At 40.7% G+C, this 230686-nt stretch carries 232 protein-coding genes and 2 pseudogenes (1 of these 234 cut by a window edge); 134 read left to right on the top strand and 100 right to left on the bottom strand.

The window, feature by feature from the left end; all coding sequences use genetic code 11:
* A protein-coding gene (gene ppsA / locus FTU09_RS01170) for a phosphoenolpyruvate synthase (RefSeq protein ID WP_004973175.1) crosses the window boundary here: on the bottom strand, positions 1-1253 show its 5' portion. The gene continues 1126 nt to the left of window position 1, outside the view; only the first 1253 of its 2379 coding nucleotides appear in the window; it begins with the start codon at positions 1251-1253; its stop codon lies off the left edge, out of view.
* A gap of 155 nt (positions 1254-1408) precedes the next feature.
* On the opposite strand from ppsA, the gene FTU09_RS01165 reads away from it, so the two are divergent.
* Positions 1409-2245, top strand: a complete 837-nt coding sequence (locus FTU09_RS01165) for a pyruvate, water dikinase regulatory protein (RefSeq protein ID WP_004973178.1) — start codon at positions 1409-1411, stop codon at positions 2243-2245.
* Between the two features lie 114 nt (positions 2246-2359).
* Here FTU09_RS01165 and FTU09_RS01160 read toward each other — a convergent pair whose 3' ends face one another.
* The 5 genes from FTU09_RS01160 to FTU09_RS01140 all read right to left on the bottom strand — a co-directional run bounded on the left by FTU09_RS01160 (position 2360) and on the right by FTU09_RS01140 (position 6010).
* Positions 2360-2914, bottom strand: coding sequence for a hypothetical protein (locus FTU09_RS01160; protein WP_004973179.1), 555 nt, complete (start codon positions 2912-2914; stop codon positions 2360-2362).
* Between the two features lie 191 nt (positions 2915-3105).
* Positions 3106-3543 carry a hypothetical protein gene (locus FTU09_RS01155; RefSeq protein WP_218945593.1) on the bottom strand — a complete coding sequence of 146 codons (438 nt, stop codon included), beginning with the start codon at positions 3541-3543 and terminating at the stop codon, positions 3106-3108.
* A gap of 72 nt (positions 3544-3615) precedes the next feature.
* The gene (locus tag FTU09_RS01150) at positions 3616-4620 is read right to left on the bottom strand and encodes an LLM class flavin-dependent oxidoreductase (RefSeq protein WP_180038039.1); all 1005 of its coding nucleotides are present in this window, start codon (positions 4618-4620) and stop codon (positions 3616-3618) included.
* Between the two features lie 221 nt (positions 4621-4841).
* Positions 4842-5339 (bottom strand): hypothetical protein, encoded by a 498-nt coding sequence (locus FTU09_RS01145; protein ID WP_004973185.1) that lies wholly within the window; start codon positions 5337-5339, stop codon positions 4842-4844.
* A 245-nt stretch (positions 5340-5584) separates the two neighbouring features.
* Positions 5585-6010 (bottom strand): glycine zipper 2TM domain-containing protein, encoded by a 426-nt coding sequence (locus FTU09_RS01140; protein WP_180060227.1) that lies wholly within the window; start codon positions 6008-6010, stop codon positions 5585-5587.
* 386 nt (positions 6011-6396) lie between these two features.
* Here FTU09_RS01140 and prfA point away from each other — a divergent pair, with 386 nt between their 5' ends.
* Complete coding sequence (gene prfA / locus FTU09_RS01135; RefSeq protein ID WP_004973192.1) at positions 6397-7485, top strand: peptide chain release factor 1; 1089 nt, start codon at positions 6397-6399, stop codon at positions 7483-7485.
* Positions 7485-8315, top strand: a complete 831-nt coding sequence (gene prmC, locus FTU09_RS01130; RefSeq protein ID WP_167846066.1) for a peptide chain release factor N(5)-glutamine methyltransferase — start codon at positions 7485-7487, stop codon at positions 8313-8315. Before prfA ends, prmC begins: the two co-directional genes overlap by 1 nt.
* Positions 8316-8429: 114 nt before the next feature.
* Here the strand turns inward: prmC and FTU09_RS01125 are convergent, their stop codons facing one another.
* The 3 genes from FTU09_RS01125 to FTU09_RS01115 all read right to left on the bottom strand — a co-directional run bounded on the left by FTU09_RS01125 (position 8430) and on the right by FTU09_RS01115 (position 11181).
* The gene (locus FTU09_RS01125) at positions 8430-9341 is read right to left on the bottom strand and encodes a bestrophin family protein (RefSeq protein ID WP_004973196.1); all 912 of its coding nucleotides are present in this window, start codon (positions 9339-9341) and stop codon (positions 8430-8432) included.
* 203 nt (positions 9342-9544) lie between these two features.
* A complete protein-coding gene (locus tag FTU09_RS01120; RefSeq protein ID WP_180079417.1) occupies positions 9545-9895 on the bottom strand; it encodes a hypothetical protein in 351 nt (116 codons plus the stop codon).
* A 260-nt stretch (positions 9896-10155) separates the two neighbouring features.
* Positions 10156-11181: an AraC family transcriptional regulator gene (locus FTU09_RS01115; RefSeq protein ID WP_178865887.1), complete on the bottom strand. Its 1026-nt coding sequence runs from the start codon at positions 11179-11181 to the stop codon at positions 10156-10158.
* A gap of 142 nt (positions 11182-11323) precedes the next feature.
* On the opposite strand from FTU09_RS01115, the gene FTU09_RS01110 reads away from it, so the two are divergent.
* The 8 genes from FTU09_RS01110 (at position 11324) to FTU09_RS01075 (ending at position 19444) form a co-directional block, all read left to right on the top strand.
* Positions 11324-12094 (top strand): 3-hydroxyacyl-CoA dehydrogenase, encoded by a 771-nt coding sequence (locus FTU09_RS01110; protein ID WP_180079416.1) that lies wholly within the window; start codon positions 11324-11326, stop codon positions 12092-12094.
* Between the two features lie 148 nt (positions 12095-12242).
* Positions 12243-13379 carry an acyl-CoA dehydrogenase family protein gene (locus FTU09_RS01105; protein ID WP_180079415.1) on the top strand — a complete coding sequence of 379 codons (1137 nt, stop codon included), beginning with the start codon at positions 12243-12245 and terminating at the stop codon, positions 13377-13379.
* Between the two features lie 276 nt (positions 13380-13655).
* On the top strand, positions 13656-15302 hold the full coding sequence (locus FTU09_RS01100; protein ID WP_131260808.1) for an AMP-binding protein: 1647 nt from the start codon (positions 13656-13658) through the stop codon (positions 15300-15302).
* A gap of 255 nt (positions 15303-15557) precedes the next feature.
* The gene (locus FTU09_RS01095; protein WP_004973205.1) at positions 15558-16268 is read left to right on the top strand and encodes a hypothetical protein; all 711 of its coding nucleotides are present in this window, start codon (positions 15558-15560) and stop codon (positions 16266-16268) included.
* Positions 16269-16431: 163 nt separating this feature from the next.
* Positions 16432-17160: a HesA/MoeB/ThiF family protein gene (locus FTU09_RS01090; protein WP_096900943.1), complete on the top strand. Its 729-nt coding sequence runs from the start codon at positions 16432-16434 to the stop codon at positions 17158-17160.
* A 58-nt stretch (positions 17161-17218) separates the two neighbouring features.
* The gene (locus FTU09_RS01085; protein ID WP_026438367.1) at positions 17219-18517 is read left to right on the top strand and encodes an AarF/ABC1/UbiB kinase family protein; all 1299 of its coding nucleotides are present in this window, start codon (positions 17219-17221) and stop codon (positions 18515-18517) included.
* Positions 18518-18669: 152 nt separating this feature from the next.
* Positions 18670-19050 (top strand): dihydroneopterin aldolase, encoded by a 381-nt coding sequence (folB, locus tag FTU09_RS01080; protein WP_004973210.1) that lies wholly within the window; start codon positions 18670-18672, stop codon positions 19048-19050.
* The gene (locus FTU09_RS01075; protein ID WP_179995121.1) at positions 19007-19444 is read left to right on the top strand and encodes a 2-amino-4-hydroxy-6-hydroxymethyldihydropteridine diphosphokinase; all 438 of its coding nucleotides are present in this window, start codon (positions 19007-19009) and stop codon (positions 19442-19444) included. The genes folB and FTU09_RS01075 overlap by 44 nt, the downstream gene beginning before the upstream one ends.
* A gap of 315 nt (positions 19445-19759) precedes the next feature.
* On the opposite strand, the gene coq7 is transcribed toward FTU09_RS01075, so the two are convergent.
* Entirely contained in the window at positions 19760-20395 is a 636-nt protein-coding gene (gene coq7, locus FTU09_RS01070; RefSeq protein WP_004973212.1) for a 2-polyprenyl-3-methyl-6-methoxy-1,4-benzoquinone monooxygenase, read from the bottom strand.
* A 4-nt stretch (positions 20396-20399) separates the two neighbouring features.
* A complete protein-coding gene (locus FTU09_RS01065; RefSeq protein WP_180079414.1) occupies positions 20400-21719 on the bottom strand; it encodes an MFS transporter in 1320 nt (439 codons plus the stop codon).
* A 175-nt stretch (positions 21720-21894) separates the two neighbouring features.
* Between FTU09_RS01065 and FTU09_RS01060 the strand changes: the two genes are divergently transcribed.
* The 6 genes from FTU09_RS01060 (at position 21895) to FTU09_RS01035 (ending at position 34353) form a co-directional block, all read left to right on the top strand.
* Entirely contained in the window at positions 21895-24699 is a 2805-nt protein-coding gene (locus tag FTU09_RS01060; protein ID WP_180079413.1) for an autotransporter assembly complex family protein, read from the top strand.
* Positions 24700-24720: 21 nt separating this feature from the next.
* Positions 24721-29232 carry a translocation/assembly module TamB domain-containing protein gene (locus FTU09_RS01055; protein ID WP_180079412.1) on the top strand — a complete coding sequence of 1504 codons (4512 nt, stop codon included), beginning with the start codon at positions 24721-24723 and terminating at the stop codon, positions 29230-29232.
* Positions 29233-29346: 114 nt separating this feature from the next.
* Positions 29347-29706, top strand: a complete 360-nt coding sequence (locus tag FTU09_RS01050) for a hypothetical protein (protein ID WP_004973219.1) — start codon at positions 29347-29349, stop codon at positions 29704-29706.
* 202 nt (positions 29707-29908) lie between these two features.
* The gene (locus tag FTU09_RS01045; RefSeq protein WP_004973220.1) at positions 29909-30178 is read left to right on the top strand and encodes a hypothetical protein; all 270 of its coding nucleotides are present in this window, start codon (positions 29909-29911) and stop codon (positions 30176-30178) included.
* Between the two features lie 296 nt (positions 30179-30474).
* Positions 30475-33114 carry a bifunctional aconitate hydratase 2/2-methylisocitrate dehydratase gene (locus tag FTU09_RS01040; protein ID WP_096900892.1) on the top strand — a complete coding sequence of 880 codons (2640 nt, stop codon included), beginning with the start codon at positions 30475-30477 and terminating at the stop codon, positions 33112-33114.
* 507 nt (positions 33115-33621) lie between these two features.
* Entirely contained in the window at positions 33622-34353 is a 732-nt protein-coding gene (locus tag FTU09_RS01035; protein ID WP_179988640.1) for a hypothetical protein, read from the top strand.
* Positions 34354-34467: 114 nt separating this feature from the next.
* Here FTU09_RS01035 and FTU09_RS01030 read toward each other — a convergent pair whose 3' ends face one another.
* Positions 34468-35625 carry a hypothetical protein gene (locus FTU09_RS01030; RefSeq protein ID WP_180079411.1) on the bottom strand — a complete coding sequence of 386 codons (1158 nt, stop codon included), beginning with the start codon at positions 35623-35625 and terminating at the stop codon, positions 34468-34470.
* A 371-nt stretch (positions 35626-35996) separates the two neighbouring features.
* Here FTU09_RS01030 and pepN point away from each other — a divergent pair, with 371 nt between their 5' ends.
* The 3 genes from pepN (at position 35997) to FTU09_RS01015 (ending at position 41329) form a co-directional block, all read left to right on the top strand.
* Complete coding sequence (gene pepN, locus FTU09_RS01025; RefSeq protein ID WP_179988639.1) at positions 35997-38606, top strand: aminopeptidase N; 2610 nt, start codon at positions 35997-35999, stop codon at positions 38604-38606.
* 661 nt (positions 38607-39267) lie between these two features.
* Complete coding sequence (gorA, locus tag FTU09_RS01020) at positions 39268-40620, top strand: glutathione-disulfide reductase (protein WP_096900890.1); 1353 nt, start codon at positions 39268-39270, stop codon at positions 40618-40620.
* Between the two features lie 490 nt (positions 40621-41110).
* Entirely contained in the window at positions 41111-41329 is a 219-nt protein-coding gene (locus FTU09_RS01015) for a hypothetical protein (protein WP_004973244.1), read from the top strand.
* Positions 41330-41488: 159 nt separating this feature from the next.
* Here the strand turns inward: FTU09_RS01015 and FTU09_RS01010 are convergent, their stop codons facing one another.
* Both FTU09_RS01010 and FTU09_RS01005 read right to left on the bottom strand, forming a co-directional pair.
* Positions 41489-41935 (bottom strand): universal stress protein, encoded by a 447-nt coding sequence (locus tag FTU09_RS01010; protein ID WP_131262018.1) that lies wholly within the window; start codon positions 41933-41935, stop codon positions 41489-41491.
* A 50-nt stretch (positions 41936-41985) separates the two neighbouring features.
* Positions 41986-42435, bottom strand: a complete 450-nt coding sequence (locus tag FTU09_RS01005) for a universal stress protein (protein WP_004973248.1) — start codon at positions 42433-42435, stop codon at positions 41986-41988.
* Between the two features lie 315 nt (positions 42436-42750).
* Here FTU09_RS01005 and FTU09_RS01000 point away from each other — a divergent pair, with 315 nt between their 5' ends.
* The gene (locus tag FTU09_RS01000) at positions 42751-43722 is read left to right on the top strand and encodes an alpha/beta hydrolase (RefSeq protein WP_179996419.1); all 972 of its coding nucleotides are present in this window, start codon (positions 42751-42753) and stop codon (positions 43720-43722) included.
* 44 nt (positions 43723-43766) lie between these two features.
* On the opposite strand, the gene FTU09_RS00995 is transcribed toward FTU09_RS01000, so the two are convergent.
* The 4 genes from FTU09_RS00995 to FTU09_RS00980 form a co-directional block, all read right to left on the bottom strand.
* Positions 43767-44942, bottom strand: a complete 1176-nt coding sequence (locus FTU09_RS00995) for a benzoate/H(+) symporter BenE family transporter (RefSeq protein WP_180060908.1) — start codon at positions 44940-44942, stop codon at positions 43767-43769.
* 83 nt (positions 44943-45025) lie between these two features.
* Complete coding sequence (gene leuE / locus FTU09_RS00990; RefSeq protein WP_004973255.1) at positions 45026-45688, bottom strand: leucine efflux protein LeuE; 663 nt, start codon at positions 45686-45688, stop codon at positions 45026-45028.
* A 96-nt stretch (positions 45689-45784) separates the two neighbouring features.
* The gene (tal, locus tag FTU09_RS00985) at positions 45785-46771 is read right to left on the bottom strand and encodes a transaldolase (protein WP_136144603.1); all 987 of its coding nucleotides are present in this window, start codon (positions 46769-46771) and stop codon (positions 45785-45787) included.
* 89 nt (positions 46772-46860) lie between these two features.
* Entirely contained in the window at positions 46861-47751 is an 891-nt protein-coding gene (locus FTU09_RS00980) for a LysR family transcriptional regulator (protein ID WP_004973259.1), read from the bottom strand.
* A gap of 107 nt (positions 47752-47858) precedes the next feature.
* Between FTU09_RS00980 and aceI the strand changes: the two genes are divergently transcribed.
* A complete protein-coding gene (gene aceI, locus FTU09_RS00975) occupies positions 47859-48287 on the top strand; it encodes a chlorhexidine efflux PACE transporter AceI (protein ID WP_179997367.1) in 429 nt (142 codons plus the stop codon).
* Positions 48288-48388: 101 nt separating this feature from the next.
* Here the strand turns inward: aceI and FTU09_RS00970 are convergent, their stop codons facing one another.
* On the bottom strand, positions 48389-49903 hold the full coding sequence (locus tag FTU09_RS00970; RefSeq protein ID WP_180079410.1) for an acetyl-CoA C-acetyltransferase: 1515 nt from the start codon (positions 49901-49903) through the stop codon (positions 48389-48391).
* A gap of 239 nt (positions 49904-50142) precedes the next feature.
* Between FTU09_RS00970 and FTU09_RS00965 the strand changes: the two genes are divergently transcribed.
* The 4 genes from FTU09_RS00965 (at position 50143) to dnaX (ending at position 56228) form a co-directional block, all read left to right on the top strand.
* Positions 50143-51534 (top strand): 3-oxoacyl-ACP reductase, encoded by a 1392-nt coding sequence (locus FTU09_RS00965; protein WP_180079409.1) that lies wholly within the window; start codon positions 50143-50145, stop codon positions 51532-51534.
* A 142-nt stretch (positions 51535-51676) separates the two neighbouring features.
* Complete coding sequence (locus FTU09_RS00960) at positions 51677-52531, top strand: MaoC/PaaZ C-terminal domain-containing protein (RefSeq protein ID WP_131260931.1); 855 nt, start codon at positions 51677-51679, stop codon at positions 52529-52531.
* 89 nt (positions 52532-52620) lie between these two features.
* Complete coding sequence (locus tag FTU09_RS00955; RefSeq protein WP_179996403.1) at positions 52621-53907, top strand: serine hydrolase; 1287 nt, start codon at positions 52621-52623, stop codon at positions 53905-53907.
* Between the two features lie 65 nt (positions 53908-53972).
* Entirely contained in the window at positions 53973-56228 is a 2256-nt protein-coding gene (dnaX, locus tag FTU09_RS00950) for a DNA polymerase III subunit gamma/tau (RefSeq protein ID WP_180079408.1), read from the top strand.
* Between the two features lie 60 nt (positions 56229-56288).
* Here dnaX and FTU09_RS00945 read toward each other — a convergent pair whose 3' ends face one another.
* Together FTU09_RS00945 and FTU09_RS00940 are read right to left on the bottom strand one after the other, a co-directional pair.
* The gene (locus FTU09_RS00945; protein WP_004973275.1) at positions 56289-56738 is read right to left on the bottom strand and encodes a thioesterase family protein; all 450 of its coding nucleotides are present in this window, start codon (positions 56736-56738) and stop codon (positions 56289-56291) included.
* Between the two features lie 101 nt (positions 56739-56839).
* Positions 56840-58000 (bottom strand): iron-containing alcohol dehydrogenase, encoded by a 1161-nt coding sequence (locus FTU09_RS00940; RefSeq protein WP_004973276.1) that lies wholly within the window; start codon positions 57998-58000, stop codon positions 56840-56842.
* Between the two features lie 119 nt (positions 58001-58119).
* Between FTU09_RS00940 and FTU09_RS00935 the strand changes: the two genes are divergently transcribed.
* The 6 genes from FTU09_RS00935 (at position 58120) to FTU09_RS00910 (ending at position 64738) form a co-directional block, all read left to right on the top strand.
* A complete protein-coding gene (locus FTU09_RS00935; RefSeq protein ID WP_004973278.1) occupies positions 58120-58629 on the top strand; it encodes a low molecular weight protein-tyrosine-phosphatase in 510 nt (169 codons plus the stop codon).
* 3 nt (positions 58630-58632) lie between these two features.
* Positions 58633-59673 carry a UDP-N-acetylmuramate dehydrogenase gene (murB, locus tag FTU09_RS00930; protein ID WP_004973280.1) on the top strand — a complete coding sequence of 347 codons (1041 nt, stop codon included), beginning with the start codon at positions 58633-58635 and terminating at the stop codon, positions 59671-59673.
* 6 nt (positions 59674-59679) lie between these two features.
* The gene (locus FTU09_RS00925; RefSeq protein WP_180079407.1) at positions 59680-60807 is read left to right on the top strand and encodes a YdcF family protein; all 1128 of its coding nucleotides are present in this window, start codon (positions 59680-59682) and stop codon (positions 60805-60807) included.
* On the top strand, positions 60807-61850 hold the full coding sequence (locus FTU09_RS00920; RefSeq protein WP_096900878.1) for an alpha/beta hydrolase: 1044 nt from the start codon (positions 60807-60809) through the stop codon (positions 61848-61850). Before FTU09_RS00925 ends, FTU09_RS00920 begins: the two co-directional genes overlap by 1 nt.
* A gap of 276 nt (positions 61851-62126) precedes the next feature.
* On the top strand, positions 62127-62831 hold the full coding sequence (locus tag FTU09_RS00915) for a response regulator transcription factor (protein WP_004973283.1): 705 nt from the start codon (positions 62127-62129) through the stop codon (positions 62829-62831).
* Positions 62828-64738, top strand: coding sequence for an ATP-binding protein (locus FTU09_RS00910; protein ID WP_180079406.1), 1911 nt, complete (start codon positions 62828-62830; stop codon positions 64736-64738). Before FTU09_RS00915 ends, FTU09_RS00910 begins: the two co-directional genes overlap by 4 nt.
* Positions 64739-64771: 33 nt before the next feature.
* Here the strand turns inward: FTU09_RS00910 and FTU09_RS00905 are convergent, their stop codons facing one another.
* The 3 genes from FTU09_RS00905 to FTU09_RS00895 form a co-directional block, all read right to left on the bottom strand.
* A complete protein-coding gene (locus FTU09_RS00905; RefSeq protein WP_178865734.1) occupies positions 64772-65938 on the bottom strand; it encodes a cupin domain-containing protein in 1167 nt (388 codons plus the stop codon).
* A gap of 120 nt (positions 65939-66058) precedes the next feature.
* Positions 66059-66652 carry a nucleoside triphosphate pyrophosphatase gene (locus FTU09_RS00900; RefSeq protein WP_180079434.1) on the bottom strand — a complete coding sequence of 198 codons (594 nt, stop codon included), beginning with the start codon at positions 66650-66652 and terminating at the stop codon, positions 66059-66061.
* A 7-nt stretch (positions 66653-66659) separates the two neighbouring features.
* Positions 66660-67043 carry a DUF2237 family protein gene (locus FTU09_RS00895; RefSeq protein WP_136144481.1) on the bottom strand — a complete coding sequence of 128 codons (384 nt, stop codon included), beginning with the start codon at positions 67041-67043 and terminating at the stop codon, positions 66660-66662.
* A gap of 139 nt (positions 67044-67182) precedes the next feature.
* Here FTU09_RS00895 and FTU09_RS00890 point away from each other — a divergent pair, with 139 nt between their 5' ends.
* From FTU09_RS00890 to FTU09_RS00875, 4 genes are all read left to right on the top strand, one after another.
* Entirely contained in the window at positions 67183-68370 is a 1188-nt protein-coding gene (locus tag FTU09_RS00890; RefSeq protein ID WP_004973295.1) for a phosphoglycerate kinase, read from the top strand.
* 140 nt (positions 68371-68510) lie between these two features.
* The gene (locus FTU09_RS00885) at positions 68511-68783 is read left to right on the top strand and encodes a hypothetical protein (RefSeq protein ID WP_131260911.1); all 273 of its coding nucleotides are present in this window, start codon (positions 68511-68513) and stop codon (positions 68781-68783) included.
* 138 nt (positions 68784-68921) lie between these two features.
* Entirely contained in the window at positions 68922-69959 is a 1038-nt protein-coding gene (gene fba, locus FTU09_RS00880; protein ID WP_004973298.1) for a class II fructose-bisphosphate aldolase, read from the top strand.
* A 103-nt stretch (positions 69960-70062) separates the two neighbouring features.
* Positions 70063-70923 (top strand): DMT family transporter, encoded by an 861-nt coding sequence (locus tag FTU09_RS00875; RefSeq protein ID WP_004973300.1) that lies wholly within the window; start codon positions 70063-70065, stop codon positions 70921-70923.
* On the opposite strand, the gene FTU09_RS00870 is transcribed toward FTU09_RS00875, so the two are convergent.
* Entirely contained in the window at positions 70886-71107 is a 222-nt protein-coding gene (locus tag FTU09_RS00870; RefSeq protein WP_081402487.1) for a hypothetical protein, read from the bottom strand. The genes FTU09_RS00875 and FTU09_RS00870 overlap by 38 nt on opposite strands.
* A 115-nt stretch (positions 71108-71222) precedes the next feature.
* Positions 71223-71876 carry an oxygen-insensitive NAD(P)H nitroreductase gene (gene nfsB / locus FTU09_RS00865; protein ID WP_004973304.1) on the bottom strand — a complete coding sequence of 218 codons (654 nt, stop codon included), beginning with the start codon at positions 71874-71876 and terminating at the stop codon, positions 71223-71225.
* A 241-nt stretch (positions 71877-72117) separates the two neighbouring features.
* Between nfsB and hpaI the strand changes: the two genes are divergently transcribed.
* A complete protein-coding gene (gene hpaI, locus FTU09_RS00860) occupies positions 72118-72912 on the top strand; it encodes a 4-hydroxy-2-oxoheptanedioate aldolase (RefSeq protein ID WP_096900940.1) in 795 nt (264 codons plus the stop codon).
* Between the two features lie 87 nt (positions 72913-72999).
* On the opposite strand, the gene FTU09_RS00855 is transcribed toward hpaI, so the two are convergent.
* Positions 73000-73719 carry a UDP-2,3-diacylglucosamine diphosphatase gene (locus FTU09_RS00855; RefSeq protein WP_180079405.1) on the bottom strand — a complete coding sequence of 240 codons (720 nt, stop codon included), beginning with the start codon at positions 73717-73719 and terminating at the stop codon, positions 73000-73002.
* A gap of 117 nt (positions 73720-73836) precedes the next feature.
* Entirely contained in the window at positions 73837-74346 is a 510-nt protein-coding gene (locus FTU09_RS00850) for a peptidylprolyl isomerase (RefSeq protein WP_004973310.1), read from the bottom strand.
* A gap of 206 nt (positions 74347-74552) precedes the next feature.
* Between FTU09_RS00850 and FTU09_RS00845 the strand changes: the two genes are divergently transcribed.
* Positions 74553-76277: a glutamine--tRNA ligase/YqeY domain fusion protein gene (locus tag FTU09_RS00845; protein WP_180079404.1), complete on the top strand. Its 1725-nt coding sequence runs from the start codon at positions 74553-74555 to the stop codon at positions 76275-76277.
* Positions 76278-76407: 130 nt separating this feature from the next.
* On the opposite strand, the gene FTU09_RS00840 is transcribed toward FTU09_RS00845, so the two are convergent.
* A complete protein-coding gene (locus FTU09_RS00840; RefSeq protein WP_096900868.1) occupies positions 76408-76941 on the bottom strand; it encodes a lecithin retinol acyltransferase family protein in 534 nt (177 codons plus the stop codon).
* A 135-nt stretch (positions 76942-77076) separates the two neighbouring features.
* On the opposite strand from FTU09_RS00840, the gene FTU09_RS00835 reads away from it, so the two are divergent.
* Positions 77077-77829, top strand: coding sequence for a phosphodiester glycosidase family protein (locus tag FTU09_RS00835; RefSeq protein ID WP_257226842.1), 753 nt, complete (start codon positions 77077-77079; stop codon positions 77827-77829).
* Positions 77830-77859: 30 nt separating this feature from the next.
* Here the strand turns inward: FTU09_RS00835 and FTU09_RS00830 are convergent, their stop codons facing one another.
* The 4 genes from FTU09_RS00830 to FTU09_RS00815 form a co-directional block, all read right to left on the bottom strand.
* Complete coding sequence (locus FTU09_RS00830) at positions 77860-78108, bottom strand: hypothetical protein (protein WP_004973320.1); 249 nt, start codon at positions 78106-78108, stop codon at positions 77860-77862.
* Between the two features lie 224 nt (positions 78109-78332).
* On the bottom strand, positions 78333-78557 hold the full coding sequence (locus FTU09_RS00825; protein ID WP_004973321.1) for a hypothetical protein: 225 nt from the start codon (positions 78555-78557) through the stop codon (positions 78333-78335).
* A 241-nt stretch (positions 78558-78798) separates the two neighbouring features.
* Complete coding sequence (trmA, locus tag FTU09_RS00820) at positions 78799-79881, bottom strand: tRNA (uridine(54)-C5)-methyltransferase TrmA (RefSeq protein ID WP_179995382.1); 1083 nt, start codon at positions 79879-79881, stop codon at positions 78799-78801.
* 162 nt (positions 79882-80043) lie between these two features.
* Positions 80044-80745, bottom strand: a complete 702-nt coding sequence (locus FTU09_RS00815; RefSeq protein ID WP_180079403.1) for an NAD-dependent deacylase — start codon at positions 80743-80745, stop codon at positions 80044-80046.
* 264 nt (positions 80746-81009) lie between these two features.
* Between FTU09_RS00815 and FTU09_RS00810 the strand changes: the two genes are divergently transcribed.
* Positions 81010-82251 carry an acyl-CoA dehydrogenase gene (locus FTU09_RS00810; protein WP_136143882.1) on the top strand — a complete coding sequence of 414 codons (1242 nt, stop codon included), beginning with the start codon at positions 81010-81012 and terminating at the stop codon, positions 82249-82251.
* Between the two features lie 78 nt (positions 82252-82329).
* On the opposite strand, the gene FTU09_RS00805 is transcribed toward FTU09_RS00810, so the two are convergent.
* Together FTU09_RS00805 and FTU09_RS00800 are read right to left on the bottom strand one after the other, a co-directional pair.
* Positions 82330-83238, bottom strand: a complete 909-nt coding sequence (locus tag FTU09_RS00805) for an alpha/beta fold hydrolase (protein WP_180079402.1) — start codon at positions 83236-83238, stop codon at positions 82330-82332.
* Positions 83239-83363: 125 nt separating this feature from the next.
* The gene (locus FTU09_RS00800; protein WP_004973333.1) at positions 83364-83915 is read right to left on the bottom strand and encodes a PadR family transcriptional regulator; all 552 of its coding nucleotides are present in this window, start codon (positions 83913-83915) and stop codon (positions 83364-83366) included.
* A gap of 134 nt (positions 83916-84049) precedes the next feature.
* Here FTU09_RS00800 and FTU09_RS00795 point away from each other — a divergent pair, with 134 nt between their 5' ends.
* From FTU09_RS00795 to FTU09_RS00785, 3 genes are all read left to right on the top strand, one after another.
* Complete coding sequence (locus tag FTU09_RS00795) at positions 84050-86074, top strand: NADPH-dependent 2,4-dienoyl-CoA reductase (protein ID WP_180079401.1); 2025 nt, start codon at positions 84050-84052, stop codon at positions 86072-86074.
* Between the two features lie 140 nt (positions 86075-86214).
* Positions 86215-86628 carry a nuclear transport factor 2 family protein gene (locus tag FTU09_RS00790; protein ID WP_004973337.1) on the top strand — a complete coding sequence of 138 codons (414 nt, stop codon included), beginning with the start codon at positions 86215-86217 and terminating at the stop codon, positions 86626-86628.
* A gap of 90 nt (positions 86629-86718) precedes the next feature.
* Positions 86719-87825 carry a YheT family hydrolase gene (locus FTU09_RS00785; protein ID WP_026438425.1) on the top strand — a complete coding sequence of 369 codons (1107 nt, stop codon included), beginning with the start codon at positions 86719-86721 and terminating at the stop codon, positions 87823-87825.
* Positions 87826-88022: 197 nt separating this feature from the next.
* On the opposite strand, the gene FTU09_RS00780 is transcribed toward FTU09_RS00785, so the two are convergent.
* A complete protein-coding gene (locus tag FTU09_RS00780) occupies positions 88023-88442 on the bottom strand; it encodes a hypothetical protein (RefSeq protein ID WP_004973341.1) in 420 nt (139 codons plus the stop codon).
* A gap of 226 nt (positions 88443-88668) precedes the next feature.
* Between FTU09_RS00780 and FTU09_RS00775 the strand changes: the two genes are divergently transcribed.
* The 7 genes from FTU09_RS00775 to FTU09_RS00745 all read left to right on the top strand — a co-directional run bounded on the left by FTU09_RS00775 (position 88669) and on the right by FTU09_RS00745 (position 96030).
* Positions 88669-90309 (top strand): CTP synthase, encoded by a 1641-nt coding sequence (locus FTU09_RS00775; RefSeq protein WP_004973343.1) that lies wholly within the window; start codon positions 88669-88671, stop codon positions 90307-90309.
* A gap of 31 nt (positions 90310-90340) precedes the next feature.
* Positions 90341-91198, top strand: a complete 858-nt coding sequence (kdsA, locus tag FTU09_RS00770; RefSeq protein ID WP_004973345.1) for a 3-deoxy-8-phosphooctulonate synthase — start codon at positions 90341-90343, stop codon at positions 91196-91198.
* 73 nt (positions 91199-91271) lie between these two features.
* Positions 91272-92561, top strand: a complete 1290-nt coding sequence (eno, locus tag FTU09_RS00765; RefSeq protein WP_004973347.1) for a phosphopyruvate hydratase — start codon at positions 91272-91274, stop codon at positions 92559-92561.
* Between the two features lie 13 nt (positions 92562-92574).
* Entirely contained in the window at positions 92575-92979 is a 405-nt protein-coding gene (locus FTU09_RS00760; RefSeq protein WP_167846043.1) for a septum formation initiator family protein, read from the top strand.
* Positions 92936-93667, top strand: coding sequence for a 2-C-methyl-D-erythritol 4-phosphate cytidylyltransferase (gene ispD / locus FTU09_RS00755; RefSeq protein ID WP_004973351.1), 732 nt, complete (start codon positions 92936-92938; stop codon positions 93665-93667). Before FTU09_RS00760 ends, ispD begins: the two co-directional genes overlap by 44 nt.
* A gap of 127 nt (positions 93668-93794) precedes the next feature.
* Positions 93795-94931, top strand: a complete 1137-nt coding sequence (rodA, locus tag FTU09_RS00750; protein WP_154320713.1) for a rod shape-determining protein RodA — start codon at positions 93795-93797, stop codon at positions 94929-94931.
* 190 nt (positions 94932-95121) lie between these two features.
* Positions 95122-96030: an AEC family transporter gene (locus tag FTU09_RS00745; RefSeq protein ID WP_180079400.1), complete on the top strand. Its 909-nt coding sequence runs from the start codon at positions 95122-95124 to the stop codon at positions 96028-96030.
* A 28-nt stretch (positions 96031-96058) separates the two neighbouring features.
* Here the strand turns inward: FTU09_RS00745 and FTU09_RS00740 are convergent, their stop codons facing one another.
* Positions 96059-96709, bottom strand: a complete 651-nt coding sequence (locus tag FTU09_RS00740) for a hypothetical protein (protein ID WP_004973366.1) — start codon at positions 96707-96709, stop codon at positions 96059-96061.
* 98 nt (positions 96710-96807) lie between these two features.
* Between FTU09_RS00740 and ispF the strand changes: the two genes are divergently transcribed.
* On the top strand, positions 96808-97296 hold the full coding sequence (gene ispF, locus FTU09_RS00735; protein WP_180079399.1) for a 2-C-methyl-D-erythritol 2,4-cyclodiphosphate synthase: 489 nt from the start codon (positions 96808-96810) through the stop codon (positions 97294-97296).
* A gap of 34 nt (positions 97297-97330) precedes the next feature.
* On the opposite strand, the gene FTU09_RS00730 is transcribed toward ispF, so the two are convergent.
* The 3 genes from FTU09_RS00730 to FTU09_RS00720 form a co-directional block, all read right to left on the bottom strand.
* Positions 97331-97852, bottom strand: coding sequence for a protein tyrosine phosphatase family protein (locus FTU09_RS00730; protein WP_004973370.1), 522 nt, complete (start codon positions 97850-97852; stop codon positions 97331-97333).
* Between the two features lie 61 nt (positions 97853-97913).
* Positions 97914-99005 carry a 3-deoxy-7-phosphoheptulonate synthase gene (locus FTU09_RS00725; protein WP_180079398.1) on the bottom strand — a complete coding sequence of 364 codons (1092 nt, stop codon included), beginning with the start codon at positions 99003-99005 and terminating at the stop codon, positions 97914-97916.
* Positions 99006-99173: 168 nt separating this feature from the next.
* Positions 99174-100061: a sulfite exporter TauE/SafE family protein gene (locus FTU09_RS00720; protein ID WP_180079397.1), complete on the bottom strand. Its 888-nt coding sequence runs from the start codon at positions 100059-100061 to the stop codon at positions 99174-99176.
* Positions 100062-100287: 226 nt separating this feature from the next.
* On the opposite strand from FTU09_RS00720, the gene lpxB reads away from it, so the two are divergent.
* On the top strand, positions 100288-101463 hold the full coding sequence (gene lpxB / locus FTU09_RS00715; RefSeq protein ID WP_096900856.1) for a lipid-A-disaccharide synthase: 1176 nt from the start codon (positions 100288-100290) through the stop codon (positions 101461-101463).
* A gap of 5 nt (positions 101464-101468) precedes the next feature.
* On the opposite strand, the gene FTU09_RS00710 is transcribed toward lpxB, so the two are convergent.
* Positions 101469-102422 carry an AraC family transcriptional regulator gene (locus FTU09_RS00710; protein ID WP_096900855.1) on the bottom strand — a complete coding sequence of 318 codons (954 nt, stop codon included), beginning with the start codon at positions 102420-102422 and terminating at the stop codon, positions 101469-101471.
* Between the two features lie 166 nt (positions 102423-102588).
* Here FTU09_RS00710 and FTU09_RS00705 point away from each other — a divergent pair, with 166 nt between their 5' ends.
* The 3 genes from FTU09_RS00705 (at position 102589) to FTU09_RS00695 (ending at position 104554) form a co-directional block, all read left to right on the top strand.
* Positions 102589-103794 (top strand): alkane 1-monooxygenase, encoded by a 1206-nt coding sequence (locus tag FTU09_RS00705; RefSeq protein WP_004973378.1) that lies wholly within the window; start codon positions 102589-102591, stop codon positions 103792-103794.
* A gap of 176 nt (positions 103795-103970) precedes the next feature.
* Positions 103971-104219 carry an AbrB/MazE/SpoVT family DNA-binding domain-containing protein gene (locus FTU09_RS00700; RefSeq protein ID WP_178867413.1) on the top strand — a complete coding sequence of 83 codons (249 nt, stop codon included), beginning with the start codon at positions 103971-103973 and terminating at the stop codon, positions 104217-104219.
* Complete coding sequence (locus FTU09_RS00695) at positions 104219-104554, top strand: type II toxin-antitoxin system PemK/MazF family toxin (RefSeq protein ID WP_096900853.1); 336 nt, start codon at positions 104219-104221, stop codon at positions 104552-104554. Before FTU09_RS00700 ends, FTU09_RS00695 begins: the two co-directional genes overlap by 1 nt.
* Positions 104555-104643: 89 nt before the next feature.
* Here FTU09_RS00695 and FTU09_RS00690 read toward each other — a convergent pair whose 3' ends face one another.
* From FTU09_RS00690 to FTU09_RS00675, 4 genes are all read right to left on the bottom strand, one after another.
* Positions 104644-105843 (bottom strand): acyl-CoA dehydrogenase family protein, encoded by a 1200-nt coding sequence (locus FTU09_RS00690; protein ID WP_154320715.1) that lies wholly within the window; start codon positions 105841-105843, stop codon positions 104644-104646.
* Between the two features lie 51 nt (positions 105844-105894).
* Positions 105895-107205, bottom strand: coding sequence for an acyl-CoA dehydrogenase family protein (locus tag FTU09_RS00685; RefSeq protein ID WP_180079396.1), 1311 nt, complete (start codon positions 107203-107205; stop codon positions 105895-105897).
* 269 nt (positions 107206-107474) lie between these two features.
* Positions 107475-108848, bottom strand: coding sequence for an AarF/ABC1/UbiB kinase family protein (locus FTU09_RS00680; RefSeq protein WP_004973390.1), 1374 nt, complete (start codon positions 108846-108848; stop codon positions 107475-107477).
* 143 nt (positions 108849-108991) lie between these two features.
* Positions 108992-109297, bottom strand: a complete 306-nt coding sequence (locus FTU09_RS00675; RefSeq protein WP_154320717.1) for a hypothetical protein — start codon at positions 109295-109297, stop codon at positions 108992-108994.
* A 230-nt stretch (positions 109298-109527) separates the two neighbouring features.
* On the opposite strand from FTU09_RS00675, the gene FTU09_RS00670 reads away from it, so the two are divergent.
* From FTU09_RS00670 to aroC, 3 genes are all read left to right on the top strand, one after another.
* Complete coding sequence (locus tag FTU09_RS00670; protein WP_004973395.1) at positions 109528-109908, top strand: DUF1311 domain-containing protein; 381 nt, start codon at positions 109528-109530, stop codon at positions 109906-109908.
* Between the two features lie 106 nt (positions 109909-110014).
* On the top strand, positions 110015-111025 hold the full coding sequence (gene prmB, locus FTU09_RS00665) for a 50S ribosomal protein L3 N(5)-glutamine methyltransferase (RefSeq protein ID WP_180079395.1): 1011 nt from the start codon (positions 110015-110017) through the stop codon (positions 111023-111025).
* Between the two features lie 13 nt (positions 111026-111038).
* Positions 111039-112133, top strand: a complete 1095-nt coding sequence (aroC, locus tag FTU09_RS00660) for a chorismate synthase (protein WP_004973401.1) — start codon at positions 111039-111041, stop codon at positions 112131-112133.
* Positions 112134-112385: 252 nt separating this feature from the next.
* Here aroC and FTU09_RS00655 read toward each other — a convergent pair whose 3' ends face one another.
* From FTU09_RS00655 to FTU09_RS00620, 8 genes are all read right to left on the bottom strand, one after another.
* Positions 112386-112685 carry a cyd operon YbgE family protein gene (locus tag FTU09_RS00655; protein WP_004973403.1) on the bottom strand — a complete coding sequence of 100 codons (300 nt, stop codon included), beginning with the start codon at positions 112683-112685 and terminating at the stop codon, positions 112386-112388.
* Positions 112686-112689: 4 nt separating this feature from the next.
* Entirely contained in the window at positions 112690-112791 is a 102-nt protein-coding gene (gene cydX / locus FTU09_RS00650; protein WP_004860610.1) for a cytochrome bd-I oxidase subunit CydX, read from the bottom strand.
* Positions 112792-112815: 24 nt separating this feature from the next.
* Positions 112816-113961: a cytochrome d ubiquinol oxidase subunit II gene (gene cydB, locus FTU09_RS00645; RefSeq protein WP_004973405.1), complete on the bottom strand. Its 1146-nt coding sequence runs from the start codon at positions 113959-113961 to the stop codon at positions 112816-112818.
* A 2-nt stretch (positions 113962-113963) separates the two neighbouring features.
* Entirely contained in the window at positions 113964-115544 is a 1581-nt protein-coding gene (locus tag FTU09_RS00640) for a cytochrome ubiquinol oxidase subunit I (protein ID WP_096900849.1), read from the bottom strand.
* Entirely contained in the window at positions 115544-115735 is a 192-nt protein-coding gene (cydP, locus tag FTU09_RS00635; protein ID WP_004973408.1) for a cytochrome oxidase putative small subunit CydP, read from the bottom strand. The genes FTU09_RS00640 and cydP overlap by 1 nt, the downstream gene beginning before the upstream one ends.
* A 553-nt stretch (positions 115736-116288) precedes the next feature.
* Positions 116289-116897, bottom strand: a complete 609-nt coding sequence (locus FTU09_RS00630) for an OB-fold-containig protein (RefSeq protein WP_096900848.1) — start codon at positions 116895-116897, stop codon at positions 116289-116291.
* A gap of 153 nt (positions 116898-117050) precedes the next feature.
* Entirely contained in the window at positions 117051-117362 is a 312-nt protein-coding gene (locus FTU09_RS00625) for a Rieske 2Fe-2S domain-containing protein (protein ID WP_179988655.1), read from the bottom strand.
* 14 nt (positions 117363-117376) lie between these two features.
* Positions 117377-118381 carry an adenosine kinase gene (locus tag FTU09_RS00620; RefSeq protein ID WP_004973415.1) on the bottom strand — a complete coding sequence of 335 codons (1005 nt, stop codon included), beginning with the start codon at positions 118379-118381 and terminating at the stop codon, positions 117377-117379.
* A 139-nt stretch (positions 118382-118520) separates the two neighbouring features.
* Here FTU09_RS00620 and FTU09_RS00615 point away from each other — a divergent pair, with 139 nt between their 5' ends.
* The 3 genes from FTU09_RS00615 (at position 118521) to FTU09_RS00605 (ending at position 123242) form a co-directional block, all read left to right on the top strand.
* Positions 118521-118970 (top strand): GNAT family N-acetyltransferase, encoded by a 450-nt coding sequence (locus tag FTU09_RS00615; RefSeq protein WP_004973417.1) that lies wholly within the window; start codon positions 118521-118523, stop codon positions 118968-118970.
* A gap of 149 nt (positions 118971-119119) precedes the next feature.
* Complete coding sequence (locus FTU09_RS00610; RefSeq protein WP_179988620.1) at positions 119120-122059, top strand: insulinase family protein; 2940 nt, start codon at positions 119120-119122, stop codon at positions 122057-122059.
* A gap of 34 nt (positions 122060-122093) precedes the next feature.
* Positions 122094-123242: a phospholipase A gene (locus tag FTU09_RS00605; protein WP_180079394.1), complete on the top strand. Its 1149-nt coding sequence runs from the start codon at positions 122094-122096 to the stop codon at positions 123240-123242.
* A gap of 96 nt (positions 123243-123338) precedes the next feature.
* Here the strand turns inward: FTU09_RS00605 and FTU09_RS00600 are convergent, their stop codons facing one another.
* The 3 genes from FTU09_RS00600 to ilvA all read right to left on the bottom strand — a co-directional run bounded on the left by FTU09_RS00600 (position 123339) and on the right by ilvA (position 127001).
* The gene (locus FTU09_RS00600) at positions 123339-124679 is read right to left on the bottom strand and encodes a TrkH family potassium uptake protein (RefSeq protein WP_004973423.1); all 1341 of its coding nucleotides are present in this window, start codon (positions 124677-124679) and stop codon (positions 123339-123341) included.
* Complete coding sequence (locus FTU09_RS00595) at positions 124676-125332, bottom strand: TrkA family potassium uptake protein (protein WP_096901585.1); 657 nt, start codon at positions 125330-125332, stop codon at positions 124676-124678. Before FTU09_RS00595 ends, FTU09_RS00600 begins: the two co-directional genes overlap by 4 nt.
* A 130-nt stretch (positions 125333-125462) precedes the next feature.
* The gene (gene ilvA / locus FTU09_RS00590; RefSeq protein ID WP_019837302.1) at positions 125463-127001 is read right to left on the bottom strand and encodes a threonine ammonia-lyase, biosynthetic; all 1539 of its coding nucleotides are present in this window, start codon (positions 126999-127001) and stop codon (positions 125463-125465) included.
* A gap of 106 nt (positions 127002-127107) precedes the next feature.
* Here ilvA and rpiA point away from each other — a divergent pair, with 106 nt between their 5' ends.
* From rpiA to FTU09_RS00555, 7 genes are all read left to right on the top strand, one after another.
* Entirely contained in the window at positions 127108-127779 is a 672-nt protein-coding gene (gene rpiA, locus FTU09_RS00585; RefSeq protein ID WP_004973429.1) for a ribose-5-phosphate isomerase RpiA, read from the top strand.
* A gap of 91 nt (positions 127780-127870) precedes the next feature.
* Entirely contained in the window at positions 127871-128551 is a 681-nt protein-coding gene (locus FTU09_RS00580; RefSeq protein ID WP_180079393.1) for a M48 family metallopeptidase, read from the top strand.
* Positions 128552-128738: 187 nt separating this feature from the next.
* The gene (gene argC / locus FTU09_RS00575) at positions 128739-129794 is read left to right on the top strand and encodes an N-acetyl-gamma-glutamyl-phosphate reductase (RefSeq protein ID WP_171062573.1); all 1056 of its coding nucleotides are present in this window, start codon (positions 128739-128741) and stop codon (positions 129792-129794) included.
* 79 nt (positions 129795-129873) lie between these two features.
* Positions 129874-130647 carry a DUF6776 family protein gene (locus FTU09_RS00570; protein ID WP_180079392.1) on the top strand — a complete coding sequence of 258 codons (774 nt, stop codon included), beginning with the start codon at positions 129874-129876 and terminating at the stop codon, positions 130645-130647.
* A gap of 19 nt (positions 130648-130666) precedes the next feature.
* Positions 130667-131083: an ATP-dependent Clp protease adapter ClpS gene (clpS, locus tag FTU09_RS00565; RefSeq protein WP_004973438.1), complete on the top strand. Its 417-nt coding sequence runs from the start codon at positions 130667-130669 to the stop codon at positions 131081-131083.
* A 9-nt stretch (positions 131084-131092) separates the two neighbouring features.
* The gene (gene clpA, locus FTU09_RS00560; RefSeq protein WP_004973441.1) at positions 131093-133369 is read left to right on the top strand and encodes an ATP-dependent Clp protease ATP-binding subunit ClpA; all 2277 of its coding nucleotides are present in this window, start codon (positions 131093-131095) and stop codon (positions 133367-133369) included.
* Positions 133370-133484: 115 nt separating this feature from the next.
* A complete protein-coding gene (locus tag FTU09_RS00555) occupies positions 133485-133838 on the top strand; it encodes a YnfA family protein (protein WP_004973443.1) in 354 nt (117 codons plus the stop codon).
* A gap of 75 nt (positions 133839-133913) precedes the next feature.
* Here the strand turns inward: FTU09_RS00555 and FTU09_RS00550 are convergent, their stop codons facing one another.
* From FTU09_RS00550 to FTU09_RS00540, 3 genes are all read right to left on the bottom strand, one after another.
* On the bottom strand, positions 133914-134411 hold the full coding sequence (locus FTU09_RS00550) for a hypothetical protein (protein ID WP_167846032.1): 498 nt from the start codon (positions 134409-134411) through the stop codon (positions 133914-133916).
* Between the two features lie 139 nt (positions 134412-134550).
* Positions 134551-135471, bottom strand: a complete 921-nt coding sequence (argF, locus tag FTU09_RS00545; RefSeq protein WP_004973455.1) for an ornithine carbamoyltransferase — start codon at positions 135469-135471, stop codon at positions 134551-134553.
* Positions 135472-135582: 111 nt separating this feature from the next.
* A complete protein-coding gene (locus tag FTU09_RS00540) occupies positions 135583-136233 on the bottom strand; it encodes a TetR/AcrR family transcriptional regulator (protein WP_096901590.1) in 651 nt (216 codons plus the stop codon).
* Positions 136234-136570: 337 nt separating this feature from the next.
* Between FTU09_RS00540 and prpB the strand changes: the two genes are divergently transcribed.
* The 4 genes from prpB (at position 136571) to FTU09_RS00520 (ending at position 139397) form a co-directional block, all read left to right on the top strand.
* Positions 136571-137455, top strand: a complete 885-nt coding sequence (gene prpB / locus FTU09_RS00535) for a methylisocitrate lyase (RefSeq protein ID WP_004973459.1) — start codon at positions 136571-136573, stop codon at positions 137453-137455.
* Positions 137456-137459: 4 nt separating this feature from the next.
* On the top strand, positions 137460-138596 hold the full coding sequence (gene prpC, locus FTU09_RS00530) for a 2-methylcitrate synthase (RefSeq protein WP_004973461.1): 1137 nt from the start codon (positions 137460-137462) through the stop codon (positions 138594-138596).
* Positions 138597-138894: 298 nt separating this feature from the next.
* Complete coding sequence (locus FTU09_RS00525; protein WP_004973462.1) at positions 138895-139116, top strand: hypothetical protein; 222 nt, start codon at positions 138895-138897, stop codon at positions 139114-139116.
* A 5-nt stretch (positions 139117-139121) separates the two neighbouring features.
* Positions 139122-139397 (top strand): type II toxin-antitoxin system RelE/ParE family toxin, encoded by a 276-nt coding sequence (locus tag FTU09_RS00520; protein ID WP_180079391.1) that lies wholly within the window; start codon positions 139122-139124, stop codon positions 139395-139397.
* 7 nt (positions 139398-139404) lie between these two features.
* Here FTU09_RS00520 and FTU09_RS00515 read toward each other — a convergent pair whose 3' ends face one another.
* The gene (locus FTU09_RS00515) at positions 139405-139899 is read right to left on the bottom strand and encodes a CinA family protein (protein WP_096901591.1); all 495 of its coding nucleotides are present in this window, start codon (positions 139897-139899) and stop codon (positions 139405-139407) included.
* A 212-nt stretch (positions 139900-140111) separates the two neighbouring features.
* Between FTU09_RS00515 and FTU09_RS00510 the strand changes: the two genes are divergently transcribed.
* The 4 genes and pseudogenes from FTU09_RS00510 to FTU09_RS00495 all read left to right on the top strand — a co-directional run bounded on the left by FTU09_RS00510 (position 140112) and on the right by FTU09_RS00495 (position 144310).
* Positions 140112-140342: a hypothetical protein gene (locus tag FTU09_RS00510; RefSeq protein WP_026438431.1), complete on the top strand. Its 231-nt coding sequence runs from the start codon at positions 140112-140114 to the stop codon at positions 140340-140342.
* Between the two features lie 529 nt (positions 140343-140871).
* Complete coding sequence (locus FTU09_RS00505; protein ID WP_004973471.1) at positions 140872-141033, top strand: hypothetical protein; 162 nt, start codon at positions 140872-140874, stop codon at positions 141031-141033.
* A 409-nt stretch (positions 141034-141442) separates the two neighbouring features.
* Positions 141443-143811 (top strand): annotated as a pseudogene (locus FTU09_RS13930) (TonB-dependent receptor domain-containing protein).
* Positions 143812-143836: 25 nt separating this feature from the next.
* Entirely contained in the window at positions 143837-144310 is a 474-nt protein-coding gene (locus FTU09_RS00495) for a hypothetical protein (RefSeq protein ID WP_180079390.1), read from the top strand.
* 197 nt (positions 144311-144507) lie between these two features.
* Here FTU09_RS00495 and FTU09_RS00490 read toward each other — a convergent pair whose 3' ends face one another.
* Entirely contained in the window at positions 144508-144861 is a 354-nt protein-coding gene (locus FTU09_RS00490; protein ID WP_180043664.1) for a hypothetical protein, read from the bottom strand.
* Between the two features lie 265 nt (positions 144862-145126).
* Between FTU09_RS00490 and FTU09_RS00485 the strand changes: the two genes are divergently transcribed.
* From FTU09_RS00485 to FTU09_RS00475, 3 genes and pseudogenes are all read left to right on the top strand, one after another.
* A complete protein-coding gene (locus tag FTU09_RS00485) occupies positions 145127-145432 on the top strand; it encodes a DUF4298 domain-containing protein (RefSeq protein WP_154320729.1) in 306 nt (101 codons plus the stop codon).
* 237 nt (positions 145433-145669) lie between these two features.
* A pseudogene (locus FTU09_RS00480) lies at positions 145670-145870 on the top strand (I78 family peptidase inhibitor); the annotation flags it as partial.
* Between the two features lie 400 nt (positions 145871-146270).
* Positions 146271-147533: an integrase family protein gene (locus FTU09_RS00475; RefSeq protein ID WP_180079389.1), complete on the top strand. Its 1263-nt coding sequence runs from the start codon at positions 146271-146273 to the stop codon at positions 147531-147533.
* Positions 147534-147540: 7 nt separating this feature from the next.
* On the opposite strand, the gene FTU09_RS00470 is transcribed toward FTU09_RS00475, so the two are convergent.
* The 7 genes from FTU09_RS00470 to FTU09_RS00440 form a co-directional block, all read right to left on the bottom strand.
* Positions 147541-147807 carry a helix-turn-helix domain-containing protein gene (locus FTU09_RS00470; protein ID WP_104852053.1) on the bottom strand — a complete coding sequence of 89 codons (267 nt, stop codon included), beginning with the start codon at positions 147805-147807 and terminating at the stop codon, positions 147541-147543.
* Complete coding sequence (locus tag FTU09_RS00465; protein WP_180079388.1) at positions 147807-148124, bottom strand: hypothetical protein; 318 nt, start codon at positions 148122-148124, stop codon at positions 147807-147809. Before FTU09_RS00465 ends, FTU09_RS00470 begins: the two co-directional genes overlap by 1 nt.
* On the bottom strand, positions 148117-148425 hold the full coding sequence (locus FTU09_RS00460) for a hypothetical protein (protein WP_180079387.1): 309 nt from the start codon (positions 148423-148425) through the stop codon (positions 148117-148119). Before FTU09_RS00460 ends, FTU09_RS00465 begins: the two co-directional genes overlap by 8 nt.
* On the bottom strand, positions 148425-149210 hold the full coding sequence (locus FTU09_RS00455) for a hypothetical protein (RefSeq protein WP_180079386.1): 786 nt from the start codon (positions 149208-149210) through the stop codon (positions 148425-148427). The genes FTU09_RS00460 and FTU09_RS00455 overlap by 1 nt, the downstream gene beginning before the upstream one ends.
* A 139-nt stretch (positions 149211-149349) precedes the next feature.
* The gene (locus FTU09_RS00450; RefSeq protein WP_180079385.1) at positions 149350-150342 is read right to left on the bottom strand and encodes a recombinase RecT; all 993 of its coding nucleotides are present in this window, start codon (positions 150340-150342) and stop codon (positions 149350-149352) included.
* 29 nt (positions 150343-150371) lie between these two features.
* Positions 150372-151349 carry a YqaJ viral recombinase family protein gene (locus tag FTU09_RS00445; protein ID WP_180079384.1) on the bottom strand — a complete coding sequence of 326 codons (978 nt, stop codon included), beginning with the start codon at positions 151347-151349 and terminating at the stop codon, positions 150372-150374.
* Positions 151349-151573: a hypothetical protein gene (locus FTU09_RS00440; protein ID WP_180079383.1), complete on the bottom strand. Its 225-nt coding sequence runs from the start codon at positions 151571-151573 to the stop codon at positions 151349-151351. The genes FTU09_RS00445 and FTU09_RS00440 overlap by 1 nt, the downstream gene beginning before the upstream one ends.
* Before the next feature lie 273 nt (positions 151574-151846).
* On the opposite strand from FTU09_RS00440, the gene FTU09_RS00435 reads away from it, so the two are divergent.
* Positions 151847-152398, top strand: a complete 552-nt coding sequence (locus tag FTU09_RS00435; RefSeq protein ID WP_257226839.1) for a hypothetical protein — start codon at positions 151847-151849, stop codon at positions 152396-152398.
* A 193-nt stretch (positions 152399-152591) separates the two neighbouring features.
* Here FTU09_RS00435 and FTU09_RS00430 read toward each other — a convergent pair whose 3' ends face one another.
* The 3 genes from FTU09_RS00430 to FTU09_RS00420 form a co-directional block, all read right to left on the bottom strand.
* Positions 152592-152945, bottom strand: a complete 354-nt coding sequence (locus FTU09_RS00430; protein ID WP_180079382.1) for a hypothetical protein — start codon at positions 152943-152945, stop codon at positions 152592-152594.
* Between the two features lie 137 nt (positions 152946-153082).
* Positions 153083-154024, bottom strand: coding sequence for a hypothetical protein (locus FTU09_RS00425; protein ID WP_180079381.1), 942 nt, complete (start codon positions 154022-154024; stop codon positions 153083-153085).
* 158 nt (positions 154025-154182) lie between these two features.
* Complete coding sequence (locus FTU09_RS00420) at positions 154183-154962, bottom strand: LexA family transcriptional regulator (protein WP_180079380.1); 780 nt, start codon at positions 154960-154962, stop codon at positions 154183-154185.
* Between the two features lies 1 nt (position 154963).
* Here FTU09_RS00420 and FTU09_RS00415 point away from each other — a divergent pair, with 1 nt between their 5' ends.
* The 44 genes from FTU09_RS00415 (at position 154964) to FTU09_RS00200 (ending at position 187970) form a co-directional block, all read left to right on the top strand.
* A complete protein-coding gene (locus FTU09_RS00415) occupies positions 154964-155209 on the top strand; it encodes a helix-turn-helix domain-containing protein (protein ID WP_180079379.1) in 246 nt (81 codons plus the stop codon).
* A gap of 23 nt (positions 155210-155232) precedes the next feature.
* Entirely contained in the window at positions 155233-155691 is a 459-nt protein-coding gene (locus tag FTU09_RS00410) for a phage regulatory CII family protein (RefSeq protein WP_180079378.1), read from the top strand.
* A 44-nt stretch (positions 155692-155735) separates the two neighbouring features.
* Positions 155736-156638, top strand: a complete 903-nt coding sequence (locus tag FTU09_RS00405) for a replication protein (RefSeq protein ID WP_180079377.1) — start codon at positions 155736-155738, stop codon at positions 156636-156638.
* On the top strand, positions 156635-157384 hold the full coding sequence (locus FTU09_RS00400; protein WP_180079376.1) for an ATP-binding protein: 750 nt from the start codon (positions 156635-156637) through the stop codon (positions 157382-157384). The genes FTU09_RS00405 and FTU09_RS00400 overlap by 4 nt, the downstream gene beginning before the upstream one ends.
* Positions 157381-157665, top strand: a complete 285-nt coding sequence (locus FTU09_RS00395; protein ID WP_257226838.1) for a hypothetical protein — start codon at positions 157381-157383, stop codon at positions 157663-157665. Before FTU09_RS00400 ends, FTU09_RS00395 begins: the two co-directional genes overlap by 4 nt.
* Positions 157662-158108, top strand: a complete 447-nt coding sequence (locus FTU09_RS00390; RefSeq protein ID WP_180079375.1) for a hypothetical protein — start codon at positions 157662-157664, stop codon at positions 158106-158108. Before FTU09_RS00395 ends, FTU09_RS00390 begins: the two co-directional genes overlap by 4 nt.
* A 2-nt stretch (positions 158109-158110) precedes the next feature.
* Positions 158111-158503: a hypothetical protein gene (locus FTU09_RS13810; protein ID WP_257226837.1), complete on the top strand. Its 393-nt coding sequence runs from the start codon at positions 158111-158113 to the stop codon at positions 158501-158503.
* 86 nt (positions 158504-158589) lie between these two features.
* Positions 158590-158994, top strand: a complete 405-nt coding sequence (locus tag FTU09_RS00380) for a DUF559 domain-containing protein (protein ID WP_180079429.1) — start codon at positions 158590-158592, stop codon at positions 158992-158994.
* Positions 158991-159536 (top strand): hypothetical protein, encoded by a 546-nt coding sequence (locus FTU09_RS00375; RefSeq protein ID WP_180079374.1) that lies wholly within the window; start codon positions 158991-158993, stop codon positions 159534-159536. The genes FTU09_RS00380 and FTU09_RS00375 overlap by 4 nt, the downstream gene beginning before the upstream one ends.
* A 163-nt stretch (positions 159537-159699) precedes the next feature.
* Entirely contained in the window at positions 159700-160167 is a 468-nt protein-coding gene (locus FTU09_RS00370) for a hypothetical protein (RefSeq protein WP_180079373.1), read from the top strand.
* A 186-nt stretch (positions 160168-160353) separates the two neighbouring features.
* On the top strand, positions 160354-160782 hold the full coding sequence (locus tag FTU09_RS00365) for a hypothetical protein (protein ID WP_180079372.1): 429 nt from the start codon (positions 160354-160356) through the stop codon (positions 160780-160782).
* Positions 160782-161237 carry a hypothetical protein gene (locus FTU09_RS00360; protein ID WP_180018033.1) on the top strand — a complete coding sequence of 152 codons (456 nt, stop codon included), beginning with the start codon at positions 160782-160784 and terminating at the stop codon, positions 161235-161237. The genes FTU09_RS00365 and FTU09_RS00360 overlap by 1 nt, the downstream gene beginning before the upstream one ends.
* A gap of 259 nt (positions 161238-161496) precedes the next feature.
* Entirely contained in the window at positions 161497-162114 is a 618-nt protein-coding gene (locus tag FTU09_RS00355) for a putative metallopeptidase (protein WP_180079371.1), read from the top strand.
* Positions 162115-162160: 46 nt separating this feature from the next.
* Complete coding sequence (locus FTU09_RS00350; RefSeq protein WP_104852024.1) at positions 162161-162637, top strand: DUF2280 domain-containing protein; 477 nt, start codon at positions 162161-162163, stop codon at positions 162635-162637.
* A complete protein-coding gene (gene terL, locus FTU09_RS00345) occupies positions 162615-164177 on the top strand; it encodes a phage terminase large subunit (RefSeq protein ID WP_180079370.1) in 1563 nt (520 codons plus the stop codon). The genes FTU09_RS00350 and terL overlap by 23 nt, the downstream gene beginning before the upstream one ends.
* A gap of 10 nt (positions 164178-164187) precedes the next feature.
* A complete protein-coding gene (locus FTU09_RS00340; RefSeq protein ID WP_180079369.1) occupies positions 164188-165675 on the top strand; it encodes a DUF935 family protein in 1488 nt (495 codons plus the stop codon).
* Position 165676: 1 nt separating this feature from the next.
* Entirely contained in the window at positions 165677-166882 is a 1206-nt protein-coding gene (locus tag FTU09_RS00335) for a phage minor head protein (RefSeq protein ID WP_180079368.1), read from the top strand.
* 55 nt (positions 166883-166937) lie between these two features.
* A complete protein-coding gene (locus FTU09_RS00330; protein ID WP_180079367.1) occupies positions 166938-167894 on the top strand; it encodes a hypothetical protein in 957 nt (318 codons plus the stop codon).
* 3 nt (positions 167895-167897) lie between these two features.
* On the top strand, positions 167898-168263 hold the full coding sequence (locus FTU09_RS00325; protein ID WP_180079366.1) for a hypothetical protein: 366 nt from the start codon (positions 167898-167900) through the stop codon (positions 168261-168263).
* A 3-nt stretch (positions 168264-168266) separates the two neighbouring features.
* Entirely contained in the window at positions 168267-169346 is a 1080-nt protein-coding gene (locus FTU09_RS00320; RefSeq protein WP_180062102.1) for a major capsid protein, read from the top strand.
* A gap of 10 nt (positions 169347-169356) precedes the next feature.
* Positions 169357-169536 (top strand): hypothetical protein, encoded by a 180-nt coding sequence (locus tag FTU09_RS00315; protein ID WP_180079365.1) that lies wholly within the window; start codon positions 169357-169359, stop codon positions 169534-169536.
* Between the two features lie 5 nt (positions 169537-169541).
* On the top strand, positions 169542-169985 hold the full coding sequence (locus FTU09_RS00310; protein WP_180079364.1) for a gp436 family protein: 444 nt from the start codon (positions 169542-169544) through the stop codon (positions 169983-169985).
* Positions 169986-169992: 7 nt separating this feature from the next.
* Positions 169993-170541 carry a phage virion morphogenesis protein gene (locus tag FTU09_RS00305; protein ID WP_180079363.1) on the top strand — a complete coding sequence of 183 codons (549 nt, stop codon included), beginning with the start codon at positions 169993-169995 and terminating at the stop codon, positions 170539-170541.
* Positions 170534-170956: a hypothetical protein gene (locus FTU09_RS00300; RefSeq protein ID WP_180079362.1), complete on the top strand. Its 423-nt coding sequence runs from the start codon at positions 170534-170536 to the stop codon at positions 170954-170956. The genes FTU09_RS00305 and FTU09_RS00300 overlap by 8 nt, the downstream gene beginning before the upstream one ends.
* A 9-nt stretch (positions 170957-170965) precedes the next feature.
* On the top strand, positions 170966-171130 hold the full coding sequence (locus tag FTU09_RS00295) for a hypothetical protein (RefSeq protein WP_180079361.1): 165 nt from the start codon (positions 170966-170968) through the stop codon (positions 171128-171130).
* Positions 171130-171891 carry a hypothetical protein gene (locus tag FTU09_RS00290; RefSeq protein ID WP_180079360.1) on the top strand — a complete coding sequence of 254 codons (762 nt, stop codon included), beginning with the start codon at positions 171130-171132 and terminating at the stop codon, positions 171889-171891. The genes FTU09_RS00295 and FTU09_RS00290 overlap by 1 nt, the downstream gene beginning before the upstream one ends.
* Before the next feature lie 260 nt (positions 171892-172151).
* Entirely contained in the window at positions 172152-172685 is a 534-nt protein-coding gene (locus FTU09_RS00285; RefSeq protein ID WP_180079359.1) for a Rha family transcriptional regulator, read from the top strand.
* Positions 172682-172945 (top strand): hypothetical protein, encoded by a 264-nt coding sequence (locus tag FTU09_RS00280; RefSeq protein WP_131260856.1) that lies wholly within the window; start codon positions 172682-172684, stop codon positions 172943-172945. Before FTU09_RS00285 ends, FTU09_RS00280 begins: the two co-directional genes overlap by 4 nt.
* 41 nt (positions 172946-172986) lie before the next feature.
* Complete coding sequence (locus FTU09_RS00275; RefSeq protein ID WP_180079358.1) at positions 172987-173556, top strand: hypothetical protein; 570 nt, start codon at positions 172987-172989, stop codon at positions 173554-173556.
* 52 nt (positions 173557-173608) lie between these two features.
* Positions 173609-173896, top strand: a complete 288-nt coding sequence (locus FTU09_RS00270) for a hypothetical protein (protein WP_180052055.1) — start codon at positions 173609-173611, stop codon at positions 173894-173896.
* Positions 173896-174543: a zinc ribbon domain-containing protein gene (locus tag FTU09_RS00265; protein ID WP_180079357.1), complete on the top strand. Its 648-nt coding sequence runs from the start codon at positions 173896-173898 to the stop codon at positions 174541-174543. Before FTU09_RS00270 ends, FTU09_RS00265 begins: the two co-directional genes overlap by 1 nt.
* Complete coding sequence (locus tag FTU09_RS00260) at positions 174540-174929, top strand: DUF4124 domain-containing protein (RefSeq protein WP_180052057.1); 390 nt, start codon at positions 174540-174542, stop codon at positions 174927-174929. Before FTU09_RS00265 ends, FTU09_RS00260 begins: the two co-directional genes overlap by 4 nt.
* A gap of 60 nt (positions 174930-174989) precedes the next feature.
* Positions 174990-178349, top strand: a complete 3360-nt coding sequence (locus FTU09_RS00255; RefSeq protein WP_180079356.1) for a tape measure protein — start codon at positions 174990-174992, stop codon at positions 178347-178349.
* Positions 178349-178750: a hypothetical protein gene (locus tag FTU09_RS00250; protein WP_180061112.1), complete on the top strand. Its 402-nt coding sequence runs from the start codon at positions 178349-178351 to the stop codon at positions 178748-178750. Before FTU09_RS00255 ends, FTU09_RS00250 begins: the two co-directional genes overlap by 1 nt.
* Complete coding sequence (locus FTU09_RS00245; protein ID WP_180079355.1) at positions 178750-180720, top strand: hypothetical protein; 1971 nt, start codon at positions 178750-178752, stop codon at positions 180718-180720. The genes FTU09_RS00250 and FTU09_RS00245 overlap by 1 nt, the downstream gene beginning before the upstream one ends.
* A gap of 11 nt (positions 180721-180731) precedes the next feature.
* Positions 180732-182348, top strand: a complete 1617-nt coding sequence (locus FTU09_RS00240) for a hypothetical protein (protein ID WP_180079354.1) — start codon at positions 180732-180734, stop codon at positions 182346-182348.
* A gap of 54 nt (positions 182349-182402) precedes the next feature.
* The gene (locus FTU09_RS00235; protein ID WP_180079353.1) at positions 182403-183695 is read left to right on the top strand and encodes a hypothetical protein; all 1293 of its coding nucleotides are present in this window, start codon (positions 182403-182405) and stop codon (positions 183693-183695) included.
* Positions 183692-183988, top strand: coding sequence for a hypothetical protein (locus FTU09_RS00230; protein WP_180079352.1), 297 nt, complete (start codon positions 183692-183694; stop codon positions 183986-183988). The genes FTU09_RS00235 and FTU09_RS00230 overlap by 4 nt, the downstream gene beginning before the upstream one ends.
* Positions 183985-184371, top strand: coding sequence for a hypothetical protein (locus FTU09_RS00225; RefSeq protein ID WP_180079351.1), 387 nt, complete (start codon positions 183985-183987; stop codon positions 184369-184371). The genes FTU09_RS00230 and FTU09_RS00225 overlap by 4 nt, the downstream gene beginning before the upstream one ends.
* A gap of 17 nt (positions 184372-184388) precedes the next feature.
* A complete protein-coding gene (locus tag FTU09_RS00220; protein WP_180079350.1) occupies positions 184389-186467 on the top strand; it encodes a hypothetical protein in 2079 nt (692 codons plus the stop codon).
* Positions 186460-186690, top strand: coding sequence for a hypothetical protein (locus FTU09_RS00215; RefSeq protein WP_180079349.1), 231 nt, complete (start codon positions 186460-186462; stop codon positions 186688-186690). Before FTU09_RS00220 ends, FTU09_RS00215 begins: the two co-directional genes overlap by 8 nt.
* A gap of 59 nt (positions 186691-186749) precedes the next feature.
* On the top strand, positions 186750-187121 hold the full coding sequence (locus FTU09_RS00210; RefSeq protein WP_180079428.1) for a hypothetical protein: 372 nt from the start codon (positions 186750-186752) through the stop codon (positions 187119-187121).
* On the top strand, positions 187118-187405 hold the full coding sequence (locus FTU09_RS00205; RefSeq protein WP_180079348.1) for a hypothetical protein: 288 nt from the start codon (positions 187118-187120) through the stop codon (positions 187403-187405). Before FTU09_RS00210 ends, FTU09_RS00205 begins: the two co-directional genes overlap by 4 nt.
* Positions 187386-187970 carry an N-acetylmuramidase family protein gene (locus tag FTU09_RS00200; protein ID WP_180079347.1) on the top strand — a complete coding sequence of 195 codons (585 nt, stop codon included), beginning with the start codon at positions 187386-187388 and terminating at the stop codon, positions 187968-187970. Before FTU09_RS00205 ends, FTU09_RS00200 begins: the two co-directional genes overlap by 20 nt.
* A 28-nt stretch (positions 187971-187998) precedes the next feature.
* Here the strand turns inward: FTU09_RS00200 and FTU09_RS00195 are convergent, their stop codons facing one another.
* Positions 187999-188583, bottom strand: coding sequence for a hypothetical protein (locus FTU09_RS00195; protein WP_180079346.1), 585 nt, complete (start codon positions 188581-188583; stop codon positions 187999-188001).
* Positions 188584-188736: 153 nt separating this feature from the next.
* Here FTU09_RS00195 and FTU09_RS00190 point away from each other — a divergent pair, with 153 nt between their 5' ends.
* A complete protein-coding gene (locus FTU09_RS00190) occupies positions 188737-189102 on the top strand; it encodes a hypothetical protein (protein WP_180079345.1) in 366 nt (121 codons plus the stop codon).
* A 59-nt stretch (positions 189103-189161) separates the two neighbouring features.
* On the opposite strand, the gene FTU09_RS00185 is transcribed toward FTU09_RS00190, so the two are convergent.
* The 4 genes from FTU09_RS00185 to FTU09_RS00170 form a co-directional block, all read right to left on the bottom strand.
* Positions 189162-189689 carry a hypothetical protein gene (locus FTU09_RS00185; RefSeq protein ID WP_179996640.1) on the bottom strand — a complete coding sequence of 176 codons (528 nt, stop codon included), beginning with the start codon at positions 189687-189689 and terminating at the stop codon, positions 189162-189164.
* 2 nt (positions 189690-189691) lie between these two features.
* Positions 189692-190951: an AAA family ATPase gene (locus FTU09_RS00180; RefSeq protein ID WP_179996641.1), complete on the bottom strand. Its 1260-nt coding sequence runs from the start codon at positions 190949-190951 to the stop codon at positions 189692-189694.
* Between the two features lie 174 nt (positions 190952-191125).
* Complete coding sequence (locus FTU09_RS00175) at positions 191126-192424, bottom strand: Y-family DNA polymerase (RefSeq protein ID WP_180079344.1); 1299 nt, start codon at positions 192422-192424, stop codon at positions 191126-191128.
* A gap of 20 nt (positions 192425-192444) precedes the next feature.
* Positions 192445-193059, bottom strand: coding sequence for a LexA family transcriptional regulator (locus tag FTU09_RS00170; RefSeq protein WP_104851998.1), 615 nt, complete (start codon positions 193057-193059; stop codon positions 192445-192447).
* 718 nt (positions 193060-193777) lie between these two features.
* Here FTU09_RS00170 and FTU09_RS00165 point away from each other — a divergent pair.
* Positions 193778-194959 (top strand): MFS transporter, encoded by a 1182-nt coding sequence (locus FTU09_RS00165; protein WP_179995703.1) that lies wholly within the window; start codon positions 193778-193780, stop codon positions 194957-194959.
* Positions 194960-195058: 99 nt separating this feature from the next.
* Here FTU09_RS00165 and FTU09_RS00160 read toward each other — a convergent pair whose 3' ends face one another.
* Positions 195059-196549 carry an amidase gene (locus FTU09_RS00160; protein ID WP_131261947.1) on the bottom strand — a complete coding sequence of 497 codons (1491 nt, stop codon included), beginning with the start codon at positions 196547-196549 and terminating at the stop codon, positions 195059-195061.
* 51 nt (positions 196550-196600) lie between these two features.
* Positions 196601-198034, bottom strand: a complete 1434-nt coding sequence (locus FTU09_RS00155) for a GGDEF domain-containing protein (RefSeq protein ID WP_207973578.1) — start codon at positions 198032-198034, stop codon at positions 196601-196603.
* A 230-nt stretch (positions 198035-198264) separates the two neighbouring features.
* Here FTU09_RS00155 and FTU09_RS00150 point away from each other — a divergent pair, with 230 nt between their 5' ends.
* Positions 198265-198747, top strand: a complete 483-nt coding sequence (locus FTU09_RS00150) for a hypothetical protein (RefSeq protein ID WP_004973490.1) — start codon at positions 198265-198267, stop codon at positions 198745-198747.
* Between the two features lie 487 nt (positions 198748-199234).
* On the opposite strand, the gene FTU09_RS00145 is transcribed toward FTU09_RS00150, so the two are convergent.
* The 7 genes from FTU09_RS00145 to plsB form a co-directional block, all read right to left on the bottom strand.
* On the bottom strand, positions 199235-200521 hold the full coding sequence (locus FTU09_RS00145; RefSeq protein ID WP_096901601.1) for a mechanosensitive ion channel family protein: 1287 nt from the start codon (positions 200519-200521) through the stop codon (positions 199235-199237).
* Positions 200522-200794: 273 nt separating this feature from the next.
* The gene (locus FTU09_RS00140) at positions 200795-201328 is read right to left on the bottom strand and encodes a DUF2058 domain-containing protein (protein WP_004973493.1); all 534 of its coding nucleotides are present in this window, start codon (positions 201326-201328) and stop codon (positions 200795-200797) included.
* Between the two features lie 15 nt (positions 201329-201343).
* The gene (locus FTU09_RS00135; RefSeq protein ID WP_131261946.1) at positions 201344-202018 is read right to left on the bottom strand and encodes a YoaK family protein; all 675 of its coding nucleotides are present in this window, start codon (positions 202016-202018) and stop codon (positions 201344-201346) included.
* 37 nt (positions 202019-202055) lie between these two features.
* On the bottom strand, positions 202056-203252 hold the full coding sequence (gene sstT / locus FTU09_RS00130) for a serine/threonine transporter SstT (RefSeq protein ID WP_180079343.1): 1197 nt from the start codon (positions 203250-203252) through the stop codon (positions 202056-202058).
* A 212-nt stretch (positions 203253-203464) separates the two neighbouring features.
* Complete coding sequence (locus tag FTU09_RS00125; RefSeq protein ID WP_179995730.1) at positions 203465-205189, bottom strand: SulP family inorganic anion transporter; 1725 nt, start codon at positions 205187-205189, stop codon at positions 203465-203467.
* 118 nt (positions 205190-205307) lie between these two features.
* On the bottom strand, positions 205308-205619 hold the full coding sequence (locus tag FTU09_RS00120; RefSeq protein WP_154320733.1) for a metalloregulator ArsR/SmtB family transcription factor: 312 nt from the start codon (positions 205617-205619) through the stop codon (positions 205308-205310).
* Positions 205620-205810: 191 nt separating this feature from the next.
* Positions 205811-208315, bottom strand: a complete 2505-nt coding sequence (gene plsB, locus FTU09_RS00115) for a glycerol-3-phosphate 1-O-acyltransferase PlsB (protein WP_096901604.1) — start codon at positions 208313-208315, stop codon at positions 205811-205813.
* Between the two features lie 242 nt (positions 208316-208557).
* Here plsB and cysK point away from each other — a divergent pair, with 242 nt between their 5' ends.
* Positions 208558-209556 carry a cysteine synthase A gene (gene cysK / locus FTU09_RS00110; protein WP_004973505.1) on the top strand — a complete coding sequence of 333 codons (999 nt, stop codon included), beginning with the start codon at positions 208558-208560 and terminating at the stop codon, positions 209554-209556.
* Positions 209557-209736: 180 nt separating this feature from the next.
* On the opposite strand, the gene FTU09_RS00105 is transcribed toward cysK, so the two are convergent.
* On the bottom strand, positions 209737-210345 hold the full coding sequence (locus tag FTU09_RS00105; protein ID WP_004973506.1) for a TetR/AcrR family transcriptional regulator: 609 nt from the start codon (positions 210343-210345) through the stop codon (positions 209737-209739).
* Between the two features lie 438 nt (positions 210346-210783).
* On the opposite strand from FTU09_RS00105, the gene FTU09_RS00100 reads away from it, so the two are divergent.
* The gene (locus FTU09_RS00100; protein WP_096901606.1) at positions 210784-211953 is read left to right on the top strand and encodes a thiolase family protein; all 1170 of its coding nucleotides are present in this window, start codon (positions 210784-210786) and stop codon (positions 211951-211953) included.
* 99 nt (positions 211954-212052) lie between these two features.
* On the opposite strand, the gene pcaD is transcribed toward FTU09_RS00100, so the two are convergent.
* From pcaD to FTU09_RS00040, 12 genes are all read right to left on the bottom strand, one after another.
* A complete protein-coding gene (pcaD, locus tag FTU09_RS00095; RefSeq protein ID WP_096901607.1) occupies positions 212053-212832 on the bottom strand; it encodes a 3-oxoadipate enol-lactonase in 780 nt (259 codons plus the stop codon).
* Between the two features lie 71 nt (positions 212833-212903).
* Positions 212904-214109: a 3-oxoadipyl-CoA thiolase gene (gene pcaF / locus FTU09_RS00090; protein WP_178866759.1), complete on the bottom strand. Its 1206-nt coding sequence runs from the start codon at positions 214107-214109 to the stop codon at positions 212904-212906.
* Between the two features lie 138 nt (positions 214110-214247).
* On the bottom strand, positions 214248-214901 hold the full coding sequence (locus FTU09_RS00085; protein WP_104851987.1) for a 3-oxoacid CoA-transferase subunit B: 654 nt from the start codon (positions 214899-214901) through the stop codon (positions 214248-214250).
* 22 nt (positions 214902-214923) lie between these two features.
* The gene (locus FTU09_RS00080) at positions 214924-215610 is read right to left on the bottom strand and encodes a 3-oxoacid CoA-transferase subunit A (RefSeq protein ID WP_104851986.1); all 687 of its coding nucleotides are present in this window, start codon (positions 215608-215610) and stop codon (positions 214924-214926) included.
* Between the two features lie 27 nt (positions 215611-215637).
* Positions 215638-216858 (bottom strand): benzoate/H(+) symporter BenE, encoded by a 1221-nt coding sequence (gene benE, locus FTU09_RS00075; RefSeq protein ID WP_004973520.1) that lies wholly within the window; start codon positions 216856-216858, stop codon positions 215638-215640.
* 59 nt (positions 216859-216917) lie between these two features.
* Positions 216918-217703: a benzoate diol dehydrogenase BenD gene (gene benD, locus FTU09_RS00070; protein ID WP_004973522.1), complete on the bottom strand. Its 786-nt coding sequence runs from the start codon at positions 217701-217703 to the stop codon at positions 216918-216920.
* A gap of 38 nt (positions 217704-217741) precedes the next feature.
* The gene (gene benC, locus FTU09_RS00065) at positions 217742-218758 is read right to left on the bottom strand and encodes a benzoate 1,2-dioxygenase electron transfer component BenC (protein ID WP_019837573.1); all 1017 of its coding nucleotides are present in this window, start codon (positions 218756-218758) and stop codon (positions 217742-217744) included.
* A gap of 95 nt (positions 218759-218853) precedes the next feature.
* The gene (gene benB / locus FTU09_RS00060; RefSeq protein ID WP_096901612.1) at positions 218854-219345 is read right to left on the bottom strand and encodes a benzoate 1,2-dioxygenase small subunit; all 492 of its coding nucleotides are present in this window, start codon (positions 219343-219345) and stop codon (positions 218854-218856) included.
* The gene (benA, locus tag FTU09_RS00055; protein ID WP_096901613.1) at positions 219342-220730 is read right to left on the bottom strand and encodes a benzoate 1,2-dioxygenase large subunit; all 1389 of its coding nucleotides are present in this window, start codon (positions 220728-220730) and stop codon (positions 219342-219344) included. The genes benB and benA overlap by 4 nt, the downstream gene beginning before the upstream one ends.
* A gap of 73 nt (positions 220731-220803) precedes the next feature.
* Positions 220804-221724, bottom strand: coding sequence for a catechol 1,2-dioxygenase (gene catA / locus FTU09_RS00050; RefSeq protein ID WP_004973528.1), 921 nt, complete (start codon positions 221722-221724; stop codon positions 220804-220806).
* A 147-nt stretch (positions 221725-221871) separates the two neighbouring features.
* On the bottom strand, positions 221872-222162 hold the full coding sequence (gene catC / locus FTU09_RS00045; protein ID WP_096901615.1) for a muconolactone Delta-isomerase: 291 nt from the start codon (positions 222160-222162) through the stop codon (positions 221872-221874).
* 13 nt (positions 222163-222175) lie between these two features.
* Positions 222176-223285, bottom strand: a complete 1110-nt coding sequence (locus FTU09_RS00040) for a muconate/chloromuconate family cycloisomerase (RefSeq protein WP_004973532.1) — start codon at positions 223283-223285, stop codon at positions 222176-222178.
* 116 nt (positions 223286-223401) lie between these two features.
* On the opposite strand from FTU09_RS00040, the gene FTU09_RS00035 reads away from it, so the two are divergent.
* From FTU09_RS00035 to FTU09_RS00025, 3 genes are all read left to right on the top strand, one after another.
* Complete coding sequence (locus tag FTU09_RS00035) at positions 223402-224316, top strand: LysR family transcriptional regulator (RefSeq protein WP_096901617.1); 915 nt, start codon at positions 223402-223404, stop codon at positions 224314-224316.
* Positions 224317-224605: 289 nt separating this feature from the next.
* A complete protein-coding gene (locus FTU09_RS00030; RefSeq protein WP_096901618.1) occupies positions 224606-225979 on the top strand; it encodes an MFS transporter in 1374 nt (457 codons plus the stop codon).
* Positions 225980-226087: 108 nt separating this feature from the next.
* Positions 226088-227446, top strand: coding sequence for a DcaP family trimeric outer membrane transporter (locus tag FTU09_RS00025; RefSeq protein ID WP_257226836.1), 1359 nt, complete (start codon positions 226088-226090; stop codon positions 227444-227446).
* A 76-nt stretch (positions 227447-227522) separates the two neighbouring features.
* Here FTU09_RS00025 and FTU09_RS00020 read toward each other — a convergent pair whose 3' ends face one another.
* Positions 227523-228947, bottom strand: a complete 1425-nt coding sequence (locus FTU09_RS00020) for a PLP-dependent aminotransferase family protein (protein WP_096901620.1) — start codon at positions 228945-228947, stop codon at positions 227523-227525.
* A 207-nt stretch (positions 228948-229154) separates the two neighbouring features.
* On the opposite strand from FTU09_RS00020, the gene FTU09_RS00015 reads away from it, so the two are divergent.
* Both FTU09_RS00015 and FTU09_RS00010 read left to right on the top strand, forming a co-directional pair.
* On the top strand, positions 229155-229304 hold the full coding sequence (locus FTU09_RS00015) for a hypothetical protein (RefSeq protein ID WP_004973540.1): 150 nt from the start codon (positions 229155-229157) through the stop codon (positions 229302-229304).
* Between the two features lie 187 nt (positions 229305-229491).
* Positions 229492-230379, top strand: a complete 888-nt coding sequence (locus FTU09_RS00010) for a DMT family transporter (RefSeq protein WP_180079342.1) — start codon at positions 229492-229494, stop codon at positions 230377-230379.
* An 89-nt stretch (positions 230380-230468) separates the two neighbouring features.
* Here FTU09_RS00010 and FTU09_RS00005 read toward each other — a convergent pair.
* A partial coding sequence (locus tag FTU09_RS00005; RefSeq protein WP_179991410.1) for a zinc ribbon domain-containing protein occupies positions 230469-230686 on the bottom strand: 218 nt, incomplete at its 5' end.

Here is a 230686-nt window from a genome sequence, read left to right as displayed (position 1 = left end):
TGACAAGTACGACCACCGCGGTTAGTGACAATTGCAGCAGCACGTTTCATCACTGGTTCCCAGTCTGGATCAGTCATGTCTGAAACAAGAACGTCACCTTCCTGAACTTTGTCCATTTCTTTAATAGACGTTACAACGCGGACTCTACCAGAACCGATACGCTGACCAATTGAACGACCTTCACAAATGACCGTACCTTTTTGTTTCAATAGGTAGCGTTCCATAGTACCGACGTTTTCACGGCTTTTTACAGTTTCAGGACGTGCTTGAACGATGTAGATTTGACCGTCATCACCATCTTTTGCCCATTCAATATCCATAGGCGCTTGATAATGTTCTTCAATAATTAACGCTTGTTTCGCTAATTCTTGTAGTTCGTGATCATTTAAAGAGAACTGTTGGCGATCTTGTTTTTCAACATCGACCACAACTACAGATTTACCAGCCGCGCCTTCTTCACCATAAATCATTTTTTGGTGTTTAGAGCCAAGGTTACGACGTAAAACTGAGTGTTTGCCTGCTTTTAATAAAGGCTTAGAAATATAGAATTCATCTGGGTTAACTGCACCCTGAACCACCATTTCACCCAAACCATAAGAAGCAGTAATGAATACAGCATCACGGAAACCAGATTCTGTATCTAGGGTAAACATTACACCAGCAGCGCCAGTTTCTGAACGTACCATACGTTGTACGCCTGCAGACAAAGCAACGACATCGTGGTCAAAGTTTTGGTGTACACGGTAAGAAATCGCGCGGTCGTTGTACAAAGATGCAAAAACTTCTTTAATGGCAATTAATACGTTGTCAATGCCACGGATGTTTAGGAATGTTTCTTGCTGACCTGCGAAAGATGCGTCTGGTAGATCTTCTGCAGTTGCAGATGAACGAACGGCAACCGCGATGTTTGGGTTGCCGTTAGAGAGTGCTTCAAAAGCAACTCGGATTTCTTGTTCTAGTGATGCAGTAAGCGGAGTGTCGACAATCCATTGACGAATTTTTGCACCAGTTTCAGCAAGCGCATTCACGTCATCTACATTGAGTGTTTTTAGCTCTGCTTGAATTTTAGCGTTTAGGCCACTTTGCTCGAGAAATTCACGATAAGCAGCAGCTGTTGTTGCAAAGCCACCTGGTACCGATACACCAGCATTAGATAAGTGGCTGATCATTTCGCCCAAAGATGAGTTTTTCCCACCCACGAGCTCAACATCGTGTTTCCCTAATTTTTCCAGACCAATTACGCGCGCTTCCAAAGTTGTTACTCCACTTTTGCAGTATTAATCACTATCTTGTCATGAAATTATAATAAATCTACTTAGCAATTTGGTTTTACTAAGCGACAGTCATGTAAGATCGGTTTACTATAAAGATTATATAGCACTAAGACAAATGTTTAAGGAGAATTTTAATGTCAGATGGTAAACAAATTAAGCGGAGTGTTTTTTTTATTTCCGATGGAACTGCAATTACGGCTGAAACCCTTGGACATTCACTCTTAGCGCAATTTCCAAATGTGGACTTTGATATTCATATTCATCCTTATATTACGTCTGAAGAAGCGGCTATGAATGTGGTGGCAGAGATTAATGCCCGAGCACAAATTGATGGTCAATTACCTTTGGTGTTTGATACCTTGGTTGACCAATATGTGCGTGACATTATCAACACTGCCAAAGCAATTAATTTAGATGTATTTGAAGGCTTAATTAGTAAGCTTTCTGAAGAGTTAGGAACACCACCAACCACTTTGGTCGGGCAGACGCATGCCGTAACAGATTCTGAATCTTACAAGGCACGTATTGATGCGGTGCATTTTGCCTTAGATAACGATGATGGCGCACGTACACGTCATTACGACAAGGCCGATCTGATTCTGATTGGGGTGTCGCGTTCGGGTAAAACGCCAACTTCCATCTACCTTTCTTTACAGTTCGGGATTCGTGTGGCGAACTATCCATTGACTGAAGAAGACCTCGATGACAACCGTTTGCCAGCCGTATTAAAGCCGCATAAACATAAGTTATTTGGCTTGATGATTGATGCTGAACGCCTTGTGGCAATTCGTACTGAACGTAAAGCCAATAGCCGTTATGCAAGTTTTAATCAATGCCAAATGGAATTGCGTGCGATTGAAGGTATTTATATTTCAGAAGGGATTAAATATTTAAATGTTTCAGAAATGTCGATTGAAGAAATTTCAACACGTGTTTTACAAATGACAGGTTTAAAACGTCGTATTGGTTAATGAAACTATATGTATTAAAAGAGCCAAAATTTTATTTTGGCTCTTTTTTATTGGATTTAAATAGAATAAAAATCAAGCTACTATTTATTTAAATGATAATGCTTTTAGTGTGACTTAAAATGTAGTGATAATGGTATCAATTGGATGTTCTTGTCCATCAATACTATGCACGCTATGTGCACAGACTTTGACAATTGGCCAAGTAATCAAATGGCAATTTTCGCGTTGTAAAGCTGAATAATAATGATCAGATTTAAAATAGCGTTGATGTGTATCTGCAATGTTTGGTGTGAGTTGACGTTTAAGCCACGTGTCTTTGACTTGAGCATCTAAAAAGCGTAAAGCCAAAATATTTTTGACGCGGTTATTAAACAAACGTCGATTTTTAAACACCAAAGGATGGCTAATTAGGCGATGGATGCCACGTTCTGTACTTGGCAGGACAAAATGCGGTGCAATTTGAAAGACTTGAACAGATGTCGCTTGCTGACAAATTCTATCGAGTTGTGCCACGCTGTCCTGATTTGCACCAATAACTGCAACGCGTAAACCTGTGAAGTCATGCTGTTTGATTTCAGTTGCAGGAATGCATTCGCCTTGGAATTCTTGAAAATCTGCCAAGCAGTTTTGAAAAGCGTGTCTATGTACGTCGTGTTTAGGACTGACCATGCTGAATCTCTTGATTTATTCATTTTATAAATTAGAACATTTACTCTATTTTGTTGGGGCAGTACTGTTTGGTAAAGTCTTTTGTGCAGGCGAGCCAGTCATTCCTAAAGATTGAAAATTAATTCAACTGAGATTTAAGCGGGAGAAAACAAGAAAATACAAATTTTTTGTAATTATAATTATTTACACTCTTAGTCAGAAGTTGGTAAAGGAGATGTTAATTTATTGATAATAATAGAATTATTTTTAACGCAAGCAGAGTTTGGTTTTATGATCCATGAATATGAATCTAAATCAATATTAGAGGCTTCACCTGCACCATAGGCAACTCTATCGCCATTTTTATACGTTTTATTATCTACGACTAATACATCATTTCTCGAATCCCAGTAAGCTTGTTGAGTCGCAAAAATAGGAAGAAAATTCGTCTGGTTTGCTGTGAAATACAAGCATTTTCCTTCAAGGGTAATTATTGCTTCACTGTAGCTAGCATTACTTCCATCACCTGAATATTGTAGTTTTGGTATGATGATTTCTGTTTGATTATTCAGTGACGATTCAGAACAGCCTAGCACTGTAAACAAAGTGCCAAAGAAAACGGGTAGAAGCTTCTGTTTAAAAATTAACATATGATCCAATAATACCTTAAGAATTTAGTTACCTTACAGCCCTTGATTTGGCTGTAAGGTGTGTTGAATGAATTAAATATTTTTCTTCATTTGCATGAGTAAATCAAAGTTGTATAAGCGTTTTTCTGTGTCATAGATATCACAGGAAAAAATAAACTCATCGACATCATACTTTGCCAATAAGTTTTCTAATCCTGCTTTGACTGTAGCCTTAGAACCAATTTGTGCCATGCCATAAAAACTATCGACGGACATTTTTTCTGCAGGCGACCACAAACCTTCCATACTTTCGACAGGAGCTTTGAGTTTTAGGCTTTGTCCACGCATTAAACCTAAAACACGCTGATAGGCACTAGTCGCCAAAAATTCTGCTTCTTGGTCGGTATCTGCAACCACTGTTGGCACACCCATAGACACATAAGGCCGCTCTAAATATTCTGAAGGCTCAAAATTGTCACGATATAACTGAATGGCTTGAGCAAGCATACGCGGGGCGAAGTGTGAGGCAAATGAGTAGGGTAGTCCTAATTTTGCAGCAAGTTGTGCGCTAAATAAACTTGAACCAAGCAACCATACAGGAACGTGTGTCCCTTGTCCTGGCGTAGCAACAATACGTTGTTGTGGTTCAGCATCTTTAAAGTAATGCAAAATTTCTAAAACATCTTGCGGAAATTGATCTTCAGTGTCCTGTCGCCCACGACGCAGCGCACGCATGGTCACTTGATCTGTGCCTGGTGCGCGACCTAAACCGAGTTCAATACGGTTAGGATATAAAGTCGCTAAAGTTCCAAACTGTTCAGCGACCACTAACGGTGCGTGGTTGGGGAGCATAATACCGCCAGAACCGAGTTTAATTTTTTGCGTATTTGCTAATAAATAACCCAAAAGAACTGCGGTTGCTGAGCTGGCAATGCCATCCATATTATGATGTTCCGCCAACCACAAACGGTCATAGCCGAGTTGTTCTGCGTGTCGTGCTAATTCAAGTGCATGATGCAGTGAAAACTGTACTGATTGATCATCACGTACAGGTGCGAGTTCAAGAATGGCAAATTTTGTGTCTTGCAGGGAACGCATCATTTATTCCAGCTTGATTAAAGAGAGTTTTATCATACGATGCTGCACTGATTTTGTATATCGAAAATTTTCGATATATGGGCGAGTCATGAGATATTGCCATTTAACAACGCGCGACATTCATCCCAAAAGCACGCTTTATAAAAAAACATTTATCCAAGCAAGTAGTCAGCAAACAAAAAGCACCCGAAGGTGCTGATTGTTAGAAGTATCGTGAGAAATTAACGACGTTTACCATTTTTATAGTGACCTAAATGTAAGCCATTGTCTTTGCGGTAACGGTCATTATAACGGTAGTCATTGTAGCGATAGCCACGGCTATCATAGCGGCGGTCATAACGATCATCACGACGGTCTTCACTAACTTTTTGACCTAATACTGCACCACCTGCAGAGCCGAGTCCTGCACCGACATAGCCACCATTGTTGCCTGCCATATTGCGACCAACGCTATATCCACCTGCACCGCCCAAGGCAGCACCAATCATGGCACCGTTACGGTCACGTTTATTGGCAGAAGCTGCAGCACCGCCCGCACCACCAATGGCTGAACCAATCATCGCGCCTGTTTGTCCACCCATTTGTTGACCAATTGCTGCTCCGACAGCACCACCCAAGGCAGAACTTACGGCAACACGTGTATCGTTTGCATGCGCAGTACTCATAAGCAAGGCAGAACTTGCGATAACGCTACCCAATAAAATACGATTAAGTTTCATGCGGATGCTCCAAATATTGATTAATATGTTTTGTAATGAAGATATAGAAACAGATGGCAAAGATCGTGAAGGGCAATGAGGTAAATCTGCAAAGTTTGGTAAAGACTTTGTAATTGCACTGCTAAATTTCTTCATATTGATTATGGTCGTTTTTTTGAACTGATATATGAAGAAAAATTAATCCTATAAAAAAGCATCAAACCTGTGTTGATGCTTTTTTGCTGCTCTATACCTATCGTTCAAGATTAGCGATGGTTGCGTTTTTTCTTCCATTTACGTTCTTGATAGCGGTCATATTCTTTATCTTTCGAGATTTTATTGCCGAGTGCTGCACCACCTGCTGCACCTAAAGCTGAACCAATATAACCACCATTGGTACCGCCCATATTTTTACCTACGGTATAACCCGCACCACCACCCAAAGCACCACCAATTGCAGATTCAGTACGATGACGCTTATCACTCGCCACGGCTGCACCACCAGCACCGCCTAAGGCAGCGCCTAGTGTTGCACCCGTAGTACCACCCATATTTTTACCAATAGCTGTACCTGCAACACTGCCTAAAGCACTGGCTGCGGCAACGCGCGTAGTATTGTCTGCATAAACGTTGGCACTGAGCATTGAAGCTGTGGCTAAAGCTGCTGTCATTAACATTGCATTAAGTTTCATGTTGAACTCCATGTCCATTTATAGGACTTATTTATGATCAATTTTGATGGGCTCAATTTAACAAAGCGCCGCTTTTAAAATGTGGAGAGTGCAGACGAGATTGGTGTTCTTTGGTGTGGGCTTTGTATGAGTTTGATTAAAATTGCTAAAAAAATGTCCAAATGCGGATGCTAATTGCGGTACTTGGTGAGTTGTACATTCACCGCAATGCACAGCATCATCAAGCAGAAATACTGCTAGAACATCTGCAGATAGGCATTTCAAACATCGTACAGACTTAATAATGATGTTATTTGGGTGGTAGAATCGGTAAACTATGCGCAATTTTTTATTTCGCTGTGCTGCGTGTTGCATGTAACAGCCTTTGCATTGAGATTTTTTAAACAATGAAAGAATCGTTACGTTTACGATTAGATCAGCTTTCTGACCGCCATGAAGAATTGACTGCTTTGTTGGCAGATGTTGAAGTGATTTCAGATAACAAGCGTTTTCGTCAATTATCACGTGAACACAGTGATTTAGACGAAATTACGGCAGTGTGGTCACAATACACACAAGCCGAAGCCGATATTGAAACAGCCGAAGCAATGTTGTCTGATCCTGACTTTAAGGAAATGGCGCAAGAAGAAATTAAAGACAATAAAGCGCTGATTCAGCAACTTGAAGCTGACTTAAATATTTTAATGATTCCAAAAGACCCGAATGATGCCAACTCGGCTTATTTGGAGATTCGCGCAGGGACAGGTGGCGATGAAGCCGCGATTTTCTCGGGTGACTTATTCCGCATGTATAGCAAATATGCCGAAAGTCAGGGCTGGAGAATCGAAATTTTATCTGAAAATGAAGGTGAACACGGCGGATATAAAGAAGTCATTTGCTTGGTGAATGGCGAAGGCGTGTATGGCCGTTTGAAGTTTGAAAGTGGTGCGCATCGTGTGCAACGTGTTCCTGCGACTGAATCGCAAGGTCGTGTGCATACATCAGCGTGTACTGTGGCAATTTTACCTGAAGTAGATGTAGACACCACGGTAGATATTAACCCTGCCGATTTGCGTATCGATACCTATCGTGCTTCGGGTGCGGGTGGTCAGCACGTTAACAAAACCGACTCTGCAGTGCGTATAACCCACATTCCGACGGGTACTGTGGTGGAATGTCAGGAAGAGCGTTCACAGCATAAAAACAAAGCGAAAGCGATGGCGTTGTTGGCATCACGTTTGGAAAATGCCAAACGTGCTGCAGCAGATGCAGCAACTTCAGAAATGCGTCGTGATTTGGTGGGTTCGGGTGACCGTTCTGAGCGTATTCGTACCTATAACTATCCGCAAGGACGTATGACAGATCATCGTATTAACCTGACTTTATATAAGTTGGATGCGGTGATGGAAGGTGATTTAACTGAACTACTAGATAGTCTGCATCGTGAATATCAGGCAGATCAGTTGGCGATGCTTGCTCAGCAAAACGGTGGTTAATGAATATTGCGCAAGCCTTGGCGCTACGTGGTGAAGTCGATAGCTATGAGCGTCAAGAAAATATTTGGTTGTTAGAGCATTTTTTAGGACTCAGTGCGCTTGAATTAAAATATCGTGCAGATCAGGAATTGAGTGCCGCGCAAGAGCAGATGTATGTGCAGGCTTTGGCACGTATAGCAGCAGGCGAGCCTTTGGCGTATATCACAGGTTCACAGCCATTTTGGACACTGGATTTAAAAGTCACGCACGATACTTTGGTGCCACGTCCTGATACCGAGGTTTTGGTCGAAACTGTGTTGGCTTTGTCATTACAACGTGATGCTGTAATTGTCGATTTAGGCACAGGTACAGGGGCGATTGCTTTGGCTTTAGCATCTGAACGTCCAGATTGGCAGGTAACCGCAACCGATATTTACCTGCCAACGCTTGCAGTTGCTCAAGAAAATGCAAGCAAGCATGCTTTAAATCAGGTGCAATTTGCCCGTGGTGCATGGTTTGAGGCATTGGGTTCAGCAGCCGAGCCACGTTTTGATTTAATTGTATCTAATCCGCCGTATATAGATGCTAATGATGCACACATGTCTGCTTTGGCAGCAGAGCCTGAACGTGCATTGGTGGCAGCAGATCAGGGTTTGGCAGATATTCTGCAGATTATTTCGCAGGGTAAGCACTGGCTGAAAGCAAATGGATGGATTGCACTAGAGCATGGCTATGACCAAGCTTTAGCAGTGCAAGCGATTTTTGCAGAACACGGTTTTTCTGACATTCGTACAGTCAAAGATTATGCAGGCAATGATCGGGTGACTTTAGCACAATGGCTTGCTGGCTGATGTGTTATATCAGTTAAAAATCTTGTGAGATCTATTTATCAGCTTGCAAACATAGACGAATGATTAGCAAAGTTTAAGTGCAAGACCAATTTATGAGCCTCAACTCAACTGATGTCAGCTTAGGTTGCCTTTCACTGCCAAAATTGCAGGTGGCAGTTCTTCGCCAAGTGAACTCAGCATTTCCCGTTCAATTAATCGCACCATGGAGTTGAGCGGTAAATCATTGTCTTGCAGGCCAAAAGGTTCTTCAAGTTGTTCGCTGAGAGCATCTAAACCTAAGAATAAATAGGCAATTAAACCCACCAAAATTGGTGTCCAGATTCCTAAACTTGCTTCTAAACTAAAAGGCAGAATAAAGCAGAAGCAATACACAGTGCGGTGCAACAAGACTGAATAAGAAAAAGGCAAGGGTGTGCTGAGAATTCGATCGCAACCTGCTTGCACATTACCCAATTCAACAATATGTTGATTCAAGCCTTGATAAATAATATCGGAAATTTCACCTGTTTTCAGTGCGCTGACTAACTCTTTTTGAATGCTTTCTAAAATAAACTGTGCGGCATTAATATGCGGAAATAATGCTTCATAATCTGCAGATGTGAGGTTGACTTTGTTTTGATAAAAATCGATAGGTTGGTTTTGATTGCGTAAACGGTTACGCAATAAATTACTAAACAACATGACCCGATACATCAAGACCCGACGCTGTTGATCTGGCAGTACGTATGAGTCACGTGAAATATGCCGTGATGTTGCAATTAACGTCCCCCACAATTTTCGACCTTCCCACCAACGTTCATAACTGGCGTTATTTCTAAAACTGAGGAAAATAGACAAAATAATACCGAAAATGGTAAAGCCAATGGCTGGTACGCTCGGCACTTGAAAAAAGTGGTGAGAAGACAAATACACTAAGACCGTAGAAAGGAAGACCACAATTGCAAGTGCAGGTAAGACCGTGGGTAAAATTGTCCCATACCATGCAAACAGTAGGGTAAAACTGTTGTTTTTATTGCGAATAATCATCTTGATGCATCCTTGAAGCTGTCCTTAGTGTTTCATAGACAAACAACGCTTGGCAAGATGATAGCTAGCTTTTGATTCAAAAAGCAGCAAGCGGCTTAAAGTCAATTTTTCTTATTTATTATTGCAACAGCCAATAAAAAAGTGATGCCATGAAGACATCACTTTTTAAATACTTTCAGCAACTGAATGCTCAAAGTTTTAGCTTACATCGGGTAATCTTGCAAACAGTCTGGAATTTCAACTTGTGCCAAACTGTCTGTTTCTAAAGCTAAACATAGTGCAACAATTTTAGCGGTATCGCACAGGTGTTCATCTTTGAGTGCTAAACCTGCTTGTAAAGATTGTAAATCTTCTTGGCAAATATCTAGGGCTTGCGCTGCTTCAAGTGCATCTTCACGTTTGAAAAACGCAGACATGACATTGCGTAACTGTTCTTCTGAGGTATTTAGAATACTTTGATTGAGTAATTCATCTAATTGGTCAGAAGTTTGGTTGAGGGAGTGAGAGAAATTTTGAACTAGATTGTGTTCAAGTACATCCATCATCTTAAGCATGGGGAAACCTCCAAAGATGCTCGTACATTTAATATTACAGGGGGAGTATGACAGCCGAATTGCATAAAATTTATGCTTTAAATTGATTGAAAAGTAAACTAAATTTAATACTTTGACAATGCAGTGCCGATGAACGTCCAGTTCACTGCTCAACCTTGAAATCACAGCGATGAGTTTTCTTTTATAATTAAGTTGTTTGTAAAATACACAAAATAGTGGCTGAGTAGTAGGTGATAAGTCACGCAATTATGAGCTTTCAATTATGAGCTTTCGGTATATTGTCGATATGCACCAGGATTGACCCCAGTCCATTTTTTAAAGGCACGATGAAAAGCGCTAGGATCATGGAAATTTAATTGATCGCTAATTTCCTGAAGTGATTGTTGGGTTTTGCTCAACAATTCAATTGCCGTATCTCGACGGATTTCATTTTTTAATTGCTGATAGCTGGTGCCTTCCTGCTTTAAACGCCGTTGGAACGTCGCTTCAGACATATTGAAATGTTGGGTTAATTCGTTCAGTTCTAACCACTCACTCGGCGGCAATCGCATTAATTGTTTACGGATTTTATGACTCAGCGCATGTGGGTTTTTATAACGCACCAAAAGGTTAAAAGGTGTTTGTTTTAAAAAGCGTTTCCAACTTTTTTTATCCTGCTTGATTTTTAAATCAAGATGTTTTGCCTCAAAATAAATCTTATGCGCTGTACACGCATATTCAATTTCATCACAGAAACGGACACGATAATCAGCATCATCCTGCGGGGCAGCACATTTGAGTTGCATGTTTAAAATAGCGATACGTTGTCCTGTCAGCCAGCACATCAAGCCATGAATCAGCATTAAATAAGTGGCATAACTAAACATCGGTTTCACTTGATCTTTATCGTGAATGGTTAAGATTGCATATTCACCATCTACGTTTAATTCACCTGAAAAATCATCCAGTATTAAATTAAAGAAATTTAAAATGTCCTGTAATGCGGCCTTTAAATGCTCTGCTTGGTACACCCATTTAGACAAGAGTTGATAACTGCCACGACGCATAGCATGGCTGTCCATGCCAAAAAATTCATCGTTCATGGCATCTGCCAGTGCAATCCACAATTGACCATATTGCAGAATTGACACCCTCGCTTTGTTGGAATGTAACAGCTCTGCAGGAATACCCGCCGTCTGCAAAATCGCATGCGTATCCATACCGCGTTGCTGTGCAGTATGCAAAGCTTCATGGACTAAAGCAATTGAAATTGTACCTTTGCTGTAAGTGAGCTGAGTTGCATTCATGGGATGGCGTGGTATTCCATTTACAAGTTGAGTGTTCAAATACATCATAGTCGATGCAGGGTTTGGAAATTGTACTCTAGCTTGAGTGTGATTAATCTGTTTCTTAAGTTGTATCAACCTGAAAATTTATAAGGAAAATAAAATGAAAATTCAAGGAAAAGTCTGTGTGGTCACGGGTGGTGCATCGGGTTTAGGCGCTGTGACTGCACAACATTTAGTTGCGCAAGGTGCAAAAGTTATTTTGGTTGATATGAATCAAGAACTTGGGCAGCAGCTTCAACAGCAATTGGGCGAAAATGCAGACTTCGTAGCTGTAGACGTGACCGATGAAAACCAAGTACAGCAGCTTTTTAACCATATTGAGCAAAAATACGGACAGTTAAATGGCTTGGTGAATTGTGCAGGCATTGCACCGTCTGCCAAAGTCTTGGGACGTGATGGTTTGCATGATTTGGCAATGTTCCAAAAAGTGCTGAATATTAATGTCACGGGCAGTTTTAATATGATCCGTTTTGCGGCACAACTGATGGCGAAATATGACTTAGCCGCCGATGAAGAAGAGCGTGGTGTGATTGTGAATACTGCTTCGGTTGCAGCATTTGATGGGCAGATTGGACAAAGTGCGTATTCTGCATCGAAAGGTGCAATTGTGGGGATGACGCTGCCTTTGGCACGTGAATTGGCACGTGAAGCCATTCGGGTGATGACGATTGCCCCCGGTATTATGGAAACCCCGATGCTGAAAGCATTTCCACAGCATGTGCAAGATGCTTTAGGGCAAATGGTGCCATTTCCACCACGTTTGGCAAAGCCTGAAGAATTTGCGCAATTGGTGGGTCATATTTTTGAAAATGGTTATTTAAACGGTGAAGTGATTCGTTTGGATGGCGCAATTCGTATGCAACCGAAATAAGTTATGACGATGCTATATCCATAAAATAGCCTAAGCAAAAATTCAAGTATTGAAAAACTGGATACTAAAAAACCGTTGCAATACAGCACAAGGATGTTGCGCGCATTCCTGACAAAAACAACATCTACCATATAAACAGAGGGTCACCATGATTTTAAGCCATGAACAAAAAATGATTCAGGATATGCTGCGCAGTTATGCACAGGAAAAGCTTAAACCAACTGCAGCGGCACGTGATAAAACTGCTGAATTCCCTGCAAAGGAGTTAAAAGAACTGGGTGAGCTAGGTGCTTTGGGCATGACCGTTGCAGAAGAATGGGGCGGTGCAGGTTTAGATTATGTATCTCTCGTTTTAGCCTTAGAAGAAATTGCTGCGGGTGATGGTGCAATTTCAACGATTGTGAGTGTGCAAAACTCATTGCCATGCGGAATTACACAACGCTACGGCACAGAGGCGCAAAAACAAAAATATTTAACTAAACTGGCAACAGGCGAATGGTTAGGCTGCTTTTGTTTAACTGAACCACAAGTCGGCTCTGATGCCAGCGCGATTGAATGTAAAGCTGAAAAAGATGGCGAGGATTGGGTTTTAAATGGCACCAAGCAGTTTATCACCACAGGCAAATATGCAGATGTTGCTTTAGTTTTTGCTGTAACGGACAAAACTGCGGGTAAAAAAGGCATTTCCTGCTTTTTAGTCCCGACGAACACACCAGGTTATATCGTGGCACGTTTAGAAGACAAAATGGGACAGCACTGTTCCGATACCGCCACCATCGTGTTGGAAAACTGCCGTATTCCTGCAGAAAACCTATTGGGGCAAGAAGGTGAAGGCTACAAAATTGCACTCTCTAATTTAGAGTCGGGGCGTATTGGTATTGCCGCGCAATCGGTGGGTATGGCGCGAGCAGCTTTAGATGCAGCCGTGGACTATGCCAATGAGCGTAAAGCTTTTGGAGTTGAAATTGTGCAACATCAGGCAGTCGCGTTTCGCTTGGCAGATATGGCAACACAGATTGAAGCTGCACGACAGCTTATTCTACATGCCGCAAGCCTCAAAGATGCAGGCTTACCGTGTTTAAAAGAAGCATCTATGGCCAAGCTTTTTGCTTCAACCATGGCAGAGCGTGTGTGTTCAGATGCGATTCAAGTACATGGGGGCTATGGCTATGTATCTGATTTCCCAGTTGAACGTATTTACCGCGATGTGCGCGTTAGCCAAATTTATGAAGGTGCATCCGATATTCAGCGTTTGGTGATTGCACGTGAAGTGACTAAGCGTTAAAGCTGAGTATCTAAAACTTTAGTCGGTGTCCAAAGCTTGCAAGGTTATTGCAGGATGTGGAAATTGAGAAAATGTTCAAATCATGTTTAGCTAACTTGATTGAAAAATACGCGAAGATCATGTCGTGATTGCGTTGCATGATCGACTTCAACACAGCAAACCTAATTTAAATTTTAAAGAGCGATTCAATCCTAACTTGTAAAAACGGTTAAAACAATAACGCATATTGCTGCAAATGAATTGCAGTGTCATCAGTTTAAGACGGAGCTTAAAAGAATGAAAACTTTGCAAGAGGCATATCAACAGTTTGATATTGAGCAACTGATTCAAACCCAATTGGCAGGAACGCCAACGGCACTTAATGCCTATGAAGAATGTTGCGGACGCTATACGGGTACTCAACAAACTGCCTTAATTTGGGAAGGCAAACACGGTCAAACTGCATCGTGGACATTTGATCAACTGGCAGAAGCATCTGGAAAATTGGCAAATTATTTTACTCAACTGGGCTTAAAAGCAGGTGATTGTATTGCAGGATTATTGCCGCGTACGCCTGAATTGTTAATTACGGTTTTTGCCACATGGCGCATTGGGGCAGTGTATCAGCCTTTATTTACAGCCTTTGAATCTAAAGCGATTGAGCACCGTATTCAAACTGCAAAGACGCAGCTCATTGTGACCAATACTGAGCAGCGTCCAAAACTAAATGCCTTGTCTAATGTGAAAATTTTAACTGTGGACGCAGCAAATCAAGCTCAAAACCATGATACAGATTTTTGGCAAGTTCTAAGCACTCAAGACACTTACTTTGAAACCGTGTATCGCAGTTTTGAAGATGATTTTCTGATGATGTTTACATCAGGCACTACGGGTTTAGCTAAATCTGTACCTGTGCCTTTAAAAGCCATTGTGGCATTTAAAGGTTATATGCAGCATGCAGTCGATTTAAGAGCAGAAGATTCATTTTGGAATTTAGCCGACCCTGGTTGGGCTTATGGCTTGTATTACGGTATTACAGGGCCACTGAGTTTGGGGCATAGCATTATTATGGATGAACGTCCATTTAGTGTTGATCATGCACTGGAAATTATCCGTAAATATCAGGTGAGTAATTTAACAGGTTCACCAACCGCATTTAGAATGTTCTTTGGTTTTAAAGAAAAGTTTGATGGTGATATTCAACGACATCTGCGTGTGGTTAGCAGTGCAGGCGAGCCGCTCACACCAGAAGTGATTCATTGGTTTAAGCATGATTTACAAGTCAATATTTATGATCAATATGGACAAACCGAATTGGGGATGGTGATTGCCAATCATCATGCACTGGAACATCAGAAAAAAGTAGGTTCTGCGGGTTATGCTATTCCCGGACATCGTTTCGCGGTTTTAAATGCACAGCATCAGGAAGTCGCTCACGGCGAAATTGGCACACTTGCACTGGATGAATCACAATCGCCTTTAATGTGGTTCAAAGGTTACGATGGGGATGACCGTAAATCATTTGTGGGACAGTATTATTTAACGGGTGATACGGTACGTTTAAATGAATTTGGTGGGATTGATTTTATTGGTCGTGCAGACGATGTCATTACAACTTCGGGTTATCGTGTCGGGCCTTTTGATGTAGAAAGTACTTTGCTTGAATGTGAGGAAGTGCTTGAATCCGCAGTAATTGGTAAGCCAGACCCAGAGCGTACAGAAGTGGTAAAAGCCTTTGTGGTGTTAAAAAATCAATATCAACCAAGCACTGCATTGCAGGAAAAGCTGCAACAGTATGTGCGTTCACGCTTATCGAAACATGCCTATCCTAAAGAAATTGAATTTGTCAGCAGTTTGCCTAAAACATCCAGTGGAAAAATTCAGCGTAATTTATTGAAGCAACAAGAAATTGCAAAACAAAATGCTTTTAAAAAAGTGAGCTAAATTCAGCCAATAGGCCCTGTTAATTATTGCGCCATAAGAAAAACGCCATTCATACAGATTGGCGTTTTTTTAAATCTGTATTCTTTATTTAAACCACCCGATTATGCAAGCACGAACTCAATCGATAGAAAATGTGTGCATCATATTGGTGATGTGATATTTTCAACTTTATGCTGACACAATGAACAAGGCTGCATGTACTTCGATTACGATAAAAGCATGTAGGCAGCGCAATACATATTGGGGGAGAACATCATGGTAACAGCTCATTTAAATTTCACGCAGCCGTCAAAGCGGATATTTACGAAGTCGATATGGATGGGCGCAGCTTTACTGTTGTGTGCCTCTGGCAGTTATGCACAAAACTGGAACCCAGCGCCAACTGCTGAAAGTACAGCCTATTCCAGCTATCCAGCAGCAAAAACGCCACAAAAAAATTATGCAGTCTTTGCCGAATACGCCAATTTTGAAGCAGATTTTGACAGTGGCGATACAGTAGAACTAGATGGTTTTGCTTTGGGTGTTTCCACCACGCCACATCGCTCAGGTTTTTATGGCAGATTGGAATTCTTAAAAAACAATGAATACGATTTGGATTATTATGAATTCAATATGGGCGGGAATTTAAACCTGATCAGCTATCATGGTTTTTATTTCAATACATACGCAGGTCTAGGTTATAGCGGCGCAAGTTCAAAGCTGCTTGCCAATGATGTCAATTTTGTCACTTTACCTGTGGGCGTAGAAGTCGGTTTGAACTTTGTTCCTGATTTCTCGATTTACGCCACTGCCGGTTATAAATGGTTATATGACAGCACCTCGAATACCACCTGTAAAGATGGGACAACCTCAGACAAAGTCGGGAATACGGCATGTTACTGGAATGGTGGAATTGCCTATTATAATGAATATATAGGCGATGCCGATGGCGTTACTTATAACGTAGGCATGCGGATGCACTTTTAAGCAAGTCGTTGCACATCTCCATCTGTTCAAATACGCAACAATTCAACCGCCGTCATGGCGGTTTGCTTTGAATACCCGTTATACTTGGCGTTTTGGTTTTGCAGAATAGGGCATTTTCTTGGAAAGCATATTCGATACTCAGTTGGAATTGAGCGATGCAGAAATGCATCTATATAGCCGACAAATTTTATTGGATGGCTGGGATATTGAAGCCCAAGAAAAATTAAAACTGGCCAACGTACTTGTTGTGGGGTGTGGCGGGATTGGCTGTTTAAGCGCAGAATTACTTGCACGTGCAGGCGTGGGAAAAATCACTCTGATTGATGCTGATGTGATTGAAACCAGTAATTTGCAACGACAAATCGCCTATACCCCCGCAGATTTAGGCTTTTATAAGGCCGAAATTCTCGCAAAAAGATTAATGCAAATTAATCCTTATATCGAGATTGTTTGTTTAACCACGCTGTTAGATGCGCAAAATGCAGGCACTTTAGTTGCCCAACAAGACCTAGTTTTAGATGGTTGTGATAATTTCAGTACCCGATATTTGGTCAATCAATATTGCCGACAATTGAATGTACCTTTACTCAGTGCCTCTGCCATTGGTTTTCAAGGGCAAATGTTCATGGTCGAAGGTGATTCTGCTTGCTATGAATGTCTGTTCCCGAAAGAACAACATGCCAATGAAAGTTTGCGCTGCGCTGACAGTGGCGTATTGGCAACCACTCCCAACGTCATGGCCAGTTTACAAGCGCATCATGCCTTATTGTACTTGGGTTTAGGCAACACCGCGCTGAAACAAAAGCTATTACTTTGGGATGGTTTAAGCATGAAACAACGCTTATTGTCGTTTGATCAAGACCACAACTGTCCAGTTTGTCAGGCAAGATAGCCTTTTTACTTGGCAATTTTTTGTTAAACTCTCACTACTTTAATATGACTCAGACATGATGAAAAATAATATCTGGTTAGATGGTTTACGTTCAGTTGCTCGCATGGGTGAAACTGCCGTAGTGGCAGCCAAAGCAGGCATTAAATATGCCACTGAAAAGCCAAGTAATGCCAAACTCATGCGCGAAACATTTGAATCTTTAGGTTCAACCTACATTAAACTTGGGCAGTTTATTGCCAGTACACCGTCATTGTTCCCACGTGAATATGTCGAAGAATTTCAAGGTTGTTTAGACCAAACTCCAACTTTACCGTTTAGCTATGTACAGCAAGTATTGGCATCTGAATTTGCAGGGCGCAATTTAGATGAAATATTTGCCTCAATAGATGAAAAGCCTTTAGCTTCAGCATCTATCGCACAAGTACATGCTGCAAAATTGGTGAGTGGCGAAGATGTAGTGATTAAAGTGCAAAAACCGGGTGTAGAAACCATTCTCTATACCGATTTAAACGTCTTGCACTGGGCGACTAAACTGCTCGAAAAAGCTGTACCTAAAGTCAAATTTGCGTCATTGGCCGATATTGTCGAAGAAATCAAAACCCGTATGGTGCGTGAAGTCGACTTTATTGAAGAAGCACGTAACCTAGATGATTTTATTAATTATCTGAATTTAACCCAAAATACAAAAGCCACTGCACCTAAGGTCTATCATCAATATTCCACCCGTCGCGTATTGACCATGCAGCGTTTGTATGGCGTACCTTTGACCGATTTTGACGTGGTGAAACAAGTATCTAACGATCCATCGCAAGTGTTGATTACTGCCATGAATACATGGTTTGGTAGCTTGATGATGTGTAACAGTTTCCATGCCGATTTACACGCAGGCAACCTGATGTTGCTTGAAGATGGGCGTGTCGGCTTTATTGATTTTGGTATTGTTGGACAGCTGAATCCTGAAGTGTGGACTGCATGTATGGCTTTTATGGATGCTCTACAAAATACCAACTACACGCTTATGGCTGAAAATATGCTCAAAATGGGCATGACCGACAAGCAAATTGATACTCAGGTTTTGGCAGCAGATTTAGAGCGTTTATTTAGTGGCGTATTGCTGGCCGATCCTCAAGAGTTGCTGACTTCTAACCCTGCCGATTTAAATGACATTATGCTCGATATGGTTGCTGTGGGTGAGCGTCATGGGATTCGTTTCCCGCGTGACTTTGCTTTACTGTTCAAGCAAATGCTGTACTTTGACCGTTTCATGCGCGTTTTAGCACCTTATACCGATATTTATGCCGATCAACGATTGCAGATGGTACAAAGCATTGATCCGAATTTGTTGTTAAAGCATTAATTATCCATATTGGGCGAATCAAGCCTTCTGGTTGCATGTTTTAAAGCCACCGATCTTTTGTTTTATGAGTTCAGTGTGGCTTTAAAATACGGCAAATATCCCTTTCAATAGACAGAGATAGAAGGATTTAAAATGAAATATAGAGTGTGGTCATGGATGCAATTATCATTGAAGGCTTAAAGGTAGAAACAGTCGTCGGCTGTTTTGCATGGGAGCGTCAGATTCAACAACCGCTTATGTTGGATTTGATTATTGCCACCAATTTAAGCCAAGCTGCAGCTTCAGATGAGTTGCAAGACACGCTCAATTATGCAGAAATTTGCAGCATTTCAGCGCAAGTGATTCAGCAGGCTGCGCCCAAATTGATTGAGCATGCCGCACAATTGGTATTGGATGCACTTTTTACGACTTTTGCCGCCATTGAATCCATTACCATCACCATTCGCAAACCTGCCATTATTCCAGAAGCCAATTCTGTAGGAATTCGTCTTGAACGCCACCGAAACGATTTTTGCCCTCGCTCTGGCGAGTAACTGCGAAGCACCGCGTCAGTTTAAAAATGCCTATCAGCAAATTGCTGCATTGGGTGAAGTGCATTTTTCGCACATTTATCTGATTCCATGCCGTGATGGAATTGGTGCAGACTATTGGAATTCTGCTTGTTTGCTAAAAAGCCGTTTAAGCTTTGAGCATCTAAACGTCATCCTTAAGGAATTGGAAGTTGCAGCAGGGCGTGTGCGCCCATCGCATGACATTCCACTGGATATTGATATTATTGCGTGGGGTGAAAATTTAGCTCAAATGCAATTCAATCCGAAAAAAATGCCACTGGCTTTAGATGTTAAAATTCCAATGTGGGATATTTGGCAAGATGAGGCTTTTGTGCATCCAGAGCATGACTACCCAATTGTGAGTTGTGAAGAATAAATCAGCCAATAAAAGGGGTAGATTCGTACTACACATCTTTAAATTTTGGCTGTGATCTGTGATCTCGTTTCGGTTAACATCACCGTGTCATATCTTTCTGATATATTTGTATGAAAAACCATCAAAAACAATATTTTTCTGTATTTATACGGCTTTGCACTTAAAAAATATCCACAAAATCTGCGGATAAATCTTGGGATAACTCAAGATCGGCTCTTTCTCTGTTATTTTTTGATCGTTTTAATCGAGATGTTTTCTATTCCAATGACATAAAAAAACGCCCACAATTGTGAGCGTTTAAGTGTTATCAATTCATTAAATATAATAACTGGTCTTGGTCATGAGCTTGGAAATCGCAGTCATGGTCAAACGTACAGGTACAGGCAAATCTACACCACCTGCTTTGAGCGCCGTATCGCGATGATGCAATTCATCTTCATTCATTTGGACTAGAATTTTACGTGAACGATCATCTTGTTCAGGCAATTGGCTAATATGATGTTCTAAATGCAAGCTGACTTGACGTTCAGTTTCTGCCACAAAACCCAAACTGTATTTATCGCCCGCAATACCTGCAATTGCACCCATCCCAAAAGACAAGCCATACCATACAGGATTAAGCAAACTGGTGTGACTGTCTAACTCTTTTAAGCGGTCTTCGCACCACGCCAAATGGTCTTGTTCTTCAATTGCAGCCTGTTCCATTTCACGACGTACATTGGGCAATTTCGCAGTTAAAGCCTGACCGTGATATAAGGCTTGTGCACAGACTTCACCACTATGGTTTACTCGCATTAAGCCTGCAACATGACGTGCTTCACTCACAGCCAATTTGGTTTCAACCGTATTGCCCGGGTTTTCACGTTGAGCCGAAGTTGTGCCAGGTACTAAACTACGTAAGGCTTGGTCAAATGAATGAATAAACTTGTCGATGCCTGTGTAATGACGCATGAAATTAATCCTCCAAAGAGTCCTGTGCAGTATCTAACATTGGCTTGAGCTTTAACAAGAGCCAAAAGGTGAAAACAGCACTTAAAACAGCCGTAATACTAAATAAAATTTTTAAATCAATTTTTAAAATGCTTAAAATTAAAATCGAAAAAATGGCAGATGACACCATAAATACCGCATTTAAAATATTGTTGGCTGCGACCACACGTGCGCGGTGCGAGCGAGGGGAATAGGCTTGCATCATGGCATACAAGGGCACAATGTAAAAACCGCCACTAATGCCCAGTAAAGTGACTGCACACATGACATGATAATAACTCCAGCCTTGCTGAAAGACTTCGGCTAAGCCCAGTAGTGCGCCTGTTTTTTCTGGTACAAAAGCCAATGTGCCTGCCAAATAAAAAGCAAAGACGGTTAAACCGACTGCGCCAATAGGCACCATTTTAATATTGACCTCGGTACCGCCTATTTTACGGCAGAGCAAAGAACCTACGCCAATACCGACAGAAAAGAGTGTCAGTAATAAACTCACCACATTTTCAGAAGCATGCAAGTTTTGTTGAGTGAGCTGTGGAATTTGGGTTAAATACGTTGCCCCATAAAACCAATACCAAGAATTGCCCAATAATATTAGAAAAATCATCGGCAGGCTTTTGGCATATTTTAAAGTCTGGAAACTGGTACGGAAAAAATTCCAGTCAATTTGAATGTCGGGTGCCGTGACGCGCTGCGTCAGCACAAAACGACTTGAAGCATAACCAATTAGTGCAATTACAATGACGGTCAGGCTAATCCACAGTAAATTTCCCGCAGAAACAGAAATGACAGCGCCACCTAAAATCATCCCCAGTAAAATTGCAATGGATGTACCTGACTGGAAAATTGCATTCCCTGACATCAGTTCATGCGGTTTGAGCACTTCAGGCAAAATGGCATATTTGATTGGGCCAAAAAAGGTCGATTGTGCGCCCATTAAAAACAAGGCCATCAGCAACAGCCACAAATTTCCTAAAATAAAACCAACGGTACCAATCAGCATGATGATAATTTCAAGCAGTTTGATGGCACGTACCAATTGAGCGCGTTCATACTTGTCTGCCAATTGTCCTGCGGTGGCAGAAAAAATGAAATAGGGCAAAATAAACAGCAGGGCTGCCAAATTGTTCAGGGTGCTGACATTTGCAGATTGTTGGCTAATCCAGCCATAGGTAAAGACCAAAAGCAGCGCTTGTTTATACACATTATCATTGAGTGCGCCAAAAAATTGAGTGAGAAACATCGGCAAAAAGCGACGACTCCTCAACAAATGTTCATTTTTTTCCATGCGTGATTAACTTCGTTTAGTTTTATTAAGAAATGTGACCGCTTGATATAATAGTACAGAAAATCATGTATGATGTTTCAAGTCTTTTCACTGATGAAAAAATCAAATAAATTGGTGTTTGTACGCAGGTTCATTGGGGTTTTTCCATAAAAATTAAATCAGTTTAGAGTTTTTTATGCTTGTAAATACAAACTTTAAAAAATCAGTACTGTGTTCCAGTATGCATGCCATTTTATGCTGGAATATGCCGAAAAAGCTCGGACTAAGTCTGTTTTTAGGTTTAGTTGCATCTTCAAGTTTTGCAGAAAGTCTTACTGTACCCAATTCAAATGCTCAGCTTGCTGAAAATCCTGCACCGCTACAGACCCCAACTGCAGAAGAAGCACAAAATTTAGCAGCAGAAATTAAACAATTGGCAGCAGCACAAGGTAAAGACAGTGCCGAAGATCTGCAAAAAATAGAAGAAGCTTTAGAGCAAGCGCAAACACCTGAATTTAATAGTCTAGAAATGCTGCAACAGCAACAACAGGCAGGGGCATCTTTTGCTGAATTTCAGCCTATCGAATTTGAAGACTTAGAAGATTTACCCATTGCACCTGTAGATCAGGGGCTTGCCAATGAAATTTTTCAGGTGGCAGAACAAGCCAAACAAGAAGCGATGCTAGACCGCAATGGTCAAGTGCCAGAAACGTTGGTTCAAGACGCAACACAGCAGGAGCTACTGCAAATTGATCAAGCGCCTGTAAATGTCGATCAGCTCATAACCAATATTCAGGCAGACAGTAATTTTGTAGTGGAAGCCAATCCTAACGATACCTTAATGACTGAATTGGGCTGGATGACGCAGGTCGAAAATGCCGATAAACCCGGTTTTTTCAGACGTTTACTGTATAAAGTCCGTCCACCGCGTGAGCTAAACACAGCCAAAGTGCCGCGTATTAGTGCAGATGTAGTCATTACCGCAAATGGCGCCAATGGTACACAAAACTCAATTGGAGAAGTGTCGCCCGATGCTTATCGTACAGCGGTGGATCATTTAAGTGCCAATATTAAGGCCAAACTTTCCAGTTTTACCCAGGAATCTTTTGCTGATTTTCCATCGGCATTGCCACAACTACGCACGTTGTCAAATCAGGCAGCGCAGGCAGTGGGTTTTTATAATGCCGAGTTTAAGTTTGAAAAACTCAGTGATAGCCGCGTGCGTGTGCATGTTGTGCCAAATCCACCTGTGGCGATTAAACAACAAAATATTGAATTTACAGGCGAAGGGCAATACGAGGCACAATTTCAGGTTATTGGCGTCTTGCCTGATCAAGAAGTAGATGATGTGTTTAATCATGGTTTGTATGAGCAAACCAAAAAACGAATTACCGATGCCGCTTCAGATAACGGTTATTTTGACAGTTACTGGCGTTTGCATGACGTTAAAGTCGCTCAACCTCAAAATACAGCCGATATCAATTTACGTTATGAAACAGGCGAGCGTTATAAACTCGGAAATGTTGAATTTCGTATGAGCGATCCAAATCAAGAATTCCCTTTGGATATGGATATTCTGCAAAGTATGGTCACTTGGCAGGACAATGCTGACTATACTTTTTGGCGTGTAAATGGTTTGGCCAATAACCTCACCAACTCGCGTTATTTCAACTACACCTTGGTTGATACAATTCGCCCTGATCCTGTCGAGTATCCTTTGGAATTACCGCCTGATATTCAGGCTTTGGTCGATCAACAAAAACTCTCTGTTTACGATGCCACAGTCGTCGATCAAAAACGGGTGGTGTCATCTCAGGAAGTGACGCAATCTGTGGTGAATGAAGCTGAGTTTGCAGGCACAGAAGAAGGTGCGAGCAACGATAAGCTGCGCATGCTACAAGCACAGCAAGAAGACAAACAATCAGAAGAAGAACGCTTAAAACAACAGGCACGTATCGACAAAAAAATTCCTGTGATTGTGACTTTAAATGCAGACCGCTTAAATAGTGCCGAAGTCGGTGCGGGTTACGGAACTGACACAGGCGTACGTTTGCGTGGGCAATATCGCCGTGCCATTGTCAATAAACGTGGTCACTCTTTCGATGCCAACTTGGAGCTTTCACAAATTCGTCAAGCCATTGATGGACGCTATAACATTCCTTATAACCATCCACTGAATGATTATGTCGCGTTGGTTGGCGGTTATGAGCGTGAAGAACGTGACGATGTTGCACAAGGTGGCGGCTTGATGATTGAATCTGCGGTTGCAGGTGTAGACCGTGTGATTAAAAACCCAATGGGCAGTTGGCAACATACTTTTGGCTTGCGTTATCGACTGGATCGCTTAACTGAAGATGGCACTGTATTTTTGGAAAAAGTGCCTGATGCCTTTATTGCCAATGGTGATGTCGAGCAACAATCGTTATTGCTTGGCTATGAAGTTTCACGTACCGACAGTAACCGTCGTGTTAACCCAAGCAAAGGTTTCCGCCAAATTTATAAAATAGAACTGGGGAGTGAATCACTGCTCAGCGATGCAGATTTAGCCATTCTAAATGCAGGTTGGCGTTTTATTTATTCATTGGGTGAAAATGACGATCATCAGTTTGTCGGACGCAGTGACTTAGGTTATATCTACACCGAAGATTTTAATAAAGTGCCTTATAATTTGCGTTATTTTACTGGTGGTGACCAGTCTTTACGTGGCTTTGACTACAAGTCTTTAACACCACAAATTGAAGGCTTTAAAATTGGAGGTCAGGCTTTGGCGGTTGGTTCATTAGAATATAACTATCAATTTAAAGAGGGGTGGCGCGCAGCAGTATTTAGTGATTTTGGTAATGCTTACGATAAAGACTTTAGCAACGACACCGAATATAGCGTAGGTTTGGGGGTACGTTGGGCATCACCAATTGGCCCAATTCGGATTGATGTGGCTTCTGGTATTTCAGATGATAACCATCCAATCCGTTTACATTTCTTTATTGGCTCTCAACTATAAATTTAAGACTTAGAGAACATTATGGCTGAAGTTGAACAGCAACCAGAAACTCCAGTAACGCCACCTAAAAAGCGTCGAATACTCAGGAGTGTTTTACTGTCACTGCTGTTGATGCTGGTTTTATTGGTGTCCGCTTTGGTGGTGATGTTCTCAACAGACCGTGGCTCAAAGTTCTTATTAGACAGCGTATTGCAGCGCCAAGAAATTATTCATTATGAATATGAAGGCGGTAATTTATGGCGCGGGATTATTCTGCGCAATATCATCGTCAGTTTAAAACCTGTTGATGTCAAAATTGACCGTGCCGATGTCATTCTTGGTTGGCGTGCCATTTTAGATAAAGAAATCCATCTCAATCGTGCCGATGTGCGTAATCTGCGGATTTATCCGAAAGGCCCACCAAGTGATGATCCATTCAAATTCAATGAAATTCGCTTACCTTTTGTTTTGTGTTTAGATACTGCCGATGTCGATCATTTATTGATTCAAACCGCCTCTGGTACGCAGGTCGATTTTTACGATATTCATTTAAATAATGCCTTGTGGTCGGGTACAGAACTGAAATTTGAAGATTCCAATATGGATATGGGATATTTGAATGTACGCAATGCCACAGGCGATATGAAATTTGAAGGTAAATATCCGCTTAATGTGGTGGGTGATTTAAATATTCCCTCTTTACATGACAGCTTAAATATTCACGATATTAAAGTGGTGGGTAAAGGCACACTCGACACGATTCAGGCGGGTGTTGCAACAAATACGCCTGACTTGCTCACGGGATGGGTGGTGCTGCATCCAATGCGTAAGCAAGTGCCAATGTTTGGTGAGTTACAATTTAAAGACTACCGTTGGCCTATTTTGACCGAGCAGGAGCTTTTTACCCAAGCAGGTGCAGCCAAATTTAAAGGTGATATCAAGCGTTTAGATATTGATGTCAATACAGATTTGAGCGGTAAACACATTCCTAAAGGTCAATATACAGGTTTGATGTATACCGACTTAGTTCATCAACTGAATATCAGCAATTTAAATGCACAACTTATGCAAGGTGCTGCCAATGTAGCGGGCATTGTCAGTTGGGATAAAAAAGTCAATTGGGATTTAACAGGACGTCTGGATAAAATTAATCCTAAAGATCCACTAATTCCTCAAGTGGTCAAAGACTTTTTACCGCCAAGTTTAGATGCCAATTTAGCATCTAAAGGTCATTTGGAAAAAGGCACACACTTAACTGCACAAGTCGATTTTGACCAATATGAAACTTGGAATTTAAAACTCGATCAAAAACCTGCGCAGGGCAAAGCGGCAAATCCGATGTTGCTTGATGTGCGCTGGAACAACATAGACCGTGCTGTGCCGTATGTGGGTTGGTTAAAAAGTGAATTGGGTGATGTGCAAATGGCCTTGGTAGAAGGTCAGCAAGATATTTTTGTGGCGACCAAAGTCAGCACACATGAAAAAACCATGTTACCTGCAGGTATGTACCAAGCTAAACTGAATTTAAAGAATAATCGCTTAAATATTCCTAATTTTAAATTTGATACCGCAGATAGTCATTTGGCAGGCAGCGCCGTCATTGATTTACCAACCGACAAACGTCAGTTGAAATGGAATGCAGTATTGGCTGCGAAAAACTTTAATCCGCAAAGTATCAGCACCGCAGCACCTGTTAATGTGTTAAATGGGCAGTTTAAAGCCAATGGTTTTGCATTGCCGAATCAGCAAATTATTCATTTGAAAGATATTAATTTGACAGGGCGTTTGGTCAATCAAAATGAAAACGTACATTTAACTGGGCAAAGCACCATCGCTTTATTGTTCCATGATGTGAAAGCTGGTGGTGGCTTTAAAAGTTTTGCCGTGAATTATGATGGTGGGTTAAATGCTAGTGCGATTCAAGGCAGTGAAGGACATTTAAAACTGAAATTATCGGGTACGCCCGAACTAATTAAAATTAGCGACTTACGCCATAATGGTGTTGCAGGGCAAATTGTGGCGGATGGTTTGCTGCATTTGAATAATGGCATAGGTTGGAATTTAAATGCCTCATTAATTCGCTTTAAGCCGCACTATTTTGTGTCCAGTGTGCGTGGTGAATTATCGGGCAATATCCGCACTCAAGGTATTTGGTCAGACACTCAAAAACGGATCAACATTGAACATCTGAATTTGGCAGGCATGCTCAATAATAAACCTGTACGTGGTACGGGGAATTTAGCCATGTTGATTGATGCCAATCAAAAAGGCTTTTTACCTCAACAGTTTGAAGCCAATAATCTATTTTTGTCTTATGCCAAAAATCAGTTACAAGCAACGGGCAATGCACAAAATCTGCGTATTAAAGTCAATGCGCCTGCTTTATACGAAATCTATTCGGGTTTGCGTGGACGTGCTTATGGCTATATCAATGTGCAGTCGCAGCCACGCTTACAAGCCACCGCCAATTTTGCAGTTGATCAGTTCAGCCTCAATAATATTTTCAGCGTGCGTAAGTTGCGCTTACAAGGTGAATTGCCAACTTCTGAAAATACGCCAACGCTGATGACGGCATCCATGGAAAATTTACGCAGTGGTAACCGTGGCATTGAGCAAGGGCAGATTTCTTTAGCAGGCACACGTCAGGCGCATATTTTAAAACTGGAAGCTGAAAATAAGTTGAGTAAGTTTTATGTGCAATTGGCGGGTGGTTTAAATGCACAAAATGATTGGATGGGACAAATTCAGAAAGGGGATTTTGACTCCTTAAGAACCCATTTGGCACAGCGCCAAAACGCGGCCGTGATATATCAACATAGAACCAGTGAGTTGTATGTTGGTGCGCATTGTTGGATGAGTCAGCAAAGCCAATTGTGTTTTGATCAACCTATTCGTGTGAGTAAAACCAAAGCCAATGCATCATTTGTGACTCAAAACTTAGACTTAAATGACTTTTCTGCATTTATGCCTGAAGGTTTGGCGATTACAGGCAAGGTTAATGGGTATGCCAAAGCGGCGTGGGCAAAAGGACAGAAGCCAAAAATTGATGCACATTTGGTCACGCGTGATGGCGTCATTGGACTTGCTGCGGACGATCCACAAGATATAGGCTCAACCTTGCGCTATGAACAAGTGGCTGTGGTCGCAAAAAGCATTGCCGAAGGCTTGAAATTACGCATAGATGTGAAAACACCTGAAATTGGTACAGGTTATGCCAATGTGCTGATTGATCCTTACACTAAAAACATGCCAATGCGCGGTGAAATTGCCTTTGATCAGGTACAACTTAAAGTTTTTAAACCGTTTATTGCCGATGTGCGCTCAATGGCAGGCATTTTGTCCTTTGCTGGCAAGGTCAATGGGACTTTAACTTCACCATTGCTGACGGGTGAAATGCGCCTGAAAGATGGTGCGATCAGCATGATTTCTTTACCTGTAAATCTGACCAATGTGCAGGTCTACTCCTCTATCCGCCAAGATCAGGCCAGTATTAATGGCGCATTTAACAGCGGTGGTGGTGTAGGGCGTTTAACAGGCAGTGTAGATTGGAAAAATGATCCGCGTATTCAGTTAAATTTAAACGGTAAAGATTTATTGATTCGTCAAGCACCGCTGATTACTGCAATGATTACGCCAGATGTATCCTTAGATGTTTTACCTTTCCAGAAAAAACTGAGTTTAAAAGGCCGTGTAGATGTACCACGGGCTTTAATTTCTATGCCTGAAGTATCGGCACCTGTGGTTAACGTTTCTTCGGATGTGCGTGTGGTGCATGAAGGACAAGATCAACTGGCATTGTTACGTTCAGCTCGTCCGTGGGATATTCGTGCCGATCTTGAACTGAATTTGGGTGATCGAGTTATTTTCCAAGGTTTTAATAGCCGTATTCCATTGATTGGACGTTTGTATTTATCTCAACGTGGTTTAGAAACTGCGATGCGTGCCAATGGTGCGATTGGGGTAAGTCAGCGTGTGAAAATTGAAGCTTACGGACAAAGTCTGGATTTAAACCGCGCTATTGCACGGTTTAATGGCCCAATATCTAACCCAACTTTAGACATGGATGCCAATAAAAACGTACAGGGCAGCATGGTCGGCTTTAGGGTCACAAGCACAGCCAGCAGTCCGAACATTCAGGTCTATAACGATGCAGGCTTATCTGAACAAGAAGCATTAAATGCCTTGATTACAGGTCGTATCAATGAAGGTACTAGTGGTTTGAGTCAGACTGAAAGCTTTAAGTCTGATGTCAATAATACCATTGCCGCGGCAGGGATTAGTATGGGCTTAGGTGGTACTCGTGCCTTGACCAATCAAATTGGACGTACCTTCGGTTTAAGTGGTTTGGCACTTGATGCCCAAGGTACAGGCGATGATACCCAAGTCAGTTTGACGGGTTATATCACCCCAGACTTGTTTATTCGTTATGGCGTGGGGGTTTTCACACCTGTCAATAAGTTGACTTTGCGTTATCAAATGAATAAACGACTGTATTTGGAAGCTAGTCAAGCTTTAGAACGCGCCGTGGATATTTTCTATAACTGGCGCTTCTAACGGCAACTTCACTTAAAAATGCGTTCAATCAGAGCGCATTTTTTAAGCTTGTACATGGATAGTTTCGTATTTATGCAAACTTTTGATTATCATAAGCACAACAGGAGAGCTTCAATGAAAAAGATTTTGGTGGTGACTGCAGTGCTTGCATTAATGGGCTGTGCAGAAAAGAAACCCTTAACCCCTGAAGAACAATGGCAAGGCTATTGCCGAAGTGTTGGCAATGCTGCGCGTACCATCATGCTAGATCGTCAAAATGCGATTGAAAAAGAACGTGCGATTGAGCATGCCAATAAAATTGAAGATGACATTACTCGTAATTTTATTTTAGAGATTATTGAGCAAGTCTATGCATTGCCACTTGAAGAAATTAATGGTGATGTTGATGCGGCACGTGAAAAAGTCCGTACGCAATTTACTGAAAAATGTATCGCGACACCGCATGATAAAATGCCTGATTACAAGCCGTTCTAAAAGAACGGTTTTTTTATGAATTAAAATCGAAATATGTTTTAAGGTTTTACTGTCTTTTACCAAGAAATAGCCTAAGTAAATCAAACGTCTAAAACTAAAATAATCAACAAATAAATTGTGACAAGTTCTAAATCTTAAAACTGGCAAAGCTTATCCTTTTCATGAATAATTAAAAAGATAACAACAACAGTAGGAGCGCATAATGGAAGTGGTTGCTTACCTGCATAATGCAGATTTGCTCTTAGAAGATGAACAAGGTGTCGCAGTGATTGGCGGCAGTCATTATGTTTTAAGTTTAGGTGATCGGGTGTATTTACGTCAGCAAATTGATGCACCTGCAAAGATATATCAAGTTCAAATTTCGTTTACCAGTGCAGAACATTGCATGCTGCATGAAGATGAAATTCAACTCAAGTTTGAAGGTAGTCGTGAACAATTACAGCACTATCTTCAAGCTACGACAGTACACTAAGGTGGAATATCATTCATTCATTAGAACAGGCAACATGAGCGTTGCCTTTTTTACGAGTTAAACTTTAGGCGAAAAGTTAGTGTACATACAGACAAAGTTAAAATTAAGTCGTGTTTTGCCTGTAAATTGAACAATATGCGCATCATTTAGTTATAAAATAATGGGCATCACAAAGAAACACTCTAGTTGCATTAACTTTTAACCTGAAGTTTAGTAAAATTTTGCAGTCCATATTGTTTGTGATGCTTTAAAAGCAGGAATTCACAAATAATTTTTTAAAAAAGAGGAATAACACCGTGCTAGAAGCTTACCGCCAACACGTTGAAGAACGTGCCGCACTCGGAGTCCCACCGAAGCCACTTGATGATGTGCAAACAGCTGCATTAGTTGAATTATTAAAAAATCCACCAGCAGGCGAAGAAGCTTATTTGGTTGATTTGATTGAAAACCGTGTACCTGCAGGTGTTGACCAAGCGGCATACGTTAAAGCTGCTTTCTTAGCTGCTGTAGCAAAAGGTGAAGCAACCTCTCCACTCGTTTCTAAAGAGCGCGCAGTTTACTTACTAGGTACAATGCTTGGTGGTTATAACGTAGCACCTTTAGTAGAGCTTTTAGACAATGCTGAATTGGCTGGCTTAGCAGCTGAAGCATTGAAAAACACTTTGCTTGTATTTGATGCGTTCCATGACGTAGCAGACAAAGCAAAAGCAGGTAACGAAAACGCGAAAGCAGTTTTACAATCTTGGGCTGATGCTGAATGGTTCACTAGCCGTAAAGATGTACCTGAAGAAATCAAACTTACAGTGTTTAAAGTTACTGGCGAAACCAACACTGACGACTTGTCACCTGCACAAGACGCATGGAGTCGTCCAGACATTCCATTGCACGCAAATGCAATGTTGAAAAACGTACGTGATGGCATCAACCCAGAAGTTCCTGGTGAAGTTGGTCCATTAAACCAAATCAAAGACCTTATCGCGAAAGGCAACCAAGTTGCTTACGTGGGTGACGTTGTTGGTACAGGTTCTTCTCGTAAGTCTGCAACTAACTCTGTACTTTGGTTCTTCGGTGATGAAATCGCGCACATTCCAAACAAAAAAGATGGCGGCTACTGCTTAGGTGGTAAAATTGCGCCAATCTTCTTTAACACAATGGAAGATGCGGGTGCTTTACCAGTAGAAATCGACGTTTCTAATATGAACATGGGTGATGAAATCACTCTTAAAATCGACCATGCTGCTGCTAAAGTAACAGCGTTCAAAGACGGCGCACAAATCGCTGAATCTGAACTTAAAACTCCAGTGCTTCTAGACGAAGTACGTGCAGGCGGTCGTATTAACTTGATCGTTGGTCGTGGTTTGACAGCTAAAGCGCGTGAAGCTTTAGGTCTTGCACCATCTACTTTGTTCCGTACTCCAGTACAACCTGAAAACACAGGCAAAGGCTTCACTCAAGCTCAAAAAATGGTAGGTCGCGCTTGTGGTCTTCCAGAAGGTCAAGGTGTTCGTCCAGGTACTTACTGCGAACCTAAGATGACTACTGTTGGTTCTCAAGATACAACAGGTCCAATGACACGTGACGAATTAAAAGATTTAGCTTGTTTAGGTTTCTCTGCAGACTTAGTAATGCAATCTTTCTGTCACACAGCTGCGTATCCAAAACCAGTTGACGTTCAAATGCAACACACGCTTCCTGACTTCATCATGAACCGTGGTGGTGTTTCTTTACGTCCAGGTGACGGTATTATCCACTCTTGGTTAAACCGTATGCTTCTTCCAGATACAGTAGGTACTGGTGGTGACTCGCATACTCGTTTCCCAATTGGTATTTCTTTCCCAGCGGGTTCTGGTCTTGTAGCGTTCGCTGCAGCAACTGGTGTTATGCCACTTGACATGCCTGAGTCTGTACTTGTGAAGTTCAAAGGTAAAATGCAGCCTGGCATCACTTTACGTGACCTTGTACATGCGATTCCTTACTACGCAATTAAAGAAGGTGACTTAACTGTAGAGAAGAAAGGTAAGAAAAACATCTTCTCTGGTCGTATCTTAGAAATCGACTTAACAGAAATGGAAACTGACTTAACAGTTGAACAAGCATTTGAATTGTCTGATGCTTCTGCTGAGCGTTCAGCTGCAGGTTGTTCTATCACACTTTCTGAAGAGAAAGTTGCTGAATACCTTCGTTCAAACATCACCATGCTTAAGTGGATGATTTCTGAAGGTTATGGCGATGCGCGTACTATGGCTCGTCGTGTTGAGAACATGGAAAAATGGTTAGCGAACCCATCACTTCTTAAAGCTGATGCTGACGCTGAATACACTAAAGTGTATGAAATTGACCTTGCAGACATCAAAGAACCAATCCTTTGCTGCCCGAACGATCCAGATGATGCAAAACTTCTTTCTGACGTTCAAGGTGACAAAATTGATGAAGTGTTCATCGGTTCTTGTATGACAAACATCGGCCACTTCCGTGCTGCTGGTAAGTTATTAGACAAAGTTCCTGGTGGTTCTTTATCTACTCGTCTATGGTTAGCGCCTCCAACTCGTATGGACGAGCGTCAACTTATGGAAGAAGGCTTCTACAACACTTATGGTAAAGCGGGTGCGCGTACAGAAATGCCAGGTTGTTCATTATGTATGGGTAACCAAGCACGTGTAGCACCGAACACAACTGTAGTATCTACTTCTACACGTAACTTCCCGAACCGTTTAGGTCAAGGTGCAAACGTTTACTTAGCTTCTGCTGAGCTTGCATCTGTTGCAGCGGTACTTGGTAAGTTACCAACACCAGAAGAATACCAACAGTACGCTTCTCAAATCGACAGCATGTCTGCTGACATCTACAAGTACTTGAACTTTGACCAGATGGAAAGCTACACAGACGCTGCTGCGAATGTAGACACCAAGAAAATTGCTGCTGCTCAGTTGACCTAAGTTAGGAAAAGCAAACGCAAGAGCAAATCTATGATTTGTTCGAGTGTTGAGCGATAAGCAAGATCAAATAAGGGCTGATTATTCAGCCCTTATTTTTATGTGTAAAATTTCAATCTAATAATGAATGACATTTAAAACAGCATAGATTGTGATATTTCAGCTTGCCTAGCTGATTTTAAAAATAGGGGCGTAAGCTATGAAATAAATTAGGATTTAACTTATTAAAACAATATAAATTTGCCTATCAATACCGTTCGTCATAAAATAATGTAAGCTGCGTCACAAAATATAATGGATTAATGCTGGTATTCAATTTTAATTATAATTTTTGGTAAAAACTTTATTGAAATGAACTACTTAGTTTTAATTTTAATGAAATTGGATATTTTTTAATAACTTACTATAATGATTGTAAAATTATGTAATTAAAATGTGTCATATTATTAATGCATTGACCAATTAAAAAAATTTTGCGTCTCTCTTTAAATATGAAACTGGGTTGTTTTTATGAATTTAATAGAAACAGTTTTTGACTTTAAAGCGCTTTCAATGCAGCAGCAATCGTATTTTTTTGAAAAAATTTATCAATTCGATCAAAAAATCTTTCCAAATTCGAGTTTAGAAGAATTTAAAGCCTTTGTTTATGACCCCGATGCAATCGCAGTCACGGTTATTCAATATCATGATCGAGATCAAGTGGTTGGGCAAAATGTTATTCCTTTTATTTTGATTCATTATAATGAACAGCCTATGCATGTGGTCAATTCACGAGCGGGTTTTTTGTCTGAATATCAAAAACAAAATTTGACGATTCCAAGTGCAGTCAAAGCCATGTTGAATCGACGCTTAAAAAATCCATTTATTCCATTGTGGTTTGTGATTAGCATTAATCAACCGAAGATTTATTCTTTGTTTGCTTCGTGTTCTAAAAGTTTTTTCCCAAGAGTCGGGAAAACTATGCCTAAGGAATATCATGAAGTTTTGCAGCTTATGGCGGCACGGTATCCTGAAATTCAAAAGCGCGGTGAAGGCGTATATGTGCATGAAACTCATTCTCCAGCACGAAGTTTTGAGCAACTGATGCATTTGAGAATTCCGCAAGATGTACATTCCAATTTCTTTTTGCAGCACGCGCCTGATTATTTTGATGGTTGGGGCATTATGTGTATTTGTAAATTAGACGGTAAAACTTTATCTGAAACGGCACTCAATTTAGCACTAAACAGAAAAGTGGATTAGGTGCTTATCACATCGAAAAACTGTAATCCTCTGTACGTATCCTGTTGACTCTATACTGCAGTAGATGATGAATTTGGGCAGTGATGGGGTGTAACCATCATCTTCACCAAAGTTTTATTGAGTGAAATAATGATCTTGATGTTTGCAGTTGCGACAAAATAAGGACACATAATTTTCTGCGTCATAATCGACAGTCAGTTCATCCGATCCGCAGTGCATACAGCGTTTAAGTGAATAAAATTTAAGTCGTGCTTCAATTTTTCGCCAAGAACGCCACACAGGTTGAAAGAAAATCCTTTCGTCATAACCCAAAAAGCGGAAGAATAAAATTTCGCTCATATAGCTGAAAGGCAAATTAGGCGGGCGTGGCAGGGTAGAGGTCTCCCATTTTTCAGCCACTGACCGTTCTCGGTATTGCTGCACAGTCTTTTTCAGTAAATTGGTATTAATAAAGTTTTCATTACGCGGTTTGAGTGCTTTTTGTTGGTGTAAAAATTCCAAAGCAGTTTGCACCAAGTAATAAATTTGCCCAACCGCCAAGACATCTAAAAGTCGGTAGCAAAAGCTCTGAAAACTATGGTTGCCCGCAATTTGTATTCCCCAAGTCCGACAATAAAATTGCATAAACTGCACAATCTCTTGATACAGCAATAAATACAGCGCATCTTTGACTTCATCTGCTGTTTTGAACGGTGTGCCCATACTCAGATTTTCATAAAACCAATAACGTAATTGTTGTGCAATGCTGAATAAGCTTGGTTCAGAATAACCATCTAAACGGACATTGATATAATATTGCTGCGCATTTTCCGCAAAATCTTTGGCAATTAATATTTGCTCTTTTAGCAAATGTTTGATCATGCCGTGCTGGAAAAAATAGTTGGGGGTAATATTTAAATACTTGATTTTTTCCCAATCTATAAATTCTTCATGTGGAATATGTTCCTGTGCATGCTGATCTAAAATACTCAATAAAAATAATTTATCTATAAAACGCAGCTGATTTAATTCGCGTTCAGGTGCATCCTGTTTTTTGAATTTTTGTTGTTCTTGCAAGCGGGTTTCCGCCATGATTTTTTTGCGTTGTTGGGTACAGCTTGCGCAATGACAGTTTTGTTGTTGGCTATTTTGAAAGATGCGATGTTCACAATGACTACATTGGTGAAAATTTAATTCCTGCTCATATTGTTCTGCTTCTACCCAATACATAGATGCCTGACACAAAGGGCATAATGTGCTTTCATCTAATTGTTTTTGCAGAATTTGTAGCATTGTGAAATAGAAGCTCAAGTAAATCGTGATATGTCATTATACATGGCTTGTGTACTGAAAAGTGGAAGCTTCTGTGCTTTTGATCATCATCAAAATTAGCCTGTGTTGGTCGTATTTGAAGTGAAGTTGCATATCAAAATATTAAATTTACGCGTAATAGCAATACAGGTATTGATTTAAACAGTCTGCTTTTATGTTACTTGTATAGGATTAATCCAGATAGGATTGAAAAGCTTGGGTTGAGCGCCCATATAAATCAGCATTGTTGAATAAGACTGAAATAGATTGTGCGCAGACAGATGTTGAAAGTTGTCGTATGATCATTGCAACTTTACAAAAACAAGCGCATCGCCACAAAGAATGAGGACAAGATGAATATTGCAGCAAATCCTATGGTTGAAGCCAGCCAAACTATCTATTTAAAAGACTATCAAAAACCTTCATTCTTGGTAGATGCTGTAGAGCTAGATATTCAAGTCTATGCAGATTACACCCAAGTGGGTGCAACATTGAAAATGCAGCGTCAGACTGCAGGCGATTTGGTGTTATTGGGCCGTGATTTAGAATTGAAATCTATTATTTTGAATGGCACGGAATTATCGGAAAGTGACTATCAATTAGATAGTGAGCAGCTTCGCATTGCAAATGCACCTGATCAAGTCACGTTAGAAACCATCGTGATCATTCATCCTGAAAGCAATACGCAACTTGAAGGCTTATATCAGGCAAGTTCTGATTTATTTGTTACCCAAAACGAGCCTGAAGGTTTCCGTAAAATTACCTTCTATCCTGACCGCCCAGACGTATTGTCGGTATTTACCACACGTGTTGAAGCCGATAAAAAATATCCTGTGTTATTGGCAAACGGCAACTTGTTAGAAACAGGTGAAGCAGGCGAAGGTCGTCATTATGCGATTTGGCAAGACCCGACCAAAAAGCCAAGCTATTTATTTGCTTGTGTGATTGGCGATTTGGCAGTCATGAAAGACCATTATGTGACATCTGAAGGGCGTAATGTTGCACTGGAAATTTATGCAGAAGAAAAAGACATTCCAAAATGCAAAATTGCTATGCAAGCGTTAAAACATTCGATGCGTTGGGATGAAGAACACTATGGTCTGCCGTATGATTTAGATAATTATATGATTGTGGCGACCAGTGCCTTCAATATGGGCGCAATGGAAAATAAAGGTCTGAATATTTTCAATACGTCATGTGTATTGGCCGATGAAGAATACACCACAGATGCCGCAATTATGCGCGTACAGTCCGTGATTGCGCATGAATATTTTCATAACTGGACAGGTAACCGTATTACTTGCCGCGATTGGTTCCAGTTGTGTTTAAAAGAAGGTTTAACGGTGTTCCGTGACCAATCTTTCTCTGAAGATTTACAGTCTGCCGCAGTACAGCGTATTGATGATGTGGCGGTGCTCAAAGCACATCAATTCCCCGAAGATTCTGGCCCGTTATCGCACCCGCCACGTCCAGATCATTTTGTAGAAATTAATAACTTCTATACCGCAACAGTCTATGAAAAAGGTGCGGAAATTAACCGCATGATGTCGACTTTACTCGGTAAAGAAAAATTCCGTAAAGGTAGTGATGAATATTTCCGTCGTCATGATGGACAAGCAGTCACGGTTGAAGATTGGGTCAATGCTTTAAGCGCAGGTTCAGGTGTTGATTTATCTAATTTCCTGACTTGGTACAATCAACCAGGCACACCAAAGCTTGAAGTGCAGGGCGAATACGATGCGGCTGCGCAGGTTTATCGTTTAAATTTAAAACAAAGTCTGAAAAGCAATGCCAAATATCCAAACTTAAAAGCATTGCCTATTCCTGTTGCATTGGCATTGTTCAATGCAGAAACAGGCGAGCAATATATTTTGCAGTCTGAAGCTTTGGTTGAAAACTCAGTAAAAGATGGTGTGTATTTGTTTGATCAGGCACAAGCAAGTATTGAATTTAGCGGTATAACTGCGCATCCCGTTGTTTCTTTATTGCGTAATTTTTCTGCACCTGTGAATTTAGAATTTAACTATTCTAATGATGAATTGGCATTTTTAATGCAGCACGAAACCAATGGCTTTAACCAGTGGCAGGCGACTCAGACTCTATTGGAACGTATTTTATTGGAAGAACATGCAGCAGATACTTATTTGCAAGCCATGAAAAATACAGTACCTGCTTTAATTGAAAAAGATCCTTTGTTGGCATCACGTATTTTTGATGTACCTTCTGAAGGCTATTTGGGCAGCCGTATTGATCAAAATTATCAACCTGAAAAAATTCAGCAACAACGCAATGCGCTGTTAGATACATTGGCGCGCGAACTTGGTGCATTCTGCAAAGAAACCTATTTAAGCCTTGATCCAGACATGCAGCAAGATTTCTCTCAGGCAATGGGTGTACGTGCTTTAAAGAATATCATGTTGGCGTTAATGGCACGTCAGGGCGATGCCAAAGCGTTTGAGCTGGCACAGCAGCAATACCATACCACTCGAAATATGTCTGAGCGTTTAGGGGCATTGCGTGTCTTGGTGTGGAATGATGCACCGCAAGCCAAAGCTGCTTTGGAAGATTTTTATACACGTTTTAAAGATGAAGCTTTAGCACTTGATCAATGGTTTATGGTTCAAGCTTCACATCCAAAAGCGACAGCTGAAACCATTCAGGCTTTAACTGCACATCCTGATTATGATTTGGGTACACCTAACCGTATTCGTTCAGTCAGTGGTGGTTTAAATAGCAACCCTGTGAATACATGGAGTTTTGGTGTTCAGCATTTTATTGACTTAGCCAAGTATTTAGATGAGAAAAACCCAATTGTAGGTTCGCGTTTATTGCAGGTGTTGTCGCGTTGGTACACTTTGGCAGAGCCACAACGTAACCAAGTGCAAGCAGCGTTGCTAAATTTGCAGTCTGTGGTGAAATCTAAAAACGTGGTTGAAACCCTAAATAGTATGTTAGAGGTTTAAGTTAAAAAACTAAAAGCCATTTCATCAATTCGTTGAAATGGCTTTTTTGTGGCTGGAATACATTAAAAATAATCTAGCTTAGTCACAGCGAATTTGATATTCATTTTTATAGTTGGTGTAAGTTTCATTTAATTCAGCAAGTAATTTTTTCTCGTTATATTGCCGATCTTCAGGTTTAGAATTTTAAGTACAATTGGCATATATTCATGTTTGTAAATCTGCGTATATTCTTCACAAATAATATGTTTGCGCTCATCTGCAGAATAGTTATCTAAATCGCGAAGCAAGATTTCATTCATTTTGGTATTGATGAGATCGAGTTCATCAAACATGCTTGGGGCTTGATCTGACGGTTGGGATGGGGAACAGCCGAAAGTGATAAAGCTACATATCAGAACGTAAACCCACTGCTTCACATTGACCCCAATGATAAAAAATCAAATTTATATTATAGCCTTAAAAGCGTAAAATTTAAGTGAATAGTCAGTTTTATTGGCAGTGAAATCAATTGAATGACAGTGTGTCGATTTTGTGTATTTAGACAATATGGCTGACTTGGGAAATGCAGTTTTATGTGTTAGTTTTGATGAAAATGAATGTTTTTCTGCGCTGAATTTCTGCAGATGAGTATCTAAAAAATCACGAAAAATTGAGGCATGAAATGGCTAAACATTATGACTATTTGGTAATTGGGGCAGGAAGTGGTGGTATTGCTTCGGCCAATCGCGCGGCGCAATATGGTAAAAAATGTGCATTAATTGAAGTTGCAGATTTGGGCGGGACTTGTGTCAATGTGGGGTGTGTGCCTAAAAAAGTGATGTGGTATTCTGCGCAAATCGCCGATGCTATTCAAAAATACGGCCCAGATTATGGTTTTAATACTGAATTAAAATCGCATGATTGGAATACGTTAATTCAAAATCGTCAAGCTTATATTCAGCGTATCCATGCATCGTATCAATCAGGTTTAGCTAAAAACAATGTTGATGTGATTCAGGGCTTTGCTCGTTTTGTAAATGAAAAAACAGTTGAAGTAAATCAGCAGCAATACACTGCAGATCACATTTTAATAGCCACAGGAACTGAGCCAACACGTCCAGATATTGAAGGGGCAGAGCTAGGAATTGATTCAAACGGTTTCTTTGAATTGCAACAATTACCAAAACGCACGGCAATTGTCGGTTCGGGTTATATTGCCGTAGAGTTAGCAGGTGTTTTAAATGGGTTGGGTTCAGAAGTTGGATTGTTTATTCGTAAACAATTGCCGCTGCGTAGTTTAGATCAATTTTTAGGTGAAACATTACTTGAATGTATGCGTGATGAACATATCCAAGTGCATACGCAAGCCATTCCAAAGAAAGTCACTCGCCAAGCGGATCAGTCTTTGTTATTACATCTTGAAGATGGTTCACAGCATGAGGTCGATTGTCTGATTTGGGCAGTTGGACGTAAACCAAATACACAAGCATTGAACTTGGCTGCTGCAAATGTGCAGATTGATGAAAAAGGATATATCGCAGTAGATCAATTCCAAAATACCAGCCAAGCAGGTATTTATGCGGTGGGCGATATTATTGGAAAAATTGAGCTGACACCCGTTGCTGTTGCCGCAGGACGTAAATTGTCTGAACGTTTATTCAATCACAAACCAAATGAATATTTAGATTATCAAAATGTTGCCACGGTGGTCTTTAGTCATCCGCCTATTGGTACGGTGGGTTTAAGTGAAGCGCAAGCCATTGAACAGTTTGGGCAAGATCAGGTCAAAGTCTATCAATCTTCTTTTACCTCAATGTACACGGCTGTAACTCAGCATCGTCAAGTGTCTAAAATGAAATTGGTCTGCGTTGGTGATGAACAGAAAGTCGTGGGCGTGCATGGTATTGGCTATGGCATGGATGAAATTTTGCAAGGTTTTGCAGTCGCGGTCAAAATGGGCGCGACCAAGCAAGATTTTGACAATACTGTCGCAATTCATCCAACTGCTGCAGAAGAATTTGTGACTATGCGCTAATGGAGTAGCGTAGTCGCACACAAAGAGTATGGGTTAAAAAAATCCATACTCTTTTTTATTTTTGAAATTTGTAGATAAAAAATCAGAAGATAAACGTCAGAAAGATAAAGTTTGTTATCGTTATTTAGTTAGCCTAATAAGAAACCCACCGAAGTGGGCTTGTGCGATCAAACACCATCCATTGTGTTTGGGGTAGATTATCTCACGAAAATGATTAAGGTTTGATTAAGAAATTTTTGTTTTATTAAGTTTATCTTTACAACTTTGTAGTCCATGCTGCAAAGACTTTAAATCTATGTTATAATATAACTTGTACAATAAAAATATCTCTATTCTCTCGTAGTTATTCATCATCATGCTGTGCTGCATTTATTTTCTATGCACTGCAAATTAAGTGTGATGAATGTTGTTGTATTAAAAACTATGCTCAAAATTTTAATTTGAGCTTGATTTGTAAGTTATAAATGAATTGGTGTAAATATTGAAAAAAATGCAAACAATGCTTGCGAAAGCAGTGAATGGTCGCGAAATTATGGTGTCTTTGGTGGCATCAAAGAAAAAGCAAAATACCCGTGATGGTTTTAAATGGGTCGAAGTCGGAAAACATGTGTTGTTGGAATGTGGTCAGGAAATTGAACTGAATTTAGATGGTCGCAGTTTTTATACCGATACGCATGAAATGTTCCGTTTACCGCATCGGGTTAATTAAGTTTTGGTCTGAAATGAATATTCAACCTAGCTAAACTGGATTGCATAATATGTAATTTAGAAAAGCTTTTAAAAGTTTTATCCAGAAAAATCCCGTTCATTGGCGAACGGGATTTTTTTATTTTATCTTTTACTGTGGCAGAGCACAGTTGGTAATGAATTAAACCTTAACAATCAAAACAGGAACAGGAGACTGAGTCAGTACGTTTTGGGCAACGCTACCGAGCATCATCTTTTTCACTCCAGTACGGCCATGCGAACCCATAATAATCAGGTCAGCACCAATTTCATTGGCAATTTGTACAATCCCTTCAGAGGCTGCAACACCGCGGATAATTTTGGTATCTATCGAGATACCTTCACGGCTAAAGGATTGCTGAATTTCAGCCAAACGATTTTGTGCATTTTGTTCAGCCTGCATGAAATAATCGGTAATTGCTGGTGCAACTTTGTAGAAGTCCACGCCTACAAAAGGATCAACTGCAATTACACTCATAATAGTAACAGGGCAATTTAGATCTTTTGCCAATGAAAGTGCTTGTTCGGCTGCAGCATAAGACATAGGTGACTCATCTACTGGAACAAGTAAGTGTTTATAAGTGGTCATGGCAAATCCTTATTAAAAATTTATGATGAAAATATGGCTTAAAATAGTGATTAAGCTTTAACTACAAGCACAGGTAATTCTGTATGACGTAATACGTCTGTGGCAAAGCTACCCAATAATAATTTTTGGAAACCTTTACGACCATGTGAACCCATCACAATCACATCGGCATTTAAGTCTTTCGCAGTTTTGATTACACCTTCAGCAGATACCAAACCCTCAACCACGCGAGTTTCTGCATTTACACCCACTGCTTTCGCAATTTCATCTGCTTCTTTTAATGCCTTTTGTGCATTGGCTGTCGCTTGCACAAAGTATTCTTTCATAATGGCAGATGAATAATTATAGTAAAAGTCAGAATCAGTAAATGGGTCTTCCGCAACAAGGCTAATTAAGGTGAGTTTACTGTTAAATACTTTGGCAATTTCAGCTGCATGTTTGACCGCTGAAAAAGAAATTTGTGAACCATCTACAGGGACTAAAATATTTTGGTACGACATGCGGGTAACTCCAGAAATTATGATTATGTGCCTTACACTTTATTGATAGCATATAGTCTATACAGGTTCAATTTAAAATCTGAAAAAAGATTGATAATTCATTTAATTACCCGCCAAATTTGCTGAAAGAAAAGATAAGCTGAAGATGATGAAATTGCTCAACTCAACGGCAAGGCTATACGATAAAATAAGCTGCTAAATTTGCAAAAATAAATAGACCTTCATAATTTAATTTTAAATTACTTGGGTTTGAATTGGGCGTATGAATCTTGAGGGAAATGTGGTTTGAAAATAATTTGGATGTTGCTGTGTTTTATGTTGTTAAGTGCTTGTCAAACCACGCAGCAGAACAATCGAATCATTGCTAGTGCATTTAATCTCACCACAGGCTTGCAGCAGAAAATCATGGATCGCTATGCACCCAAAAATATACAAGTGCAACATGATATTGTGTATGCAACGCAGCCTAATTTGAGTTTTGACTTGTATCAAAACAGTCAATTGCAAGATTTAGCCGCACGCCCGACAATTGTCTGGATTCATGGTGGTGGCTGGATTGCGGGCTCAAAAGCACATGCACGTGGCTATTTTAAATTATTAGCCGCGCAGGGCTTTAATGTAATTGCAGTACAATATCAATTCGCCCCGCATGCAACTTATCCTACTCAGTTGCAACAAATTGATCAGGCTTTAAATTACATCACGCAACATGCAGAAAAGTATCAGCTTAATCCACAACAATTATATTTGGCAGGTGATTCTGCAGGGGCGAATTTAGCTAGCCATTATGCCGCATTATTGAGTAATCCTGCATTTGCACAGCAGTCTAATTTACAACCGACTATTCAGCACAAACAACTTAAAGGGCTGATTTTGCACTGCGGGATTTATGATCTAAAAGCGTTTGTTGAAACTGCGCCAGATGAAATGAATATCGTAGAGTGGGGTGTTTATAATTTGGTGCAGGCTTACACGGGAGATCGGAAACAGGACAGTGAATTTCTGAAGAATATTTCGCCTATTCAACATTTAACGGCAAACTATCCTGCGGTATTTATCAGTGGTGGTAACAAAGACTTTTTAACAGAAACTCAATCTATGCCGATGCTGCATGCTTTACAGCAACAGCAGATTCCTGTGACGACAGCATTTTATCCAGATACAAAAGCATGGTTAATTCACGAATATCAATTTTTTATGCACCAAAAAGAAAGCCAGCAAACTTTTGCTAAAACAGTAGAATTTATCCGAAGCACAGCAGACCCTAATGTATCGCGCATACAATAAATCAATACGATGCTTCTGAAAAAGTGTTTTAATCGCTTAGTTATTTAGCTTTTGCTTTGTTTAAACTTTGAAACTGCCAAAACCACACAACCAAAAATCAGTCCCCAGAATGCAGAACCAATACCAAAAAACTGCACCCCAGAAGCACTAAATAAAAAGGTCAATAAAGCGGCTTCACGTTCTGAAACGTGCTGAAAGGCGAGGGCAATGTTGTGTCCAATAGTACCGAGCAGTGCAATTCCTGCCAAAGCTGTAATAAAAACAGCAGGGAATGACATCAGTAAACTGGTAAGCGTTGCCGCAAATATCCCCATCAAGATATAAAACAAACCGCAGCTAATCCCCGCAATATAGCGTTTACTTGCATCGGGATGCGATTGATCATCTAAGCTAATAGCAGCACTGATGGATGCGATATTGACACTAAAACATCCAAATGGCGCGAAAATCGCTTGTGCTGTGCCTGTCCAACCAATTAAGTGACGTACATTTGGGTTAAAGCCATAGCTTTTGATCATGGCAAGACCGGGCAAATATTGCGATGCCATATTAATGACAAACAAAGGCAGGGCTAAACCTAAAATGGCAGACCAACTTAATTCGGGTTGCATCCAAACAGGTTGCGCAATACTCCATTGCACACTGGGCATTTGAAATTGTAAGAAGATTGGGCATAACGCGACCCCAATCAATACAGTTAAAACAATGCTATAACGCGGGCTAAATCGTTTTGCCAATACATAGGCTGCCAATAAAGACAAAATAAATGCCCATGCTTCTTGCAGACTGGTAAATAGGGCAATTCCAAATTTAAGCAGCACACCTGCCAACATGGCGCTGGTTAAACTCTGTGGAATATAAGTCAGTACCTTTTCAAAAATACCCAAAAAGCCAAGAACTGCTGTGAGTACGCCACAAAACAAAAATGCGCCAATTGCTTCGTGTAAGCTATAACCGCTGCCCGTGGCGATAATCAGTGCCAAGCCTGCGGTAGACCATGAGGTCGCCACAGGATATTTAAATTTCCAAGATAAAATCAGCCCGCTTAGACCAATACCTAAACCCAACGCCCAAAACCAAGAGCTGATTTGCTCAGCACTTGCGCCTAAAATTTGTGCTGCCTGAATGACTAAAACCGCGGAAACACTAATACCGACCAAGAAGGTAATAAAACCTGCAAATACTGCAGGCACAGAGAAGTCATTTAAAAGTTTTTGCATGCTTTCTTAGACATATTTTCTATAATTTATGAACAGATCATACACATTTGAACAAATAGTCAAAAGTGTTTTTTATACTTTTTTTATAGCGTTGAGCTTGCCAGTCTAAAGCCAAAACCGCAGAACAAAATACCAATGCTTGCAACGCAAATGGCTGCAATTTTATAGCGTTGATTGAAATAACTGGCTAATTTGACTCCTGAAAAAATCAAGATAGATAAATAACCCATGCTAATGATTTGTAGGACGATGGCTAAAACAGCAAAGCTCAGCATCGGGTAGGTGTAATCAGGATTGACGAATTGCACAAAAAAAGACAAATAAAACAAAATTGCTTTTGGGTTAATAACGCTAATCATTAAAGCAGTTCGGTAGGGATGAACCCGTTCAGTTGTATTGCTCGTTGCTGTTGTAGAAAGATTGGCGTGCGAAGTTCTGGTTTGTGGAAACCATGTTTTATAGGCTGCAATCAGTAGTTTAATACCTAAATAGCCTAAGTAGAGCGCACCAACTACTTTTAATAAGGTGAATAGCCATGGAAAAGCATGCAATAATGAGGCTGCCCCTAAAATGGTGCACACAATTAAAATCAGATCACCCGTAAATACACCGAAAGCAGCTGCATAGCCTGTGCGTATCCCAAAGCGTGAAGCCACTGACATGACATAGAGTGAGTTTGGGCCAGGCAAGAGCACAATTAAGGTTGTGCCAATTATAAAAGTGCTGAGGTCACTAATACCAAACACGCAAACTCACCTAAATAAAAACCGATGTTGCAGTATAACAACATCGGTTTTGTGGCTTAGTAAAAATTTTGGAATTTTACTGGGATAGGTTAAAGCTTAAGCTTTAATCTCTGCATCTAAGCCGAAAGACTGGCGTAATAGGGTGGCAAGTTGCTCACGCGCTTTAATAAAGCCATCAATGCCGCCTTGTAACAATTGGAACGCCATCAAATCTGCCTCAAGTTGCGCTTTGAATTGTTCCTTTTCAATTGCTGCCAGTGGTTCAGCTTGAACTTGAATGCCATTGGTCGATAACGCTGCAGCGACTTCTCGTTCATCAGCTTCAAGTTCTGCCAATAAATTTGGTGCAACGGTCAATAAATCACAACCAGCTAAAGCCAAAACCTGATCAATACTACGGAAACTCGCGCCCATAATTTCAGTTTGTACTTGATGCTGTTTATAGAATTGATAAATTTTCTTCACCGAAAGTACACCCGGATCTTTTTCAATAGGGTAGTACATGACATTTTCAGCTTTTTTATACCAATCTAAAATACGACCCACAAATGGTGAAATCAACGTCACTTTGGCATCTGCACAAGCATGTGCCTGATGTAAACCAAACAATAAGGTTAAATTGGTGTGAATGCCTTCGGCTTCCAACACTTTCGCCGCTTGAATGCCTTCCCATGTCGATGCAATCTTAATCAAAATGCGGTCTGAATGAACACCATAAGCTTGGTACAGTGCTAAAAGTTCTTTGGCTTTGGCAATGGTCGCATCAGTGTCATAAGACAAAGAAGCATCCACCTCAGTCGAAACACGACCTTCAATCAGCTTTAAAATTTCTACACCAAATTTGACCGTTAAAATATCAATGCTGCGCTCAACCAATAGATCATTTGTATAACCTTCAGCTTTGGCTTGCTCAAATGCAGCTTCAATCAACGCTTTATTTTCAGGTTGATTTGCAGCCGCCGTAATGAGTGATGGGTTGGTGGTCGCATCCAAAGGACGAAACTTTTCAATCGCAGCCAAGTCACTACTATCTGCAACAATGGTGGTTAAGTTTTTTAGTTGATTTAAGGCTGTCTGTGTCATTCGAGATCTAGTTCTTAGGTTATTGCTTATACATTCAGTTATATCACAAACAGCTTTTAACCCAAGTACCAAGTAAGAGGGTTTGTGGATTATTTACCAGTTTTTCTCAGATTTCGGACGTGATTAATCAAAAAATGAGCAGCAGCGCCCAATTGATGTTCTCGGCTCCAGACCAAATCGACAAAATATTCAAATTTTGGGGTGAAATCTAGCAGCTGTAAAATTTTTAATTCGTGTTGTAGTTCAGGATGTTCATTCAGCATTTCCAAGGGCAAGACACCCCAGCCTAAACCCTGCTTAATCATACTGCAGGCAGAATGATGATTATCGGTACGCCAATAGTGCTTAGAAAATAACAACTCGGGTTTAATCTGCCGATCACGGCTCGCCACTACAATTTGCCGATTTTGTAAAATCTGTTCAAAACTGACTTGATCAGATTCAGCCAGCGGTGAATGTCGGGCAGCGACAGGCACTAAAATTTCACGTTTTAATTCCACAAATTGTTCACTGCTTTGTAATTGTTCGCGTTCAAACATAAAGGCCAAGTCCGCTGCTTGAGTCATGAGTAAATGCAGTGCATCTTCTTGTGGCGCAGAGAAAATATTGATCTGCAATTCAGGAAATTGCTGTTCTAGTAACACAATATAATCTGTCCAGCGAGTGTGTAGTAATTCAGACACCACCACAATATTTAAGTGTGCTTCCAGCCCAGAACTGAGCGCAAAAGCATGTTGTTTCCACTGCTTCATTTCTATGAGCAGTTGTTTGCTTTTTTCGTAAAGACTCTGCGCTTGTGGGGTAGGCAAAGGTTCACGCCCAATCCGTTCAAACAGTTTTAGGTCTAAATCAATTTCTAAATTAGCAATGGACATACTAATTGCCGAAGGCACCTTGCCCAATTGGCGTGCAGCTGCAGAAAAAGAACCCGTTTCCATGACAGTAATAAAAATAATCAGCTGATCTTGGTTGATATTCATTATTGGTACTTGATTTATCTTTCAATATTATTGATAGATTCTAACTCGAACATTCAAAACTATGAACATAAAATACTCCTCAGTATTTAACGTCATTGAGTGGGATCATGTTAATTTCCAAGAGAAGATTGCTACATGCGCTGAGCTATGAAGTAGTTTTATTAATTATTATTGCTTTGGCACTTAGTTTTGTATTTGAAATGCCCATGCAAGTTACTGGTGGTTTAGGTATTGCAATGGCAGTGACTTCGGTGCTTTGGAATATGCTGTTTAATCATTATTTTGAAAAGTTTGAAGCCAAACACAAACTCAATAGAACCTTGAAAATACGGGTATTACATGCCGTAGGTTTTGAAGGTGGACTGATGCTCGCGACCATTCCAATGGTGGCCTATGCCTTACAAATGTCGATCGGGCTGGCGATTTTAGTTGATTTGGTGATGACGCTCAGCATTTTGGTCTATACCTTTATTTTCCAATATTGCTATGACCATATTGAGGCTAAATTAGGTTATGCGCCTCAATACCGCACATAAACTAGAAGCGACTACTTGTGTCGTTGCCGTAGGTGCCACACAATAGAAAAAGCCACTTACAAAGTGGCTTTTATTTGAATCTAATTCAGGTTAAGACAGAATTATTTTTCAATAATTGCTGTTACACCTTGACCGCCTGCAGCACAAATTGACACCAATACACGACCAGAACCTTTTTGATTCAGAAGTTTGGCTGCAGTTGCAATAATACGACCACCTGTTGCTGCAAATGGGTGACCTGCCGCTAAAGATGAACCTTTAACGTTCAGTTTGCTGCGATCAATTGAACCTAGAGGTGCTTCTAAACCTAAACGTTCTTTACAGAAGTTTGGATCTTCCCATGCTTTTAAGGTAGACAATACTTGAGATGCAAACGCTTCGTGAATTTCGTAATAATCGAAGTCTTGTAAAGTTAAGCCCGCACGCTCAAGCATACGTGGTACTGCATAAGCAGGCGCCATCAATAAGCCTTCTTTTTTACCTACAAAATCAACTGCTGCAGTTTCTTGGAAAGTCAAATAAGCTAAGACTTCATGACCGTTGGCTTTTGCCCATTCTTCAGATGCAAGCAATACACATGATGCACCATCGGTAAGTGGGGTAGAGTTACCCGCAGTCATGGTACGCGCATCACCTTTACCAAAAGCAGGTTTTAACTTCGCTAGTTTTTCTACAGTAGAATCTGCACGTAAGTTATTGTCACGCTCTAAACCTAAGAATGGTGTGATGAGATCGTCAAAGAAACCTTCGTCATAGGCAGCTGCCATTTTTTGGTGAGATGAAGCTGCTAACTCATCCTGCGCTTCACGAGAGATGCCCCATTCCAACGTAGTAATGGCTTGGTGGTCGCCCATAGATAAACCAGTACGTGGTTCGCCATTACGTGGCGCATCCATCAGGTCTTTAACGTTGATTTTAGTTAATGCTTTTAAGCGGTCTTTACCTGTTTTTGCAATGTTGAGTTCAAGCAAAGCTTTACGTAAACCATCACCAAAGGCAATTGGTGCGTCAGAAGTCGTATCTACACCACCTGCGATACCTACATCAATTTGACCCAAAGCAATTTTATTGGCGACTAAAAATGCAGCTTGCAAACCAGTACCGCACGCCTGTTGTAAATCGTAAGCAGGTGTTTCAGGTGCAAGGGCAGTATTCAGTACGCACTCACGGGTCATATTGAAGTCACGGCTGTGTTTGAGTACTGCGCCAGCAACCACTTCACCTAAACGCTGACCTTGTAAATTGAAGCGTTCAACCAAGCCATTTAATGCTGCTGTAAACATATCTGTATTAGATGCAGTAAAGTAAGCGCCATTAGAACGTGCGAATGGAATACGGTTACCACCGATAATAGCAACGCGGCGAACAGTGTTTTGGCTCATAATTTTATCCTGTTGAACAGAGGTATTGGTATTAGATGGTGCTTTTGTTTGCGTTGAAGCAGTTGTTTTAGCACGGCTGGTCGTGCGGGTACGTGTAGTTTTTGTCGTACTCGTGTTGGAACGGCTTGCAGTGTTAGTACTTTTGCTTGTACGTTTAGTACCAGTTGATGTATTTGACACATTTTCCGTTGCAGAATTTTCCACTGCTGGATTTTCTTGAGTTGTCTTGCTCATAAGGCTTTTTCAAGCATGTTAAAGGTCTACTTGATGCGTACATTAGCATAATAGTATGACAGCTGAATTGACTACAATGACATTGCAGAATGCATTCAGGTCAAGACATCTGATAATTAACTCAAGTATGATTTAGCACAAACGGGTAACGCTATTGAAATGTGGGCATTTGGCATCATATTGATGTTAAAAGATATCGTGTAATCCATCAAAAAATGAATTTATGAGAGATAATAATCATGACTGATCAATACCAAACATTTGCAAAATCTCCTATTGGTAAATTTGTCATTAAAAATTTGGGTTTACCATCCCCAACTTTTTTAGATCGTTTCGAGTCTGCAACACCAGTGGTAAAAGGTGCAGTACTTTTAGGTGCAGCCCCTGCAAGTGATTTATCTGCTGAAATTGCACAGGTTTTAGCCAATGTACATGCCAATAGTTATGCAGGCAACAATGCAGAATTGCAACAAGCTGCGGCAAAAGTAGGTTTAAATTTAGGTGCGTTCAATTCGGGCGATAAAGAATCTAAATTTAAAGTGGTGGTGTTTGATGCTTCAGGTATTGAAAACTCAGAACAATTAAAAGCGCTTTATGATTTCTTTAACCCAATCGCACGTCAAATTCAGGCTTCTGGTCGCGTGGTGGTGATTGGTACTACACCAGAAACTGCAGGCAGTGTAAAAAAAGCCATTGCACAACGCGCTTTGGAAGGTTTTGTAAAATCGGTAGGCAAAGAATTTAAAAAAGGCATTGCGGCTAACTTAATTTATGTCGATCAAGGTGCTGCAGCAAACTTAGAATCTACGTTACGTTTTGCCATTTCACCACGTTCAGCTTATGTGTCAGGTCAGGTGATCCGTGTCTCGAATGCTGCAACTGTAGAGGTAGATTGGGCAAAACCATTGGCAGGTAAAACTGCTGTAGTGACAGGTGCAAGCCGTGGTATTGGTGAAGCGATTGCGCATGTGTTGGCACGTGATGGTGCACACGTTATTTGCCTAGACGTTCCACAACAACAAGCAGATTTAGACCGTGTTGCTGCTGAAATTGGTGGTTCAACGCTAGCAATTGACATTACTGCTGCAGATGCAGGCGAGCAAATTAAAACAGCTGCCGCTGCGCAAGGTGGTTTGGATATTATTGTGCATAATGCGGGGATTACCCGTGACAAAACTTTGGCAAATATGAAACCAGAGCTTTGGGATTTAGTCATTAACATCAACTTGTCTGCAATTGAGCGTGTGAACGATTACTTGTTGGCAAATGATGGTTTGAATGCCAATGGTCGTATTGTCTGCGTATCTTCAATTTCGGGTATTGCGGGTAACTTAGGTCAGACCAACTATGCAGCGTCAAAAGCGGGCGTGGTAGGTGTCGTGAAGTTTACAGCGCCTGTTCTAAACAACGGCATTACCATCAACGCAGTTGCTCCAGGCTTTATTGAAACGCAAATGACTGCTGCAATTCCATTTGCTATTCGTGAAGCGGGCCGCCGTATGAACTCAATGAGTCAAGGTGGTTTACCTGTAGATGTTGCAGAAACCATTGCTTACTTTGCTTCATCGGCATCGACAGGTATTAATGGTAACGTGGTACGTGTTTGTGGTCAAAGCTTGTTAGGGGCTTAACACCTTCAAAGTTCTCTCCCTTGGGGAGAGGATTTAGGAGAGGGAGATAAGGGGATAGATTATTAACCCTTCTCTCTAGCTTTCTCCCAGCGGGAGAAAGAACTCCATTAAATAAATTAGAAAAACTTCTCAAAGGTTCAGTATGAATACTCGCCATTTTAGTCAACTTCCAAAACCCTATTTAGCCTATCCAAAAGTGATTCAGGGCTTAATTTTTAAAAAGCCAAAAGGTGAAAAAGTTCTGCCGCAAGTTGAATATGTGGTGGATTCATTCAAGGTCGATCAAAAGCACTTAAAAGCCTATAATGCAGTGACAGGTTTTAAAAATAACGGCTATATTCCTGCAATTTATTTGGCTGTATTGTCACAAAGTCTGCAAATGCACATGATGACCCAAGAAGCATTTCCATTTGCAATTTTGGGCTTGGTGCATATTCGCAACCAAGTCAAACAAAGCCGTAAAGTTGGATTGAATGAACAACTGACCTTGTCGTGTAAATTTGGTGAATTGCAACCACATGATAAAGGCGTACAGTTTGATTTTATTACCACCGTTAAAGTAGGCAATGAGGTGGTGATGGAAGGTTTGACCACGTATTTAGCACGTCAAAAAACCACCACTAAAGCTGCTGCAAAGCCTGCAGAAAGCAAAGCGCTAAACTATGCCGTTCAAGCTGAATGGGATATTTCTGAAAATACAGGTCGCCGTTATGCTTTAACGTCTGGCGATTTTAACTTAATTCATATCCACGCGATTACTGCAAAAGCATTTGGCTTTAAACAAGCGATTGCGCACGGCATGTGGAGCAAAGCCAAAGCCTTATCTAGTTTAACTTTGCCAGATGCTTATGAAGTCGATGTGTGGTTTAAGTTACCTATGTATTTGCCATCTAAAGTTGAGTTTTTAACTGCAACGGACGCTAAAAATACAGATTTTTTAATTCGTAACAGTAAAAACCAAAAACCGCACGTGACAGGTGTTGTCACCGCGCTTTAATTCAGTGATCGAAAGCCTAAATCCTTTGGATTTAGGCTTTTTATTTGCGCTAGCTTTTTATTAATAATAAAAACGAGATAGACAGGACGATGCAACATTTAAAGGATTATATTTTTGCTGAAACTGAAAATTATCGTGGATGGGTTGCACCTGAGTTTCATGATTTAGCGATGCAATTTAGCCGTTTGCAAAATGCACGTAGCCAACAGGGCGGAGCTGCTTTAGCGGTGTACTTTCAAGGTCAGAAAGTCGTCGATATTTACACAGGTAAAAAGTCGCCAGATGAAGACTGGCAAGCCGATACGTTATCGGTATGTTATTCCACAGGCAAAGGTGTATTAGCGACACTGGCACATATTTTGGTCAGTCAAGGACTGGTCGATTACGATACTCCCATTTATATATACTGGCCTGAATTCGCCCAAAATGGCAAAGCATTGATGACCTTAAGGCATGTGCTGAGTCATCAAAGTGGTTTATATGACATCCGTAATATCATTGCCGATGCGACTGAAATGGCAGATTGGTCGCACATGCTGGATGTGTTGGCTCAAGCCAAGCCACGTTTTGATGTAGCAAGTGAGGCAGCGTATCAACCTTTAACTTTTGGCTGGCTGGTCGGTGGGATTTTAGAAAAAGCTACAGGTCAAACATTGGCTGAATTGATGCAGCAATACTTGGTTGAATCTTTGGCTTTGGATGGGGCGTATTTTGGTGTGCCTGCGTCTGAGCTTTCCCGTGTCGCACGACCATTTAAAACTGCTGTGACATCAGCGCAAACAGATGCATCATCTACAAATAAACAGACAGCTAAAGTTAAAAACCAAGCTAAATCGAGCAAACGTCCTGTATCAATATTCGATAAAGTCATTGCATGGAGTGGGCAAAATCCGCAAGACTTTCAGGATGGCATGATTCCCAAAGGCATGAAAAATTTTAGTTTTTTTAGCGATGCAGGTTTACAAGCCGTGATTCCTGCTGCCAATGGTGTATTTACTGCCCAAAGTTTGGCACGTATTTATGCCATGTTGGCGCAGGGTGGATCATGGCAAGGTCAGCAATTGATTCAGCCTGAAGTTTTTCAGCAATTGAGCCAAGTACAATATGTACAGCGTGATCGGGTCATGCCTATCCCGATGCATTGGCGATTAGGCTATCACCGTGTATTAAGTTTGGGTAAGCGCTCTCACGGTTTTGGACACATGGGTTTTAATGGTTCAGGCGCGTGGTGTGATCCTGACCGTCAACTCAGTTTTGCCTATACCCATAATTTTGCTGCAGGTTCTTTAATTGGTGATTATCGACTTTGGGGACTGAGTCAGGAAGCCATTCGCTGTGCAGATCGGCAATTGCAAGGGCGTAAAGGCTGGTTTTAGGCGTGATTGTACGTTCACTCTTTGCCAAAAAAACAGTATGCTTAGACCTGTAAAAAGGAGCATTCATGTATCAGGTACTTGCGCGTAAATATCGTCCTCGTAATTTTAATGAATTGGTGGGACAAAACCATGTATCACGGGCATTGACCAGTGCTTTGGAACGTGGGCGTTTGCACCATGCTTATCTTTTTACGGGAACACGTGGTGTAGGTAAAACTACCATTGCGCGTATTTTGGCCAAATGCCTGAACTGTGAAACAGGCGTGACATCTACCCCATGTGAAGTGTGTCCGACCTGTACTGCGGTCAATGAAGGTCGTTTTATTGATTTAATCGAAATTGATGCGGCGTCACGTACTAAGGTTGAAGACACACGTGAGTTGCTCGATAACGTACCTTATGCACCGACTCAGGGACGTTTTAAGGTTTATCTGATTGACGAAGTGCACATGCTGTCTACGCATTCGTTCAATGCTTTGCTAAAAACTTTGGAAGAACCGCCTGAGCATGTGAAGTTTCTGTTTGCGACCACAGACCCACAAAAACTCCCTATTACTGTGATTTCGCGCTGTTTGCAATTTACTTTGCGTCCATTGCAGGTCGATGAAATTACCAGTCATTTAACGGATATTTTAGCCAAAGAACAGATTGTTGCAGAGCAAGATGCAATTTGGCAGATTGCTGAATCTGCGCAAGGTTCTTTGCGTGATGCGATGTCTTTGACAGACCAAGCCATTGCTTATGGTCAGGGTGAAATTCATCATCAAGATGTCAAAGACATGCTGGGCTTGATTGATCGCACCATTATCTATGATTTGATTTTAGCGATTCATCAAAACCAACAGCAGCGTGTGAGTCAGTTGTTATTACAATTTAGACAGCAAGCTTTAGATGTGTCTTTGGTGTTGGATCAGTTAATTTCGACACTGCATGAATTGGCAATCATGCAATATCTGCCAGATTTAAACCTAAAATACAGTGCTGAAATTAATCAAAAAATTCAGCAGCTTGCGGGTCTGATCTCTGCACAAGATTTACAGTTGTATTATCAAATTGCTTGTAAAGGACGCGCCGATTTACAAATTGCCGTAACCCAAGAACAAGGCTTTGAAATGTGTGTACTGCGTTTACTGGCATTTCGACCTTTGCAAGCCAATGAAGTGTTGGTTGCTGCGCCACAAAATACTGCACAAACAGCGGCTTCCCAGCCAGTTGCTCAAATGGAGCAAACTCCACAAGCTGTGGCAACTCAAAATACAGCACAAGCGGAACAGCATGTAACTGAATTAGATGCGGTTGCAACACCTGATCTTGATGGATTTGACTATGAGGATGACGATTATTCAGATCACACCACGACACAAACCAGTGTTGCAGAACCTTCTTCAGATGATTTTTTAGATGAGGATGAGCCTGAAGCTTTAACACATCAAGATCAACAGTCGATTCAAGCGCAACAACCGACTCCGCAAGCGCTACACTCAACAGCTGCGATTTCACCAGAATCTATGTCAGAACCTGTATTGAATGAAGAAACTGCAATACAGGCTGAGGATAAGCAATCTGAATCTATCGTGTTTGATCCAAATGCAGATGCACAATTGTTTGGTTTAGATGAAGATGCCTCATCGGTAAGCACTACATCTGATGTGCAAAGTCATGATGATTTTTTACTGGAAAGTTTTGATGCCGTTGCACCGTTAGGTGATCTTGCTGCATCAGCCGAAACATCGCTAGTTTCATCTACACTACAATCGAATAATGCTTCACCGTCAATTACACAAAATGTAAGTAATGCAGAAACCGCTTTATTTGATTTAGCAGCGACTGAAGTCGAACCGAATGTTGCCAGTGCGACAGCACAACCGCAGCAAACCATAGCATCTAATGCCGATGATCAATTAATGCCGCAGGATATTCTGCGTTTACAGCCGCAAGTTTTAGAAGGTGAGTGGACTTTAGACAAGTGGGAATATTGGTTTAGACACAGCGAGTTGTCACCTGCCGTGCAAGAATTGGCGCAGCATGGCGTAATGACGGGGCAGATTAATGCTGAATCGGTTTTTCATATTCCTGAGCAATATCAGCAGTTATTGACTCAACTGCAACATGCTTTAGAAAGTGCTTTAAAAGAACAGTGGAGTAAAACTCTGTTTAAAGTGCAATATGAAAATGTGGATGACACGACACCGTACATTTTGCAGCAACAGCGCAAACAACGCGCTTATCAACGGGCTGAAAATTTATTGCATCAAGAACCGATTGTGAAAGATATTTTGCAAAACTTTGATGGCGAATTACATAACATTCAGTTGAAATAACCTGTTGTTAGCTTTTGTTTGCAGAATTTTAAGGCTGGGTCAAACCAGCCTTATTTTTTGCTAAGCGCAAGCTGAATCTGTGCTTTTATATGGCTGTAATGCTTCGCGGATGGAGTCAGGAATCGGGCAGTTTTGGCGTGTAATTCGATCTACAAATACATGCACCACTTGTCCTTGTGCAGCGGCAAGATTTTGATTGTTTTTAAAAATTGCCAAATCATAAATTAAGGATGAGTTTCCAATTTTTTGAATAGCAACACCTACTTCAATCATTTCAGGATAGGACAATTCCTGCAAAAAATGACAGGTGGAATTGACCACTAAACCAATACAGGGTGATCGTTTGGGTTCAAAGCCTGCTTTTTGCATCAGTAGGGCATTGGCTGCGCTGTCAAAATAGCTGTAATAAGTGACATTATTGACATGTCCATACATATCGTTGTCTGCCCAGCGAGTTTGGATGGGAAAGAAAAAAGCGTATTGCTCACGGGTTTTGGTGTCAGGTTTCACAAGTTTACCTATATTTTTATCGACGTGGTGTCATGCTTTAATGGGTGGAAATCATCCCAAATAAATGTAGAAAGTTAAATACAGAACGTTAAGCGTAAATGTTAGGCATAAATGGCTTGGTAAATCTGTAACGCATCCTGCATTTGCATTGCTCTCGGGTTGTTTTGCAATAAACGGCTTTGCAGCATCGCATCTTCTGCCAGTTGTGGTAGCATGTTTTCTGCTATGCCTAGGGCATTGAGTTTTAACACCAAGCCACTTTGATCTAAATGATTTTGTAAATGATCAATAAACAAATCACATAATCCATCTGTGCAGCCTTTACTGCGTGGGTCTAACCAACACATCAGTTCTGCATAATACTGTTTGGCTGCAGGCGCATTAAATTTTAAAACTTCGGTTAGTACCAATGCATTGCTATGCCCATGTGAAATATGGAAATGTCCGCCTAAAGGATAGGCAAGCGCATGTACCGCAGCCACAGGAGCATTGGCAAAGGCTTGTCCTGCCAGCATTGAACCAAACAGCATGTTTTGCCGTGCTTGCATATTGCTGCCATCTTCAAGCACTAATTTTAAGTTTTGATCAAGTAAACGCAGCGCATGTTTTGCCAGAAAATCTGAATACGCATTTTTTTTGATTTTAGAAGTATAGGCTTCAATGGCATGTACCATCGCATCTATACCTGTGGCTGCGGTAATCTGTGCAGGTAGATGACGGGTAAAATTGGCATCTAAAATGGCAACATCGGCATATAAAATAGGAGAAACAATGCCTGTTTTACTGGTTGCACCTGTGGTGACAATGGAAATAGGTGTGACTTCTGAACCTGTGCCTGCTGTAGTGGAAACTAGAATGAGCGGTAAACGTGGTGCTTTCGCATTGCCGACACCGTACAAGTCTGACAGTTGTTGAGTTTGTGCAGGATGACTCAGCACGGCAATAATTTTGGCGACATCCATCGCACTACCCCCACCAAAACCTAATACAACATCAATATTTTGCTGTTTGGCAAAATCAACTGCTTCTAACACAATCTGTTCTGCGGGGTCGGCTTGCACATTCGAGTAAATGGCATAGTCCAGTTGCAGTTGCTTTAAAATTTCTAAAATAGGTTGATGTAATTGTTGTTGTAAAATGCCAGCATCGGTGACCAATAACAAACGCTTATAATTTTTTTCGGTTAAAACCGTTTTTAGTTCAGAAATTGAACCCAATCCAGAAATAATGTTGCCAACTGTTTGAAATTGAAAATGCTGCATCGTCTTTATTCCTAATTTTTATACTTAATTCAACATTATTGTAGGGTCGCGATATAGGATTCATATCATAAATAACTTAACATAAGACTCTTAAAAATAAAGTAGCTTTGAGGTTGTTTATGTCATCCAAAACGCCATATAAGGTGTTATGTGTTTGTTTGGGAAATATTTGCCGCTCTCCAACGGCAGAAATTGTACTTCGACATTTTTGTGATGAACAACAACTCAATGTGTTGGTAGATTCTGCTGGAACCAGTAATTATCATCCAGGCAAAGCCCCAGATTTACGCAGCCAAAAACATGCGTTCAAACGTGGTTATGACTTATCTACATTGCGCGCGCGTCAGTTACGTATACAAGACTTTGTCGAGTTTGATTTGATTTTGGCGATGGATTTTGAAAACTTAAGCAATATTCAATCTTTAATGCGCCGTGCTGAAGCTGAACTGGGCAGTTTGCGCGCTGAAATAGCCTTAATGAGCGAACACGATCCGCATTATACGCAGCAAGAATTACCCGATCCATATTATGGCGAAGCCGATGGTTTTGAGCGGGTGCTCGATCAATGCGAGTCGAGTAGTCGCGCATGGGTGAAAGTTTTACAACAACAATTTGAATTGAAGGTTTAAGTCATGCACATTCACTACAACATGCAACTCAAACCTTTCAATACGCTCAATTTAGATGCAACTGCGTCGCATTATGTCAAAATTGAAAATATTCAAGATGTACAGGATGCTTTGGCATTTGCCCAGAAAGAACAATTAAATGTGCTGATTTTATCGGGTGGTAGCAATATGTTATTGCCTGAACATATTCATGCCTTGGTCATGCACATGGATATTCAGGGCATCGAAAAATGCGCTGAAGATGATGCAAGTGTCACCCTAAAAGTTGGGGCAGGACAAGTCTGGCATGAGTTTGTGTTGTGGAGTACGGAACAAAAGTTATATGGTCTGCAAAATCTGGCTTTAATTCCAGGTTTGGTCGGCGCTTCACCTGTGCAAAATATTGGTGCTTATGGCGTTGAAGTCGGTGAGTTTATTGAATCTGTGCAGGTCTATGATCGTGAATGCCAACAATTCAGCTCAATTGTTGCTGCAGATTGTCAGTTTGCCTATCGACACAGTATTTTTAAAGATCATCCCAACCGTTACATCATTACCCATGTGACTTTTAAACTGTTAAAACAGGCTGCGTTAAAATTAAATTATGGCGACTTAAAAGCTGCTGTAGGCGATGAGCAAACTGCTGAAAATCTGCAGCAACAAGTCATTCAAATTCGCCAAAGTAAGCTGCCTAATCCTGCAGAATATCCAAATGTAGGTAGTTTCTTTAAAAATCCTGTGATTTCGACTCAGCAATTTGACCAAATTGCAGCACAATTTCCAAATTTACCCCATTACCCACAGCCGAATGCGCAAGTTAAAATTGCAGCAGGCTGGTTGATTGATCAAGCTGGCTGGAAGGGAAAACAACTGGGTGTGGTGGGTATGTTTCATAAACAAGCGTTGGTTTTAGTCAATTATGCCGATGCCACTTTGGCAGATGTGCAACACACCTATCGTGCTGTGCAGCAAGATGTTTTGAGTCGTTTTGGTATTTCACTCGAACCTGAACCTGTGTTATTTGATGAAACAGGTTTGATTCGTGCACATCAACCGGTAGGTTAAGTGAAGATGAAACAGAATCGTTGGATGCTCAGATTGGTACAAATTGCTACCGTGCTCTTTGTATTGTTTGCAGCATTCATGATTTTTATTTATTCACCTTTTTATTCTACTTTGGTGGTCAAAACGCTGAACACTTTGGTGCCTGTAGAAGTGAATCAAGTGGCAGCAAAAAGTCAGCAAATGGCGGCTTTTAGTGATCAAGACAGTTTGGAGCCCGGTTCAGATTTATGGATTGCCCGACAAGCTTATCTGAAGCTCATGGAGCAAGAAATCCAATCTAAAAATTCGCAAAATTTAACTTTAATTCAGGCACGTTATAAAGCCTTACAAGCGCTTATTTTAGAAGAACAAACGCAAAAAAAATTAGCCTCAGAACAAGAGTTGCCGCAAGTCCCATTGTTGGTGTCTAATGCAGCTTCGGAAGCAATTGTAGAAGACCCATCCGAAAATGTAAAAGCCTTACTCAATTTGGATAGTCATGAAAATCAGGCACTGATGGAACAATACTTGGAGTTTTTAAGCACTCATAAAATTGCCGAAACCGAAAGTGAGCCTGTAGATGAAGAAATCTTTAAAGATATTGCTTTAATTCAGCAACAAAATATTCCAAAAATACCTGCAAACTCTAAACCTTATGCGATTGTGGTTTTAGGTGGTGGCTTAACTTTAGATGATAATGGCAAAGATATTGTGGTCAATGACTACACACGTTTACGTTTAGAAACGACCCTAGCGGTGGTAAAACAATATCAATTGCCGATTGTACTGAGTGGTGTAGAAGCACCTTATATGCAGCGTTGGTTAAAAAAATATGATGTCGAAGCAAAATTATTAGAAGATCGCAGCATGAATACTTGTGAAAATTCACGTTTTAGTTCTTTATTATTACAAAAAAAAGGGGGGGCGCCGACAGTGATTTTGATTACAGACCGTTATCACATGCCACGCACCCGCCGTTTATTTGCTTTGAATGGAATTGAAACGATTCCAGTCGAGGCTCCCATGCCGACTCAACTGACTGCATGGCGTCCAAGTGAACAAAACTATGATCATAGCCGCCGTGCCAATTATGAAATGCTTGCCACCATTCGGGATGTCTTGATTGGTTCTAGCGCATGTCGCGAGGTGCCATAATGCCTGATATTCCATTTTTAAACCCAAGCGTGTTGAAGCAATTAGATTTGCCAGTGCCGAGTCGGGAAACCACACCACAAATTCTACAACCTTTAAATTTGAATCGTGGTTTTGAACCGAGTGTTGAGTTACAAGCCTATCGACAGCTTTATGGTTTTCATTTGTTGGACTGTGAACATTGGCAAGGCTATGTGCAAATGCCGTTGTTTAAATTGCATGTGCAAATTTTTCAACCCGATTTAAGCAAAACCAAATTTGATCAGGTGCAGGGCACGGTATTTCTACTGCATGGCTATTTGGAACATAGCGGGATTTATCAACCTATCGTCAAAGAATTATTAGAGCAGGGCTTTAGTGTTTTGACTTATGATTTGCCCGGACATGGATTGAGTGATGGTTATCCTGCCAACATCAAAAATTTTGATCATTATCAGCAAGTATTACATGCGGTTTATCAATATGTAAAAAATGCCGATCAATTGCCAAAACCGTGGTTGGGCATTGGGCAAAGTACAGGTGGTGCAATTTGGATGCATCACTTGTTGGAATTTGCTCAGCGCCGTGAAAATCCATTTGTAGAGCGTGTGTTGTTGTTATCGCCTTTGATTCGTCCTGCAAAATCGGCATGGTGGCATAACTCTGTTGGTTTGGGCATTATCCGTCGGATTAAGCGTGAAGTGCCGCGACATTTCCGACGCAATAATCATAATCCTGAATTTTTACGCTTTGTGCGTTTAAAAGACCCGCTGCAACCTAGAATGATGGGCATGGATTGGATTTTAGCCATGTCTAAATGGATGTTGGAGATGGAAGAACGTCCAGCTTGCCGTATTCCTGTTTGGTTGGCACAAGGGGCGCAAGATCAAACCGTAGATTGGCGCTACAACATTGAGTTTATTCGGCGTAAATTCCGCCTGCAAACCTTACTCATGTTAGAAGAAGGCTCGCATCAATTAATCAATGAACGTGCGGATATTCGTGCGGCTTTAACAGGGCTGATTCCTGCATTTTTACATGCACATAGCTCTAAGACTTATTATTAATTTATCAACCATCTTTTAAATACGGCTCTACATTTGCTTTGATGCTGTTCTCGGCATCAAAGCATATTTATGCTGCGCTGCTCATTAAAATGTGAAGCGATTTCTAAAATAAAATAGTACTTCACATTTATTTTTTATTTCATGCTCGAGTTTCATGTTTCAGTGCTATGCTCATGTTTATAAAATAAGCTAAATTTGAAAAACTCCTTAATTCTAGGGATAGTGTTTACATCAAAACGATTGATATATTTACAAACATAATCAAGGGGATGAATGATGGCAGAAATGGAAGCGATATTACCCGTACCGGTTTTAATTGTTGAAGATGAGCCTATTATTCAGTCACGTCTTAGAAAAATTTTGCATGATATTGGCTATCAAGATGACATGCTATTTTTCGTGAGTCATCTTAAAGCTGCAATGACGTGTATAGAAGATCATCCGATTGCTTTAGCTTTAGTCGATTTAGGCTTGCCCGATGGCAATGGTAAAGAACTAATCGAACAATTACATTTTAGAGATCCAAGCGCATTAATTTTGGTGATTTCTGCATGGAGCACCCAAGACAGCTTATTTTCTGCAATTCAAGCAGGTGCAACAGGCTATGTGCTTAAAGAACGTGATGATGCTGAAATTATTATCGCAATACGCAGCATTTTAAGAGGTGGTGCACCGATAGACCCATTTATCGCCCGTGAAATTTTATCGCAAATTTCACATCAAAAAGTACCCGTGCTGACCGAAGATTTATCAGATCGCGCCGATGCTCAAGCATTCAACTCACATTATGAACAGCTCACCAATCGTGAATTAGAAATTTTAAATCTGGTGGCGCAGGGCTTAAGTAACCGTGAAATTGCTGAGCAATTATTTGTGTCGCGTTATACCGTTGAAAGTCATATTAAACATATCTATCGGAAGTTGTCGGTCACTAAACGCACTAAGGCTGTCAGTACCGCTAGAACTTTAGGTCTTTTATGATTCAAAGGCTTTGGCAGTGTGGTTTGGGCGTGTTGTTATTGTTCTGTGCGTGGCAAAGCTATGCGCAGCAAGTGGTGTACCCAATTAATCAGTACTGCAATGTGCATGTACTTTCAATCAGCTCTGCCAAAACAGCATCACATAATAAAAAACCTGAAACGGGTTGGGAAAATGTTCAACTGCCCGACGTTTGGGATGATCGCTGGAAAAATTATAATGGTGGGGCGTGGTACAAAATAGAGTGGGAGTGGTTTTGTGAGCGTGATCATCGTTTAAATCAACCCATCGTTTTTGCACTGAATTTTTTAAATAGTGCAGGGGCAGTTTATCTGAATCAAGATTTACTTTGGGCAAGTCAACATTTAGAAGAGCCTTTGTCAAAAAACTGGAATATGCCACGTTACTGGATTTTACCTATTTCAGGCTTAAAACAAGGTAAAAATCAAATATTGGTCTATGTAAATGGATATGCATTTCAAAATGCGGGTATAGGAAAAATAAGTTTTAATAATGTGCATAACAATATTGAACAGCACCAGCAAAGTATATGGAATAAACGTACTTTATTTGAAATTAATGCGATTTTATCTGCCACTTTAGGCATTTTATGTTTGGTTATTTGGCTGTTTTTACGCCGTGATCAGAGTTTTGGTTGGTTCGCGTTGAGTTGCATGTTCTGGTTATTATTTATTTCTCATTTTTTAACCACAGAAACCTTTCCATACCCAAGTGTATTGGTGGCATCTCAAGCCAATTTAAGCTTTTTTATCCTCTATGTTTTAGCTTTTAGTCTGTATTTAATTAGGTTTGTCAATCAACGCTTGCCAATATTGGAAGAAAGTATTTTTATTCTGAGTTTAGAGGTAATCGTTTGTGTGTTTTTAACACCCTTAGATTATGTCAAACTGGTATTTGGGATTGTCTTTTTAAGTTATGCCAGCTTACTAGTCGTGGTTTATTTTTATTTGGCATATTTAGCGTATAAATCCCCAAAAACAGAAGTATATCTGCTGCTATTTTGTTTAACCTTGATTGGCTTTTTTGCGGGTGTAGATGTATTTCGTTTAAGTAATGCGGCAACGGCAAGTTTATATCAGCCATTATCACCGTATACCTCGCCAGTAATTACTTTATTTATTGCGATTATTTTAGGCATGCGCCTAAAAAGAAATATTCAAAAAATTGAGAAATTTAATCAAGATTTAGAGCTTAAAGTTTTTGAAGTCAGTGATGATTTAAAACGCAGTATGTCAGAAAAGCATTATTTAGAATTGGAAAATGTGCGTTTGCAAGAGCGGATTCATCTATCGCATGATTTGCATGATGGTTTGGGTGCATCTTTGGTACGTTCCATGATTATGGTCGACCAAAGCGAACAGAACATGAGTAATCAGCAGTTCTTATCTATGCTGAAATTACTGCGTGATGATTTACGTCAAATTATTGATAGTGGTTCTTCCATTGGTTCTAAAGTGCCTGAAAATCCTAAAATTTGGGTTGCGCCAGTACGTCATCGTTTTAGTCAATTGATGGATGAAATGGATATTCATTCCAAGTGGGATTTTCCAAATGAATGGGTGATTGAGCCGAATTCGTTACAGTGCTTAACTTTGATGCGGGTATTAGAAGAAAGTTTAACCAATGTGATTAAACACAGCCAAGCCAAGCATGTATCCGTCAGTATGCAATTTGTACCGCCTAAGCAATTGGTACTTAAAATTCAGGATGATGGTGTAGGTTTTGAAGCCAATAGCGTGCTTGAACATGGCATGAGTATTGGGATGCGCAGTATGAAAATGCGTTTAGAACGGGTTGGAGGGCAATTAAAATTAAATTCGACACCTGGCTATACGTTAATTCAGGCAGTTTTAACTTTAGATCCCGCTTATCTAAATTCCCCAAGATGAATTGATCATCTTGAGGGGGCTGAAACGAATATTTTAAGCGTCTTCAGCAGGTAACAACATTAAAATGGATTCATTGAGCAGTTGTACCAAATCTTCCAAAATATTTGCGTCGTAAAGGTTTTCATCGAGCAGCACGCGTTCACCATTGGCAATTTTTTGCAGCGTAGGGATAGATGCTTCTGCGACACAAATCGCTTCACCATTCGCCCAAAATAAAACTTCATCTAGCTGATTTGCATAAAGTAGGCGAGAGGCGGGTTCCAACATGATTTGATAACCCTGATCTAGCGCATCTTCTAAATCGCCTACACCTATTTCATCTACTTCAGGAATATTTTCAGGATATTTCGGTTCAGACATTAAGCTTAAAATCGCATCATCCAACACCGATGAGTTTTGTAAACGCGCCCACAATTCTGCTTTCAGATAATCCAATTCTGTCGCAGTCATTTCGCCAATTTGGGTACTTTTTTTACGAACAAGGTCTTGTAGTGGCGTGCGTAACATTTCATCGGCAGAGAATTTATCGCTCACTCGATCCATCATTTCACTAATATTCGGCATGCGGAAACCGAACGAGAACGTCAGACAATCATCTTCCGCCACGCCATAATGTGCCAAACCCGGTGGCACATAGAGTAAATCGCCAGGTGCAAGAACTTCATCAAAATTGACCTGCATTTCAGGCAATAATTTTAACGGTTGTCCTGCGACAAATTCAGTTTCAGCATCACACATTTGCCCAAGTTGCCAACGACGATATCCATAGCCTTGTAGCAAAAACACATCGTAGAAATCAAAATGCTGACCTACAGAGCCGCCTTTAGGGGCATAAGACACCATTATGTCATCACGTCGCCATTGCGGAATAAAAGGAAATTTTTTCCAAAGTTCAGCGAGATCAAAAGAGTAATGATCAACGGCTTGTACCAATAGCGTCCACAACTTTGGCATTTTTTGAAAATCAGCCTTAATGAGCGGTGATGATTTCACAGTCCATTGATTTGGATCACGATCTTTTTGTTTGATTAAACGGGCAGTCACATCTTCTTCAAGTGCCAGTTCCATTACATCACTAGGTTCAAGTAGGTTGGCAATTTCTGGGAGTGCATTGCGTACCAAAAGTGGTTTTTTTTGCCAATATTCACTTAGGAATTGTTCTGCGGTAATTCCGCCCAAAACATCTAAAGGTTGCGACATAAAATAGCCTAAGCAAGTTTTATCAATAATCTCAATATTGTCTGATTTGTCGCTGCAAAGGGCAAGGTGATTTATAGTCTTTATAAATATTCACGGCTGTTAAATTACACAGTTTTAAACTTAAGGAACCTGAATATTCAGCATTCTTAACATGCGGCATAACTGAATCATCGGCAGACCCATCAAAGTAGTTTGGTCATTGCCTTGCATGGCTTCAAACAGACTAATACCTAAACCTTCGCACATAAAACTACCTGCACAATGTAGCGGTTGTTCCTTTGCAACATATCGTGCAATTTCATTGTCGGTTAAGTTGCGGAATTTAACGGTGTAGTGTTCTACAACTGTTTGTTCAAAGCCTGTAGATTGCTGCTGCACACTCAGCGCAGTGCTGAAATAAACCGTTTGACCTGAATTGGCTTGTAATTGTTGTATGGCTTTTTCTGAAGTGAGCGGTTTACCTATAAAAATATCTGGCTGCTGTTCACGCCATGCCACTTGATCTGAACCAATTACAATCGCATTAGGATATTGCTGCGCAATATAGTGTGCCTTTTCAAAAGCCAAGCGTTGCGCTAAATCATCTGCGTGCAATTCACCCTGCGCAGATTCATCAATATCAGGAGAAATTGACTTATACGCCAAATGCAGACGATTCATCAATTGCTGACGAGTTTGACTGCCAGACGCTAAAATAATTTCAGGATGTTGCATCAGATCATCACACCGCATAATCCATCAAAATATCTAAAGGCACATAAGACAATACTGACTGATGACAGGCTTGAATTTTAATTGGTGGTGCTTGACCTGCCTGATAGGCTTCAACCCAACGGGTGACGCAAATACACCAGAAATCACCCGGTTGTAAGCCGTTAAAACCAACTTCTGGTACTGGCGTGATTAAATCATTGCCAATTTTTTGCGAGAAATTTAAAAAATCAGAGGTCATTTGTGCACAAACGGTGTGCTGACCTAAATCGGTTGGGGCGGTATGACAAAAACCGTTACGAAAATATCCAGTAATAGGATCAAAGCAACAACTGGCGAGAGGTTCGCCCAAAACATTTAAACGATTGATATTTGGATCGGGATGAATAGACATAAGTGCGAGAAAGATGGTGGCTTTTCTCTATCATAATCAAAACTTTTGCTTTAAACAGCAATTCTACAAAAGTTGCTAACCTTTTTCTGCATAATCATTTAAAATCGTGGCGTTTTGATATCAATAAAGTGAGCTATACATGAACTTTCAGCGTATGACTGACCTCGATTTAGCAGGTAAGCGTGTCCTTATTCGTGAAGATTTAAACGTACCTGTTAAAAATGGTGTGATCACCAGCGATGCACGTTTACGTGCGGCATTGCCAACGATTCAAGCTGCTGTTGCCAAAGGTGCAGCAGTGATGGTGTATTCTCACTTAGGTCGTCCTGTTGAAGGTGAGCCAAAAGCTGAACAATCTTTAGCACCTGTAGCTGCGTATTTAACCCAAGCATTAGGTCAAGATGTTCAACTGATCACTGACTATTTAGATGGTGTAGACGTTGCTCCTGGTCAAGTCGTTTTATTGGAAAACTGCCGTTTTAACCACGGTGAAAAGAAAAACAACCCAGAACTTGCCGCTAAATATGCAGCATTGTGTGATGTATTTGTGATGGATGCATTTGGTACCGCGCACCGTGCAGAAGCCTCTACTGAAGGCGTTGCACGTTTAGCACCAGTGGCAGCAGCAGGCCCATTATTGGCTGCGGAATTAGATGCTTTGGGTCGTGCCTTAAAAACACCTGAAAAACCAATGGTGGCGATTGTTGCAGGTTCTAAAGTATCGACTAAGTTAGATGTATTGACTTCATTGTCTGATATTTGCGATCAATTAATTGTAGGCGGTGGTATTGCCAATACTTTCCTTGCTGCAGCAGGCTATAACGTGGGCAAATCATTATGTGAAAATGATTTGATTGACACTGCCAAAGCAATTGCCGCAAAAGTTTCTGTACCACTGCCAACCGATGTTGTAGTTGCAGATGCCGCTGAAATTAATTTTGAAGATTTCTTGGGTTCATTGGCAGCAGCGAAAGCAACTGTGAAAAAAGTTGAAGATGTTGCAGACAACGATATGATTTTAGACGTAGGCCCAGAAACTGCAAAAGCATTTGCTGAAATTTTAAAAACTTCAAAAACAATTCTTTGGAATGGCCCAGTGGGTGTATTTGAAGTTGATCAATTTGGTGAAGGTACGAAAGCACTTTCATTGGCGATTGCAGAATCTGCAGGTTTCTCTATTGCAGGCGGTGGTGACACTTTAGCTGCAATTGACAAGTATGAAGTTGCAGACAAAATCGGCTATATCTCTACAGGTGGAGGTGCATTCCTTGAATTTGTAGAAGGTAAAACCTTACCTGCAGTTGCGGTATTATTAGAACGCGCTTAAATCTAGAAAATTTATCAATAATTTTTAAAAAGGTTGACTTCGGTCAACTTTTTTATATTTATGTCATGCCGTAGTCATCAAAATGTCATAAATATGCAATAAACTGTAGTAAATGAATGACCTAACTGTAGGAAATGACGATGATTCAAAAACTAACACTTGCTGCTTTAATTGCTGCATCTTTAGCCTTGACTGCTTGTGCAAAAAAAGAAAGCGCACCTGCGACTGAAACTGATGCATCTTCTGCAGTTGTAGATAACGCTCAAGTTACACCAGAACAACAAGCTGCAATCGACGCAATTGACCAACCAATCTTGGATGAAGGCAACACCGATATTCCTGAAGACGTTGCAAATGCACCTGCTGACGTTGCGACTGCAGACACAGAAGTTGCTGCTTCTGAAGCGCAATAAGTGCTGAAAAACGACAAATTGTAGTAATTTGTTTAAAAGTCCCTGCTTTTGCAGGGACTTTTTTTTGAAAAAGGCGATTTGTTGCTGAATTGAAACAAATCACAGGGTAGAATAACCAACATTATTTGGGAGGATATTATGGCTCTTATTTCATTGCGCCAGCTCTTGGATCATGCCGGTGAACATGCTTACGGCGTTCCAGCGTTTAACGTCAACAACTTAGAACAAATGCGCGCAATTATGTTAGCCGCAGATGCAACCAATTCACCTGTAATTGTTCAAGCTTCGGCAGGTGCGCGTAAATATGCAGGTGCGCCATTCTTGCGTCACCTGATTTTGGCTGCAATTGAAGAGTGGCCACATATTCCAGTGGTTATGCACCAAGACCATGGTACAAGCCCTGATGTATGTCAGCGTTCGATCCAACTAGGCTTTTCATCAGTAATGATGGATGGTTCTTTGGGTGAAGATGGTAAAACACCAACGTCGTATGAATACAACGTCGAAGTGACGCGTCGTACTGTGCAAATGGCGCATGCGTGTGGTGTATCGGTTGAAGGTGAGATTGGCTGTTTAGGTAGTCTTGAAACAGGTATGGCAGGTGAAGAAGATGGCGTGGGCGCAGAAGGCGTACTTGACCACTCTCAATTGTTAACATCTGTTGAAGAAGCACGTAGCTTCGTTGCAGATACTAATGTGGATGCTTTAGCGATTGCTGTTGGTACTTCGCACGGTGCATACAAGTTTACTCGTCCACCTACAGGCGATATTCTTGCAATTGACCGTATTAAAGAAATTCATGCTGCGTTGCCAAATACACACCTTGTAATGCACGGCTCTAGCTCTGTACCACAAGAATGGTTGGCGGTGATTAACCAATACGGCGGTGACATCAAAGAAACTTATGGTGTACCTGTTGAGCAATTGGTTGAAGCAATTAAGCATGGTGTGCGTAAAATCAACATCGATACAGATTTACGTTTAGCTTCTACTGGTGCAATGCGCCGTATGATGGCAGAACAACCAAGCGAATTTGACCCACGTAAATTCTTCGCAAAAACTGTAGATGCAATGAAACAAATTTGTATAGACCGTTATGAAGCATTTGGTACTGCAGGTAATGCAGACAAAATTCGCCCAATTTCTTTAGAGAAAATGGTTGAACGCTATAAGTAATTCTTAATTTGATTAAGAACTCGAAAGCCCACAGTCCTTGTGGGCTTTTTACTGATGAGTCCACAACTTCCAATCAAGAACAAAAACAATCTTCGAGCATGTCATGGAACTGATTGTAGCCGCAGCCTTTTGTAGTGTACTGGTCTCTATTTTATTAAAAGTCTGCAAAATGCAGGGTTTTAACCCTATGCAGATGATCACATGGAATTATGTCAGTGCCAGTGTGTTGTGTTTTTACTGGTTTAAACCCAACTTGGGCACGATCTCAATCCAACATACGCCGTGGTGGCTCATTATTAGTTTGGGTGTGTTGTTGCCGAGTGTCTTTTTAGCATTAGCAAAATCGTTAGACAGCGCAGGTATTTTAAAAACTGAAATTGCACAGCGTTTGTCAGTGGTTTTGTCTTTGGCAGCCGCTTATTTTATTTTTCAGGAAAATTTTAGCCAACTGAAAATTGTGGGAATCGCGCTTGGGATTATCGCAGTCTTATGTATTTTGTATTCGCATCGTGCTGCAGGGCAGTCTGCTAAAGCGCAACAAGGCATCTTATATTTGAGCTGTGTTTGGCTGGGTTATGCACTGATTGATGTTTTGCTTAAATACAGCACAGGTTTAGGACTGCAATTTGCAGTTGCGCTGAATTTGATGTTTGTATGTGCTTTTGTTTTGGCGATGGCTTATATCTTAATCCGCGATAAAAGCATGGGCAGTATGCAAAATATCAGTGCAGGTTTAATTTTGGGTGCACTGAATTTTGCCAATATTGCCTTGTATGTCAAAGCTCACATGCTGCTCAAAGACAGCCCTGCAGTGGTATTTGCAGGGATGAATATTTTAGTGGTGCTATTTGGCGTGATCAGTGGAGTATTGTTCTTTAAAGAAAAGCTGAAAAGCACGACCACTATTGGGCTAGGCTTGGCATTGCTTAGTGTGCTTTGCCTCGCTTATGCCATGACGGTTTAAGATAACTCAACATAAAGCGAAAAGGATGTCGCAATAAATCTGCAGTTTCTGCAAGACCATGCAGCATTGTGGTTCTATCGCAGATCGGGCAGCGCAGGGTTGGATAGCTTGGTTTGGCTTGATATAAATACAGTTTTTTACAACGTCGGCATTCTAGTTTTAGCGGCATTAAATTGAGCATCATACACCTCATTTTTATTTTTGATAGAGATTGAGTACAGATTGCAAATATAGATAAAGCAAAATTCAGACCAAAAAATAGGGACAAATTTTGTCCCTAGTGTTATCGCATGTTTGTTTTACAGTTGCGTGAAAATCTCGCGTTTATCAAGGCGTGATTTTGGCAGTTTGGCATTAAAATCTTGTTCACTACGATAGCCTAAACACAATAAAACCGAAGGAATCAGTCCTTGCTCAGTTAGTTGCAGTTCTTGAGTTAAAATTGCTTCATCAAAACCACCAATTGGCGTTGCGTCAATTCCTTCAATGCCTGCAGCCAAAAGCATTTGTCCGAGTGCAATAAAGGTTTGATTTTCTGCCCAACGCTGAATATCGCCTTTTTCATTGCGGTAGTAATCGACATAACCTGTGCGGCTGTCTTTCTGACCTTGTTTAGCGGCTTCATCTTTAAAGCGTCCACTAGCAGCATCCTGATTAAGCAGGTTTTCTAAATGTAATTCGCTAATGTCAGCTTTGGTGCAAAATAAAATGGTATGCGAAGCATCTAAAACTTTAGGGGCGTTATAGGCGTACTTTCCAACTAAAGCTTTAGCAATACGTTGTTTGGCTTCAGGGCGATCTGCAATAAAAAAATGCCACGGCTGAATATTAATGGAAGATGGTGCTAAACGCAGAATTTCTAATAAACGCTCAAATTGTTCTGCAGGAATAGTGCGACTCGCATCATAGGCTTTGGTCGTATAACGAGTTTGTGCAACGTTGAGCAAATCCATGAATCATCTCCATTTAAAGACTATATTTGGGGCAGGTGTGCGCCAAAAGCTTAACATGCCTCGCTATGCTAACGGAATGAATCCATGTGCTATTTATGCGGTTAAGATGAGATGAGCACGACATAAACATCTTTAAACTTAGTGTTAAATTCAATCATGCAAGACGTTTTCACTATTGGTTGTTTATAGCAAATAGGCGTTAAATATAAACTTGAGCATGGTGCATCCCAAAGGTGTATGGATGGAATATATCAATTATTTTAAGCGTAAATTAAAAACTCAGCAGCAAATTGGCTTATGGGTAGGTTTAGCAGATGCGTATGGCACTGAAATTGCCGCCAATGCAGGCTATGACTGGCTTTTAATTGATGGGGAACATGCACCGAGTGATTTAAGAACCACTTTGTCACAATTACAAAGTATTGCGGCTTATCCCTCTCAAGCGGTGGTGCGCCCGCCGATTGGCAGTGTGCAACTCATTAAACAACTGTTGGATATTGGCGTACAAACTTTGCTGATTCCTATGGTTGAAAGCGTTGAACACGCTGAGTTGATGGTCAAAGCGGTACGTTATCCACCTGAAGGTATTCGCGGCGTAGGCGCAGCTTTAGCACGTGCAACTCGCTGGAACAGTATTCCAAATTATTACGCGACAGCGCATGAAAATATTTGTTTGCTCATTCAAATTGAATCGGTCACAGGTTTAGAAAATCTGGATGCTATTTTACAAGTCGATGGGATTGATGGGGTGTTTATTGGTGCGGTGGATTTATCTGCCACGATGGGTTATGAAGGCAATCCGAACCATCCAGAAGTACAAGCCGCTGTGGTCGATGCGATTCAACGGATTCGTGCAGCAGGCAAAGCAGCAGGGATTTTATCGACCCAACATGAAGTGACACAAAAGTATTTGGATTTAGGCACAGAATTTGTGGCAGTTGGGGTAGATACCAGTGTGTTGATGACTTCGCTGCGTGAGTTGTTGGCTAAATATAAAGCTGATGCCGAAGTGATTAAAACGGAAGGTGGGTATTAATCTGCTAACTAAGTAGATTTTAGTTTGGTGTACCTGACGAAGTACCTTTAGCGTTGTATCCATTATTTTTATGTAAAGATGTTGCGCTTAATAGTTCCAGCTGCTCAGTTGCCAAGTTGCTAAGGCTTGACTTGGTTCAACTACTAAAATTAGTGCAGCATCTGCGCGCCAATCGCCTAATACAATTCTAGGTTTGCCGTGTTCATTGTGAATATTTGGACGATGCGTATGCCCATGAATTAACACATCTGCATGCTGCAAGGCTTGTGACACAGCATCTGCATTTACGTCCATGACATCATAACTTTTGATTTGATTGGCTTGCTGACTTTTTTTGCGGAAACCTTGTGCAAGTTTTTGCCGAAAAGCCAAAGGTGTTTTCTTTAAAATCCCTAAAATGATGGGATTGCGAATAATTTTTCGGAATTTTTGATAGGACACATCATCGGTACACAGCGCATCGCCATGTTCTAAACGCACCTGTTGTGAACCAATGTGCAGCGTGTACACATCGGGCAGGAGTTGTCCTGAAAATTGATCTAGAAATTTCTGACCCAAAGCGAAATCACGATTGCCGACAATAAAGTAAATTTGATTACCTGCTTGGCTAAATTGCTTTAAACGTGCAACAACTTCATCGAGCCACGCTGCGGTGTAATCATCGCCAATCCATGCATTAAACCAGTCGCCTAAAATATACAGTTGGGTGTTTTTATTTTGATAAGCGTCTAGCAAATCTAAAAACCCCCGAACAAGTCGAGGGTGATTTGGTGACAAGTGTAAATCTGCGATAAACAGATAGGTCACGAATTATTCCTTGGAATCTCCCGAAATCCCTCTTTTAAAAGAGGGATTTCTCCTCCCTAAACGAATTTTAAAGCAGTACTTTAAAATGATGTGCGTAAGCGAGGTCGGGTAAGATTCTTATTCAGCAATGATTTTTGCAGATTCAATCACCACATTTTCTAGTGGAACATCTGCGTGATAACCACGGTTGCCAGTACGCACGCCTTTAATTGCATCTACAACGTCCATACCTTCAACAACTTTACCAAACACGGCATAACCCCAACCTTGTGCAGTTTTGCCTGTGTGGTTTAAGAAAGAGTTATTTTTTACGTTAATGAAGAACTGTGCAGAAGCAGAGTGAGGTGCTTGGGTACGTGCCATTGCAATTGTACCAACATCGTTGCTTAAGCCGTTGTCTGCTTCGTTTTCAATCGCATCACGTGTTGCTTTTTCTTTGAAGTTTTCATCCATGCCACCGCCTTGGATCATGAAACCATCAATAACACGGTGGAAAATTACGCCGTCATAAAAACCATCACGAACGTATTCTAAGAAGTTAGCAACTGTAATTGGTGCTTTTTCAGCGTTCAATTCTAAAACAATACGACCTTTATTGGTGTTTAATTCGACTTGAGGAAAACTCATTGTGTAATCTCCTAAACATGGACACGAATGCCATGGGTTTTTTGGTTGAGAGAAGCATAAGCAAACTGTAAACTACAAGGCAAGTAAAAACGTTATTTTCTTTGTTAAAAACAAGGAAAAGCGTTCTAATGGGTGATGTATGCTTCACTACTGAAGTTTCTGTAACCTAGTTTATCCAATTTTATTTTAGAAGTGATTTTATTGCTATGAAGCCAAATGATGTTGTTGCATCTCTGCCAAACACCCCGACACCAAGTTCAAATGCCTCTGTCGATGCTGTGCAGCAAGAACAACAGCCGGGCTTGGACTTTATACGTCAAGTCATTACCGATGATATTGCGGCGGGTCGCACTCAGCAGGTGGTGACACGTTTTCCACCTGAGCCGAATGGTTATTTGCATATTGGTCACGTGAAAGCAATTTGCTTGAACTTTGGCATCGCACAAGAATATCAAGGGGTGTGTAACTTACGTTTTGATGACACCAACCCAGATGCAGAAGAACAAGAATATGTTGATGGTATTGCCAATGACGTGAAATGGCTGGGTTTTGAGTGGAATGGCGAACCACGCTATGCATCAAGCTATTTCGATCAATTATATACATGGGCAATGCAGCTGATCGAACAAGGCGATGCTTATGTCGATTTGCAAACCCCTGATGAGATTAAGCTCAATCGTGGTTCTTTTGTAGAGCCGGGTAAAAATTCGCCATATCGTGATACGCCAGTAGCAGAAAACTTGGCTTTATTTGAAAAAATGCGCAATGGTGAATTAGGCGAAGGTCAGGCAGTACTCCGTGCCAAAATTGATATGGCTTCACCAAACGTACACATGCGTGATCCGATTTTGTATCGTGTTTTACATTCATCGCATCACCAAACGGGCGATAAATGGAAAATGTACCCAATGTATGATTATGCGCATCCATTATCAGATGCCATTGAAGGCATTACTCATTCACTATGTACTTTAGAATTCCAAGACCATCGTCCATTCTATGATTGGGTGGTGGAAAAGGTGAAATCGGAGGCTGTGCCGCGTCAGTATGAATCTAGCCGTTTGAATATTGATTACACCATCACATCTAAGCGTAAATTGCGTAAATTGGTTGAAGGCGGTTTTGTGAATGGTTGGGATGACCCACGTATGCCAACAGTGGTAGGTATGCGTCGTCGTGGCTTTACACCAGAAGGTTTGCGTGATTTCTGTAAGCGTGTAGGTGTGTCTAAGTCGGATGGTATTGTGGATGTTGCAATGCTTGAATATTGCATCCGTCAGTCATTGGAAAATACTGCAGCACGTGGTATGGCGGTGTTAAATCCACTTAAAGTGACTTTGACTAACTTGCCAGAAGCATTAGATTTGGTCCATGCACGTCATCCAAATGTAGATATGGGTGAACGTATCATTCCGCTGACTTCTGAAATTTACATTGACCGTAAAGACTTTGAAGAAGTGCCGCCTAAAGGCTTTAAGCGTTTAGTGCCTGAAGGAGAAGTACGTTTACGTCATGCTTATGTAATCAAGTGTGATGAAGTGATTAAAGATGCCAACGGCGAAGTTATTGAGCTGAAATGTTCAATTGACCCTGAAACTTTGGGCAAAAACCCAGAAGGTCGTAAAGTCAAAGGCGTGATTCACTGGGTATCTGCAAGTAAAGGCGTTGCGGCAGAAGTTCGTTTATATGATCGCTTATTTACTGAGTCTGATCCAGAAGTGGGTGATGATTTCTTGGCGAATTTAAACCCCGAATCGTTGACTGTGGTACAAGCCATTGTTGAATCTGCATTGGCAACAGCACAACCAGAAGATCGTTTCCAATTTGAACGTGAAGGTTATTTTGTTGCAGATCAGTATGATCACAGTGCGGAAAAACCAGTGTTTAACCGCATTTTAGACTTAAAAGACAGCTTCAAACCTGGCAAGTAACACCTTATTTAAGTTTTAGCTTGCAACTTGAAAGCCCAACTTGATCAATTCAGGTTGGGCTTTTGGTTTTATCTATTTGAGGTTTATAGAATATTTTGTGAGATATACAGTGTCGCTAAAATGACTGCGATTAGCGGTTTTTATGCTGTTCCTGCTTCATCAGGATTTGCGGTAACTGCATTTTGGCTTTATCGCGTAGTTTCTTCTTAATATAGAGCACTAAAGCAAAGCAAGTGGTGGTCAGGGTCAGCATCATACTGTTCATATAACTCATCAATGAACTGACATAACCAATGGTGGTTAAACGATCCATCATCTTAAATACTTGCGGGCTGCTTTCCACACCTGTAATTGCCCAAGTGCATAAATGTTCACAGTTATTCATAATCAGATGATAATTGTTTTCATGCATTCTGGAGCGCATACGGCGTACCACTTTGCGGCCTTTATACTTGGGCGCATGATACGACTGCACAATAATATTTTTGCCGTGACTAAACTTTTCAATACTGGTCATTTCAATCGGGTGTTTTTTAAAAAGATGTGCAAAACCCGAATAGTGAATCACGCGACCACGCCCGGCATAGATACCATGATGGCTATAGCCGAAGTGTTTCACAATTAAATGTGCCCCTAAAGGAAATCGTGTTTTCTGCTTGAGCATCGTACGCTTGACCAATAAAGTAACATGAGTAGAGAAAAGAAATCAGGTTTTATAGTGTACTGCGTCTGAAGCAAATATGCGATAACCCATTCAGTTATATGCACAATTTGTAACATAGCAGGTATGGAGATGATAATGTTTTGTTCTCGGTGGAAGTGCTTATTGCTCTGTTATTTATTCTGCACGCCTACTGCACAAGCGGAAATTCGCGCATGGACGGTTAACAACAGTAAAATCAATGCAGATGTGGTGGAAGTGACGCAGTTGTCACAGCTAGGCTTATATCTGAAAGATCAGCAAGGGAAACCGTATCAGCAAATTTCACAACTACAAAAAAATCTACAGTCTTGTGAAAACATGCAATTTGCCATGAATGCAGGCATGTTTCATCCAGATTATTCGCCTGTGGGTTTGTATGTGGAACAAGGACGACAACTTAAAAAGCTGAACCGACAGCAACAGGGATGGGGGAATTTTTTAATTCAGCCCAATGGTGTACTGGCGTGGAATCATCAACGGGTGTTTTTAGGAACAACCCAACAATATGCCAATCAAGCGTTCAAAGCGCAGTATGCGACACAGTCTGGCCCAATGTTAGTTATTAATCGCCAGTTAAATTCACGTTTTTTGGCAGACAGTACTTCTTATAAAATTAGAAATGGGGTTGGGTTAAAAGACCAAAGCCTGTACTTTGTGATTAGCAAGACGCCCGTAACTTTTCATCAATTTGCCACCTTTTTTAAAGATGAGCTGCAAACGCCAAATGCCTTGTATTTAGATGGTTCGATTTCTACAGCGTATATTCCGCAATTACAACGTCATACTCATCCACATCGCAATTTAGGTCCAATTTTAGCTTATATAGATCATCAAGGCTGTAAACCCTAACATTGGAATTTGGTTTTGGCTTGGCTGAATTTATTGTCCAATAAAACCTAAGGCTGTGCCTTGCATCCTGCAGATTTTGACTGCTTCTTCGCTTTTCATTTGTTTGACTTCATTTTCAAATTGCTTTTTTTGTTGTTTAAGTTGCTCATCTGAAATACCCATGTTTTTAGCAAAACTTTCCATTTTCTCCCAAGTTTCGGCACATTCTTTCGGCATTGGGCTACAGGCTGTTAAACTTAGGCTGAGTAGGGCAAGACAGCTAAGGCTAGTTTTTTTCATTGTCATTTTCTCTGTTTGAATAATTCGAATTTATTGGTGTAATGATTATGTGTAGAAATATTAGCGCATGATTATGAAGATATGATTGACTGCGTTTGAAAAGATTAGCGTTTTTGTGCAAGTTCAAGCACGTGTCGCGATTTATAAAATTTATCGTTCTAATATATATGCAGCCATTAAAAAAGGCACTTAGTTCAACTAAATGCCTTTTTTATCATATTCCATTACTGGAATGGTAGATGCTGGAGTTCATTCAACTCTTTGCGGCTATAACCTCGCGAAGCGAGAACCTTCTTAATCCCGATAATGACATCTTCATCTGTGGCTTTGGTTAAAGCTTCGAGAAGTTGTTCATTTGTCTTGCAAGAGCAATCATTTTCAACACAAGCAATTTGATTTTTATGCTCGTTTTGCTGTTCTGTAGAGAACAACTTTTGCCAAAAACTCATAGAGCCTTCATTCACAACCTAACATAGATCGAAATATAGCCAATATAAAAAATAAATCAAGTCGACCTAAGTGATAAAAGCAGCAATCGAGTTGCAGAATTTTCGATGATATTGCATTTTTTTAACGAAATTATGACAGTTAAAGGGCTTGTAATGCTTTAACTGATTCATTTACATCATAATATTTACAAGTGCTAAAAAGGAGAACTTGTAAATATTGAAGAATAATGCAACAAATTGTTTAAATCTTTTCCAGTAAAACACCCGACTCAACATGATGGGTGTATGGGAATTGATCAAACAGTGCAAATTGCGTCACTTTATGGCTTTGACACAAGGTTTTTAAATTGTCATGCAATGTGTCTGGGTTGCACGAAATATAAATAATACGCTTAAAACGCTGTAGGAGTTTTAAGGTGTCATCGTCAATTCCTGCGCGTGGCGGATCGACAAAGACCGTATCAAAATCATAACTTGCAAGATCAATGTTCGCTTCTTGCAAGCGGCGGAATTCACGCTCACCGTTATAGGCTTGAGTAAACTCTTCAGCCGATAAGCGTGCCACTTGAATATTCTCAATCTGGTTTTGTTCAATATTCCACTGCGCTGCATATACCGAAGATTTAGCCAGTTCTGTGGCAAGTACACGACGGAAACGAGTCGATAGCGGCAGGGTAAAGTTACCATTACCACAATAAAGTTCTAATAAATCTTGCTCAGAATGTTCGGCAACCGTACATGCCCATTCCAGCATTTTTTGGCAAACTTGCGCGTTTGGCTGGGTAAAGCTGCTTTCAATTTGCTTATAGGTATAAGTGCGCTCAAAAACCTGTAATTGTTCAACTACATACTCATCGGATAGCACGAATTTTTGCCCACGGCTGCGTCCAATCAGTTTAATGTTTAATGCTTTGCTCAAAGCTTGGGCTGCAGGCTCCCAATCAGATTCAAGTTTGCGGTGATAAAGCAGTGAAACCAACATTTCGCCACTTAAAGTCGCTAAAAAATGCACTTCAAATAAACGAGCCGATAATACGGGATCGGCTTTCAGGGCGGCTAACAGCTTTGGCATTAATAAGTTAATGCTGCGGTCTGCAATCGGAAACTCATCTACACGAATAACTTTTTTCTGCTTATCTTCACTGCGTTCAAACATGGCATAAAACAGATCATCTTCAATATGCCAAATTCGGAACTCTGCCCGCATACGGTAGTTGTGTTCTGGTGAGGCAAATACTTGCAAGGCAGGCGGGTTATATTCGGCAAATTGGGCAGAAATACGGGCAACTTTTGCATCAAGTTGTTGCTGATAAGATGAGGTCATATGCAGTAAACATCACAAACACAGAGAAAGAGCGATGGTAACAAAGTTTTAAAGAGATACCTAAAACTATTATGAAAATGATGCAATCCTGCAAGATGTCAAAATAGCCTAAGCATGTTGATGACATCTTACAAGTGGAAAAATTTAGATACTGTAATTACTTTAAACTTGATGTAATTGATCGAACAATTGCTGCATGCCCTCAGTGGCAGTTTTGGAAATCCGTTGAAATTGAGCAGGAATTTGGGCTTGCATGGCTTTTGGGTCAATATAATAAGCCTGACAATTTGCAGGAATTTCGTGTACTAATCCAGCAACAGGGTACACCACCAAACTTGTACCAATCACAATAAAAATATCGGCATCTTGAATCAAATCCAGTGCTTCTTCATAGGCAGGAACTGCTTCGCCAAACCAGACCACATGCGGACGTAAAGGATAGCCTTGTGGGCAAAGATCCTGTTGCAAGTTCAGCGAGTCACCTTCAATTGGAAAAAATTCTGTCGTGTATTGTGCATGAGGCCCTGAGCTTTTGGCTAAACGAATATTGCCGTGTAAATGCAAAACTTCTGAACTGCCTGCACGTTCATGCAAATCATCAATATTTTGGGTGATCACTTGTACATCAAAATCATCTTCAAGTTCAGCAATTAAGCGATGCGCCAAGTTAGGCTGCGCATTAAGAATGTTTTTACGACGTTCATTATAAAAGCGTTGGACTAATTCAGGATTCCTTGCCCATGCTTCAGGACTTGCGACATCCTCCACGCGATGTTTTTCCCATAAGCCATCACCATCTCTAAAGGTGTTGATTCCACTTTCTGCGCTCATACCTGCACCCGAAAAAACCACTAATTTACGCATGTTTTATTCTCTTGATGGATGGTTAGATTTGAGTATAAGTGCCGAAAATAGAAACACAAATCTACAGCTCATTTTTTCAGAATTTTAAGTATCTAAATATGTGAAAGTTTAGTGCTGTCTATAACTTTGCTGAATAATTGAATCAAAGTTCACTTTTTATTGCTTGTTATTTCATTTTAATGATAGAACATAAAGTAAAGTAGTATGACGCTACAAAATCAAATATTGATGAACCAGAACCTATAATAATGTGCAGAGGATGCCATGTCACAACACAATCCATCGCCAAATCACACGCCTGCAACTCACAGTGAAAAAGTGAAATTTGATTGGAAAGATCCTTTTTTGCTTGAACAGCAATTGACTGAAACCGAACGTATGATTCGTGATAGTGCCTATGCTTATTGTCAGGAAAAATTACTGCCGCGGGTACGTGATCAGTTTAGACATGAAACGGTAGATCGCAGCATCTTCCGTGAAATGGGTGAGCTTGGTTTGTTAGGCTCAACCATACCTGAACAATATGGCGGTGCAGGTTTAAATTATGTGAGTTATGGGCTAATTTCACGTGAAATTGAACGGGTCGATTCAGGTTATCGTTCAATGGCAAGTGTGCAAAGTTCATTGGTGATGGTGCCAATTTATGAGTTTGGCAGTGAAGCACAAAAACAAAAATATTTACCCAAACTCGCTTCGGGTGAATGGATCGGATGTTTTGGTCTGACTGAACCTGATTTTGGCTCCGACCCTGGCAGTATGAACAGCAGAGCACATAAAGTTGCAGGCGGTTATCGTTTACACGGTGCGAAAATGTGGATTACCAATAGTCCAATTGCCGATGTATTTGTGGTGTGGGCAAAAGAAGTTTCAGCAGATGGGCAAGTGGGTGATATTCGCGGTTTTATTTTAGAAAAAGGTTGGGATGGACTTTCTGCACCAATCATTCAAGGCAAGGTTGGTTTACGCGCTTCAATCACAGGTGAAATTGTCATGGACAATGTTTTTGTGCCTGAAGAAAATATGTTACCTGAAGTGCGTGGTTTAAAAGGGCCGTTCACTTGTTTAAATAGTGCACGTTATGGCATTGCTTGGGGTGCTATGGGGGCGGCTGAGTTTTGTTGGCATACTGCGCATCAATATACGATGGATCGGATTCAGTTCGGACGTCCTTTGGCGGCCAATCAGCTCATTCAAAAGAAACTTGCCGATATGCAAACCGAAATCGCGCTGGGTTTACAAATTGCTTTACGTTTTGGTCGTATGAAAGATGAGGGTATTGCTTCACTCGAAGGTACTTCGCTGATTAAACGCAACAACTGTGGCAAGGCCTTAGAGATTGCTCGTATGGCGCGCGATATGCTTGGTGGGAATGGTATCAGTGATGAATATGGCGTGGCGCGGCATTTGGTCAATTTGGAAGTCGTGAATACCTATGAAGGGACGCACGATGTGCATGCGCTAATTTTAGGTCGTGCGCAAACGGGTATCGCGGCTTTTGCCAATTAAATCTAGATCTAAACTAAATCTAGGTCTAATGATGCTACGGTGGAAAATATTGCAAACCACATTTTCCACCGTTTTACTTTAGCTGTTTAGTTTTAAAAATTGGCTAATTTCCTGATTAAATTTCAACGGTTCGGTCAGTAAAGGGGTATGCCCAGATTGGTGAAATATGACTTGTTTCGCATTCGGCATAGCTTCTACCACTTGACGTTGTCCTTCTGCCGCATACAAGGTCGATTGTGCGCCTGTAAAAAAGACTGTCGGACAACCCAGTTGAGTTAAAGCCTCACGATAATCTTCCTGATGGTGTAAATAATTGTCGATATACCAGCGTAAATAATCTAAACGCTGTGTAGGTAAAATATAGCGTTGTAAAACAGGACGTTTGACGGCCAGTTTAAATAAAAACGGACTGATTTTATTGCTGGCTTGTAATTCTATAAATTCTAGCCAAAGTTCGACTAAGTTTTTACGCTGCAACACATCCATTTGTTGAATATCAGTATATTGCGCGTGATCATGTAAAAACTCGGACAGATGAATCAATAACTGTTTAAATTGTTGATGTTGATTGCCAAATAAGCCATAAGGCCAGTTTTCATCTACCCCAATTTTTGGTGCTTGGTCAATTTGTAAATAACTGCTTAAATGCGCAGCCAATTGTCCATATTGCATGCCATGCATGGCAGTGGTTGCCCCCATGGAATAGCCAATCAGTTTAAATTGTTGCAGGCTCTGTTGTTGAAGCAGACTGTTTAAATCTTGCCAATGGCTCGAAATAGCATCCAGTTCTGGAACGGCACACAGGTTTGAACCCCCAAAACCACGCCAGTCTGGAATAATAAAACGATACTGCTTTTTATGTTGATACAGAAATGGCAACCATTGCCAACTGTGCATGCCTAAACCTGAAAGCACAACCACAGGCTCACCTTGACCAAATTCACGTACAAATAGAGCTTCGCCATCGGGCATGCGGTAAAAAGGCATCAGCATTTCCTTGCATGGTTGTAATTAAAGATGCGTTATTCTTTATAGCATAGCCTGATCATTTCTGTATGGTGAGCAACCCTGATTTCACATTGATGTGGTTGCTATTACTTAAAAATATACTTTTAAGATGAGGCTTCGGCATCAAACTTTTTCAGTTCAGGAATCACATTTTCTAGCCATTCAATCCAGCCAATTTCCTGATCTATCCCTAGCTGCAAAATCATTTTATGAATATACAGGGTACGGTTGTTCGCAGGTGCTTGGCTAAAGTCTTTGGCAAAAATCTGTTGATAGGTGTGCAACTTGGCTTTGTGAAGCAGCAAATGTCGTTCTAGTTCGGGTAAGACGCTGTTGCCGCCAAGTTGGGCTTCGGCACGTAAACGTACCATAAGTTCTTCGCGTAATTGTGCAGGCGGGCTTTGCTCGACCATCCAGTTTGCCAGTTCATGCCGCCCCAAAGCTTCTACCTGATAGGTTTTGCTACGACTGCTAGAATCTTCATCTTCTAAGGTTGAAATCCAACCTTTTTTCAGCATTGTATTTAGTTCGCGATAAATTTGTTGATGGGTCGCATTCCAGAAAAACCCCATAGAGCGGTCAAAACGGCGTGCCAATTCAATACCGTTACTGGGTTTTTCAATTAAACTGGTCAATAAAACGTGAGCGAGCGACATAAACAGAGCAACTTTATTTTTTTCAGCTTTAATTATGCAACATGTTGCATAAAAATTAAATCTAGAATATAAAAGTATGCAACAAGTTGCATTAAGCATAAAACAGCCAGCATTTTTGCCAGCAGGGAGATTCTATGTCTGACTATCCACATTTACTTGCGCCTTTAGATTTAGGCTTTACCACTTTAAAAAATCGGGTCTTAATGGGTTCAATGCACGTTGGACTAGAAGAAGCACTGGGTGGATACGAACGTATGGCGGCTTTTTATGCAGAGCGTGCCAAAGGTGGCGTTGGGCTGATTGTAACAGGTGGTATTTCACCGAATGATGCAGGCTTAACTTTTGCAGGCGGCAATAAACTTGATACTCGTCAAGAAGCAGAAAAACATAAAGTGGTGACTCAGGCTGTGCATGATGCAGGCGGCAAAATTGCTTTACAGATTTTACATACGGGACGTTATTCCTATCAGCCCGATATTGTCGCACCGTCAGCAATTCAGGCACCGATTAACCCAAGTAAACCACATGCACTAACATCGGCAGAAGTACAGCAAACCATTGCCGACTTTGTGAATTGTGCCAAATTGGCACAATACGCAGGCTATGATGGTGTAGAAATCATGGGTTCGGAAGGCTATTTAATTAATGAGTTTATTGTTGCGCGTACCAACCATCGTGATGATGAATGGGGCGGCAGTTATGAAAACCGTATTCGTTTCCCAATTGAAATTGTTAAACGTACCCGTGCAGAAGTGGGTGAAAACTTTATTATTATTTACCGCTTGTCGATGTTGGATTTAGTCGAAGGCGGTTCGAGTTTTGAAGAAGTGGTGCAATTGGCACAAGCGATTGAAAAAGCAGGTGCAACCATTATCAATACAGGGATTGGCTGGCATGAAGCACGTATCCCAACCATTGCTACCAAAGTCCCTCGCGCAGCTTTTACATGGGTGACAGAGAAATTAAAAGGTTTGGTTAAAGTGCCACTGATCACTTCAAACCGTATTAACACCCCTGAAATGGCTGAGCATGTTTTGGCTGCAGGACATGCCGATATGGTATCGATGGCACGTCCAATGTTGGCAGATGCTTTCTTTGTGCAAAAAGCAGAGCAAGGTCGCAGTGATGAAATCAACACATGTATTGGTTGTAACCAAGCTTGTTTAGACCATATTTTCTCAATGAAGATTGCTTCATGTTTGGTCAATCCACGTGCTTGCCATGAAACAGAACTCATTTTTAAAGAAGCAACACAGACTAAAAAAATTGCGGTGATTGGTGCAGGGCCTGCAGGTTTGAGCTTTGCAACCTATGCTGCAGAACGTGGGCATCAGGTGACGATTTTTGAAGCATCGAATCAAATTGGTGGGCAGTTTAATATTGCTAAAACCATTCCTGGTAAAGAAGAGTTTTACGAAACTTTGCGCTATTTCAAACGCCAAATTGAGCTGCAACCGAATATTAAATTGGTATTGAATCATACGGCTAGTTTTGAACAATTGCTCAATGCTGACTTCGATGATGTGGTTGTGGCAACAGGTGTAACCCCGCGTCAATTGGATATCGCAGGTATTAATCACCCTAAAGTGCTGAGCTATATTGAGGTATTAAAAGAGCGTAAGCCTGTAGGTCAACGTGTTGCGATTATTGGCGCTGGTGGTATTGGTTTTGATACTGCAGAATATTTAAGCCATGAAGGTGAAAGTGGTAGTCTAAATCCTGAAAAATTCTACGATGAATGGGGAATTGATACCAATTATGCGCATGTCGGTGGTTTAAAAGCAGCAAAAGTTGAAGAATCGCCACGTGAAATTTATTTATTGCAACGTAAAGCATCATCCGTGGGTGCTGGCTTGGGTAAAACAACAGGCTGGATTCATCGTACAGGTTTAAAAAACCGTGACGTTAAAATGATTGCAGGGGCAAGTTATGACCTGATTGATGATCAAGGCTTGCACATCACCGTCAATGGTCAAAGTACAGTGCTCGAAGTTGATCATGTGGTGATTTGTGCAGGGCAAGAGTCTTACACCGCCATGTATGAGCAATTACAGGCAGCAGGCAAAAATGTGCATTTAATTGGTGGGGCGAAAGAAGCAGGCGAGTTAGATGCCAAACGTGCAATTCGTCAGGGTGCTGAATTGGCAGCGAAAATTTAATGTAATTCCTTCTCCCTCTCCTTTGGGAGGGGGCTGGGGAGAGAGTTAATAATCGCTTCTGCCCAGTGCAGCAGTGCTTCAGTCTCACTCAGGGACTCTGCATAGAAATGAAATATCAAAACAAAAAAAAGGAACTTAACATGACTTTGGAAACAACAAAATTAGCGGTACAGCGTTGGCATACAATGCTGCAAAACCATGATATGTCTATTTTGAGTGAATTGCTGGCAGATGATGTGGTGTTTCGTTCACCTGTAGCGTACCAACCTTATGCGGGTAAACAAGTGGTATTTTTTATTTTGACCAATGTAATTCAGGTCTTTGAAAACTTTACTTATCACCGTGAGTTTTATACTGAAGATGGTTGCAATGTTGTACTTGAATTTTCCGCCAATGTGGGAGATAAAAAACTTAAAGGAATTGATATGATTCAATTCAATACACAAGGACAAATTGTGGACTTTGAAGTGATGATTCGCCCGAAAAGTGGTTTAGAGGCATTGGCTGTGCAAATGGGACAACGTATGGCTGCCTTTATGCCAACCGAAAAATAAAATACCGCGTGTGTATGGCAATGAAGTTGTTTTATAGAAATCGGTTTCGGGTTGGCATGCTTGAAAGTGCATGTATTGCTTGGGAGTAAAATGATGTCTACATTACAAAAAATAGCGAAAATTACACAAGCGGTTTTAGATCAGGTCACAGGCGCAGATTTACCGACGTTGTATTATCATCCACATGGAGAAATCCGTCGGGTATTGGATTATTTACCACAGCTCAAAGAAAAATACCGTCCAACACCGTGGCTGTCCAATACACATGCGCATCTTTTATATTTTGATTTAATTAAAAAGAAAACCATTCGTCAGCAGTATGATCGGGTTGATCAACTCACTATGCAAGATGGCGGTATCACCGCAGTTGCTTGGGTGGGTTATGACTTACCTGCAGATACTCCCACAATTGTTTTAATGCATACCATTACAGGTTCTTTGGAAAGTATGCGTGAGTTGGTGCGCGATTTACATCAGCAGACACAGTGGCGTATTGCCTTATGTTTACGTCGTGGGCATGGCAATTTACCTATGCCTGTACCACAAATGAATCTGTTTGGTTCGACGCATGATTTGCGTGAACAAATAGTGTTTATTCAGCAACAATTTCCACAATCTGAATTATATGCTGTTGGTTCTTCCGCAGGGACAGGATTATTGGTGCGCTATTTGGGCGAAGAAGGCGAGCAAACCCCAATTAAAGCCGCGTTTGCACTGTGCCCAGGATATAACACTGAACTAGGCTTTCAGCATGTGCATCCTTTTTACAGTAAAGTGATGACCAAAAAATTATTCCAGTTTTTTATTCAGCCCCATCAGGACATTTGGCAAAACGTAAAATCTTTATCGCAAGTGTTAAGTGCGACTACACTGGCAGAGTTTGAAAAGGCGTATTTTGAATTGGCGGGTTTTGAAGATTATGACAGCTACACACAAGCCATTAACCCAATTTATGTGTTTGAGAATGTCAAAATTCCGCTTATGGTTTTAAATGCAGAAGATGACCCAGTGTGCCACATCAAAAACTTTGATCCTTATAAAGAAACCATACGGAAAATGCCAAATATTATGGTAGTGACGACCCGTAAAGGCAGTCATTGTGGTTTTTATGAAGGTGTCGGTTTTACTAAATCTTGGGCATCGCGTTTAATTTCTAATTATTTTAAAGTGCAATCGCAGTTGCTGCAGGCAAGTTAAAGTGAAGCGCACAAACCTATATAGAAATAGGTAGCTGTATTGCAAATGTATTCACGAGTTATCTCAGCGAAGACTCATCCAAATGAATAAAAAACCCAGTACACAATGACTGGGTTTTTTAACGTCAATTCAAATCTAAGATAAGAACTTACACCTTAAAACTGACTTTAACTTAAAGCTTAGTTTTAAGTGAGCACTTAGTTCTCAAGTGCTGGGGTTGCAGCAGCAATCGCAGCGGCAACAGCATCATCTTCAGATTGAGCACCTGTGTTATTGCTTGGACGTGCTTGAGTTGGTTTATCTTCTGCTACAGGAGCTGCCGCTTTCGGCGCAGGCGCAGGTGCAGCAGCAGGTTGAGCAGGTGTTTCACGACGGATTTCAGTTGTGGTGTTCGCTGTTTCAGTGCGCTCCACTTCTACCTGTGCAGGCGCTTCTGGTTCAGCATCTTGAATGTTTTCAACAGGTTCTAGTGGTTCAAATTGAGCAGTTTCAGTAGTTTGTTCAGTTTGAACCTCTACTTGTTCTTGCTCATCTTGCTTTGGCTGTTCTTTTTTTACACATGCAGTTAATAACAACGCCGTTGCAATTGCACCACAAATTAAAAGTTTCTTATTCATAATTGCACAAAATAAAAGATCGGATAGACGGACGTATTATAGCAATAAAATGACAGATGAAAATCCTCTCAAGAAGTTCTAATTTTTTATAGGAAATGCTGATAGAATAACCAATTGTTTATTGTTCTATGAATTGATGCGGAATGACTTTGCTTTATTGGTGCAGAGTAAAGTAAAATTGCGCAACATTGCAGGCCGATTTAGGCTCGATTGTACGAGAAACCCAATGACCCATTTTATTTTCGTGACTGGTGGTGTAGTTTCATCACTAGGTAAAGGTATTTCAGCTGCTTCAGTTGCTGCACTTTTAGAAGCCCGTGGTTTAAAAGTAACCATGGTCAAAATGGATCCATACATTAATGTCGATCCAGGGACAATGAGTCCTTTCCAACATGGTGAAGTTTTTGTCACAGAGGATGGTGCCGAAACTGACTTAGATTTGGGTTATTACGAACGTTTCTTGCGTCGTGCGAAAATGACCAAGTTAAATAACTTTACATCTGGTCGCGTGTATCAAGACGTTCTAAACAAAGAGCGCCGTGGTGATTACTTGGGCGGTACTGTTCAGGTGATTCCACACATTACCGATAATATTAAAGAACGTGTACTTCGCGCTGGCGAAGGCTACGATGTCGCAATCGTAGAAATTGGCGGTACAGTAGGCGACATTGAATCTCTCCCATTCATGGAATCTGTACGTCAATTGATGGTGGAATTAGGGCATAAGCGTACTATGCTCATGCACTTAACTTTATTGCCATATATCAAATCTGCGGCAGAGTTAAAAACCAAACCAACTCAACACTCAGTTAAAGAATTGTTATCTATCGGTATTCAGCCAGATATTCTCATCTGCCGTACTGAACATGATGTTGATGCTGACACTACCCGTAAAATTGCGTTATTTACCAACGTAGAAGCACGTGCGGTTGTGGTATGTAAAGATGCCAAAACCATCTACCAAATTCCGCGTACATTCTATGAACAAGACGTTGATGATTTAATTTGTGAGCGTTTTGGCTTCAATGATCTTCCAGAAGCAGATTTATCTGATTGGGATAACGTAGTTGATGCATTATTGAACCCTGAATACAGCGTTCGTGTGGCGATGGTGGGTAAATATGTTGAACTGCCAGATGCCTATAAATCTGTAAACGAAGCATTATTGCATGCGGGTATTCAAAACCGCGTCAAAGTTGAAATTGATTATGTCAATGCAGAAGACCTTGAAAGCCAAGACGTTAATACTGTACTTAAAGATGCCGATGCAATTTTAGTTCCGGGCGGCTTTGGTGAGCGCGGTACCGAAGGTAAAATGCAAGCCATCAAATATGCACGTGAAAACGGTGTCCCATTCTTGGGAATCTGTTTGGGTATGCAATTGGCTGTGATTGAATATGCACGTAATGTGGCAGGTATTGCCGATGCAAGTTCAACAGAGTTTAACCGTTCGACTAAGTCGCCACTTATTGGTTTGATTACTGAATGGTTAGATGAGCGCGGCGAAGTTCAACAGCGTTCTGTCGATTCTGACTTGGGCGGCACTATGCGTTTAGGTGCACAAAAATCTGAATTGGTTGAAGGTACTAAAACTCGTGAAGTGTATGGTTCTGCAGAAATTGTAGAGCGCCATCGCCATCGCTATGAAATGAATAACCGTTATATTCCTGTGCTTGAAGAAGCAGGTCTTAAAATTTCGGGTTATTCACCAATTCAGCACTTGGTTGAAACTGTTGAAATTCCGCAACATCCTTGGTTTATTGCGGTACAATTCCACCCAGAATTTACCAGCTCGCCACGTGATGGACATCCATTGTTTGCTGGCTTTATCGGTGCGGCAAAACAACAGCATCAAAAAACCAAATAAGATGGCTTTAGGGATAAACTAGGAAGTTGAAATGTCACAATTAAAACCACAAGAAATTGTACGTTTGGGTGATATACAAATGGCGAATCATTTGCCATTTGTATTGTTTGGCGGCATGAATGTACTTGAGTCTAAAGACCTTGCATTTGAAATTGCTGAAACTTATGTGGATATTTGCACACGCTTAAATATCCCGTATGTATTCAAAGCCAGTTTTGACAAAGCCAACCGTTCTAGCCTGAACTCATTTCGTGGTCCCGGTTTAGAAAAAGGCATTGAATGGCTGGCTGACATTAAAAAGCATTTTAATGTGCCAATTATTACCGATGTGCATGAGCCGTATCAGGCTGCGCCTGTGGCAGAAGTGGCAGATATTATTCAGCTTCCTGCGTTTTTAAGTCGCCAAACCGATTTGGTTGAAGCGATGGCAAAAACTCAAGCCATTATCAACATCAAAAAAGCACAATTCCTTGCGCCGCACGAAATGCGTCATATTTTGCATAAGTGTTTAGAAGCAGGGAATGACAAATTGATTCTTTGTGAGCGTGGTTCAGCATTTGGTTACAACAACTTGGTTGTCGATATGCTGGGCTTTGACATCATGAAAGAAATGAATGTACCTGTGTTCTTTGATGTAACCCATGCTTTGCAAACTCCGGGTGGTCGTGCAGATTCGGCAGGTGGTCGTCGTGCACAAATTACCACCTTGGCACGTGCAGGTATGGCAACTGGCTTGGCAGGTTTATTCCTAGAAGCACATCCTGAACCAGAGCAGGCAAAGTGTGATGGCCCATGTGCATTGCGTCTATCACAACTTGAGCCGTTCTTGGCACAGCTTAAAGAATTGGATACCTTGGTAAAAGGTTTCCAAAAGCTAGATACACACTAAATTAGATCCATATTAAATTATAGACTCATTGATGCCTAAAGCATCACGTTATTAATCAACTGAGGAATTGTTCATGAGCCAAATCGTTGACATTCGTGCACGTGAAATTTTGGACTCTCGTGGTAACCCAACCATCGAAGCAGACGTAATCTTAGCATCTGGCGTAGTTGGCCGTGCATGTGCACCATCAGGTGCTTCAACTGGTTCTCGTGAAGCTCTAGAACTTCGTGATGGCGATAAAGCACGTTACTTGGGTAAAGGCGTTAAAACTGCGGTAAATAACGTCAATACTTTAATTCGTGATGCTTTACTTGGTAAGTCTGTGTTTGAACAAAAAGACATCGACAACACCATGATTGCGCTTGATGGTACTGAAAACAAAGAAAAATTAGGTGCTAACGCAACTTTAGCCGTGTCTTTGGCTGCTGCGCGCGCTGCTGCTGATGAAAAGAAAATTCCTCTTTTCCAATACATCGCAGACCTTCGTAACAACAGCATTTTAACCATGCCTGTACCAATGATGAACATCTTAAATGGTGGTTCACACGCAGACAACAACGTTGATATTCAAGAGTTCATGATTGAGCCAGTGGGCTTTACTTCATTCTCTGAAGCATTACGTGCTGGTGCAGAAATTTTCCACTCATTAAAATCTGTATTGAATCAAAAAGGTTTAAACACAGCAGTGGGTGATGAAGGTGGTTTTGCGCCAAACTTACGTTCTAACGAAGAAGCAATCACAGTTATTCTTGAAGCTATTGAGAAGACTGGCTACAAAGCGGGTTCTGACATCATGTTGGCGCTTGACTGTGCATCTTCAGAATTCTACAAAAATGGTCAGTACATTCTTGCAGGTGAAGGCAACAAAGCATTCACAAGCAACCAATTCTCTGACTATTTAGCTGGTCTTGTAAATCAATATCCAATTATCTCAATTGAAGATGGTTTAGATGAGTCTGATTGGGAAGGTTGGTCTTACCTCACTTCGATCTTAGGTGACAAGATTCAATTGGTCGGTGATGACTTGTTCGTTACTAACCCGAAAATCTTACAACGCGGTATCGATGAAAAAGTAGGTAACTCAATCCTGATCAAGTACAACCAAATTGGTACTTTGACTGAAACGCTTGATGCAATTTACCTTGCGAAAGCCAATGGTTACACAACTGTTATTTCACACCGTTCAGGTGAAACTGAAGATTCTACAATTGCGGATCTTGCAGTAGGTACTGCAGCAGGTCAAATCAAGACTGGTTCACTGTGCCGTTCTGACCGTGTAGCAAAATATAACCAATTACTTCGTATTGAAGAATTGACGAATGCTGCATATCGCGGTAAAGCTGAGTTCAAAGGTTTGAACTAAGCGAAATCAGTAGATGTCATTATTAAATGTATTTGACTCCAAAGCGAGTAAAGCATTGTTGGGCCTTGCGATCTTTTTGATCGCAGGGTTTCAATATTTACACTGGTTTGGTGAAGGTGGTTATCGTGACCATGCTGCACTGACAGAAAAAATCCAACAACAAATAGAATTAAATACAGAGCTGAAGGAGCGCAATCGTGTACTTGCAGCAGAAGTTTATGATTTAAAAAATGGGGTAGAAGCCATTGAAGAGCATGCCCGTTTAGATTTAGGCTTAATTAAGCCACATGAAACCTTTGTGCAAATGAGCACCATCAGCACACAATATAAACCAATTTATATTCAACCAAATTCCACAGTAGATTTACGCACCAATGAATCACAACAACCTGCAGCAGCAACCGCCCCGACACCCTAAACTTTGGGCGGTTATTCCCGCAGCGGGTTCTGGTAGTCGTTTTTCTAGAACTGAACTTAAACAATATCAGTATATTCAAGATCAAACAGTCTTAGCGCACAGCATCGCACGTTTAAATCACTTGCCTTTAGCGGGTTATGTTTTGGCGATTGGTCAAGCAGATGATGTAGCGCAAAACCTAAACTTGGCACAAAAAGAAAAAGCACATTTTTGCGTAGGTGGTGCAGAGCGAGTGGATTCAGTCTTAAATGCACTGCATTATTTATCTGAAATCGCCCATGCAGATGACTGGGTTTTGGTGCATGATGCAGCGCGTCCTTGTGTGACAGCTGCTTGCCTTGAACAGTTGTATCAGACTGCACTGGCAACAGATCAAAGTGCAATTTTGGCTATTCCAGTGCGTGATACTTTAAAAAAGGTAAGCCAAGGCACAAAAATTGAAACCACGGTAAGCCGTGACCAACTTTGGCAAGCGCAAACTCCGCAAATTGCTAAACTTGATGTGCTTAAAACAGCCATTGAATCTGCATTAAAACAGCAATTGACGATTACCGATGAGGCCAGTGCTTTAGAAGCAGCAGGGCAAATTGTAAATGTTGTGCACGGTCGTTCGGATAATATTAAAATCACCTATCCCGATGATTTAGAGCTGGCACGTTTAATTTTAGCCTCACAACAACATGGATGATAAAAATCTAGTGTAATTAACACCGCGTTAAACTTGAATCTTCAACGATTAAGCTTTAATGATTCACTCTGTGCCGCTTTGCTTCTATAATTGTCCATCCTGTCTATTTTAAATACCTTTGAGTCGCATGAATCCATCGCAGCAGTATCGTTTTTTACGTCACTCATTACGTGATGGTAGAAGCATTAAAAATGATTCCTCACGCTGGACTAAATTACATTTAGATCCATGGTTGCTGTGTTTTCTGATTTTAAATGCGATTCTGGGTTTAATGGTGGTATATAGTGCCACCGCGCAAGATATGGGGATGGTGCTGCGTCAAGCAACCAGTTTTGGCATTGGTTTTATCGCCATGATTATTTTGGCGCAAATTCCGCCTAAGGTATATCAAGCTGCCAGTCCATATTTTTATATCTTTGCAGTCATCATGCTGGCTTTGGTTTTGGTCATTGGTGAAACCCGTATGGGGGCAAAACGCTGGATCAGCTTGCCGGGTATTGGCAGTATGCAACCCAGTGAATTTATGAAATTTGCCATGCCATTGATGATGGCGTGGTATTTTTCGCGTCGTGCTTTCCCGCCTAAATTGATTCATATCATTGTCGCTTTAGTGATTATGATGATTCCTTTTGTCTTGGTGGCATTGCAACCCGATTTAAACATTGGTTTGATTATTCCCGGTGTCTTTGCGCTATTTTTAAGTGGCATGTCATGGCGATTAATCTTAGGAGCAATCACTGCATTGGCGCTCGCAGCACCATTGCTTTGGATGTTCTTTTTGCAGGAGTACCAAAAGAAAAGGGTACTCACCTTATTTGACCCAGAGTCGGATGCCTTGGGGGCAGGCTGGAATATTATTCAATCTAAAATTGCCATTGGTTCAGGCGGCTTTACAGGTAAAGGTTATTTAGAAGGAACGCAATCACATTTGGGTTATCTGCCTGAACATCATACTGACTTTATTATGTCGACCTATGCCGAAGAATTTGGTTTTATTGGCGTATTTTTACTGTTCAGTTTGTTTGCTGCCATTATTTTACGTTGTTTGATGATTGGGATGAATTGTTTCCATAATTTCGGGCGTTTGTATGCAGGCACGGTTGGTCTTACTTTCTTTTTCTTTGTATTTCTAAACTCAGGGATGGTGAGTGGTATTTTACCTGTAACGGGTGATCCATTGCCACTTATGAGTTATGGTGGAACGGCAGTCATTTCCATGTTGGCGAGCATGGGGATTGTGATGTCTATTCATACCCATCGTTAATTCAGAATCCATGTGAAAGGTGATGTGGGTGCAAGTTGCTATCATCATCTTTTTCACATTTTGTGGCTCTAAAATAGCCTAAGCAAAACAGGATAAGCACAAAAAAAATCTCTATAATATCCAATAAATTTACTTTATTTATTAAGCAATAATTTAAAAAGAACAGCATAACAGTAACACAGAGCACCCCATGACCCATTTAATTTTTATTGCACTTTTCCCTTTGATTGCCTTAATTGCAATGGGTTATCTGCTTAAGCAATCACGTATGTTGGATGAGCCATTTTGGAAGGGTGCAGAAAAGTTAAATTACTATATTTTGTTTCCTAGCATGTTGTTTTTAAACCTCGCTACAGCAAACATTGAAGCGAAATCAATCGCACAGATTTTGTTTGTGGTGGGTATCGTGGTCACATTGGCAAGTTCTCTGTTGTACGCTTTACGGCATTATTTTAAGACACCTGCGGCACGCTTTGGGGTGTATATGCAAAGCATGGTGCGCTTCAATACTTATATTGGTTTAGCATTAGTCGTAGCTTTGTTTCAAGCACAGGGCATGGCACTGTTTGCAATTATTCTGGTATTTTGCATTCCATTGGTCAATGTGCTATCGGTACTTGCTTTGAGTGATACCAAGACTTTGCAGCCACAGCAAATTTTATATGCACTGATGAAAAACCCACTGATTTTAGGCTGTATAGTCGGTGGTTTGTTTAACATATCAGGGCTGAGTTTGTGGATCGGCGCAGAGCATTTTATTCGGCAGATTGCTTTATGTAGTTTACCATTAGGGCTGATGTGTGTAGGGGCAGCACTACAGTTTAATGGTTTACAGCGAGACTTAATGCCTTTGGGATTAAATGTCGTTGGTCGCTTGCTCTTTATGCCTGCTTTGGCATGGCTTGTTTGTTGGGGTTTGAAACTACCAGTTTTAGAAACACAAATACTGGTCTTGTTTTTTGCTTTACCGACAGCATCTGCCGCTTATGTTCTAACACAGGCTTTAGGTGGCGATAGTCGTTTAATGGCTTCAATTATTAGCTTGCAAACCGTATTCGCCGCATTAACTTTGCCAATTGTGTTGTGGTTGCTCATTTAATCTGTCTAATACAATCTATTGTTCAGCATTAATCGTATAAACGATAGATGCCCGCAAAGCGTTCACAACCTTTTTGTTTGGTTTGAATTTTTAAGATTGCTTTAGAATAATTAAACTCATAACTGCAATCGTGCTCATTGTCGATGATTTTGTTTTTTTGATCAGGTGTTGTATAAGCTAAAAAGGCAATACTTTGGCTTTCAAGGCGGTTATTTGGATTGCGATAAGCAATACCTTCAATTTTAATGCTGTTTTTATTGAGCTGATGAATTTGTAAATGTACGGGCTGCGCAGCAAATTGACCATTTTCATATTTTAAATAATGTTGAGTCATGCTTTGATTCATAGAAGTGAAAAAATTCAGTTGATCAATTCTAAAATCAAATTGCTGAGTATAACAATTTAAGCTTTTGCATTGCTGTAAGCGTTGGATCCACAATTGCTGAGTATCTTCTAACAAGCGAATAGGCGCATCACTCATCAAATAAGCTGTTAAATGTTGATCACTTAATTTTTCACGCAATTCTGAGAAATTTTCTGTGCACACCTGCGCCAACTTTTTATTGGGTGTAGATCTACAATCAATCCCTTGTGCATAAGAGAAAGATGAATATAAACAGCCAAATAACAGCAGTGTACTTAAGTTTTTGATAAGATGAATCTCAGATTTCAACAGCATGATCGCTTATACTTTCACTATGTTGCGCTAGGTCTAATATAGCGAAATCGAAAGTATGAATACAAGATTTCAATGATTTATTTCTACAGGAGTTGAACATGGTTGCACAGATTCGTATTGGACAAGGATTAGATGTTCATGCCTTTGAAGCGGGAGATTTTGTGACGCTTGCAGGTGTTCAAATTCCTCATACACAAGGTTTAAAAGCACACTCAGATGGTGATGTAGTGCTGCATGCACTATGCGATGCATTATTAGGTGCTTTGGCGCTGGGGGATATTGGGCAGCATTTTCCAGATACCGATCCAAATTATAAAGGTGCAGATAGTCGGGTATTGCTTAAACAGGTTTATCAACTCATTTTAGACCGTGGCTATAAACTGAATAACGCCGATATTACTGTGGCGTGCGAACGTCCTAAACTTGCACCGCATACGCTAGAAATGTGCCAAAGTGTCGCTGATGTATTGGATGTAGAGGTCACACAAATCAGTATCAAAGCGACAACCACTGAAAAATTAGGTTTTACTGGGCGTCAGGAAGGTATTTTAGCAACAGCGACTGTATTGATTTCTCATACAAAATAATCGCGTTAGAATTTTATCTATACAATCTGCTGAATTAAGAAAGTTCAGCAGATTCTAAAGCTTGTTGTAAATCTTGCGTGGCTTTACGACCTTGTAATTGCAAAGAAACGGCGTGAATTAAGCCTGTCCAAGTTTCATTGGGTTTCCAGATATCATGTAAAAAGTCTTGAGCCGTTGCAATATCCACATCCATAAAATATTGACGATACAAATACATTAAACTACTGACGTGGTTGTTATTGCTGCAATGTACCCACACCATTTGGCTTTCTAATAAATGATTGACCAAATCGAGCAATAATAAACATTGATCAGAGGATGGTGTTTCCCATGAAATTGGCAGTTGAATATAGTTTAGTCCAACATCCAGACAAATTTTGTCTTCATGGGGAAGGGCGTGTTCCGCATCACTTTCAGCCAAATTAATGACAGTGCCAATACCATATTCTTTAATTTGTTTTAATTCTTCAGCCGTAGGCTGACCTGAAGAAAACAAACGCTCATGAATGAACTGGAAATTTTTAATTTGGCTAAGTTGGGTTTCAATGTCATTCATGCGCGCAGAATTTCCTATGCTACAAATAGAAACGCCATCATGAAGATGGCGTTTTTAAATCTTAACGATTCACTAAAACGTCTTTTAATGCTTCATGCATTTCAAGCAATGCTTTTTCAGTGGTATCCCAGTCGATACAACCGTCAGTCACAGACTTACCATACTCTAAATCGCATAAGTTTTCAGGAATATCTTGACGACCACCTTTCAGGTGACTTTCGACCATAATCCCAACAATAGACTTATTGCCATCTAAAATTTGCTCAGTGATATTTTTTAATACCAATGGCTGTAAGAATGGGTCTTTGTTTGAGTTAGCATGGCTGGTGTCAATCATGATTTTGGTGCTGACTTTGGCTTTGTTTAATGCATTTTCAGCATCTGCAACAGAGCCTGCATCGTAGTTAGGCTTGCCATTACCACCACGTAAAACCACGTGTGCATACGGGTTGCCGCTAGTACGAATTACTGAAACCTGACCTTGATCATTAAGACCCAAGAAGCTGTGACCGTGTTTTACCGACTGCATGGCATTGGTAGCAACTGTTAAGCCGCCATCTGTACCATTTTTAAAGCCGACTGGAGAAGAAAGACCAGATGACATTTCACGGTGCGTTTGGCTTTCTGTAGTGCGTGCACCAATTGCAGACCAAGAAATTAAATCTTGATAATACTGCGGAGAGTTTGGATCAAGTGCTTCAGTCGCACATGGCAAACCTTTTTCATTTAACTCAAGTAAAAGTTTACGACCAAGACGCAAGCCTTTTTCAATGTTAAAAGAGTCATTCATGTCTGGATCGTTAATTAAGCCTTTCCAGCCCACTGTAGTACGTGGTTTTTCAAAATAAACACGCATCACAATGTAAAGAGAATCTTTTACTTTTTCGCTTAATTCTTTTAAACGATCAGCATACTCATGTGCAGCAACAGGGTCATGAATAGAACATGGACCAATCACCACAAATAGACGCTTGTCTTTACCATCTAAAATATTGCGGATTGTTTCACGACCACGAAGAACGGTTTGATAAGCATTTTCAGTTAAAGGTAACTCAGTTTTTAATTCTGCAGGAGTCACGAGTGGCTGAATACTTTCAATATTCACGTCATCGATGTCTGATTGTGTAAGAGGATTAGACTGTAAAGTATTCATTGCCGTCACTGGTTTGATGATACAAAAGATTGTTTAATAGTCTGAATATAACATGAATTTCACTATGTTTTGTTATAAAAAGATGAATACTTCTTTAAAAAATAAGTGATGAATCGGGTAGATAAATTAAACGGTCTGTTTTGGCAAAATTCTGTCAGATAAAGCTCATTATTGGCTGGCTTGTGCTTCAGAAACTGCTGTTGCAGTTTCTGGGGTGCTAATCGGTTTTGTTTTCACAGGATTAACCATAAAGTTAATTCCGAGAATAAATAAGGTAATACCTAAAACCTTACGAATCACTTTTTCAGGTAAACGTGAACTAACTAAAGTCCCCACCACAATTGCAGGAATCGAGCCAACCAACAACCAAACCAATAGGTGAAAGTCGACATTGCCTGAACTCATGTGACCTAAGCCTGCAACTAGGGTAAGTAAGACGGCATGCACGACATCTGAACCGATAATACGAATCATCGGTAGATTCGGGAACATCAGCACCAATGCCATGATGCCAAAAGCACCTGCACCCACTGAAGAAAGTGTGACAAATACACCCAGTACAACTCCCATAATTACAATGAGGGCACGCTTATCTGCAGCCTGTAGTTTGACCTTTTCAAGGTCTTGGGTCATATCGGGCAATTCTTGTTTATGGTATTTATTAAAAAACGTTTCAATTTGACTGCGAAACACAATTGAGATGCCAGTTAAGGTCAACATAAAGCCCAGTACCACGGTCAGTACCATTTTGTAATGGGTAGATTGGCTTAAATAATTCTCTAAAACCCAGTGGGTCGCAAATGAAGCAGGGATACTGCCCACCGCAAGCCAAATGACAATGGGCCATACAATATTCATTTTTTTGGCATGAACCAATGAGCCGCAGAATTTTGAAATGGCGGCATAAAGTAGGTCTGTTCCAATTGCGATATGCGGTTCAATTTTAAACAAGCTGATCAGAATGGGAGTCATCAGTGAACCGCCACCTACGCCAGTCACACCCACGCAGAAGCCGACCAATACACCTGCCAAAATAAACTCTAAAGGACCAACCATGAAGATATGCCGAAGTCAAAAATCGTGAATATATTATGACTTTTGGCAATAAGCTGTTGTCTTGATTAATGATTTACTTATTCTTAAAACAGATATAGTCAATGTGGAAAATCAGTGCAAAAGATCGCAGATTCAAGCCACGGCTTACTTTCTGTTTCTTACAAAATACAGTGGCTATGCTAAAATGCGAAAATTCATATCCATTAAAATTTAGAGGACAAAACGCTTGCAAAATCGGAAACTTAAAATAGGTATCGTTGTGGGAGAAGTATCGGGTGATACTTTAGGGGCACAACTCATGCGACGTTTTCGTGAGCAAGGCATTGATGCAGAGTTTGAAGGCATTGGTGGTCCGCAAATGATTGCGGAAGGGTTTAAAAGTTATTATCCGATGGATATTTTATCGGTAATGGGCATTGTTGAAGTACTGAAAGATTTGAAAAAACTCTTTGCAGTACGAGATGGTTTGGTCGAAAAATGGACTCAAGATCCAGTTGATGTCTTTGTCGGGGTTGATGCGCCTGATTTTAATTTACGTCTTGCCAAAAGTTTAAAACAGAAAAACTTGCCAATTAAAACTGTACAATATGTCAGCCCTTCGGTATGGGCATGGCGACAAGGTCGAGTGCATGGCATTAAAGCCAGTATAGATTTGGTGCTGTGTTTATTTCCGTTTGAAAAAGCCTTTTTTAAAAAATGGGATGTGCCTGCAGCCTTTGTCGGACATCCTTTGGCGAGTCAATTGCCGTTGGAAAATCCAATTGCTGCAGCAAAGCTCGAATTGGGTTTAGACCAACAGCAACAATATATTGCACTCTTGCCCGGTAGCCGACGTGGTGAAATTGAGCGTTTAGGGCCGTTAGTTTTAGATGCGGCTTATATTTTGACGCAAAAATATCCGCAGTTTAAGTTTCTAATTCCTGCAATTAATGATGCACGTAAACAACAAGTTGAAGCGTTATTACAGTCTTATCCGAGTGCATTACAAGACAAAGTGCAATTGATGGAAAATCGTGGCACAGAATCTAAAATTGGACGTCAGGTGATGAATGCGTCCGATATAATTGCACTAGCTTCAGGCACGGCGACGCTAGAAGCAATGCTATTACATCGTCCAATGGTTACGTTTTATAAGCTGAATCGGATCACGTATTGGATTGCGAAACTGTTGGTGAAAATTCCTTATTATTCATTGCCAAATATTATTGCAGGTAAAAAGGTGATTCAGGAGTTAATTCAGGAGGATGCAACACCTGAGCGTTTAGCAGTAGAAATTGAAAAGTTAATTGATATCGAAACAGCACAAATTCAGGTGATGCAGCATATCACTATGCATAAGCAATTATTGTCCGATAACAGCGAAGACCCTGCACAAGCAATTTTGGCGATTTTAGATCGTTAAACTGTTCATTTCGTGATTGCATTGTTGTTTTGGAACTGCTGCCGATACTGGCTAGGTGTTAGCTCGAATTGCTTTTTAAAAGTTTGGCTAAAGGCGGTTTCGGAAGAATAACCGACACGATGGGCAATTTGTTGAATCGACAATTGTCCTTGCTGTAAATAATGCGATGCCAAGCGTAGCCGATGTTGTTGTAAGTATGCCAAAGGCGGCTCACCAATCACCTGATTAAACAAATTGGCAAATTTAGAACGTGACATGCAACATTGTTCTGCCAAACTTTCTACCGTCCATGCTTTTTCGGGTTGACCATGAATAGCTGCGAGCGCATTGGAAAGTTCAGGATGTGCCAAAGCGCCGAGCCAGTTATTTGAGTCATCAAGCTGAAAAATATAATCACGCACACATTCAATCAGTAAAATACTGACCAAGTGATCTAATATTTTATCCCGTCCCGGTCGGATTTGATGACTTTCCACCGCTAAAAATTGCAAGCCAATTTGTAACCACTCGGGCGCTGTGCTGCACATGATATGCGGAATATGCAGATATTCGGGTAGGGCACTTAAAAGCGGTTTTGCCATGGTGGTGTCCATGTGGCATTGAATCACCAAAATAAATGCGTCTTCAGCTTGTGTGTGATTTATCGTGCCAAAATTTATTGACTGCTGTGACTGAATTTGAAATAAATCCGAAATATCAAAGTGTTCTGTCCAGTGAGTGTCTGCAGTTGCACTTGCGTAATGACTGCAACCCGATGGAATCAGGACAATATCACCTGCATCAATGTGAAGGTGTGTCTGTGCAGATAAATGGATATGCAGCGAGCCTTGTAGTACTACATAAGCCAGCATTGCCCCTTGGTCACGATATTGAAATGACCAATCTCCTTGAGGATTTAAATAGATATATTCTGATTGGTGCAGATGTATATCATCAAAAATTTTACTTAAAGCATCCATATTTTAAGCATAAATCATTATAAAAAATAAACCTGTGATTTCAGGACAATATAGCGCATTTTTGCGCCAAAGACTTTTGCATAGCTTTTTTGGACGTCTGCAACTGTTCATTCTCGTGTCTTTCCTCAAATATATAGGTAGAACAGCGTAGAAGGAGGAAAATAAGATGAACGCACCACTTCATTTGCTTAAAGAGATGGAACAGGATGTTCCTTATAAAAGCGCGGCTCAACTCGATAAAAAGCGTTATTTATGGTTGATCAGCCCATTTTTACCTGTATTGGGGATGGGGATTTTGGCGGGTTATCAATTCGCTCCGAAGCCTGCGAAAAAAGTTTTTGCTCTAGGTGGCCCTTTATTATTGCATGTGATTATTCCAACAATTGATACTTTAATTGGTCAAGATGCCAATAACCCAAGCAATGAAGATGTGAAACGACTTGAGGAAGATCGGTATTATTCGCGTTTGGTGAAAAGTTTTATTCCTTTGCAATATGCCGCCAATATTTATGCAGCTTATTTGGTTGGACGGCCACAAACCTCGTTAGTCGATAAAATTTTTCTGGGTATTTCCATGGGGATGGTGAATGGTATTGCTGTCAATACTGCGCATGAACTCAGCCATAAATCTTCAAAAATAGATCACTTACTGTCACATTTGGCTTTAGCACCAACAGGATATAACCATTTTCGGGTTGAGCATCCGTATGGGCATCATAAACGTGCTGCGACACCTGAAGACCCTGCATCTTCACGTATGGGAGAAACATTTTATGAGTTTTGGCCCCGCACGGTAAAAGGTTCGTTTAAGTCTGCACTGCAAATTGAAACTCAGCGTTTAAAACGTAAAGGCAAAAGTTTTTGGTCGAAAGACAATGAATTATTACAAGGCTGGGGCATGAGTGCGGCATTTCATGCTGCATTGTTGGCGCGTTTTGGTACTGGGATCATTCCGTATTTGGCGACACAGGCTTTTTATGGCATTAGCCTGTTTGAAATAATTAATTATATAGAACATTATGGCTTGCTTAGACAAAAAGATGCGCATGGCAAATATGAGCGCACTATGCCTGAACACAGCTGGAATAATAACAATATTGTGACCAATTTGTTTTTGTATCAATTACAACGTCATTCCGATCATCATGCTTATCCAACCCGACCATTTCAGGCTTTGCGACATTTTGATGAAGCGCCTGAATTACCAAGCGGTTATGCCAGCATGTTGCTGCCTGCCATGATTCCACCTTTGTGGTTTAAAATTATGGATAAACGTGTATTTGAACATTATCAAGGCAATTTAAACAAAGCCAATATTCAGCCTAAACGCCGTGCACGAATTTTTAAGAAATTTGGTGTGGTGGATAATTGATTGAATTATTAAGATTATTTTTTAATATTCATTTTGATATTTCTTTTGTATATATCTTTCAAAGGAAAGATTGAGATGTATACCAGATGTCTATTTTCACTCATCTTACTATGAATTGACTTCATCTCATTTTGGCGCATAATAAAGTTATATATTTATATAATATTGAGGTGGGTATGATTCATACAAACTTGAGAAAAGTAGGTGGTTCGGTCATGCTTGCCGTACCGCCTACATTATTAAAAAGTTTAGGTTTAGATGCGGGAAAGGAAGTTTCTCTGAGCATTGTGAATGGTAAGTTAGTGGTCGAACCTAAAGCGAAGCCATCTTATAAATTGGCTGACTTGCTGCAAGAGCATCAAGCTTTAGCATTAGAGCCAGATGCGTGGCATGATGTAAAAGCAGTTGGGCGAGAAGAAATCTAATGAATCAAGGCGATATTTATTTGATTTCATTAGATCCAACACTTGGACATGAACAACAAGGTAAGCGACCTGTATTTGTTATTTCACCTAAGTCATTTAATCTTATTACTAAAATGCCGATTGTTTTGCCTATTACTTCTGGTGGAAACTTTGCACGAAATATGGGTTTCGCTGTAGAGCTTATTGGTGGGAAAACTACAGGTATTGTGCGTTGTGATCAATCTAGAGCTTTAGATTTTGAAGCTAGACACGCGCGGTTTTTAGAATCCTCGCACGCAGATGTTTTGGATGAGGTTTTAGCAAGATATATCGCAATTTTTTCACCTGAAGATTAATTTATATCGAAAAAGACAGAAATTTATAGCAATATTTCTATGAAAATCTGTCTTTTATCTTACTTTACTATATGCCTTAAATCATAAAATCACTTGAGCTCACTCGAACTTTTACCTAATTCACGACGGGCAATAATCAATAGCTGAATCTGTTGCGTACCTTCAAAAATATCTAAAATTTTCGAATCACGTGCCCATTTTTCCAATAACTCATCTTCGTTATAACCCACCGATGCAGCTAACTCGACACACCTGAGCGTGATTTCATTACACACGCGACCAGCTTTGGCTTTGGAAATAGAAGCTTCGCGTGAGTTAGGCTGTTTATTGTCTGCCATCCATGCTGCTTTGAGCATCAATAAACGTGCGGCTTCCCATTCTGCTTCCATCCGATAAGTCTGTGCTGCGATATGTGAACACTGTAAATAGGGCGTGGCATAATTTGCATCTAATTGGTCTTTAAAAATTTCCTTAATCCGCTCTAAAGCGGCTTTGGCACAACCAACGGCCATAGCTGCCACCAAAGGGCGAGTGTTATCAAAGGTTTCCATCACACCTGCAAACCCTTTGGCAACATCAATTTCTGTATTGCCTAAAAGGTTGCTCGCAGGAACACGGCAATTTTCAAATCGAATTGTTGCTGTGTCCGAGGCTTTAATCCCTAATTTATATTCTAAGCGTTCCACGGTCATGCCAGGTGTGCCCTTAGTCACAACAAAGGATTTGATCGCAGCACGTCCCAGTTTTTTGTCTAAGGTTGCCCACACAACAACGGCATCGGCGCGGTCACCAGAGGTCACAAAAATCTTTTCACCATTTAAAATATATTCATTGTCTACTTTGGTGGCAGTGGTACGAATAGCCGCAGAGTCAGAACCACAGTTGGGTTCGGTAATTGCCATGGCTGCCCAAACACCATTAAAGCGTTGTAATTGTTCTTCATTGGCCACCGCAGCAATCGCAGAATTACCTAAACCTTGGCGTGGCATACTGAGTAATAAACCTGTATCGCCATAACACATTTCGACAATACTCAGTGCGGTAGACATATTTACGCCATTTTTGTTACCTGTAGATGTGTCACCACGTTTGTTGACTGCTGCACCTGCATTCATGCCATCGCCTGCTTGGTTCATGCCATCAACCAAGGCTGCAAGCATGTCTAATTCTTTCGGGTAGGCGTGTTCGGCTTTATCATATTTTCTTGAAATGGGACGTAATACATTTAAAGCAACTTCATGTGCCTGATCGACCAACATTTTGAATTTTTTTGGATTTTGTAAATTCATGGGTGTATTCCTTATTTTTCTAGCTGGCTATCGTTTATTGATGGTGTGAGATTAGGCATGCAAGCCTGAATGCATAATTGCAGTTGCACGTAAATCACGATACCAACGCTCTACAGGATGTTCTTTGGTAAAGCCATGACCACCTAAAATTTGCATACCATTGGTGGCAATTTGCATAGATTTTTCTGCACAGAGCAGACGTGCTAAATATGCTTCACGATGAAAATTCTTACCCGATTCGGCAAGACTTGCTGCATTCAGCAACAGCATACGCATGGCTTCAATTTCAATGGCCATATCTGCAATCATAAAAGCCACACTTTGACGATGTGAAATCGGTTCGCCAAATGCAGTGCGCTCATTGGCATAACGAATACAATAACTTTTCACTGCTTCACAGCAACCAACTGCCATGGCGCACCACATGAGATTACCTAAATCTAAAAATGCGCTGTAATCAAAATCATCTGTGCCTAAACGTGCTGCAGGTGTCTGATTAAACTTTAAAGTCGCGGTTTCGCAGGCTTTTAAGCCCATTGCAGGCGCTGCTTTAAATTGAATAGAAGCATCACGTTGCACAATGAACACATCGGCTTGACCATTTAGCTCTGCACTAACCAAAAATAAATCTGCTGTTTCGGCCAAAATCACCAGCGTTTTTTCACCTGTAATTAGGTACTGTCCATTTTGCAAAGTCGCTTTGGTTTTTAGCTGATACGGATTAAACGCAGCAGTATTTTCCTGAATCGCAAAAGTGGCTTGAAGTGGCGTTGGATGGTTCGCGTCTGTTTCGGAAAACGCAGATAAATACTGATTTTGAACCTGTTCTGAACCCCAGCGAGTTATGGCATTCATTACGCCAAATGTGGAAAGTAATCCTGCGGTTAAGCCAAAGTCGCCACGTGCCAATTGTTCGGAAATTAAAATATGGCTGACAATATTGTGTTCAGTGGCAACACCGCCTAAAGCTTCGGGCAGAGCATAGGTGTTCAAACCTAAATCTGTGCTGTATTGCCATAATACTTGTGGGAATTTCGCATCATGATCTGCCTGATGTGCCAATGGATAGATCACTTCTGTAGCAAATTGCTGCATGGCATCGACCAGCATTTGCTGTTCTTCACTCAATGACAAATCAAATAAATCTTTGGATTGACGTGTCAGTCGTTGTTGCGGTAATTTTTGTGTGCTTTTAAATTTTTTTTGAGTGGTTTCAAAGGTTTTAAAACCTGCTTTGGCTGAGTGATATAGAGATTGTTCAACCCATTTGCGTAATTTGAATTGATCGAGCAGATCACTCGATGCCATTTTAGTGAGTAGCGCTAAGCCGAATCCTTGGGCTTTGTTTATCATTTGACTCATGATTGTGTTGTCCTACACAGAGAATGCTTGTTTTTTATGCTGACATGCAGACTATAAAAAAACTATGTCATTGCTGACATGCAGAATTGTCAAAGATAAACGGTAAAAATTTTCTTATAACTGGACTAATATGTGGATTTTTATAGATTATTAATTTTATAGAAATCTACGCTTTTAAAATAAATTGACCTAAATGACAATTGCATCGAGTGGGCAACAATCATTTAGGTCTATATAACAGCTTTGATCAAAGAAATAAAAGTTGGGACTTAAATAAACTTTTGAATCATTTTGCGGACATTGGTTTTCGCATCAATCACGGTCATAAAGGTGTAGGCACCAATAAATTTACGGCTAATAAACATAAATTCTTTAGGCGGCACACTAAAGTAACGCGAAGCCATCGATTTAGATGCTTGTTGCATGACACGGCTATGCAGCTGACTTTTTTTCCAGTCATAGCGCGATTGTTCATCCATCACGCCTGCAGGTAAATCGCGGTTATTGTCTAAGTGACTAAAGGCTTCGGTTGCCAATAGAAACACTTTTGCCATGTCAGGTTTAATGCTTTCAGGGATGCTGTCAAAAAACTCATAACCCGTCATGGCATTCACCATCATTTGTGGGTCGTGGTAATAACCCGCCTTGATCAAATTACGCGCCACAGTCAGCAAGTGTTGATCAAATTGACGAATAGCACCAAAGTCGAGCAGTACAATTTTATCGTGAATATCTTCACCATTACCTAAGCGAACTAAGTAGTTGCCAAAGTTCGGGTCAGTCTGCATTTCGCCCCATTCAAATACTTCACGCACAGCAATTTCTAAAGAGGCTTCGCCTAATTGGTTACGGCGTTCTTGAGGTAATGAGAGCATGACAGGGCTGTTAATCGGTACGCCACGTTCAAAGGTCATACACAGCACTTGGTCGCTACAGTATTCATCCACAATTTGCGGCACAATGTAGCGCGGATCATCTTTTAAACGGGCAGCAAAACGACGTGTCGTTTCCGCTTCAATTTGATAGTTGACTTCACGATGCATCATTTCACGCACTTCATCAAACCACTGATCAAATTCACGGGTTTGCGGCACCATGCGTGTCAATTTGAGCATATTTCTAAATAGGCTCATGTCTGAGTCAATCGCATCTGCTACGCCTGGATATTGGATTTTTAATACCAACTCCAAACCATCCGACTTGCGGGTCGCGCGGTGAACTTGAGCCAAAGAGGCTGTACCTAATGGCTCATGATCAATGGTGAGATCATCAAGTTTGGCACCTAACTGTGCCTGTAATTGCTGTTTAATCGCAGGCCATGCCAATGCGACAGTCTGGTTATTCAGCGTGTTGAGTGCTTGCGTAATTTCTTCAGGTAAAAAATGTTCGCCGTACAGCGCCATCATTTGCCCAATCTTCACGATAGAGCCTTTGAGTTTGCCAATTTCAGCCACCAAGTAATCGGCTTGTTCTTTCATGGCTTTTTTTCGTTTACGTTCTTTTTCTTCTTCGCTTGAAAACATAGAGGTGGCATTCGAGGCTGCCCATCGTGTTCCTGCAAGTAAAGATGCCTTTGCGATGGATAAGCGTCGATCCATAGAGGAAGTCTTGAGTTGTTTAAGCTTATCGTTCTGATCTGACATTAAAATCAATCCTTAAATCAGCAATACGCAGGAAAATTAGATTGTAACGGATATTAGCGCGTCTTAACGTATTAAAAAAGTTCAACTTGCTGAACGACGAGTTTCCTCGTGAAAAAAGTATGAAAAACGGCTTAAAAGTACTTTTACATCCGATATTGCACTTTGGTTTCGGCTTTTTTCATCAATTGCGCTTTGTTGTCTTGGATAAATTTGAGAATCATCAATTTTACAGAATCGTGTAAAAAACCATGCGCATATCCCTTAACAATAATCACGCTGGGCAAACTAAAAAATAGATATTTGGCATCATCTAATGACGAATTTTCAAAAATGCCGTTTTCAATCAAAATTTGCTGAAAAAATTGTTTTTCAATCAAGACTGCTTCGGAGTGGTTGTCGTTCCAATAGCTTTGGCGCATGGCCATCAAATTATTGTGTTTGTAGCTCATAAGGCTGAAAGTTTCATCTATAAAATGAGTAATTCAATTATTGGGATATTGTCACATTTTTCAATGATTGTTGTGCATTTATCATAGACTGAATCATAAAAAGCAGGGGATTGACTATATGCTTTTTAACCTGAATCTTGTAGCATCAATGCAGCAATTTGGGTTTTGTAAAATTATAAAATATTGAAAATTTACCGCGCTTTAAAAACAGACTGCGCTCAGGGGAAAATATGAAAGTTTGGATATTTACACTATTGGGGATGCTGACTTTGGGTACAGCTCAAGTTTGGGCGAATGGCGTTTCACAAGGCTATACGCAATGTATGAACAATAGTTATGGCAAAATTTCCCAATCGCAAAAATGTATTAAAACTGAGCAAAAAGCACAAACCAAACGACTCAAAAAACACTATAAAGCCTATGTAAAACGCAGCGCAGGCAATGCCAGTAATATTCAACAACAGCATCAACTTTGGGAAAACCGTGTAAAACAACGCTGTTATTTATCGACTCAAAGCGATTTTGCCGCATTACAACGTGCACAATGTGTTTTGCTGCAAACAGCAGAGCGCGCTGATTATTATCAAGGTCAGTTTGTGGGAATCAAATAAGTAAAACCATAGTAAATAAATTACTTGGAAACTGCTTAAACATTATAAAACCGAGCAAAACAAGGTATCATAAGGCGTTTTAAAATTTGACCTTGGAGCGCCTTAAGTGGATCGACCGACAATTAGCCCTGAACATTTGCAGGAAGCTGCTGAAAACCTATCAACCATTCGTGATTTTATTCGCTTTGGGGTTACAGCACTACGTCAATACGATGCACATTTAGGTCAAGGTACAGAAGATTATTTTGCAGAAAGTTCTGCATTGGTGTTACAAACTTTGTCTTTAGACTGGAATGCAGACGCTGAAATTTTAGATGCAAAATTATTGCCGAGCGAAGCAGCTGAATTTTTAAGCTTGCTCGAACGTCGTATCAATGAAAAAGTACCAACTTCTTACTTATTAAACTTGGCGTATTTCTTCGGAAAACTATTTTATGTCGATGAGCGTGTTCTAATTCCACGTTCACCTATTGCCGAGCTAATTGAAAATCGTTTTGCGCCATATTGCCTAGATGAAGAAGGTCAAATGCGCGAAGCAGATAACAATTTACCAGCCAATGCTGCGCCTAAAACCCCACAACGTATTTTGGATATGTGCACGGGTTCAGGTTGTATTGCGATTGCTTTGGCTTATGCTTTTCCAGATGCTGAAGTCGATGCAACTGACATTTCAAAAGATGCTTTGGAAGTCGCACAAATTAACTGTGAACATCACAACAAACAATACCAAGTGGCGTTGCTTGAGTCTGATTTATTCGCCAAAATCCCAGCCGAAAATCAGTATGATTTAATCGTATCTAACCCGCCGTATGTTGATGCGGAAGATATGGCAGATTTACCTGAAGAATTCCATCATGAGCCAGAATTGGCATTGGCAGCAGGGCAAGACGGCTTAGATTTAGTCCGTAAAATGTTGGCGCAGGCGGCAGATTACTTAACTGAAGATGGTCTGATTGTGATTGAAGTAGGTAATTCTGAATGGGCGATGAAACAGAATTTCAACACGGTTGATTTGCACTGGTTAAAATTCCAAAAAGGTGGTTCAGGTATTTTTGCATTGACTGCAGCACAATGCCGTCAATATCGCGATTTATTTATTCAATCTGTTCAAGCATAAGGAGTCGTTGGACGTGGCAGGTAATAGTATAGGGCAACTTTTCCGTGTAACGACTTGTGGTGAATCTCATGGCGTAGGTCTGATGGCGATTGTCGATGGCGTGCCACCGGGGATTGAACTGTCTGCAGAAGATTTACAAAAAGATTTGGATCGCCGTAAACCGGGTACGTCTAAGTTTGCGACACAGCGTAAAGAACCCGATGAAGTTGAAATTATTTCAGGTGTCTTTGAAGGTAAAACCACTGGAACTTCAATTGGTTTACTGATTCGTAATACTGACCAAAAATCGAAAGACTACGGTAATATTGCACAGACTTTCCGCCCTGGGCATGCAGATTATACCTATACGCAAAAGTATGGTTTCCGCGATTATCGTGGTGGTGGACGTTCAAGCGCACGTGAAACAGCAATGCGCGTTGCAGCAGGTGCAATTGCAAAAAAATACCTGTTCGAAAAATTTGGAATTGTGATTCGTGGTCACGTCACTCAAATTGGTACAGAAAAAGCTGAAAAGCTAGATTGGAACGAAGTACCAAACAATCCATTTTTCTGTGGCGATGCCGATGCTGTACCACGTTTTGAAGCTTTGGTAACGTCTTTGCGTGAACAGGGTACAAGCTGTGGTGCAAAACTGGAAATTGTGGCTGAAAAAGTTCCTGTGGGTTGGGGGGAACCTGTTTTTGATCGTTTAGATGCCGATATTGCCCATGCCATGATGTCTATCAATGCTGTGAAAGGCGTTGAAATTGGAGATGGTTTTGCAGTGGCAGCGCAGTTTGGGCATGAAACCCGTGACGAACTGACCACTGACGGCTTTTTGGCGAACCATGCAGGCGGTATTTTAGGCGGTATTTCTAGTGGTCAAGATATTCGTGTTGCGATTGCTTTAAAACCAACAGCCAGTATTACTACACCTGGTAAAACCATTAATTTAAACCGTGAAGATACGGATGTACTGACCAAAGGACGCCATGATCCTTGCGTAGGTGTGCGTGCAACGCCAATTGCAGAAGCTATGCTTGCGATTGTATTGATGGATCATTTCATGCGTCATCGTGCGCAGAATGCCGATGTGGTTGCACCGTTTGCACCCATTGAGCCGAAATAACAATATGCTTTAAGCAAGGTGCATAATCATTGCCAAGTGCGAAAATATGTTGTGAAAAAAGCCAAACCGTAGTGTTTGGCTTTTTTCTGCCTGAGTTTTGAGCTTAGTTCTTCTTTTAGATTGTAAGTTTCAAAATTTTATACGCTGTTTTATATGGTGAAGATGCAGAGGAATGATCTGCGGCTCCTAAATATTAAGCCAATAAAAAAGAGCGCATATTGCGCTCTTTTCAAGGAATTTATTTACACCTCATTAAAGAAACCAAGTGTAATAACCCCAAATCATCAATGGCCAAGCCACAAATGGGCTAAATAACCATTTCCAAAACCAAAAGCGTGGAATAAAACCAACACCGTGTACAAAGCCACCTGAAATACCAATCATAATAAACATCATGGCACGGTGGCTATATTCACCGTTGGCATCCAGCATTGCTGCTGGATGAAGAAGCAGTACAGCTGCGAGTGGGAATGCCAATAAACATGAAATAACCATCGCAATCTTGTTCGGTTTTTGAACTGTTGTTTCAGCGTTCACTGCAGTGTCTGTCATCTAATTATTCCTCGTCAAGGTCTTGATGAGATTCAATATACAGGGCACTCAAGACACCTGCAAAGCATGCCATCAGAATACCGAGAATCCATGCAAAGTACCACATAATTTATTCTCCTTAGACACAGCCTTAGTAAAGGCTGTGTGAATTCTCTTTAATGTGCTTGTTGGTGATAACGCCCCACATTTTGTAGTAACACCAAGTGGTGTATAGCAAAATAATTGGTACGAAGATACATGCTGCAACAGTCATTACAGTTAATGTGTTTTTACTTGATACCGCATCCCACATGGTCAAGCTTGCAACTGGGTTGAGGCTTGATGGCATTAAGAATGGGAACAATGCAAAACCTGCAGTTAAAATCGCACCGATCACCGCTAAAGATGAACCTGTGAAACTTAAACCAGCTTTGTTTTTACCTGCTGCAAGAATAATCAAAATACCGCCCAAGATGCCCATAATTGGTGCAATCATGGTAATAGGGTACGCTGAGTAGTTGTTCATCCAACCTGGGTTTGCATTGGTTAAAACTTCTTTAGCCAATGGGTTTGCTACGCCGTTCGTGTCGTATGGAGTGACTAGGGTATAACCTTCGATACCACCGAAGTATAGCCATGCGCCTGCACCCAAGAAACACACAAGGAACACAATGCCCATGATTTGCGTTGCTTTTGCAGAGCGTGCACGTAAGTCACCATCGGTACGCAGCATTAACCATGCACCACCATGCGCGCAAAGCATAGACAAGCTGACTAAACCACACACTAAAGCGAATGGGTTTAATAATGCAAAGAAGCTGCCTGTATATGTTGAACGTACAGTTTCGTCTAGGGTAAATGGTACGCCAAGGAACATATTACCAAACGCAACACCGAACACTAATGCAGGAACTGCACCACCTACAGCCAAACCCCAGTCCCAAGATGTACGCCATTTGGTGTTTTCAAGTTTTGAGCGGTAGTCAAAACCAACTGGGCGCAGGAATAGGGCAAACAGAACTAAGAGTAGTGCCCAATACATGCCTGAGAATGCTGTTGCATATACCATTGGCCAAGCAGCAAATAACGCGCCACCCGCTGTAATGAACCAAACCTGGTTACCATCCCAGTGCGGTGCAATCGTGTTGATTGCAGCACGGCGTTCTTCGTCATTTTTACCTACAAATGGCATGATCGCCATTGAGCCCATGTCGAAGCCATCGGTGAGGGCAAAGCCAATGAGTAATACACCCACTAACACCCACCAAATGATTTTGAGTAATTCATATTCGATCATGCTTAAGCCTCCTCATTGGCTTTTTTCGCAGCTTCAATTTTCTCGAAGTGGTATTTACCAGTATGAAGCGAGCTTGGGCCTAGACGTGAGAATTTGATCATCAAGTACATTTCAATAATCAGCAAAACGGTATAGAACGCTGCCAATGCAATGATTGAGCCCCATACGTCGCCAGTGCTGAGTGAAGATGCAGACAAGTGTGTTGGAAGTACTTCACCAATTGTCCATGGTTGACGACCAACTTCTGCTACATACCAACCTGTTTGCGCTGCAATCCAAGGTAATGGTAATGAGAATAACGCAAATTTTAATAACCAAGGTTTGCTTTCTGCGTTGCGTTTAGCCACTGCAAAAGTTGCAAGTGCGAATAACAACAGCATTAAGAAACCAGAAGCTACCATGGCACGGAATGCCCAGAACAAACTTGGTACGTGTGGAATAGTATCCGCAGCAGCCATTTTAATTTGTTCGTCAGTCGCATCTACTACGTTTGGCGTGTATTTTTTCAACAATAAACCATAACCCAAATCGGTTTGAGTTTGCTCAAATGCAGCTTTAAGTTCAGGAGATTGGTCGCCCGCACGTAATTGCTCAAGTTGTTGATAAGCAACCATACCGTTACGAATACGAACTTCGTGGTTTGCGATCAGGTCTTTAATACCAGTCACTTCTTCGGTGATAGAACGCGTTGCAATAATCCCCATGACATAAGGAATTTTAACTGCGTAATCTGTCGTTTGCGTTTCTTCGTTTGGAATACCAAATAAAGTGAACGCTGCAGGAGCAGGGTGAGTATCCCATTCTGCTTCAATTGCTGCGAGTTTGGTTTTTTGAACATCACCTAATTCATAACCTGATTCATCACCAAGTAGAATTACAGATAAAGTAGAAGCTAAACCGAAAATTGCTGCAATAGCGAATGAACGACGCGCAAATGGCAAGTCTTGCTTTTTCAATAAGTAATAACTTGAAATCGCTAAAACGAAAATAGCACCCGTTACATAACCTGCAGAAACAGTGTGTACGAATTTAACTTGCGCAACAGGGTTAAAAATTAACGCCCCGAAGTCAACCAATTCCATACGCATGGTTTCGTAGTTAAAGGTAGAACCCACTGGGTTCTGCATCCAGCCGTTGGCAACTAAAATCCAGAGAGCGGACATATTAGAACCAAGCGCAACCAGCCACGTTACACATAAGTGCTGCACTTTGGAGAGGCGATCCCATCCAAAGAAGAATAAACCAATGAAGGTCGATTCTAAGAAGAAGGCCATTAAACCTTCAATTGCGAGTGGTGCACCAAAGATATCACCCACGTAGTGTGAGTAATACGCCCAGTTTGTACCAAACTGGAACTCCATGGTTAAACCAGTGGTTACCCCTAAGGCAAAGTTAATACCGAAGAGTTTTCCCCAGAATTTGGTCATGTCTTTATAAATTTCTTTACCAGAAATCACATACGTGGTTTCCATAATGGCAAGAATAAAAGCCAGACCTAAAGTCAGTGGAACAAAAATAAAGTGATACATCGCGGTCATTGCGAATTGGAACCGCGAGAGATCGACCACGCTTTCAGAAATCATCAACGTGTCTCCTTGATTGAGGAAGGACTGCCAGCAATACGCTCAGCAACTTGTGAATCAAAATTTTGAGGAATAGTTGGGGCATCAAACCAAATATTTTTGATGACCATTAACAGCACGACCTTAATTATTAAAATGACCGTGAGTTCACGAACTACTTTTCTATTTAAATCTTTAGGAACTAAGCTCACTTTTATAAGCCTATTTTTTAAACTGTGTTTTATATTATTAAACAAAAACATACAAAAAAAAATAGCTGGCACAGTTAAAATGAAAATATATTGTTAACTTATTATAAATCAATAGTTTGTTTTTGGGTGTTGCAGAGAATAAATGGAGGAAAGTAATATTTTTTAAACTTGACAGAAACACTTGTAATTAATAATTCAAAATCTGACTAAAATACTTATATTTTAAAAAAGCAAATCTGACTAAATTGCTATGAATAAAAATCAATCTAAAAATAGCAATAAATTAGAGATATTATCAGCTAATAATTATTCTCATTCTTTTGTTAAAGTTTAATGACGATTCCGCATATTTTTTTATTTCCCTACAATGTAGTGGTGCTTTGTCTTTGGCTTAGTCTAGGGTAAACAGCATTTTTTCATAATGATTTTGTGTAAATATTGTTCAGATCACATGAAATGTATCGTTTATAAACAAACAGATTGTGTTGAGTTTGAGTGAAAAATTTTAACTTTCTTAGGTCAGCAAGATTGGTTTTAAATCTTAAAAAATAACTTATTGATTGCTAAATAGGTTATTTGATGCCGAAATTTTTTTGGCAAGATAGTGAGATCTTTTTTTGCGCACAATAATAATTTGAGCTTGAAATTCAAGTTCACCAAATTCAGGTTCAACCTGCACATAATGCAGTTGCCCAAACTCATCACGTACACGTGCTTGTGCAGAAAAACCAGGACGGGCATTACCACTGGAAATTGTGGCTAAACGTCCGAGTAAATCGACTTGGCGCACGCTATATTTGGGCTTAATCACTTGGTCTAAACAGTGAATCATGAAGACTGTAAAAAAGATGGCAATAATAAACGCTGGAATAATAATGTAATAAGCAGGAACGAAATGTTGTTGTTGTGAGTAAATCAAAAACTGTAAAAAATATCCTGCAACACTGAAATTCATCAGTAAAAAAACAAAAATCAGTACTTTAGAAAATTTAACATCTAAAAGTGGCGATTCTGTAATTCGTTGTGAAAATGCACGTTTGAGCAACTGACTTGGACGAAAATTAAAGTAATAACCAATCGTTTCGACAGTGCTGAGTAGCAATAAAACAACTAGGCTGAGGTGAAAGGGCATTAAGTTCAAATCAGATAAAAACTCATGCATGCGCTAAACTCACGTGTTGAAATATTTATAGGTGATGCTATTTAGACACAGATCATTGATCTAGCTCTGCTTAGAGAGCATAGATAAATGATCTAGTTTTGTATAGAGCTAAGATTTGGAACTTTTCGCTTCTTTCTGAAAGTTGCAAAAAAGTTAGTCGTTGATCAAGTAAATCCCACCATCTGAATGAACGCTGATCTCGACTTTTTCAAGTGATTGACCTAAACAAGGGCCAGAAATACATTCACCTGTTTCAACCATAAACAATGCACCATGCGTTGAGCATTCGATATATTCTTGGTCGCGGTCTAAGAACTGGTTTTCTAAAAATTCTAATTCCACTTGTAGGTGTGGGCAGACGTTTTGGTAAGCGTAATACATGCCATCACGTTGGGTGATAAAAATTGTGTCACCATTTGGCGTTTCGTAGGCACGTGCTTCACGCTCAGGAATGTCTTCCATCATACAAATTTTATTCATTATGCAGATTCCTTTTGAATGCTATGCAAAAGTTTAGCGTAATCTTCTACCGCAAGACGAGGGCCGAATTGAGAAACCACTTCACTTGAAATCAGAATGGCAAGTTGAGCTGCAGTTTGGAAACCTAAGCCTGCATTGAGTGCATACAGGAATGAACCTGCAAAGGCATCACCCGCACCGTTGGCATCAACAGCAGTGACTTGACGACCTGGTACAGAAAAAGCGTTGTTGCCATCATAAATTAGGGCACCTTGTGCGCTCAATGTAATGACAATGTATTTGCTTTTTTGTTTTAGTTGTTCTAATGCCGCTTCAGCCGTTTCCGTTCCTGTGTACATCATGGCTTCTTGCTGGTTACAGAAGATCAAATCCACACCATCATCTAGTAACTCATCCAAACCTTCACGCGCATATTGCACCATGGCAGGATCAGATAAAGTCAGTGCAATTTTAACCTGATTGGCTTTGGCAATTTCACGCGCTTGTTTTACCGCAGCACGTGCAGTATCACTAGTAGATAAATAACCTTCGATATAAAGCCATTTTGCTGTTTTAAGTGGCTCAAAATCAATTTGTGTAGCAGAAAGTTCTGCGGTAATGCCCAAGTAAGTGTGCATGGTACGTTCAGAGTCATCACTCACAAGTACCATACAAGTCCCTGTAACGCCTTCACTGACCGATTTGGTTGTGGTGTGAATACCTGCTTCATTTAAGCCTTTGAGGTAAATATCACCCAATTCATCGTTACCAACACGGCAGGCATAGAAGGCTTGACCACCTAAAGCACTAAATGCAACGGTGGTATTTGCGGCAGAACCACCCGAAGCTTGGCCTTTATGTCTTTGTGTTTTAATTAAGTTGTTGTATAAATTTGCTTGTGTTTCACCATCGGTTAATTGCATAGTACCTTTTTGCAAGCTATGTTGAATGAGAAAGTCATCCGAGACTTGAAATTCTTGGTCAATTAATGCATTACCAATTGCAAAAAGGTCAACAGTTGCCATGTCTTTAAATCACAGTCAAAATTAAAAACGCTAAGTTTACACCAATGCTCAGGATTGCTGTAGTTTCATGAATAAAATTCAGCTGAATGAATGTTATTGATGAAAAATAGGGGTTTAGCAGAGTTATCAGGAAGGTTAGATGAACATCGAAATTAAAGAAGCACAAGAGTTACCAACGCAAATTCAGACTTTGGCCAAACATGCTGCTCAAGAAGGCTTTGATTTTGTCCATCGTTTAATTGAAGAATGGGAAAGTGGTAAAAACCGCTTTAATCAGCCTGGTGAGTTTTTATTGTTTGTTTACGATGGTGATCAATTGGTTGCATGTGGTGGCTTAAACCAGCAATGGAATGAGCAAGATATTGAAAGTCGTATTGGACGTGTACGTCGTTTTTATGTTTTGCCAAATTATCGTAAACATGGCGTAGGTAAACAGCTCTTGCAACATTTAGAGAAAAAAGCACGTGCTAATTTTTCGGCGTTGTGTTTAAACACTGATACCAAATCGGCAGCGCATTTTTATCAAAAACAGAATTATGTGTATGTCGAAAATCATCCAAACTATAGTTATTTTAAATACCTGATCTAGTTTTGCTCATGCTACAGCCAGTGCAGCGCAGCATTTTGTTGATACTTTGCAAATTTCAATCAATTTAGTCGGGTTTGCAACGTGAATTATCTAAAGAACTAAAGCTATAATGGCTTTAGTTTTTTATTTGCTTATTTTTAGGAGATCACATGACTGTAGATGTCACTGAAACCATTTCCCAGACTGTACATCCTGCGTTTCAGTTGGTACGTCAACACCATGTTGAAGCCTTAGACATTTTAGTGTCTGAATATAAACATAAAGTTACAGGTGCGGTGCATTATCACTTAGCGACAGAACATGATGAAAATGTATTTTTAGTCGCATTTCGCACTCAGCCGATGGACTCCAAAGGTGAGGCACATATTTTAGAACATACTGCGTTGTGTGGTTCTGAAAAATTCCCTGTCCGTGACCCGTTCTTTTTAATGATTCGTCGTTCATTGAATACTTTTATGAACGCATTTACCGCGGCAGATTGGACAGCTTATCCATTTGCAACACAAAACAAAAAAGATTTCCAAAACCTGCTTGCGGTGTATATGGATGCGGCTTTTGCAGCCAATTTAAATCCTCTCGATTTTGCTCAGGAAGGTATTCGTATTGAGCTGGAAAATGGCGAGCCTGTTTATAAAGGCGTGGTATTTAATGAAATGAAAGGTGCGATGAGTTCGCCATCCGATCAGCTTTATCACCAATTGGCTTATCATTTATTCCCTGAAACAACTTACCACTACAATTCAGGTGGCGACCCGAAAGATATTCCAGATTTAACCTATCAAGAATTGGTAGATTTTTATAAGTCACATTATCACCCAAGTAATGCGGTATTTATGACTTTTGGCAATACGCCTGCATACGATTTACAAGAACAGTTTGAACAGTTGGCTTTGGCGAAATTTGAACAGGGCGAAACGTTGTATTCGAAGCCTGAGCGTCGTTTAGCTGCGCCAGTGGCAGTGACTGAAAGTTATGCAGTCGATGCAGAAGAACTCAAAGATAAAACTTATCATGTTTTGGCGTGGTTATTGCCTGAAGCAAGCGATATTAAATTACGCTTAGGTATGCGTTTGGTTGAAGGTGTTTTACTTGAAAATTCTGCATCACCACTGCGTCATTATTTAGAAACTTGGGCGCATGCACAATCTACAGGGCCATTGACGGGCGTGGATGATTCCAACTTTGAAATGACCTTCTTCTGTGGTGTGCAAGGTTCTAACCCTGAACATGCAGCAGAATTTCAGGCGGGCGTTTTAAAAGTTTTACAAGACGTGGCTGCACAGCCTGTGGATACGGCATTGGTCGATGCAATTTTGCATCAAATTGAATTGCATCAGCGTGAAATTAATGGCGATGGTATGCCATACGGATTGAGCTTGATTTTAAATGGTTTAAGCAGTGCAATTCACCACAATGACCCAATTCAGGTGTGGGATGTAGATACTGCGATTGAGCAAGTCAAAGAAGAACTTAAAGATCCAATGTGGTTATCACGGCTAATTCAGACGCATTTAATTGATAACCCGCACCGTGTTCAAATGACTTTGGTTCCAGATGCAGAAAAATCGGCCAAAGATGCTGCACTTGAAAAAGCACGTCTGGCTGAGATAGGCGCACAACTCACAGATGAGCAAAAAGCAGAAATCGTCGCGCAAACGGAAGCTTTAAAAGTCCGTCAAGATACGCCCGATGATTTGAACTTATTGCCAAAAGTTGGTTTGGAAGATGTGCCTGCAGCCTTGCATATTGTGCAGGGTGAGTTGCGTGAAATTATCAGTAACCGCATTGATTATCCTTTAAATTTATATCATGCAGGAACCAATGGAATTTACTATCAGCAAGTGTTGATTCAAATTCCAGATGAAATTGTACAATCGCCATACTTTAATTTGCTGTCCATTTTAATGGGCGAAGTGGGTGCAGGTGAATACGGCTATTTAGAATTGCAACAGCTACAAACCGCAGTTAGCGGTGGTTTGGGCATGGGTGCATCTTTACGTTCTAAAGTCGATGACAAAAATCAGATCAGTGCATGGCTCACATTAACCACTAAGTCTTTGGTGAATAATCTTGAAGCCATCCGCTTGCTGAAATTAGCATTTGAGCAATTACGTTTTGATGAAAAAGACCGCATTATTGAGCTGTTACAACAACGAAAAACCCGTTGGCAGTCACGTTTGTCGGGTTCGGGGCACAGTTATGCCATGCAAATTGCAGGGCGTCATCACAGTGCTTTGGCGCAGCGTGATTACAACAACACAGGTTTGGGCGCATTAAATTGGTTGGCAGACTTGGTTGCTAAAATTGAAAAAGATGCAGCGGAATACGAGAAATTGATTGCTGAATTGCAATTGATTCACCATAAATTACTGCAAGCACCTAAGCAATTTTTGTTAGTATGTGAAGAACATCAATCTGACCGTTTGGTCGAAGAAGTTCAAGAAGTTTGGGATAAACTTATTGTTGCAGAAAATCCTGCTGCTTTAACTCAAGTTCCTGTAGATCATTCAACGCAAGATCAGGCATGGTTGATTCAAGCCAATGTGCAATTCTGTGCGGCTGCGTATCCTGCGGTGGAAGTGTCGCATCCTGATGCTGCACCTTTGATGGTATTGGCTGCATATTTGCGCAATGGTTTCTTACACAGCGCAATCCGTGAAAAAGGCGGTGCTTACGGTGGCGGTGCAAGCTACGATGGCAATGCATGTTCATTCCGTTTTTACAGTTATCGTGATCCACGCTTGGCAGAAACTTTCGCAGACTTTGAAGCGAGTATTGATTGGTTATTTAATGCAGAGCAATTGCCGCATCAACTAGAAGAAGCGATTTTAGGTTTAATTGCTAGTATGGATAAACCAGGTTCGCCTGCAGGTGAAGCGATTACTGCATGTTATGCATTATTGCACGCGCGTACACCCTCATTCCGCACAGTATTACGTGAGCGTTTATTGGCGGTGACTTTAGACGATTTAAAACGTGTTGCGGAGCAATATTTGCGTCAGCAGCAAGCATCTAAAGCCGTAGTCGCACCTGTGTCAAAACGTGAAGCATTGCTCGAACTTGGTTTTGAAATTAAACAAGTGAACTGATACGTGAAATAACAACGAAAACTTAGGGGGATTTATGAGCGCGTTCAAACTGTTTGAACGCACAGGACTGTCGCTGAGTGTTGCCGCACTCAGCACTGTGTTTGTGGCGAAAACCTATGCACAAGACCCAGCTAGCTTAGTTGCACCTGCAACACCTGAAGCCTGTGTGGCTTTAGAGTCAAATGCTGATCGTTTGGTGTGTTACGATGCTCTGTTTAAAATTCCTGAAGCAGAAAAAACAGCGCTGATTAGCGAACGTCAAGCCGCTCAGGCACTAGCGCCTGAACCCGAAACGGTGACAGAAAAAATTGCAGTGGGTGTGAGTAATTTATTTTCATTTGATGTACCAAAGCTTGATCCGAATGTATCTTTACTGGATAAGCGCTGGGAGCTTTCACCCGATAGCAAATTAGGCACATGGAATTTACGTGCTTATCAACCTGTGTATTTGATGCCTACTTTTTGGACGTCCGATAAAAATGAACGTCCACAAAGCTTGAATGAGCAAAATACCGTTCCCGTGGGTAAGGAGCAAAACCTGACCTCAATGGAAACCAAATTTCAGCTGTCTTTAAAAACCAAAGCGGTAGAAAATCTGTTGGGTGATAACGGTGATGTGTGGCTAGGTTATACCCAGTCATCACGTTGGCAGGTTTATAATGGTGATGAGTCACGTCCATTTCGTGAAACCAATTATGAGCCTGAAGCCAGTTTGATGTTCCGCACCAACTATACACTTATGGGGCTGCATGGTCGTTTATTGGGGGTGACGTTGAACCATCAATCCAATGGTCGTTCTGATCCATTATCACGCAGTTGGAATCGGGTAATTTTTAATTTAGGTTTTGAAAAAGACAATTTTGCCTTGATGTTACGTCCGTGGTATCGCATTGAAGAAGACCGCAGCGATGACAATAACCCTGAAATTAAAAATTATATCGGGCGTGGCGATATGTTGGCATTTTATCGCTGGAAAGAGCATGACTTTTCTTTGATGCTTCGTCATAACTTAAAAGGCGGTGATGACGCGCACGGTGCAGCACAGTTTGACTGGGTTTTCCCAATCAGTGGAAAATTACGCGGTCATTTCCAATTGTTTGATGGTTATGGTGAAAGCCTGATTGATTATAACCACCGCGCCACCTATGTGGGTTTGGGTGTGTCTTTAATGAATTGGTTTTAAGTAGATTAAGATTGATTTCTCATTATTGCTCGCTGAATATAAAACGCCAATCTTGAAGATTGGCGTTTGTTTTTGAAGTCGGATCGTATCCAGCTTTTATCCAACTTGAATATCTGCGGTTGGATGTTTAAGTCGGCTTTTTTGTGGTGTGGCGATTAAATAAGCCAAAGTCAGCGGCCCTAAACGACCTGCAAACATCAACAACATTAAAATAATTAAGCTGGCAGGTTGTAATTCACCTGTAACACCACGGGATAAACCCACCGTGCACGCTGCAGATACAGCCTCAAACAACAGGTCTAAAAAATTCAGTTTCGGTTCAAGGGCAAGTAAGCTAAACAAACCGAGGCAAATTAACATACCTGTGATGCTGATCACCGCCAAAGCTTTAAAGGTGGTACGTTCAGGTACAGCATGATTAAACACACGCACCTCATCTGAACGTCTTAAAAAACTGATCACACTTAAAATGACAATAATAAATGTGCCAACTTTAATACCGCCTGCGGTACTGAGCGAACCACCACCAATAAACATCAGAAGCATGGTGAGCAAGGTCGAGCTATTTTGCATACTTGCGACATCTAGACTATTAAAGCCTGATGAGCGAGGAACGGTAGCGTGAAACCATGCATTGAGGGCTTGATCGCCAATACTCATGGCTGCAAGGGTATGTGGATTATTGGCTTCAATCGCCCAAATCAGCAGAAAGGCCACAAAGTTTAAACCAGCAATGGTCGATAAAATCAGCTTGCTATTGGGTGAGAGTTTTTTCCAGCGTTTGGCACGTTTAATATCCATGAGTACCACAAAACCAATACCGCCAATGATATACAGCATACTAATAGTTAAGGTAATCAGGTATTGATCTGCAAAACTCATTAAGCTATTGGGAAATAATGAAAATCCACCATTGTTAAAGGCTGAAACACTATAGAAAGCCGCATAGAAAAATGCATCGCTAAATGGATAATCCTGCATCCATGCCAAGGTTAAAATAACCGTGCCAATCCCTTCAAAAAACAATGAGTAGAGCAACACGCTTTTAATGGTCATCGACACTTTAGACAGGTTGGTTTGCCCAATGGTGTCTTGCGCCATGATTTGTTGTTTTAAACCAATTTTGGATGACAAACTTAAAACCGCTAAAATCGCAAAAGTCATAAAACCTAAGCCACCACATTGTAACAACAACATAATGACCATTTGCCCAAATACGGTATAAGCATCGCCAATATTCACTACAGACAATCCAGTGATCGTCACTGCAGATGTAGCAGTAAATAAGGCATTAATCCAACTCATCTCGCCATGATGGGAAATGGGCAGTTTCAGCAAGATTGTGCCAATGCTAATAAAGCTTAAAAAGCCCAGTGCCAAAAGACTGGGTGGGCTTAAATTGACAGTTTTGATTGGTTGTTTCGCTGTTTTTTTCATTCTGACTTAAATTGTTTAGATAAGCGTTTTAATGGTTCAAGTTGTCCTTCAACCACCAAAATATCATCTGTTTGTAGCATTAAATTGGATTCAAGCGTATAGAAAATCGTTTCGGCACGTTTAAACAGTAAAAGTTTAACCTCGGGTGCATGTGACATCAGACTATGAATGCGCGTGCCATGCAAGTTGTCTTTAATTTTTACTTTTACAATATAGTGGTTGTCGTTTAGGCTCATATAACGACTCACCATCGGATAACTCAGCGATTGCGCGATGCGAACGCCCATATCTTCTTCAGGGTGAATAATTTTACTTACGCCCAAGTGGGTCAAAATCATGGTGTGCGCTTTACTTTTGGCTTTAACGTAAATTTTAGAAATACCCAAATTCTTTAAATTTAAGACACACAAAATACTGGCTTCAATATCTTCACCAATGGCGACCACCACTGCATCACAATTTTGAATATTCAGTTCTTCCAAAACGTGTTCATCGGTTGCATCGGCAATCACCGCATGGGTAATTTGATCGGCAATGTTTTCTACAAACTTTTTATTGCTATCAATCCCAATGACATCATGGTTGAGTTTGACCAATTGTGTCGCCACAGTTGCACCAAAGCTACCTAAACCAATGACAGCAAATTGTGTCATAGCATCATCCTGAAAAATTATATTATTCTTCCAATATTCTAAAATATTTTAGGGCTCTATACTGTAGCAATATGACTAAAAAAACCGCTGAAATCAGCGGTTTTTTGCACTTATTGAGATGTGTGATCGGTTATTTTAAGAAACGCTGATAACCCAAGTTATTAGTAATCTCTTGGTATGGATAAGTGATCTTTTCCAAAGTTTCAATTAAACCATCTGGGTTCTGTTTGGCATCCGAAGCTTCTAAACCGACCAATACACGACCTTCCGCTGCACCGTGGTTACGGTAATGGAACAGGGTGATGTTATGGGTTGGGCCTAAGCGCTCCAAGAAAGTCAGTAATGCACCCGGACGCTCTGGAAATTCCACACGGAATAGACGTTCATTTTCAATATCGGCATGACCACCGACCAAATAACGAATGTGTAGTTTTGCTACTTCATCATCCGACAAATCATCAACATCGTACTGGGTTTTGAGTAACTCATAAATGTCGTGGCGTTCTTTTTCACCAGATTTTAAGCTGATGCCGACAAAGACTTGTGCAGCAGTGGCATCGCTGGCGCGGTAGTTAAACTCGGTGATATTACGACCTTGCAGCGCACGGCAGAAGTTAAGGAACGCACCTTTTTCTTCTGGAATGGTCACGGCAAAAATTGCTTCTTTATGTTCACCGAGTTCAGTACGTTCCGCAATATAGCGTAAACGGTCAAAGTTCATGTTTGCGCCACAGACAATTGACACAATATTTTTATTTTGCAATTGGTGTTGCTCGACATATTTTTTGATGCCTGCCAAAGCCATTGCACCTGAAGGTTCTACAATGCTGCGGTTTTCATCAAAGGTGTCTTTAATTGCCGCACAGATTTCATCGGTATTCACCAAAACTACATCGCGCTCAACAATTGGGCCTGATTGATCTGATTTTTGTAGTTGTAAAACTTCAAACGGTTTCTCACCAATTTGTGCGACAGCAGTACCATCGGCAAATAAACCCACTTGCGGCAAAATAACCCGTTCATTGGCTTCAAAAGCCGCTTTTAAGCAAGCCGATTCATCATATTCTACAGGAATGACTTTGACATGCGGTGCGACATCGCCCAAGTAGGCTGCAACACCTGCAATTAAACCGCCACCACCAACAGCAACGAAAACATATTCGACATCGCGCCATTGACGCAAAATTTCGTTGGCAATCGTACCTTGACCTGCCATGACCAATTCATCGTCATACGGTGGAATAAAAGTCATGCCTTCATCTTGGGCACGTTGAATTGCATATTTGTTGGCAACATCAAATGAGTCACCATGTAATACCACTTCGCCACCCAAGCGTTTTACCGCTTGTACTTTAATATCTGGCGTGGTTTTAGGCATAACGATAATGGCGCGAATGCCCAGTTTTTGCCCAGACAATGCTACACCTTGCGCATGGTTGCCTGCAGAGGCGGTAATTACACCACGTTCAAGTTGGTCTTTGGGTAACTGGCTAATACGGTTATATGCACCACGCAATTTAAAAGAGAATACGGGTTGTAAGTCTTCACGTTTAAAGCGAATGTTATTGTTCAGTTTTTCACTAATTCGTGGCGCTGCGTCGAGTGGGGTTTCGATTGCAACATCGTAGACCGTTGCTTGTAAAATTTGTCGAACCAAACGAGACAGCATGTTAATCTTCCATCTAACAGTTTAAAATAGGGGGTTATTGTAACAAACCCCTGCACATTTGCGCTGTAAAATCGGCAACAAATGTCAAAAATAGTTGAGTGAAGTCATGAGTCTGTATGCTACCCAAGATGAAAAGAAGCAAGCGGCTGCCAAAGCAGCATTAAAACATTTGCCTAAAGGCGGGATTTTGGGGGTAGGTACAGGCAGTACAGTGAATTTCCTGATTGATTTATTGCCTGAATTACAATTAGAAGCAGCTGTGGCAAGTTCTGAAGCGACTGCGGAGCGCTTAAAGAAACTTGGTATTGAAGTGGTCGATATGAACTCTGTGGGCAGTTTAGATGCTTATGTTGATGGTGCAGATGAAATTGACCGTCACATGCACATGATTAAAGGCGGCGGCGCAGCGTTGACCCGTGAAAAAATTGTGGCTTCTATTGCACGTAAGTTTATCTGTATTGTCGATGATTCAAAATGGGTAGAGCAATTAGGACGTGAGTTTCCATTGCCAATTGAGGTGATTCCAATGGCTCGTTCTGCGGTAGCACGCAAAATTGTGGCTTTAGGTGGCGATCCTGCTTACCGTGAAGGTGTGGTGACTGATAACGGTAACGTGATTTTAGATATTTATAATTTAAATATTTTAAATGCGTTGGAATTAGAAAAAACCTTGAATGATATTCCGGGTGTTGTGACCAATGGTATTTTTGCCATCAATAAAGCTGATATTGCAATTGTAGCGACCAATAACGGCATTGAAGAACGTACTGCGGTTTAATTCGTCTCCCAAGCCCCTTGTTTTTAATAGGGGGGCTTTTCTCCCTCCTTTATTAAAGGAGGGGCGGGGAGGATTTAATAAAAGAACAACAATGACATTATCTGACTTACCTGAAATTCAAATTACACCACATGCAAAAGCAACACGTTTACGGTTACGTGTCGAGCCGAATCAAATTCGCTTAACTGTGCCGAAATATTGCACTCAGCGACAAATTCAGGATTTTTTGCAACAATCTGAACAGTGGATGATTGAAACTTGGCATAAACAGCAAGCACAGCAAGGACTTGTGCAGCGTGAATTGCCAAATCAGTTATCACTTTTTAATTTGCCTGAGCCTTTAAATATTCATTATCAAACACAAAAACACAGTTTTATTTTAGATTTAAAACAGCATTGTCTTTGGGTCAGTGACCGTCAACCTGCAGCATATTTAAAAGCCTTTGTTATTGCTTATGCCAAACAAATGTTGCCGATGTATTTGCAAACAGTCAGCCGTGAAATTGCTTTGCCATTTAAACAGTGTGCAATTCGTCAACCGAAAACCCGTTGGGGCAGTTGCAGTGCACAACAGCATATTATGCTCAATAGCGCTTTGGTGTTGTTTCCTGAACAAATTGTGCGATATGTGGCTGTGCATGAGTTGGCACATACCCGACATTTTGATCATAGTCCTGCGTTTTGGGCTGAAGTGCTGCGGCATGATGTGCACTATTTGCAGCATCGCAAACAGTTAAAAACAACGCCTTTGCCTTGGTGGTGGTATCAATAAAAAAGCCAACACCCACATGATAAGACTACAATGCAAAGGTGTTGCACGTATTGACTACAATCCAAATCATCTTTTATAAAATCAACAGAATAAAGAAAAGCCCCAAAACCCTAGTAAAACAGTTTAGAAAACCAAAACTTCCTGTCATACTATAGCGTTAGCTTAAACATGCTTTTGAATTGAGGTAATGCACGTGATTTCAGTTGGTATTGTCGGTGGTACAGGTTATACAGGCGTTGAATTATTGCGTCTTTTGCTACGACACCCAAATGTAAAAGTAAATGTACTGACTTCACGTACAGAAGCGGGTCGCCGTGTAGATGATATGTTCCCAAGCCTGCGTGGGCACACAAACCTATGCTACTCAGATTTAAACATCGAAGAATTAAAACAGTGTGATGTGGTGTTCTTTGCTACACCGCATGGCGTTGCCATGCAACATGCTGCGGAACTTGTTGCAGCCAATACCAAAGTAGTCGATTTAGCAGCAGATTTCCGTTTGCAAGATTTAGCACAGTTTGAAAAATGGTATGGCATGCAACATGCTTGCCCAGACATTTTAAAAGATTCAGTTTATGGCTTGTCTGAACTCAACCGGGAACAAATTAAACAAGCACAGGTGATTGGTAACCCAGGGTGTTATCCAACCACAGTGCAACTTGGTTTAGCGCCATTATTTAAACAAGCTGAAGCTTTAGTGAAACCTGAAAGTATTATTATTGATGCAAAATCGGGTGTATCTGGTGCAGGGCGTAAAGCCAGTTTGGGCATGATTTACTCTGAAAATGCCGACAACTTTAAGGCTTATGGCGTTGCGGGGCATCGTCATCATCCAGAAATTGTAGAAGCATTGGAAAATATTTCGGGTCAAAAAGATGTGTTTAATCACATTGTGTTTGTACCGCATTTAGTACCTATGATTCGCGGTATGCTCAGCACCATTTATGTAGATTTAACTGATGCAGGTGATGCAGCAGATTTACAAAGCCTGTATGAGCAGTTTTATGCCAATGAACAGTTTGTAGATGTCATGCCAGCCAACAGTTCACCAGAAACACGCTCAGTACGTGGCGCTAACCAGTTGCGTATCGCATTGTATAAGCCACAACCGAAAAAATTAGTACTTTTGGTGGCACAAGATAACTTGGTGAAAGGTGCAGCAGGGCAAGCAGTACAAAATATGAACCTCATGTTTGGTTTTGCAGAACATGCAGGACTTGAGGTGATTGGTTTATTACCATAAGAACACGTTTTTCAACTTCACACACATTTAGATTTCGATTTAAATGTGTGTTTTGAATGAATCAAAACAAGAGATGACGATGCATAACACCGATACAGAAACCACGTCACAGTCGAATTCAAGCATGACACCCTCATCTACACCGCCAGAAAAAAAGCCATTTCTTGAAAGCAATGCGCCTTTGGCAATTGGTGCTGCCATTTTAATTTTAGGTAGTGGCTTTTTGGGCTATTCAGTCGGGCATCGTCAGGGCTTAACTGTGGTTGGTTACGATGCCGATGCAGAACAACTGGTTAAAGTGGTGCAAGAACAAAAAACGCGTTTGGAAAGTCTGAATAAGAGCTTAAATGCTGCGGTTCAAGAACGCGATGTTGCGGTCAGTAACTCCAATGATTTGTATCAAGCTTTCACTCAAGCAACTGAAGATAAGCAACGTACTGAAGGCATGAGTGCGATTTATCGTGAAGTTTTGCGTCAACGTGGTGGTTTAAGCCTGACCGTGCAAAATCTTGGGGTGAAACCATTACCAGACAATGCTTATGAATATCAGGTCGATTTGGTACAAGTGAGTCCAAACAAGCGACGTGCAAGTGGTACGGTAGAACTGCGTTTAATTCAAGGCACAGAAGTGCTGGTTGTTCCGATGGAAGACAGCAATTTTAATTTTGATAATTATGAGCGTTTAACAGGGCGCTGGAGCATGCCTAAAGGCTTTAATCCAGACTTTATTGAAGTCCGTTTAAATGGCGCAACTCCTGTGATTAAACGCTTCAGTTGGAGCAAAGGCAAAGCCGTGGAGGCAGATTCTGCCTTTATTTCTGAAATTCCACAAGCAGAAGCTAGCGCTCAATAATGTGTGATATGTAAAACTTATGCGAACCCAAAAAAGATCCATCTGTTTAAATGAAATTAAAACCACTTTTCATCAATCTGGCTATGTCGATTGGCATTTAACCCCGCGTTTAAGTGTGGATGATGCAGGACATGAAGATGATGGTGATATTGCGGTACAAACTGCGCCGCCACAATTAAAACGCCCACCTTTATATGTTGTCGTTTTAATGAACGATGATTACACCCCAATGGACTTTGTAATTGAAATTTTACAACAATACTTTGCAATGAATCTTGACCAAGCGACTCAAGTAATGCTAACTGTACACTATGAAGGAAAAGGTGTCGCAGGGGTCTATCCGCGGGATATTGCGGAAACGAAAGCGAACCAAGTCAATAATTACGCTCGATCACAAGGTCATCCATTACTTTGTCAGATTGAGCCTAAAGATTAAGGGGGTTACATGCTCAGTCGTCAATTAGAAGTATCACTACGTTTGGCTGTTAGCATGGCTCGTCAAAAGAGACACGAGTTTCTAACGGTTGAACATTTATTATTGGCTTTATTAGACAATGATTCGGCAGTCAATGCACTCAAGGCGTGTGGTGCAGATGTTATTGTGCTGCGTAAAGAACTCGAAGAATATGTAGAACAACATACCCCTAAACTTGCTGAAAATAACGATCAGGCGCCGCACCCGACCGAAAGTTTTGACCGCATTTTGCAGCGTGGTATTTTCCATGTGCAATCTAGCGGTGGTGACCGTACGGTTGAAGGCGCAGATATTTTAGTGGCAATGTACTCTGAACGTGATTCATTTGCCGTGTATCTACTCAAGCGTCATCAAATTAACCGTTTGACCTTAACGCAATACTTATCGCACGGTACACGTAAAGACGAAACGCAAGCGGAAGAAGAGGTTGAAGAATTAGATAGCGAAAGTTCAAGCTCTGCCAATGCTGGCCCGTTAGAGCTTTACACGCTAAATTTGAATACTGAAGCGCAAAAGGGTAAAACCGATCCGTTAATTGGGCGTGAAAAAGAAATTGAGCGTGCTGCACAAATTCTATGCCGTCGTCGTAAGAACAACCCATTGTTGGTGGGTGATCCAGGCGTGGGTAAAACCTCTATTGCCGAAGGTCTGGCGTGGCTGATTGTGAATGGTAAAGCGCCAAAACCACTCGAAAATGCCGAAGTATATAGTTTGGATATCGGTGCGTTGGTAGCGGGTACAAAATACCGTGGTGACTTTGAAAAGCGTTTAAAACAACTGTTAAATGCCTTGAAAAAGAAACCTGATGCCATTTTATTTATTGACGAAATCCACATGATTATTGGTGCAGGCTCAAGCATGGGTAGCACTATGGATGCATCAAATTTAATTAAACCTGCGTTGGCAAATGGTACTTTGCGTTGCATTGGCTCGACGACATTCCAAGAATATCGTCAGGTATTTGAAAAAGACCATGCACTTTCACGCCGTTTCCAAAAAATTGATGTGAATGAGCCTTCAATTTCAGAAACGATTGATATTTTACGTGGTTTAAAATCGAAATTTGAAGAATTTCACCATGTTAAATATGATGATAAAGCATTGGTGTCTGCGGTAGAGTTATCGGCCAAATTTATCAATGATCGTTTCTTGCCAGACAAAGCCATTGATGTGATTGATGAAGCAGGTGCGCAGCGCCGTTTAAGAGCTGAGCAAGATGATACTTTAATCACAGTAGAAAACATTGAAGATATCGTCTCTAAAATTGCACGTATTCCACCTAAAACCGTATCGAAAGATGACAAGACTGTACTTGAACATCTTGAGCGTGATTTAAAACGTGTGGTCTTTGGTCAAGATGAAGCTATTGAAGCGTTAGCATCAGCAATTAAACTGTCACGTGCTGGTTTAAAAACACCAGACAAACCAGTGGGTAGTTTTGTATTTGCTGGCCCGACAGGCGTTGGTAAAACCGAAGTTACCAAGCAGTTGGCAAAACTGTTGGGTGTGGAATTGGTTCGCTTTGATATGTCTGAGTACATGGAGCGCCATGCCGTTTCACGTTTAATTGGTGCACCTCCAGGCTATGTCGGTTTTGATCAGGGTGGCTTACTCACCGATGCGATTCATAAAAATCCGCATTGTGTGTTGTTGTTGGATGAAATTGAAAAAGCGCATCCTGATGTATTTAACCTATTGCTGCAAATTATGGATCATGGTTCATTGACCGATAATAATGGTCGTAAATCAGACTTCCGTAATGTGATTTTGGTTCTGACCACTAATATTGGTGCGGAAAGTATTTCCCGCGTGAGCATTGGTTTCATGGATCAAGACAACAGTAATGACAACCAAGAAGCGATGAAAAAAGCCTTCTCACCTGAGTTCCGTAACCGTTTGGATGGGGTCATTCAATTTAAAGCTTTACCTACTACAGTAATTGAAAATGTAGTGGATAAATTCTTGACTGAATTACAAGCGCAGTTGGATGATAAAAAAGTCATTCTTGAGGTTGATCAAGATGCGCGTGAATGGATGGCTGAGCATGGATATGATCGCTTAATGGGCGCACGTCCAATGCAACGTCTGATTCAGGAACACTTGAAAAAGCCATTGGCAGAAATGATTCTGTTTGGTGAACTTGCAGAACAGGGCGGTAATGTGGCTGTTTCTGTGAAGAAAGAGAACGGTAAGGCAGTCGGTTTGAAACTTGAAGTCTTTGAAGATCAAACGGCTGAACCAGCCTAATCAATCCTTATTTGAATTTTGAAAATAACCCATGTTGAACATGGGTTATTTTTTATGAATTCGCAGATGCGTGAACTTGAATCGTTACTGCTAAAAGAGAGACCACACAGGATTTATGGATTTTCAGATCACTAAAATTGCCAGCACAACGTTCTTGTTTTTTGTTACGGCAGTTATGGAAATATTAGGCTGTTATTTTCCTTATTTGATTTTAAATCAGGGGAAATCACAGTGGTTATGGCTGCCAACAATTTTAGCCTTAGCGGCTTTTGTGTGGTTATTGACTCTACATCCTGCGGCATCGGGGCGAATTTATGCGGCTTATGGTGGTATTTATATTTGTACAGCCTTGATTTGGTTAAAGTATGTAGATCAAGTCAATTTAACACGTTGGGATATGTTCGGTGGAATGATAGTAGTTTTAGGCGCATTGATCATTATTTTACAACCGCAAGGTTTAATACGTTAGGTTATATTTGGGTTTACGCATTAAACCTTAGGCATTAAATCTTAAAGCTGAGGTTGTTTTAGTTTTAAATACAGTTCAGTCTGCTTTAAATTGGCACTCGCTATTTGCCAATTGCACATTAAACTGGGTTTTTTCTGCACTGAGTTTTAAGTTCAATACATAGGGATTTACCCGTTGGAACTGATGCTCAAAAATAGATTCACAATTATGAATTAAGTTTTGTTTAATCATATTTTTGACATTGTTATAACCCGTACTTTCTACAAACTGCCTGAAGTCAGGTGAAATAATCATGCCACGAATATTGATTTGTTTGTCTGTCGCCGTACTTTGTTCAATCACTGTATTTTGATCGACCTGATAAGGCATAGTACGAGAATCTTCATCACTAATGACATCTAAAATTTCATTTAATGCAGCAACATTTTGAATTTTATAATCTGCACTTAAAATCTTTTGTTGGACTAAATATTGATCTAATTCACTGGCTTTGGCATAGAGTGAAGCACTCGCGATCAGTGTAGTGGTGCACAGCGTAATTGTAGCAAGTGTTTTATAAATCATATTGTTCATCTAGGCTCTTTTAGAAATTTTAGAAAAATAGACCATAACTCAAGATTATAGCGAGCCAAATAAAAAAACAGCACCTTTTGGTGCTGTTTGTAACAAAACTCATCAAAGTTTTGCGAATATTTAAGACGGGTTTTAAAGCTTAGTCTTTTTTAAGATTTTCATTCAATAAAAACTCAACCAATGCTTTTTGAGCATGTAAGCGATTTTCTGCTTCATCCCACACTACAGCATTTTTGTGATCGAGCATATTTTCAGAAATTTCTTCACCACGGTGCGCAGGTAAGCAGTGCATAAATAAACAATCAGGATGTGCTAAATCCATCAGGCGTTCATTCACTTGATAGTCTGCAAACGCTTTTTCACGAATTTTTTGTTCTTCTTCCTGTCCCATGCTTGCCCAAACATCGGTCACAATCAGATCAGCATTCACTGCTGCATCCTCAGCAGAATCGACCAATTCTACGCAGTGTGCAAATTCAGACAGGAAGCGCTGTTCTGGCTCATAACCTTTCGGTGTCGCAATTTTTAAATTAAAGCCCCACATGTGTGCTGCTTCAATATATGAGTTACACATATTGTTGCCATCACCAATCCACGCCACAGTTTTACCTTCAATTGAACCACGGTGTTCAACATAGGTTTGCATGTCTGCAAGGAGTTGGCATGGGTGATGATCGTCAGTTAAGGCATTGATCACAGGAACTTTAGAGTAAGAAGCAAAGCGTTCTACAATGTCGTGACCAAAGGTACGAATCATCACAATGTCAAGCATACTTGAAATGACGCGTGCAGAATCTTCAATTGGCTCACCGCGACCTAATTGTGTGTCACGTGATGATAAGAAGATCGCGCTACCACCAAACTGACTCATGCCAGCTTCAAACGATACACGGGTTCGGGTGCTGGATTTTTCAAAAATCATACCCATGACTTTGCCAGGAAAAGGCTGGAAAACTTCATTGTTATGCTGTTTACGCTTGAGCTCAATGGCGCGTTGCAAAATTTGATTCAGTTCTAAAGTCGATAAATCGCGTAATGTTAGAAAGTGACGTAGAGCCATTCGTTACTCCACAATAATTGCTGAATGAGAAAAAACAACAATTAGTTGTTGGTTGGTTAAGTGAAAAAGGGAATCGGCTAATATACTATAGGATGCAGAAATTGCAAAAAACTAAGCTTTTTGATGAGCGTCTAGAAAGCGATCTACACAATAACTTACATAATTGGTTGTTTCTTGTTCTGTTTCTTGTTTTGGAATACCCATGATGATACGCCATTCAAAATTTCTTAAAATACCGAAATACAGTTGTGCAGAATAAATAGGCTGTTCACAGCAAATTAAACCTTGCTGACTGGCATGTTCCAATACTTTGGCAATACAAAGTTGCACATGCAAAGGGCCGCGCTCATGTATGTGTAAGGCAATATCAGGATTGCGCTGACTTTGCTCTAATACCAGACGCATAAAGGCTGCATTTTCTGGTTCCAAAATATGATGATAAAAATTCAATAAGGTTTGAATCAAATAACCACGTAAATTTGAATCAATTTGTTCAAAGGGAATGTGAATATCCTGAAAAAATTTATCACGGCGATAATCACAAATAGCTTTGAATAACCCTTCTTTATTGCCAAAGTATTTATAGATCGACGCTTTAGAACCGCCTGCGTGTTGCACAATATCATCTAAGGATACGGCATCGTAACCACGCTCTAAAAATAGCTCAGTTGCACTGACTAATAACGCTACACATCGCTCATGACCACGCTTGGTTGGTGGTATATCTTTACCTAAAGGAGCGAAATGGGCGAGTTCGTGCATATTGAGTAAAAAATCATCAATTAAATAGAAGGGAGATTGTCATTATAACAAATATATGTACAGCGTGCTGTGTCGAAGTGTACTTGCACATGGCATGATTTGAGCTGAAAAAGCCATATTTTTAGAAAATAGTTTAAATTTTACTCATTTAGTGTACTAAAAAGCTGTGTTTATCAAAAATAAAGAATAACCAACATCACGAAAATTTATTGTGCAATAAATTTGAAAATTATTTGACTAAAGTTTTAGAGTATAGATTCTAAAAAGCCATGGCGTGATCTCGCATTCTCGATATACTCGAATCTCGAAAAATATAGTAAGAAAAGCGGAAAGGAAGATGACAGAACAAACATCTGCGGGCTTAAGATTCAGACAAGCCTTGGAAGTCGAAAAGCCATTACAAATTATCGGCACGGTAAATGCTTATGCTGCCATGATGGCAAAACAAGTGGGCTATAAAGCCATTTATTTATCTGGTGCAGGTGTTGCCAACTATTCTTACGGTTTACCTGACTTGGGCATGACCAGTTTAGACAACGTCTTGGAAGATGTACGTCGTATTACTGAGCGTGTTGATACACCATTATTGGTGGATATTGACACAGGTTGGGGCGGTGCATTCAATATTGCCCGCAGTATTAAACAAATGATTGCTGCGGGTGCTGCTGCAGTTCATATTGAAGATCAGGTTGCACAAAAGCGTTGTGGACATCGTCCAAACAAAGAAATTGTAACCCAGCAAGAAATGGTTGATCGTATTAAAGCGGCTGTTGATGCGAAAACCGATTCAAACTTTGTAGTCATGGCACGTACTGATGCCTTGCAAAAAGAAGGTTTACAGGCGGTTATTGACCGTGCTTGCGCATGTGTGGAAGCGGGTGCAGATGCAATTTTTGCAGAAGCTATGACTGATATTACCATGTATAAAACTGTATGTGATGCCGTAGGTGTACCTGTATTGGCAAACATTACCGAGTTTGGTGATACCCCTTATTACACCACTGAAGAATTGGCTGAGCAGGGCATTCGCATGGTGTTGTATCCACTTTCACCAACTCGTGCTATGCAAAAAGCAGCACTTGAAGTGATGCAATCCATTCGTAAAGATGGCACGCAAGTGAATGTCTTAGACAAAATGCAACAACGTAAAGAATTATACGAATTCCTTGATTATCATACTTTTGAAAATACATTAGACAAGCTGTTCAAACAGGAGAATTAAAAAAATGGCTGAAGGAAAAGTACTCACAGGCGCAGGATTGCGTGGACAAGTGGCAGGTAAAACCTCACTCTCAACTGTTGGTAAAAGTGGCGCAGGCTTAACTTACCGTGGTTATGATGTGCAAGACTTGGCAGAAAACTGTCAGTTTGAAGAAGTTGCATACTTGATTTTCTTTGGTGAATTGCCGACTTCAGAGCAATTGGCTGCCTATAAAGCAAAATTGAAATCTTTACGTGCATTGCCTCAAGCACTCAAAGAAGTGCTTGAGCGTATTCCTGCAGATTCACACCCAATGGATGTGATGCGTACAGGTGTTTCAATGCTAGGTAACTTAGAAACCGAACAGTCATTTGAACAGCAACAAGATGTAGCAGACCGCATCTTGGCGACTTTGCCAGCTATTATTTGCTACTGGTATCGTTATAGCCACGATGGCGTGCGTATTGAAGAAAATACGGATGATGATTCAATTGGCGCACAATTCCTGCATTTATTACGTGGTGAAAAACCAAATGAATTGCATGAACAAGTCATGAATGTGTCATTAATTTTGTATGCAGAGCATGAGTTCAACGCATCAACATTTACAGCACGTGTTTGCGCATCAACTTTGTCTGACATGCATTCATGTATTACAGGCGCGATTGGTTCATTACGTGGCCCATTACACGGTGGCGCGAATGAAGCAGCGATGGAAATGATTGAAAATTGGACATCGCCAGAAGAAGCTGAACGTGAAATGCTAGGCAAGTTGGAACGTAAAGAAAAGATCATGGGCTTTGGTCATGCGATTTATAAAGACAATGATCCACGTAACGGCATCATCAAAATCTGGTCTGAGCGTTTAGCGCAAGATGTAGGTGATACAGTACTTTATCCTGTATCGGTGCGTTGTGAAGAAGTGATGTGGCGTGAGAAGAAATTATTCTGTAATGCTGACTTCTTCCATGCGTCTGCGTATCACTTTATGGGTATTGCGACCAAACTATTTACACCAATCTTTGTGATGAGCCGTGTAACAGGTTGGGCAGCACACGTGATGGAACAGCGTGCAGATAACCGTATTATCCGCCCAAGTGCAGATTATACAGGCCCAGAATTGCGTAAAGTTGTACCAATTGCAGAGCGTTCGGCTGCTTAATTGGTTGTCTAAAAAGCTGTACCGTGCATGAACATCATGTGATGCAGCAGTTTAGGCTGAAGATAAGGTTTCATTGTTAAGCAATGGAACCTTATTTTTTTTGAGGTTTGGATGAGGGTAGTCAAAAATACAATGAGTAATTATTGAAGCGTTAGAGAATTAAAAAAGATCGGGCGTACGATAGCGCATTTTTAAATATTTGATCATAAAAGAAGGTTGTTGTATTTTGTTTCTTAAGGTTGTAAATGGTTGCATGATTGGCTAAAATTTATTCCATAATTAATATGAGGAAAAAGCAATGTCACATGTAGCAGTTAAAATCGACAGCGATATTGTTGAATCAGCAAAGATTTACGGGATGGCTGAAAGTAGAAGTGCAACTAAACAAATTGAGTACTGGGCTAAAATTGGAAAAATCGCACAAGACAATCCCGATTTAACTTTTCAAGATATAGCAGATTTGTTGCTTAGTATGGCGCATGTCAAAGCAGGGAATACAACACCATATAGCTTTGGTTGAGTTCAATGAATATACAACAAACTCCCTTATTTGAACGGACAGTGAAAAAACTAACCAAGCAGCAGAAAAAAGATGTTGATAATGCCGTAATAACCGTTTGGAATAATCCTGATATCGGAGAAGCTAAAGTGGGGGATTTAGCAGGAGTATTTGTTTATAAATTTAAAATGGACAAACAGCTTGTGCTACTGGCTTACTCTGTGAGTGATGACGAAATCATGACACTCTATCTTTTAAAATTGGGCAGTCATGAGAGTTTTTATAGAGACTTAAAAAGATAGGTTTACTTCAGGGTGCAGTACAAGTGTTTGTATCTTGCATTAGATCAATCAGGTCTTGAGCGACTAACAGAGTGAGCTGTTCTAGTCGTTGTAATGGATTGCCATCTAAAAAATATTTGTACTGAAAAGTTTGCTGCTGATAATGAATGGCGATAAAAAATGTCCCTACAGGTTTTTCTGGTGTGGCACTGCCGCCTGGTTTCAGTAACCCTGTGCATGCCACAATAAAATCTGCATGTTGAAATAGTTTTTTGCCTTGAACTGCCATGGCTTGTGTGACTTCTGCGGATTCAGCGGTATAGGTGGCAATTAAGTCACTATTCACATGCAAAATCTCACGTTTAATGCTTGGGTCGTAACTGACTAATCCACCAAGTAAAATATTGGCACCGCTATTTTTATAAATAGAAAACTGACTACATAAGTAACCTGAGCTGGCACTTTCAATAAAAGCCACAGTCTGTTGGCGTTGTTCAAGTATGGCACAGCATTGTTTGAGCATGATAAATCTGCAAGTGAATAGAATAAGTTGCTCAAGTGTACTGAATTTTGTCGACTTGTGCGAAAAAACATCAAAAAGTGAAATGCTAAAATAAGAATGTTCACGATTTAACTGCCTATAAATACAGCAAAATTTACAATTATAGGTTTAATCGTGGCATGAACGGTGATACAAATAAAAGTAAAGCAAAAAGTAATAAAAAGGATGCTGTGATGAAAACAACGGTGAAATATATCGTTTTAAAAAGTTTGGACTATCAACTTGGTACATCATTATTTGAGGATGAAATTGATGCTGATGCACAATATTTTGACCAAATTCCAAGCATTATTGAATATCAAAACTTGCGCTTTAAAGTCGTGAGTAAAGAACAAAAGCGTTTACAACTGATTGAGGAAAATGAGGAGCATCAAACCATCATTGTCAGAGTTCTGGTGATTTAAAGTCATTTCAATCTAAATTAAACAGAGCTTCCATATAATAGCAGACTGGTTGAGCATCAGTGGAGCGTATCGAAGTTGGTGCTTTTTGGCCGCTAGATGAAAAAAATTGTATTTCACATCACAAGAAAAATTGAAGAATTGATTAAAAATGCCAACTATGTCACATATTTGTGTTGGTGTTTTTATCGATTAGCATTTTTCAAACAGGCTTGTAATGGCTTAAATAAGTTTATGTTTTTTAGGTTAATTTTTTATTTTAACTGACTTCTAAATGGGATAGAGAAAATTAATTAAAAACATCTTAAAAATATAATCAGGACAGATAGAAAAAATATAATTGAATTTTAACGTATTTTTTGAATATGTCTTACATTTTATTTTTTATTATATTGTTAAATAATAAAGTGTTTTTCTTAGATAAAATTAAAAAAACAGTGTATTTTCTTTATTAGAATTGAGCATTTTTGTTATTGCTGTGTATAGTCCTTGCATCTCACAATAGTGAGGAAGTTTAAAGGGGCTAAATATAATGAATCATAATGCAATTATCATGATGACGCTGATCATTTTAGCTGTGGGATTTTCTCTAGGCATTTATGTGTATTTTGAACAAAAGAGAAAGCAAAATGAAGAAATTCAGCTGATCATTACAGAAGCAAGACAGGGTCTAGTAGAGTTAGATCGGAAATAATAATCTAGGTGTAAATCGTATACTTCGATGCGGATCCAATGGGATATGTTAAAGGTGAAAAATAGACTTAAAAAAGTAATTTTATGCCACTGTTTGTCGGTCAGATGACGATAAAATAAATGAACGAAACATAGCTGTAGTTTCTTAGTTTTCCCACATTCCCATGTGGGATTTTTTTTGTCTAAAATTTAGACTAGCGCAGTATTTATTAAGATAAGTCATTATTTTTATGTACAAAAGTGACCTTTATTATAAAGATCAAAATAAGGCGAATTGTATAAAAAAACTATTAAAATTCGATTTGTTTTTCAGCATTTAGATGCATAAAAAATTTACCGTTGATAAAAAAATCACACCACTTTATTGAAATGTTATAACATAACAATAGATTGTATTGGGGGATTTTTAAATGCGTTTGACGCTACTCGGCTTATCCATTTTTTATATGATGCATACAGCTCATGCTGAAACAACTTTACTTGAAATCATAAGCTTGCAGGCACAACAAGAAAACTCAGACCATGTTGTGGGAAAAGAAAAAATTCAAACGGCAAATACTTTGGGAGATGCTTTAAAGCATTTATCGGGTGTACAAAGCAGTGCTTTTGGGCCACATGCAGGTACGCCAGTCATTCGTAGTTTGAGCGGGCATCGTGTTGGTGTAATGGAAAATGGATTAAGTATTCAAGGTTTAAATACCATGAGTGGTGATATAGCCATTCCGTTTGATTCTTTATTCAGCCAAAACATCACTGTAAATAAATGGTCGGATGCAGTGAGACATGGTGGGCAGGCAATTGGTGGGAGTGTTGATATTGATACAGGTTTAATACCCAAAGAAATTGCCAACAAATCACATTATATGGAAGTTGTTTTGCGTAAAGGATTCAATCAGTTTGATGCAAAAGGCATGCGTATAGAATTGAATAATCAAAAAAACTGGGCAACCACGTTGCAATTTTCGCAGCAGGAAATAGATGTGTATGATATTCCTGGCGCAAGTAAGGCGGCTGTGTGTGAAACGCAAGTATTTGGTGAGCGTGGTGGGGTAAACACAGGTTTAGCCAGCCAGTGTCAAAAAGATACTCGTATCGAAAAAATATTTAATACGCGTTATCAACCTTATTTAAATAATTATGTGCTTGAACATATTCAACAAAATCCAAGTAATTTATCAGATTATTATGATAGTCAGGAGTCGGCTAAATATACCGATAAACCTGTATCAACTTGGTATGTAAATGGCAGATATGTAGATTATGTCAATACACCAAATCCCGACTATGTTGCAGGTGAGAGTAAGGAAGCAATTCAAAAAATAAACCAGGATGTTACACCCAATTATTATAAAAAATTGGCCAATTCAGCCTCAACACAAGATCATTATGCGATTGGCACAACTTATTTTATGGAGCAAGGCTATATTGGTTTCAGTGCAGATCATAAAAGCAGTCAATATGGTGTGCCGGGTTTTTCTTTAGAAAATAAGTCATTTCAAAGTAGCTATACTGAGTTGTTACCAGTTAGTGTACACACCAAGCAGAACCGTTTTGCGCTAGATGCACTATGGGAGCAGCCTGCAAATTTTGTAGAGTCGATACAAGTTAAAGCAGCAAAACTCAATAATAGTTTGGGTGAATATATTGCGGCGGAAAATGCCAATCAGTATCAATTTAACACTCAACAGGCTGAATTAAGTATTCAACAACGCCATTGAAGTTGTTGAATAATTATACCTTGAGTGGTGAAATAGGAACGATTTACTTTAACAGTGATGTAACAGGAGCAGGGGATTTAAAGTATTTACCGAATGTCAAAAGTGAAACTTTTGCGTATTTTATTCAACAAAAGCTGGATTTTAATCGTTTTTACTTGGATGCAGGTTATCGCGCCGAGCGATTGCAGCATAAAATTCAGGATCAAAGCTTTAAATTGGCACGGAATGCACAAAATACAACATTAGAAAATAGAGATTTTGATTTAAACAGTTTTTCTGTTGGTGTGGGGACTCGATTAACAGATTATTTAGAATTAAAAGCAAAATATAGTGCAGCTAAACGTGCACCTGAAATTAATGAGTTATATAGTAGTCAGCCGCATTATTCGGTTTTAGCTCAAGAAGAAGGCAATCAAGATTTAAAAGTTGAGAAACTAAAAGCGAAAGAATTAACGGCAATTTTTTCTAATTCTGCATCACGTTTACAAACCACAGTGTATGAAATGAATTTTGATAATTATTTATATTTACGCAATACAGGAATGTCGATGCGTAATCGTTTACCGTTAAAATATTGGACGCAAACAGATACGACAATTACTGGTTTTGAGGTGGATGCAGCACATACATTTTCACTACAAAAATACGGTGATTTAAGTGTTTCAGCTTTCGCTGATTTAGTGAAGAATAAGACCCAATTAAATACAGACAATACAGACTCTAATAATGAAGGGCAGTATTTTTCCAATATGCCAACAAATCGTTATGGGGCGAGCTTAACTTGGGATTGGTTAGATTGGTCTGTAAATGTGACGAGTACCTATTATGATCAGCCTAAATATTTAGGTAAAAATATTTTTGATGAGGTTGCTTTACCAAGTTATCAGTTGTTAGATATGTCGATTAAAAAGAAAGTTGCATTAAAAAATGCCAGTTTTGACTTTTTCTTACATGGCTCAAATTTATTAAATGAAGAGGCACGCCCACAAAATTCACCATTGAAATATATTGCACCATTACCTGGTCGCGGATTTCAAATTGGCATCAATATACATTTGTAGTTTTTACGCTTAGAAGGAAGCAAACATGAAAAAAAATTATTTAGTTCTTTCAGTAGTGTGTTCAGCAATATTACTTAGTGCATGTAATCAATCTAAAGCACCTGAAAATACAGTTGAAAAAGTCGAAACCCAACAGTCTGCTGTGCAAAATACAACAAATGATGCAGCTGCCTCTGAAGTTGTGAATGATGGGCCAATCCAACAGTTTACAGCTTATGGTGTAACACAATCATGGCGTGTACTTGTGGATGGCGACCAGATTGAGGTTGAAGGAACAGCGTTGCCAAACTTTAAAATTCCAGTTGAACGTTCAGCGTATGCAAAAGGGGTTGAGTTTATGGGGCAACATGACAATAAAGCGGTGAATGTGAATATTAATTCGACACCGTGTAAAGATGCAGATGGTACAATGGCTGAATTTTCTGTGACCTTAGATTATGGCGATCAAGTTTTCAAAGGCTGTGCTGTTGCAGGTATTGTTCCAACAGCGGATACCTAACTCTCTTATAATTTAAGCCCTAAAAAAGTATAGAAAAAACCACCTTTCGGCATATCGCTCAAAAGGTGGTTTTTTAATTCAGTATTTATTTTAAAGCTTGCTTGTATAAATAAAAGCATCATCAATATAACAAATAGAATGATTTATCAATCATAAATAATATGAATGATGTTTTTAAGTATAGATCAGCAAAAAATCTATTTTTTAAATTCAGTAATATTAATAGGCTGATCTTTGACTAACTCAAGTACACCTTCACCACCTTTAAAATGAATAGATACACCATCATCATTGCTCAGTAAAATACCGCTACCAGATACAGCACGTTTTAAATGATACACTGTGTCAGAATTATCTACCATTTCTGCAGTTTCAAAATTATCTGAAGATTTTAATTCAATGGTTAAGTCTTGTGGGCCATTAAAATAAATAACTTGTGTTTCTGCAGGTGCATTACTTTGTACTTTTTCTTGGCTCACTTCATTATTCGAATTTGAGTTACATCCCATTAAACCGAATGCAAGTAATGTTGCCCCTAAAATATATTTCATTTTTGTACCTTTTCTAAAAAATTGAAGCAAACTTATACTAATGACTTTAACTTTTGATAAAAAGATGGAATTACACTTTTATACTAAATTTTACTGAAAGTAATGAAGCTAAAGTTGACTAAATAAATCAGGAATTGTCTTCTTTAAAAATTAATGCAAAAAAATATAGCAATATATGTTTCTTTAAATAAAACCTACATACACTCACATTCCTTGATCTTGAATTATTGTACGCTCATGTCATCTTAATTTTTGAATTTCAGCTATGAGTAAAAATAAAATGTACGATGCTCAGGTTTTACAGCAACAATATGAGCAATGGCATGATTTACATCGACAGATGCGAGAAGCGCAGCAAAAATGGCAAGCTGCAGAAAAGCTCTGGCAAGAATTACAGGCCTATTATCAAAGTGAACAATGGCTTGAGGACTATGAAAATGCGCCTGAACTTAGCTGCCGCGAAGGGGAATATTCTATATTATCGCAAGATACGCTATGGAATGCTTTAGAAGAGCGTCGCCAACATGCAATTGATTGGATGAAACTGAGTTTAAGTGTGATTGAGAATTAAACTTAATCCAAACTTACATCTAATTTATTTTGATCAATAAAACTATCATCACAGTTTTATTCAGTAAATTTACTGCATATTTAATCAGTTATGTTATTTTGAGTTGGTTTGAAGAAATTAAAAACGAGTATCAACATGAAAAAGTTATATAGTGTTTTGGCTGTTTTAAGTGTGGCAACTTTAGCTGCGTGTAGTAATCAGCCTATCAATGAACAAACTCAGGTGCCACAGACCATGCAAAATTGTGTCCCAGAATCTGCTGCGCAGTTAGTTGGTAAAACAGGTTTGACTGAAACACAAATTAAAGCGCTTACCCGAGCTGAAATTGTGAGAATGGTTACACCAGGTCAGCCTGTAACAATGGATTATCGTATGAATCGCGTCACTGTGGTGGTCGATCCGAAAACTAAAATTATTCTACAAGCTTCTTGCGGCTAAACAATTTTAAGAAATTTTCTCAATATTACCCTGAAAATTTGATCTGATTTTCAGGGTTTTTCGTTTTAATCAGCCAATCACTCAAAATTAAAGTACTACAGTGTTAATATATTGGTTGTCTTAAAATTTTAGATCAGGTTAGAAATGCACTTATTTATGTGTTTGAAAAATCAAGGAAATATACATTGATGCAAGCCTTGAATATATCGACACGTTTAGGTGGATTCTACTTTTTCTATAGAACCATTGTGGAAAGTTTATTTTTATAAATCTAATAAAAACAAATCGTTATGTTGGTATTTTGCAGGTTTTATAGTGTCACTTTTTTACTTGTAGATTATTTGTAGACTGTTGAGAAACATGCTTAAATCAGTACTGTCTAAGGTATCTGGTATTAAATATGAAACTCAACAAGTCCAATGTTGATGCTATTCCATTGACGACGTCAGGTCAAAAAATTTATCGGGATAGTGAGTTAATTGGCTTTGCTGTTCGGGCTACCACCAAATCAAAATCCTATATCATTGAAAGACGAAATGCAGGGGAACTGTACAGGGTAGTGCTAGGTAAAACTAATGAAATTTCTACCTTGTCCGCTCGTGCAAAAGCACAAACCATTTTGGCTAAAATTGCCAATGGTGAGTATGTAAAGCCATCTAAAAAACAAGTTGTTAATAACCCACTTGATATTACAGTGCAAGAAGCATTGGATATTTATCTAAGCAAAAATGACTTCAAGCCAAAAACAGTCAAACAATATAATAAGTACTTCAATTTGTATTTGCGCTGGTCGAATAGAAAATTATTTGAAATCACCAAAAGTGAAGTCCTGGATAAATTTATTGAAGTAACTAAGTTAAGCCCTTCATCTGCGAATGGTGCTGTATCGCTACTGGGTACGTTGTGGAAATATATGCATGTGCTGTACTCAAGTGATGAGGATCCAATCCTGCGCACAAATCCTGTTGATGTTATTGCTGTAACCAAGGGCTGGAATAAAATTGAGCGTCGTGAAAGGCACTTAGATAAAGAGGTTATTCACAAATATTACAATGCCGTTCTGAATTACCAAGATGAACTGAATTTAGAAAATACTGCTCGATCTAACACACATCGAGATATACTTTTATTCACAATGTATACGGGTTGCCGTCGTCAGGAAGTTTGTAAGCTGAAATGGACTGACATCAATTTTAAAGATGGAACTGTTGTGTTTAGGGATACAAAAAATGGTGCTGACCATTGGTTTCCAATTGGTGAACATCTATTATCAATCCTGAAAGACCGTTATTTATTGCGTGAGAACGATTGGGTTTTCCCTGCGACAAAAATACCAACGTCAGCAAACATCCATGCCACCTGTGTTGATCGGATTCTAAGAGTCATAGGTGATCAGGTGGATTTCTATGTTTCAATGCACGATTTTCGACGTACTTTTGCCACGATTTGCAATTTACTTCGATTCAATATTTACGTGACCAAGCGATTATTGAATCATACTGCTAGGCCACGTGTTGATGTGACTGGTGGATATGTGCAAATTCCAATGGAAGAACTCAGGGCTTCAATGAACATGGTTGAAGCTGTTTATCAGGGCAAAATTGACTGTTTTAATTATGAAAGTGTTTGGGATGAGCGATTAAAACAAATTAAGGCAGGATAGACCTACCTTATACATACTGAGCCGTGCACGTTGTTGTGCGGCTTTTTTCGTAGGCGAGCACATCACGTTTTTTATAGGCGATGCGTCGTCCAATTTTTGTATAGGGTAACTCAGAGCCATCGCAGCGCATTCGTGCCAGTGTCCAAGGGGAGCAACCCAAATATAGCGCCACCACTTCTTGACCAAAATTTTGATCATTTGGAGCAGCTATAAAACTTTCAAGTAATTGCTGTTTTTTACATTCAGCAACTGAGTCCAAGTTTTTTAATGCCATCACGACACCTCTCCCAAAGCTTTAACCACACCATACTGGTCATGTTTATTAATATATAAAGCAAGCATGTTGTAGAGCGGATGCACAAAGTGTTTTTGCACACGGATAATGATTCCAGTGCCATCAATCTTTCTGCTCTTTGTGACCTTAATAACCCAGTCAATAAAATCAGAATTTAAATGACGCATATCAACCGCTATTTCATAAAGAGCGCCTGTTTCACCTGGATCTAACACCAAGTCAAAGGGCAACATCTTGTGCAACTCACCAGCAATGAAATTCGCCACGCCGACGTTCGTTTGTTGAATTTCAGTCATTAGCTTGCTCCCACAATTCGCAAATATCACGATTCACTACAAAAGAATCTGGCTCATGGTCTAGTAATTCTTCATGCAAGGTTTTAATTAAGTTCTTTTCAACCAAAACAAACCCTTCCGACACCGCTTTGGCTTTGGCTGCTTGCCATCCTTTTTCAAACAAATTGAACGCAAGGGCAGTATCACTGCTTTCATAAGGGTTTTCGTAGTCACCCCATTTTTGATCCAAGCAAAAGCCAATCTCATCAGCTTCAACTTCAAAAGCTTCTTGCATTAAATTGTTTTCTTTCTGAATATCCATCACGCCACCTCTTCTTGAGAAAGATGCACACCCACTAAACGGCTACCTTCAACACAAAAATTGACTGTGTTTAAACCAAATAAGTCCGACAACAGCGCGCACAGTTGATCTTCCTTAATTGTTAAGTGGTTTTTGGTTGTGACCACTGTTTTGATCTGGTCTTTTAAAAAAGCGATGGCATCAGGCTCACTTGGTTGTGGATCCTGAGCGGATGTTTCTACAACAGGCTGCACACTAATCACATTTTCTTCAGCAGCTGGTGCCGCAATAACTTCAGTATTCATTTCTTGACCATTAGTTTTTAATTGGTATTTGTAGCTGCCGAATTTACCTGTACGGATAATTTCGCCATCCTTATTGAGCTTATAAATCCCATTGGTGAATTGCTTGTCATTCAGTTGCAAAGCAGCCATCAATTCAGGCTTTGTTAAACCTACAGGAAAGTCATGCAAGTACTGCAAAATTTCTTCATGAGCTTTTGCCTGCACTCTGGTTGAAACCTGTTTAGGTTGTTCAGCTTTTGGTTGCTCTGCTGGCAGTGGCTGTGGCTCAGCTTTTATTTCTGCTCTAGTAGCACCTGACAGGGAATAAACCCCATGCTCTTCTTGCACATCAATCGTTGCCAGGATGTTTTTCACTGTTTTATTGCTAAGTCGGCAGATGCTCATTAGTTGGTTTATAGACAAACCAAGCGAATCATTTTTTAAAGCATCAATAACTTTGTGTTTTGCTTTTTGTAGAGCTGTCTGCTCATGAAAGCGTCTCATATCAGCAGCTGAATTCATTATTCTCTCCAGTTCGCTTCTTTGAATTTTGCGTCAAGAATTAGGCTGTCAATTTCACCTAAACTCACGTTGTTAAATATGTGCGTCATCTTGGTCCCAAACACTGTCAGTGTTCGGGTGATGGTTGAATATGAAAAACTCATGGTGTTAGAGCTGCTTCTTGAGCTTCATACGCTGAATTAATTTGAGCAATTTGCTGTTCAGTCATTTTTGCTGTAAATGGTTCAAAGCGGGTCGCCATAACCGTATTCAACGCATCTAAGTCGCTTGCATTGTTGATTTCATCAATCACAGCGGTCACAGATTCAGCAGGGAACATTTGAGCTTCTTTAAGCTCTTTATGTTTGGCTTTGTATGCCTCCCCAATTTCAGATTTGGCAGGCTCGCCCAAATTAAGCGCTGCGATATCAGCACCGATCTGCTTCAAATCATCAAGTGACGTTGCGTTATCAATGCGCTGGTAATATGGTGTTAAGTCAATTTCAGTGGCAACAGACTCAACCGCCTGCTTCTTGGCCATACGTGCTTTTAATGCAGATGAACCACTATTTGCTTTTGCATTGCTTGTTTCTGGTGTAACCGCAGCAGGGGTAATATCAATTTCCTTATCCTTTTCTTCCTCAGCAATTGCCATACCTTTGAGCACGTCAGGGAAGACATCACGCAAAGCATAAGAGCGTGCACGTAATTTCATCATGCGCTTTGGATACTGTGTCCAAGGTCCTTGCTTACCTGATAAGCCTGCTTTTTTAGCATCCTCCATACTGAACTCTGAAACGGTTGGCTCTTCGCCTTTACGCTTTACTGTGCAAATTGCCTTAGTACCATCTTCTGAAAGTTCTTCACGGATGAAGTCAAGTAAGCCTGAGCCACGCACTAAAGCAAGCATTGCATCACCCCAGATAGATGGGCGACCATTAATTACAGCAATGTTTTGCATTGCTTGAAGTGGCTGCAATCCGATTTCAGCACCCCATTGCATAGCAACAAGAATGTTGCCAGGCTTGCGCTGATAATCCTTTGGCACAATGTCAGAACCCGCCAAAAGGTCAGCAATCTGCATTGCTTCTTGCAGTGTTGTAGGCGTTAAAAAATTCACTGCGGTATTTTGAGTTGTAGTGATGTTGGTCATATTTAAATTCCTATACTTTAGTTATTGGTTTAAGACACGCGCAGCACACGAGTGCTAGAGGTCTTTAAAAACTGTTCGTAAATCTCAGGATGTGCAGCCTTTAATGCTTTGCTGTCTAAGGTGTTGCGTTCCTGATACTTGAATGTGGCCAAACGCTTTTCTTCAGCAATAATCATTTCTGCATCTTCCATACGTGTGCAGATCTGCAGCTTGAGTAGGTCAAGCTCGGCTGTAGCCTCCTTAATGTTGCTGTTTAGCTCTTTGTATTCGGTGATGATCTGCGCCAGCTCGCTATCAGCTTCCACAGCCTGATCAGGATTGTGTTTTGCCCAACGATGCAAAACATCATCAAATGTGGTTGGCGCTGGTGGTACGTCTGCCAACACATGCTCATGCCAAAACTCAGAACATTGCTCGATAAGCATTTCAAACAATTCAGGGTCGAAAGCAATTTGGTATGTACGGAACTTTTGACCACCGATTAGCACGCCTAAACCGCAAAGTGATGCACCTGTAATACCCATGTACCACTGGCATTGAGTCAGGTAATAGTCAGGTACCGATTCGGTTTGCTCATCACCCCAAAGTTTTGCCAAGTATTGGTTTGCAGTCTTGCACTCAAGGATTCGGTCTGTGGTTAGCTTTCCATTTTTGATGCGCACATTACCTGCTATTTCAGGATTAATGATTGCACGGTCAATATTGGCACGCATCCAGTCTTGTTCAGGGTGAGCGATCGTTGCATTAACACGCTGCACCTTAACGCCATTTCGTTTGGCATACTCTTTGGCAACGATGTCTTCTAAAGTGTTGCCCCAGTAAGCAGCCTCGGATTGAGAATCTTCAAGTTCAGACCGTGAAGTTTTATCAAGCCACAATTGATAAGGTGATTTGTACTTGCTCAAACCAAGGATTGCCGCCACATCAGAACCGCCAATGCCTAAACGACGAGACTCAAGCCAAGCTTGGCGGGCGTTTTCAGCACTTTGTAAATTGATTGCGTTCATTATCGTGTAGCCTCCAAATGTGCCTTGGTTGCATTGATCTGATTTTCGTATTCAGCATCACAAGCCTTTAAACTCATGGCCATAAAACCGAATATGCATGCAGCTAATACTGCAGATGCCGCAACATCAGAAAGGATTTTTTTGAAGCGAAGTGATAGGCGCTTTTTATTTTGGCGTCGTATCAGCATTTCGACTAACTTGCTATGGGATGTATTTTGTTTCATACTTATCTCGCTATGTGCAGAGCACCCAGAAGGTAGAAGGTCGGGGTGCTTTTTTATTGCCTAGTGAAATAAATACTACTTTAAGTAGAAATAATGTCAATAGATTGTAGAAAATATTTCTACTTAAAGTTGCTTTTGTGGTGCAGTGCTAACACATGAAAATTTAATTCTATTAAGTTTGATAATTGCTTGTATTGATTCTGAATAGATATAAAATTGAAAAATACTTATTAATTAGAAGGTCTTAAATTGAGAAACGGTTTAAAAAGTGTCTTGGCTGGCTTAGTTTTAGTAGGCGCGAGTGGTTTAACTACTGGCACAACAGTTGAATATGAAAAAAAACAAGTTTTTGATGTAATGAAAAAGTATGTTGAAGCTACATCTTGTTGGCATTCGTTTGATAAGAGTAGCGAATTTATCAAAACGACACTTAAGGATGTGTATTTAATAAATTCCGATAAAGAAATTGGCTTTTCAGAATATTTTGTTTTGTGGGGTGGTGACAAAGGATGTAATGGTGGCAGTGGTACCATGTCCTTTTTCATGTCGGAAGTAAGTAAATACTCCAATTCAAGACCGTTTGTTGTTCAAACTGATAATGCTTTTGGTGACAACATTGATATTAATTTTCGGTTTATAGATAGCGTTAAGCAGATCAGTCCAGATCATTTTGAAATCATCTCTTGGAATTATGCAGACGAAAGATATGGCGGAAAGGATGGTGGTAATAATTTCCCTGCTAATAAGTTTAAATACACTGTAAAAATGATTATGGGCGAGGGTTGGCAAGTAACTAATCAAGTTTTACTAGAACAGAACAAATAGTCAGTTTAGCTGCGCGTTATTCTTCAGGTAGGGCAGCTGGCTGCTTTTGACAGCCAGTGATGATCAAGGCAAGGAGTAGGGGGTAGGGTTGTTTTTTGATAGTTTTGTCTTGTTGTTATTGGTAGGCAAAGTATAAGTAAATTTGTGCAAAAGAAAACCCACCGTTGGGGTGGGTTGATCTTAAGTTGATACTTTATTTTTTTACTTCAGTAATACTGATCGGCTTGTCTTTCTCAAACTCGACAATACCTTCACCGCCTTTGAAGTGAATAGAAACACCATCCTCATTCGCTAAACGAACTCCACTACCAGAAACAGCATGTTTAAGATGATAAACTTTACCCGATCCATCAATCATTTGTGCAGTTTCAAATAGGTCAGATGATTTTAGGAAAAGTTTTAAATCATTAGGGCCTACAAAACTGATAACTTGTGTGTTTTCAGGGGCATTGCGTATCACGTTTTCGCGTGTTACTTCTTTATTTGGAGTCGAAGTACAGCCTGTGATTGCTAGAGCTACAAGAGTTGCACCTAACAAGTATTTCATTTTATTTTCCTTTTTGTATTCTAAATCATAAGAGTAAATATAATAAATGGTATAAAACTACGTTTAAATCCACTGTTACAGAGTTATTACACAAAAAAAACCACCGCGAGGGTGGGTTGTGTGGAGTTTGCTAGGGGTTAAAAATCAAATTCTTCTTGCTTGGTGGTTTTGTGTTCAATAACCTCTACCACCTCAAACTCTGTCTTAAGCTTGGTGTGAGCTAGGAACTGAATAGTCTTTAACTTAACCTTTAGTAGATCACCCTTACCAAAACGAAGCAATCCAGAATCAATTCTTTGAAGAAACGCTTCATCAGAAATAGAAGCATTAATTGTTGACCCCCCATTATTGAATCGCCACTTATTTTTCTCTTTAAAAGATATTGATTCAATCTGTAAGAAAGTTTCTGTAATGCTTTCACTTAAATGATCATCAATGTCTTGAAATTTAAAATACTCAACTTCTTCTTTATTAATAAAAAGTTCAACATTTTCATCAAGCATTTCCCTTACAACATAAAATGAATCAATTCCATCCTTACTTAATGGCTCTAGCATTTTTTCAATATCAGATGCAATAACCTTGCTTCGATAGAGGCGCAATGCTCTTTTATCAACTTCCAAATATTCTGTTTCGGAATAAAAAACTTTTGCATTGTCGGTCGTCTCTTCTATTCTAACAGGAGGCTTACCTTTGAGTTTTTTATAAATTTGAATTACACCAGCAGTAGCTCCGCTAAAAAAACCCACTAAACCTAAGATCCCGCTTGCGTTCGCCAAGGCTGTTGCAGTAGGGCCAGCCAGCATATCCTTAATCTGATTCACCCAAGATAGGTGCTCAACAAATTCTATTCCGAAGCAACCTGTTTTAAAGTTTGCTTTGACATTTAGTTGAATTTCAAGCTTATCCCCATTGATCTCTTTGTTTGCATGAGTCAGGAGGTCGCTTATAGCCATCATGGCAGGCGCAAGATCACGAACATCCATAAGGTGTTCCTCTAGTGCCTTGCCATCATAAACTACATGGAATTTCTCGCTCATAGCATCATCATCAATCAAGTCTGCGTTGGTTATTGTCATAGTTTAACAGTCTGTATTTTTAGTTTCATTATGAGTTTGACGGTAATTGTCGCGCTCTTTCACTCAATCTATTTAAAGCCCTTGGTCAGGTTCGCAATTAATACCCAAGCCGCATATAGCGGCTTATTATTCCTTCATGGTCACAGGTGAATTACTTTTCAAACATCCCGATACAACCCAACAACCTTACCAACCAACTTACATCCATCCACCAATGGAATCGTTTTTTCAGGCCAGTCTGGGTTAAGCGGTTGCAAATACATATTGCCGCTTTCAACAATCAGCTTTTTAAAAGTTGCCTCTAAATCACCTTCACAAGAGACGATGACTAAATCACCTGTTTTTAAATCATTTGTTTGAAAGTCAGGATTTACATAAATTTTGTCTGCAGGGCGGAAGTCTGGAAGCATTGACTCACCAACTACGGTCAGCCCATATCCGTTTTTGCCACATTTCGGGTTAGGTGGGAGCCATTCATCAAATTGCGTACCTGCAGGTACGGATTCAACTGTGGTCCACGATCCAGCTTGTACCCAAGAGATGACGGGTACCAATCGACCAGTAAGAGGAAAGGGGGTGGAGATATTTGGTTCTATACCAGTGCCGTGATCCAAATAGCTGATGTCCACATTAAATTTTTCAGCAAGGATTTGTAGTTTCTCTTCTCGTGGCTTGGCAACTCCAAGCGTGTAGCGTCGTGCCATTTCATAAGTCACATGAATAGCATCTTTTAATTGGTTCACGTTTGTAATTGGTGAGCCTTCTTTTTGCATAAGGCTATTAAGCCGTGAAGCAAATTCTTGATATTTGGCTGTCTGCACCTTACGGACCTTCTTATTTTCTACGCTAGGTAGAATATTAACCCGTATTTTAGGTTGCACCAATTCTATTTTTGGTAGTATATTATCTTCTACTTTAAGTAGTTTTATTGGTAGCATTATGTCATCTCCAAAAGACGCTTTTGAAAAAGCAATCAAAATCGCAGGCAGTAAGTCTGCTTTAGCTCGAAATTTGGATATAACTCCTTGGGCTTTAAGTAAATGGAATTTCGACAAAATTCCAGAAGACCGCTGTATTCCAATTGAGAAATTTACGAAAGGAAAAGTTCGAGCTGAGCAACTACGTCCTGACATTAATTGGGCGTATGTGCGTTCTACTCAAAATAGTAAAGAAGCCGTTATCTAATAACACGTTCAAAGGAAGCATAAATGAACATCATCGATGCGGCATATCACACGGTGCATGACTACCCAGGTGGGGCAAATGCTCTAGCACCAAGACTCGGCATTAAAAGCCCAGCCGTGCTGAACAGCAAAGTGAATCCAAATACGGATACCCATCACATTACGCTTGCTGAAGCTTCAAAACTAATGGGAATCACAAACGACTACCGTATTTTGCATGCACTTAATGCAGAGCACGGAAAGGTTGCTATTGATTTGCCACAAATCCCTGAATGCCGAGATACAGCACTGACTGAATTGGTGTTGAACATGGGAATCAGTGGCGGTGACATTCAATCGGTTTTTAAAGAAATGATGCTCGATGGTCGTATTACGCGCGGTGAAGCGGTGGATATGTCACGAGTCATAAACAAACTGCACAAGATATTGGCTGAACTGGATGCCAAGGTACACGCTTGTGTTGAAGGCAAAGAAAAAGCCTGATGGTTGAGATCAGGCTTTTGTATTCAAAACTTAGAGGGCATTGAATGAACACAAATTTAGCACATGAACCACCACTACCTCAAGGGCAAGTAGTTCATTTCCCAAAAAATGAGCGCAAAGCTATGTCGAATAAAGAAGAGCGCTACACCAAGATGCCTAACATTTTAATTGATAGTCGGATTATGGCTCAGTTAAACGATAAGGCATTTAAGTGTTTAATGTTTGTCATGCGCCAAACCATAGGGTTTGATCGCGCATCACATCCAATTGCTATTACTCAATTTCAAAAGTATTGCGGGATTAAAAAACGCGACACGGTTATGTCATGTATTCGCGATCTGGAAGAACTTGGTTTGATCAAAGTTGAGAGAACAACAGGCTGTCTAAATGAATATTTATTCACTCCTGACCAGTACCGCGAAAAGGGACTAGTACCAAATGAGGGTAGTACCCTTAAAGGTGATGGGACTAGTACCACCAAACGGGACGGGACTAGTACCGCGAAAGGTGACGGGACTAGTCCCGTTGAACGGGGCACTATTAAAGAAACAATTAAAGAAACATTTAAAGAAAACTTTAAAGAGAGAAACACGCAGCAAAATCCAGTAGATCAGGTATTGAATCTCTGGACACCAGATTTACATTCTTTGAATTCTTGGTTGCAACGATCAGGTGAAATGCCAATGACACAAGATCAAGTGAATCAGGTTTTACTGGAGGTCAATGCGCATTACGAGCAAAAGTTTAAATCTGGGCTGATTACAGAAACTCAGATGTATTCAAATTTTGTGAAATGGATTAAGCGAAAGTTTTCACGCAATACAAATACCCACCAACACAAACAAAGCCAAGTTAGCACTTCACGAAACGTTAACGACGCTTGGGGTGATGTGACTCAGTATGCGCCTTGCTCAACTGACGATATCGATTTGGGGGACCTTGTATGAACTCAATTGCAGCAGTAGCAGGATTTAATTTCCAAGTGAGTAGCGACATTTGTCCCATCCACGGTGAACTCAAAATCAAAGCGGGCAGTAGTTTGGTTTGTGGAACCTGTGCAAAAGAAAACGTGATTCAAAGCAACCTTGAGCACCAAAAAGCAGTTGATGCCATGGTGCGAAAAAAACACTTTGAAGGCGCTAGACTCCCAAGCCGACACGCCAAAAGTGGATTTAACGAGTACATCACTCAAAACGATGGCCAAAGAAATGCCAAAGAGCTTTGTGTGAAATACACCAAGGATTTTATTACGGGCCTTACACGTAATTTGATCATGGTTGGTCGTACTGGTACGGGTAAAACGCATCTGTCTTGCGCCGTGGCTCGAAACGCTTTGGATAAAGGCAAATTCGCAAGATACATCACGTCTGAAGACATGGCAGCAGAAATTGCCAATGCATGGACTAAGCCAGATGACACCGAAGCACAAGCCGTTTATCGATTCACTGAATACGATTTACTAATTTTGGATGAATACGGTTTGCATGATCGTCATGAGAACAGACTGCAGCTGGTGCACAAAGTGCTGTACGCACGTTATGACGAAGGCAAGCCAACGATGCTCATTTCAAATTATACGTTAGAAGAATTGCGCAAAGATTTAGGTGATCGACTGTGGTCCCGTTTTCAACATGATGGGTTGGATGTTGTGGAATGCAACTGGGCAGATCAGCGGGTAGGGGGTGCAGTTTGAAGCATCCTAAAGATTTTTCAACAATGGATTTTGTTGGATCTAAGGGCGTATCGCAGTTAACACGCGGTATCGCAGTTCTAGTTTTTATTAAAAACACCAAAGTTGCATCAGTTGACGTGATTCGAGCGCAGGTATTACCAGGTATGTCAAAAAGATCAGTACAGCGATATTTAACAAACTTGGAAGGCATTGGGTTAGTGCGTCGCATTGGCTATGTAAACACAGGGTATCGATATTACTTATCAGGTATGGCCAAGGAATTATTTGAGGTGAAGGCATGAATTTAACAATCGAACAGATGCGGAAAATTGTGGATGGTGCGCCTGAAGGATCGGAGATGTGGCGTGACATGGATTCAGTTTGCAGTCCAGGCGAGGTTTTATATTACTGGTGGTTTGGTGGGGACTTGCTTGTACATGATGCAGAGAAGGGTTGGGTTAAGTCTATTTACCATGATGGTAATGATTACATCTTGGATCAACTCGAATTACTGTCAGATCTTAAGTATGAGATCGATCATCACTATTACGGTCGCAGCGAAGCGGAAGAATTGGCTGCCTATGCAGAGCTGAGCCAGGAAAAAATTGAAGGTGGCGCAATGCTGGTCGGGGATTTCAGCAAGGCTCGAGAGCGAATTCAATCTGTGTTTGAAGATGACCGCACAGACTATGTAAGTGATATTCGCAATCACATTTCGCCGATGACGATTGTGCAGGGGGATTGACTGTGAAAGCGAATGACTTCCAAGAATGGCTAAAAACAACGCCTGAATACCAAACCTTAGTTTTCCAACACGGTGAGCGCCTGTTCATTCAACGTAATGGTGAGTTTGAGAATCTGACTGTGCGTTTGGCTTATCGGGTTTGGGGTAAACAACAAGTCAATATTGATCAACTCAACAACATGGAGCAGTGCTATATCCAGCTTAAACAAGAACACAACGAGCTAATCGCATTCAACACTGTGCAGGATCGTATGCAGAAAGCTGCTGAAAAAGTTGCTGAGAAATATAAGCGAAAAGTTTCAATGATTGCTGATCTTTTACGTGATTCCGCTGACAAGGATATGACATTGAAAGCTATTCAAACAGTCATAGAACGGGTAGGTGAACATGTGTAAATTCTGTGGCCGCTTAACAGGCGGTTTGGTTTGTGGGTACTGTGGCTGGGTGCCAAGTCGTGTGATGTATGCATTGCGAGGTGATGGTGACTAGCATCTCGCTTGCTGAATACAGAAAACTTTATGGCGGTGGTCGTAAGACTGCCACCAAGCGTAAAAACAAAGTCAAAGGCGTAAAGGTGGAAAGTGTAGGTGAGGCAGCACTGATCCAACAGTTGAGAGCATTAAAAATTGAATTTGTGCAGGAATTTAAATTTCACACATCACGAAAATGGCGGGCAGATTTTCATATCAAGAATACAAAGCTGCTGATCGAAGTTGAAGGTGGCATCTGGTCAGGCGGCAGGCATACGCGGGGGAAGGGTTATTTAGGGGATATGGAAAAATATAACGCAGCAACGATGATGGGATTTCAGGTTTTACGGTTCAGCACAGAGCAAGTGACAAGCGGATTTGCAATTAAACAGATTGAAGGGTTGGTGAAGCGATGAATGCGGCGACAGAAAAAATGACAAATCTTGAGTGGTTGGGGCAGCAGTTAAGAGCCAAGACTGCTAATTATGAAGCAGGGATTCCAGGAACAGGTGAAACGCCAGTAAATTGGGAAGATCGTTGTGGGGCTATTGCTGGACTTCCAAATAAAGAATCCAAAGCTTATGCATCAATTTTGGTATGGGGTGATCTTCGTGATAATACTCAGCAATACAAGGATTTAACAGATTACATTGCTGGGTGCTTGTGGCGAATGGTTCAGGATGAGATAGAAAAACAACGTGAAACTTTCAATATGGCAGTATTCTGTCAACACGTAGCTCGAATGGAATTATTTTATGGCCTGCGTCCGAAGTTGCGTGAATATCATACTTTGAAGGGCCGATTGGTGTTTTCGGGGATTGATTACATTGAGCCAAATACATACTCAAAACGATATGCTTGGTTGGGTAACGCCGTAGAACTTTTGTTGAAAGAACTGCAAGATGAAATTGAAACCTATGTGGCAAGCTACCGCTCGAAATTAAAGATGGTTGGCTGATTGACATCCTAAATGGATCTAAGGTATAGTTTTTCTATACTGGTCGTATTACGGTTCAACCGAGACCAAGCCTTAAAAGCTCATCGAAAGGTGGGCTTTTTTGTTGTTTAATTTCTATATAATTGTACAATCCATGCTCTTAAATTAAACGGGCTGATATTATATGAAAAAATTAAATAAAATTATGCTTTGTGGGTTAATGTTTGTTTCAATTGATGTGTTAGCTGCTGAAAAATTTAAAACACTTTCAACCACATTTCATGCAGATGATTACGAAAATGAGTATCAATCAGATACTTTTAGTTCAATCGCTCCAGTAAGAGTGGATTTTAGTTATGGGATGCATGAGCATACGGATGAAATGATGCTTATCACAATCAAACAGTCAGAATCTCAAATCCCTTTATTAAAGGGTTTAACGGTTGAATATTCTGGTAGTGGTAAAGATATGCATAATGATTTTAAAATCCCATTGAAACCAGCTGGAATAAATTGCTTTTATGAAGGTAGTGCAATGGTTGATTTTGGGCTAATTTCGGTTTTATCCCCATTATTACCAGGTGAATTAACAGCATCAGCAAACATTAAGCGTGTATATTCCAGCACTCCCCCAAAGCTGGAGTGTAGATAAATTCAAGCCCTCGCTACCAAGCATTAGTTTGGTAGCACTAGCCGAACGTATTACGGCATATAGAACCCCGCTGAGATAACTAACTTGGCGGGGTTTTTCTTTTCTTATTGGATGGTGAATTTTGCTACTAAGTACAGACGTTACTTGATAGAATGATGAACAATTAAAAATACTAAATCAAACTTAATGTCTACTGAAAAAAGAGAAGACATCATCCATCAAAAAATCACTAATACGGTTAATGTGGATGATGCATTAAACAGGGCGGTATTTAGTGCAACCTTTAAACCTGATTACCATTTACCCTTGTCAGAATTTAAGGATCTGAAAGGCTCAACAAGAAGTATTGATAATCTTGTAACAAATGCATTTTGGTTATCTGTTGGGCTGGGTATTAACTGCGGGGGGAAATATCTATCAACTAAATTAGGATTCGAGGCAAGGATTGAAACCTTTGAGTTTGTCATATTTGGTATAACGACATTTATCACCATCATATTTTTTGTTATTGCCAAAATTACCCCAGACGAAAAAAAGATGACTTTAGCTAAGATTGAAAAACATTTTAAGGAATCTCCAGAGCAGAAGATGTTTTTTCACGGAGATAATAACTAATGATTACCTTTGAAAATGTTCCTAAAAACTTAAAAAAATTAGATGAATTGGTTCTATGTAGCAACTTGGTGAAAGGTGGTGGATTTCCTTTTGCAGTTAAAAATATTTTGCCATTAATTATTGGGGGTGGTGAAAGACCCCAAGTATGGCTACAAGCTGTTATTGACCCATCTAAGAATCTATTTCTACCTATCGTTGATAATAGTATATCGAAAGACTCAAATATTAAGGTTTTTGAAGATCAAAAAACTGGCGTAATGCAAATCTATCTTCAAAATATTCCAATTTTACAAGTTAAGCTTGAAGGCGAGAAACGCGCTGTTATTTCCTTATTGGATTTGAGACCTTTGGGTTTGAATATATGGGGAAACTCCAATGAGCTTAATATTGTAGGTTCAAGGTTTTCAAAGAATACTGTTGAGGGTGTCGGAGTCTTTATCAATTTAGGTTTATAGCTTATACCCAATTAATGCAAATTACATAAATGTAAAACCCTGTGGGAAAAATTCACAGGGTTTTTTAATGTGAGTTTTTTATGACAGACAAAGTGCAAGCGAAACAAGACTTAGAATTTTGCAGTGCTGAACTGTCTAAGTATCAGAATCTCAGTAGATCGGGATTGACGCGGGCAGAGATGCTAGCGATAGACGGCATCATGCGCCGATTGAAAGAGCGAATTAGAAACTTACGGAATGTATTGCTGTGAAACGACCGATGCCGCCTCGAAGCTTACTTGATCTTGATCCTGAAGACCCAGTGGGGTTTGAGGCAGCACCTGAATTAAAAGAATGGATTTTAAAAACATTCATTGATGAGGGTGGTGAGTTACACAATCCTGATCACACGCATATATCGCCGTGGGATGATGATTTATTCATGGTGCTATGGGCATCAAGTGGATTTAAAAAGTCTGAAAAAATTGTTCTGGGTCAGACTGAAAAGTTTGCACCGATGGCGGGCGGCTGGCGAAAGTTGCGTCAAGAAAAACAGATGATTGACTGGTTTGGTTGTGTGCCGAATTTCATCATCACGATTGATGCATGGTTTGCACACAAAGCCAATGATACTGATTTTTGCGCATTGATCGAACATGAGCTGTATCACGTTGGTGCTAAAAAAGATGAAGATGGTAACTACCAAATCAGCCCGTCTACAGGTGAGTATAAATATTATTTGCGACCGCATGATGTAGAAGAATTTCATGGTGTCGTTCAGCGTTACGGTGCATCACCAGACGTTCAAAAAATGGTGGAGCTTGCAAATGATGGCCCAACAATCGGCAAGGCAAAAATTGCTCATGCATGTGGTACGTGTTTATTGAAGTTGGCTTAAATTTTTTTGCCTGTTTTGCTAGACGTAGCTAGACAAAGGGGTGTTTATGGCAGCATTAAAAGAGCCTGTAAAAATATTTATAGTTCAAGCTCTTGCATGCCGTGATACCCCTCAAGAGGTGGCAGATCAGGTCTTGCAAGAATTTGGTGTAAAGATTGATAGAAAGCAATGCCAACTTTACGATCCAACCAAAGCGGCTGGTAAAAATCTAAGTAAAAAATTTGTCGATTTATTCCACAAGACACGCGCCGATTTTGATGCTGGCTTAATTGATATCCCGATTGCAAACAAGCATTACCGCTTAAAGCAGTATCAGAAGCAATTAGAGCGCAATGCAAAGAACACAGTGATGTCGCTCAAGATTCTTGAACAGGCTGCAAAGGATTGCGGTGGGCAGTTTACAAATAAACAGGAAATCACAGGCGCAGGTGGTGGACCGATTCAGAACGAAAATACAGTAGTTGTTACTGCCACTGATGAGCAGGTAAGGCAGGCGATAAATGAACTCGAGAGCGAATATTGACCCAGTCAAATTAAAAGCAAAAAGAATCAAATGTGAAGACGAGCATTTATTTTTTACTCGGGCATTTTTCCTGCCACGTATGGGGTTTAAATTCTTGGTGAATTGGCACCATGAATATATTGCTGATGCGATTGATAAAGTTATCAGTGGTGAAATTCCCAACCTTGTGATTAACGTACCACCAGGCAGTGGTAAAACTGAATTACTTACCAACCTGATTGCACGGGGGATTGGGCGTAACCAGCGTTCACGCTTTCTGTATTTATCATTTTCACAGTCTTTGGTTGAGGATGTTTCGGCCACAGCTCGAAATATCGTGAAGTCACCAGACTTTCAAGCCTTATGGCCAGTCAAAATTTCAACCAGTACCGATGCAAAGGCATCATGGAAAACCACAGTAGATGGGTATGAGGCGGGGCATGTGTATAGCGCCTCGATGGGTGGTCAGGTTACAGGGCGTCGTGCTGGTACCTTAGCTGATCTTGGGTTTACAGGGGCTATCATTCTTGATGACCCACTTAAACCAGAAGATGCATTCAGTAAGACAGCACGTAACAAAGCAAACCGTAAAATTCTAAACACGGTGAACTCACGTAAAGCTAAATCATCGACACCGATTATTTTGATCATGCAGCGTTTACACGTTGAGGATCCGACTAACTTTGTGATGACTAGTAACGTACCAGGCGAATGGCATCAAATTTCAATCCCTGCCTTGATTGATGATGATTACATTCAGTCACTGCCTGAGCATATTCAAAAGAAGGTACCACGTGACGTTGAGCGAGACGAAAAAGGGCGTCAAAGCTATTGGCCATTGAAAGAATCACTGCAGTCTTTGCTGCAGTTGGAGAAAGGTGGTCAAGACAAAGATGGCGCAACAGTTTCACGTTACACGTTCAGCAGCCAATACATGCAGCAACCTAAGAAATTAGGTGGTGATCTAATCAAGGGCGAGTGGTTTGGTGAATATCACGAATTACCTGAACTGGTTTGGCGTGCTGTATATGTGGATACCGCTCAAAAGGTCAAAGAAGAAAATGACTTCACTGTCTTTCTTTTGGTTGGTATGGGGGTGGATGGCAAGCTTTATTTGATTGATCTTTTGCGCGGCAAATGGGAAGCGCCTGAGATGAATAAAAAAGCGAAATCATTTATCGATAAACACAAGGTGTATGACCTTAGAACCAAGCCTGTTCGATACATGAAAGTTGAGGATAAGGCGCATGGAACCCAACTAGTGCAGTCATGGCAAAAATATGGCGGTATTCCAATTATTCCTGTTCAACGTGAAAAGGACAAATTGACCCGCTTTATGGATGTAGCACCACACCTAGAGAACAACTTTGATGTTTACCCTGAAAATCAAAACAGGTTTGTCATGCTGCCTCGAAATGCAACTTGGAAGCAATCCTTCCTAGATGAGTGTGAGGCATTTAATGCTCAAATGACCCATGACCACGACGACCAAGTCGATACCTTAATTGATGCGATTGAAGATTCAGTCGTGATGTTGAATTACAGCCCACCAGCGGCATAAGGTTTTAAATATGGCTAAGAAAAAACGCAATCCCGAAAGTCAAAAGCCTGTGTCGGGTAACTTAAGTGTGCATGAAGCTGAACAGGCGCTACTCAATTATTTGACTAAAATGCCTGATGTAGATGAGGTACTGCGTAAGGCAGGTATTACCAGACACCGATTAAAAGTCATGATGTATGACGATGAAGTTTATCAGGCAATTGAGAAGCGACAGGATAAACTGGAAAGTGCTCCATGGCGGCTAGAGCCAGCAGAAGGTATAGAAACAGAAATTCTGTATGCACATCTTCGTGAATGGTGGTCTGAAATCATTTTAGGTGCACAAAACGCACGATGGTACGGATATTCTGTGCTTGAGGGAATTTACTCCAGACCTGAAAACCCTAAACTTCATATTCAAGGTGATGTTGTCACACCATTCATAGGCTTTGAATGGATTGGTGAAAAGCCTCTGCAATGGTATGAGCCAAAGAATAATGGAAGTTTGCTTCTTTTAAAGAACTACAACCACACACATCAGGATCAGGAAGTAGACCAACGTTTTAAGCATTTCTTAACACGCTGTAAATCTACGTTTGAAAATCCTTATGGAGAGGCACTGCTTAGTCGTTTGTACTGGGTTTGGTTCTTTAAAACGAATGGCTTTAAGTTCTGGTCAAAATTTGTAGAAAAGTACGGTATGCCATTGTTGGTGGGCAAGTCATCTACTGGCCACAACCAAGATATGCGGGATGCATTACTAAAAGCACATGCAACTTCTGTTCTAGCGATTTCGAGTATGGACTCTGTAGAACTGCATAGTGCATCGGCTGTAGGTAATGGCTCGCAAGCGTATGAAACATTCGACAAGAATTTGGAACGCCGTATTCAAAAGGTGGTTTTAGGTCAGACGCTCACCAGTGGTACAGATGGCGCAGGCTCACGTGCTTTGGGTGATGTGCATTTGGAAGTCCAAAATGCGAAATACCGTGCAGACATTCGGATGATTACCCCAACAGTGCAGGCGATTATTAATGCATTGTGTGATCTGAATGGTTGGAAGCGCAGACAGATTATTCTTGGCGAGGAAAAGTCACTTGAACCTGAAAAGGCGGAACGTGATGTGAAGCTGAAAGGCGCAGGAGCCAATTTCTCAAACGCCTATTTCATCCGTGAATATGGGTTGCAAGATGGTGATCTGGTTGAGCCGACTCCAGTGGTACCTCATCAATTCACACACGTACCTAAGCAGGTATTCAACTTTAAAGCTAAGCCAAATAAGTTGTCAGGTGCTCAGCAGGAAGTTGAAGAACTGACCGATGGCCAAGATGATTTATCACTGTTGAGCGTGTCTGAAATCCAGCAATTGTTAAGTGAATCGGATAGTCCTGAGTCTTTGGCTTTCAATCTTGCACAGCTTATTCCGAAAGCCACTAAAACCGAGTTCACAGCCAAGTTAGATCAAGCTTTGTATGCTGCAGATATGATCGGGTATGTGGCAGCAAGTAAAGGGGTTTAGCATGCAGCCAGTTACCTTTCTTGAAGCCTTGCAATATGCTTGGCAGCGCAAGATTGTATTGCCTGATGAGTTTTACTCACTGGATTTAAAAACACGGCAAATGGCAACTACGGTTAGCTTTTTGTCGAGCCTCGAGCAAATTGAAACGGTCATTAAGGCAGTCAATAAAGCCATTGCTGAGGGTTCAACCTTTCGGGACTTTCAAAAGTTGGTTGAAAAAGAAGGTATCGAGTTGCCAAAGCACTATCTGGACAACGTATTTCGTACCAATATTCAAAATGCGTATGGTCATGGTCGTTGGATTCAACAAAACCGAAATAAGGCTAAACGCCCTTACTTGATGTACTCGGCTATCAATGACAGTCGGGTGCGTCCGAGCCACTTGGCTTTAGATAAGATCATTTTGCCGTTTGAGCATCCATTTTGGTTGACACATTATCCGCCACTTTCTTTCCGTTGTCGGTGCACCGTGATAGCTTTAACCGAAAAACAGGCATTGAAATACGGCATTACGCCAGATGACAAGCTGCCTGATGTTGCTGAAGCTTTGGATTGGTCATCACATCCGTTGCAATTCGGTGAGCTTGAATCATTGGTCGATAAAAAGATTGCTGATTCATCACTGGATAAAGAATATTTGCTTGAGCAAAAGCAAGTTATTCAAGCCGAATGGACTGCATCCAAAAAGCTGACAAGTTTGTTTGCACCAATGGATGACAAGAGTCGGGATTTATTCAACACGATTGCAGATACAGTCATTCCACTTGACCCAAAGATCAGACCCACAGCAATTCGGACGTTTATTGATTATGTGCAAGGCAACGACACTGCATTGACCACGTATCTAAATGCGTCTACGGCTTCACTGGCTGATGATGTGTTAAAGCGGTGGCTAAGTGCTGACATGGCAGCAATGCAAGCTGTGGCAAGCAATACGACTTCAACCGTGGTAGGTGCCGCGACTATTCAGCAAGTGGCAGCGTATCAAGTTGGGCAAACAGTACAATTCAATGCGCCGTTGCTGATGACTGATTCTGCAGGTGACATCGTGATTCAGATTCAGAATGCCAAAGGTTTAGGTATTGATCTGGAAAAGCTAAATGCAGGGCAAGGGGTTTTGATTCCATTTGGCTTGTCGTTTGAGGTGGTTTCGATTGAAACAATCAAAGGCAAACTGATTTATACGCTTAAGCCTTTGCTGAACTGAATTAAATATGAATATGACCGCTCCATTTGGGGCGGTTTTTTATTGGAGCATGAAAATGCCAGTAGAGGAAACACAGGACAAATATTGCTTTCGGCTTGGCGATCTGAACGTCAATCAAGCCGAGGAAGGCAAGAAAAAGCGCACATTCACAGGCGTGGCATATAGCGGTGAAGTGATTACAGACCACTGGTATTGGGACCGAATTATTTTTGATTTGGACTCAATGAAAATTAAGGGGCGTATTCCCGCATTACTTGATCACTCACCACGCCAGCGTGCAGGTGTCATCAATGAACACAGCATTAATCATCAACAAGGTTTAGTCGTTTCAGGCGACTTAATGAGCAACGAGTTCGGTACCGAAGTTGCCCGTGACTCTGACGATGGTTTTCCGTGGCAAATGTCGGTTCGTATTGAGCCGTCATCAGTCGAAGAAATTCAGGCTGACTCATCTGTCAGGGTCAATGGAAAAGTTCACCAAGGACCAATCACGGTATTTCGTGGTGGTCGCATTCGTGAAGTGTCTTTCTGTGCTTTGGGTGCAGATGACAACACAAACGCTGTGGCAGCCAGCCACAACCCAACACAATCTAGCAAAGAGGACACAGACGTGGACTTAGAACAAGCGAAAGCGAAAATCCAAGAGCAGGAAAAGACCATTTCAGGTTTGCAGGATCAACTTAATAAGTTTGCTGCAGATAAGCGTAATTCAGCCATTGATGCTTTGGCCAAAGATTTAGGCAAGGAATTTACGGCTGAAGAAAAAACCAAGTTTGCGGCTATGCCTGATGATGCATTTGATTTGATGGCAGCAACACTTAAGCAATTTGCGACACCACAGTCACAAACGCCAGCTGGTCAGCAGCAACAAGCGCCGTTAGCAAATCCAGCATTTGCTCACTTGTTCACTCATCAAGCAAATGCTCAAAGTGGCACGCAACCATCGGGCAATCAAGAGCATCAATTATCTGCAGGCGCTAAAGCATTTGCAGCTCAGCAAAAGGGGAAGTAATCCATGACTACTGTTTCAGCTACACATAAATCACGTCCGTTTAATTTGGACGTGGGAAAAACCCGCCGTGTTAATGCCAAGGTTACAACTGCCACAGCATACAAAGAAGGCGACTTACTGGCGCTGTCTGCAGCAAACGTCTTAACCCAAGCGGCCGATGAGTCAAGTTGGGACGTTATTTGCGGTGCAACACTGACAGCTGCACAAGCAACTGCAGCAGCTGCAAACGGCACAGAAATCCCTGTTTATAACGGTGGTGTGTTCAATATTGAGGCTGTATCAATTGCTGGCACAGCACTCGCAACAAGCAAATACGATGCAGCACGCGCTAAAGCATCTAAAAACAACATTGAATTATCAAAGGTGTAAATCATGCCACAAAGTTTTACTATTGATGGTGCTCCGCTGGAGCTATTGGGCGTTGATGAATTAGCATTAATTCATTCAAATTATGAGCCGATGGATACATGGCTTTTGGACAAGCTATTTCCTCGTCGCAAATCATTCACGACAAATGTGGTGCCTATTGCCGAGCTTGAAACTGAATCAGACATTGCTCCATTGGTTGCCCCACAGGTGCCAGGTAAGCCGTTTGACCGCACCACAGCAATTCAAGTAAGCCACGTACAGCCAGCTTACTTGAAACCAAAGAATCAAGTCACACCTGCAACCGCTTGGGATACCGCTTTATTGGCGCGCTTGCGTGATGCTGGCATTATCTCAACAGGCAACAATCAGTTGAGCACAGCAGAGCAATACATGATTGCTCAGATCGAAACGATCAAGCGTAACCACGACTCGATTGATAATCGTAAAATCCTGATGGCGACTGAATTAGTCACAACTGGTCAGATTGTGCTTGAGTCAGACGACTACACTAAAAACGTGGTGTCTTTTGGTCGCGATGCATCACTTGCATTTACCCCGACAACCGCTTGGGATCAGGCAGGTGCTACACCGCTTGAAGACATGGATACCATGGCACAACGCATGTTGGATGAAGGTGGTGGTGATGCAACCATGATTCTTACAACTGGCAAAGTGTGGTCAGTGTTGGAAAAGAACGCAGCATTCAAAGCCAAGTTTGTTGAGCCGTATGCAGGTATTAGCGTTCCTTATCGCCCAGGTCTAAACGCCTCACGTTCTGCGAAGTTCAAAGGCTACTTGGGTGATATTGAAATTTGGACGTATGACGCAACGTACCGCCACAAAGGGCAAGTGAAACGCTTCATTCCAGTGGATTACTTTGCACTTATTTCTGACACCAATGGTTATGTGACGCAATGTAAGATCGAAAACATCCATGCAAATGGCTTGGCTTTAGAATACTTTGACCGCCAATGGTACGAAGAAGATCCAAGCGGCATTTTACTTATGACTGAATCAGCTCCACTGGTTGTGCCATCAAATAAAAATGGCATCTGCGGTGGTACTGGCTTCATCACAGTCTAAGGAGTGACGTATGGCTAAATACATTGCAACGCAGTCCGTAGGTCAGCACCTGCCAGGCGAAACAGTCGAGGGTCTTAGTGCAGAACGTGCTAAGGCCCTTTTAGTTATGGGTGCGATTAAAGAAGTGGAAGCCGATCAAGAGGAAACTCAGGAAAAGCCTGCACGCCGTACCCGCTCTACAGCTGAGTAAATCTTATGTATGCAACTGAAGCAAATTTGGTTGCACGATTTGGTCAGGAAATTCAAGAACTGAAGTTGATGCATGCAAGTGCATCAACCGCCATTCAAGATGCCATTCAGGACGCAACAGAAGAAATTAACGGCTACATCGGTGGTCGTTATGCTTTGCCGTTGCCAAATGTGCCTAGCAATTTAGAGCGCATGGCGTGTGACATTGCACGTTATCGCCTCTATTTTCAGCAACCAACCGAGGAAGTGCGGCAGCGTTATGAAGATGCTGTTTCATTTTTAAAGTTGGTGGCTAACAACAAGGCACATTTGCAAATTCAGGATGCAGTATCTAACCAAATCGTGGACGACCAGCCAAAGAATAAACCATCCACAATGCCAATCGGTACCAGTTACACAGGTGGTGTGTTTGGTGATTCCACTTTAGACATGATGCCTAGCATCAAGTGAGGTGTGCATGAGTGGTGTTGCGATAACGATCAATGTTGAAGGTGATACACCAATTCTATCCATCCTTAAAAACCTTGCAGATTTTGAACAACGTAAAGCGGATTTATTCGACACGGTAGGCAGTACCGTTGTTGAGGGGATTCGTTCACGCTGGAAAGGTGGAGAGGGTTTAGAAGGAAAGTGGCCGCTTTCAGTTCGTGTAATGCGTGAAGGTGGCACCACATTGCGAGACACATCTCGGTTGGTGGATTCGGTTACTTATAACGTCCTATCCGACGGTGTTGAGATTGGTACCAATGTGGTTTATGGCGCTATTCACCATTTCGGTGGCGAAATTAAACATGAAGCCCGCAAACGCACGTTGTTCTTTCGGCAAAACCAAAGAACAGGGCAAGTGGGTAATCGTTTCGTGCGTAAGTCACGCTCTAACTTTGCTCAAGAGTCAATGGGCAGAGCATATAGCGTCAACGTACCACGCCGTCCATGGTTGGGTATTACTGAAGATGAAGAGCAGTTAATCCTGAATTCAATTGAAGGGGTAATTTTTGATGAGTAATTTCTTTGCAGTTCGTGCTGAAATTGCTGAAAAGCTAAAAGAAATTTCAGAGTTTAAGAAAATCTATACGCCTATCAACATTGGTAGCACAACTGAACTCTCACAAAACACTCCATGTGCTCATGTGAACTATCTTCGTATTCGTAAAACTGATGAAGCTGGCCGTGGAAAATTGAACTCCTTAAAACAAGAATGGGATATCACCATTGTTGAACGTCATGCAGCCTCACAGTTATCGGATGGGTCTAAAGCAATTGATAAGGCGGGAGAGTTGGTTTCACAGGTTATTCCGCTTTTAAGTGGATGGACACCAGCTTCAAGTACACGTCCATTATCACTGGTACGGATCAGCGAGGATTTCTCACCAACTTGCGTCTATATCACGATGGTATTTGAATCATCATTATTCATTTAGGAGCCATACATGGCGAAACAATATAAAGCCATAAAGCCTGTAGGTCGCTTTCAGGTTGGCGAAGTGGTCGGTGGTCTGAATGAAGATCAGATCAAAAAATTAGTTGCTGATGGTGTCATTCAAGAGGTGAAACCCGCAGCAGTAACAAAGAAAATTACAGGAGATGCTAAATAATGAGCACTCAATATATTTCGCTACAAGGTGAATTTTACTTATCTAAAATCACTAATGGTGTGGCAGGCGCAATGCGTCATCTGGGCAACGTACCAGAGTTTGAATTGGAAATTGGTGCTGAGGTTTTAGAGCATGTTGAATCCATGACAGGCAAGCGCACAACTGACTTCACGATGGTTCAGACTACATCGGTTAATTTCTCAGGTCAGCTTGAAAAAGTGGACAAAGAAAACCTGAAATACATCGTTTCTGGTGAAACCACCGAAGTGACCACTCAAACCATTACCGATGCAAATATTGGCACTGTGGTGGCAGGTCAGGAAATTAAGCTTGGTGGTTATAACTTGTCTACCGTGTCATTTAAAGATTCAACAACTGGAACAGCGGTTACAGTAGACCCAACAAAGTACACATTGGATGCCAAGTTCGGTACGGTCGTTTTTAACGATGTTTCAGACCTCACTATGCCACTTTTGGCAAGCTACACCACTGGCGCAGTAACGCATACGACACTAGCATCGGACTTTGAAACAGAATATGAGCTGTTTTTCAAGGGTATTAACACGGCTACTAGCGAGCACATGGCGGTTCGTTTATGGCGCACTAAGAAGTCACCTGAAACCACATTTCCACTGATTCACGAAGAATTAGGGCAATACTCCATTTCAGGTCAAGCGTTGTCTGATGTTTCAAAACAAAGCGACGCAGCACTTGGGTTGTACGGTCATATCGTAACAATTCCATCGGTACCATCACCTTAAAACCAACACAGGCACAAGAAAACTCCACGACGCATAAGCGTCTTTTTTTGTGCCTGTTTTTAAATTTCTTTCATTTGCATTAAGCGATTAATGAAAACGAAAGGGATTCATCCCACCACTTAATTAAACCGTCCGAAAGGGCGGTTTTTTTATGCCTGTTTTCAGGCAAACCACTGGCTAGGGCGACGGTTCGAAAAGCACGTTTTCATATTCAGCGTGCCTGCCAGTTTCTTTTTTTTGAATATGATTAGGAGAAAGTCATGAATATGATGACAACATTAAATTTACGCGCCATGGTATCAAATGAAAATGGTGAGCCAAAGACAACCAGTTATGCAGTAGCGGAAGCATTCCAAAAAAGACACTCTGATGTGCTTCGAGCAATTAAAAATATGAAGTGCTCACAGAAATTCCGTGAGCGCAATTTTGCGTTTACCTTAGAAAACAAACAGATAGGTAACACGAAAAGAAACACAGGCTTTTATCAAATGACAGAACGTGGCTTCATGTTTCTTGTCATGGGTTTTAGTGGCGAAAAAGCCGATGCTATCAAAGAATCATTTATTGATGCATTTGAGTGGATGTCAAACCAAATAACTCAAACCTTCCAATCTAAATGGGCCAGATATAACCATATTGTTGGGTATCGCGAAAATCGCAAACAGCAAGTTAGTTGCTCAGCTAGAGACATGAATGTGTGGAAACATGAAAAGCATCCACTTGATCATGAAATAGCGCAATTAGAAAGAGAATTGCAGCCATCGCTACCATTTGCGAGCGTGGTGCAATCATGAATATTGCCTATGTAGTTGCAGAATGCCGACCAAGCACAGACGAAGAAAATTATGCGGACATTAATATTGGTGATGATAGCTATGTGTTTTGCTCAATAGAGCCAGTGCCAGACACGGGTGACTGGCAGAAAAATATTGAAGCAGCCATATTGATTGGAATTGATATTGAGCGAACCAAGCCAAACCATCGACACATCACACTGCATGCTGAAAGCATCTTGAAGCTATGCAAAGGCATACAAGGTGTGACGCAAGGCTAATAATTACCGCCACCTTCGGGTGGCTTTTTTGAGATTCCATCATGAATGATTTTTTCTTAGCAGATAATCGCACTTTTCAAATTGACGAAATTGAAGTGAAGCAGATTCAGGTGAAGTCGCTTGATTTATTCTGCAGACATGCTGAAACAGTCAAAGAATATTTAAAAGACAAAGACTATTCAGATGAAATTTTGATTGAGTTATTTAAGGCTCACACGGTTGAAGTAATTCAAACCTGCGTCATGACCACCAATTTAACAGCAGACCGTATTTTTGATGTGGCAAAAGATCAGGCTTTATTTTTAGATATGCTGCGTGCTGTATTGACTGTGAATACTGCATATTTCAAGCCTGAAAAGCCTAAACGTGGCAGCAAGTCAAGTAATGAGAAAAGCACTTGGTTTGATTCGTTCCAGTATTTAATTGAGTCTGGCCATCGTCACGATGACATTTTGAATATGTCATACGGTGCATATCTGCAGTATGTAAAAGCTGCACAAAGAAGTGAGCTTAGAAAAATGCGGTCACAAGTCAATTTAATGCGCTCGGCACAGCACGCACAAAACCGTGAATTTAAAAAACTTATGGAAGATTTAAAAGTTGTTGATTGATTAACCAATTGTTAAAATGCCTGAAAATTATATAAATTTAGAGGGGTGTTTAATGAAAAAAATATTGGTTGCTGCAATTCTGCTTGCGTCATCATCTGCGTTTGCTTTGGAATCCACAAATGCTGTTCGTGGTAGTAACATGATTGTTGAGGTTGGGCATTCTCAAGGTCGTATGATGGAAGCCTTAGGTAGACCAGTGTCATCATATAATCACGTAATTCATGATCGTAAAGGCTGGCCGCACAAAGCCACAACTTACACATATCGCATGAATAACGCACGCTACGAAATTACTGTTGTAGATGGGAAAGTCTATAGCATTGGTTGGGAGCGTGAGTGATGGAATTCTCCAAACAACAATTAGTTGGTCTTGTTGGCGGTATTGTTCTTTTGCTTGGGGTTTTTCTCCCAATAGTGAGTATGCCTATCGCTGGATCGATATCCATATTTAGTAGTGGTCGTATAGATGGGTATGTATTGCTTGGATTGGCAATTATCAGCCTTATACTTGCCTTTATAAATAATATAAAGCCTTTGCGAATTACTGGTGGTGTGTCGCTTTTAATAGTGGTAATAGATTTTATTTATCTACTCTATAAGCTAAATAGCATCAAAGGGGATGTTGCAGATAAGCTTAAAGACAATCCTTTTGGTGGCATGGCTGAAGCAATGATGAGTACCGTCCAAATACAATATGGATGGGTATTTTTATTTATAGGTAGTCTTTTACTGGTTTACGCTGCGTTTGCTAAGGTTGTAAACAAGCCAGTTGAGAACAATATTGATCTAAGTATACAAAATCAGCCTGAGTCGAATGTACGGATTACAACCGCAAAAGTGGTAGGAGAAGATTATTTTTCTCATAATGCAGGAAAACGGGTAGAACCAAAAATTCAATCAGATTTAAGAGCCTGCCCTTATTGTGCTGAAGAAATTAAGGCAATAGCGATAAAGTGCAAGCATTGTGGAAGTATGGTGGAACAATGAAATACATATTAGGGTTGTTTATTTTAGCTCTTTCACAAAGCTTGTTTGCTGGTGGAGTTTACACATGCACGGTTAATGGAAATACTGTTTATCAAGGAAAGCCGTGTGCTGGCAAGGAACTAAATTCTCAAGTTAGAGAATCGCAGGCAAAAATCAAAGGACAACAGGCTGCAGCAGAAAAAGCTAAGGCTGAATGGGATGCAAAAAAAGAGCCTCGCATTGGTATGAGTAAATCGGAAGCCGAAAAGACAACTTGGGGTTATCCAGATAAAGTAAATACCACCACAACTGCTACGAATGAATTTGAGCAATGGGTTTACCGTGGTTATCGTTCAACGCGCTATCTGCATTTTACCAATGGAAAACTAACCTCTATTTCCAACTAAAAGATGATTGTAACAAGCCCACTTCGGTGGGTTTTTTAATGCCTAAAATTTGAGGTCAGCATGTCAAAAAATTTAACTTTTAAACTTATCTTGGACGCTGACAGCAAAGGTTTTGTTAGCGGTGTAAAACAATCTGAAAGTGTCGCAAAGTCAGTATTTGATGCAATCAAAACCGAGTCTGATAAGTTAAAACAAAGCTCGGCTGAAGCTGCAAAAGAGCTTGGGAATATCATCCCAAAAGGCACGAGTGAGTTAGCTGCAGGCTTAACTAAATCATTATCCAGTGCCACCGAGATTATTAAAAATGCAGGGGAAAATGCAAAATCTACTGCAGACAACTTCACGGATTTTGGTAACAAATCACACAAGGCTTTAGATTTATTAAAAGCTGACTTAACAAGTGCTAAAAAGAAGCTGCAAGAGTTTTCCAATTCCAATGCATCACCTGCAGACATTGAAGTTGCACAACGCCAAGTAGACCAACTTGAAAAAGAAGTTCAACAGGCTGACCAAGCATTTAACGACTTTCAGGCAGAAGTCGGCAGAGCAAACACTCAACTTAAAGAAACAGACTCAGCAGCAACATCGGCTAAAAAAGGCTTAGATGGCGCTAAGTTTGCAGTTAATGCACTTGTTGGTGCTATGGCTGCATTAGGTGTTGGGCTAGGTTTGCGTGAATTAGCAGAAGCCGCTGACGCATACACTGGACTTTCTGCACGCATTCAGATTGCCACCAAAGATGGCGGTAACTTTGAATCAGCAATGGCTGGCGTGCATCAGGTTGCCTTAGCCACAAATTCAAGTCTGCAAGCGACTGGTGACTTATTCACTCGTATTGACGCAGTTGGCAAAGAAATGGGTATGACGCAGCAACAAGCGTTAGACCTAACCAAGACTGTTACGCAAGCAATTCAGATTGGTGGTGGTTCAGCCCAAGCCAGTGAAGCAGCAATTACCCAGTTTATTCAAGCCATGCAAGGCGGTGTTTTGCGTGGTGAAGAATTTAACTCAATCATGGAAAACGGCTATGGCTTAGCTGAGGCGCTAGCTAAAGGCTTGGGAGTCACTACAGGTGAACTCCGAAAAATGGCTGAAAATGGAGAGCTAACTTCCGAGCGTGTAGCAAAGGCGCTGCAAAGCCAAGCCGCACAAGTCCAATCGACTTATGACCAATTCCCAACAACTATTGGTAATGCTTTACAGCGCATCCAAACAAGTTGGCAAATTCTGATTGGCACAATGGATCAGGCGAATGGTGCCAGTGCTACTGTAGCTGAATGGCTTGTTGTGATTGCTGACAATATGGGGATTGTTGAAGCCCTTATTGATGATTTGGGCGATGGTTTTATTTGGGTTGGCGACCAACTTAAAAAAATCGATCCATCTGTATGGGTAAGCCTTAAAGATGCTTTAAGCAGTGCATACGATGCCATTAAAGATGTTGTGGTGACGTTGTTTGATTTAGGTAAAACGGTTGCAGATGTATTGGGCACAAGCCTATCAACTGCATTGTCTGTTTTATCATCATTGACTGGTGAAGTTACAGAAGCAGGCGAACAAGTCAGCTTTTTAGAACGTGTGCTTCAAGGTCTTTCAGTAGCGTTCGGCGTCATTTCTGACGCGGCGTCAGGCATTAAAATCGGGGTCAAGCTTTTAACAGGTGCATTTTTTGATTTAGCAGGTGCGGCAAATAGCGTACTTGCAGCTTTAACTTGGGGCGACTTAAGCAAACAGTTTGCAGCCAATGCTGATTTAATGAAGCAAAAGGCTAAAGAATATTATGCTGAAGCGGATAGGGATGCTCAAGGTTTTAAATCTAAAAGCATAGCTGCGATTGAAGAGATTGGTAAAACCCAAACTGAAAAAGATGCTGAGTCGGTTGCGTCATCTAAAGCCAAGCTTGAAAAACTTTTAGCAGATCAGACTGCCGAAGCTGAAGGCAAGAAAGCGTCTGAGCAAGAAAAGCTAAAAGCCGTTCAGGATTACGCCGAAGCCGCCATCAAAGCCAATGGCGGTGCAATGGATGGCACCATGCAAGCCGATCTGATGACGAGAGGCTATATCGTCACAATGAATGAGGCTGGCAAGGTCAGTGTTGAAGCTTGGGACGCGGCTGCTGAAGGTGCTGAAGAAAACGCAAATGCTGCAGACAAGGCGCGTAAAGCCGCAGCAGCATTGGGTTTGGATTTAGACGTTTCACTCAACCGCGTTTCAGCCAAATTCAAAGAATCAGAGGGGCAGTTAAACAACTTTACTGCTGGTCTTGAGGATTTGGGTGTCACGGGCGAAAAAGCTGGGAGTGTTACCTATGAGGCATGGCTTAAATGGCTCGAAACAGCCAAAAGCCAAGCTGAAATTGATATGGCTAAAGCCAAGCTTGAACAGTTTGGCGAACAAGGCAAGCTATCAACTTCGCAGGTTGAACAAGGTCTGATTGCAATTAAGCATCAAGCCCAAGGCTTACCAGATGATATTGATCCTGTAACGGCTGCTTTTAAGCGATTAGGGATTGAGACCAAAGAGAATCTTAAACTGTCTGCACAACAGGCATTGATGGATTACATCACTATCCGTGATAGTGGTCAGGCTACGGCAGAAGGCATTCAAAAGGCTTATGAGAAAGCAGCGCAAGCGGCTGCCCTATCAGGTGATCAAGCGGTGATTGCATCGGCTAATGCTGCGGGTGCAGGTCGTGACCTTCGCGTCGAAATCGACGAAACAGGCAAAGCCTCTGTTAAAGCGATGGATGATTTAACCGAAGCCAACCACCGCGTACGTGAATCAGCACGCCGTATTGGTGATGGTTATCGTGAAGCGGGGCAGATTGCACGCGAAGAAGCCAATGCAGCACAAATCGCATGGAATAAGGCATCTCAAGAAGCGGCTCAGAAATGGGACGCTGAAATGAAACGCCAATCCAAAGGTTTAAGCGCGGCTATCTCAGGCTATCAATCCATGAGCAAAAACGATGTAATTTCTCAGATTAAAAGCATGGGATACAGTGAAGACCAGGCGAAGAAATTGGCAGGGTCAATCTGGTCACAAGCCATGGCTACAGATCGTGATGCTAAATTTGCTGCATACGGCAAAGGCGGCAACTTGGCGATGAATAAACTCATCGAACAAGAATTTAATAACGCTGCAGCGAAAGGCTTAACGACACAGCACGGTACCAACAAGATTAATGAATTACTGCGTAATCTTGATGTGAGAAGCACGGGCAGCACACCAAAGGTCAACGACTATGCACCAAGCATCCCTCAACCAAACTTCCGTGATGTTGATACCACACCAACCAAAAACGTGCGCTTTGAGTTTGTGTCAGGTGGCAAACGCTTTGAAATGCAAGGCTCACAGGAAGATGGGGACATGATGGAAAGCATCTTGCGTGAATTTGAAATGCTGAAAAAGGCAATGTGATGAAATTAATACGCTTAGCAACATCCGAAACCGTCTCATTAGAAGACGGTTTTTTATGGTCTGACGAATTTGAATGGAAGCCAAAAGAGCAAACCGTGGAACGTGCCATTAGTGGCGCGGCCATTATTCAGGAAGGCATCAAAGTCGGTGCTCGACCTATCACTTTAACACCTGACAGCAACCGTGGTTGGGCAAAGTTAAGTGATGTGCGCAAGCTACAGGAATGGTCAGCTTTAAGCGAGAAGTTCCGCTTGCAGTTTGAATGGCCACATGACAATCGACAATTTGATGTGATTTTTAATCATCAAGATACAGCACTGGAAGCGGTCAGTGTGTGGGGTTCACCAGCAACGTCAACAGAAGAAATGATGCGTTTAACGCTAAGATTTTGGAGCGAATAATGGCAATTGAAACAAAAGACTTGGTGCTCTATAAATCGGAGCGATTGACTGACACAGACGATGGTGGCGGTAAATATTCAGGTCAGGTCATCGTTGATGGTCAAAGTAATAACTTGTTCAATGACGTATCAGAAATGGATCGAACCATGGGCGATGTATCCATGCGCAAAATCTTTCCTGCTGTGATTACTGAAGATACAGACTCATTAATGGGTGCAACGGTATTCATCTCTGAAAACCCGCAAGACCCAAACGTGTCGGCTTTGCTATTCAGTACAAAAAACTGGACGGATGAACGCCGTAGCGCCCAAAACCGAGTTGAAAATTACTTGGCTAAAGGTGGGCAGATTGCAGGCACACCATTAGACACGCACTGGCAAGGCATGAAACAGTTGCAAGTGGCTATGTTTCCGCAAGAAGCGGAATCTAGTGTGGGGGATACCATTGTTCTAGTCAGCGATGAAGGCAAGGCGCTTGAATTCGAGCAATACGTGCGTATCACTAAAGTTGAGACACGCATTGCAATTATGGTGGTTGATAATAAAAACGTGGAATACAAAATTGCCACGTATACCATCAACGACCCGCTTGAGCGTGATTTTGTCGGCTTGACAGCTCGCCAGTGGTACGGTGGTAACACACAGTCTAAAACCATCATTCGTGAATCTTTAGTGGCTGACACAGGCGAATATTGCGCATCGGTAAAACTGGCATCGGATGCACAAGTGGGTGAGTTCACTGTGAATGCGTCCAGCATGTTTACGCAGTTGATTCCATCTGCACAGACTGAAACCCCGATTGTTGATGTGAACGCGGCGGGTGAGAGCATTATTTTGGTACCAGGTAACGACGGTACCATTACTGCCAACTTTCCAACTACAGTGGGCGTAAGCCAAAACTTGTATTTAGGCTCAAGCGTGATGCCGTCAAGCATTGCGTTTACGCTGTTTGGTCAGCCTGTGAGTGACCAAGGCGGCTTGCTTAAAAACAGTCAAGGCACACAAGTCGGTACGATTGATTATCAGCGTGGCTTGATCCAGTGGACTTCTGCTGCAGGTACTGGCTCGACCACCTTGGCAATTACATTTAAGCCTGCTGCAACACCAAGACAATATTTTCAAAGCTATGCCATTCCTGTGACGCAAAATAGCCAAAGTTCCAACTGGACGGGCGTATTAATTCCAATTCCTGCACCTGGTAGTTTGTCGCTTTCGTATATGTCACAAGGCAAGTTTTATGAGCTAAAAGACGATGGATCGGGTCAGTTAAAAGGTGTTCATAGCTCCTTTGGCTCAGGCATGATTAACTATGAAACAGGTTCATTCTTGCTAACTACTGGTGCATTACCAGATGTTGATACGCCAATTTTGGCGCAATGGGGCACACCGATTGCAACTTTCGTGCGTGCAGGTTTACACGTAGAGAAAGCAGGCTTTGATTTTGATCTTGGTCACACTGGTGTTGCTCCTGGAATAACTGTGACTTGGGTGTTAGAAGGTGAAACCAAAACAGCCTCTAGTAACGCCAAGGGACTGTTTACAGGTGATGCCACAGGGTATGTCAATTACACCACAGGTACAGGGCGGATTATTCCAAACAAATTGCCGCAGAAAAATACGCAATTCAACATCACGTATAACTATGGTCCACAGCTCAGCCAATCTAAGTCAGCGATACCCGATGCCAACCAACAACTGACGTTTACCATTGGTACAGGCTCAAGCATTCAGCCGAGTAGTGTTGCTTTAGATATTCCTGTGACAGATCAATCAGGTCTAAATGCGCTTACCGTGCATCTTAAAGATGACCCAACAGGCGGCAATATTGGCAACTTAATTAATGATGCAGGCGATATTCAAGGCACGATTGATTACAACACAGGTCAATGCATTGTGACACCAACAGCTTCATACAAAACATTTAGCTATGTGTATGAGGCACGATATACAGCAACTTATGCTTCTGCATAAAGGTGATCTAAATGGCTTTTTATTCTCCAGTTACATCCCAAATTAGTGGCACCACACAAACATTTCGGGCCTATAACGAAACCACGATTTATGCACAATACCGCGACAGCTCAGGCGTAAACCAAAGTAGCACCATTGCTGTGGCTGATAAGTTACGGCTTGACCTATCATCGGGTTATGACGAGCAGATTTTGACAGGCTCAGCACGTTTTAGAGTGGGTGCTGATACTTTCTTAGATCGTGATGGTCAGCTTTATCGCAATGTAGACCCGTCAAATAACAGTGGCATCGCGTCGGGGTCGATTCAATACGGCACGGGTCAGGTAGAAATTGAGTCATGGACACCAAATGGTGACAACACAGTCCGTTTAGACTCACTGACGACAACAACTGACTTGCCACCGATGAACCAAGTCAGCTTTAGAACACCTGTGATTCCAATTCGACCACAGTCTTTAACTGTGGTTGTAGCATCGTTAGAACATGGTCAATTGACACTGACCACTGACGAAAACGGGGTGATTGAAACAAGTCTTGCACATGGCAAGATTAATCACGACACGGGTTTTGTGGATATTTACTTCTACGATAAAACCGAAATTACAGAAGCCAATCGTGCAGAAATTACGGCTAAAGATTGGTATGACGCCCTCATGGAATATGAGGAAGCAGGCAAAACCTACATCAATGTACCCGTGTGGATTGATGGCTCATCTGTGCGTTATAACGCAATTGCTTATACCTACATTCCGCTTGATTCTGAAATTTTGGGATTGTCTGCAACGCGTTTGCCGCTTGATGGACGTGTACCTATTTTCCGAGTTGGTGACATTGGTATTGTCAGCTCAAGCAAAACACAGGAATTGCCAAGCCAAGTTGCGGGTCAAACCTACGATTTAAACGATCAGCGTATTTCGTGGTGTGAATTGGAAGACAGCCAAGGTACCAAAGTGCCATTTGATATGTATGTAGTCGATTATGACTATGGCAAAGTGACGCTAAACGGTGATTTTTCACTGAATGCATTGGTTGCACCGATTGTGGCTAAGTATCGCTATCAAGACATGGGCCTGATTCGTGATGTGCAGATCAGCGGACAGCTAACCTTTACCAAGCCTTTAACTCATAACTACGATGCAGCAGATACGATTGTGGGTTCAGCCTTAGTGATTGGTGATATGCAATCGCGCTACACACGTAAATTTGTGCAGCAAACATGGAATAATGCATGGGCAGATGAGGCAACAGGTAGTGGTATTTCAGCCAACTATAACGATGCTTTGTATCCGATTACTGTGACAAACAAAGGTGCAATTCAGGAACGCTGGGCTTTGATTTTCACGGATAACACAAATTTCCGCTGTGTTGGCGAATACTCAGGTCAGATTGGTGCGGGTAGTGTGAATGTGGATTTTGCACCGATTAACCCTGTGACTGGCTCACCTTATTTCACGGTAAAAAAGGAAGGTTGGGGTGCAGGTTGGGCAAATGGTAACGTGCTGCGCTTTAACACTGTAGCTGCAAACTTCCCTGTCTGGGTAATCCGTACAGTGAAGCAATCCGAGCCAACTGTTATGTCAGATCAATTCCAGATCATGCTGCGCGGTGACATTGACCGCGTGGTTTGAAAGTTAAATCAAATATGGCCGCTTAATGCGGTCTTTTTTTATGGGTGAAAGAAAATGGCGACAGATGTAGATGTTCAATACTTTAGCCACTTAAACGGCTTAACTCTTGGCAATAACTGGGGTGATTTAATTCGCCTGCTCGATAAAGCTTTAGTGACAGGCATTGATTTTACACAAATCACATCGGCTTCAATTGATGCTCAAGGTGATGTTCACATCACACTATACGCAGCGCATAATGCCATGTTGTTTCAGGTGGTTGAATTGTCAGGTTTTAGCCCTGCACCACTCAATCAAAAATACCGTATTAAAGGTGTACCAAGTGCAACTGAGCTGATTTTAAAGCCACATACTGCAATTGTTGAAACAAGCATCACAACAGTTGGTGCGGGAAAACTAGCGTCGCTGGGTTATGAAATTATTTTTCGTGATACAAACGATGTTAAGCGTGTTTATCGCGCGAAAAATCCAACGGCACAGCATCCATTTATTCGCATAGATGAAAGCTTAACAAGTCCAGATGGCACAACAGGTGTATATACATCAACTTATGCAAAATATGCCATGGTTGGCTTGCTTGAGAACATGACACATATTGACGATTATGAAAACCTCGATGTGCTACAGTTGCCATTTGACTCTGTAGACCCTGCAAAAAATTGGAAGATTACAGGCACGGGAACTGGTGTAGTGCGTGGGTGGAGTCGTTGGTATTGGTCTAGAGCTGGAACAACACTGCAGAATATTGGCGATACAACCACCCCAGGCACAAGCAACGCTTCTTTTTCAATCGTCGGTGATCAAGATGCTTTTTATTTACTTAACTCTTTTACATCCACAAGTACGACAGGAAAGACGCTAAAAGGTTGTGGGCTGCTAAATAGAGCTAATCCAGATTCTGTCGCTAAAGATTGGTTTTTGATGACGATTTTAAACCCTGTTGCAGCGAGCACAACTTATCGTTTTGTTGATTTTACTGGTGGTAATCCACTACTCACAAGTGTTGGCGCGAGTGGGTTTTTCATGCCGTCAGCAGATCAAGCAAACCCCCTACAAGCACACAGATTTGCAAGCCCAATCCTTCCTGATTTCGAAAGCGGTTATAGCAACCTATATTTAGCAATGAATGTTGGTGCGCTAGAAATAGCAGTGACTGATGTAGATAAATACCTAAGAGGAACGCTAAAGCACGTGGCATATTCAGGCAATAAATTACCTCAGAGTGTCACAACTCCAATTATTAGTGGGGCATCAATGTATGTGTGGGATAAGTGTTTGTGCTCCTCGAGAAGTACGGCTGAGTCAGAAATGGGTGGTTTGTATTTTCACATAGGGGAGCTTGAATGAAGCCAGTATCCCGAAAGGTATTGCCGAATTCCATTTTATTGCAAAATATTAGCGTTGGACCTGTAATTGCAAAAATTACAGGATCAGTCAAGAAACTTGGACAGCAGTATAAAGATGCATCCGTTGTGCTCTACAACAAAGCCAATTTGCAACCAATCGCAGTAAAAAAGCCTGATATAAATGGAAATTACCAGTTTCTGGGATTAAATGCAGGTTTAAAAACCTTTGTCGTAGCTCTCGATCAAAAGCAACAATTCAATGCCGTCATTCAAGATAACGTGGTGCCAAAATGAGTAAAACATCAGTCAAATCTCGGCTTGCCATGATTCAAGCCTTTGCAGAATTTATGGATAGCGGCAGCCAAAGTGCTACCGTTATTTTTTATGAGGGTGTGCAGCCTGCGAATACGTCAGTTGCGGCGGATTCTAACAATGCTTTAGTCACTTTGGTATTTCCTGAACCCTGCATTAAAGAAACTACAGCCACCTATGTTGAGTTACATCCAACTGATACGGGATCAGTTATTAAGACTGGCACAGCCACATGGGCACGGATTTATAACGGTGCAGGCGAAGTGGCAGCCGATCTAACTGTGGGTACCGACATCAGCTTAGCAAATACTAATTTAGTCGTGGGCGGCACGCTGTTTATCCAGTCCATCAAACTTAGACCGTAACTAAAAAGGGTGCTCATGTGGATTTTAAAAATAAGCTCGGCACCGTTGATGCGCATAACCTTAATCTAAATTTTAAGCCTGATAATACCGACAGCCACAACATCATTCTCAATTTTGAGCACTTAGCCGACGGCTCGACCAATCTCAATTTTGGGGATGATGTATCTGCAGACATTGATACGATTTTAGAGACTGATTTTAATTTTGAAGTCACTGCAATTTATGCAGACAGTGGTGTAAATACTGCGGTCATCGACACGGTACTCGACACTGAATTCAGCTTTGAGGTTGTCGCAGTCTTTAAAGAAAATACCGATGTCATCGGGCAGATTGATACTGTCTTAGACACCAGTTTTAGCTTTGAAATTGTTGCAGAGTTCGCTGAAAACCTATGCACGATTGATACGGTTTTAGATACCGCATTTCAATTTCAAATTGATGCCGTATTCGACATTAATCACATCGTCGGGGTGTCTTATGCCTTTGATGCTAGTTATGAAAAGGCAGTCGCTGCTTTAAGTGTCACGGAAATACCATGGGCAAAACCAATATTAAGAGTCTCAAATGAGGCTCTTTTTTATGACCAAGGTTTGGTGCTCAGTCAGCAAGCAATGACGGGTTTTGATCGTTCTGATTCGCTTACACAAGCAGTCCGAATTGAGCATGAAAAAGCCAGTGGCCTGCAGACTGATGCGTATTTAGTTTGGCAAACAGGTGACAACCGATTCATTCACCAGAGCTACTTATTTGATGAAACCTTAAAGCTGCGTATCAATCGAATCACAGACTGGCACGAAATGATTCGTAAGCGTCGCACGGTCACATACGCGCATGAAGTGGCACACGTCTTTGAAAAGCATTTTACGTTTGAGTGGGATAAAGGTTTAGAGCTTGTCACGACTGATGATTTGCCATGGGATAAAGCCAAGGCAATTCATTATCGTAAGCATCCAGTTCAACCATGGCCAAAGCCTGAATTGCAAAAATACGAAGGCACAGGCGATTTAAATTTTATCTGCTTATGCCATGAAGTTGATGCGCATAACGTCATTTTAAACTTTGGGGTTGATGACTGTATTCCCGCAATTCCGAATCAAAATTGGTGGTATATCTTGAATAGTTTATCTGTGACACGGCTTGATAATGATGCAGAAATTTTAGTGTATGACGGTAACTATCGTTCAGACCGCAGCAGCTGGACGTGGTCGTATAGCTTAACTGTGCCGCATACTGAAATTGCGAAGTTAGAGCCAATTAATGGCCAGCCAGTGATTTTAAAAATCATGGTGAATGGGCATGAGCATCACATGCTGCTTGAGAATCGCACACGTTCACGTAATTTCGGCAATATTACTTATACACTCACAGGTCGCAGTCAAACCGCTTTACTTGATGCGCCGTATGCGCCTTTACGCTCGTTTTTACAAGAGAATGAGCGCACATCGGTACAACTTGCGCAGGCTGAATTAGACCGTGTTTTTAGTGATACTGTGCTGAATTGGCAATTGATTGATAATCTAGGCTGGATCGTGGCAAACAACAGTCTAAGTTATTCCAATCTTGCACCGATTGCAGCGATTAAGCTGATTGCAGAAAGTGGTGGTGGTTTTATTTATAGCGAAAAGGGTAGCAATACACTTTCAATTAAACCGCTTTATAAAAAGACATTTTGGGATACGTTCACAGTTGGTGATTATGACCGCTTAGTGCCTGATTCACTCGTTACAAGCCAGTCCACAGACTATGAGCTTTATCCCGACTACAACGGCATCACGCTGACAAACGATAGAACGGGCAAGCAAGGGCAAGTTAAACGTACAGGCACAGCAGCAGACGTGCTATTGCCACCTGAAAATAATCCTTTGTTTGATGTGGTGAGCATGGGGGTATTCGGTAAAGCCAAACTTGCTAAAGCGGGTATGGTTGAAACACACACATTAACTATGCCGATTTCTGCAGAAGTTGGCGAATGTGCACCAGGTGAAGTCTTTGCATTTAACGCTGAGTGGTGGGGCATTATTGAAAGTGTCAGTGTGTCATTCAGCCATGCCAAAGTGAATCAAACTGTCAAAGTGGAGCGTGTGAATCGTGAGTAATGCACTGCAAAGATTGATTGATTTAATGCCCAAAGCACCTGAATTCGTTGGCGAAATCACTCATGAAAATCATCCGAATTATAAGGTTTTGGTTGTGGATGGTTCAGGGCTAGTGATGTGTACCAGCACCACCCGTTACAACGTCGGTTCAACGGTTTTTATATCAAACGGGGAGATTAAACGCTTGGCGGCAAGCGGTGATGTAGTTCAGATCGAAGTGTGAAAATTTAAATTGAAGCAAGCGCCCAAGTCGGGCGTTTTTTTATGTCTGGAGAAAAGACAATGCAAGAAAACACGTTACCGTGGGTCATTAAATTAGTCCCAGCAGTTGTGGGGGCAATCCTTGCTTTAGTGCTTAGCGGGGATATTGATAAAGACGGGAAAATCCAAGTCACGCTTGGTGTGATCGGCAAGTTTTTATTTAGTGTGTCAGTTAGCTTATATGGCGGTGCTGCATTCATTGAATACTACGAATTAAACAATTACTCACACATGGCGCAAGGCTTTGTAATGTTGATTTTTGCTGTGTTTGGCTTACTGGCAATCGGCATTATTTACCAATCAATTGCGCTCATGCACGGGAAGTCGCTTGCAGAAGTAATCGCCGAGGTGAAAGCGGCATTTATTGCGATTATCGGGGGTGGCAACAAGTGAAATTAATTAATGATTGGAAACAAGCATGGAAACTAAAGTCGGTACAGGTAGGCGCATTAAGCGCCTTTTTTTACGTCTTGATGTATTCGGCTTTTGAGTTGCTCTGGCTATTTGGCTCTAATTTTCCGCAATTTTGGGCAGCAGTACCACATGAAATTAAAGAGCTACTTCCACACTCATGGGTATTGTGGCTTGGCTTTTTGAACAACGTGTTAAGTGTTTTTGCACGCTTGAAATATCAGCCTGAATTGCATGGAGATAATGATGAGCAAAAAACTAACTGAAGCTCAGATTCAAGCACAGGCACTAGGACTCGGTATTGAAGTTGCGGCACTAAAAGCCGTGATTGAGGTTGAGTGCAAGGGCAGTGGATTTAATGCCGATGGCACACCAGTCATTCTATTTGAGCGCCATGTATTTCGGCAGCGACTAATTGCTAACGGTAAAGCAGCAACAGCAGACAAAGCCATGCGTGAGCGCCCTGATCTGTGCAACAAAACTATGGGCAATTATGGCTTATATTCTGCGCAGCACGGACGTTTGAACGCTGCTGCTCAATATCACCGTGAATCGGCTTTAGAATCTGCATCATGGGGCATTGGTCAGGTCATGGGCTATCACTGGAAAGCTTTAGGCTATCCAACTTTACAGAACTTCATTAATGCGATGTATCGTGATGAAGCATCACAGCTTGATGCGATGTGCCGCTACATTGTGACAAACAAGCTGATTAATGCTTTAAAGAATAAGGACTGGAAAGCATTTGCACGTGGCTACAATGGTCCTGCTTATGCTAGAAATTCTTATGATGTGAAGCTTGGTAATGCGTATAAGAAAGCCCTCAAGTGAGGGCTTTTGCTTAACTTTACTTTGTTTATTAATAGCTTGGAGCGGATATCCAAGTTTTATTAGATATTACTTCAGAGCAAGGAGATGAGTTTGCTACAGGCGATTGACTTAACTTAATTAAAGTCGCTGCTTGTAACTCCATTTCTTTTGCTTTTTCCAAAGACAGGCTCGAATAAGCCAAAGCTACAGAGGCACAATTTGCCCACGTGTGAACATTGTTACTGTCTGATTCCGCAAGTTTAAAATATTTATCAGCAAGAGCTTTCATCTGATTACCTTTATCCTCACTTGAGGCTTTGGCTGATGCAGATTGTAATGTGAGAACCGTTGTTGAGTTTGGAACACCTGGCTTGTATGCCTCTATGGTTTTGTCATCCACAACACGCATACCATAAGTAATGTTGTTGGTTGGATTTGTGAAAATATAATTTCCACTCGTATCTTTTAGATAAGTGGATGTTTTATTAGGCTCAACAATTGTGAGACTATTTTCTGCGAATTTAACATTGATAGAGTAGTAGCCATTTTGAATAGCGTACACCCCATCTGTAGCCGCAAATGTACACATGGATATAACTGAAAGCGCTATTACCCCCAGAATATTTTTTTTCATTTTTAAGTCCCTTTATAGCAGCACTTTTACTAAATTAATCGAAGCGTCATCCAAAAGACATCCTAATATTGGGAGTATCCCTATTTAAATAGTCATGCTATATGTGAAATTTTAAACAGCATTTCAGAGTTAATTTTTTAAGGGGAATTAAAGATGAAGACTTTAAAATTATTTGCAGCTATGACTATGTGCTTTTCAATTTTTGGATCCACGCAAGTAATAGCTGATGACTCTCCTAATACAGCACTTGCGGTTTGTTGGCAGACCAATTCAGGTAAATATCAATGTGATGGACCAACACAAAGACTATCAACCTCCTATACGACATTATCAGAAGCCTTGAGCTTATCTGGTTGTTCTACTGGAAGAGCGGTACAAACCAATTATCTGACACATGCAAGAACTGGCCGTCAGTATGCAACAGTTTACACCTGCAACTACACACTGAAACCAGGTAACACTGCCTCATATACTACCAACAGAGATGTGCGTGGTTGGTGGGATGGTATTATTTATTAATTTCTTTCTATTAAAAAAGCCCGCTAAGTGCGGGCATTTTTAATTCTTGGGCTAATGGATTATGGTTTTTTTGTTAGAGTAATAAAAGGACATAATAATGCCTCAAATTCGCTCAACTCACTAATAAGCTCAGATGACCAAAATGAAAAATTTGGATTAATTTCAAGCAATTTTACATAAGGTTTTTTATCTGAAATAAATTTTTGCTTAAATTCTCTGTCATTCCGAGCATTAAATCTATCAAACAATTTCTGCTTAGTGATTCTAAGACAGCAATACAATTCTTCTTCAAAAGTTTTGTGCTGCTGAAGTAGTTTAACTGCATATCCCCGTTTATGTAAAAAACGAATGTTGGTAATGAATTTATCTAGCTTAACCCTATCTTGAATTAAGACATCGGTGTCAAAAACAACATAGAAAATGATGGATTTTTTGTTTCTTGGCAGGTTGGTTAGTAATTTTGAAATCTGTGCCTCAGATCGCTCGCTTAAATCAACCTTGAGAATCCTGCCCATCAAACCTGCGTGTTTAATAAAATGATCTTCACACTCACCTTCAACAAGATAATAAATAATATTATTTTTCATTATTAATCCTGCATAAGAATATCTTCTAGAAGCGTTGTGTTTGGCAAGGTGCGAAGCACATCATTTTTAATGTAATTAACTATTGATCTATCATTCTTTTTAAAGGTTTCCTCTGGTCTAATGAAGTAAGAGTTATACTCCTCATCTTTTCTAATAAATAAATAACTGTGTATTGGGAGGTTCATATCCAATACATCATAGTTATGTGTGGTGTAAAAGAACTGACTGTAACGATTCATTTTCTGAATTATCAGATTGACAATTGTTCTTTCAATTTCCGATTGCACATGAGACATCCCCTCATCTAGGAAAAAAGTACATCCTCTTCGACCTTGAGTAGATAATACAATTGAAATAAAGTTGGCAATTTTAATAGATTCAAATGTACCTAGTGAGAGTAAATGTTTCTCATCATTTACAGCACCCTCTGAACTTATGTATATTTTATTGCCATTATAAAAATTTACAAAAAAACCATTTGGCTCTTCGGGCTTGTTTTTTTGGTATGCATCTTCAACATTTTCAACACTGGGGTCAAAGGTTTTTAATACTGCTTGTAAAATATCCTTGTTCAATAATACCTTGGAGTTTATAACAGTATCATCACTATGATCGTTATATAGAAAGTTCCAATGCTTTGTTAATCTAAGATTTTTGAAGGCAAAAAGCTTTTCTATGTATTCTTTTGAGCCATATGAATCATTGAGTGAATTTATATATATAGTTTTTCGTGATTTTTTTGATGAACTATCATCCTCTATTGAAGATAATAATGTTCTGAGACTCTCGATACTGTCAGTCTTTTTAATCTCTATTGCTTTATAGCAAAATTTAAAAAATGGGATAGGGGCAACCTGATTGTCTTTTGTGACTATCACCTCTAACTGGTGATAAAAGTCATAATTTTTGAAATCAGTATCTTGATTGCTGCAATCAATGTTTTCTGGCATTGGGTTTTGATCAATAAACTCAACCATAAAACCGAGAGAAGTTTCATTCTTGTTTATGCCTTCAGAAAAATAGCGGTTTAATTCTCCGCTTGAAATAAAACTTCTAATAGCTAGCAAAATTTTAGCAAACGAAGTTTTTCCTGTAGCGTTAGCCCCAGACAGGATAACAACTCTCTTGAAACGAATATTCTCAAAAGCATCCAAATACTCAAATGGGATATTTGAGTCTACAATCTTTCTTGGGTAGCTCAGGTCTAAGGAGCAATCCTTGAAGCTATACCAATTGCGTAATTTAATTTTAGTAATGATCACTGTATATCTTCCATAATTTGGAACTTGTAAATAGTAACATAATGACTAGATAAATTCGTGTAATTTTTTTAAATTCTTGAATAAGTGAAGATCATCATCAATAAAGCCTTTTATAATTCCTTTATTGTTGGTGCAAACCCTACGCAACTCGGCTTGTTCTGGCTTGCTGTTTTTTCATTTAGTTATCTCAAGCATTTCGCCCCATTTAAATGGGTTTCTGCTCAATTTATCACGACTCATTGACCAATTGCGGTCTGGTAAGAAGCAGCTGCCCGCAGCAATCTTTTTCTTGCCAAACTTTATCTGAACGCTTTCCAGCGCCTGCATTAAATTTTCCTTTCTTTGAATCGCTTCCATATCTGTGAGCAGATCATAAATATGTGATGACTTCGGCTCAAGGCACGTCAAAACAACTCCGCATTTCTTAAATTTCATATCCTTTCTATATAGCATGTTTAGCATCCGCACAGCTCTATCAACAAGATCAAGCACGCAGTCAGTGGGCTGTGAAAATGTTGAGGTATGTGCGTTGCTGTAGAATGGCACATTTGTATCAAAGGGATTTGTTTGTACAAAAGCTGTGATGCATCCACACAACAGATTTTCTTTTCTTAAGCGTGAACATGCATCCTGGGCATACATCGAAATTGCTTCTCTCAAGTCATTTATGTCTGTGACTTTTGTGCCGAATGAGCGGCTGGCCACGATCTGTTTCTTACTCGGTGGGGTATGCTCAATTTCAATGCATGATATGCCTTGCAGCTCTGCCACTGTTCTAGCCATAACAATTGAAAATAGTTTTTTAATGTTGCGAGGGTCAGTGCACGCAAGGTCATGCACTGTATTGATATTCATATCATTCAGTCTTTTCGCGTGTTTACGCCCAACGCCCCAAACTTCCGACACATCGATTGTGCCAAAAATTTGTTCCTTATTTATTAGATCCATGCTCACCAAATCGCATACACCTCTGAACTGGGCATTTTTTTTGGCAATATGGTTTGCAATTTTGGCTTCGGTCTTTGTTCTGCCAATACCAACGCAGACAGGCAATCCTAGCCATTTCCAAATGCGCTCACGCATCTGCTGCGCATAGTCACTTAGGTCAAACTTATTAGTGTATGCAGTCAACTCAAGAAAGCTTTCATCTATAGAATATATTTCTTGTTCACCCGGTCCCACAAATTCAGACAGTATCGAATGAAAGCGACGGGACATTTCAGCATATAAAGCATAGTTGCTAGACAATACTTGGACATTATTGTGGTGAATAATGTCTTTGATCTGAAATACAGGCACACCCATTTTGATGCCTAAGTCTTTGGCTTCTTGGCTACGAGCGACCGCACAGCCATCATTGTTTGATAGAACAATAACGGGCTGATTATTTAGTGATGGATCGAATACACGCTCACAGCTGACGTAACAGTTATTCACGTCAATGAGCGCAAATACACGATTTGCGTTTTTCATGATTTATTCTTCTTATTGTTTTAGACAGACAGGTTTTTTAAGTTCCAAGTCACAACCGCGACAACTTCAAACGTTTGCCCATCTTTCAGGTAAATGCTGTCATAGTCAGGGCTTTCTGCCTTGAGCCATGCCTCAGGCAAAGTGGCAGGGTCGTAGTCTTCACCAAAATGCTCAATCAACTCAGCTTTTGACATCTGGGCGGTAATCATCAAGCGCTTAATGGTCAGGTCTTTTTGGTCTATTAATGCAACCACAATGCTGCGGTGTTTGGCTTCTTTACTACGGTCAACAATGACTACATCGCCATATTCAAGCCCAGCATTGACCATTGATGTCGTACGTATCGTATTTAAAAACGTAGCATTGGCATTTGAAATAAGGTGCTCGTTAAGGTCGATGCTTTTATCAATGTAGTCTTGGGCAGGGGATGGGAAACCTGCAGGAATGGATTCAGATGCAATTGGTATGCTTACGTGTGTACGTGGTGACACTTGCGTAAAACCATGACGATCAAGAAGCGTGATTTGTTCAAGTATTGCATTGATTGTAGGGCTAGGTTTACCCTCAGGACCCATAATTTGTTGAAGTGATGACCAAGCATCATCCGAGAAATAAATCGGCAGTTTTTTTGACATTATGTGCTCCTACGCTACATGGCGTGTTTGAAGTTTGCACACATAGAATAGCTATAAATAGATCAGGCTTTCAAGTAGTGTTTGTCTGAATTATTTTGAACAAACGAAAGTTAGGTGATAAATTATTGAAAGCAATAATAATAAAATCGGAAAATTAAAATGAGACTAAGTCACTTGGTTTTAGCCATTCTTGCTTTGCTTATCGCTGGCACTTTACTCACACTTAAAGCAGAAGAGACCCGAAGAATAGACCCTGAGTGCGGGCATGAATACCGCACCGAGCTATGTAATGGGTATCTATATGCCAAGTACAATGACTTACCCTCAGCAGATAATTGCGACGATGAAAAAGACGACCCTGAAATAAATTTTAACGAAGAGTTCCACAAAAGCTGTTTAAGTTATTTTGATAGGCTTTTGGCGGCTAGGTAGTTGGAATATGCATTGCAGAGTAAAACTTGAAGTGCGACATAAACCACCTAAGAACCCCATCAATCCATCACCTCACTTAATGCAACGTGCTTTTCATCAAATTTAATCATAAAATTAAGAACATCTGTGTCTTATGCTGCGGTCTACAAAAAATTAGGAAAAATATTTTTTTAAAGTTTGTAGACTGATTTGTAGACAGTTGAACTGCAATCAAGGACAAACTTATGCAATGCTATGCAACCTTTGAATATTTTAAGTTATTGAAAATGCAAGGATATGCAAGCTAATGCAACCCATTCCAATTCGACACAAACTAAGTGGATTCTACTTTTTCTACTATGCAATTGTTGGGACGTTTTTGCCTTTTTGGAGCCTGTACTTAGAAGATCAAGGCTTTAATTATCAGGAAATTGGTGTTTTATCTTCCATTGCCATTTTAACGCGCTTTTTCGCGCCTTTTATTTGGGGATGGATTGCCGATAAATCAGGCAAACGGATGCTTTTGGTGCGCATCGCAACTTGGATGGAAGCCAGCATTTGGTTGCTGATTTTTATTGTTCCGAATAGCTTTCAGTCTGTTGCATTACTCATGCTGATTTTTAGCTTTTTCCAAAATGCAATTTTGGCACAATTTGAAGGCGTGACTTTGTTTTGGTTGGGCGAGAAACGTGCAGAACTCTATGGCAAAGTGCGAAAATGGGGTTCTATAGGCTTTATTGTCGGGGTTTTTGGCATAGGTGCTATTTTAGAAATTATACCAATCTCCATGTTACCGATGTTGCTACTCAGTATTTCTTTACTGGCATTTCTATGGTCGTTCAGTATTCAAGAACCAAGCACCGCACCCATTGCACAAAAACAACTTGAACCCTTATTGCCCATTTTAAAGCGCCCAGTGGTCTATTCATTTTTTATTATTGAATTGATTTTGCTGTTTTCGCATGCACCATTTTATAGTTTTTATAGTAATTTTTTAAGTCAGGCAGGATTTAGCACAAGTCAGATCGGTTTATTGTGGTCTGTCGGGGTGGTTGCTGAAATCATTATGTTTGCCTATGCGAGTTTGTTTTTAAAGCGTTGGTCTTGGCGTTCACTGGTTGCCGTATGTTTAATTTTAACAGGCTTACGTTGGGTGATAGTTGGTTTATTTCCATCCATATTTTTTGCACATTTTTTTGCACAAAGCATCCATGCCTTTAGTTTTGGATTATTTCATATCATTGCCATGCGGGTGATTTTTCAAAACTTTTCTGCAGGGCAACAAGGTCGTGGGCAAGCACTTTACAGTACCATGTGGGGTTTAGGTGTTGCATTGGGGAGTATTTTGGCAGGGCATTATTGGGATATTGTTTCAGGCGAATGGATTTTTATTTTTGCAGGATTATCTACACTCGTTGGTCTGTGTTTTATTTGGGGATTGCCAAAGCAATTAGAATCGCAGTCAATGTCGAGTGATACCAAAGCCTAGATTGGTGATTTTGCAGTGACACCGTTCTTTTATCAAAAATAGAAGCAAGCAAAGTTGGATGGGTATAGTTTGCTTGCTTCTTACTAATTGATTGCTACATTAAATACGGATTTTAGCGTATTGATGCCACCACGGTTGAGCCGTTTCAAGTTGTGCAGCCAGTTGTAAAAGCACATCTTCACGTGCAAAAGGCGCAATAAACTGCGAACCCAATGGTAAGTTATCTTTATTCCAATACAATGGCACAGACATTGCAGGCAGCCCAGTAATATTGGCAAGTTGAGTAAATGGCACCCATTTTAGGTTTTCTTTGACAATGCGATCGACCAATTTACCTTGCGCTAACCAATGTGCTTTACCTGCATGTAATAGTGTTTTTAAAATTGGTTTTTGCCATGCAGGAGTTTTAACTTCGCCATTTTTTGGTGCAACTGAGGCAGTTGCAGGGATGAGGTATAAATCATAACGCTCAAAGAATTGATTCATTTGTGCGACATATACCCCCCAATTATTCAAATTTCGAATGTAATCTACTGACGTGGTTTTTGCGCCAAAGGCAGCCAAAGCCAAAGAGTCTAGCTCAAAATTATCGGAATGATTTGGCAGGCGAGTTTGAATTTCAGCAATTAAATAAGCAAATTGGCTAAACCATGTGGTAATGAAATCTTTGGCCAATTGCATGCCATCAATAGCAGGACGGTCTTCAACCACTTCATGCCCTAAAGATTCTAAAAGCTGTACGGTTTTTTGAATGGCATTGATGGCATCTTGTGAAACAGCTGTACCAATCGGAGATTGGGTCGAATATGCGATTCTTAATTTTTTTGGCGCTTGCTGAATTGCATCTAAATAACTGCGTTCAGGAGCTTCAATTTTGAAAAGTGAATGACCATCTGCGCCATGCGTTGCATCGAGCATTGCCGCACTGTCACGTACACTTTTACTTAAAATATGTTGCATCGCTGCACCATGCATGGCTTCACTGAGTTGTGGCCCCCACGGGGTGCGTCCACGACTTGGTTTTAAACCAAACAAACCACAGTAAGACGCAGGAATACGAATTGAACCACCGCCATCACTTGCCCCTGCAATCGGCACAATACCTGCCGCAACTGCAGACGCAGAACCACCAGAAGAACCACCACTATTGTGTTTCAAATTCCATGGATTTTTACATGCACCCCAAGCATCTGGCTCGGTTATCCCTTTAATCCCAAATTCAGGCGTGTTGGTACGTCCAAAGGTAACGATTCCGCTATTTTCCCAACGATTTACAATTTCTGCATTTTGTTCTGCAAGATGATGCGCACGTTTTAAACCCTGACAACCAAATGAAGTCGGATAGCCTGCATATTGTTGAAATAAGTCTTTGACTAAAAAGGGCACACCTGCAAATGGGCCTGTTAATTTTGTTTGTGTGCGCTGCCGTGCATGTTCATGCATAGGAATAATAATGGCATTTAATTGTGGATTGGTTTGTTCAGCACGTTGTAACGCAATATCTAATAATTCTGAGGCCTGAACATCCTTTTTGGCAACCAGCTCTGCCAAGCCTAAAGCATCATATTGGAGGTATTCTGCAAGTTTCATTTCAATCCTGAAAATCTGTATTGTCAAATTGATGTTGTATGCTATTTTTGTTTAAGAAGCAAGAATGACCCGATTACGACCTTGCATTTTTGCCTGATATAGCGCCTGATCTGCCTGAATAATTAAATCTTGTAAAGGGAGATTGGTGGGTAAGTGTGTATGTGACACGCCCATGCTTACTGTAAAATGAATGGGTTCAAGGTTTTCTAAATTTAACGCTTGATGTTCAATACACATACGAATACGTTCTGCAATGCGTTGAGTTTTATTTAAGTTATTATTGTTCAGCAAAATAATGAACTCTTCACCACCAATGCGACAAAATAAATCGTGATCACGTAAATTGCTTTTAACGATGTTAGAGAGATGTTGCAAAGCACGGTCACCGACATAATGCCCATATTGATCATTCATTTTTTTAAAATCGTCGATATCTAACATAATTAAAGACAATGAATGATTGTTTTTATGCTTTAAAGCTTTTTCACTTAACTGAGTAAAACTACGGCGGTTCAGTGTTTCGGTTAAACTGTCATGATTTGCCAAATACAATACTTCTCTATACAACTGATTTCGGTTTTGGCTAATCACACATAAAATTAACGTGGCAAGACCTAAAATAATTAAACCCACACGAATAGAAATAATGGTGGTTAAATAACTCGAATTCACTTGATCTATAAACAAGCCTGTGACGCTGTGATACAGAGTTAAACAGACCAAGCTATTAATCAGTGCCAAATTAAAAAGTTGATAGCTGGCAGCTGCCCAAATTAACGCAGCCAATGGATATAATAGTGCGCCTGGCCCATAGAAAATATGGGTGCAGGCGATAGAGATCAGTAATGCAAAAAAGGGCAAGATATCCTGAATTTGAGTTTCTTTAGCATATTGATTATTTATAAGTTTTTTGAATTTAGACCAGCCTGGGGCAGCCAAAATTAAAGGTAAGACAATTACCGCATTTAAAATTTCACCAGACCACCAAGTAAAAAAATCAATCCAACGATTTTCTTTTAACATAAAGGTGTGCGGCAAATTTGGCAGCAGAAGAATGGCAAATAAAGCCCCAAAGAAACAGCCTAAAGTTACAGCAATAATATGTGGATATAGCTCTGACACATTATTATTGCTCGCTGGAAGTTTAGCGCGGGCAAAATTAAAGAAAAACAACCCACTAAAAACAGCTACAAAGTTGGAAAGCGTTAAACCTAGCGTCATCAGGAAAGTATTGTCTGTGACCAAATCGGCGCCCATATAGCCAAAAAAAGCACCCAAAATTCCACCAAAACTTTTTAAAGATGGAAAGCGAATGAGTAGCCCCAACAAGAGGGCGTTGCTTGGCCAAAAAAAAGAAAAGTAGCTAAGTGGGCGAGTAAAAATACCCAATAAACAAGAAAAAAATACCACAACGGCTAGCAGTCCAAAGGCAAATATTTGCTTTTGAGTCGAAGATATAGTTTGCGGTATGCTAAAGTTTTGCAAGTACTAAACTCACTTTTGCAATGGGTTGATAATTAAGAAAAAAACTTGAATGAGTGTGACGTTCACAACAGAAAGGCGATCATATCAAATAACCATTACCTACAAAGTCGATTAAATGTAAACTAAGTCACATTTTCGTTAAATAAAATTGTTGTCTTATGTTTATGCTTGCAGATTTGGATTAAAAATATGCTAAGTTGTCTAAACGGTTTATATCTTTAAATAAATGTATGAAAAAAATATATCTAACCACAGTTTTAAGCTTATGTTCTGTCTGCGCGATTGCGAATGAAAATACAACAATAGATTCAGCCAAGTTAACGCCAGTAGCAGCAGAAACGACCAATAAATTTCGTGTGGTGACCCGTCCAGAAATTGTGGGGCTGTGGGGCATGCAAATCCCAAATAATCGTAAATGTATTGAATATTACAACTTTAAAAGTAATAGCGATGTGGTGATTAAAAGCGGTCAAGAATGGTCTGCAGGTGTATATGATTATCAACCTTCACAAGACCCTGCAAATTCGTTACCGGCTTTAATTTTGCAAGTTAAATATGACAATAATGAAGTGGATTGTTCTGGATATCAGGAAGACCAAACAGGGGACATTTCACAATATTTTGTAAAATGGAAAAATGCGCACACCATTAATTTCTGTAGTAATGAAAAAGCAGAACAATGTTTTGCGACGTTGTACCGCGTCCTGCCTTAAACTTTTCATTATTTGGTCTATTAGAGATCTTTTATAAACTCGTACCCCTCATCCTGTAGCGCGTGTATTGATCATATAGAGCGCTAAAGCACAAAAGTAGTGAATTTCAATCTTTCATTAGACGAATTATTGATGATCATTTTTCGAATCCAGAATCAATTAACAAGAGCGACACATTTTAGTGAGTTGAAAAGTTAGGTGAATTCTTAGAATCATTAGACTTTTTCAACCGGCAATGACCTTATTACATAAATTTGGAGCAAGCTGTGATTTAAAGGTTTGAGGAAATTTAAATATAATTAAAACATAGTGTTAGATATTTGTTTCAACAAAGCTCTTACAAATAAGACTTTATTTTCTCTTATTCATATACGAGTGTACGAGTGCATTTTAATTTAATGAAAATTTTATCGTCTTGCTGAAAATAAAAACGGCTACTGAGCCATGCAAGCATTTTGCGACACATGGCTCAGCAATAAATCCATAATTATGCCTCGTCAATTTCTAAAGGATTTAGACTTTGGACAGAACTTGCTTTAAATGGTGCAGCAATTTGCTTTAAATCTGAACCCGATGGGGCTTGATACACTTTTAAGCCAAACTCCGGAATAATTGCCAGCAAATGATCAAAAATATCGGATTGAATACTTTCATATTCTTTCCATGCAGTGGTTTTGGTAAAGGCATAAATTTCTAGTGGTAAACCTTCACTGCTTGGCTGTAGTTGACGAATAATCAATGACTGAGATTGATTAATGCCAGGATGCTGTTTCAGATAAAACTCAACATAGGCGCGGAAAGTCCCTAAATTGGTTAAACGGCGTTGGTTGTATTGTGATTGATTTGCTAACTGCTGATTAAACTGCTCAATTTCTTCATTTTTGCTATGTAAATATTGATCCAATAACAAAAACTCTTTAAGTTTGCTTTGTTCATGTTCAGTCATAAAGTGCACAGAACTTTGATCAATTAAAATGGCACGTTTAATACGTCGGGCACCAGCTTCCTGCATGCCACGCCAGTTTTTAAAGGTATCGGTAATGAGTTTATTGGTTGGAATAGTGGTCAGGGTTTTATCCCAGTTTTGCACGGTGACTGTATGTAATGACATATCAATGACATCACCATCGGCATTTAAAGAAGGCATTTCAATCCAGTCACCAATCCGTACCATATCGTAGGAAGAAATTTGTACCGAAGCCACTAGAGATAAAATGGTATTTTGGAAAACCAACATCAAAACAGCAGCCATCGCACCAAAACCTGCGAGTAAGGTAAACACATCTTTTTTCAGGAAAGTGCCTAAAATCATGAGGGCACAGACCACATAAATAATGAGTTTAACTAACTGCAAATAGCCCTTAATTGGCTTGTTGCGTGACTTAGGGTTGCGTTGATAGAACAGGTTAAAAATATTTAAAAATTCAGAAATTGCCAATGCAATGGTCAGGAATATAAAGGCTTGCGCACCCATTTGCACAAAGCTTTCTACTTTATCTGACAAATGCGGTACGGTGGTGATGCCGTTCATAATCACGACAGCTGGGACAATGTTGGCAATACGTCGGATGACACTATGCTGTGAAATAATTTCACTATTGGCAAAGGTCATTTTAGAAATCAGTTTGCGAATCCCGCGCACTACAATTTGCTTGGCAATAAAGTTGGCTAAAATTGCCAGTAGAATCACAATACTGAGTGAGGTCAGCATTTCTAACCAAGGGTATTGGTTATACCATTCCTGAATATTTTGAATAAAATTAAATTCTTGCAAAAGGTCCTCGCTTTAAGGTTGCTGATTTTCGTCTGCACGGCACTTAGAATTTTGGCCTGCAATTCACCTTAATTCTTCATTGATGTATGAAATTGTTAGATAGTGTATCGACTAAAGTTTAAATTTGAAGGCTGAGTAACTTTTTGCTACATTTCAATTATTTGTTTTTACTGAAAGTTTTCAATCAAGTTGCAGTCATAATAAAAAAGCCAGTACAGATACTGGCTTTGAATAGATACCTAGCATAAATATTTGCATAAATACTTGCATGATCTACCACATTAAATCATCTGGAATCACATAGGCTGCGTATGGATCTTCTTCATCTGTCGTGGCTTCATTTTTCTCGGCATTATTGACAATAATAAAGCCTTCCATTTTGCTATTAATACGTTCAGCTAAAGCTTTAGGCAGGAACGCATAACTGTCATTTTCTTTGGCAATCACCAAACTACCTGCCACGAGTGCATTGTAAATTTGTTGATTGATATACACTTTTTTAATCTTGCCATCTAAAAACTGATAAGCCACTTCACCATCGGTATCACGAATTTTATGCTGCTGAATCATTTGCATAATTGCTGCTTTCAGTTCTTTTTCCTGTAAAGCGGCTTTCTTTTCTTGCTCAATAGCTTGGTCTTTGGCGAGTTTTTCTTGCTGTGCCTGTGCAATTTTGGCTTTCACTTCAGCATCTTTACTTTCACCTGTGCGCTGTTCGTGTAAGGTTTGTTTAGACAGTTTTTTTGCTTTTTTATTATCCACTAAACCCGCTTTGAGCAATTGTGCCTGTAGTGCATTTTTAACCATGATAATTTCCGAAACTTAATGTTGAAGATGTCGATAGCGAAAATAAATAATCCAATACACCAAACTCAAACTTAGGCTGAGTCCTGCAGGTACCAGAAAAGAATTCAGTTTAAATGTAGGATAAATGGCTGCAGCGAGTAATCCACCCACAAAGAAACCAATTAAAATCAGTAGGTGTAAAACAATACGCCTTTTTTCAACTTGTAAGCCCCGCACTCGATAACCGAGAGCTAAGCCTAAATCGGTCAATACCCCAGATAAATGTGTGGTGCGGATGATGGTGCCTTTATAGTAGCTGATCATGGCATTTTGTATGCCCATGGCAACCGATGCCCAAAGCAGGGCATAACGTGGGAAATAAGGCAATAATGCCCAGCAGATTAAAATAAAAAATGCCACCAAACTCATGGGCAAACCATAACGACGCCCTAAGCGAAAATTGCTATTTCCTAAAATGACGCCACTATAAAATGAGCCAATCACGTAGCACAAAATCACCAGAAACAAGAAAATCATAGCTTCTGGTTTCCAGTCGATTAGCGCCATCGCCAAGATACTGACGTTACCAGTCATGTGCGAAACGGACTGGTGCAGTACGGTCACCAATCCGAGTACGTTAATAATTCCAGCATTGACGGCTAGAAAAAAAGCACCAAATTGCACCCAAAGGGGTAAAGTTTGAAAAGGCATAATGAGTGATTGCGTAAGTTTCCTAACGCATTGTATCTTAACTCAAACCACGGTCAACCGCAGTAGTAAATAGCACATCGGTAGATGAGTTAAGCGCAGTTTCGGTTGAATCTTGCAATACGCTAATGACCATACCAATCGCAACAACTTGCATAGCAATATCTGAAGAAATACCAAATAAGCCACACGCTACAGGAATGAGCAGTAACGACCCGCCAGCAACGCCTGAAGCACCACATGCCGACACCGTTGCAACCACAGATAAAATCAGCATGGTGCTAAAATCGACAGAAATCCCTAAGGTATTTACTGCAGCTAAGGTCAAAACGGTAATGGTGACTGATGCGCCTGCCATATTAATTGCTGCACCTAAAGGAATTGCAACGCTTGCAGTCGACTCCTGTACGCCTAAACGCTTGGCTAAGTCTAAATTGACAGGGATATTGGCTGCAGAACTACGGGTAAAGAATGCGGTAATACCGCTTTCGCGTAAGCATTGAAAAACTAAAGGATAAGGATTGCTGCGGGTCACAAATGCCACCATGATTGGGTTGATGACTAACGCGACAAAGAACATCGTACCTAACAAGACTGCCAATAATTGAGCATAACTGGCTAAGGTGCTCAAGCCTGCATCGGCAAATGTCACGGCAACCAAGCCAAAAATACCGAAAGGTGCAAAGTTAATCACCAAGCGAATAACGCGATTGACTGCATTGGCTGCATCATTCAACAATGCTTTGGTGGACTCTGTAGCATGGCGGAAGGCAATCCCTAAAGCCACAGCCCAAGCCAAAATACCAATAAAGTTGGCTTCGGCAATGGCAACTACAGGGTTAGCAACAAAACTAAGTAAAAGATTTTTCAAAATTTCAGCAAGACTGCCCGGCGGGGTTAATTCTGACTGTGTTGCAACATCTAAAAATAATGTACTTGGGAAAAGCGTACTTGCAATAACTGCACTGAGCGCAGCCAAGAACATACCAATCGCATACATCAGCATAATCGGTTTGATATAAGCATTGCTGCTTCCAATTTTAAAATTGGCAATGGATGCCATGACCAAAATAAACACTAAAATTGGCGCAACAGACTTTAGGGCTTTAATAAATAAATCACCCAAAAGGCTTAAATAAGGCGCAGATTCTGGAAATAAAATTGCAACAGCCACACCGAGTACAATTGCAATCATAATTCGGGAGACTAAACTCAAACGCAAAAAAGCTGAAAACATACGAAAATAAGGTAAAAGAAAAGCGGCTATTTTATACTGAAATATCCATGTGCTTAAAAATAATTTTGATTTAAAAGTTAAGTCTATATTTTTAAAAGTGATATTTATTAAACTGTTTAAATTTCAGCAAGATAAAAGTACTCATTGATCAAAAAGTATGTGTGTTGAACATCCAGTTTTAAAGATAAAATTAAAGATCAATTTCTTGATCTTTAAGTCAGTTCAGGCGCAAGCTCTTGCATGGCTAAATAATGTGAAAAAAAAACTTTTCCATTTAAATGCTGCAAAAGTTTTGAGTGTTGTAATTTGTCCATTACCGGGCCTTTAATTTCAGAAAAATGCAGACAAATATTCAATTTTTTTAGTTCAAGATTTAAATCTTCCAGCATTTCGAGTGCGCTTAAATCAATACTGCTAATACTCGAACAATTCACCACTACATGCTTTAACTGAGGGTTTTGGCTGACTTGATTAATAAAAAAGCCTTTTAAAGTATTGGCATTTAAAAAGGTTAGATTTTCATCAATTCGCATGGATAGCACGTGTGGCGCGGTACGCACTTGATGCCGCTGAATATTACGAAAATGTTGTGTGCCTTCAAGTAAACCAATTACCGCAATATGTGGTCGGCTAATACGCCACAACATTAGAATAAAGGTGGACACAATCCCAATAATTAAACCTGTCGAAATATCAATGAATACAACACCAAAGAACGTCACCCACATGGCCAGACCATCGGCTTTGGAATAACGCCAAGTTTCTTTAAAAGATTGGAACTCGACCAGTTTCCAAATTGAAACAATAATGGTTGCAGCCAAAACAGCCAGTGGTAAGTCTTGGAAAAATCCCGTGAAGTATAAACTGACAATAACAATCACGATGGAGGTAAATACACCTGCCATTGGTGTTTTTGCACCTGCATCGGCATTGACCACGGTACGCGACAAACTGCCTGTGACGGGAAAAGAGGAGCTAACACCTGCGCCAAAATTGGCTAAACCGAGTGCAATCAGTTCCTGATTGCTATTTAAGTGACTACGTTGTTGTAAGGCGGTGGCTTGCGCAATAGACAGAGATTCCACAAAACTGATCATGGCAATCATGGCTGCGCCAGGAAGGAGTTGTAGAACAAGTTGTGCATTCCATTCAGGGAATTGAATAGGCGGAAATCCTGAAGGAATTTCTCCGACTGTTTTAATGCCGATTTGTTGCAAATGCAATGAATAAACCAAAGCAATTGAACCGATCACCAATACCAATGGCAAGGCTTTTAAGATAAAGCCGCTACCTCGAACACGCTCACGAATGGCATTACTGTTGATGATTTTAGGGGCATAAATTAGAAATAAAATGGCAGCAACACCCAAGAGCACGCTATAAAAATGGGTTTGTCCCATATATTTCCAAAAGCTGTATAAGAACTCAGGTAAGTTATTGGCTTTAAGGGGGATGTCTAACACAAATTTAAGCTGTCCAATCGCAATCATTAATGCAGAGGCAATAATGAAGCTTTTAATAACAGGATGGCTAATGAGTTGAATTAAAAAACCGAAGCGAAAAATCCCTAAAAGTAGCGAAATAATGCCGACCATCACAGCAAGTAAACAGGCTGCTTGAATATAAGCTGCCGAGCCGACTTCAAATAATGGATTGAGCGTCGCAAAGGTCATCATGGAAATAATGGCGACTGGGCCAATGGACAAGGTTGGACTGCCACCAACCAAGGCGTACATGATCATGGGGATCACGCTGGCATATAAACCCATGACAGGAGGTAAACCTGCAAGCATGGCATAAGCCATCCCTTGAGGTACAAGCATGGCAATGACGATAAACGCAGACAGCAGATCAGATTTCAATGTTTCTGCATTGTATTTTCGCAGCCATTGCCAAGCAGGCAGTACACGAGCCAAACGTGAATTGAAATCTGACATACTGAAATCTAAATCATAAATTTAGATATATTATGAACAAAAAATGCTAAGAAGTCTTTGAAATAGCAGGAGAGTATTCAAGTTTTATGGTGATGCCTGATAATACAGGCATTATCATTTAGTCCTGCGGGCAATAAAGTGCATATAGGGTATTAAGTACCTGCACCATTTTTTCATCTTTAATTGAATAAAAAATTTGCTTGCCATCACGGCGGGTATTCACCACATCACTTTTACGCAGCATCATTAATTGTTGCGATAAAGTAGGCTGATGAATTTGAGTTATTTCTTCAATTTGCGATACGTTTAATTCTTGTTGAGATAAATGACAAAGAATTAAAAGACGGTCACTATTCGCCAAAGATTTTAAAATTCCAACAACGGTATCCGCAGATTCACGCATTGATGTGATTTCAAGACCATCGTTCATTGTTTTATTCTCTTAATTTACAGCTAACCCAATATATATTAGGCGGGAGTGGAAGATAAATTATATAACATAAATCATTATTTATATATGAGAACAAGTATCATTTAAGAAAAGATATCAGCCAATCATAAATAATGGCCTGATATTCTAATCAAAAAATTGATAAAAAAGTGGCTGAGTTACAATAAAACCTATTTTTTCACCTGTTCAAAACTTTTTAATTCTTTCTCACTAAATTCACTCGATGCAGCTAATAACTCGTGAATTTCTGGGTTATACCAAGCAAAGTATTCAGACATTTTGGCACTAAAAGTATCATCTAGGCTTATCTGCGCAGCATTGTGTTGCAACAAGGCTTGCTGATCTAAACTGCTGATAAAACTTTTTAAGGTGGCACTATCAAAATAATATGCAGACTTAAATTGTGCAGAATCTGCAGCGCGTTGTAATACGGTTTTGGTCATTTTTTCCAAAACTTTCAGATTTAAAGGGATGTGTGCGCTATAACGCTGCAAAAGCCCTTGAATCAATACGAAATTATTTAAACTTGGTTTTGCCAGTTCAGCTAAGGCATAGAGTTCATGCTGTGTAGCTGGGTTCGGCTGTAATTGCAGATTTGCTTCTGTAACCCAATTTTGCTGAATAAAGTACGCCACAATTTTTTCGATTTCTTGAGAAAGTTCTTGCGCCGTCCATGCCAAGAAAAACTCTTGCTTCAAATATGGATAAATCGCCTGCAGTTTTTGCATTAAATCTGCGCATGATAATGCTAAATTTTGTTCATTAAACTGCTGCACAATTAATGCTACACACGCAGGCAAAATAAAGCAGTGCAAAATATTATTGCTAAAATAGCTCAATAAGATTTTTTGGCTTTCTGCGACTCGAATCTGTTCTACACCATCTTGGTTATAACGCTCAACTTGTTTAAGTTTTAGCGCATATTCAATAATTTCTTGTGGATTTAAACCCGTAATAATCATACGTGGGTCGTAGCACAATTGTTTGAGCAAACGTCGATATTGTTCAATTCGGGCGAGCAGCTCATCTTGTTTCAATGCATGCTGATCGGCATTTAATAAAATCAGAGAGATGAGGGCGATTGGGTTAATCACCACCGCTTTATTGATATTTTCCAAGATTGCATGCGCAGTATGATCTACCGTGTGAATCACAGAGGTCGGTAGTTCATCATTTATGTTCAGTTTTACATCGCGTGCTTGGTTGGCAGTTAAAACATCATCTAAAAATACAGGTTCGCCAAAGTTGACATAGACCTGACCAAAGACTTTTTCAATTTTACGGGCAGAGTTTAAAATACCCCATAAAGATTCGGCTTCTTTCGGTTTGCCGTTTAATTCATTTAAATAAGATGTGCCTTCAATCAGTTTTTCATAACCAAAATACGTTGGAATAAATGCAATTGGTTTGGTTGCTCCGCGTAAATGGCTTTGAATGGTCATCGACAACATGCCTTTTTTCGGCGGTAACAATAAACCTGTACGTGAGCGTCCACCTTCAATGAAGTATTCGAGTGGGGTGTTGCGTGACAATAAACTGTGTAAATATTCTTTAAATACCGAGGTGTATAATTCATTGCCGCTGAAAGTACGGCGAATAAAATACGCACCTGCACCACGCATTAATTGACCCACAATTGGTAAATTTAAATTAATACCTGCTGCAATATGCGGCACCATCAAGCCACGATTAAAAATCACATAAGACAGCAACAAATAGTCGATGTGGCTACGATGACAAGGGGTATAGACGATTTCATAGTCTTTGGCGAGTTCGCGTACCGTGTCAAAGTGATGCACTTCAATGCCATCATAGAGCTGTGTCCAAAGCTTGGTCAGTGCCAGTTCAGCAAAACGCAAAGTCGAATAAGAAAAGTCCGATACAATTTCAGTTAAATAGCTTTTAGCACGGTTTTCTGCTTCAAACATACTGACTTTTTGTTCGATACTTTCTTTACGAATAGCTTGTTGTACTGCTTCACTTTTCATCAACGCATGAATCAAATTACGGCGGTCAGATAAGTCTGGGCCTAAAATCGCTTCTTTGTGTTGATTAAAATTGTGTTCCAGATGTTGCTCAATAAAGTGCGCAGGCGATAAGTGTGGTTGTTGTTGTGTGGCTTGTTCAATAAGCTGACGTAAGGAAATTGCTTTATGAAACTCGATGTAGTTATCACGTGAATAGAGCGAAATATTAATGGTTTGTTTAAGCTTGTTTGGCGTAGACCATGCATCGGCAAATAATGCTTTAAACCAAGAGTCTTCGTATTCGGGTGAACGTCCCCAAAGTACAGTTACGGGAACTAACAACACATCATGTTCAGGATGTTGCTCTAAGGTTTCAATGAGTCGAATCAATTTAGCAGAGTAGTGATAAGCACTGTGCTGTGGGTTTTTCTCACGCAAGACCAAAATGGAATCGTCTTCCTGATGCTCGGCAATGTTTAAAGGCGCATACACAGAAGGTAAACCACGAGATTGCGTCTGCTGATCAATCAATACGGTATTGCTGAGAGAGGCATCTTGCAGCACATAACAAAATTGTGTTTTTTCAGAGCTTTGTGCAACACGATGTTCTAATTCTGCAGTCGTGCCTAATACTTGTGGCGTCACAATCTTATCTAAGATTTTTTTAGTGAAATTACGATAAAGCTGACTGTAACGTTTATTAGACATTGCATTCCCTACATTTTGTTATGTGTTGCTATTGTCAAAAAATAAATAGCAAATTTCAAACCCAAGTGCCGAGAAAATCGACAATTAAACTGAGGTCGTCATCTCTTTATTCTAATTCGCATTTTGTTGAAAGCTAATCATATTTTTGTATAAAACAATTTTCGTGAAACATCGGCAAAAATTTTATAAAAAGGTATGATAATTTAAATTTTGTTTATATAGATATAACTTAGGGAATAATCATGACCACAGATGCAGCTTTTTCAACACCAGCAAATTTAGGGATTGCCGTATATAGCAATAATGCAGAAGCGATTGGTAACACGCCATTGGTACGCATTAACCGTTTAATTTCTGGCGATGCAACGGTTTTAGCCAAAGTGGAAAGCCGTAACCCTGCATTTTCTGTGAAATGCCGTATTGGTGCTGCTTTAATTGCCGATGCTGAAAAACGTGGTGTGTTAAAAGCAGGTATGCATATTGTAGAACCGACCAGCGGTAATACAGGAATCGCTTTGGCATTTGTAGCTGCAGCAAAAGGTTATGAGATTACACTAACGATGCCTGCAAGCATGAGTATTGAGCGCCGTAAGGTGTTGAAAGCGTTGGGTGCAAATTTGGTGCTGACTGAGCCTGCAAAAGGTATGAAAGGCGCGGTGGATGAAGCAGAGCGTTTGGCAACCGAACATCCTGAAACTTATTATTTGCCGCAGCAGTTTAATAACCCTGCCAATCCGCAAATTCATGAAGAAACCACAGGCCCAGAAATTTGGGCAGCAACAGGCGGCAAGGTCGATATTCTTGTTGCAGGTGTAGGTACAGGCGGTACGATTTCTGGTATTTCGCGTTATTTCAAAAAGGTAAAAGGTCAGGCATTGCATACTGTTGCAGTCGAGCCTGCTGAATCTCCAATTATCGCTCAGGCCAAGCGTGGTGAAGCCATTACGCCTGCACCACATAAAATTCAGGGGATTGGCGCTAACTTTATTCCAAAAAACCTAGATTTAGATTTGGTGGATGAAGTGATTGCGATTGAAAGTGCTGAAGCAATTGACTGGGCGCGTAAAACAGCAACCCAAGAAGGTATTTTAGTCGGTATTTCAAGTGGTGCAGCAATGGCTGCTGCTGCAAAATTGGCGGCACGTCCTGAAAATGCAGGTAAAAATATTGTGGTGATTTTACCTGACAGTGGTGAGCGTTATTTATCTTCAGTATTATTTGAAGATATTAGTGCAGAATGATGTGTCTTTAGACAGTCAAAAGAATTTGAAAAATCCCAAAGTTTGAACTTTGGGATTTTTTATTTAGAGAATAAATTTATGAGGTGAGTTAATACGTCCTGAAAAGCAAATTTCTTTCTACTTAGACGCTAATATTTAGCGGGATCAGCAATGAATCCAACGAAGCTAACTATGTAAAAATCAAACAATCGCAGATACTTTATCTGGCGTCATCAGTGCTTGATTAATATATAGCTTGATTAAGCGTTCACGTGACCCAATAGCTTTTTGATAATGGGTAGAATTGAGTAATAACGACGCACCATAAGTTACTGTCCAAATATAAGACAGATAATCACGGATCGACATCGCGCTGTTAAAGGACTCTAAATAGGCTTGGGTGATGTCCTTAATTTCTAAAATACGCTGCTCACGAATATCGTATAACTGTTCAAACAATTCATTTAGTTTACGTTCATTATTGGTTAAGCGTTCTTCAATTGAGTGCAGCAAAATCGTACGGTTGGAATTAAGCATGTTATACAGCATGTACTGCGAAACATAAGTTTGAAAGTTATGGTGATACTGTTTGGAAATATCCAATAAACGCTGTTCATTTAAAATAATTAACTCTAAATAGAGCTGATTTTTACTTTTGAAATATTTATAAATTGTGCCTTTGGCAATATCTAACTCTGCAGCCAACTCACTTAATGTAATATCATTATGATTTTCCAGTAATAAAACCTCAGCCATTGCCAAAATTTTCTCTTTACGACGTCGGAAATTTTCTTGGCGTAGAGTCGTCATCAATCAATATTCCAATTACAACCAATTAAGCATGTTGGAGTCTAGTGCAGTTTGAGCAACTTGAAAATAGCACCAAGGTCTTGAAAAGGTAAGTTTTAACGTATGTTCATCAGTGAACCAATGAATTTAAAAAATATCATGTGAAAAATAGCACAATCCATAAGCCAAATCGGTTGTCAATAAAACTGAACCAAACAGGTCATTTTAGTGAAATAAAATTGGATTTCTAAAACTTTTATTCTATTTTTCATAAGCAAGGCCTAAAAGTCTAAGATCAATCAAGCATAGCAATTCAGCACTTTGCGAGATTGCAATGCTCATCTTTTGATTTACATTTAACGTGAATTACTTGCTAACTCACAGGGATGTTATTTGTAATTTTAAAAAGCATGGCTTTTACGGTAATCACTTTAAAAAGACGGTAATAAGGGACTAAAAATGATTGTAATTGTAGATGCTGTACGTACCGCAATGGGCGGCTTTCAAGGTTCACTGGCAAGTTGTACAGCACCCGATTTAGGCGCGGTTGCAATTCAACACGCAGTTGCACGTGCAGGTTTAAGTGGGACTGACATTGATGAAGTAATTTTTGGTTGTGTATTGCCTGCAGGTTTGAAGCAAGGCCCTGCACGTCAGGCGATGCGTCAAGCGGGTTTACCCGATAGTACAGGTGCAACCACCATCAATAAAATTTGTGGCTCTGGCATGAAAGCTGTTATGCAGGCAGCCGATGCTATTCAGGCAGGTTCAGCGCAGATTGTGGTCGCTGGCGGTATGGAATCTATGTCGAATGCGCCGTATTTGCTAGATAAAGCACGTGCAGGTTTCCGTATGGGACACGGCAAAGTCACAGACCACATGTTTCAGGAAGGTTTAGAAGATGCTGAAACAGGCTTGTCGATGGGCGTGCTGGCGCAAGACATGGCAGACAAGAAAAACTATACCCGTGAGCAGCAGGATGAATACGCAATTCGCTCTTTAAACCGCGCGGTAGAAGCCATTCAAAACGGTTATTTTAAAAATGAAATCGTGCCTGTCACTGTTCATTCACGTAAAGGTGATGTGATTGTCGATCAGGATGAACAACCGTTAAATGCCAAAGTCGATAAAATTAGCAGTTTGCGTCCCGCATTTAAAAAAGATGGCACGATTACAGCCGCCAATGCCAGCTCTATTTCAGATGGCGCATCTGCTCTGGTGATTACATCAGATGTGGTTGCGGCAGAGCGTGGCTTAAAACCGCTTGCAAAAGTTGTGGCATACGCGACACATTCACAACATCCTTCTGAGTTTACTCTTGCTCCTGTAGGGGCGATTCAAAAAGTGCTAGATAAAGCAGGGTGGTCGGTTGCCGATGTAGATTTGTGGGAAATTAATGAAGCCTTTGCCATGGTAACCATGCTTGCGATAGATGCTTTTGATTTAGACCCTGCCAAAGTGAATATTCAGGGTGGTGCATGTGCTTTGGGGCATCCTCTAGGTTCTTCAGGTTCACGTATTATTGTGACGCTCATTCATGCATTGCAACGTATAGGCGCGAAAAAAGGCGTGGCATCTTTATGTATTGGCGGTGGTGAAGCCACAGCGATTGCGGTGGAGTTAGTTTAAGTCCAGCTCGTCTAACTGCAGATTCATCTATAAAAAATAGAGTTCTCGAAAGAACTCTATTTTTTTAACTTTTAACTTATTAACAATAACAATGAAGTTTTATGCTTGGATAAACTGCTTCACTGCTTGGTTAAATTCATTTGGCAATTCTACGTTAGAAATGTGCGATGCATTGATTTCAAACAATTGGCTATTGGCAATACGTTCAACCATAAATTGACCATCGACAACTGTTGTCACAGGGTCTTGCTGACCTGCAACCACTAAAACAGGCACAGTGATGTCTTTAAGTTGTTCACGTACATCCGCTTTAGCCAAAGCTTCGCAACAGCTCGCATAACCTTCGGCGCTGCCAGCTGCCAAGTCGTTTTGAAGATTGTTGACCACTGTCGCGTTGCTTTGGATAAAGGGTTCAGTAAACCAGCGTGATGCTGCAGTCGAAGCAATCGGTTGTAAACCTTGTTCGCGTACCAATGCGGCACGGTCATTCCAAGCCTGTTCTTGACCAATTTTTGCCGCAGTATTACACACCACCACCTGATTAAAACGTTCAGGGCGATGAATCGCTAACCATTGACCTGTTAAACCGCCCATAGAAATACCACAGAATGCCGCTTTTTCAACATTTAAGTGATCGAGTAGATTTACAACATCTTGACCCAATTGATCAATGCTATATGGACCTTGCGGAGCTGATGATGCACCGTGACCACGTGTGTCGTAGCAAATTACAAAAAAGTCTTGCTGGAAAAAATCAATCTGTGCTTGCCACATTTTGAAGTTTGTACCCAGCGAGTTTGAAAAAATCAGTGCAGGTTTTGTAGCATCACCAAAAGTTTGGTAATTGATTTGCGCATCATTTGAGGTAAAAGTTGGCATTTTTTTTTAAATCCTTAATCTTATAAATCCCCCTAAATCCCCCTTTATGAAAGGGGAACTTTTAATGAGGATTAAACACGTTCAATAATCAAAGCAATACCTTGACCAACACCAATACACATTGAACATAAACCGTATTTACCGCCAGTTTGTTCAAGTTGGTTCAGTGCTGTAGTGACTAAACGCGCACCAGATGCACCAAGTGGGTGACCTAAAGCAATTGCACCACCGTTTGGATTGACTTTCTCTGAACCTTCTTCAATGCCTAAGTCACGAGTACATGCTAATGCTTGTGCAGCAAAGGCTTCGTTCAGTTCAATCACGTCCATTTGTTCAATGGTCAAACCTGTTTGTGCCAACAATTTTTTGATTGCAGGCGCAGGACCAAAGCCCATAATACGTGGTTCAACACCAACAACAGTTGAAGCAATGATTTTGGCACGTGGTTTTAAGCCGTGTTGTGCAACCGCTTCTTCAGAAGCAATCAGTAGGGCAGCCGCACCATCGTTAATACCTGACGCGTTACCTGCAGTCACAGTACCGTCTGCTTTTACCACTGGCTTTAATTTTGCCAATGCTTCTGCTGTGGTTGATGCACGTGGATGTTCGTCTGCAGCAACAACGACAGGCTCGCCTTTACGTTGTGGAATTTCCACTGCAATAATTTCTTTGTCAAAGAAACCGCGTGCTTGTGCAGCAGCAGTACGTTGTTGGCTGGTTAGAGCAAACAAGTCTTGATCGGCACGGTTAATATTGAACTGTTCCGCTACATTTTCAGCAGTTTGCGGCATAGTTTCTACGCCGTACATTTCTTTGAGTTTCGGGTTAATGAAACGCCAGCCCATTGTGGTGTCTTCAATTTTTTGACTACGACCATAAGCAGATTCTGATTTACCCATCACAAATGGAGCGCGGCTCATTGATTCAACACCACCTGCAATAATCAGGTTTGCTTCACCTGCTTTAATTGCACGTGCGGCCATTGCAATTGCGTCTAGCGATGAACCACATAAACGGTTTACAGTGGTTGCTGGCACTTGGTACGGTAAACCTGCTAAAAGTGCAGACATACGACCCACGTTACGGTTGTCTTCACCTGCTTGGTTGGCACAGCCGTAAATCACGTCATCAACTTGTTCCCAGTTTACAGATGGATTGCGTTGCATAAGTGCTTTGATCGGTAATGCGCCTAAGTCATCAGCACGGACTGGAGCTAAACCACCTGCATAACGACCAAATGGGGTACGGATGGCATCGACGATATATGCGTTTTTCATATTTTATTTTCCAAATATCTTAATCTCTCCCAACCTCCCTTTAAAAAAGGGAGGAGATTCCCACCTAAAATTACTTGATGGAAGTCCCCCTTTGAAAAAGGGGGATTTAGGGGGATTAAAAATTATATTTAAAGACGATTAAGCCTGAGTCGCATCAATCAGCTTTGCACCAGTCAATGACTGTAATTCTTCAAAGCTCAAGCCTTCAACTTTTTCAAGAACTTTCATGCCTTCAGGAGTTACGTCAATCACACATAAGTCAGTGTAAATGCGGTCTACACATTTCAAGCCAGTTGCTGGGTAAGTCAATTCAGCCACGATTTTTGGTTCACCTTTTTTGGTGACGTGATCGGTTGTGATAAAGACTTTTTTCGCACCAACGGCTAAGTCCATTGCGCCACCAACAGCAGGAATCGCATCTGGCGCACCTGTGTGCCAGTTTGCCAAGTCGCCATTTTCAGCCACTTGGAATGCACCCAATACTGCGATGTCTAAGTGACCGCCACGCATCATGGCAAAAGAGTCACCATGATGGAAGAATGAGCCGCCTGTTAGCATGGTCACGAATTCTTTACCTGCGTTGATTAACTCAGGGTCTTCTTCACCTGCAGGAGGTGGTGGACCGAAAGCCAATAAACCGTTTTCAGAGTGTAAGAATACGTCTTTGTCTGAAGGCAGGTAGTTTGAAATTTTAGTTGGTAAGCCAATGCCGAGGTTGACATAAGCACCGTCTGGAATGTCTTGTGCCACACGTTCAGCGATTTGATCACGTGTTAATTTGGTATAGCTCATGATGTTCTCCTTCACGTGACAGTTATGCAGATTGTTCAGGTTGTTTTGCGCCAACGGCAACAACGTGCTGAACGAAAATACCCGGAGTGATGATGTGTTCAGGATCTAACGCGCCTAACTCAACCACTTCAGAAACCTGTGCAATTGTCACATCGGCAGCCATCGCCATGATTGGGCCAAAGTTACGTGCAGATTTACGGTACACCAAGTTACCCCAACGGTCGCCTTGCTGTGCTTTAATTAAAGCAAAGTCTGCGCGGATTGGGTTTTCTAGTACGTAGTCTTTACCTTCATAATTTAAGGTTGGTTTGCCTTCTGCAAGTAAAGTACCAAAACCTGTAGGGGTATAGATTGGACCTAGACCCATACCTGCAGCCTGAATACGGCATGCCAAGTTACCTTGCGGCACCAGTTCAAGCTCGATTTTGCCTGCGCGGTAAAGTTCATCAAATACCCAAGAGTCAGACTGACGTGGGAATGAACAGATAATTTTACGTACCGCGCCAGCTTTTAGCAGTTTCGCTAAACCGTAGTCACCATTACCTGCGTTGTTGTTTACAATAATTAAATCTTTGATGCCAAGTTCAATCAAACCATCAATGAGTTCCGCTGGCTGACCTGCGGTACCAAAACCACCAATCATGATGGTTGAACCATCTTTAATTTGCGAAAGGACTTCTGTTAAAGAAGTTTGACTTTTATCAATCATAATGTGTCCTAGACAATTGCCTGTCCATTAACTTTTGGAACTTTGAGTTGAAGGTAGGGGTGCTGCTGAGTTGTCGCGTTTGGTTAATACCCAATGTGCGATCAAACCAATACAGATGCCCCAAAATACAGAACTTAGCCCTAAAAACTGCATGCCAGAGGCAGTTGCTAAAAAGGTGATGAGGGCTGCATCACGCTGTGATTCTTTACTCATTGCAACTGAAATATTGGTGGCAATTGCACCCAAAAGTGCAAGTCCAGCCAAAGCTGCAATCAGTTCTTTGGGCAATAGGCTAAATAGCATGACGATGCTACCCGCAAATAACCCACCTAAAATATAGAAAATACCGTTTGCAACACCTGCAATATATCGCTTTTCTTTCAGTTCGTGCGCATCTTTACCTAAGCATAATGCTGCAGTAATAGAGGCAAGTACAATGGTAATTCCTCCTACACATGCAACGGCAAGAGAAGCGATACTGGTCGCACTAATAATAGGCTTAGCAGGCATGTCATAACCGCTAATTTTAATAATTGCCATGCCAGGTAAAAACTGTCCAGACAAGCTGACTAAAATTAAAGGTAATGCCAAGTTTAAGGTTGAATTCCACGTCCATTCAGGTGCAATAAACTGTGGAATTGCCAAACTAAAATTGGTGGTGACAGGGTTAATTTTACCGAGCATTAAGCTGAGTATAATGCCTGCAGCAAGCACCCAAATCATGGCATAACGTGGACTAAAACGCTTTGCCAATAAAAATACCGCTAGCATCCCAAATACAATGTATGGCAGGGTATCGGTTGCAGTAAATAAGCCTAAGCCAAATTGAACCAAAATACCTGCCATCATGCCTGCTGCGACTTCTTGCGGAATCCAAGACAGGAGTTTGTCAAAATAACCTGTGATTCCAATCAAAAAAATCACCACAGCAGAGGTGATGTAGGCTGCAACTGCTTCATTCAGGGTAATATCGGGAAACAGTGTGACCAGCAATGCGGTACCAGGTGCAGACCAAGCGGTGACCACAGGCACTTTGTATTTAATGGACAAAAAGATACCTGCGACAGCAGCACCAATAGAAATTCCCCAAATCCATGAAATCATCATGTCTGGGGAAACTTGGGCTTGCTGTGCCGCTTGGAAAAAGATGATCAATGGCCCTGAATAGGAGATCAGCACTGCTAAGAATCCTGCAACAGTGGCTGAAATTGACCAGTCATTTTTTAAAGTTTGGAACAGGTGACTCATTGACGATTTGCCTCCTTGCGTCAAGCAATGATCCTGTTGAAGTTGGTCATGATCTTGGCTTAGCCCTGATCACCACCACCTACAGGTACAACGGTACCTGTCATGTACGATGACTCATCAGAAGCAAGGAACAGAATCGCATTCACTTGTTCCTGAATGGTGCCATAGCGACCCAAGAAGGTACGATCAATGGTTTGATCGACCACTTGTTGCATCCACTCTTTTTCAGATTCTGAAAGTGGGTTGGCATTACGTGGCACTTTACGTGGTGGCGCTTCTGTACCGCCAGTTGCAATAGCATTCACACGAATACCATCTTTGGCATGTTCAAAGGCGAGGGAAGCGGTTAAACCGTTTACACCACCTTTAGACGCCGAATATGGCACGCGGTTAATACCACGTGTTGCAATTGAAGATACGTTTACAATGGTACCTTTTTGGTTTTTCACCATTTCAGGCAATACTGCGCGGCAGCACCACATAGTAGGGAACAATGAACGATTCACTTCTTTGATAATTTCTTCTTCAGAAAATTCTTCAAAAGGTTTCATCCAAATTGCACCGCCTACGTTGTTGATGAGCACATCAACACGACCATAGGTTTCAAGTGCTTTAGCAACCACAGATTCTGCACCTGCAAAAGTTTCAAGGTTGGCTTTTACGGTTACTGCATCGCCACCGTGTTCTTCAATTTCGGCCAACACTTCTTCTACATAGGGAGAAAGGTCTGCCATAACCACTTGGGCACCTTCACTTGCCACTTGTAAAGCCACACCGCGACCAATGCCTTGAGCGGCACCAGTCACGATTACAACTTTGTTTTCAAATCTTTTTGTGCGATTCATTGTATTCTCCGACTATGTTTCTAGACTGTATAACAAACTTAGTTGGCAGAGAATTTTTCAAATAGGAAGCTTGCAGGTTTAACACCTTCTGCATCTAACCAGCCACGTACCGCTTCTACCATTGGCACTGGACCACATAGGTAGATGTCTACATCACCACCGTTGAGCCATTCGTTTTCGATATGGCCAGTCACGTAACCTTTACGCTCGTGTGCAGATTCTGGATTTGCCACTACAGTGCGGTACTCGAACCAAGAGAATTTTTCTTGTAGTTCGTTTAATTTTTCAATTGCAACCAAGTCAAAGTCATTGGTCACACCAAAAACTAAACGTACAGGGTGCTCAGAACCTTTTTCTTCAAGTACTTGCAGCATAGACATAAATGGTGCGATACCTGTACCACCTGCTAACATCACTACAGGGCGTGCTACATTACGTAAGTAGAAGCTACCAAATGGACCCGTAAAGGTCATTTTGTCGCCAGCTTTGGCATTTTGGCTTAAGAATTCGCTCATTTTGCCGTTTGGTACGTTACGTACTACAAAACCAGTTAAGCGGTTACCAGGCTTAGAGCTGAAAGAATATGAACGGGTTTCTGTTGTACCAGGAATACCCACATTCACGTATTGACCTGCAAGGAAGTGAATGTCTGGTTGACCTTCATCTAACTGAATGTCAAAAGTAATGGTCGAGTCAGATAAGTTTTCGACACGAGCCAAAGTACCTTCAAATGCATGAATTTCAGTTTTACATACATCAGAAGTTGCTTGAATTTGGAATACTGCGTCAGAAGTTGGTTTACATTGGCATGCAAGAATGTAGCCTTGTTCAGCTTCTTCTGGTGTCAATGCATCTTCAATATAAGTTTCTTCAGGCATGTCATACGAACCTGATTCACAAAACGCACGGCACGTTCCACATGCACCGTCACGGCAGTCCAAAGGAATATTGATCTTTTGACGGTAAGCTGCGTCTGACAGTGTTTCACCATCTGTAACAGAAATAAAACGTGTAACGCCATCTTCAAATTGAAGTGCAACATTGTGGTTTGACATGGCTGAATATCCTATATAAATCTTTGAAACTAGACCTTTCAGCCAAGATTCCATCTGGCTGAAAGGTTTTTACCTTGCTGTAAATGAATACAGTCTTAGAGGTGATAAATGTCGATTACTTGGTTGATGTAATCGTTTTTCAGCACCACGTACTTGCTTAAAATTTGCGGTTTGTCGCCAGAAAAATCGATTTCATAGCGTGACATACCAAAGTAGCTGTAGTTAGTTTTGTAACGGAAACTTAAAGTGTTCCAGTTAAAACGTACAGTGACTTTATCGCCATCACGTTCAACAATTTCAATGTTGCTGATGTTGTGGCTTGTGCGTGTATCTGGCATGGTTGCAGATGAACGCTCAGTTTTGATACGGAACACACGGTCTTCTAAACCTTGACGGTCTGGATAGTAAATCAAAGAGATTTCAGACTGTGGATCTTGAGTTAAACGGTCATCGTCATCCCAAGCTGGCATCCAGAAAGAAGCAGTAGGAGCGTAGCACTGTAACCACTCATCCCATTGCTCATCATCTAAGAAGCGAGCTTCTTGATAAAGGAATTGAGCAATATTTTCTAAAGTAATCGCGCTCATGCGTTTTCTCCTTCAGTAGATGCAGCAATTTCTTTTTCAGTCGCAATACCTTTTTTGATTAGATCTAACCAATGTTGGTGCTGTGAAAGATATAAACCTTCGTCTTCAGTTTTAATACCTGAAAGTTTTGGTTTTAAACCGATTTCGTTTGCAGCATCGTCTGGACCTTGGATCCAATGCTTAGAACCACGGCACATATCGTTCCACTCAAGTGCGATACCTGCGTAGCCAACTTGACATGCACGGAATTCTTCAAGATCGTCTGGTGTAGCCATACCTGATGCGTTAAAGAAGTCTTCGTACTGACGAATACGGCGTGCGCGTGCTTCTGGCTCTTCACCTACAGGTGCGATACAGTAAATCGTCACTTCAGTCTTATCGACAGAAAGAGGACGTAACACACGAATTTGTGAACCGAACTGATCCATGAAGTACACGTTTGGATAGATACACAAGTTACGTGAACGCTCGATCATCCATTTCGCCATTGCTTCACCGAATTGCTCGGTGTATTCATCTTTCTTGGCAAAGTTAGGACGGTCTTCTGGGTTAGCCCATTGAGTCCAAAGGAGCATGTGACCATTTTCAAAGCCGTAAGAACCACCGCCTTGTTTGCCCCATGAACCTGCGCTCATTGCACGGATGTTATCGCCAGCTTCTTTTTCTTTACGTTGCTGAGTTGTTGCAGCGTAGTTCCAGTGTACTGCAGACACGTGGTAACCATCGGCACCGTTTTCAGCAGTTAACTTCCAGTTACCTTCATAGGTGTAAGTCGAAGAACCACGTAAAACTTCAAGACCTTGTTGAGATTGACCCACAATCATGTCAATGATTTTAGTCGCTTCGCCTAGGTATTCTTCTAAAGAAGGAACATCTGGGTTTAAGCTACCAAACAAGAAACCTTTATAGCTTTCAAAGCGGGCAACTTTTTTCAAGTCGTGTGAACCGTCTTTGTTAAAGCAATCTGAATAACCTGCATCTGCTGGGTCTTTTACTTTTAACAACTTACCAGAGTTGTTGAAAGTCCAACCGTGGAATGGGCAAGTATAAGTTGCTTTGTTACCACGCTTGTAACGACATAATTGTGCACCACGGTGTGAACACGAGTTGATCATGGCATTCAATTCGCCATTGCGGTTACGCGCAATGATGATTGGCTGACGACCAATGTAAGTGGTGTAGTAGTCATTGTTGTTTGGAATTTGGCTTTCATGTGCCAAATAAACCCAGTTGCCTTCAAAAATGTATTTCATTTCTAGGTCAAACAGGGCTTGGTCTGTGAATACTGAACGGTGTAATTTAAATTCACCAGATTCAAAATCATCAACCAATAATTCGTCAATACGGTCTAAGTGGCTAGTATTGATAACAGGAATACGAGGCATGTCCTTTCTCCGACTTTCCAAGGAGGGCAGTCATCGGGATGGGGCAACGACCACATCCCGATTCCATTTCAAATTATGCGCTTGCGCGGCGACGTTCAACTTCAGTAGAAGGAACGCCAGCTTGATCTTTCTGAAGAACAATGTTGAACTGGATGTGTTTGAAAGGACCTTTCAGACCACGTTTTGCAATTTCAGCTTCATCAGTCACGTCAACCGCAGTTGCCACCAGACCTTCACGAGTCGCGAATGCAAAGTCATCCCACAGGTATTGGTCGCCTTCAATATTGAATTGAGTAGTCAGCTTGCGGTAACCCGGTGCAGATACGAAGTAATGTACGTGCGATGGACGGTTACCGTGACGGCCTAGCTTGTCCAGTACAAACTGAGTTGTACCTTCTGGAGGGCAGCCATAACCCACTGGCATTGTCGTCAATGCAGTATATTGACCATCGGCAGCGGTAATGATGCTGCGACGCAGGTTAAAGTCAGACTGTGACTTGTCAAAGAATGAGTAGTTGCCCAGGCTGTTGGCATGCCAGATTTCAACTTTAGCACCTTCAACACGGTTGCCGTCAGTATCAGTCACTGTACCTTCAATGATCAGCGTCGGGATTTTGCCTTCTTCAGAACCATCGTCCATACGCGCAAAGCTTACTGTTTCAGGTGCGCCAGAGACATAAAGTGGACCTTCAATCGTACGTGGCGTACCGCCAGTAATGCCTGCTTTAGCATCCGCTTCATCAGCACGTAAGTCTAGGTAGTGTTCCAGACCCAAACCTGCAGCCAATAAACCTAATTCGTTCGCTTGACCGGCATCAGTAAAGTATTCCAGACCTTTCCACAGTTCTGACTGAGAAATATCAAGATCTTCGATCGCTTGGAAAAGGTCACCCAATAAACGCACAACAACTTGTTGTACACGTTCATCTACAGGGCCTGTCGCTGTATCAACGTTCATTTGCTTAACTAATGCATCAATTTCTTGGCGATTCATTTTCATTCTCCTTGGAGGTGTGCTTTGGTGGCGAATATCTCTGGACTAAAAACGAGATAATTGGCTGCCACTTTCCTTGTTTACTTGGTTTGCTAAATGTTTACTTTGGTGCTGGAGTAAGGTGCTTACTCCAGTTTCCGAATTAAATCAGGTGTCATCTTCACGAATTGATGAAGGGTGGCGGTTCAATGCCATCACTTCAATATTCATGTAAGGGTAGAGCGGAAGACCTTGCAGAATGTTGTGCAGTTCTTCATTGCTCTCAACATCAAAAATACTGATGTTTGAATACTGGCCAGTAATACGCCAAATATGACGCCATTTACCTTGACGCTGTAATTCCTGCGAATATGCTTTTTCAACGGCTTTAATTTCGTTAGCAGTTTCTGCTGGCATATCCAATGGAATGTTTACATCCATACGTACGTGGAAAAGCATGGGTTTCTCCTAATTACTGACGACGCAAGTTGTCAATTTTGTCTTCATCCAACTCAATACCTAAACCTGCACCTGTTGGAAGGTGTAATTCAAAGTCTTGGTACTGAAGTGGAGTTTTTAAAATTTCTTCGGTCAGCAATAACGGACCAAATAATTCTGTGCCATAAGCTAAATTCTGGAAGGTCGAGAACACATGCGCAGATGCAATCGTGCCGACAGGGCCTTCAAGCATTGTGCCGCCATATAGGTCGATGCCTGCCAACTGTGCAATTGTTGCAACTTCACAACCTTCGATTAGACCCGCAGATTGGGCAACTTTAACTGCAAATACAGATGCAGCATTACGTTTTGCCAATTGATAAGCGCTTTGTGGGCCCATCAATGATTCATCTGCCATGATGGCAATATCAAATTTACGTGTTAAACGCTCCATGGCATCAATGTTGTCAATTGCACATGGTTGTTCAATTAAATCGACACCACCATCTTGTAAAAGCTGGATGCCTTTAATTGCTTCAAGTTCTGACCAAGCACGGTTTACGTCTACACGAATAGAAACGTCTTTACCCAATGCTTGTTTGATTGCCAATACGTGTTCTACATCTTGCTCTACTGGGCGTGAACCGATTTTGAGCTTGAATGTGTTGTGGCGTTTAGCCGCAATCATTTTTTGTGCTTCAGCGATGTCTTTTTCTGTATCGCCAGATGCAAGTACCCATAACACAGGAACCGAGTTGCGTAGGCGACCACCTAAAATTTCACTTAAAGGTTGGTTTAAGCGCTGCGCTTGAATATCTAATAAAGCAGTTTGAATGGCACATTTCGCGAAACGGTTGCCATTGATATTCTTTTTAATGACCTGTAAAGTTTGCGCAACATTCAAGCCAGCTAAAGTTTTTAGCAATGATGCGAAATATGTTTCGATATTGGTTTTTACGCTTTCTGGGCTTTCTTCACCATAGCCCAAGCCGCCAATCGTGGTTGCTTCGCCCCAGCCAACAAAACCATCTTCAGTGGTGATTTTGACTAATACAAGGGTTTGGGTTTGCATGGTTGCAACCGCCATCTTGTGTGGACGGATGGTTGGTATTTCCACCAGCAAAGTTTCTACTGACTTATACATGGTTTGCCCTTCATATCATTGCTTTATTACAGTTATGTGATATACCTTAAAAGAATAAATTGCATTGGTCGAAGATCAAATATGCATTTTTTTATACTTAAAAGGTATTTTGAGCTATGGAACTCAGACATTTACGTTATTTTGTTGCTGTTGTAGAAGAGCAAAGTTTCACCAAGGCAGCAGAAAAACTCTTTATTGCTCAACCACCTTTGAGCAGACAGATCCAAAATTTAGAACAAGAGCTTGGAATTCAACTATTTGAGCGTGGAAGTAGACCGCTTAAGACCACCGAAGCAGGCCAATTCTTTTACCAACATGCCGTTAAACTTTTGTCTAATGCGGAAGAAATCAAGTCGATGACAAAACGTGTCGGTATTGCTGGTCGTACTGTGACTATTGGCTTCGTTGGTTCTTTATTGTTCGGATTATTGTCAAGAATTGTGTATTTGTTTAAGCAGCAGCATCCGCATTTAAAAATAGAAATGGTGGAAATGACCACCAATGACCAAATTCAGGCACTTAAAGAAGGGCGTATAGATGTTGGATTTGGACGCTTAAGAATTTCTGATCCTGCAGTTAAACGTATCTTATTACGTGAAGAACGCTTGATGGTTGCAGTACATTCGAGCCACCCATTTGCGGCACAAAAAGAAGGTGTATATTTGGCGGATGTTGTTGATCAACAACTATTTTTATATCCAAATCACAACAAGCCAAACTTCTCTACCCAAATTCGTGGCGTGTTTTCTGAGTATGGTTTAGAACCTCGCAAAATTCGTGAAGTGCGTGAATTACAATTGGCGTTGGGTTTTGTTGCTGCAGGTGAGGGCTTGTGTATCGTGCCAGAAAGCGCACAAAATATTCATTTGGCACATTTGCACTTTATACCTTTATTAGATGACTCGGCTGTAAGTCCTGTGTTTATGGCAATTCGTAATATGGATGAAAGTGAAGACATTCGATCTTTGTTTGACTGCATTTATCAAGTTTATGATTTGGAAGCATTTACTTATGATCGAAATGTATTCTAGTAAAGCCATATAAAACAAATATTTATAACTATATTTTTTATATAAAAGCACAGATATTTTTAACAAAATACTGTTATGTGAATTGCCTGAAAAAACTTTTTTAAGCATCACATTACAGTATTTTTTTCGCCTTGTTATTTTTATCTGTTTTAAAATCAATATCTTACAAAACTATAGGCTTTTTAGGTATGTATCCATGCCTATTCAGTTTTGGACAAATTTTAACTTATTATTCATTGTGTGCATCTGAGTTGGAGTAACGGACTTCACAATTAGGAGGTGAAGCAAGATGCAAAGCAATAAAATTAATATTAATACCTTGATTGACGAGGCCAAGTTCACGCCATTCCATTGGGGTGTATTGTTTTGGTGTTTGATGATCATTATTTTTGACGGTTACGACTTGGTCATTTATGGGGTTGCATTACCACTACTGATGCAAGAGTGGGCGCTCAGTGCAGTACAAGCAGGTTTACTGGCCAGTACGGCATTGTTTGGCATGATGTTTGGTGCCATGACCTTCGGTACCTTATCGGACAAGTTAGGTCGTAAAAAGACCATCATGATCTGTGTGGCTATTTTCAGTGGCTTTACATTCTTAGGTGCGTTTGCAAGTAATCCAGTTGAATTTGGTATTTTACGTTTCCTTGCTGGGCTTGGTATTGGCGGTGTAATGCCAAACGTTGTGGCCCTTATGACAGAATATGCGCCAAAGCGTATTCGTAGTACTTTGGTTGCGCTGATGTTTAGTGGTTATGCCATTGGCGGTATGACTTCAGCATTGTTGGGTGCATGGTTAGTGCCAGAGTTTGGTTGGAAAATCATGTTTTACATCGCAATTATTCCATTGGTGGCTTTACCATTAATTTGGAAATTCTTGCCTGAGTCACTCATGTATTTGACCAACAAGAAAGAAATTGAGCAAACCCGTAGTATTGTGCAAAAAATTTCACCAAGCCAACAATTAAATGGTGACACTGAGTTTGTACTGAATGAAGTGACTAAAGGCGATGAAGCACCTGTAAAAGCATTGTTCCAGCAAGGCCGTATGTTCAGTACGTTCATGTTCTGGATCGCATTCTTCATGTGCTTGTTAATGGTTTATGCTTTGGGCAGCTGGTTACCAAAATTAATGATCCAAGCGGGTTATTCATTGGGTGCAAGTATGATCTTCCTATTCGCACTGAATATTGGTGGCATGATTGGCGCAATTGGTGGTGGTGCATTGGCTGACCGCTTCCATATCAAAAAAGTACTCACCATTATGTTTATCTGTGGTGCAGCAGCATTAATTCTGCTTGGCTTTAACAGTCCACAAATTGTGTTGTACACCTTAATTGCAGTTGCTGGGGCAGCAACCATTGGTTCACAAATCTTACTTTATACTTTCGTCGCACAATATTACCCATCTACTGTACGTTCTACAGGTATGGGCTGGGCATCAGGTATTGGTCGTATCGGCGCGATCGTTGGACCTGTCTTAACTGGCGCATTATTGACCATGAATTTACCGCACCAAATGAACTTCTTTGCTATTGCGATTCCAGGTGTAATTGCTGCTTTAGCGATCTTCATGGTGAATTTAAAAGCTTCAGTAGATGCGAAAGCCCTTACAGAGCCTGCGGTAGAAAGCAATCCAATTGCACAAAAAGCACCCCAATAATTTCTATACCTTTCAATTAATCTTTCGTCATCAATGATATAGATCGCCATCGTAAGCGATGGTGATCTGTTGCTAGAATTTGATGGCACAATAACAAGCGAGTTTAGGATGAACGCGAAAACATTAACCCAATCTTTTAATTTTCAATCTACAACGGTTCGACCAACAATGCAGCGCACGCTCATGATGAGCATGATTGCATTGAGTATGGGTGGTATGAGTGTTGCAGCTCAGGCGCAGACCCAACAGCAAACGGAAATTGAGCAACTTAGACAAGAAGTTCAGGCTTTACGTGGTTTGATTGAGCAGCAAAAAGTACAAAATGCACAAACTGCAACAGCAATTGCCAATGTGCAACGTAGTGCAGCAGCACCAGTTGCTAATCCTGTGTTAAAAACTGCCAAAGGTGCCGAATTTAATCTATATGGTAATGTGCGTTTAGATGCTTCTTATCAGGTAGAAGGCGGCGCTAGAGATATGCCGTATAACCAAATTAACGGTGTACCACTTGAAGGCAATAAAGAACAAAGTGATCGTTTAAGATCAACACTTTCTGCAACCCGTTTAGGTTTAGATTTTAAAAGCCCAGTGGGTGATCAAGACGTAAAGGGTAAACTTGAAGTTGACTTCTTAGGTGGAGCAAACCTTGATAACTTACGTATTCGCCATGCTTATTTGAACTATGGGAATTGGTTGATTGGTCAAACTTGGTCAAACTTTGCAATTCCAGACTATATGCCAGAAACCATTGATGCTTTGGCATTTGTTGGTGGCTCGGTAAAACGTACACCACAAGTACGCTATACAACAAAGTTTAGCCCACAAACCAATTTGGTGGTTGCAGCTGAAGACCCTAAAGACAGTTCAATCAGCCAGCGTTTACCTGCATTAACTGCGCGTTTAAATCATCAATTTGCAGATAATTTAAATGTCAGCGTACGTGCGATGGGACATGAAAAACGTGTCAATTCTGATGAAGAAATGGCATGGGGTGTCGGTGTAGGTGCTAAATACGATGTTGTACCGGGCACGACTTTAAAAGCCGATTATTACCATGTAAAAGGTGATAGCAGCTTTGTATCATTTACCAACAAAGGTGTTGCTGTTACTAACCTTGATGACAAAGGTGCGATTACTGCAACGAGTGCTATCGCAGCGCAAAGTGAATTCGATTCAATTATGGTCGGTATTACACAAAAGTTTGGTGACAAAGTGCATGGCACTTTGGGTTATGGTTATATGAGTTTTGACAAAGACCCTAACTACATTGCAGCAATGAAAGACACAACCACGATTAACAAAGACTTATGGCAAGCTTGGGCAAACGTATTCTATAGCCCACGTAAACCGTTAAGCTTTGGTTTAGAATATGTTTATGGTGAGCGTGAAGCATTTGGTGAAGCAGCAAATGGCAGCAAAACAGGTGAAGATAACCGAATCAATGCAGTCGCAATTTATAACTTCTAAAATAGCCCTGTAAATCACAAAAGAGCTGAGCCAAAACTCAGCTCTTTTTTATTGTCGGGTGATCGGCTCTGTAATTTTAGGCATGAGTATATTGGGTGATGTGTTGCTGTATTACCGCAGACAAAACATCCAGTGCAGTCGCAATATCACTGTTCCAAGCAAAAGAACAGTTTAAACGAATAAAGTTCTGGCTGACCTGTTCAGAACGGAACAACTGACTTGGCGCAATGCCAATCTTATTTTGAATCAATTGCTGATAAATCGTATAGCCATCTATATATGCAGGCAGTTCAATCCATAAAAAGTAACCACTAGAATAGTAGTGAATTTTACAAGCTGGGTTTAAGCGCTGTTTCAATTGCTGATAAAACACTTTTTTATGTTTTTCCAATTGTTTGCGTAATTGACGCAAATGTTTTTCATAATGATGATGCGAAAGAAAATCCACCAAAGTATTTTGCAGTAAGGGACTTGCAGAAACCGTGCTCATGAGTTGCAAATGCTGAATAGCATTGGAAAATTGTCCTGCATAAACCCAGCCAACCCGCACAGCAGAACCCAAAGTTTTAGAAAAAGAAGCGCAGTGCAGTACCCGTTGTTGTCGGTCAAAATACTTCATGGGTAGCGGTTTTTGCGTTCCGTAATACAATTCTTGATAGACATCATCTTCAATTAAATACACTTGATATTCTTCAAGCAAACTCGCAATGCGTTGCTTAATTTCATCTCTGACACTAAAGCCAATAGGATTATGGATATTCAACATCAACCAGCAGACTTTAATCGGGTATTGTTTTAAGGCTTGTTCAAATGAGTCTAAATCGAAACCTGAAACGGGGTGTTCTGGAATGGTAATCACCTGTAAACCAAGACGTTCAGCCGCTTGCCATGCACCATAAAATATAGTTTCTTGTAATAGAATAAAATCTCCAGGTTTGGTCAAAGCTTGTAATGACAAATTGAGCGCATCTAATGCGCCAGATGTAATGACAATGTCGTTTGCATGGGTGGGTATGCCTTGTAAACAGTAGCGATTTGCAATTATGGTTCTTAATTCATAATTGCCCGGTGGCATGTGGTCGTGGCTAAAATAACTGCTTTTTCGCTTGGCGTGCTGCGCTAAAATTTGCATTAACTTTGGGTTAAACAGTAATTCTGCATTGGGAAAGGCAGAGCCTAAAGGACTGACATCTGCAGACTGAATTGATTTTAAATAGCCAAAGACCAAAGAGTTCATTTGAATATGTGCATTTAAACTCAAACTGCTTGGTACAGGTCGTTCAGTTTGATTGAGACGTTCTGCGACATAAAACCCCGACTTTTGTTTAGCGTAAACCAATCCCTGAGCTTCAAGTTCTTGATAAGCGTTTAGCACGGTCATTAAGCTATAACCACTGATTTGTGATTGTTCTCTTAACGAAGGTAACTTGCTATGTGCTTTCCATGCACCATTTTCAATGAGTTGCCGAATGTTCAACGCCAATTGTTCAGATTTATACATGGTATGACTCAAGCATTTTTTGCAGCTGTTACTTATTTTGATCTATTTTTAGGTTTAAAACATTAAATAATTTCTGTTTTTATAACAGATTGGCATGTATCTAAAATCAACTGTTATAGTTTTTAATGAATATTTTGTATCTACAGCAATGCTTTAGAATTTTACATAATCTGTATATCCCCATAATCTGGCTAGATTGGAGTCGATATGCAAGAAGATAACTCACGCAAACCACAGAAATATGCCGATAGCAGTATTTCAGACAAAGCATTTAAGCACATGATTATTTGGTTTACCGTGTATGTAGCTTTATTTTGTATCGGCGTGGCTGTTGTGGTGAATTTAGATAAGTTCTAAACAGTTTTTGAATAACAGCACACCTATAATCGCTTCAAGATATGAAAAACATTCATTTGAATTTTAATGAATGTTTTTTTTGTTTATAAAAGAGATCGTAAGCGCATAACTCAAAAGCAATAAAGATCGCAAAAATAACGGAATAGGCGTAAATTATAACTTTATCAGTAAAGCATTTGTGGTTGCAATGATTTCGAGTTGGGTGCTCTTTACCTTAATGGCTGCATTTATGCAGGCATGGCGCAATGCCTTTCAAAAACAACTCAGCACAAGTGTAGATGTTTATGGCGTGACTTTGGCACGTTTTATTTTTGCCTTGCCTTTTGCACTGGCGTATTTAAGCATTTTACAATGGCAGCAGCCTGTACAAGCAAAACTGCATTTTAGTTCGGTGTTTTGGCTGTATATCATTATTGCAGCAGTGTGTCAGATTTTAGCCACAGCTTTAATGGTAAAACTGTTTCAACAGAAAAATTATGCGGTGGGTGTCGGACTTGCCAAAAGTGAAGCAGTTTTAGCCGCAATTGTAGGCGTGATTTTCCTACAAGAACATCTAAGCGCATTGGCTTGGTTAGGTGTTGTGATAGGCGGTATTGCGGTATTTCTACTCAGTAAAGGCAATCAACGCAGTGATTTTTCATTCACAACTTTAGCCATTGGAATCGGTAGTGGACTCAGCTTTGCGGTGACTTCTTTATTGGTGCGTGAAGCCAGTCTAGAGCTGGATTTCTTACCGTTTATTCACCGTGCTGCATGGGTTTTGGTGTGGGTCATTGGCTTACAATGTTTTATCTTATTGGCTTTTTTAGGTATATTTAAACGACATACCTTATATGCCATGTGGCAGCGGGTTGGATTAACTTTTAAAGTGAGCGTCTGCAGTTTTTTAGCATCACTGGGCTGGTTTAGTGCCATGAGTATGCAAACTGTGGCGATTGTGAAAACACTCGGACAAATTGAAATATTATTCAGCTTACTTATTTCAGCGTATTTCTTTAAAGAAAAACTTGCCCGTACCGATCATTGGGGATTGGGATTGGTCGTGCTTGCAGCAATGTTGGTCATTTGGGCATAGTGTTATATTTCACAGCTATGTAGTTTCAAACTTATGTCAAATCCGTTGACTTCATTTGAGCATCTCAGAAATTTGACATCCTCCCCGACCTAAAGGACGGAGATTCCTACTGCTAGACGCTCATGCCCGAGCGCAAGAATATTCAGTGCGGAATTTACATCCCGATCATGGAGCGTACCGCACTCCACACACTGCCATTCTCTTATTCCAAGTCCTGCTCTACCTTCCGGACTACTGGAGCGTGAGCCACAGCACGAACAAATTTGGGTGGTATAGGCTTCATTGACTTCTTCATAACATACCCCTG

The organism is Acinetobacter sp. YH12058 (assembly GCF_013419805.1).
Classification (GTDB): Bacteria; Pseudomonadota; Gammaproteobacteria; order Pseudomonadales; family Moraxellaceae; genus Acinetobacter; species Acinetobacter towneri.
Note: the sequence above shows the minus strand (reverse complement) of the source record. Positions and strands in the feature narration are given on the sequence as shown.

Coding starts and splice junctions, on each gene's coding strand:
- FTU09_RS01165 (WP_004973178.1), top strand. CDS start 1,409: ATGTCAGATGGTAAACAAATTAAGCGGAGTGTTTTTTTTATTTCCGAT.
- FTU09_RS01160 (WP_004973179.1), bottom strand. CDS start 2,914: ATGGTCAGTCCTAAACACGACGTACATAGACACGCTTTTCAAAACTGC.
- FTU09_RS01155 (WP_218945593.1), bottom strand. CDS start 3,543: ATGTTAATTTTTAAACAGAAGCTTCTACCCGTTTTCTTTGGCACTTTG.
- FTU09_RS01150 (WP_180038039.1), bottom strand. CDS start 4,620: ATGCGTTCCCTGCAAGACACAAAATTTGCCATTCTTGAACTCGCACCT.
- FTU09_RS01145 (WP_004973185.1), bottom strand. CDS start 5,339: ATGAAACTTAATCGTATTTTATTGGGTAGCGTTATCGCAAGTTCTGCC.
- FTU09_RS01140 (WP_180060227.1), bottom strand. CDS start 6,010: ATGAAACTTAATGCAATGTTAATGACAGCAGCTTTAGCCACAGCTTCA.
- prfA (WP_004973192.1), top strand. CDS start 6,397: ATGAAAGAATCGTTACGTTTACGATTAGATCAGCTTTCTGACCGCCAT.
- prmC (WP_167846066.1), top strand. CDS start 7,485: ATGAATATTGCGCAAGCCTTGGCGCTACGTGGTGAAGTCGATAGCTAT.
- FTU09_RS01125 (WP_004973196.1), bottom strand. CDS start 9,341: ATGATTATTCGCAATAAAAACAACAGTTTTACCCTACTGTTTGCATGG.
- FTU09_RS01120 (WP_180079417.1), bottom strand. CDS start 9,895: ATGCTTAAGATGATGGATGTACTTGAACACAATCTAGTTCAAAATTTC.
- FTU09_RS01115 (WP_178865887.1), bottom strand. CDS start 11,181: ATGAATGCAACTCAGCTCACTTACAGCAAAGGTACAATTTCAATTGCT.
- FTU09_RS01110 (WP_180079416.1), top strand. CDS start 11,324: ATGAAAATTCAAGGAAAAGTCTGTGTGGTCACGGGTGGTGCATCGGGT.
- FTU09_RS01105 (WP_180079415.1), top strand. CDS start 12,243: ATGATTTTAAGCCATGAACAAAAAATGATTCAGGATATGCTGCGCAGT.
- FTU09_RS01100 (WP_131260808.1), top strand. CDS start 13,656: ATGAAAACTTTGCAAGAGGCATATCAACAGTTTGATATTGAGCAACTG.
- FTU09_RS01095 (WP_004973205.1), top strand. CDS start 15,558: ATGGTAACAGCTCATTTAAATTTCACGCAGCCGTCAAAGCGGATATTT.
- FTU09_RS01090 (WP_096900943.1), top strand. CDS start 16,432: ATGCATCTATATAGCCGACAAATTTTATTGGATGGCTGGGATATTGAA.
- FTU09_RS01085 (WP_026438367.1), top strand. CDS start 17,219: ATGAAAAATAATATCTGGTTAGATGGTTTACGTTCAGTTGCTCGCATG.
- folB (WP_004973210.1), top strand. CDS start 18,670: ATGGATGCAATTATCATTGAAGGCTTAAAGGTAGAAACAGTCGTCGGC.
- coq7 (WP_004973212.1), bottom strand. CDS start 20,395: ATGCGTCATTACACAGGCATCGACAAGTTTATTCATTCATTTGACCAA.
- FTU09_RS01065 (WP_180079414.1), bottom strand. CDS start 21,719: ATGGAAAAAAATGAACATTTGTTGAGGAGTCGTCGCTTTTTGCCGATG.
- FTU09_RS01060 (WP_180079413.1), top strand. CDS start 21,895: ATGCTTGTAAATACAAACTTTAAAAAATCAGTACTGTGTTCCAGTATG.
- FTU09_RS01055 (WP_180079412.1), top strand. CDS start 24,721: ATGGCTGAAGTTGAACAGCAACCAGAAACTCCAGTAACGCCACCTAAA.
- FTU09_RS01050 (WP_004973219.1), top strand. CDS start 29,347: ATGAAAAAGATTTTGGTGGTGACTGCAGTGCTTGCATTAATGGGCTGT.
- FTU09_RS01045 (WP_004973220.1), top strand. CDS start 29,909: ATGGAAGTGGTTGCTTACCTGCATAATGCAGATTTGCTCTTAGAAGAT.
- FTU09_RS01035 (WP_179988640.1), top strand. CDS start 33,622: ATGAATTTAATAGAAACAGTTTTTGACTTTAAAGCGCTTTCAATGCAG.
- FTU09_RS01030 (WP_180079411.1), bottom strand. CDS start 35,625: ATGCTACAAATTCTGCAAAAACAATTAGATGAAAGCACATTATGCCCT.
- pepN (WP_179988639.1), top strand. CDS start 35,997: ATGAATATTGCAGCAAATCCTATGGTTGAAGCCAGCCAAACTATCTAT.
- gorA (WP_096900890.1), top strand. CDS start 39,268: ATGGCTAAACATTATGACTATTTGGTAATTGGGGCAGGAAGTGGTGGT.
- FTU09_RS01015 (WP_004973244.1), top strand. CDS start 41,111: ATGCAAACAATGCTTGCGAAAGCAGTGAATGGTCGCGAAATTATGGTG.
- FTU09_RS01010 (WP_131262018.1), bottom strand. CDS start 41,935: ATGACCACTTATAAACACTTACTTGTTCCAGTAGATGAGTCACCTATG.
- FTU09_RS01005 (WP_004973248.1), bottom strand. CDS start 42,435: ATGTCGTACCAAAATATTTTAGTCCCTGTAGATGGTTCACAAATTTCT.
- FTU09_RS01000 (WP_179996419.1), top strand. CDS start 42,751: ATGTTGTTAAGTGCTTGTCAAACCACGCAGCAGAACAATCGAATCATT.
- FTU09_RS00995 (WP_180060908.1), bottom strand. CDS start 44,942: ATGCAAAAACTTTTAAATGACTTCTCTGTGCCTGCAGTATTTGCAGGT.
- tal (WP_136144603.1), bottom strand. CDS start 46,771: ATGACACAGACAGCCTTAAATCAACTAAAAAACTTAACCACCATTGTT.
- FTU09_RS00980 (WP_004973259.1), bottom strand. CDS start 47,751: ATGAATATCAACCAAGATCAGCTGATTATTTTTATTACTGTCATGGAA.
- aceI (WP_179997367.1), top strand. CDS start 47,859: ATGTTAATTTCCAAGAGAAGATTGCTACATGCGCTGAGCTATGAAGTA.
- FTU09_RS00970 (WP_180079410.1), bottom strand. CDS start 49,903: ATGAGCAAGACAACTCAAGAAAATCCAGCAGTGGAAAATTCTGCAACG.
- FTU09_RS00965 (WP_180079409.1), top strand. CDS start 50,143: ATGACTGATCAATACCAAACATTTGCAAAATCTCCTATTGGTAAATTT.
- FTU09_RS00960 (WP_131260931.1), top strand. CDS start 51,677: ATGAATACTCGCCATTTTAGTCAACTTCCAAAACCCTATTTAGCCTAT.
- FTU09_RS00955 (WP_179996403.1), top strand. CDS start 52,621: ATGCAACATTTAAAGGATTATATTTTTGCTGAAACTGAAAATTATCGT.
- dnaX (WP_180079408.1), top strand. CDS start 53,973: ATGTATCAGGTACTTGCGCGTAAATATCGTCCTCGTAATTTTAATGAA.
- FTU09_RS00940 (WP_004973276.1), bottom strand. CDS start 58,000: ATGCAGCATTTTCAATTTCAAACAGTTGGCAACATTATTTCTGGATTG.
- FTU09_RS00935 (WP_004973278.1), top strand. CDS start 58,120: ATGTCATCCAAAACGCCATATAAGGTGTTATGTGTTTGTTTGGGAAAT.
- murB (WP_004973280.1), top strand. CDS start 58,633: ATGCACATTCACTACAACATGCAACTCAAACCTTTCAATACGCTCAAT.
- FTU09_RS00925 (WP_180079407.1), top strand. CDS start 59,680: ATGAAACAGAATCGTTGGATGCTCAGATTGGTACAAATTGCTACCGTG.
- FTU09_RS00920 (WP_096900878.1), top strand. CDS start 60,807: ATGCCTGATATTCCATTTTTAAACCCAAGCGTGTTGAAGCAATTAGAT.
- FTU09_RS00915 (WP_004973283.1), top strand. CDS start 62,127: ATGGCAGAAATGGAAGCGATATTACCCGTACCGGTTTTAATTGTTGAA.
- FTU09_RS00910 (WP_180079406.1), top strand. CDS start 62,828: ATGATTCAAAGGCTTTGGCAGTGTGGTTTGGGCGTGTTGTTATTGTTC.
- FTU09_RS00905 (WP_178865734.1), bottom strand. CDS start 65,938: ATGTCGCAACCTTTAGATGTTTTGGGCGGAATTACCGCAGAACAATTC.
- FTU09_RS00900 (WP_180079434.1), bottom strand. CDS start 66,652: ATGCAACATCCTGAAATTATTTTAGCGTCTGGCAGTCAAACTCGTCAG.
- FTU09_RS00895 (WP_136144481.1), bottom strand. CDS start 67,043: ATGTCTATTCATCCCGATCCAAATATCAATCGTTTAAATGTTTTGGGC.
- FTU09_RS00890 (WP_004973295.1), top strand. CDS start 67,183: ATGAACTTTCAGCGTATGACTGACCTCGATTTAGCAGGTAAGCGTGTC.
- FTU09_RS00885 (WP_131260911.1), top strand. CDS start 68,511: ATGATTCAAAAACTAACACTTGCTGCTTTAATTGCTGCATCTTTAGCC.
- fba (WP_004973298.1), top strand. CDS start 68,922: ATGGCTCTTATTTCATTGCGCCAGCTCTTGGATCATGCCGGTGAACAT.
- FTU09_RS00875 (WP_004973300.1), top strand. CDS start 70,063: ATGGAACTGATTGTAGCCGCAGCCTTTTGTAGTGTACTGGTCTCTATT.
- FTU09_RS00870 (WP_081402487.1), bottom strand. CDS start 71,107: ATGATGCTCAATTTAATGCCGCTAAAACTAGAATGCCGACGTTGTAAA.
- nfsB (WP_004973304.1), bottom strand. CDS start 71,876: ATGGATTTGCTCAACGTTGCACAAACTCGTTATACGACCAAAGCCTAT.
- hpaI (WP_096900940.1), top strand. CDS start 72,118: ATGGAATATATCAATTATTTTAAGCGTAAATTAAAAACTCAGCAGCAA.
- FTU09_RS00850 (WP_004973310.1), bottom strand. CDS start 74,346: ATGAGTTTTCCTCAAGTCGAATTAAACACCAATAAAGGTCGTATTGTT.
- FTU09_RS00845 (WP_180079404.1), top strand. CDS start 74,553: ATGAAGCCAAATGATGTTGTTGCATCTCTGCCAAACACCCCGACACCA.
- FTU09_RS00840 (WP_096900868.1), bottom strand. CDS start 76,941: ATGCTCAAGCAGAAAACACGATTTCCTTTAGGGGCACATTTAATTGTG.
- FTU09_RS00835 (WP_257226842.1), top strand. CDS start 77,077: ATGTTTTGTTCTCGGTGGAAGTGCTTATTGCTCTGTTATTTATTCTGC.
- FTU09_RS00830 (WP_004973320.1), bottom strand. CDS start 78,108: ATGAAAAAAACTAGCCTTAGCTGTCTTGCCCTACTCAGCCTAAGTTTA.
- FTU09_RS00825 (WP_004973321.1), bottom strand. CDS start 78,557: ATGAGTTTTTGGCAAAAGTTGTTCTCTACAGAACAGCAAAACGAGCAT.
- trmA (WP_179995382.1), bottom strand. CDS start 79,881: ATGACCTCATCTTATCAGCAACAACTTGATGCAAAAGTTGCCCGTATT.
- FTU09_RS00815 (WP_180079403.1), bottom strand. CDS start 80,745: ATGCGTAAATTAGTGGTTTTTTCGGGTGCAGGTATGAGCGCAGAAAGT.
- FTU09_RS00810 (WP_136143882.1), top strand. CDS start 81,010: ATGTCACAACACAATCCATCGCCAAATCACACGCCTGCAACTCACAGT.
- FTU09_RS00805 (WP_180079402.1), bottom strand. CDS start 83,238: ATGCCTTTTTACCGCATGCCCGATGGCGAAGCTCTATTTGTACGTGAA.
- FTU09_RS00800 (WP_004973333.1), bottom strand. CDS start 83,915: ATGTCGCTCGCTCACGTTTTATTGACCAGTTTAATTGAAAAACCCAGT.
- FTU09_RS00795 (WP_180079401.1), top strand. CDS start 84,050: ATGTCTGACTATCCACATTTACTTGCGCCTTTAGATTTAGGCTTTACC.
- FTU09_RS00790 (WP_004973337.1), top strand. CDS start 86,215: ATGACTTTGGAAACAACAAAATTAGCGGTACAGCGTTGGCATACAATG.
- FTU09_RS00785 (WP_026438425.1), top strand. CDS start 86,719: ATGATGTCTACATTACAAAAAATAGCGAAAATTACACAAGCGGTTTTA.
- FTU09_RS00780 (WP_004973341.1), bottom strand. CDS start 88,442: ATGAATAAGAAACTTTTAATTTGTGGTGCAATTGCAACGGCGTTGTTA.
- FTU09_RS00775 (WP_004973343.1), top strand. CDS start 88,669: ATGACCCATTTTATTTTCGTGACTGGTGGTGTAGTTTCATCACTAGGT.
- kdsA (WP_004973345.1), top strand. CDS start 90,341: ATGTCACAATTAAAACCACAAGAAATTGTACGTTTGGGTGATATACAA.
- eno (WP_004973347.1), top strand. CDS start 91,272: ATGAGCCAAATCGTTGACATTCGTGCACGTGAAATTTTGGACTCTCGT.
- FTU09_RS00760 (WP_167846043.1), top strand. CDS start 92,575: ATGTCATTATTAAATGTATTTGACTCCAAAGCGAGTAAAGCATTGTTG.
- ispD (WP_004973351.1), top strand. CDS start 92,936: ATGAATCACAACAACCTGCAGCAGCAACCGCCCCGACACCCTAAACTT.
- rodA (WP_154320713.1), top strand. CDS start 93,795: ATGAATCCATCGCAGCAGTATCGTTTTTTACGTCACTCATTACGTGAT.
- FTU09_RS00745 (WP_180079400.1), top strand. CDS start 95,122: ATGACCCATTTAATTTTTATTGCACTTTTCCCTTTGATTGCCTTAATT.
- FTU09_RS00740 (WP_004973366.1), bottom strand. CDS start 96,709: ATGCTGTTGAAATCTGAGATTCATCTTATCAAAAACTTAAGTACACTG.
- ispF (WP_180079399.1), top strand. CDS start 96,808: ATGGTTGCACAGATTCGTATTGGACAAGGATTAGATGTTCATGCCTTT.
- FTU09_RS00730 (WP_004973370.1), bottom strand. CDS start 97,852: ATGAATGACATTGAAACCCAACTTAGCCAAATTAAAAATTTCCAGTTC.
- FTU09_RS00725 (WP_180079398.1), bottom strand. CDS start 99,005: ATGAATACTTTACAGTCTAATCCTCTTACACAATCAGACATCGATGAC.
- FTU09_RS00720 (WP_180079397.1), bottom strand. CDS start 100,061: ATGGTTGGTCCTTTAGAGTTTATTTTGGCAGGTGTATTGGTCGGCTTC.
- FTU09_RS00710 (WP_096900855.1), bottom strand. CDS start 102,422: ATGGATGCTTTAAGTAAAATTTTTGATGATATACATCTGCACCAATCA.
- FTU09_RS00705 (WP_004973378.1), top strand. CDS start 102,589: ATGAACGCACCACTTCATTTGCTTAAAGAGATGGAACAGGATGTTCCT.
- FTU09_RS00700 (WP_178867413.1), top strand. CDS start 103,971: ATGATTCATACAAACTTGAGAAAAGTAGGTGGTTCGGTCATGCTTGCC.
- FTU09_RS00695 (WP_096900853.1), top strand. CDS start 104,219: ATGAATCAAGGCGATATTTATTTGATTTCATTAGATCCAACACTTGGA.
- FTU09_RS00690 (WP_154320715.1), bottom strand. CDS start 105,843: ATGAATTTACAAAATCCAAAAAAATTCAAAATGTTGGTCGATCAGGCA.
- FTU09_RS00685 (WP_180079396.1), bottom strand. CDS start 107,205: ATGAGTCAAATGATAAACAAAGCCCAAGGATTCGGCTTAGCGCTACTC.
- FTU09_RS00680 (WP_004973390.1), bottom strand. CDS start 108,848: ATGTCAGATCAGAACGATAAGCTTAAACAACTCAAGACTTCCTCTATG.
- FTU09_RS00675 (WP_154320717.1), bottom strand. CDS start 109,297: ATGAGCTACAAACACAATAATTTGATGGCCATGCGCCAAAGCTATTGG.
- FTU09_RS00670 (WP_004973395.1), top strand. CDS start 109,528: ATGAAAGTTTGGATATTTACACTATTGGGGATGCTGACTTTGGGTACA.
- FTU09_RS00655 (WP_004973403.1), bottom strand. CDS start 112,685: ATGACAGACACTGCAGTGAACGCTGAAACAACAGTTCAAAAACCGAAC.
- cydX (WP_004860610.1), bottom strand. CDS start 112,791: ATGTGGTACTTTGCATGGATTCTCGGTATTCTGATGGCATGCTTTGCA.
- cydB (WP_004973405.1), bottom strand. CDS start 113,961: ATGATCGAATATGAATTACTCAAAATCATTTGGTGGGTGTTAGTGGGT.
- FTU09_RS00640 (WP_096900849.1), bottom strand. CDS start 115,544: ATGATTTCTGAAAGCGTGGTCGATCTCTCGCGGTTCCAATTCGCAATG.
- FTU09_RS00630 (WP_096900848.1), bottom strand. CDS start 116,897: ATGCATGAGTTTTTATCTGATTTGAACTTAATGCCCTTTCACCTCAGC.
- FTU09_RS00625 (WP_179988655.1), bottom strand. CDS start 117,362: ATGATGGAAGACATTCCTGAGCGTGAAGCACGTGCCTACGAAACGCCA.
- FTU09_RS00620 (WP_004973415.1), bottom strand. CDS start 118,381: ATGGCAACTGTTGACCTTTTTGCAATTGGTAATGCATTAATTGACCAA.
- FTU09_RS00615 (WP_004973417.1), top strand. CDS start 118,521: ATGAACATCGAAATTAAAGAAGCACAAGAGTTACCAACGCAAATTCAG.
- FTU09_RS00610 (WP_179988620.1), top strand. CDS start 119,120: ATGACTGTAGATGTCACTGAAACCATTTCCCAGACTGTACATCCTGCG.
- FTU09_RS00605 (WP_180079394.1), top strand. CDS start 122,094: ATGAGCGCGTTCAAACTGTTTGAACGCACAGGACTGTCGCTGAGTGTT.
- FTU09_RS00600 (WP_004973423.1), bottom strand. CDS start 124,679: ATGAAAAAAACAGCGAAACAACCAATCAAAACTGTCAATTTAAGCCCA.
- FTU09_RS00595 (WP_096901585.1), bottom strand. CDS start 125,332: ATGACACAATTTGCTGTCATTGGTTTAGGTAGCTTTGGTGCAACTGTG.
- ilvA (WP_019837302.1), bottom strand. CDS start 127,001: ATGCTGTCTCGTTTGGTTCGACAAATTTTACAAGCAACGGTCTACGAT.
- rpiA (WP_004973429.1), top strand. CDS start 127,108: ATGAGTCTGTATGCTACCCAAGATGAAAAGAAGCAAGCGGCTGCCAAA.
- FTU09_RS00580 (WP_180079393.1), top strand. CDS start 127,871: ATGACATTATCTGACTTACCTGAAATTCAAATTACACCACATGCAAAA.
- argC (WP_171062573.1), top strand. CDS start 128,739: ATGCACGTGATTTCAGTTGGTATTGTCGGTGGTACAGGTTATACAGGC.
- FTU09_RS00570 (WP_180079392.1), top strand. CDS start 129,874: ATGCATAACACCGATACAGAAACCACGTCACAGTCGAATTCAAGCATG.
- clpS (WP_004973438.1), top strand. CDS start 130,667: ATGCGAACCCAAAAAAGATCCATCTGTTTAAATGAAATTAAAACCACT.
- clpA (WP_004973441.1), top strand. CDS start 131,093: ATGCTCAGTCGTCAATTAGAAGTATCACTACGTTTGGCTGTTAGCATG.
- FTU09_RS00555 (WP_004973443.1), top strand. CDS start 133,485: ATGGATTTTCAGATCACTAAAATTGCCAGCACAACGTTCTTGTTTTTT.
- FTU09_RS00550 (WP_167846032.1), bottom strand. CDS start 134,411: ATGAACAATATGATTTATAAAACACTTGCTACAATTACGCTGTGCACC.
- argF (WP_004973455.1), bottom strand. CDS start 135,471: ATGGCTCTACGTCACTTTCTAACATTACGCGATTTATCGACTTTAGAA.
- FTU09_RS00540 (WP_096901590.1), bottom strand. CDS start 136,233: ATGCACGAACTCGCCCATTTCGCTCCTTTAGGTAAAGATATACCACCA.
- prpB (WP_004973459.1), top strand. CDS start 136,571: ATGACAGAACAAACATCTGCGGGCTTAAGATTCAGACAAGCCTTGGAA.
- prpC (WP_004973461.1), top strand. CDS start 137,460: ATGGCTGAAGGAAAAGTACTCACAGGCGCAGGATTGCGTGGACAAGTG.
- FTU09_RS00525 (WP_004973462.1), top strand. CDS start 138,895: ATGTCACATGTAGCAGTTAAAATCGACAGCGATATTGTTGAATCAGCA.
- FTU09_RS00520 (WP_180079391.1), top strand. CDS start 139,122: ATGAATATACAACAAACTCCCTTATTTGAACGGACAGTGAAAAAACTA.
- FTU09_RS00515 (WP_096901591.1), bottom strand. CDS start 139,899: ATGCTCAAACAATGCTGTGCCATACTTGAACAACGCCAACAGACTGTG.
- FTU09_RS00510 (WP_026438431.1), top strand. CDS start 140,112: ATGAAAACAACGGTGAAATATATCGTTTTAAAAAGTTTGGACTATCAA.
- FTU09_RS00505 (WP_004973471.1), top strand. CDS start 140,872: ATGAATCATAATGCAATTATCATGATGACGCTGATCATTTTAGCTGTG.
- FTU09_RS00495 (WP_180079390.1), top strand. CDS start 143,837: ATGAAAAAAAATTATTTAGTTCTTTCAGTAGTGTGTTCAGCAATATTA.
- FTU09_RS00490 (WP_180043664.1), bottom strand. CDS start 144,861: ATGAAATATATTTTAGGGGCAACATTACTTGCATTCGGTTTAATGGGA.
- FTU09_RS00485 (WP_154320729.1), top strand. CDS start 145,127: ATGAGTAAAAATAAAATGTACGATGCTCAGGTTTTACAGCAACAATAT.
- FTU09_RS00475 (WP_180079389.1), top strand. CDS start 146,271: ATGAAACTCAACAAGTCCAATGTTGATGCTATTCCATTGACGACGTCA.
- FTU09_RS00470 (WP_104852053.1), bottom strand. CDS start 147,807: ATGGCATTAAAAAACTTGGACTCAGTTGCTGAATGTAAAAAACAGCAA.
- FTU09_RS00465 (WP_180079388.1), bottom strand. CDS start 148,124: ATGACTGAAATTCAACAAACGAACGTCGGCGTGGCGAATTTCATTGCT.
- FTU09_RS00460 (WP_180079387.1), bottom strand. CDS start 148,425: ATGGATATTCAGAAAGAAAACAATTTAATGCAAGAAGCTTTTGAAGTT.
- FTU09_RS00455 (WP_180079386.1), bottom strand. CDS start 149,210: ATGAATTCAGCTGCTGATATGAGACGCTTTCATGAGCAGACAGCTCTA.
- FTU09_RS00450 (WP_180079385.1), bottom strand. CDS start 150,342: ATGACCAACATCACTACAACTCAAAATACCGCAGTGAATTTTTTAACG.
- FTU09_RS00445 (WP_180079384.1), bottom strand. CDS start 151,349: ATGAACGCAATCAATTTACAAAGTGCTGAAAACGCCCGCCAAGCTTGG.
- FTU09_RS00440 (WP_180079383.1), bottom strand. CDS start 151,573: ATGAAACAAAATACATCCCATAGCAAGTTAGTCGAAATGCTGATACGA.
- FTU09_RS00430 (WP_180079382.1), bottom strand. CDS start 152,945: ATGAAATACTTGTTAGGTGCAACTCTTGTAGCTCTAGCAATCACAGGC.
- FTU09_RS00425 (WP_180079381.1), bottom strand. CDS start 154,024: ATGACAATAACCAACGCAGACTTGATTGATGATGATGCTATGAGCGAG.
- FTU09_RS00420 (WP_180079380.1), bottom strand. CDS start 154,962: ATGCTACCAATAAAACTACTTAAAGTAGAAGATAATATACTACCAAAA.
- FTU09_RS00415 (WP_180079379.1), top strand. CDS start 154,964: ATGTCATCTCCAAAAGACGCTTTTGAAAAAGCAATCAAAATCGCAGGC.
- FTU09_RS00410 (WP_180079378.1), top strand. CDS start 155,233: ATGAACATCATCGATGCGGCATATCACACGGTGCATGACTACCCAGGT.
- FTU09_RS00405 (WP_180079377.1), top strand. CDS start 155,736: ATGAACACAAATTTAGCACATGAACCACCACTACCTCAAGGGCAAGTA.
- FTU09_RS00400 (WP_180079376.1), top strand. CDS start 156,635: ATGAACTCAATTGCAGCAGTAGCAGGATTTAATTTCCAAGTGAGTAGC.
- FTU09_RS00390 (WP_180079375.1), top strand. CDS start 157,662: ATGAATTTAACAATCGAACAGATGCGGAAAATTGTGGATGGTGCGCCT.
- FTU09_RS00375 (WP_180079374.1), top strand. CDS start 158,991: ATGAATGCGGCGACAGAAAAAATGACAAATCTTGAGTGGTTGGGGCAG.
- FTU09_RS00370 (WP_180079373.1), top strand. CDS start 159,700: ATGAAAAAATTAAATAAAATTATGCTTTGTGGGTTAATGTTTGTTTCA.
- FTU09_RS00365 (WP_180079372.1), top strand. CDS start 160,354: ATGTCTACTGAAAAAAGAGAAGACATCATCCATCAAAAAATCACTAAT.
- FTU09_RS00360 (WP_180018033.1), top strand. CDS start 160,782: ATGATTACCTTTGAAAATGTTCCTAAAAACTTAAAAAAATTAGATGAA.
- FTU09_RS00355 (WP_180079371.1), top strand. CDS start 161,497: ATGCCGCCTCGAAGCTTACTTGATCTTGATCCTGAAGACCCAGTGGGG.
- FTU09_RS00350 (WP_104852024.1), top strand. CDS start 162,161: ATGGCAGCATTAAAAGAGCCTGTAAAAATATTTATAGTTCAAGCTCTT.
- terL (WP_180079370.1), top strand. CDS start 162,615: ATGAACTCGAGAGCGAATATTGACCCAGTCAAATTAAAAGCAAAAAGA.
- FTU09_RS00340 (WP_180079369.1), top strand. CDS start 164,188: ATGGCTAAGAAAAAACGCAATCCCGAAAGTCAAAAGCCTGTGTCGGGT.
- FTU09_RS00335 (WP_180079368.1), top strand. CDS start 165,677: ATGCAGCCAGTTACCTTTCTTGAAGCCTTGCAATATGCTTGGCAGCGC.
- FTU09_RS00330 (WP_180079367.1), top strand. CDS start 166,938: ATGCCAGTAGAGGAAACACAGGACAAATATTGCTTTCGGCTTGGCGAT.
- FTU09_RS00325 (WP_180079366.1), top strand. CDS start 167,898: ATGACTACTGTTTCAGCTACACATAAATCACGTCCGTTTAATTTGGAC.
- FTU09_RS00320 (WP_180062102.1), top strand. CDS start 168,267: ATGCCACAAAGTTTTACTATTGATGGTGCTCCGCTGGAGCTATTGGGC.
- FTU09_RS00315 (WP_180079365.1), top strand. CDS start 169,357: ATGGCTAAATACATTGCAACGCAGTCCGTAGGTCAGCACCTGCCAGGC.
- FTU09_RS00310 (WP_180079364.1), top strand. CDS start 169,542: ATGTATGCAACTGAAGCAAATTTGGTTGCACGATTTGGTCAGGAAATT.
- FTU09_RS00305 (WP_180079363.1), top strand. CDS start 169,993: ATGAGTGGTGTTGCGATAACGATCAATGTTGAAGGTGATACACCAATT.
- FTU09_RS00300 (WP_180079362.1), top strand. CDS start 170,534: ATGAGTAATTTCTTTGCAGTTCGTGCTGAAATTGCTGAAAAGCTAAAA.
- FTU09_RS00295 (WP_180079361.1), top strand. CDS start 170,966: ATGGCGAAACAATATAAAGCCATAAAGCCTGTAGGTCGCTTTCAGGTT.
- FTU09_RS00290 (WP_180079360.1), top strand. CDS start 171,130: ATGAGCACTCAATATATTTCGCTACAAGGTGAATTTTACTTATCTAAA.
- FTU09_RS00285 (WP_180079359.1), top strand. CDS start 172,152: ATGAATATGATGACAACATTAAATTTACGCGCCATGGTATCAAATGAA.
- FTU09_RS00280 (WP_131260856.1), top strand. CDS start 172,682: ATGAATATTGCCTATGTAGTTGCAGAATGCCGACCAAGCACAGACGAA.
- FTU09_RS00275 (WP_180079358.1), top strand. CDS start 172,987: ATGAATGATTTTTTCTTAGCAGATAATCGCACTTTTCAAATTGACGAA.
- FTU09_RS00270 (WP_180052055.1), top strand. CDS start 173,609: ATGAAAAAAATATTGGTTGCTGCAATTCTGCTTGCGTCATCATCTGCG.
- FTU09_RS00265 (WP_180079357.1), top strand. CDS start 173,896: ATGGAATTCTCCAAACAACAATTAGTTGGTCTTGTTGGCGGTATTGTT.
- FTU09_RS00260 (WP_180052057.1), top strand. CDS start 174,540: ATGAAATACATATTAGGGTTGTTTATTTTAGCTCTTTCACAAAGCTTG.
- FTU09_RS00255 (WP_180079356.1), top strand. CDS start 174,990: ATGTCAAAAAATTTAACTTTTAAACTTATCTTGGACGCTGACAGCAAA.
- FTU09_RS00250 (WP_180061112.1), top strand. CDS start 178,349: ATGAAATTAATACGCTTAGCAACATCCGAAACCGTCTCATTAGAAGAC.
- FTU09_RS00245 (WP_180079355.1), top strand. CDS start 178,750: ATGGCAATTGAAACAAAAGACTTGGTGCTCTATAAATCGGAGCGATTG.
- FTU09_RS00240 (WP_180079354.1), top strand. CDS start 180,732: ATGGCTTTTTATTCTCCAGTTACATCCCAAATTAGTGGCACCACACAA.
- FTU09_RS00235 (WP_180079353.1), top strand. CDS start 182,403: ATGGCGACAGATGTAGATGTTCAATACTTTAGCCACTTAAACGGCTTA.
- FTU09_RS00230 (WP_180079352.1), top strand. CDS start 183,692: ATGAAGCCAGTATCCCGAAAGGTATTGCCGAATTCCATTTTATTGCAA.
- FTU09_RS00225 (WP_180079351.1), top strand. CDS start 183,985: ATGAGTAAAACATCAGTCAAATCTCGGCTTGCCATGATTCAAGCCTTT.
- FTU09_RS00210 (WP_180079428.1), top strand. CDS start 186,750: ATGCAAGAAAACACGTTACCGTGGGTCATTAAATTAGTCCCAGCAGTT.
- FTU09_RS00200 (WP_180079347.1), top strand. CDS start 187,386: ATGAGCAAAAAACTAACTGAAGCTCAGATTCAAGCACAGGCACTAGGA.
- FTU09_RS00195 (WP_180079346.1), bottom strand. CDS start 188,583: ATGAAAAAAAATATTCTGGGGGTAATAGCGCTTTCAGTTATATCCATG.
- FTU09_RS00190 (WP_180079345.1), top strand. CDS start 188,737: ATGAAGACTTTAAAATTATTTGCAGCTATGACTATGTGCTTTTCAATT.
- FTU09_RS00185 (WP_179996640.1), bottom strand. CDS start 189,689: ATGAAAAATAATATTATTTATTATCTTGTTGAAGGTGAGTGTGAAGAT.
- FTU09_RS00175 (WP_180079344.1), bottom strand. CDS start 192,424: ATGAAAAACGCAAATCGTGTATTTGCGCTCATTGACGTGAATAACTGT.
- FTU09_RS00170 (WP_104851998.1), bottom strand. CDS start 193,059: ATGTCAAAAAAACTGCCGATTTATTTCTCGGATGATGCTTGGTCATCA.
- FTU09_RS00165 (WP_179995703.1), top strand. CDS start 193,778: ATGCAACCCATTCCAATTCGACACAAACTAAGTGGATTCTACTTTTTC.
- FTU09_RS00160 (WP_131261947.1), bottom strand. CDS start 196,549: ATGAAACTTGCAGAATACCTCCAATATGATGCTTTAGGCTTGGCAGAG.
- FTU09_RS00150 (WP_004973490.1), top strand. CDS start 198,265: ATGAAAAAAATATATCTAACCACAGTTTTAAGCTTATGTTCTGTCTGC.
- FTU09_RS00140 (WP_004973493.1), bottom strand. CDS start 201,328: ATGGTTAAAAATGCACTACAGGCACAATTGCTCAAAGCGGGTTTAGTG.
- FTU09_RS00135 (WP_131261946.1), bottom strand. CDS start 202,018: ATGCCTTTTCAAACTTTACCCCTTTGGGTGCAATTTGGTGCTTTTTTT.
- sstT (WP_180079343.1), bottom strand. CDS start 203,252: ATGTTTTCAGCTTTTTTGCGTTTGAGTTTAGTCTCCCGAATTATGATT.
- FTU09_RS00125 (WP_179995730.1), bottom strand. CDS start 205,189: ATGTCAGATTTCAATTCACGTTTGGCTCGTGTACTGCCTGCTTGGCAA.
- FTU09_RS00120 (WP_154320733.1), bottom strand. CDS start 205,619: ATGAACGATGGTCTTGAAATCACATCAATGCGTGAATCTGCGGATACC.
- plsB (WP_096901604.1), bottom strand. CDS start 208,315: ATGTCTAATAAACGTTACAGTCAGCTTTATCGTAATTTCACTAAAAAA.
- cysK (WP_004973505.1), top strand. CDS start 208,558: ATGACCACAGATGCAGCTTTTTCAACACCAGCAAATTTAGGGATTGCC.
- FTU09_RS00105 (WP_004973506.1), bottom strand. CDS start 210,345: ATGACGACTCTACGCCAAGAAAATTTCCGACGTCGTAAAGAGAAAATT.
- FTU09_RS00100 (WP_096901606.1), top strand. CDS start 210,784: ATGATTGTAATTGTAGATGCTGTACGTACCGCAATGGGCGGCTTTCAA.
- pcaD (WP_096901607.1), bottom strand. CDS start 212,832: ATGCCAACTTTTACCTCAAATGATGCGCAAATCAATTACCAAACTTTT.
- pcaF (WP_178866759.1), bottom strand. CDS start 214,109: ATGAAAAACGCATATATCGTCGATGCCATCCGTACCCCATTTGGTCGT.
- FTU09_RS00085 (WP_104851987.1), bottom strand. CDS start 214,901: ATGAGCTATACCAAATTAACACGTGATCAAATCGCTGAACGTGTGGCA.
- FTU09_RS00080 (WP_104851986.1), bottom strand. CDS start 215,610: ATGATTGATAAAAGTCAAACTTCTTTAACAGAAGTCCTTTCGCAAATT.
- benE (WP_004973520.1), bottom strand. CDS start 216,858: ATGAGTCACCTGTTCCAAACTTTAAAAAATGACTGGTCAATTTCAGCC.
- benD (WP_004973522.1), bottom strand. CDS start 217,703: ATGAATCGCACAAAAAGATTTGAAAACAAAGTTGTAATCGTGACTGGT.
- benC (WP_019837573.1), bottom strand. CDS start 218,758: ATGTCAAACCACAATGTTGCACTTCAATTTGAAGATGGCGTTACACGT.
- benB (WP_096901612.1), bottom strand. CDS start 219,345: ATGAGCGCGATTACTTTAGAAAATATTGCTCAATTCCTTTATCAAGAA.
- benA (WP_096901613.1), bottom strand. CDS start 220,730: ATGCCTCGTATTCCTGTTATCAATACTAGCCACTTAGACCGTATTGAC.
- catA (WP_004973528.1), bottom strand. CDS start 221,724: ATGAATCGCCAAGAAATTGATGCATTAGTTAAGCAAATGAACGTTGAT.
- catC (WP_096901615.1), bottom strand. CDS start 222,162: ATGCTTTTCCACGTACGTATGGATGTAAACATTCCATTGGATATGCCA.
- FTU09_RS00040 (WP_004973532.1), bottom strand. CDS start 223,285: ATGTATAAGTCAGTAGAAACTTTGCTGGTGGAAATACCAACCATCCGT.
- FTU09_RS00035 (WP_096901617.1), top strand. CDS start 223,402: ATGGAACTCAGACATTTACGTTATTTTGTTGCTGTTGTAGAAGAGCAA.
- FTU09_RS00030 (WP_096901618.1), top strand. CDS start 224,606: ATGCAAAGCAATAAAATTAATATTAATACCTTGATTGACGAGGCCAAG.
- FTU09_RS00025 (WP_257226836.1), top strand. CDS start 226,088: ATGAACGCGAAAACATTAACCCAATCTTTTAATTTTCAATCTACAACG.
- FTU09_RS00020 (WP_096901620.1), bottom strand. CDS start 228,947: ATGTATAAATCTGAACAATTGGCGTTGAACATTCGGCAACTCATTGAA.
- FTU09_RS00015 (WP_004973540.1), top strand. CDS start 229,155: ATGCAAGAAGATAACTCACGCAAACCACAGAAATATGCCGATAGCAGT.
- FTU09_RS00010 (WP_180079342.1), top strand. CDS start 229,492: ATGATTTCGAGTTGGGTGCTCTTTACCTTAATGGCTGCATTTATGCAG.